General features: G+C 50.4%; 206 protein-coding genes, 2 tRNA genes, 1 other RNA gene and 4 pseudogenes (1 of these 213 running past the window's edge). 96 read left to right on the top strand and 117 right to left on the bottom strand.

Translation table 11 applies throughout. The features are described from left to right. Positions 1 to 15: 15 nt before the first annotated feature. The 10 genes and pseudogenes from OGY67_RS06620 to ydiK all read right to left on the bottom strand — a co-directional run bounded on the left by OGY67_RS06620 (position 16) and on the right by ydiK (position 9,030). A protein-coding gene (locus tag OGY67_RS06620) for an IS1-like element IS1B family transposase (RefSeq protein WP_095033700.1) occupies positions 16 to 713 on the bottom strand; the annotation gives its coding sequence in 2 pieces (ribosomal slippage) (positions 16 to 464 and positions 464 to 713; 699 coding nt in all). Between the two features lie 48 nt (positions 714 to 761). Continuing rightward, a pseudogene (locus OGY67_RS06615) lies at positions 762 to 923 on the bottom strand (acyl-CoA dehydrogenase); the annotation flags it as partial. A 13-nt stretch (positions 924 to 936) separates the two neighbouring features. Next, a complete protein-coding gene (locus OGY67_RS06610; RefSeq protein WP_137377834.1) occupies positions 937 to 2,532 on the bottom strand; it encodes an acyl CoA:acetate/3-ketoacid CoA transferase in 1,596 nt (531 codons plus the stop codon). 155 nt (positions 2,533 to 2,687) lie between these two features. Beyond that, the gene (aroD, locus tag OGY67_RS06605) at positions 2,688 to 3,446 is read right to left on the bottom strand and encodes a type I 3-dehydroquinate dehydratase (RefSeq protein ID WP_286573794.1); all 759 of its coding nucleotides are present in this window, start codon (positions 3,444 to 3,446) and stop codon (positions 2,688 to 2,690) included. 36 nt (positions 3,447 to 3,482) lie between these two features. Then, positions 3,483 to 4,349: a quinate/shikimate dehydrogenase gene (ydiB, locus tag OGY67_RS06600; protein WP_003836604.1), complete on the bottom strand. Its 867-nt coding sequence runs from the start codon at positions 4,347 to 4,349 to the stop codon at positions 3,483 to 3,485. A 21-nt stretch (positions 4,350 to 4,370) separates the two neighbouring features. Continuing rightward, on the bottom strand, positions 4,371 to 5,606 hold the full coding sequence (locus tag OGY67_RS06595; RefSeq protein ID WP_032943180.1) for an MFS transporter: 1,236 nt from the start codon (positions 5,604 to 5,606) through the stop codon (positions 4,371 to 4,373). A 240-nt stretch (positions 5,607 to 5,846) separates the two neighbouring features. Further along, a complete protein-coding gene (locus OGY67_RS06590) occupies positions 5,847 to 7,067 on the bottom strand; it encodes an MFS transporter (protein WP_103285111.1) in 1,221 nt (406 codons plus the stop codon). A gap of 48 nt (positions 7,068 to 7,115) precedes the next feature. Further along, positions 7,116 to 7,472, bottom strand: a complete 357-nt coding sequence (locus OGY67_RS06585; RefSeq protein ID WP_008784601.1) for a YdiL family protein — start codon at positions 7,470 to 7,472, stop codon at positions 7,116 to 7,118. Between the two features lie 157 nt (positions 7,473 to 7,629). Continuing rightward, positions 7,630 to 7,737: antisense sRNA RprA (rprA, locus tag OGY67_RS06580), an RNA gene on the bottom strand. A gap of 183 nt (positions 7,738 to 7,920) precedes the next feature. Beyond that, positions 7,921 to 9,030, bottom strand: a complete 1,110-nt coding sequence (gene ydiK, locus OGY67_RS06575; RefSeq protein WP_003832632.1) for an AI-2E family transporter YdiK — start codon at positions 9,028 to 9,030, stop codon at positions 7,921 to 7,923. Between the two features lie 213 nt (positions 9,031 to 9,243). On the opposite strand from ydiK, the gene ydiJ reads away from it, so the two are divergent. From ydiJ to OGY67_RS06560, 3 genes are all read left to right on the top strand, one after another. Then, a complete protein-coding gene (gene ydiJ / locus OGY67_RS06570; protein ID WP_267452055.1) occupies positions 9,244 to 12,300 on the top strand; it encodes a D-2-hydroxyglutarate dehydrogenase YdiJ in 3,057 nt (1,018 codons plus the stop codon). Next, positions 12,297 to 12,707 (top strand): 1,4-dihydroxy-2-naphthoyl-CoA hydrolase, encoded by a 411-nt coding sequence (menI, locus tag OGY67_RS06565; RefSeq protein ID WP_008784603.1) that lies wholly within the window; start codon positions 12,297 to 12,299, stop codon positions 12,705 to 12,707. Before ydiJ ends, menI begins: the two co-directional genes overlap by 4 nt. Before the next feature lie 77 nt (positions 12,708 to 12,784). Then, complete coding sequence (locus OGY67_RS06560) at positions 12,785 to 12,973, top strand: YdiH family protein (RefSeq protein ID WP_003030540.1); 189 nt, start codon at positions 12,785 to 12,787, stop codon at positions 12,971 to 12,973. 66 nt (positions 12,974 to 13,039) lie between these two features. Here the strand turns inward: OGY67_RS06560 and OGY67_RS06555 are convergent, their stop codons facing one another. Continuing rightward, the gene (locus OGY67_RS06555; RefSeq protein WP_032943195.1) at positions 13,040 to 13,891 is read right to left on the bottom strand and encodes a Vmh family MBL fold metallo-hydrolase; all 852 of its coding nucleotides are present in this window, start codon (positions 13,889 to 13,891) and stop codon (positions 13,040 to 13,042) included. A 121-nt stretch (positions 13,892 to 14,012) separates the two neighbouring features. Between OGY67_RS06555 and OGY67_RS06550 the strand changes: the two genes are divergently transcribed. From OGY67_RS06550 to ldtE, 8 genes are all read left to right on the top strand, one after another. After that, positions 14,013 to 14,888, top strand: a complete 876-nt coding sequence (locus tag OGY67_RS06550) for a LysR family transcriptional regulator (protein ID WP_048214311.1) — start codon at positions 14,013 to 14,015, stop codon at positions 14,886 to 14,888. A 488-nt stretch (positions 14,889 to 15,376) separates the two neighbouring features. Further along, entirely contained in the window at positions 15,377 to 15,745 is a 369-nt protein-coding gene (gene sufA / locus OGY67_RS06545) for a Fe-S cluster assembly scaffold SufA (RefSeq protein ID WP_003832645.1), read from the top strand. Positions 15,746 to 15,753: 8 nt separating this feature from the next. Next, the gene (sufB, locus tag OGY67_RS06540) at positions 15,754 to 17,241 is read left to right on the top strand and encodes a Fe-S cluster assembly protein SufB (RefSeq protein WP_020996440.1); all 1,488 of its coding nucleotides are present in this window, start codon (positions 15,754 to 15,756) and stop codon (positions 17,239 to 17,241) included. A gap of 16 nt (positions 17,242 to 17,257) precedes the next feature. Then, entirely contained in the window at positions 17,258 to 18,004 is a 747-nt protein-coding gene (gene sufC / locus OGY67_RS06535) for a Fe-S cluster assembly ATPase SufC (protein ID WP_003832649.1), read from the top strand. After that, entirely contained in the window at positions 17,979 to 19,250 is a 1,272-nt protein-coding gene (gene sufD, locus OGY67_RS06530) for a Fe-S cluster assembly protein SufD (RefSeq protein ID WP_071446903.1), read from the top strand. The genes sufC and sufD overlap by 26 nt, the downstream gene beginning before the upstream one ends. Beyond that, positions 19,247 to 20,467 (top strand): cysteine desulfurase SufS, encoded by a 1,221-nt coding sequence (gene sufS, locus OGY67_RS06525; protein ID WP_008784609.1) that lies wholly within the window; start codon positions 19,247 to 19,249, stop codon positions 20,465 to 20,467. The genes sufD and sufS overlap by 4 nt, the downstream gene beginning before the upstream one ends. Positions 20,468 to 20,479: 12 nt before the next feature. Then, a complete protein-coding gene (sufE, locus tag OGY67_RS06520) occupies positions 20,480 to 20,896 on the top strand; it encodes a cysteine desulfuration protein SufE (protein WP_003832654.1) in 417 nt (138 codons plus the stop codon). A gap of 123 nt (positions 20,897 to 21,019) precedes the next feature. Beyond that, positions 21,020 to 22,024: a L,D-transpeptidase LdtE gene (gene ldtE, locus OGY67_RS06515; protein WP_032943210.1), complete on the top strand. Its 1,005-nt coding sequence runs from the start codon at positions 21,020 to 21,022 to the stop codon at positions 22,022 to 22,024. A gap of 68 nt (positions 22,025 to 22,092) precedes the next feature. Here the strand turns inward: ldtE and lpp are convergent, their stop codons facing one another. From lpp to ynhH, 3 genes are all read right to left on the bottom strand, one after another. Further along, positions 22,093 to 22,329, bottom strand: coding sequence for a murein lipoprotein Lpp (gene lpp / locus OGY67_RS06510; RefSeq protein WP_003029373.1), 237 nt, complete (start codon positions 22,327 to 22,329; stop codon positions 22,093 to 22,095). A 309-nt stretch (positions 22,330 to 22,638) separates the two neighbouring features. Then, on the bottom strand, positions 22,639 to 24,051 hold the full coding sequence (gene pykF, locus OGY67_RS06505; RefSeq protein WP_003029366.1) for a pyruvate kinase PykF: 1,413 nt from the start codon (positions 24,049 to 24,051) through the stop codon (positions 22,639 to 22,641). A gap of 7 nt (positions 24,052 to 24,058) precedes the next feature. Next, the gene (ynhH, locus tag OGY67_RS06500; RefSeq protein ID WP_244293978.1) at positions 24,059 to 24,253 is read right to left on the bottom strand and encodes a protein YnhH; all 195 of its coding nucleotides are present in this window, start codon (positions 24,251 to 24,253) and stop codon (positions 24,059 to 24,061) included. Between the two features lie 374 nt (positions 24,254 to 24,627). Between ynhH and OGY67_RS06495 the strand changes: the two genes are divergently transcribed. The 3 genes from OGY67_RS06495 to OGY67_RS06485 are packed head-to-tail and all read left to right on the top strand — an operon-like array spanning position 24,628 to position 27,145. Then, positions 24,628 to 25,650: a methionine ABC transporter ATP-binding protein gene (locus tag OGY67_RS06495; RefSeq protein ID WP_032943213.1), complete on the top strand. Its 1,023-nt coding sequence runs from the start codon at positions 24,628 to 24,630 to the stop codon at positions 25,648 to 25,650. Continuing rightward, positions 25,643 to 26,311 (top strand): methionine ABC transporter permease, encoded by a 669-nt coding sequence (locus OGY67_RS06490; protein ID WP_003029361.1) that lies wholly within the window; start codon positions 25,643 to 25,645, stop codon positions 26,309 to 26,311. The genes OGY67_RS06495 and OGY67_RS06490 overlap by 8 nt, the downstream gene beginning before the upstream one ends. 21 nt (positions 26,312 to 26,332) lie before the next feature. Beyond that, entirely contained in the window at positions 26,333 to 27,145 is an 813-nt protein-coding gene (locus tag OGY67_RS06485) for a MetQ/NlpA family ABC transporter substrate-binding protein (RefSeq protein ID WP_003029358.1), read from the top strand. 94 nt (positions 27,146 to 27,239) lie between these two features. Here the strand turns inward: OGY67_RS06485 and ttrA are convergent, their stop codons facing one another. Genes ttrA through ttrB form a run of 3 tightly spaced genes read right to left on the bottom strand, consistent with a single transcriptional unit; the run spans position 27,240 to position 32,055 of the window. Then, positions 27,240 to 30,305: a tetrathionate reductase subunit TtrA gene (gene ttrA / locus OGY67_RS06480; protein WP_286573793.1), complete on the bottom strand. Its 3,066-nt coding sequence runs from the start codon at positions 30,303 to 30,305 to the stop codon at positions 27,240 to 27,242. Further along, positions 30,298 to 31,320, bottom strand: a complete 1,023-nt coding sequence (gene ttrC / locus OGY67_RS06475; protein WP_048235479.1) for a tetrathionate reductase subunit TtrC — start codon at positions 31,318 to 31,320, stop codon at positions 30,298 to 30,300. Before ttrC ends, ttrA begins: the two co-directional genes overlap by 8 nt. Further along, complete coding sequence (gene ttrB / locus OGY67_RS06470; protein ID WP_048235478.1) at positions 31,321 to 32,055, bottom strand: tetrathionate reductase subunit TtrB; 735 nt, start codon at positions 32,053 to 32,055, stop codon at positions 31,321 to 31,323. A gap of 227 nt (positions 32,056 to 32,282) precedes the next feature. On the opposite strand from ttrB, the gene ttrS reads away from it, so the two are divergent. The 9 genes from ttrS to ydhT all read left to right on the top strand — a co-directional run bounded on the left by ttrS (position 32,283) and on the right by ydhT (position 41,228). Beyond that, positions 32,283 to 34,016 (top strand): tetrathionate respiration histidine kinase TtrS, encoded by a 1,734-nt coding sequence (gene ttrS, locus OGY67_RS06465; protein ID WP_286573805.1) that lies wholly within the window; start codon positions 32,283 to 32,285, stop codon positions 34,014 to 34,016. Then, a complete protein-coding gene (gene ttrR / locus OGY67_RS06460; RefSeq protein ID WP_000974596.1) occupies positions 33,991 to 34,575 on the top strand; it encodes a tetrathionate respiration response regulator TtrR in 585 nt (194 codons plus the stop codon). The genes ttrS and ttrR overlap by 26 nt, the downstream gene beginning before the upstream one ends. 92 nt (positions 34,576 to 34,667) lie before the next feature. Then, on the top strand, positions 34,668 to 34,877 hold the full coding sequence (gene fumD, locus OGY67_RS06455) for a fumarate hydratase FumD (RefSeq protein WP_003029345.1): 210 nt from the start codon (positions 34,668 to 34,670) through the stop codon (positions 34,875 to 34,877). 494 nt (positions 34,878 to 35,371) lie between these two features. After that, entirely contained in the window at positions 35,372 to 35,998 is a 627-nt protein-coding gene (locus OGY67_RS06450; protein WP_016152920.1) for a ferredoxin-like protein, read from the top strand. A gap of 120 nt (positions 35,999 to 36,118) precedes the next feature. Further along, complete coding sequence (locus tag OGY67_RS06445; RefSeq protein WP_048226696.1) at positions 36,119 to 38,221, top strand: aldehyde ferredoxin oxidoreductase; 2,103 nt, start codon at positions 36,119 to 36,121, stop codon at positions 38,219 to 38,221. 10 nt (positions 38,222 to 38,231) lie between these two features. Beyond that, complete coding sequence (locus tag OGY67_RS06440) at positions 38,232 to 38,897, top strand: YdhW family putative oxidoreductase system protein (RefSeq protein ID WP_286573792.1); 666 nt, start codon at positions 38,232 to 38,234, stop codon at positions 38,895 to 38,897. A gap of 64 nt (positions 38,898 to 38,961) precedes the next feature. Further along, positions 38,962 to 39,630: a 4Fe-4S dicluster domain-containing protein gene (locus tag OGY67_RS06435; RefSeq protein WP_020996435.1), complete on the top strand. Its 669-nt coding sequence runs from the start codon at positions 38,962 to 38,964 to the stop codon at positions 39,628 to 39,630. Next, positions 39,627 to 40,412: a thiosulfate reductase cytochrome B subunit gene (phsC, locus tag OGY67_RS06430; protein WP_286573791.1), complete on the top strand. Its 786-nt coding sequence runs from the start codon at positions 39,627 to 39,629 to the stop codon at positions 40,410 to 40,412. Before OGY67_RS06435 ends, phsC begins: the two co-directional genes overlap by 4 nt. A gap of 3 nt (positions 40,413 to 40,415) precedes the next feature. After that, entirely contained in the window at positions 40,416 to 41,228 is an 813-nt protein-coding gene (gene ydhT / locus OGY67_RS06425; RefSeq protein ID WP_079933950.1) for a protein YdhT, read from the top strand. 9 nt (positions 41,229 to 41,237) lie between these two features. Here the strand turns inward: ydhT and OGY67_RS06420 are convergent, their stop codons facing one another. Genes OGY67_RS06420 through OGY67_RS06405 form a run of 4 tightly spaced genes read right to left on the bottom strand, consistent with a single transcriptional unit; the run spans position 41,238 to position 44,343 of the window. Then, the gene (locus tag OGY67_RS06420; RefSeq protein WP_003832686.1) at positions 41,238 to 41,915 is read right to left on the bottom strand and encodes an amino acid ABC transporter permease; all 678 of its coding nucleotides are present in this window, start codon (positions 41,913 to 41,915) and stop codon (positions 41,238 to 41,240) included. After that, positions 41,905 to 42,690, bottom strand: coding sequence for an amino acid ABC transporter permease (locus tag OGY67_RS06415; RefSeq protein ID WP_286573790.1), 786 nt, complete (start codon positions 42,688 to 42,690; stop codon positions 41,905 to 41,907). Before OGY67_RS06415 ends, OGY67_RS06420 begins: the two co-directional genes overlap by 11 nt. After that, on the bottom strand, positions 42,690 to 43,508 hold the full coding sequence (locus OGY67_RS06410) for an amino acid ABC transporter ATP-binding protein (protein ID WP_048235467.1): 819 nt from the start codon (positions 43,506 to 43,508) through the stop codon (positions 42,690 to 42,692). Before OGY67_RS06410 ends, OGY67_RS06415 begins: the two co-directional genes overlap by 1 nt. A 1-nt stretch (position 43,509) precedes the next feature. Then, a complete protein-coding gene (locus tag OGY67_RS06405) occupies positions 43,510 to 44,343 on the bottom strand; it encodes an ABC transporter substrate-binding protein (RefSeq protein ID WP_020996433.1) in 834 nt (277 codons plus the stop codon). Between the two features lie 305 nt (positions 44,344 to 44,648). Between OGY67_RS06405 and OGY67_RS06400 the strand changes: the two genes are divergently transcribed. Then, positions 44,649 to 45,542 (top strand): LysR family transcriptional regulator, encoded by an 894-nt coding sequence (locus OGY67_RS06400; RefSeq protein ID WP_286573789.1) that lies wholly within the window; start codon positions 44,649 to 44,651, stop codon positions 45,540 to 45,542. Between the two features lie 52 nt (positions 45,543 to 45,594). On the opposite strand, the gene OGY67_RS06395 is transcribed toward OGY67_RS06400, so the two are convergent. Further along, positions 45,595 to 45,735 carry a hypothetical protein gene (locus OGY67_RS06395; RefSeq protein WP_003832695.1) on the bottom strand — a complete coding sequence of 47 codons (141 nt, stop codon included), beginning with the start codon at positions 45,733 to 45,735 and terminating at the stop codon, positions 45,595 to 45,597. Positions 45,736 to 46,067: 332 nt separating this feature from the next. Between OGY67_RS06395 and OGY67_RS06390 the strand changes: the two genes are divergently transcribed. Further along, entirely contained in the window at positions 46,068 to 47,549 is a 1,482-nt protein-coding gene (locus tag OGY67_RS06390) for an APC family permease (protein ID WP_003832697.1), read from the top strand. Between the two features lie 21 nt (positions 47,550 to 47,570). Here the strand turns inward: OGY67_RS06390 and OGY67_RS06385 are convergent, their stop codons facing one another. Both OGY67_RS06385 and OGY67_RS06380 read right to left on the bottom strand, forming a co-directional pair. Continuing rightward, positions 47,571 to 48,269, bottom strand: coding sequence for a cache domain-containing protein (locus OGY67_RS06385; RefSeq protein WP_103014626.1), 699 nt, complete (start codon positions 48,267 to 48,269; stop codon positions 47,571 to 47,573). Between the two features lie 24 nt (positions 48,270 to 48,293). Next, entirely contained in the window at positions 48,294 to 49,019 is a 726-nt protein-coding gene (locus tag OGY67_RS06380) for a FadR/GntR family transcriptional regulator (RefSeq protein ID WP_008784630.1), read from the bottom strand. A gap of 315 nt (positions 49,020 to 49,334) precedes the next feature. Here OGY67_RS06380 and OGY67_RS06375 point away from each other — a divergent pair, with 315 nt between their 5' ends. From OGY67_RS06375 to OGY67_RS06360, 4 genes are all read left to right on the top strand, one after another. Continuing rightward, positions 49,335 to 50,762: a gamma-aminobutyraldehyde dehydrogenase gene (locus tag OGY67_RS06375; protein WP_008784631.1), complete on the top strand. Its 1,428-nt coding sequence runs from the start codon at positions 49,335 to 49,337 to the stop codon at positions 50,760 to 50,762. A gap of 11 nt (positions 50,763 to 50,773) precedes the next feature. After that, positions 50,774 to 51,247, top strand: coding sequence for an ester cyclase (locus OGY67_RS06370; RefSeq protein WP_032943249.1), 474 nt, complete (start codon positions 50,774 to 50,776; stop codon positions 51,245 to 51,247). Between the two features lie 88 nt (positions 51,248 to 51,335). After that, positions 51,336 to 53,228, top strand: a complete 1,893-nt coding sequence (locus tag OGY67_RS06365) for an NAD(P)-binding protein (RefSeq protein WP_048235463.1) — start codon at positions 51,336 to 51,338, stop codon at positions 53,226 to 53,228. A 3-nt stretch (positions 53,229 to 53,231) separates the two neighbouring features. Then, positions 53,232 to 54,440 (top strand): c-type cytochrome, encoded by a 1,209-nt coding sequence (locus tag OGY67_RS06360; RefSeq protein WP_213752885.1) that lies wholly within the window; start codon positions 53,232 to 53,234, stop codon positions 54,438 to 54,440. Between the two features lie 43 nt (positions 54,441 to 54,483). Here OGY67_RS06360 and pdxR read toward each other — a convergent pair whose 3' ends face one another. After that, positions 54,484 to 55,959, bottom strand: a complete 1,476-nt coding sequence (pdxR, locus tag OGY67_RS06355; protein ID WP_103014630.1) for a MocR-like pyridoxine biosynthesis transcription factor PdxR — start codon at positions 55,957 to 55,959, stop codon at positions 54,484 to 54,486. Between the two features lie 106 nt (positions 55,960 to 56,065). On the opposite strand from pdxR, the gene puuE reads away from it, so the two are divergent. The 6 genes from puuE (at position 56,066) to OGY67_RS06325 (ending at position 63,647) form a co-directional block, all read left to right on the top strand. Continuing rightward, complete coding sequence (puuE, locus tag OGY67_RS06350; RefSeq protein WP_003832711.1) at positions 56,066 to 57,328, top strand: 4-aminobutyrate transaminase; 1,263 nt, start codon at positions 56,066 to 56,068, stop codon at positions 57,326 to 57,328. Positions 57,329 to 57,541: 213 nt separating this feature from the next. Next, positions 57,542 to 59,674: a TonB-dependent receptor gene (locus tag OGY67_RS06345; protein WP_286573788.1), complete on the top strand. Its 2,133-nt coding sequence runs from the start codon at positions 57,542 to 57,544 to the stop codon at positions 59,672 to 59,674. A 9-nt stretch (positions 59,675 to 59,683) separates the two neighbouring features. After that, on the top strand, positions 59,684 to 60,694 hold the full coding sequence (locus tag OGY67_RS06340; protein WP_079933958.1) for an ABC transporter substrate-binding protein: 1,011 nt from the start codon (positions 59,684 to 59,686) through the stop codon (positions 60,692 to 60,694). A 157-nt stretch (positions 60,695 to 60,851) separates the two neighbouring features. Further along, the gene (locus tag OGY67_RS06335) at positions 60,852 to 61,907 is read left to right on the top strand and encodes an ABC transporter substrate-binding protein (RefSeq protein ID WP_204557815.1); all 1,056 of its coding nucleotides are present in this window, start codon (positions 60,852 to 60,854) and stop codon (positions 61,905 to 61,907) included. After that, positions 61,894 to 62,898 carry a FecCD family ABC transporter permease gene (locus OGY67_RS06330; RefSeq protein ID WP_003832715.1) on the top strand — a complete coding sequence of 335 codons (1,005 nt, stop codon included), beginning with the start codon at positions 61,894 to 61,896 and terminating at the stop codon, positions 62,896 to 62,898. The genes OGY67_RS06335 and OGY67_RS06330 overlap by 14 nt, the downstream gene beginning before the upstream one ends. Beyond that, positions 62,895 to 63,647 (top strand): ABC transporter ATP-binding protein, encoded by a 753-nt coding sequence (locus tag OGY67_RS06325; protein ID WP_213753039.1) that lies wholly within the window; start codon positions 62,895 to 62,897, stop codon positions 63,645 to 63,647. Before OGY67_RS06330 ends, OGY67_RS06325 begins: the two co-directional genes overlap by 4 nt. Here the strand turns inward: OGY67_RS06325 and OGY67_RS06320 are convergent. The 7 genes and pseudogenes from OGY67_RS06320 to OGY67_RS06290 form a co-directional block, all read right to left on the bottom strand. Then, complete coding sequence (locus OGY67_RS06320; protein WP_137377851.1) at positions 63,634 to 64,356, bottom strand: substrate-binding domain-containing protein; 723 nt, start codon at positions 64,354 to 64,356, stop codon at positions 63,634 to 63,636. The genes OGY67_RS06325 and OGY67_RS06320 overlap by 14 nt on opposite strands. Positions 64,357 to 64,542: 186 nt before the next feature. Next, positions 64,543 to 64,619: transfer RNA gene (locus OGY67_RS06315), tRNA-Val, on the bottom strand. A 4-nt stretch (positions 64,620 to 64,623) separates the two neighbouring features. Then, positions 64,624 to 64,700, bottom strand: a tRNA-Val gene (locus OGY67_RS06310). A 199-nt stretch (positions 64,701 to 64,899) separates the two neighbouring features. Next, positions 64,900 to 65,382 carry a glutathione peroxidase gene (locus OGY67_RS06305; protein WP_213753038.1) on the bottom strand — a complete coding sequence of 161 codons (483 nt, stop codon included), beginning with the start codon at positions 65,380 to 65,382 and terminating at the stop codon, positions 64,900 to 64,902. Between the two features lie 168 nt (positions 65,383 to 65,550). Then, positions 65,551 to 66,099 (bottom strand): annotated as a pseudogene (locus tag OGY67_RS06300) (GNAT family N-acetyltransferase). 33 nt (positions 66,100 to 66,132) lie between these two features. Further along, positions 66,133 to 66,465 (bottom strand): EmrE family multidrug efflux SMR transporter, encoded by a 333-nt coding sequence (locus tag OGY67_RS06295; RefSeq protein WP_063941528.1) that lies wholly within the window; start codon positions 66,463 to 66,465, stop codon positions 66,133 to 66,135. A 161-nt stretch (positions 66,466 to 66,626) separates the two neighbouring features. Further along, positions 66,627 to 66,788, bottom strand: a complete 162-nt coding sequence (locus OGY67_RS06290; protein WP_286573804.1) for a GNAT family N-acetyltransferase — start codon at positions 66,786 to 66,788, stop codon at positions 66,627 to 66,629. Positions 66,789 to 66,977: 189 nt separating this feature from the next. Between OGY67_RS06290 and OGY67_RS06285 the strand changes: the two genes are divergently transcribed. Both OGY67_RS06285 and OGY67_RS06280 read left to right on the top strand, forming a co-directional pair. Beyond that, positions 66,978 to 67,613 carry a GNAT family N-acetyltransferase gene (locus OGY67_RS06285; protein WP_234692304.1) on the top strand — a complete coding sequence of 212 codons (636 nt, stop codon included), beginning with the start codon at positions 66,978 to 66,980 and terminating at the stop codon, positions 67,611 to 67,613. A 159-nt stretch (positions 67,614 to 67,772) separates the two neighbouring features. Continuing rightward, positions 67,773 to 69,650, top strand: coding sequence for an ATP-dependent nuclease (locus tag OGY67_RS06280; RefSeq protein ID WP_249358558.1), 1,878 nt, complete (start codon positions 67,773 to 67,775; stop codon positions 69,648 to 69,650). Between the two features lie 316 nt (positions 69,651 to 69,966). On the opposite strand, the gene OGY67_RS06275 is transcribed toward OGY67_RS06280, so the two are convergent. Then, positions 69,967 to 70,569: a site-specific integrase gene (locus tag OGY67_RS06275; RefSeq protein ID WP_137377855.1), complete on the bottom strand. Its 603-nt coding sequence runs from the start codon at positions 70,567 to 70,569 to the stop codon at positions 69,967 to 69,969. Between the two features lie 145 nt (positions 70,570 to 70,714). After that, entirely contained in the window at positions 70,715 to 71,485 is a 771-nt protein-coding gene (locus tag OGY67_RS06270; RefSeq protein ID WP_003832721.1) for a DeoR/GlpR family DNA-binding transcription regulator, read from the bottom strand. Between the two features lie 262 nt (positions 71,486 to 71,747). Between OGY67_RS06270 and OGY67_RS06265 the strand changes: the two genes are divergently transcribed. The 3 genes from OGY67_RS06265 to OGY67_RS06255 all read left to right on the top strand — a co-directional run bounded on the left by OGY67_RS06265 (position 71,748) and on the right by OGY67_RS06255 (position 74,589). Continuing rightward, a complete protein-coding gene (locus OGY67_RS06265) occupies positions 71,748 to 72,884 on the top strand; it encodes an MFS transporter (protein ID WP_032934445.1) in 1,137 nt (378 codons plus the stop codon). 1 nt (position 72,885) lies between these two features. Then, entirely contained in the window at positions 72,886 to 74,001 is a 1,116-nt protein-coding gene (locus OGY67_RS06260; RefSeq protein ID WP_032942972.1) for a gluconeogenesis factor YvcK family protein, read from the top strand. Between the two features lie 72 nt (positions 74,002 to 74,073). Further along, complete coding sequence (locus tag OGY67_RS06255; RefSeq protein ID WP_003832724.1) at positions 74,074 to 74,589, top strand: phosphoribosyltransferase; 516 nt, start codon at positions 74,074 to 74,076, stop codon at positions 74,587 to 74,589. A 529-nt stretch (positions 74,590 to 75,118) separates the two neighbouring features. Here OGY67_RS06255 and OGY67_RS06250 read toward each other — a convergent pair. Further along, a complete protein-coding gene (locus OGY67_RS06250; protein ID WP_286573787.1) occupies positions 75,119 to 76,033 on the bottom strand; it encodes a LysR family transcriptional regulator in 915 nt (304 codons plus the stop codon). A gap of 114 nt (positions 76,034 to 76,147) precedes the next feature. Between OGY67_RS06250 and OGY67_RS06245 the strand changes: the two genes are divergently transcribed. From OGY67_RS06245 to OGY67_RS06230, 4 genes are all read left to right on the top strand, one after another. Further along, on the top strand, positions 76,148 to 77,290 hold the full coding sequence (locus tag OGY67_RS06245) for a M20 family metallopeptidase (protein WP_286573786.1): 1,143 nt from the start codon (positions 76,148 to 76,150) through the stop codon (positions 77,288 to 77,290). Positions 77,291 to 77,404: 114 nt separating this feature from the next. Continuing rightward, positions 77,405 to 78,787, top strand: coding sequence for a C4-dicarboxylate transporter DcuC (dcuC, locus tag OGY67_RS06240; protein WP_286573785.1), 1,383 nt, complete (start codon positions 77,405 to 77,407; stop codon positions 78,785 to 78,787). Positions 78,788 to 78,827: 40 nt separating this feature from the next. Further along, positions 78,828 to 80,522, top strand: coding sequence for an NAD-dependent malic enzyme (locus OGY67_RS06235; RefSeq protein WP_286573784.1), 1,695 nt, complete (start codon positions 78,828 to 78,830; stop codon positions 80,520 to 80,522). Positions 80,523 to 80,677: 155 nt separating this feature from the next. Further along, complete coding sequence (locus tag OGY67_RS06230) at positions 80,678 to 81,721, top strand: ParB/Srx family N-terminal domain-containing protein (RefSeq protein WP_286573783.1); 1,044 nt, start codon at positions 80,678 to 80,680, stop codon at positions 81,719 to 81,721. 109 nt (positions 81,722 to 81,830) lie between these two features. On the opposite strand, the gene trpS is transcribed toward OGY67_RS06230, so the two are convergent. The 7 genes and pseudogenes from trpS to OGY67_RS06195 form a co-directional block, all read right to left on the bottom strand. Beyond that, complete coding sequence (gene trpS / locus OGY67_RS06225) at positions 81,831 to 82,835, bottom strand: tryptophan--tRNA ligase (protein ID WP_048214282.1); 1,005 nt, start codon at positions 82,833 to 82,835, stop codon at positions 81,831 to 81,833. 215 nt (positions 82,836 to 83,050) lie between these two features. Continuing rightward, on the bottom strand, positions 83,051 to 84,835 hold the full coding sequence (locus tag OGY67_RS06220; RefSeq protein ID WP_286573782.1) for a diguanylate cyclase: 1,785 nt from the start codon (positions 84,833 to 84,835) through the stop codon (positions 83,051 to 83,053). Between the two features lie 119 nt (positions 84,836 to 84,954). Continuing rightward, entirely contained in the window at positions 84,955 to 86,064 is a 1,110-nt protein-coding gene (locus tag OGY67_RS06215) for an AI-2E family transporter (protein ID WP_136391834.1), read from the bottom strand. Positions 86,065 to 86,200: 136 nt separating this feature from the next. Then, the gene (locus tag OGY67_RS06210) at positions 86,201 to 86,668 is read right to left on the bottom strand and encodes a GNAT family N-acetyltransferase (RefSeq protein ID WP_286573781.1); all 468 of its coding nucleotides are present in this window, start codon (positions 86,666 to 86,668) and stop codon (positions 86,201 to 86,203) included. 114 nt (positions 86,669 to 86,782) lie between these two features. Beyond that, positions 86,783 to 87,109: pseudogene (locus tag OGY67_RS06205) on the bottom strand (hypothetical protein). Between the two features lie 138 nt (positions 87,110 to 87,247). Then, positions 87,248 to 89,212, bottom strand: coding sequence for a putative bifunctional diguanylate cyclase/phosphodiesterase (locus OGY67_RS06200; RefSeq protein ID WP_286573780.1), 1,965 nt, complete (start codon positions 89,210 to 89,212; stop codon positions 87,248 to 87,250). 17 nt (positions 89,213 to 89,229) lie between these two features. Continuing rightward, entirely contained in the window at positions 89,230 to 89,724 is a 495-nt protein-coding gene (locus OGY67_RS06195) for a putative pterin-binding protein (RefSeq protein WP_286573779.1), read from the bottom strand. Between the two features lie 494 nt (positions 89,725 to 90,218). Here OGY67_RS06195 and OGY67_RS06190 point away from each other — a divergent pair, with 494 nt between their 5' ends. Beyond that, on the top strand, positions 90,219 to 90,800 hold the full coding sequence (locus tag OGY67_RS06190; protein WP_286573778.1) for a nuclear transport factor 2 family protein: 582 nt from the start codon (positions 90,219 to 90,221) through the stop codon (positions 90,798 to 90,800). Positions 90,801 to 90,843: 43 nt separating this feature from the next. On the opposite strand, the gene OGY67_RS06185 is transcribed toward OGY67_RS06190, so the two are convergent. The 5 genes from OGY67_RS06185 to OGY67_RS06165 all read right to left on the bottom strand — a co-directional run bounded on the left by OGY67_RS06185 (position 90,844) and on the right by OGY67_RS06165 (position 94,386). Beyond that, complete coding sequence (locus OGY67_RS06185) at positions 90,844 to 91,485, bottom strand: helix-turn-helix transcriptional regulator (protein WP_048235444.1); 642 nt, start codon at positions 91,483 to 91,485, stop codon at positions 90,844 to 90,846. Between the two features lie 127 nt (positions 91,486 to 91,612). Then, positions 91,613 to 92,581 carry a threo-3-hydroxy-L-aspartate ammonia-lyase gene (locus tag OGY67_RS06180; RefSeq protein ID WP_100272521.1) on the bottom strand — a complete coding sequence of 323 codons (969 nt, stop codon included), beginning with the start codon at positions 92,579 to 92,581 and terminating at the stop codon, positions 91,613 to 91,615. Positions 92,582 to 92,608: 27 nt separating this feature from the next. Further along, a complete protein-coding gene (locus tag OGY67_RS06175) occupies positions 92,609 to 93,004 on the bottom strand; it encodes a RidA family protein (RefSeq protein ID WP_286573777.1) in 396 nt (131 codons plus the stop codon). Positions 93,005 to 93,249: 245 nt separating this feature from the next. Further along, positions 93,250 to 93,558, bottom strand: a complete 309-nt coding sequence (locus OGY67_RS06170) for a monooxygenase (RefSeq protein ID WP_057067232.1) — start codon at positions 93,556 to 93,558, stop codon at positions 93,250 to 93,252. Positions 93,559 to 93,594: 36 nt separating this feature from the next. Beyond that, positions 93,595 to 94,386 (bottom strand): PhzF family phenazine biosynthesis protein, encoded by a 792-nt coding sequence (locus OGY67_RS06165; RefSeq protein ID WP_286573776.1) that lies wholly within the window; start codon positions 94,384 to 94,386, stop codon positions 93,595 to 93,597. A gap of 129 nt (positions 94,387 to 94,515) precedes the next feature. Between OGY67_RS06165 and OGY67_RS06160 the strand changes: the two genes are divergently transcribed. Next, the gene (locus OGY67_RS06160; protein ID WP_286573775.1) at positions 94,516 to 95,214 is read left to right on the top strand and encodes an RluA family pseudouridine synthase; all 699 of its coding nucleotides are present in this window, start codon (positions 94,516 to 94,518) and stop codon (positions 95,212 to 95,214) included. A gap of 37 nt (positions 95,215 to 95,251) precedes the next feature. Here the strand turns inward: OGY67_RS06160 and mdtK are convergent, their stop codons facing one another. Continuing rightward, the gene (gene mdtK, locus OGY67_RS06155) at positions 95,252 to 96,625 is read right to left on the bottom strand and encodes a multidrug efflux MATE transporter MdtK (RefSeq protein ID WP_008784661.1); all 1,374 of its coding nucleotides are present in this window, start codon (positions 96,623 to 96,625) and stop codon (positions 95,252 to 95,254) included. 217 nt (positions 96,626 to 96,842) lie between these two features. On the opposite strand from mdtK, the gene OGY67_RS06150 reads away from it, so the two are divergent. Then, on the top strand, positions 96,843 to 97,490 hold the full coding sequence (locus tag OGY67_RS06150; protein WP_003832752.1) for a riboflavin synthase: 648 nt from the start codon (positions 96,843 to 96,845) through the stop codon (positions 97,488 to 97,490). A gap of 41 nt (positions 97,491 to 97,531) precedes the next feature. On the opposite strand, the gene cfa is transcribed toward OGY67_RS06150, so the two are convergent. After that, entirely contained in the window at positions 97,532 to 98,680 is a 1,149-nt protein-coding gene (gene cfa, locus OGY67_RS06145) for a cyclopropane fatty acyl phospholipid synthase (protein ID WP_234095857.1), read from the bottom strand. 290 nt (positions 98,681 to 98,970) lie between these two features. After that, positions 98,971 to 100,176, bottom strand: coding sequence for a purine nucleoside transporter PunC (punC, locus tag OGY67_RS06140; RefSeq protein ID WP_032943314.1), 1,206 nt, complete (start codon positions 100,174 to 100,176; stop codon positions 98,971 to 98,973). Between the two features lie 112 nt (positions 100,177 to 100,288). On the opposite strand from punC, the gene punR reads away from it, so the two are divergent. Beyond that, positions 100,289 to 101,221, top strand: a complete 933-nt coding sequence (gene punR, locus OGY67_RS06135) for a DNA-binding transcriptional activator PunR (protein ID WP_003029215.1) — start codon at positions 100,289 to 100,291, stop codon at positions 101,219 to 101,221. Here punR and purR read toward each other — a convergent pair. Then, the gene (purR, locus tag OGY67_RS06130; protein WP_003832757.1) at positions 101,218 to 102,243 is read right to left on the bottom strand and encodes an HTH-type transcriptional repressor PurR; all 1,026 of its coding nucleotides are present in this window, start codon (positions 102,241 to 102,243) and stop codon (positions 101,218 to 101,220) included. The genes punR and purR overlap by 4 nt on opposite strands. A gap of 297 nt (positions 102,244 to 102,540) precedes the next feature. Between purR and cydH the strand changes: the two genes are divergently transcribed. Both cydH and OGY67_RS06120 read left to right on the top strand, forming a co-directional pair. Next, complete coding sequence (gene cydH / locus OGY67_RS06125; protein WP_003029209.1) at positions 102,541 to 102,630, top strand: cytochrome bd-I accessory subunit CydH; 90 nt, start codon at positions 102,541 to 102,543, stop codon at positions 102,628 to 102,630. A gap of 175 nt (positions 102,631 to 102,805) precedes the next feature. Further along, the gene (locus OGY67_RS06120) at positions 102,806 to 103,975 is read left to right on the top strand and encodes an MFS transporter (protein ID WP_008784665.1); all 1,170 of its coding nucleotides are present in this window, start codon (positions 102,806 to 102,808) and stop codon (positions 103,973 to 103,975) included. A 39-nt stretch (positions 103,976 to 104,014) separates the two neighbouring features. Here the strand turns inward: OGY67_RS06120 and sodB are convergent, their stop codons facing one another. Both sodB and OGY67_RS06110 read right to left on the bottom strand, forming a co-directional pair. Then, positions 104,015 to 104,596, bottom strand: coding sequence for a superoxide dismutase [Fe] (gene sodB / locus OGY67_RS06115; RefSeq protein WP_003029205.1), 582 nt, complete (start codon positions 104,594 to 104,596; stop codon positions 104,015 to 104,017). 127 nt (positions 104,597 to 104,723) lie between these two features. Then, a complete protein-coding gene (locus tag OGY67_RS06110) occupies positions 104,724 to 105,554 on the bottom strand; it encodes a C40 family peptidase (protein ID WP_003832759.1) in 831 nt (276 codons plus the stop codon). 334 nt (positions 105,555 to 105,888) lie between these two features. On the opposite strand from OGY67_RS06110, the gene grxD reads away from it, so the two are divergent. Next, entirely contained in the window at positions 105,889 to 106,236 is a 348-nt protein-coding gene (grxD, locus tag OGY67_RS06105; RefSeq protein ID WP_003832760.1) for a monothiol glutaredoxin 4, read from the top strand. 53 nt (positions 106,237 to 106,289) lie between these two features. Here grxD and rnt read toward each other — a convergent pair whose 3' ends face one another. The 4 genes from rnt to OGY67_RS06085 form a co-directional block, all read right to left on the bottom strand. Continuing rightward, positions 106,290 to 106,937: a ribonuclease T gene (gene rnt, locus OGY67_RS06100; RefSeq protein ID WP_003029200.1), complete on the bottom strand. Its 648-nt coding sequence runs from the start codon at positions 106,935 to 106,937 to the stop codon at positions 106,290 to 106,292. Between the two features lie 95 nt (positions 106,938 to 107,032). Next, positions 107,033 to 107,440, bottom strand: a complete 408-nt coding sequence (gene gloA, locus OGY67_RS06095) for a lactoylglutathione lyase (protein WP_003832762.1) — start codon at positions 107,438 to 107,440, stop codon at positions 107,033 to 107,035. A gap of 97 nt (positions 107,441 to 107,537) precedes the next feature. Then, positions 107,538 to 108,635, bottom strand: a complete 1,098-nt coding sequence (locus OGY67_RS06090; protein ID WP_032943320.1) for an alkene reductase — start codon at positions 108,633 to 108,635, stop codon at positions 107,538 to 107,540. 54 nt (positions 108,636 to 108,689) lie between these two features. Beyond that, positions 108,690 to 109,289 (bottom strand): TetR/AcrR family transcriptional regulator, encoded by a 600-nt coding sequence (locus tag OGY67_RS06085; RefSeq protein WP_003832766.1) that lies wholly within the window; start codon positions 109,287 to 109,289, stop codon positions 108,690 to 108,692. Positions 109,290 to 109,390: 101 nt separating this feature from the next. Between OGY67_RS06085 and OGY67_RS06080 the strand changes: the two genes are divergently transcribed. The 3 genes from OGY67_RS06080 (at position 109,391) to sodC (ending at position 111,182) form a co-directional block, all read left to right on the top strand. Continuing rightward, on the top strand, positions 109,391 to 109,630 hold the full coding sequence (locus tag OGY67_RS06080; RefSeq protein WP_003832768.1) for a DUF1289 domain-containing protein: 240 nt from the start codon (positions 109,391 to 109,393) through the stop codon (positions 109,628 to 109,630). 49 nt (positions 109,631 to 109,679) lie between these two features. After that, positions 109,680 to 110,576, top strand: a complete 897-nt coding sequence (locus tag OGY67_RS06075; RefSeq protein WP_048214269.1) for an aldo/keto reductase — start codon at positions 109,680 to 109,682, stop codon at positions 110,574 to 110,576. A gap of 81 nt (positions 110,577 to 110,657) precedes the next feature. Beyond that, positions 110,658 to 111,182 carry a superoxide dismutase [Cu-Zn] SodC gene (gene sodC, locus OGY67_RS06070; protein WP_100272515.1) on the top strand — a complete coding sequence of 175 codons (525 nt, stop codon included), beginning with the start codon at positions 110,658 to 110,660 and terminating at the stop codon, positions 111,180 to 111,182. On the opposite strand, the pseudogene OGY67_RS06065 reads toward sodC, so the two are convergent. From OGY67_RS06065 to OGY67_RS06055, 3 genes and pseudogenes are all read right to left on the bottom strand, one after another. Next, positions 111,158 to 113,198: pseudogene (locus tag OGY67_RS06065) on the bottom strand (FUSC family protein). The gene sodC and the pseudogene OGY67_RS06065 overlap by 25 nt on opposite strands. Next, positions 113,195 to 114,058, bottom strand: a complete 864-nt coding sequence (locus OGY67_RS06060; protein WP_071446502.1) for an efflux RND transporter periplasmic adaptor subunit — start codon at positions 114,056 to 114,058, stop codon at positions 113,195 to 113,197. Before OGY67_RS06060 ends, OGY67_RS06065 begins: the two are co-directional and overlap by 4 nt. A gap of 2 nt (positions 114,059 to 114,060) precedes the next feature. Next, positions 114,061 to 114,297 carry a DUF1656 domain-containing protein gene (locus OGY67_RS06055; protein WP_003029180.1) on the bottom strand — a complete coding sequence of 79 codons (237 nt, stop codon included), beginning with the start codon at positions 114,295 to 114,297 and terminating at the stop codon, positions 114,061 to 114,063. A 192-nt stretch (positions 114,298 to 114,489) separates the two neighbouring features. Here OGY67_RS06055 and slyA point away from each other — a divergent pair, with 192 nt between their 5' ends. After that, positions 114,490 to 114,930: a transcriptional regulator SlyA gene (slyA, locus tag OGY67_RS06050; RefSeq protein ID WP_008784672.1), complete on the top strand. Its 441-nt coding sequence runs from the start codon at positions 114,490 to 114,492 to the stop codon at positions 114,928 to 114,930. A gap of 46 nt (positions 114,931 to 114,976) precedes the next feature. On the opposite strand, the gene slyB is transcribed toward slyA, so the two are convergent. Beyond that, entirely contained in the window at positions 114,977 to 115,444 is a 468-nt protein-coding gene (slyB, locus tag OGY67_RS06045) for an outer membrane lipoprotein SlyB (protein ID WP_003029175.1), read from the bottom strand. 274 nt (positions 115,445 to 115,718) lie between these two features. Here slyB and anmK point away from each other — a divergent pair, with 274 nt between their 5' ends. The 5 genes from anmK to pdxY all read left to right on the top strand — a co-directional run bounded on the left by anmK (position 115,719) and on the right by pdxY (position 120,299). Next, positions 115,719 to 116,840, top strand: coding sequence for an anhydro-N-acetylmuramic acid kinase (gene anmK / locus OGY67_RS06040; protein WP_008784673.1), 1,122 nt, complete (start codon positions 115,719 to 115,721; stop codon positions 116,838 to 116,840). A gap of 87 nt (positions 116,841 to 116,927) precedes the next feature. After that, positions 116,928 to 117,257: a C-type lysozyme inhibitor gene (gene mliC / locus OGY67_RS06035; protein ID WP_003029170.1), complete on the top strand. Its 330-nt coding sequence runs from the start codon at positions 116,928 to 116,930 to the stop codon at positions 117,255 to 117,257. 59 nt (positions 117,258 to 117,316) lie between these two features. Further along, complete coding sequence (pdxH, locus tag OGY67_RS06030) at positions 117,317 to 117,973, top strand: pyridoxamine 5'-phosphate oxidase (protein ID WP_003029169.1); 657 nt, start codon at positions 117,317 to 117,319, stop codon at positions 117,971 to 117,973. A gap of 126 nt (positions 117,974 to 118,099) precedes the next feature. Then, on the top strand, positions 118,100 to 119,374 hold the full coding sequence (gene tyrS / locus OGY67_RS06025) for a tyrosine--tRNA ligase (RefSeq protein WP_100272513.1): 1,275 nt from the start codon (positions 118,100 to 118,102) through the stop codon (positions 119,372 to 119,374). A gap of 64 nt (positions 119,375 to 119,438) precedes the next feature. Beyond that, positions 119,439 to 120,299 carry a pyridoxal kinase PdxY gene (gene pdxY / locus OGY67_RS06020; RefSeq protein WP_286573774.1) on the top strand — a complete coding sequence of 287 codons (861 nt, stop codon included), beginning with the start codon at positions 119,439 to 119,441 and terminating at the stop codon, positions 120,297 to 120,299. A gap of 76 nt (positions 120,300 to 120,375) precedes the next feature. Here the strand turns inward: pdxY and gstA are convergent, their stop codons facing one another. The 12 genes from gstA to blr all read right to left on the bottom strand — a co-directional run bounded on the left by gstA (position 120,376) and on the right by blr (position 130,708). Beyond that, complete coding sequence (gstA, locus tag OGY67_RS06015) at positions 120,376 to 120,981, bottom strand: glutathione transferase GstA (protein ID WP_003832787.1); 606 nt, start codon at positions 120,979 to 120,981, stop codon at positions 120,376 to 120,378. Between the two features lie 104 nt (positions 120,982 to 121,085). Further along, on the bottom strand, positions 121,086 to 122,591 hold the full coding sequence (gene dtpA, locus OGY67_RS06010) for a dipeptide/tripeptide permease DtpA (protein WP_020996425.1): 1,506 nt from the start codon (positions 122,589 to 122,591) through the stop codon (positions 121,086 to 121,088). Positions 122,592 to 123,204: 613 nt separating this feature from the next. Further along, positions 123,205 to 123,840 (bottom strand): endonuclease III, encoded by a 636-nt coding sequence (gene nth, locus OGY67_RS06005; protein WP_234692944.1) that lies wholly within the window; start codon positions 123,838 to 123,840, stop codon positions 123,205 to 123,207. Beyond that, entirely contained in the window at positions 123,840 to 124,532 is a 693-nt protein-coding gene (locus tag OGY67_RS06000) for an electron transport complex subunit E (protein ID WP_008784678.1), read from the bottom strand. The genes nth and OGY67_RS06000 overlap by 1 nt, the downstream gene beginning before the upstream one ends. A gap of 2 nt (positions 124,533 to 124,534) precedes the next feature. Continuing rightward, positions 124,535 to 125,155: an electron transport complex subunit RsxG gene (rsxG, locus tag OGY67_RS05995; protein ID WP_008784679.1), complete on the bottom strand. Its 621-nt coding sequence runs from the start codon at positions 125,153 to 125,155 to the stop codon at positions 124,535 to 124,537. 9 nt (positions 125,156 to 125,164) lie between these two features. Further along, positions 125,165 to 126,217 carry an electron transport complex subunit RsxD gene (rsxD, locus tag OGY67_RS05990; RefSeq protein ID WP_234692943.1) on the bottom strand — a complete coding sequence of 351 codons (1,053 nt, stop codon included), beginning with the start codon at positions 126,215 to 126,217 and terminating at the stop codon, positions 125,165 to 125,167. Then, positions 126,218 to 128,335 carry an electron transport complex subunit RsxC gene (gene rsxC / locus OGY67_RS05985; protein WP_286573773.1) on the bottom strand — a complete coding sequence of 706 codons (2,118 nt, stop codon included), beginning with the start codon at positions 128,333 to 128,335 and terminating at the stop codon, positions 126,218 to 126,220. After that, the gene (rsxB, locus tag OGY67_RS05980; protein ID WP_032943340.1) at positions 128,328 to 128,906 is read right to left on the bottom strand and encodes an electron transport complex subunit RsxB; all 579 of its coding nucleotides are present in this window, start codon (positions 128,904 to 128,906) and stop codon (positions 128,328 to 128,330) included. The genes rsxC and rsxB overlap by 8 nt, the downstream gene beginning before the upstream one ends. Continuing rightward, the gene (gene rsxA / locus OGY67_RS05975; protein WP_003029144.1) at positions 128,906 to 129,487 is read right to left on the bottom strand and encodes an electron transport complex subunit RsxA; all 582 of its coding nucleotides are present in this window, start codon (positions 129,485 to 129,487) and stop codon (positions 128,906 to 128,908) included. The genes rsxB and rsxA overlap by 1 nt, the downstream gene beginning before the upstream one ends. 75 nt (positions 129,488 to 129,562) lie before the next feature. After that, positions 129,563 to 130,003, bottom strand: coding sequence for a DUF2569 domain-containing protein (locus tag OGY67_RS05970; protein WP_020996422.1), 441 nt, complete (start codon positions 130,001 to 130,003; stop codon positions 129,563 to 129,565). A 91-nt stretch (positions 130,004 to 130,094) separates the two neighbouring features. Then, positions 130,095 to 130,310, bottom strand: a complete 216-nt coding sequence (gene ydgT, locus OGY67_RS05965) for a transcription modulator YdgT (protein WP_008784684.1) — start codon at positions 130,308 to 130,310, stop codon at positions 130,095 to 130,097. A gap of 272 nt (positions 130,311 to 130,582) precedes the next feature. Further along, the gene (gene blr / locus OGY67_RS05960; RefSeq protein ID WP_003029134.1) at positions 130,583 to 130,708 is read right to left on the bottom strand and encodes a division septum protein Blr; all 126 of its coding nucleotides are present in this window, start codon (positions 130,706 to 130,708) and stop codon (positions 130,583 to 130,585) included. A gap of 241 nt (positions 130,709 to 130,949) precedes the next feature. On the opposite strand from blr, the gene OGY67_RS05955 reads away from it, so the two are divergent. Beyond that, positions 130,950 to 131,990 (top strand): oxidoreductase, encoded by a 1,041-nt coding sequence (locus OGY67_RS05955; RefSeq protein WP_071446495.1) that lies wholly within the window; start codon positions 130,950 to 130,952, stop codon positions 131,988 to 131,990. Positions 131,991 to 132,094: 104 nt separating this feature from the next. Here the strand turns inward: OGY67_RS05955 and add are convergent, their stop codons facing one another. Then, positions 132,095 to 133,096 carry an adenosine deaminase gene (gene add, locus OGY67_RS05950; RefSeq protein WP_286573772.1) on the bottom strand — a complete coding sequence of 334 codons (1,002 nt, stop codon included), beginning with the start codon at positions 133,094 to 133,096 and terminating at the stop codon, positions 132,095 to 132,097. A gap of 442 nt (positions 133,097 to 133,538) precedes the next feature. On the opposite strand from add, the gene OGY67_RS05945 reads away from it, so the two are divergent. Continuing rightward, entirely contained in the window at positions 133,539 to 133,955 is a 417-nt protein-coding gene (locus OGY67_RS05945; RefSeq protein ID WP_267454589.1) for a DNA breaking-rejoining protein, read from the top strand. A gap of 44 nt (positions 133,956 to 133,999) precedes the next feature. Here OGY67_RS05945 and OGY67_RS05940 read toward each other — a convergent pair whose 3' ends face one another. The 3 genes from OGY67_RS05940 to malX form a co-directional block, all read right to left on the bottom strand. Beyond that, positions 134,000 to 135,349: a sensor domain-containing diguanylate cyclase gene (locus OGY67_RS05940; protein WP_071446494.1), complete on the bottom strand. Its 1,350-nt coding sequence runs from the start codon at positions 135,347 to 135,349 to the stop codon at positions 134,000 to 134,002. 197 nt (positions 135,350 to 135,546) lie between these two features. Further along, positions 135,547 to 136,719 carry a MalY/PatB family protein gene (locus OGY67_RS05935; protein WP_191226054.1) on the bottom strand — a complete coding sequence of 391 codons (1,173 nt, stop codon included), beginning with the start codon at positions 136,717 to 136,719 and terminating at the stop codon, positions 135,547 to 135,549. A 10-nt stretch (positions 136,720 to 136,729) separates the two neighbouring features. Continuing rightward, positions 136,730 to 138,322: a maltose/glucose-specific PTS transporter subunit IIBC gene (gene malX, locus OGY67_RS05930; RefSeq protein ID WP_032943348.1), complete on the bottom strand. Its 1,593-nt coding sequence runs from the start codon at positions 138,320 to 138,322 to the stop codon at positions 136,730 to 136,732. Positions 138,323 to 138,491: 169 nt separating this feature from the next. Between malX and OGY67_RS05925 the strand changes: the two genes are divergently transcribed. Beyond that, a complete protein-coding gene (locus OGY67_RS05925) occupies positions 138,492 to 139,520 on the top strand; it encodes a Mal regulon transcriptional regulator MalI (RefSeq protein ID WP_286573771.1) in 1,029 nt (342 codons plus the stop codon). A gap of 47 nt (positions 139,521 to 139,567) precedes the next feature. Here OGY67_RS05925 and OGY67_RS05920 read toward each other — a convergent pair whose 3' ends face one another. Together OGY67_RS05920 and manA are read right to left on the bottom strand one after the other, a co-directional pair. Continuing rightward, entirely contained in the window at positions 139,568 to 141,076 is a 1,509-nt protein-coding gene (locus OGY67_RS05920; RefSeq protein ID WP_286573770.1) for a YdgA family protein, read from the bottom strand. Positions 141,077 to 141,182: 106 nt separating this feature from the next. After that, the gene (gene manA, locus OGY67_RS05915) at positions 141,183 to 142,358 is read right to left on the bottom strand and encodes a mannose-6-phosphate isomerase (RefSeq protein ID WP_100272507.1); all 1,176 of its coding nucleotides are present in this window, start codon (positions 142,356 to 142,358) and stop codon (positions 141,183 to 141,185) included. A 262-nt stretch (positions 142,359 to 142,620) separates the two neighbouring features. Here manA and fumB point away from each other — a divergent pair, with 262 nt between their 5' ends. Together fumB and fumC are read left to right on the top strand one after the other, a co-directional pair. Further along, positions 142,621 to 144,267: a class I fumarate hydratase gene (fumB, locus tag OGY67_RS05910; RefSeq protein ID WP_008784695.1), complete on the top strand. Its 1,647-nt coding sequence runs from the start codon at positions 142,621 to 142,623 to the stop codon at positions 144,265 to 144,267. A gap of 141 nt (positions 144,268 to 144,408) precedes the next feature. Then, entirely contained in the window at positions 144,409 to 145,812 is a 1,404-nt protein-coding gene (gene fumC / locus OGY67_RS05905) for a class II fumarate hydratase (RefSeq protein WP_003028966.1), read from the top strand. Here fumC and tus read toward each other — a convergent pair. The 3 genes from tus to OGY67_RS23695 form a co-directional block, all read right to left on the bottom strand. Next, positions 145,809 to 146,738 carry a DNA replication terminus site-binding protein gene (gene tus / locus OGY67_RS05900; RefSeq protein ID WP_286573769.1) on the bottom strand — a complete coding sequence of 310 codons (930 nt, stop codon included), beginning with the start codon at positions 146,736 to 146,738 and terminating at the stop codon, positions 145,809 to 145,811. The two genes, fumC and tus, sit on opposite strands and share 4 nt — an antisense overlap. A 73-nt stretch (positions 146,739 to 146,811) precedes the next feature. Beyond that, positions 146,812 to 148,113, bottom strand: a complete 1,302-nt coding sequence (gene rstB, locus OGY67_RS05895) for a two-component system sensor histidine kinase RstB (RefSeq protein ID WP_286573768.1) — start codon at positions 148,111 to 148,113, stop codon at positions 146,812 to 146,814. Between the two features lie 230 nt (positions 148,114 to 148,343). Further along, on the bottom strand, positions 148,344 to 148,862 hold the full coding sequence (locus tag OGY67_RS23695) for a hypothetical protein (protein ID WP_079933994.1): 519 nt from the start codon (positions 148,860 to 148,862) through the stop codon (positions 148,344 to 148,346). Between the two features lie 234 nt (positions 148,863 to 149,096). Here OGY67_RS23695 and OGY67_RS05885 point away from each other — a divergent pair, with 234 nt between their 5' ends. Then, positions 149,097 to 149,441, top strand: a complete 345-nt coding sequence (locus OGY67_RS05885; RefSeq protein ID WP_032944411.1) for a DUF1294 domain-containing protein — start codon at positions 149,097 to 149,099, stop codon at positions 149,439 to 149,441. A 25-nt stretch (positions 149,442 to 149,466) separates the two neighbouring features. Here OGY67_RS05885 and OGY67_RS05880 read toward each other — a convergent pair whose 3' ends face one another. After that, positions 149,467 to 150,258, bottom strand: a complete 792-nt coding sequence (locus OGY67_RS05880) for an MBL fold metallo-hydrolase (RefSeq protein ID WP_250670954.1) — start codon at positions 150,256 to 150,258, stop codon at positions 149,467 to 149,469. Between the two features lie 189 nt (positions 150,259 to 150,447). Here OGY67_RS05880 and OGY67_RS05875 point away from each other — a divergent pair, with 189 nt between their 5' ends. Both OGY67_RS05875 and OGY67_RS05870 read left to right on the top strand, forming a co-directional pair. Next, positions 150,448 to 151,290: an aminoglycoside phosphotransferase family protein gene (locus OGY67_RS05875; protein WP_286573767.1), complete on the top strand. Its 843-nt coding sequence runs from the start codon at positions 150,448 to 150,450 to the stop codon at positions 151,288 to 151,290. Between the two features lie 120 nt (positions 151,291 to 151,410). Beyond that, positions 151,411 to 152,439, top strand: coding sequence for a HoxN/HupN/NixA family nickel/cobalt transporter (locus OGY67_RS05870; RefSeq protein WP_032943366.1), 1,029 nt, complete (start codon positions 151,411 to 151,413; stop codon positions 152,437 to 152,439). Between the two features lie 52 nt (positions 152,440 to 152,491). Here OGY67_RS05870 and OGY67_RS05865 read toward each other — a convergent pair whose 3' ends face one another. Both OGY67_RS05865 and rstA read right to left on the bottom strand, forming a co-directional pair. Further along, positions 152,492 to 153,832 carry an L-cystine transporter gene (locus OGY67_RS05865; RefSeq protein ID WP_048214246.1) on the bottom strand — a complete coding sequence of 447 codons (1,341 nt, stop codon included), beginning with the start codon at positions 153,830 to 153,832 and terminating at the stop codon, positions 152,492 to 152,494. 246 nt (positions 153,833 to 154,078) lie between these two features. Then, positions 154,079 to 154,822, bottom strand: coding sequence for a two-component system response regulator RstA (gene rstA, locus OGY67_RS05860; protein ID WP_103285166.1), 744 nt, complete (start codon positions 154,820 to 154,822; stop codon positions 154,079 to 154,081). 117 nt (positions 154,823 to 154,939) lie between these two features. Between rstA and OGY67_RS05855 the strand changes: the two genes are divergently transcribed. Further along, the gene (locus OGY67_RS05855) at positions 154,940 to 155,275 is read left to right on the top strand and encodes a GlpM family protein (protein WP_008784705.1); all 336 of its coding nucleotides are present in this window, start codon (positions 154,940 to 154,942) and stop codon (positions 155,273 to 155,275) included. Here the strand turns inward: OGY67_RS05855 and folM are convergent. From folM to ydgH, 6 genes are all read right to left on the bottom strand, one after another. After that, a complete protein-coding gene (gene folM, locus OGY67_RS05850; protein WP_286573766.1) occupies positions 155,272 to 155,994 on the bottom strand; it encodes a dihydromonapterin reductase in 723 nt (240 codons plus the stop codon). The genes OGY67_RS05855 and folM overlap by 4 nt on opposite strands. A gap of 255 nt (positions 155,995 to 156,249) precedes the next feature. Continuing rightward, a complete protein-coding gene (locus OGY67_RS05845; protein ID WP_286573765.1) occupies positions 156,250 to 156,729 on the bottom strand; it encodes a hypothetical protein in 480 nt (159 codons plus the stop codon). Positions 156,730 to 156,782: 53 nt separating this feature from the next. Next, positions 156,783 to 157,310: a hypothetical protein gene (locus OGY67_RS05840; protein WP_286573764.1), complete on the bottom strand. Its 528-nt coding sequence runs from the start codon at positions 157,308 to 157,310 to the stop codon at positions 156,783 to 156,785. A gap of 45 nt (positions 157,311 to 157,355) precedes the next feature. After that, positions 157,356 to 158,501 carry a hypothetical protein gene (locus OGY67_RS05835; protein WP_286573763.1) on the bottom strand — a complete coding sequence of 382 codons (1,146 nt, stop codon included), beginning with the start codon at positions 158,499 to 158,501 and terminating at the stop codon, positions 157,356 to 157,358. A gap of 653 nt (positions 158,502 to 159,154) precedes the next feature. After that, positions 159,155 to 160,537, bottom strand: coding sequence for an amino acid permease (locus OGY67_RS05830; protein WP_048214240.1), 1,383 nt, complete (start codon positions 160,535 to 160,537; stop codon positions 159,155 to 159,157). A 245-nt stretch (positions 160,538 to 160,782) separates the two neighbouring features. Beyond that, a complete protein-coding gene (ydgH, locus tag OGY67_RS05825) occupies positions 160,783 to 161,727 on the bottom strand; it encodes a DUF1471 family protein YdgH (protein ID WP_003832856.1) in 945 nt (314 codons plus the stop codon). A 525-nt stretch (positions 161,728 to 162,252) separates the two neighbouring features. Between ydgH and pntA the strand changes: the two genes are divergently transcribed. Then, positions 162,253 to 163,782 (top strand): Re/Si-specific NAD(P)(+) transhydrogenase subunit alpha, encoded by a 1,530-nt coding sequence (pntA, locus tag OGY67_RS05820; protein WP_020996412.1) that lies wholly within the window; start codon positions 162,253 to 162,255, stop codon positions 163,780 to 163,782. A gap of 10 nt (positions 163,783 to 163,792) precedes the next feature. Then, positions 163,793 to 165,181: a Re/Si-specific NAD(P)(+) transhydrogenase subunit beta gene (gene pntB, locus OGY67_RS05815; RefSeq protein ID WP_003832859.1), complete on the top strand. Its 1,389-nt coding sequence runs from the start codon at positions 163,793 to 163,795 to the stop codon at positions 165,179 to 165,181. Positions 165,182 to 165,222: 41 nt separating this feature from the next. Here the strand turns inward: pntB and OGY67_RS05810 are convergent, their stop codons facing one another. Continuing rightward, the gene (locus OGY67_RS05810) at positions 165,223 to 166,074 is read right to left on the bottom strand and encodes an aldo/keto reductase (RefSeq protein ID WP_286573762.1); all 852 of its coding nucleotides are present in this window, start codon (positions 166,072 to 166,074) and stop codon (positions 165,223 to 165,225) included. A gap of 262 nt (positions 166,075 to 166,336) precedes the next feature. Between OGY67_RS05810 and OGY67_RS05805 the strand changes: the two genes are divergently transcribed. Continuing rightward, entirely contained in the window at positions 166,337 to 167,533 is a 1,197-nt protein-coding gene (locus tag OGY67_RS05805) for a multidrug effflux MFS transporter (RefSeq protein ID WP_286573761.1), read from the top strand. A gap of 31 nt (positions 167,534 to 167,564) precedes the next feature. Here OGY67_RS05805 and OGY67_RS05800 read toward each other — a convergent pair whose 3' ends face one another. Next, positions 167,565 to 168,599, bottom strand: a complete 1,035-nt coding sequence (locus tag OGY67_RS05800) for an AI-2E family transporter (RefSeq protein WP_003832866.1) — start codon at positions 168,597 to 168,599, stop codon at positions 167,565 to 167,567. A gap of 138 nt (positions 168,600 to 168,737) precedes the next feature. Here OGY67_RS05800 and OGY67_RS23780 point away from each other — a divergent pair, with 138 nt between their 5' ends. The 3 genes from OGY67_RS23780 to mdtI all read left to right on the top strand — a co-directional run bounded on the left by OGY67_RS23780 (position 168,738) and on the right by mdtI (position 169,697). Next, the gene (locus OGY67_RS23780; protein ID WP_087050578.1) at positions 168,738 to 168,908 is read left to right on the top strand and encodes a protein YdgV; all 171 of its coding nucleotides are present in this window, start codon (positions 168,738 to 168,740) and stop codon (positions 168,906 to 168,908) included. A 107-nt stretch (positions 168,909 to 169,015) separates the two neighbouring features. Next, on the top strand, positions 169,016 to 169,381 hold the full coding sequence (gene mdtJ, locus OGY67_RS05795) for a multidrug/spermidine efflux SMR transporter subunit MdtJ (RefSeq protein WP_162623449.1): 366 nt from the start codon (positions 169,016 to 169,018) through the stop codon (positions 169,379 to 169,381). Next, positions 169,368 to 169,697 carry a multidrug/spermidine efflux SMR transporter subunit MdtI gene (gene mdtI, locus OGY67_RS05790; protein WP_008784713.1) on the top strand — a complete coding sequence of 110 codons (330 nt, stop codon included), beginning with the start codon at positions 169,368 to 169,370 and terminating at the stop codon, positions 169,695 to 169,697. The genes mdtJ and mdtI overlap by 14 nt, the downstream gene beginning before the upstream one ends. Positions 169,698 to 169,731: 34 nt before the next feature. Here mdtI and OGY67_RS05785 read toward each other — a convergent pair whose 3' ends face one another. The 6 genes from OGY67_RS05785 to msrP all read right to left on the bottom strand — a co-directional run bounded on the left by OGY67_RS05785 (position 169,732) and on the right by msrP (position 174,523). Continuing rightward, positions 169,732 to 170,553, bottom strand: a complete 822-nt coding sequence (locus OGY67_RS05785; RefSeq protein WP_008784714.1) for a trypsin-like serine peptidase — start codon at positions 170,551 to 170,553, stop codon at positions 169,732 to 169,734. A gap of 100 nt (positions 170,554 to 170,653) precedes the next feature. Then, on the bottom strand, positions 170,654 to 170,737 hold the full coding sequence (gene ydgU / locus OGY67_RS23775) for a small membrane protein YdgU (protein ID WP_049259791.1): 84 nt from the start codon (positions 170,735 to 170,737) through the stop codon (positions 170,654 to 170,656). 86 nt (positions 170,738 to 170,823) lie between these two features. Then, positions 170,824 to 171,219, bottom strand: a complete 396-nt coding sequence (gene asr, locus OGY67_RS05780; protein WP_048214236.1) for an acid resistance repetitive basic protein Asr — start codon at positions 171,217 to 171,219, stop codon at positions 170,824 to 170,826. Positions 171,220 to 171,356: 137 nt separating this feature from the next. Beyond that, positions 171,357 to 172,844: a carboxypeptidase M32 gene (locus tag OGY67_RS05775; RefSeq protein ID WP_286573760.1), complete on the bottom strand. Its 1,488-nt coding sequence runs from the start codon at positions 172,842 to 172,844 to the stop codon at positions 171,357 to 171,359. Between the two features lie 47 nt (positions 172,845 to 172,891). After that, entirely contained in the window at positions 172,892 to 173,518 is a 627-nt protein-coding gene (msrQ, locus tag OGY67_RS05770; protein ID WP_286573759.1) for a protein-methionine-sulfoxide reductase heme-binding subunit MsrQ, read from the bottom strand. Then, positions 173,519 to 174,523 (bottom strand): protein-methionine-sulfoxide reductase catalytic subunit MsrP, encoded by a 1,005-nt coding sequence (gene msrP / locus OGY67_RS05765; RefSeq protein ID WP_003832879.1) that lies wholly within the window; start codon positions 174,521 to 174,523, stop codon positions 173,519 to 173,521. Between the two features lie 188 nt (positions 174,524 to 174,711). Between msrP and OGY67_RS05760 the strand changes: the two genes are divergently transcribed. From OGY67_RS05760 to OGY67_RS05750, 3 genes are all read left to right on the top strand, one after another. Then, on the top strand, positions 174,712 to 175,434 hold the full coding sequence (locus OGY67_RS05760) for a winged helix-turn-helix domain-containing protein (RefSeq protein ID WP_008784719.1): 723 nt from the start codon (positions 174,712 to 174,714) through the stop codon (positions 175,432 to 175,434). Next, positions 175,431 to 176,921 (top strand): sensor histidine kinase, encoded by a 1,491-nt coding sequence (locus OGY67_RS05755; protein WP_286573756.1) that lies wholly within the window; start codon positions 175,431 to 175,433, stop codon positions 176,919 to 176,921. Before OGY67_RS05760 ends, OGY67_RS05755 begins: the two co-directional genes overlap by 4 nt. 143 nt (positions 176,922 to 177,064) lie before the next feature. Then, positions 177,065 to 177,739: a CPBP family intramembrane glutamic endopeptidase gene (locus OGY67_RS05750; RefSeq protein ID WP_286573754.1), complete on the top strand. Its 675-nt coding sequence runs from the start codon at positions 177,065 to 177,067 to the stop codon at positions 177,737 to 177,739. 33 nt (positions 177,740 to 177,772) lie between these two features. Here OGY67_RS05750 and ynfM read toward each other — a convergent pair whose 3' ends face one another. Continuing rightward, positions 177,773 to 179,026: a multidrug efflux MFS transporter YnfM/SxtP(Kp) gene (gene ynfM / locus OGY67_RS05745; RefSeq protein WP_003832886.1), complete on the bottom strand. Its 1,254-nt coding sequence runs from the start codon at positions 179,024 to 179,026 to the stop codon at positions 177,773 to 177,775. Positions 179,027 to 179,133: 107 nt separating this feature from the next. On the opposite strand from ynfM, the gene ynfL reads away from it, so the two are divergent. The 3 genes from ynfL to bioD all read left to right on the top strand — a co-directional run bounded on the left by ynfL (position 179,134) and on the right by bioD (position 182,203). After that, positions 179,134 to 180,033, top strand: coding sequence for a multidrug efflux transcriptional activator YnfL/SxtR(Kp) (ynfL, locus tag OGY67_RS05740; protein WP_032943386.1), 900 nt, complete (start codon positions 179,134 to 179,136; stop codon positions 180,031 to 180,033). 128 nt (positions 180,034 to 180,161) lie between these two features. After that, positions 180,162 to 181,382, top strand: a complete 1,221-nt coding sequence (mlc, locus tag OGY67_RS05735) for a sugar metabolism global transcriptional regulator Mlc (protein ID WP_003832888.1) — start codon at positions 180,162 to 180,164, stop codon at positions 181,380 to 181,382. Between the two features lie 125 nt (positions 181,383 to 181,507). Then, positions 181,508 to 182,203: a dethiobiotin synthase gene (gene bioD, locus OGY67_RS05730; RefSeq protein WP_020996409.1), complete on the top strand. Its 696-nt coding sequence runs from the start codon at positions 181,508 to 181,510 to the stop codon at positions 182,201 to 182,203. Here bioD and clcB read toward each other — a convergent pair. The 6 genes from clcB to OGY67_RS05700 form a co-directional block, all read right to left on the bottom strand. Next, positions 182,159 to 183,448, bottom strand: coding sequence for a voltage-gated ClC-type chloride channel ClcB (gene clcB / locus OGY67_RS05725; protein ID WP_286573752.1), 1,290 nt, complete (start codon positions 183,446 to 183,448; stop codon positions 182,159 to 182,161). The genes bioD and clcB overlap by 45 nt on opposite strands. Positions 183,449 to 183,567: 119 nt before the next feature. After that, positions 183,568 to 184,182: a Tat proofreading chaperone DmsD gene (gene dmsD / locus OGY67_RS05720; RefSeq protein WP_008784725.1), complete on the bottom strand. Its 615-nt coding sequence runs from the start codon at positions 184,180 to 184,182 to the stop codon at positions 183,568 to 183,570. A gap of 42 nt (positions 184,183 to 184,224) precedes the next feature. After that, the gene (locus OGY67_RS05715) at positions 184,225 to 185,079 is read right to left on the bottom strand and encodes a dimethyl sulfoxide reductase anchor subunit family protein (protein WP_100272492.1); all 855 of its coding nucleotides are present in this window, start codon (positions 185,077 to 185,079) and stop codon (positions 184,225 to 184,227) included. A 1-nt stretch (position 185,080) separates the two neighbouring features. Next, the gene (gene dmsB / locus OGY67_RS05710) at positions 185,081 to 185,698 is read right to left on the bottom strand and encodes a dimethylsulfoxide reductase iron-sulfur subunit DmsB (RefSeq protein ID WP_286573749.1); all 618 of its coding nucleotides are present in this window, start codon (positions 185,696 to 185,698) and stop codon (positions 185,081 to 185,083) included. Between the two features lie 10 nt (positions 185,699 to 185,708). Further along, positions 185,709 to 188,147, bottom strand: a complete 2,439-nt coding sequence (ynfE, locus tag OGY67_RS05705; RefSeq protein ID WP_286573746.1) for a selenate/tellurate reductase subunit YnfE — start codon at positions 188,145 to 188,147, stop codon at positions 185,709 to 185,711. Between the two features lie 148 nt (positions 188,148 to 188,295). After that, positions 188,296 to 188,604: a DUF1161 domain-containing protein gene (locus OGY67_RS05700; RefSeq protein ID WP_286573745.1), complete on the bottom strand. Its 309-nt coding sequence runs from the start codon at positions 188,602 to 188,604 to the stop codon at positions 188,296 to 188,298. A 102-nt stretch (positions 188,605 to 188,706) separates the two neighbouring features. Between OGY67_RS05700 and OGY67_RS05695 the strand changes: the two genes are divergently transcribed. Continuing rightward, the gene (locus OGY67_RS05695) at positions 188,707 to 189,417 is read left to right on the top strand and encodes a YnfC family lipoprotein (protein WP_081003631.1); all 711 of its coding nucleotides are present in this window, start codon (positions 188,707 to 188,709) and stop codon (positions 189,415 to 189,417) included. 6 nt (positions 189,418 to 189,423) lie between these two features. Here OGY67_RS05695 and speG read toward each other — a convergent pair whose 3' ends face one another. Further along, positions 189,424 to 189,984, bottom strand: coding sequence for a spermidine N1-acetyltransferase (gene speG, locus OGY67_RS05690; protein WP_008784731.1), 561 nt, complete (start codon positions 189,982 to 189,984; stop codon positions 189,424 to 189,426). A gap of 35 nt (positions 189,985 to 190,019) precedes the next feature. Beyond that, positions 190,020 to 190,361, bottom strand: coding sequence for a DUF1283 family protein (locus tag OGY67_RS05685; RefSeq protein WP_003032382.1), 342 nt, complete (start codon positions 190,359 to 190,361; stop codon positions 190,020 to 190,022). Between the two features lie 153 nt (positions 190,362 to 190,514). Between OGY67_RS05685 and OGY67_RS05680 the strand changes: the two genes are divergently transcribed. From OGY67_RS05680 to OGY67_RS05665, 4 genes are all read left to right on the top strand, one after another. Continuing rightward, positions 190,515 to 190,841, top strand: coding sequence for a YnfA family protein (locus OGY67_RS05680; RefSeq protein WP_008784733.1), 327 nt, complete (start codon positions 190,515 to 190,517; stop codon positions 190,839 to 190,841). A gap of 107 nt (positions 190,842 to 190,948) precedes the next feature. Further along, positions 190,949 to 192,163 carry a starvation-sensing protein RspA gene (rspA, locus tag OGY67_RS05675; RefSeq protein WP_043016367.1) on the top strand — a complete coding sequence of 405 codons (1,215 nt, stop codon included), beginning with the start codon at positions 190,949 to 190,951 and terminating at the stop codon, positions 192,161 to 192,163. Between the two features lie 60 nt (positions 192,164 to 192,223). Beyond that, a complete protein-coding gene (locus OGY67_RS05670; protein ID WP_008784734.1) occupies positions 192,224 to 193,558 on the top strand; it encodes an MFS transporter in 1,335 nt (444 codons plus the stop codon). Between the two features lie 161 nt (positions 193,559 to 193,719). Next, positions 193,720 to 195,186, top strand: coding sequence for a mannitol dehydrogenase family protein (locus OGY67_RS05665; RefSeq protein WP_286573743.1), 1,467 nt, complete (start codon positions 193,720 to 193,722; stop codon positions 195,184 to 195,186). Between the two features lie 74 nt (positions 195,187 to 195,260). Here the strand turns inward: OGY67_RS05665 and ydfZ are convergent, their stop codons facing one another. The 3 genes from ydfZ to ydfG form a co-directional block, all read right to left on the bottom strand. Then, positions 195,261 to 195,464 (bottom strand): putative selenium delivery protein YdfZ, encoded by a 204-nt coding sequence (gene ydfZ / locus OGY67_RS05660; protein WP_003032393.1) that lies wholly within the window; start codon positions 195,462 to 195,464, stop codon positions 195,261 to 195,263. Positions 195,465 to 195,655: 191 nt separating this feature from the next. Beyond that, on the bottom strand, positions 195,656 to 196,342 hold the full coding sequence (locus tag OGY67_RS05655; protein WP_167819925.1) for a GntR family transcriptional regulator: 687 nt from the start codon (positions 196,340 to 196,342) through the stop codon (positions 195,656 to 195,658). Positions 196,343 to 196,428: 86 nt separating this feature from the next. Then, entirely contained in the window at positions 196,429 to 197,175 is a 747-nt protein-coding gene (gene ydfG, locus OGY67_RS05650; protein WP_032943401.1) for a bifunctional NADP-dependent 3-hydroxy acid dehydrogenase/3-hydroxypropionate dehydrogenase YdfG, read from the bottom strand. A 137-nt stretch (positions 197,176 to 197,312) separates the two neighbouring features. Here ydfG and dcp point away from each other — a divergent pair, with 137 nt between their 5' ends. The 3 genes from dcp to OGY67_RS05635 all read left to right on the top strand — a co-directional run bounded on the left by dcp (position 197,313) and on the right by OGY67_RS05635 (position 200,919). Next, entirely contained in the window at positions 197,313 to 199,358 is a 2,046-nt protein-coding gene (dcp, locus tag OGY67_RS05645) for a peptidyl-dipeptidase Dcp (protein WP_286573739.1), read from the top strand. A 218-nt stretch (positions 199,359 to 199,576) separates the two neighbouring features. After that, on the top strand, positions 199,577 to 199,837 hold the full coding sequence (locus tag OGY67_RS05640) for a hypothetical protein (RefSeq protein WP_020996405.1): 261 nt from the start codon (positions 199,577 to 199,579) through the stop codon (positions 199,835 to 199,837). 155 nt (positions 199,838 to 199,992) lie between these two features. Further along, positions 199,993 to 200,919 (top strand): diguanylate cyclase, encoded by a 927-nt coding sequence (locus tag OGY67_RS05635; RefSeq protein ID WP_267445419.1) that lies wholly within the window; start codon positions 199,993 to 199,995, stop codon positions 200,917 to 200,919. A gap of 284 nt (positions 200,920 to 201,203) precedes the next feature. Here the strand turns inward: OGY67_RS05635 and mgtS are convergent, their stop codons facing one another. Next, on the bottom strand, positions 201,204 to 201,299 hold the full coding sequence (gene mgtS, locus OGY67_RS05630; RefSeq protein WP_003032406.1) for a protein MgtS: 96 nt from the start codon (positions 201,297 to 201,299) through the stop codon (positions 201,204 to 201,206). 486 nt (positions 201,300 to 201,785) lie between these two features. On the opposite strand from mgtS, the gene urtA reads away from it, so the two are divergent. From urtA to urtE, 5 genes are read left to right on the top strand one after another with little or no spacing between them, the layout of a single operon-like run. Next, positions 201,786 to 203,057 (top strand): urea ABC transporter substrate-binding protein, encoded by a 1,272-nt coding sequence (gene urtA / locus OGY67_RS05625; protein ID WP_267449113.1) that lies wholly within the window; start codon positions 201,786 to 201,788, stop codon positions 203,055 to 203,057. Between the two features lie 43 nt (positions 203,058 to 203,100). Continuing rightward, positions 203,101 to 204,675: an urea ABC transporter permease subunit UrtB gene (urtB, locus tag OGY67_RS05620; RefSeq protein WP_286573728.1), complete on the top strand. Its 1,575-nt coding sequence runs from the start codon at positions 203,101 to 203,103 to the stop codon at positions 204,673 to 204,675. Then, complete coding sequence (gene urtC, locus OGY67_RS05615) at positions 204,675 to 205,748, top strand: urea ABC transporter permease subunit UrtC (RefSeq protein WP_008784742.1); 1,074 nt, start codon at positions 204,675 to 204,677, stop codon at positions 205,746 to 205,748. Before urtB ends, urtC begins: the two co-directional genes overlap by 1 nt. Then, on the top strand, positions 205,748 to 206,545 hold the full coding sequence (gene urtD / locus OGY67_RS05610) for an urea ABC transporter ATP-binding protein UrtD (protein WP_008784743.1): 798 nt from the start codon (positions 205,748 to 205,750) through the stop codon (positions 206,543 to 206,545). Before urtC ends, urtD begins: the two co-directional genes overlap by 1 nt. A 9-nt stretch (positions 206,546 to 206,554) precedes the next feature. Continuing rightward, positions 206,555 to 207,253 (top strand): urea ABC transporter ATP-binding subunit UrtE, encoded by a 699-nt coding sequence (urtE, locus tag OGY67_RS05605; protein ID WP_286573723.1) that lies wholly within the window; start codon positions 206,555 to 206,557, stop codon positions 207,251 to 207,253. A gap of 40 nt (positions 207,254 to 207,293) precedes the next feature. Here urtE and ydeE read toward each other — a convergent pair whose 3' ends face one another. Then, on the bottom strand, positions 207,294 to 208,481 hold the full coding sequence (gene ydeE, locus OGY67_RS05600; protein WP_032943415.1) for an efflux MFS transporter YdeE: 1,188 nt from the start codon (positions 208,479 to 208,481) through the stop codon (positions 207,294 to 207,296). Positions 208,482 to 208,678: 197 nt separating this feature from the next. Between ydeE and eamA the strand changes: the two genes are divergently transcribed. Continuing rightward, a complete protein-coding gene (gene eamA / locus OGY67_RS05595; RefSeq protein ID WP_286573721.1) occupies positions 208,679 to 209,578 on the top strand; it encodes an O-acetylserine/cysteine exporter in 900 nt (299 codons plus the stop codon). Between the two features lie 29 nt (positions 209,579 to 209,607). On the opposite strand, the gene marB is transcribed toward eamA, so the two are convergent. From marB to marR, 3 genes are read right to left on the bottom strand one after another with little or no spacing between them, the layout of a single operon-like run. After that, on the bottom strand, positions 209,608 to 209,826 hold the full coding sequence (gene marB, locus OGY67_RS05590; RefSeq protein ID WP_003832934.1) for a multiple antibiotic resistance protein MarB: 219 nt from the start codon (positions 209,824 to 209,826) through the stop codon (positions 209,608 to 209,610). A gap of 30 nt (positions 209,827 to 209,856) precedes the next feature. After that, complete coding sequence (marA, locus tag OGY67_RS05585; protein WP_003032424.1) at positions 209,857 to 210,240, bottom strand: MDR efflux pump AcrAB transcriptional activator MarA; 384 nt, start codon at positions 210,238 to 210,240, stop codon at positions 209,857 to 209,859. Positions 210,241 to 210,258: 18 nt separating this feature from the next. Then, entirely contained in the window at positions 210,259 to 210,693 is a 435-nt protein-coding gene (gene marR / locus OGY67_RS05580) for a multiple antibiotic resistance transcriptional regulator MarR (protein ID WP_003832935.1), read from the bottom strand. Positions 210,694 to 210,950: 257 nt separating this feature from the next. Here marR and OGY67_RS05575 point away from each other — a divergent pair, with 257 nt between their 5' ends. Next, the gene (locus tag OGY67_RS05575; protein WP_003832936.1) at positions 210,951 to 211,616 is read left to right on the top strand and encodes a MarC family NAAT transporter; all 666 of its coding nucleotides are present in this window, start codon (positions 210,951 to 210,953) and stop codon (positions 211,614 to 211,616) included. Positions 211,617 to 211,659: 43 nt separating this feature from the next. Here the strand turns inward: OGY67_RS05575 and OGY67_RS05570 are convergent, their stop codons facing one another. Next, positions 211,660 to 211,771: the final stretch of a sugar transporter gene (locus OGY67_RS05570; protein WP_286573719.1), read on the bottom strand. Its footprint extends 1,085 nt past the window's final position; 112 of the gene's 1,197 nt are visible here — the last part of the coding sequence; its start codon lies off the right edge, out of view — the gene reads right to left on this strand; its stop codon occupies positions 211,660 to 211,662.

Below are 211,771 nucleotides of genomic sequence, written 5' to 3'. Positions count from 1 at the left end.
GGTAATGACTCCAACTTATTGATAGTGTTTTATGTTCAGATAATGCCCGATGACTTTGTCATGCAGCTCCACCGATTTTGAGAACGACAGCGACTTCCGTCCCAGCCGTGCCAGGTGCTGCCTCAGATTCAGGTTATGCCGCTCAATTCGCTGCGTATATCGCTTGCTGATTACGTGCAGCTTTCCCTTCAGGCGGGATTCATACAGCGGCCAGCCATCCGTCATCCATATCACCACGTCAAAGGGTGACAGCAGGCTCATAAGACGCCCCAGCGTCGCCATAGTGCGTTCACCGAATACGTGCGCAACAACCGTCTTCCGGAGCCTGTCATACGCGTAAAACAGCCAGCGCTGGCGCGATTTAGCCCCGACGTATCCCCACTGTTCGTCCATTTCCGCGCAGACGATGACGTCACTGCCCGGCTGTATGCGCGAGGTTACCGACTGCGGCCTGAGTTTTTTAAATGGCGGAAAATCGTGTTGAGGCCAACGCCCATAATGCGGGCGGTTGCCCGGCATCCAACGCCATTCATGGCCATATCAATGATTTTCTGGTGCGTACCGGGTTGAGAAGCGGTGTAAGTGAACTGCAGTTGCCATGTTTTACGGCAGTGAGAGCAGAGATAGCGCTGATGTCCGGCGGTGCTTTTGCCGTTACGCACCACCCCGTCAGTAGCTGAACAGGAGGGACAGCTGATAGAAACAGAAGCCACTGGAGCACCTCAAAAACACCATCATACACTAAATCAGTAAGTTGGCAGCATCACCGAAATACCGTTGTCCGCCAGGGCACGCATAAACTCTTTCGGGTAGGTCGCCGTCTGATCGCAGGTACGGAAATATTCTTCCGGGAAATTGCTGGTAATCAGTTCTCGAATACTGGCAAGCAGCAGTTCTTGTTCTTCAGTTAAAGAAAAGTCCATCAGGGTACTCCTTTTAATTGGCGGCGACGGGTAATACAAAACCCATCGAGGCATCGATAAATAATCTTTCGTCCATCAGCTTCAGATTTGGCGAAATAATTGGCGTGAAATCCATCTTGTCCAGGATGTCTTCCTGTAAAGAGACTCCCGGTGCAATTTCGATTAAATGAAGACCATCTGCTTTTAACGTAAATACAGCGCGTTCAGTGATGTAACGCACATCAAGTCCACGTTCGAGAGCAATTTTTCCGCTGAAAGTCACTTCAGGTAATTCGTTGACGAATTTTTTCACCCGACCTTCCTGCACAATATTTAACTTGCCATCGGCAACTTCCGTTTTCAGACTTCCGGCAGTTAACGTGCCGCAGAAAATAATTTTTTTGGAGGTGGCGCTAATATCGATAAAACCGCCGGTACCCATGATTTTGCCATTGAATTTGTGTACGCCGACGTTGCCGTGGCGATCGACTTCGGCAAAACTTAAATAGCACACGTCCAGTCCACCACCGTGATAGAAGTCAAACTGGGAGGTCATATCCAGAATGGCGCGGGTGTTGACGTTGGCGCCGAAAGCAATACCTTGAGAGGTGATGCCGCCAATCGGACCCGTTTCGACTGTCAGAATAAAATCGTCAGCACAGCCTTCTTCGCGCGCGACGAGGCCAATGCCATCGGCAATGCCTACGCCAACGTTGCCGACCGCACCTTTGCGCATTTCAAACAGGGCGCGTCTGGCCACCAGTTTACGCTGATTGAGCGGCAGGGCAGTCTGTTGGCTGTCATCGAGAACAAAATCGCCAGAGATAAAGCGGTTAACCGGCGCGCCACCATACAGTTGCGTTTGGTCGGGGTCGATGACCACAATATCGACCAGATAGCCGGGAATACGCACCGATTTCGGATGCAACGTGGCTTTCTTCACCATCTTTTGCACCTGCATCATAACGATGCCACCGTTATTGTGTACGGCCTGGGCAATCACCAGCGCATCAAGATACATCACTTCATCTTCAAAGGTGGCGTAGCCTTCACTGTCGCAAGTGGTGGCGCGAATAAAGGCGATGTTTGGCGCAATGGCTTTGTAATACAGGTACTCTTTGTTATCAATTTCCACCAATTTGATCAGATCTTCGGTGGTCACTTCATTCAGCTTACCGCCCTGTTGGCGAGGGTCAACAAATGTACCGATGCCGATATCACTCAGGATCCCCGGCTGGTGAGCCGCCGATGCACGCAGGGTTTGGGTTAATACGCCCTGAGGATAGTTATAGGCGGCAATTTTATTTTGTTCAGCCAGATCGGAGATTCGCGGTGATTGTCCCCAGTGTCCGCATAATGCCCATTTGACTAAACCTTCCTGTGCCAGTGGGCTAATTCCCCGGTCGGCACGGTCACCCAAACCTGTAGGACTAATCAACGCTAAATTTCGCGGTGACTGTGAGTTTTTATATTTTTCAGCCAGTGCATTAATTAATGTTGTTGCTTCGAGAATCCCCCCTCCAGCACCTAATACACAAAGCGTTGCTTCATCAGGAATATAATTGACTGCATCTGCAGCGGATAATACGGGTACCCGACCATCTATACGATTTGGCCTTGAAAATTTCATGTGAACTCCAGATTATATGCGTGCGACTACCTGTCGCTATATTCGACAATAATATTGTGAGTTATTTAATAACGCTTGATTACCGGCCAGATATCCGTGGTTAGACGAATATCTGGGGTAGGGCATTACTGATATTTATATGGATATATCTGTAATTAAGCCTGATGCAATATTGTCAATACAGTACGCAGGTCGGTGACCGAAATTTGTCCTGGTGCGGAGGCTTTTTTTACTGCCCCAAAGGTTGCCGCTGAACCGAAAACCTCACCAGACAGACGTGAAATCACCCCTGTTTTAGCCATCGACATGGTGATTATCGGGCGATCGGCATAGCGTTCTTGCATTTCCAGCGTGGCACTAAGCAGCGTCAGAACATCCGTTTTATTTTGCGGCATCAAGGCAATCTTGGGGATATCTGCACCCAGCTCCTGCATTTTACGCAGGCGCTGGACAATCTCTTCCGCGGCTGGTGTCTTATGAAAATCGTGATTGGACATAATCACAAAGACATTTTTCGCATGCGCATGCTTGACGGTCGCTTTGACCAGTTCGTCACCGGTAAACAGTTCCAGATCGATCATATCCACCAGACTGCTGTCTACCGCCGCGCGGTTAAGTGCAATATAGTGCTCGACAGACAGAGCCTGTTCACCGCCTTCTTTGGCGCTACGGAAGGTGAAAAGCAGTGGTTTGTCAGCCATCACATCGCGGATGGTGCGCGCAGCTTCCAACACCGTCTCAATGGAAGAGACATCGGCGAAATGGTCTACGCGCCATTCCAGAATGTCGAAATCCGCTTCGCGATAGGCCAGCGCTTCGCTTTTTACCGTTGCGATGTCTTTACCCATCAGCGAGACAATGATCTTCGGCGCACCCTCGCCAATAACGAGGTTTTTTACGGTTACGGTTTTCATTGATTACCCTTTAACTATTGTACAAATGCTTGCCCGTCAGGCGGCAAAACCCATAACCTGTTTCACATACTCCAGTGGGAAATCTTTCCCGGTCCAGAGCTTGAACTGTTCAGCCCCTTGCCACAACAACATGCCGTAACCATCAATTGTTTTGCAACCAGCACTTTGTGCCTGCTGCAATAATTTGGTCATATGCGGGTTGTAGACGCATTCGGTTACCAGCAGTTCCGGACGCAGCAGGGAAGCGTCGGTCACGAGAGATTCATTTTCCAGCGGCTTCATGCCGACTTTAGTGCCGTTGGTCAAAATATCTGCGCTGGCAAGTGCGTCAGCAAAAGCCTGGCGATCGGCGAGATCGATAACGGTGACCACGCAGTCGGTGTTTTCATTGACGCGTTTGGCAAACTCCTGCGCTTTGGCAAAAAACTCATCCTGGCGGTTAAAGAGTTTAATTTCTTTGATGCCTTCAATCGCTGCCTGTGCACCAATAGCCGTCGACGCACCGCCTGCGCCCAACAGTACCATGGTTTTACCTTTGATATCGAAACCACTTTCCTTAATTGCACGAATATGGCCCGTGCCATCGGTATTGTAACCGCGCAGGTAACCATCATCATTGACGATAGTGTTAATTGCGCCGACCAGCTTGGCTGCGGGTGTTAATTCATCAACATACTCACATGCCAGCTGCTTGTTGGGCATTGAGACCCCGGTACCCCGCATCTTTAAGGCCTTCAGCCCGGCAATGGCATTAGCAAACGTTGAGTTATCAACTTCAAATGCCATGTAAGTGAATGGCAATCCCGCTTTTTCTAATGCCTTATTTTGCATTTCAGGCGACAGACTGTGTCTGATAGGGTAAGCCATCAAACCAATCAGTTCATATTTAGCAGTTACGTCCATTTGATACTCCTTCTAAACAATTTATTGAAAATAACGCTCGCCCAACCGCACATCATTTTTGGGGATATCAAATACGCGGTAGTAACGAATAAAGACGATGATGGCGGTGACAAAAGCCAACAGAGCAAATGCAAGGTCCAGCAAAATAATGTATTGCAGACCAATGTTAGAGAGGTATCCGGTGATTAATGGGATAATAAAGTTGGCTACGCCACCCATCATCATATAAATACTGGTGACTTTGGCCTTGCTCTTGGGAAAGAACTCCGACATCACCGAAACACCGAGCTGTAAAATACCGCCAGCGGCAGAGAATCCAATGAGAAATGAACCGGCGTTACATACCAGCGGAGATGGGTATAAATAGATCACGGCTGCGGTGATGGTTGCCAGTCCGGCATTAAATACATTCGCCCAAATAGGCCGTACCCATTTTTTCAACAGTGCGGCAAAGATAAATACGCAGACCAACGACCCCATACTGTAGTAAGAGATTGTTTTCAGTGCGTCGGATTCTGCCATACCGGCAAAGGCCATCGCATATTTCGGCATCCAGACCACGATGACGTAAAAAGTCGAAAAGGCAGCAACACCAAACATGACGGATGCCACACCTTCCAGCCAGACCAACGGTTTACTGTTCATCTGTGGCAGATCTTTCGCGATGCCGGCATCCACCATCTGGCTGGGGAAACGACTTTTTAGCAGCATCAGGGTAATGACTACAAACAACGCACCCGGGATAATGACCGCATAACCGTACCAGATATGGTTGAGCAGCATGGTGCTGACGACGATGGGGTAGATCATCTGCCCAAACGAGACCATAGCTTTCACCAGGATAACGGCTGAGCCAGAGGCTTTAGGGAAGCATTCCATTAACGCCGGGTACCCACCGGTATCCAGTGCCGAGTTTGCCACGCCAACGCAAACGGCCAGAATAAAGGCAATCATCAGATTAGGGCTGGCGGGAATACCGAAGAAGAACAGTATATAAAGAATAGCCCCTAACAGAATGATAGCCCGACGACCAAATTTATCTGAGAGCACACCAAAGAATAAGATGCTCACCAGTCGCCCCAGACCAATGCCTGAAATCAAATAGGCAATTCCTGCATTATCTGTGGAAAACTTTTCTGCAAGAGAGGTCATATTTTGCGCCAGTGTAATGACGCTAATGCCGTGTAGGAAATAACTTAAATAAATACAGGTTATCGCCAAAAGAAATGGCGTATTAAAGGTCTTGCTTTGAGACATTTTCACAACTCCTTGCGGATTTTAAAATTGTTCTGTGCTCGTCGATATTGTTTAAATTGCGGCGACCTTGTAATTAATATACCGGGCGGCAGCCACAGAACCTACATAGCATGGCGTTTAAGTTACCAGGTATATTGCATAACACACTGTGAAATTGAACTCTGCCAGCCGGTGTTTTGCTTATGTTTTAAAATAAATGCCAATTATTTTGCAGAAGGGGGGAACAATATTGCATCCACGCTATTCTACGGCTTGTATCATTTTTAGCTGATGCTTTGACGCGATGTGGCTGCGATAACCAATAAATAACGCCAACAGGAACCCAACAGCAGCTATGCCAGTATCAAGCCACATGATGTGAGCAATACTGGTTTCTGAGAGTTTTGCTGTTATCAATGGAATAGTGAAGGTCGCAATGCTGCCCGCACTGTAGTATATACCGGTCGCTTTACCCTTCGCATGCGGAAAGCGTGCGGCCATGAGCGTTAAACCGATTTGCACAACGCCCCCAGCGGAAGAAAAACCGATGACAAATGCAAAGATAATGACCACGTAGGGTGTCGGATGCAGACAAACCATCAACAGTGCGACAAATGAGATAAACGTATACAGCATCAGCATCGATGTCGCGCGTTCTGCTTTTCGCGCCAGCGGGGCGGTGATCAGCACGCACAGTAGAGAGCCGCAGGTATAAATGCTTAACAGTTTGATAGATAACGTATAGGACATTCCTGCGACAAACTGTCCGTATTGCGCCAGCCACTGGCTTACCAGGTAAAATGTTGCCATTGCGATGTAGCCGTACAGGGTGTAACTGGCAAGGTCGAGCAGGGAGCAACGATGTTCAGGTTGTGCGGTTTCTCGTTCTGCAGGTTGTGCCCGGATGACGATATGAGGCCCTGGGTGTGGAGGAAACCGACAGCGAAACAAAAACACGCCGTTGAGTATCATAACGGCAGCCGCCAGCAGGAAGGACCAGCCAAACCAAAGTTCGGCCCACACCAGCAGGCTGATGATCATTGGCAGCAGGAACTGACCGCTGGAGACGAAGGCTTTTATCAAAATATTGGCCGTGCTGGGGGAACGGGGGAATGCCTCCATCAGGCTGGGATAGGTTCCGGCATCGAGAAAACTGTTTGCCATTCCTGCTAAAAAACCAAAAGCATAGGCAAGAAAAATACTGTGAGTATTGATGATGCCAATAAAGAAAATCAGGTAGCAGGTCATACCAAGGATAATAAATGGTCTGCGACCGTAGCGATCGGAAAGCATCCCTGCCACTAATAAAACGCTTAAGCGGCCGATGCCGAGTGAGGAAATAACAATCGAGACGCCCGCAGCATTGGTTTGCCACTGTTGTTCCAGCGAAGACATATTGAGGCTCATCAGAATGACCCCCATACCGTGCACAAGGTAATTTAGGTACAGCCCTATCGCAGTGGAGAAATAGGTGTTTTTCATAATGTGTTACTCAGCGAAGAGGCTAAATAGGTATGGCGTTGCAATCTCTTAACACATACGCTCAAGATCGTGAGCATAGAGTTCAACAGCAGCTGACTGATAGATTTTCCAGTCGAGAAAACCATCGTGGTGATAAACCGCCTGAAAAGCGTTCAGATCGGGGAAAAAACGCATGGTGTTATTACCGATACGATTATTTATTTTGTCGATAATTGCATTAATTCTTAACTTCCTCCTGGCTTTCATTTCTGAACAAATGCGGATGATGTCTTCTGGAATTTCTCTTTCACCCTTTTCCCATTGCTGCCAGGCGGCAACATTGTTATCGCGCGCGATATACCTGGCGCTTTCTTCCACCGTCATAGCAAAAATATGGCGGATCGCCTGTAGTTCTAATGCGTTCATTATTTGGTCACTTCATAAAAGACGGTGGAATAGTAATAACATTGCTGTGGATATTTCTGCTTGAAGAGAGTCACAGTATTTTGTGCAATATTATTTGTTCCTTGACGGGGAAGATAATGTGTTGGTGCGTTAAGGTTGGTGGAGTGGCGCGCGAAGGACAAAAAAAAGCCCATCGTGGGAGATGGGCAAAGACTACACACAGCAATTCGTTGTTTCACTCAGGGGATTTCCATGCTTATAAATCAATGTGTTGATCTAAAGCCATGGGCTAATAGTAGGCATAGTGATTTTTTACGTCGATCAGATTCATCTCAATAGTTTAAAAACTGTAAAGAATTTGCGACACAAATGATTATTTAAAGAAGGGCGAGGTTGGGTCTAATCCCGCAAGAGGGAGGATTGATTAGTATTGTTAAACAATCAGGCGGCGCTGCCGCCTGATGTTGGATTACTTATTGCGTTCGATTTCAGCAATTTCTTCGAGGATTTCATCCGGATTGGTACCTGGCGCAGGGGCTTCGTTTACCCAGGCGGAAAACAGACGCCAGGAAACGGCCAGCACTACTGGACCGATAAACAGACCAATCATGCCGAAGGCAATCAGTCCGCCGATGACCCCGGAGAGAATCAGGATCAGTGGCAAATCGGCACCCATACGAATCAGCATCGGTCGAATAACGTTATCCAGCGTTCCGACTACGCCGCTCCAGACCAGCAGAACCGTGCCCCAGGTTGAATCACCCGTCCAGTACAGCCAGATAATGGCCGGAATCAGCACCGGCAACGGCCCCAGTTGCACCAGACAAGACAGGATCATCAATACCGCCAGCAGCGTGGCGTAAGGCACGCCGGTTACCGCTAGACCAATTCCCCCGAGCACTGCCTGCACCAGAGCGGTGACCACAACGCCTAATGCGACGGCGCGAATGGCTTGCGCGGCCAGCAGAATGGCAGCATCGCCACGTTTTGAGGCAAGACGGCAAGCGAAGTGACGAATACCTAATGCGACCTGTTCACCGCGCCAGTACAACAGGGCACTGAACAGCAGCATCAGACCACAGTGCATCATAAAGCGGCCGATATGCGCGGCCTGACCGACAAACCAGGTGGTGGTGGTACCGATATAAGGACGAACCTTGGCCATAATGGCCGAACCGCCCATATCCAGTAAACTGTGCCATGCGCCATACATTTTGGCACCCACCAGTGGAATGCTGTTCAACCAAGCCAGATCCGGTAGCGTCATATCACCTGCGGTTACGGCATGGATCAGCGGCCCGCTGCCATCGACGATACTGTTAACCAGCAGCGCGATAGGGATGATGAACAACAGCACTAACAACAGTGTCATCACCAGTACGGCAAGTGAACGACGTCCCCAGAGCAATTTTTGTAAGCGTAGCAGGATAGGCCAGGTCGCAATGACAATCGTACCTGCCCAGGCAAAACCGAGGATAAAGGGCTGAACAATCCAGAGACAGGCCACAATCAGGATGGCTAAAAACAGCACCGATAGCAGCACTTGTGCAATATCCCTGGGCTGACGGAAATTTACCATAAATACTTTTCACCTTTGTCTTTGCGCCAGAACGTTGACGCGACGTGAACACGTTAATCACACTCTATAATGATGAGCAATTTCAGCGGTTTTGAACAGGCGGATTCTGCCTGTAAATCTGCTGAGCGTATTAGAAAAAAATGTGATACAACAAACAAAGCAACACGCAAACGATTAAATTCACAACACAGACCGCAGGAAAGGGTCACTATAATGATTCCACAAATTTCTCAGGCGCCAGGTGTCGTTCAGCTGGTGCTCAATTTTTTGCAGGCGCTGGAGCAGCAAGGATTCACGGGTGATACGGCAACGAGCTATGCCGATCGTCTGACAATGTCGACGGATAACAGTATTTATCAGCTGCTTCCTGATGCTGTCGTTTTCCCTCGTTCAACCGCAGATGTGGCGTTAATCGCCCGTCTGGCGGCAGAACCGCTATTCTCGTCGTTGATTTTTACCCCGCGCGGCGGCGGCACCGGGACCAACGGTCAGGCGCTGAACCAGGGCATTATTGTTGATATGTCCCGCTATATGAGCCGGATTATTGAAATCAACCCGCAAGAAGGTTGGGTGCGGGTAGAAGCCGGGGTGATAAAAGACCAGCTCAACCAGTTTCTGAAGCCATATGGCTATTTCTTTGCCCCGGAATTATCCACCAGTAACCGGGCAACGCTCGGCGGGATGATCAACACCGATGCGTCCGGGCAAGGATCGTTGGTTTACGGTAAAACTTCCGATCATGTGTTGGGCATCCGTGCGGTGCTGATGGGCGGTGATATTCTGGATACCCAGCCCATGCCGGTCGAGCTTGCCGAAATGCTGGGTAAAAGCAATACCACGATTGGCCGTATCTATAAGACCGTTTATGAGCGTTGTCGTGATAACCGACAGCTGATCATGGATAAATTCCCGAAACTTAATCGCTTCCTGACGGGTTACGATCTGCGGCACGTCTTTAACGATGAGATGACCGAATTTGATTTAACCCGCATTCTTACCGGCTCTGAAGGTACGCTGGCGTTTATCACCGAAGCCCGCCTTGATATCACGCCACTGCCCAAAGTCAGACAGTTGGTTAACGTTAAGTACGATTCGTTTGATTCGGCGTTGCGTAACGCGCCGGTGATGGTGGAAGCGCGCGCATTGTCGGTAGAAACCGTCGACTCCAAAGTACTCAATCTGGCGCGTGAAGACATCGTCTGGCACTCGGTAAGCGAACTGATTACCGATGTCGCGGATAAAGAGATGCTGGGCCTGAATATTGTCGAGTTTGCCGGTGACGACGAAACCTTGATTAATTCGCAAGTCAGCGCACTCTGCGAACGCCTGGATGGGTTAATCGCTCGCCAGGAAGCGGGCGTTATTGGCTGGCAGCTATGTACCGAACTGGCGGGCGTCGAACGAATTTACGCCATGCGCAAAAAGGCTGTCGGTCTGCTGGGCAATGCAAAAGGTTCCGCGAAGCCCATTCCGTTCGCCGAGGATACCTGCGTTCCTCCGGAGCATCTGGCTGACTATATTGCCGAGTTTCGCGCGCTGCTCGACAGCCATGGTCTGAGTTACGGTATGTTCGGCCACGTGGATGCTGGCGTGCTGCACGTCAGGCCGGCTTTAGATATGTGCGACCCGCAGCAGGAAGTGCTGATGAAACGCATTTCTGATGATGTCGTCGCGCTGACGGCAAAATATGGCGGTTTGTTGTGGGGTGAGCACGGGAAAGGTTTTCGTGCGGAATACAGTCCGGCGTTTTTCGGTGATGAACTGTATCGTGAACTGCGCAAAGTGAAATCGGTGTTTGATCCGCAAAACCGGCTCAACCCCGGCAAAATCTGTCCACCGGAGGACGTTGATGCGCCGATGATGAAAGTGGACGCGGTGAAACGCGGAACGTATGACCGTCAAATCCCGCTGGCCGTACGCCAGGAGTGGCGTGGGGCAATGGAGTGTAATGGCAACGGGTTATGCTTTAACTTCGATGCGAAAAGCCCCATGTGTCCGTCGATGAAAATCAGCCTTAACCGTATCCATTCTCCGAAAGGGCGAGCTACGCTGGTACGTGAATGGCTGCGTCTGTTGGCCGATCGCGGGATCGATCCTGTGCAACTGGAAAAAGAGCTACCGGAGAAACGCGCCAGTTTACGCACGCTGATTACCCGTACCCGCAACAGCTGGCATGCACGCAAGGGCGAATACGATTTCTCGCACGAAGTAAAAGAGGCGATGTCAGGTTGCCTGGCGTGTAAAGCCTGTTCCACACAGTGTCCGATTAAAATTGATGTGCCGGAGTTCCGCTCACGCTTCCTGCAACTGTACCACACGCGTTATCTGCGCCCGTTGCGCGATCATATGGTGGCGACCGTTGAGAGCTATGCACCGCTAATGGCGCGGGCGCCTAAAACGTTTAACTTCTTCATCAATCAGCCGCTGGTGCGAAATCTGGCTAAAAAGCACATTGGAATGGTTGATTTACCGCTGTTGTCTGCGCCGTCGCTGCAACGCCAACTGGTGGGGCATCGTTCTGCCAATATGACGCTGGAACAGCTCGAATTACTCAGCCTCGAGCAAAAAGCCCGCACGGTGCTGGTGGTACAGGATCCGTTCACCAGCTATTACGATGCGCAGGTGGTGGCTGATTTTATACGTCTGGTAGAAAAACTGGGTATGCAGCCGGTACTGCTGCCGTTTTCGCCAAACGGCAAGGCGCAGCACATTAAAGGCTTTTTAAACCGTTTTGCCAAAACGGCGAAAAAGACATCCGAGTTTCTTAACCGGGTAGCGAAGCTGAATATTCCGATGGTGGGTGTTGATCCGGCGCTGGTGCTTTGTTATCGCGATGAATACAAGCTGGCGCTGGGAGAACAGCGGGGTGATTTCCATGTGCTGCTGGCCAACGAATGGTTATCAAAAACTGTGGAAACACAGCAGTCAGTCGCTGTTGGCGGTGAACCGTGGTACTTCTTTGGCCACTGTACCGAAGTGACGGCTTTACCGGGCGCGCCTGCACAATGGGCGGCTATTTTTGCTCGCTTTGGCGCAAAGCTGGAGAACGTCAGCGTGGGGTGCTGTGGTATGGCTGGCACTTACGGTCACGAAGTGAAGAATCACCAAAACTCATTGGGTATCTATGAGTTATCATGGCACCAGGCAATGCAACGATTGCCACGTAACCGTTGTCTGGCTACAGGGTACTCCTGTCGCAGCCAGGTTAAACGCGTTGAAGGTACGGGCGTTCGCCACCCATTACAGGCACTGCTGGAGATTATAGGATGATCTGGAAACGTGAAGTCACACTCGAGGCGCTCAATGCCATGGGTGAAGGAAATATGGTTGGGTTGCTCGATATTCGTTTTGTGCACATTGGCGACGATACGCTGGAAGCTACGATGCCGGTGGACCATCGCACCAAACAACCCTTTGGGTTGTTACACGGCGGCGCATCCGTGGTGCTGGCGGAAAGCATTGGTTCGGTAGCTGGCTACTTGTGTACTCAGGGTGAGCAGAAAGTGGTGGGCCTGGAGATCAACGCCAACCATATCCGTTCTGCACGGGAAGGGCTCGTCAGGGGCGTATGTCGCGCGTTACATACAGGTTCTCGTCACCAGGTGTGGCAAATAGAAATCTTCGATGAGCAGGGTCGATTGTGCTGCACGTCGCGTCTGACGACCGCAATTTTGTGATGCATATTGCTTTTGGTCATTATCTGCACAGGGAATGGTGTTATACTGTGCAGGTTTTGAACACAAGCGAGGATGATATGTCTACCCAATTAGACCCTGCCCAACTGGCAATAGAATTTTTACGTCGTGATAAAACCGATCTTTCACCGGCTCAGTACCTGAAAAGGCTGAAACAGCTTGAGCTGGAGTTTGCAGATCTGTTGGCGCTCTCTTCCACTGAACTGAAAGAAGAGATCTATTTTGCCTGGCGCATGGGCGTTCATTGATTCCGGTATGCTTATCGTAACGAAACCCCGACACGCGTTCGGGGTTATTTTTGCCTTAAATCTTCATTACCACTTCATCTCGCCGCTGTTAACTTTTGCACTTAGTTCCAGCGAGCTTACGTCTGCAAGGCCTGGCCATGCTGCCGTCATGGTTTTAATCACATAACCCGATCCTTTTTTCGCCCCTAGCGCCTGCTCAAACGACTGCAAATAGTCCTGGGTGAAGCGAATAGCTTTATCACCGGTTGGGCGGTCGCCAATGTAATGACCCGGTACCACCTGAGTGGGCTGTAAGCTCTGCATTTCGCTCAGTACGCTACGCCATGCACTACGTTGTTGTTCAGACTGTGTGTCCGCCGTCCAGACGTGAATACCTGAAGCCACGCCTGTGCCGCCAATAATGGCTCGATTCGCCGGGATCCAGATATACGCTGCATAATCGTTGGCGTGACGCAGTTCCAGCGTTTCGTCATCAACCGTGAACTGCGTTTGCGTAGTCGCCTGCGGAACGGTGAGCGATGTTGGTGCGCCGTCCTTCATTTGCGGGCCCCAGAACTGCAGCTTGGCCTCTTTGGTGGCGCGGATATGGTCTACCACCTGCGGCGTTGCCAGGACTTTTACCTGTGGGAAGGCCTCAACGATGGGCTGCAAACCAAAATAGAAATCCGGATCGCCGGAGGTGATCACAATAGCCTTCAGCGTTTTACCGCTGGCTCGAATCATTTGCACCAGTTGTTCGCCATCTTTGGTACTGAACTGGGCGTCAAACAAAATCGCCTCTTTTGGGCCAGACACCAGCGTCGAAGAAACCGGGAAAATAGCCTTATCCTGTGGATTATAGACGTCCAGCTGTAGTGGCGCGGCGAAAGCTGAAGACGCAAACAGAGGTAACAGCAGGGCCAGAGTTTTAACTTTCATACCAGGTAACCTTGTGCAGGAAATTGTCTTTTGATAGTTCCCGTATTTTAAGGATATTCGGATCTGTTAGAATTCCCTCATTAGGACATGCTGAGTTTCATAAAACGATCGGATGGGAACAATGGACAGAGTGATGGCGGCAACGGTATTCAACCATATCTGTGATTTGGGTAGCCTGAGCGCAGCCGCGCGTGCGTTGGGGCTTTCCCGTCCGATGGTCAGTCGTTATCTCGACGAGATGGAAAAATGGGCAGGCGCAAGGCTTATCCATCGCTCATCGCGTCGTTTGACGATCACGCCAGCGGGTGAAGAGGCATTAGTGAAAACACGTTCTCTGGCGCAACTTTCGCTGGATATTGGTGCCGCCAGTGCCGCGCAAATTCCCTCCGGCACGCTACGTGTAGCCTGCGCCCATTTTACCGCGATGCATATTCTTGCTCCGGTTCTGCCGACGTTTATGGCGCAATATCCGCAATTACGTATTGAGGTGGAGATCAATAATCAACCGGTAAGCCTTGTGGGGGAACGCATCGATGTGGCGATCCGCATAACAGATAATCCAGAGCCAGGGACTATTGCCCGTCGGTTGGGCGACTGTAAATCGGTGCTTTGCGCGTCTGCAGATTATCTGCATCAACATGGCACACCTGAGACAATCGACGATCTCACACGGCACAATTGCCTGTACTACAGCGGTTTTGCCGGGCAATCCTGGCACTTTTTGGATCCTCAGGGGCAGTCTGTCTCCGTTGCAATCAAAGGGAATTTGAGTGCAGGGATCTCTTCGCTGCTCTGCGAGTCGGCGGTGGCCGGAATGGGGATCGCGTTGGTGCCAGAGCTGGAGGCGCAGGAAGGGCTGGAGCAGGGAAAGCTAATTCGATTACTGCCAGAACTTCAACCTAAATGCCTGCCGATTTATGGTTTGTACCTTTCACGTGAACATCAACCCGCAGGGCTACGCCTGCTGCTGGACACGCTCAGTGAGGCACAGCGTTAAATATGTGATTGAACGCGTTTATAAAAGAGTCAAACCGCAATTAGTGTTAAAAAAAACTAATCGGTGTATGAGATTCTTCTTATCGCCCCTTCAAGAGCTAAGCCAATATGAGTGCCGGAGATAAGCGCCGGATGGGGCCGGAACCCTTAAGCCTGCCAGCAAGCAGACTTAAGGGTTTTTTGTTGTTTGTTTATTATTTGAATTGTTTTTCCCTACCTTCATCCCCACCTATCCTTTAAATAGACATTTTCTATACATCTTTTGTCATTTGACCTGACTGAACGATTGGATTTTCATAATCCATTATTAATCAATGCATTGAACAAAATAATCCATCCCTGTAAACCCTCGCTGCAGGGTCTATGCTTAGTAAAAGTAGTCAGAAAGGGCGATTAACCCGAATGCCCCTGCTGTTGAGGGGTTGAAGTGATAATCATTATCACTAACATGGTGTTATAGCTTAAAAGCTAGTGACTCGAGGTAACTCTATGGAATTGCATTCAGGAACATTTAACCCGGACGATTTTGCCTGGCGTGGGCTGACGTTAACGCCAGCGGCTGCGGCGCATATCCGTGAACTGGTGGCAAAGCAACCTGACATGTTGGGTGTGCGTCTAGGTGTGAAGCAAACAGGGTGCGCGGGATTCGGCTACGTGCTGGATACCGTCCGCCAACCCGAAAAAGACGATCTGCTGTTTGAAACGGAGGGCGCCAGACTTTATGTGCCGTTGCAGGCGATGCCGTTCATTGACGGTACAGAAGTCGATTTCGTTCGCGAAGGATTAAACCAGTTATTTAAATTTCATAACCCGAAAGCCCAGAACGAATGCGGCTGTGGCGAAAGTTTTGGGGTATAGGCGGTACTATGTCTCGTAATACTGAAGCAACTGACGATGTCAACACCTGGGCTGGCGGGCACCTTAATTACAAAGAGGGCTTCTTCACCCAACTGCAAACCGATGAGCTGGCAAAAGGGATCAATGAAGATGTCGTGCGCGCGATTTCGGCAAAACGAAATGAACCCGACTGGATGCTGGAATTTCGCCTGAATGCCTTTAAAGCGTGGCTGACCATGGAAGAACCACACTGGCTTAAAGCGCATTACGACAAACTGAATTATCAGGAGTATAGCTATTACTCCGCACCTTCCTGCGGTAACTGCGATGAAACCTGTGCGTCCGAACCGGGAGCGGTACAGCAAACGGGCGCGAATGCATTTTTAAGCAAAGAGGTTGAGGACGCATTCGAACAGCTTGGCGTGCCGGTACGTGAAGGCAAAGAAGTGGCGGTTGATGCTATTTTCGACTCGGTATCGGTAGCGACCACCTATCGCGACAAACTGGCGGAGCAGGGCATTATTTTCTGTTCGTTCGGTGAGGCCATTCACGATCATCCTGAGCTGGTAAAACAGTACCTGGGCACGGTTGTCCCCGGCAATGACAATTTCTTTGCCGCGCTGAATGCGGCGGTGGCATCTGACGGCACGTTTATTTATGTACCGAAAGGCGTACGTTGCCCAATGGAGCTGTCGACCTATTTCCGTATCAATGCGGAAAAAACCGGGCAGTTTGAACGCACCATTCTGGTTGCGGATGAGGGCAGCTACGTCAGCTATATCGAAGGCTGTTCAGCCCCGGTGCGCGACAGTTACCAACTACACGCGGCGGTGGTGGAAGTCATCATTCACAAAGATGCCGAAGTGAAATACTCCACGGTGCAAAACTGGTTTCCCGGCGATGGCAATACGGGCGGTATTTTGAATTTCGTCACCAAGCGCGCACTCTGCGAAGGCGAAAACAGCAAAATGTCGTGGACGCAGTCGGAAACCGGCTCGGCCATTACCTGGAAATACCCAAGCTGCATTTTGCGTGGCGACAACTCGATCGGCGAATTCTACTCCGTCGCGCTGACCAGTGGACATCAGCAGGCCGATACCGGCACCAAAATGATCCACATTGGCAAAAACACCAAATCGACCATTATCTCGAAAGGGATCTCCGCCGGACACAGCCAGAACAGTTATCGCGGCTTAGTGAAAATCATGCCGACCGCTACTAACGCCCGCAACTATACCCAATGCGACTCGATGTTGATCGGTGCGGATTGTGGGGCACACACCTTCCCGTATGTGGAGTGTCGTAACAATAGCGCCCAGCTTGAACATGAAGCCACCACGTCGCGTATTGGTGAAGACCAGTTGTTTTACTGCCTGCAGCGCGGCATCAGTGAAGAGGATGCCATTTCGATGATCGTGAATGGTTTCTGTAAAGACGTGTTCTCTGAACTGCCGCTAGAGTTTGCTGTGGAAGCGCAAAAACTTCTCGCCATAAGTCTTGAGCACAGCGTCGGTTAAATTTTAAGGAAAGCACATGTTAAGCATCAAAGATTTACAGGTCAGTGTGGAAGATAAGGCGATCCTGCGTGGGTTGAGCCTTGAGGTTCGACCCGGAGAAGTTCACGCCATTATGGGACCAAACGGTTCGGGGAAAAGTACGCTTTCCGCAACTCTCGCTGGACGGGAAGACTACGACGTCACTGGCGGAACGGTAGAGTTCAACGGCAAGGATTTACTGGAACTGTCGCCGGAAGACCGGGCCGGTGAAGGGATCTTTATGGCATTCCAGTATCCGGTGGAAATCCCTGGCGTCAGTAACCAGTTTTTCCTGCAAACGGCGCTGAATGCGGTGCGGAGTTACCGTGGCGAAGAGTCGCTGGATCGATTCGACTTCCAGGATCTGATGGAAGAGAAAATAGCGCTGCTGAAGATGCCGGAGGATTTGCTCACGCGCTCGGTAAACGTCGGTTTCTCCGGCGGTGAGAAAAAACGTAATGACATTCTGCAAATGGCCGTGCTGGAGCCTCAGTTGTGCATTCTTGATGAGTCAGACTCCGGGCTGGATATTGATGCGCTGAAAATCGTTGCGGATGGCGTGAACTCGCTGCGTGACGGGAAACGCTCATTCATTATCGTCACTCACTATCAGCGCATCCTGGACTATATCAAACCCGATTTTGTTCACGTTCTCTACCAGGGGCGAATTGTGAAGTCCGGTGATTTTACGCTGGTCAAACAACTGGAGGAGCAAGGTTATGGCTGGCTTAGCGAACAGCAGTAACGTGCTGCAACAGTGGCATCATCTGTTTGAGACGCAAGGGGAGACACGCTCACACCATGCGCAGCAGCACTTGCAACAGATGCTGCGTCTGGGGCTGCCAACGCGGAAGCATGAGGACTGGAAATACACGCCGCTGGAGGGATTAACCAACAGCCAGTTTGTCAGTCATGTCGCTGAGATAACGTCAGCCCAATGTGCAGCGTTGTCGCCGACAATTGATGCTGTACGACTGGTGTTTGTTGACGGGCAATTCTCTCCGACGCTCAGCGACAGTACAGACGGTAGCGGTTTTGACATTACCATTGACGATGCGCGCCAGGCGCTGCCAGCGGCTATCCAACCGGAAGTGTTTTTGCACCTTACCGAAAGCCTGGCCCGTAGCGTAACGCACATTCAGGTGAAGCGTAACCAGCGCCCCGCGAAACCGCTGCTGCTGCTGCACATAACCCAGGGGCTGGCGGGCGATGAGGTGAATACGGCGCACTATCGCCACCATCTGGAGCTAGCGGAAGGCGCAGAAGCCACCGTCATTGAACACTATGCCAGCCTCAGCGAGCGTCGCCATTTCACCGGCGCACGCTTAACGATGAACGTCGCGGCAAACGCCCATTTGCGCCATATCAAACTGGCGTTCGAAAATCCGTTTAGTCACCACTTCGCGCATAATGACATTCAATTGGGCGCGGATGCTACTGCCGTTAGCCACAGTTTCTTGCTTGGTGATGCGGTATTGCGCCATAACACCAGTACGCAGCTTAACGGTGAAAACACCACGCTTCGGCTGAACAGTCTGGCGATGCCGGTGAAAAATGAAGTCTGTGATACACGGACCTGGCTTGAGCACAACAAAGGGTATTGCAACAGTCGCCAGCTGCATAAAACGATTGTCAGCGATAAGGGACGAGCGGTCTTCAATGGTCTGATCAACGTCGCCCAGCACGCCATCAAAACCGACGGTCAGATGACCAACAATAATTTGTTGCTCGGAAAGCTGGCGGAGGTGGATACCAAGCCACAGCTCGAAATTTACGCCGACGATGTGAAATGCAGCCACGGGGCGACGGTAGGACGGATCGACGACGAACAGATGTTCTATCTGCGTTCGCGAGGGATCGGCCAGCAGGATGCTCAACACATGATTCTCTATGCGTTTGCCGCTGAGCTGACGGAAGCCCTGGGCGATGAAACGCTGAAACAACAGGTACTGGCGCGGATCGCCCAACGCTTGCCGGGAGGCGCAGCATGACATTTCCCATTGAAAAAGTACGGGCAGACTTTCCGGTCCTGACGCGTGAAGTGAACGGTTTACCGTTGGCGTATCTGGACAGCGCTGCCAGCGCGCAAAAACCCAATCAGGTGATTGATGCCGAGGCCGAGTTTTATCGTCACGGCTATGCGGCGGTCCACCGCGGTATTCATACGCTGAGCGCCCAGGCCACGGAAAAAATGGAAAATGTGCGCAAGCTTGCCTCGTTGTTTATTAACGCCCGCTCAGCGGAAGAGCTGGTGTTTGTTCGTGGTACGACGGAAGGCATCAATCTGGTGGCGAACAGCTGGGGCAGCAGCAATGTGCGAGCGGGCGATAACATTATCATCAGCGAAATGGAGCACCACGCCAATATTGTGCCCTGGCAGATGCTGTGTGCCCGCGTAGGGGCAGAGCTGCGCGTTATTCCGCTCAATGCCGATGGTACGTTGCAGCTGGAGACGCTGCCGACGCTGTTTGACGATCGTACGCAACTGCTGGCGATTACCCACGTTTCTAACGTGTTGGGTACCGAGAACCCGTTATCGGAAATGATTGAGCTGGCGCATCAATACGGCGCAAAAGTGTTGGTGGATGGGGCGCAGGCGGTGATGCATCATCAGGTGGATGTCCAGGCACTGGATTGCGATTTTTATGTTTTCTCCGGGCATAAACTTTATGGACCAACCGGTATTGGCGTTCTGTATGCCAGAGAGTCGCTGTTGCAGGAGATGCCACCCTGGGAAGGCGGTGGTTCAATGATTGCGACGGTGAGTTTGAGTCAGGGAACAACGTGGGCTAAAGCCCCCTGGCGTTTTGAAGCCGGAACGCCAAACACCGGAGGTATTATCGGACTCGGCGCGGCTATTGAGTATGTTTCAGCACTGGGGCTTACTGAAATCAGCGAATATGAACAGTTCATGATGCGCTATGCGTTGGAGCAGCTGGCGGATGTGCCGGATTTGACACTCTACGGACCGGATAACCGCCTGGGTGTGATTGCATTTAACCTTGGTAAACATCACGCCTTTGACGTCGGCAGTTTTCTTGATAACTATGGAATAGCCGTGCGGACGGGGCATCACTGCGCTATGCCGCTGATGGCCTACTATAACGTTCCTGCTATGTGCCGGGCGTCGATTGCAATGTACAACACCCATGAAGAAGTGGATCGCCTGGTAACGGGCCTCAAGCGTATTCATCACTTACTGGGCTAACAGGGAGGCGTTATGGCTGCGCTACCGGATAAAGAAAAGTTGTTGCGTAATTTTCTGCGTTGCGCTAATTGGGAAGAGAAATACCTGTACATTATTGAGCTGGGTCAGCGTTTGCCGGAATTAAACGACGACTTACGCTGCCCGGAAAATAGCATCCAGGGATGTCAAAGTCAGGTATGGATTGTTATGAACCAGAATGGCGAAGGGATTATTGAATTACAGGGCGACAGTGATGCGGCAATTGTGAAAGGACTTATTGCCGTGGTATTCATTTTGTATGATCGCATGACGGCCCAGGATATTGTGAATTTTGATGTGCGCCCGTGGTTTGAAAAAATGGCGCTCGCACAGCACCTCACACCGTCTCGTTCACAAGGGCTGGAGGCGATGATTCGGGCTATTCGCGCCAAAGCCGCAACTCTTAGCTAAACTGATAAAACACGTTAACTTTCAGACCGACTTGAAAGCGTTCGTGTAAGGCAACGCAGTGACTCGTAAGCCGGATTGGGCGCTCGCCGCCGTCCGGCAAGAACGCCAGGGGGGTGAGTGAGTATGAAACGCGCGTCTGTTATTACGTTAATGCTAATCGGCGCTTACAGCGCTATTCAGGCCGCATGGGCGGTCGATTATCCTTTGCCCCAGGCGAACAGCCGCCTTGTTGGGCAAAACCAAACCTACACTGTGCAGGAAGGCGATAAAAACCTACAGGCGATAGCCCGTAAGTTTGATACCGCTGCCATGCTGATCCTTGAAGCCAACAACACTATTGCCCCCGTACCTAAACCCGGAACCCTGATTACTATTCCCTCACAATTACTGCTGCCGGATGCTCCACGCGAAGGCATTATTGTGAATCTGGCGGAACTGCGTCTGTATTACTTCCCGCCGGGAGAGAATATTGTTCAGGTATTCCCAATTGGTATCGGTTTGCAGGGGCTGGAAACGCCGGTAATGGAAACCCGGGTTGGGCAGAAAATCCCGAATCCTACCTGGACCCCTACACCAGGCATCCGTAAACGCTCTCTGGAGCGCGGCATCACATTACCGCCTGTTGTACCTGCCGGGCCAAATAACCCGTTAGGACGCTTTGCACTGCGTCTGGCGCATGGAAACGGTGAGTATCTGATCCATGGCACCAGCGCGCCGGACAGCGTGGGCCTGCGTGTGAGTTCTGGTTGTATTCGCATGAACGCGCCGGACATTAAAGCACTGTTTGCTCAGGTCCGCACAGGCACGCCGGTCAGGGTGATTAATGAGCCGATAAAATATTCGATTGAGCCGAACGGCATGAGGTATGTCGAAGTGCATCGACCGCTGTCGCCGGAAGAGGAGCAAAACGTCCAGACCATGCCGTATGTGCTGCCAGCCGGTTTTACCCAGTTTAAAGATAATAAAGCGGTGGATAACAGTCTGGTGGAAAGGGCGTTGTATCGTCGCGCAGGTTATCCAGTCACCGTCACTGCCGGGCAAGCATCGGTCGCGAGCAATGGGCCAGAAGTGAAGTCTGCGCAAAATGGCGTGCCGGGAGGAGATGCTGAGGTGCGCGCTACGCAATAACAGGGAAGGGGAATTCAGAGCAAAAAAAATGGCGCACAATGTGCGCCATTTTTATTACACAGATACTATTACTTGCGGTATTTAGTAGCTGCGTTGTCCAGACGCTGGTTAGCGCGAGCTGCGTCATCTTTAGCAGCCTGAACGTCGGAACGCATTGCGTTCACGTCGTTGCTCAGCTGGTCAACTTTAGCGTTCAGAGTCTGAACGTCAGAAGACAGCTGATCGATTTTAGCGTTGCTGGAGCAACCTGCCAGCAGAGTAGAACCCAGGATTACCGCGCCCAGTACCAGTTTAGTACGATTCATTATTAATACCCTCTAGATTGAGTTAATCTCCATGTAGCGTTACAAGTATTACACAAACTTTTTTATGTTGAGAATATTTTTTTGATGGGAATGCACTTATTTTTGATCGTTCGCTCAAAGAAGCATCGAATTGTGCAAAAACGGCTAAAAACCCGAGTGAAAACAGAAAGCTTCCATCGGATTCATCTTAGATAATCACGGATTAGATAGTGAAATCCGATTTGATTTTTTATTAATTGTGGCTATCGATAAAATAAAAAAAGCGCCACCAGGGCGCTTTTTTAAGCAAATTAATTCGCGATGGAATTATTACAGCACGTGAACGGATGCGGTGTTGGTGGTGCCGCTCGGAACCAGTGCACCAGAAACCATAACCACAACGTCACCTTTTTGAGCCAGACCGCTTTCCAGAGCGACTTCTTTACCCAGACGATAGAAATCATCGGTAGAGCTGATTTCTTTAACCACCTGTGCAACAACGCCTTTGCTCAGCACCAGCTGACGCGCGGTAGTTTCGTTGGTGGTCAGCGCCAGGATGGTGGCATCCGGGAAGTATTTACGTACTGCGCGAGCGGATTTACCACCCTGGGTTGCGACGACGATCAGCGGCGCGTCCAGTTTTTCAGCAGTTTCAACCGCGCCACGGCAAACGGCTTCGGTGATGCGCAGTTTGCGGCTGTCGTTGTTGAAGTCCAGACGGCTAGTCATCACACGGTCAGTACGCTCACAGATGGTCGCCATGATGGTAACGGCTTCCAGCGGGTATTTACCTTTTGCAGACTCGCCAGACAGCATTACTGCGTCGGTACCGTCGAGGATGGCGTTCGCTACGTCACCGGCTTCAGCGCGGGTCGGACGCGGGTTTTTGATCATGGAGTCCAGCATCTGGGTTGCAGTGATAACGACTTTACGTGCACGGATACATTTTTCGATGATCATCTTCTGCGCGAAGATAACTTCTTCAACCGGGATCTCAACGCCCATATCGCCACGCGCAACCATGATGCCGTCAGACGCTTCGAGGATTTCGTCGAAGTTGTTCAGGCCTTCCTGGTTTTCGATTTTGGAGATGATCTGGATGTTTTCGCCGCCGTGCGCTTTCAGGTGCTCACGGATTTCAACGACGTCAGAACGTTTACGGATAAAGGACGCTGCAACGAAGTCAACGCCTTGCTCGCAACCGAAGATCAGGTCTTGTTTGTCTTTTTCAGCCAGTGCTGGCAGCGCGATGGAAACGCCCGGCAGGTTAACGCCTTTGTTTTCGCCCAGGTCGCCGTTGTTCAGCACTTTACAGATAACTTTGTTACCTTCGATGGCGGTAACTTCCATGCCGATCAGACCATCGTCAACCAGAACGGTGTTGCCGACAGACAGATCTTTAGTGAAGCCTTCGTAAGTTACAGCAACGATTTCGTTGTTGCCTACGACAGATTTGTCGGTGGTGAAGGTGAAGGTCTGGCCCGCTTTCAGGGAAACGTCATTACCGCCTTCCAGTTTGATGGTACGGATTTCAGGACCTTTGGTGTCGAGCAGGATTGCGGCTTTTTTGCCGGTTTTGCTCATGACGTTGCGCAAGTTCTTGATGCGCTGACCGTGTTCTGCGTAGTCGCCGTGGGAGAAGTTCAGACGCATGACGTTCATGCCCGCGTCCAGCATTTTGGTTAACATCTCTTCGGATTCGGTTTTCGGACCGATGGTGCAAACAATTTTCGTCTTTTTCATGACAGTCTTAGTCTTTAAGTTGAGAAGGATATGGAAATCTGGCTCCCATCGCGCACGGATGGGAAGCTAAACCTGAGTTACGAAAGTTGTGATGCCTCGCTCTAAGGATAGGTGACATCGAAAAAGCGTGCAGAGGAATGTGTGCTTGTGTTTCAGCCCAACGGGATGGTGAGTTCTGTAGTCGTTGAGTTTTACAGGTCAATGTGCTGAAACCATTCAAGAGACAATTGGCGCGCATTATACGCTGAAAATTATCAAAAAGGAAAATGGAAACAGCGTTTCAAAACACTTCTGTGAAGTTTTACAAAAATTATTCATTAATTTGTTCATCGGTATGGATAAAGAGGCTATGGGGCTTGCGATTTGTTGCGCAACAAACTGCATTTAACATCTCGATGACTACGTTTTATGCCGTTGACGTCGATGCAGTACTATATTTCTAAAAGTTATATCAAATGCGTTTTAATTCATTTTAAAAGCCAATTCCACTGATTACACTCGTTTGGACATCCATACTGCTAAACAGCTAAAAGCGCTAGCAGAAGAACAATAAGCAGCAGCGGATACCCAAACGACATGATTGTCCTGAAAAATATTTCGAAAGTGTTTACGCCAGGCAGGCTTGCCATCACCGCTGTCGATAACGTCAACCTGACGGTTGAACAGGGGCAGATTTACGGCATTATTGGTTACAGCGGGGCAGGTAAAAGCACCTTAATTCGTTTGCTCAATGGTCTCGAAAAACCAACCTCCGGCAGCGTGACGATTAACGGCCACGATATCTCGGCCGCCAGTGGGGAATCGTTACGCCAGGCGCGACTGAAAATCAGCATGGTGTTTCAACACTTCAATTTGCTGTGGTCGCGGACTGTTAGCGAAAACATCGCGTTCTCTATGCAAATCGCCGGTGCGTCCAAAGCGTCCATCAAAACGCGGGTTGCTGAACTGATTACGCTGGTTGGGCTGAGCGGTCGTGAAAATGCGTATCCTTCCCAGCTCAGCGGTGGGCAAAAACAGCGTGTAGGAATTGCTCGCGCGCTGGCGAACAATCCAGATGTCCTGCTGTGTGACGAAGCCACCTCGGCGCTGGATCCGCAAACTACCGATCAGATCCTCGATTTACTCCTCGATATAAACCGTCGCTTCAAATTGACCATTGTGCTGATCACTCATGAAATGCACGTGGTACGCAAAATCTGCGATCGCGTCGCGGTAATGGAAAACGGCAAGGTCGTTGAGGAAGGTGATGTGCTCAGCGTCTTTACCCATCCTCAGCAGCCTATTACCCGACAGTTTGTTCGTCAGGTTAGCCAGTACACCGAAGAAGACGAGTTTAATCCGCAGCTGGCAAGCGAGTTGGGTGGGGTGGTTATCAAATTAACCTTTACCGGGCAACGTACCCATCGACCTGTGGTTGGGGAATTGACCCTGCGCTATGGCCTGCCGTTCAACATCTTGCACGGCAAAATGACGCAAACCGCACACGGCGTGTTTGGTCAACTCTGGGTGCACGTGGTGGCCTCTGAGGAACAATTGAACAATATTTTGGCCGACCTGCGCCAGAGCGACATTGAAGGCGAGGTGATTCAACATGGCTGAAGAACTGTTTCCCCATCTGAAGTGGGAGCAATTGTTAGCGGCAACCCAGGAAACGCTGTATATGACAGCTCTTTCGGGGGCGGCGACCTTTATTCTGGGCATCGCGCTTGGTCTGGCATTGTTCCTGACCGCGCGCGGCGGATTGTTCCCTAATCGCGCGGTATATAGCGCTATTTCGCTGGTGGTGAATATCTTTCGTTCGATCCCATTCATCATTTTGATCGTGCTGCTGATCCCGTTTACCAAAGCGATGGTAGGCACCATTCTCGGCGCCAATGCCGCGTTGCCTGCGCTGATCGTGGGGGCAGCGCCGTTTTATGCGCGTCTGGTCGAAATCGCTCTGCGTGAAGTGGATAAAGGCGTTATTGAAGCGACGCGTTCAATGGGCGCACGACTGAGCACACTTATTTTTCGAGTTTTACTGCCGGAATCATCTCCTGCTCTGGTGTCCGGGATCACCGTGACGCTAATTGCGCTGGTGAGCTACAGCGCGATGGCAGGGGTAATTGGTGCCGGTGGTTTAGGGAATTTGGCCTATCTGGAAGGATTCCAGCGCAACCACAGCGACGTCACGCTGGTGGCGACGGTGACGATTTTGCTCATTGTCTTCATCATCCAGCTTTGCGGCGATGTGATCACCTCTCTGTTAGATAAACGCTAATAAAATACGGAAACCATAATCATGAAAAAATCACTGACGTTACTCGCCGCAGCAACCTTAAGCGCCCTGAGCTTTGCCTCCTGGGCTGATACTCTGACCGTTGGCGCGTCTAACGTGCCGCATGCGGAGATCCTTGAACAGGCCAAACCGATTTTGGCGAAGCAGGGGATCGATCTGGAGATTAAACCGTTCCAGGATTACATTCTGCCGAACACTGCGCTGGCTGGCCGTGAGATTGACGCCAACTACTTCCAGCATATTCCGTACCTGAACAGCGTGATTAAAGACCATGCAGGCGATAAAACGTATGACTTCGTCAGCGCCGGAGCGATTCACATTGAGCCGATTGGTATCTATTCGAAAAAAGTGAAATCACTTAAAGATCTGCCGGAAGGCGGCAAAGTCATCATGCGTGACGCGGTATCTGAGGAAGGCCGTATTCTGTCGATTTTCGAAAAAGAGGGGGTGATCAAGCTGAAGCCGGGCGTGGATAAAGTAACTGCGCGCATTAGCGATATCGTCGAAAACCCGAAAAAGCTGAAGTTCCTGCCAAACGTGGAAGCCGCGCTGTTACCGCAGATGTATAACAACGACGAAGGCGATGCGGTGGTGATTAACGCCAACTACGCCATCGACGCCGGGCTGGATCCAGTGAAAGATCCTATTGCCGTTGAAAGTGGTGAAAACAACCCGTATGCCAACATCATTACCGTGCATCGTGGCGACGAGAAGAAAAAGGATATCGTAGCGCTGGTTGATGTCCTGCATTCAAAAGAGATCCAGGACTGGATCCGTACTAAATATAAAGGTGCGGTGATCCCGGTAAACAACTGATCTGCTTTTTGCCGGGTGGCGGCAGTGCTTTATCCGGCCTACGACGTCCTGTAGGCCGGGTAAAACGCGTTCGCTATGCCATACGGCACCAGAGCTACACTCGCTCAATTCTCGCTGGCAACCCCTGACGCACCGACGCACCCGACACCCAGTCAAGCCAGGTATTGGCTACCTGTCGGGTTGGGTCCGCAAAACCCAACTCGTTGAGATTAATCCCCGACTTAATCTGCTCATCAAACGCCATCGGCTCACCGTCGAGGGTATGCCGTGCCGCGCCCATTTCTTTATGTCCGTAACCATGTTCAATGGCGATGACACCCGGCATGACGCCATGCAGCAGGCTTATCTGCGCTTGCGCCTGACCACCAGGGGTGGTGATACGCACGATATCGCCGTGTGCTAAACCATACCGCTGACCATCCTGTGGATTGAGCGCCACCAGATTAACCGGCTTCAGATGATGAAGGCGTGGGATCACCGCCGTGGCGCTGGACATGGTATTGGATTTGAAGGAAATCAGTTTCAACGGCCACTCTTGTTCCGGGAACAACTCCTCGACCGCACGTCCATCTGACAGACGTGATGGATACCAGGCCGGGCAGCCGCTGAAGCGCTCGCCGGTAATCGCATGGCGGTGCGCGGCGACGTTCGCATTCCAGATTTGGAGCGGTTTTTCCCAGGCATTGCCGACGCGGTTATCAACTCGCCCGCTGTTGTCCGGCGCAAAGCGCCCGCCGCGGGAGTAGATAAACGCCACTCGGCTGATTTCATCGGTTTTCAACGTTTGGGTCATCACAGGCATGATCCGCTGGACCCCGGTCAGCGCTATGTCTTCCGGCTGTGCCTCAGCAACCGGAGCTTTGCCCATAAACGCAATATTGGCCGCGAGACGCAGGTAGTAATCTTCCGCACGGTTTAACGGATAGTGATTACCTTGCGGATCGGTAATTGCATTGTCGCCGAATCCAGGTAGCCCGATGCGCTTTGCCACTGCGATACAGAAAGACTCCATCGAGGCCGGTTGACCGTCAGCCGTGAGGCTGGTCGCCGATCTGACAACTGGCCAACGCGCGGTGGTGGCTTTGCTGGCCACGCCCGCCCACGGAGCGCTGAATCCCCAGCTTTCGAAGTTGTGGGTATCCGGCACGATGTAATCTGCCAGCGCCGTGGTTTCGTTCATAAAGGCGTCAATGGCAATAAACAGCGGCAGACGAGCAGGATCCTTGAGCTTTTCTTCCGCCACGCCGCGTAACCCCGCAATGCCGTAAAACGGGTTGGTCATGTTGGAGATCCAGGCTTTCAGCGGATAAGGGTAACCTTCAAGCGCCGAGACGAGGAGTTCGGTAAGCTGACCGGCGACAAACGGATACCACGGCGCTTTAGCCGGGAAGGGCGATTGCCCGGCAGCCACCTTATTGCGGTACTCTTCCGAAGACTCATAAGCGGTTTTACTGCGCGCGATGCTTAACCCTTTCGGTTTTACCTTCCCGGCGAAGCTGTCCATGTTGTAGCGCGGACCGTCGGTGGCGCCATTAAATTTGCCGCCGCCGACGAACACGCCGCCTTCAAGACTAAGGTTGCCAATCAGCGCATTGAGCATCATCACCGACCAGGCGTTATAAAATCCATTACCTGCCATCATACCGCCGTGCGTGATCACTGCCGCTTTACGCCCGTGGCGGGTGAATGCGTCGGCCAGAGCGGCAATGTCTGCTTCTGACACCCCACACTGCTGGCTGTACTGCGTTAGCGACAGTTTCTCTGCGGACTCACGCAGACACTGGAAGCTGCTTTTTACCGTTACTGTCTGCCCGTCGGCCAGCGTCACTTCACGGGTAACAAACAGCTGAGCGCGCGGGCAACTGCTGGCGGCGACAATCTCACCGGCCTCGTTGACGACCACCGGCTCCTGGGCTGCGTTTGCACTCAGATGGGCGAGGGTCAGGTGCTGTCCGGCAAGCGTTGGAATTTCATCGGTAATCACCAGATGCGTAGCGTTAGTCCAGCTTTTTTCTCCAGCCTGCTGCATGGCCTGCACGCCGGGAATGGCGAGATAATCAGCGTTATAGCGTTGTTTATCGATAATCCAGCTTATCATCCCCATAGCCAGCGCGGAGTCGCTTCCCGGTCGTACGGGCTGCCAGTGACCGCGATCGTCAGCCAGCACCGTGGTTAATGGCAGGGCTGGCGCCACCACAACATAGCGGAAGTCGTCACGTAAACGGGCGCTGGCCAATTGGCGGGCCTGGCGCTTAAACGGGTTGCCGGATTGCGCCGGAGAGGTGCCCATAAACAGCGCGAATTCGACGTTATCCCAGTCGGGTTTCACGTGGGTATTTTTATCCAGATCGCCCATTAACGCGCCGGAACCGGCCCGATAGGCCAGGCCGCAGTAAGCGCCATGAGCACCGAAGTTTTTACTGCCGAAACTGTTCAGTGCGAAGCGACGTAAAAAGGTATCACGTCCTTCATCGCTGGTATTGGTGACCAGCAGTTGATTGGATTTTGGGCCAAAGCCGGGATGTTTCGCATCAAGCGGTGTAGTGGGATCGTGGATGGCTCTCAGACCATCAACGTGGCCTTCACCAAACAAATCGCCACCTTCCACCACCTCTTTGATCAGCTGTTCGAAGCTGATGCGCTGCCATTTTCCTTCACCGCGTTTACCGACACGCTTCATAGGCTCCAGAATACGTAGCGGGCTGTACAGACCTTCGAGTAAGGTTGCGCCACGGGCGCAGGCGGTGGAACGTGCGTCAAGACCCGACTCCCCGGCCAATTGTTCCATTGCCGTAGCAAAGGGGACGGAGGCGTCTATATGGTGCTCGTGCGACAACGGATGATAAGGGTTGCCCGCAATGCGCAGCACTTTGCCTTGCTCAGTGTCAACGCGAACCCGTACACCACACTGCGTCCAGCAACCAAAGCACTGCGTCATCGAGATCACCTGCTGCGGGTTTTGCTGCCAGTGAGGCCGGGCGTTGGCTTCTGGGATGAGCGCGTTGGCAAAAATGCGGTCACGGGTAATTTTGCCCGAGGTTCCGTCCAACAAACCGTCTATAGCGCGCTTTGCCACATCCCGATAACTCAGGCCAAAAGTCACCATGCCACCTACGGCAAGGCCCACTTTAAGCCACTGACGACGGGTTAAATTAGCCATGTTGCATTCTCCTTGCGATCGCGTTCAGGGCTTCACGAACAATAATAATCAGTGCTATCCACAGGCCGAAGGTACCCACAATAGCCAGCCAGCCATCGGTGCCGCCGGGCAGGGTATAGGGATTAAACTGCGCGTTAAATTTCGGTACGGTCTGCACCTGGATGAGTAACGTCCAGCGCATTAGCCAGCACAGCGCCATAGCGCTAAAAGCGAGTAATATGCGCAGCGGTAGCGACAAGGGGTAACGTACAACCAACCCGCAAAGACCAAGCGAAACAAGCCATAGCGCAACCCAACCGATAGCGTAGTGTTGTGCTGAAGAGGCAACATCCAGCCACTGACGGATAGCCGAACCGGAACGCGTATTTCCACTCGCCCAGATCGCCACCACGATAGCCAGCGCGATCAACGTGACCATTTGCCCCCACGCTAGCTTACGCGGTAGTGCGTCCCTGCTATTTGTCGTGGCAATAAGCAGGGCAAGAAATGTTTGCAGCGCGCTGAGGAACATCGCAACCGGAAAGGCGTAACTGAACCAAATGGGACGCGCCTGTACCACCGACACTTCACGGCCGGTGTAAACCAGCAATCCGATGGCGGACAGCGCGCTACCAAGTGCTAACCATTTTGTGACGCTGTAACTTTTTAGCGTTAGCCGTTTCACATGCTGCGCCAGAAACCACAGACCTAAAAAACCGGTAAACAGCGGTAAAAACAGCGCGCCCCACGGCATCCAGGACCATGGCGTCGGATACGCATAGAAATGCCAGACGCGGGCGGTTTGGTGTAGATCAGCGGTCAGCGCCAGTGGCGCGGTAATCGCGCAGGTTAGCGCGATTAACAGCGTCAGATTCTCCAGGTCTACCGTTTCTTTTTTGCGCCAGTGAAGAACGCAGGCGAATAGCGCAGCGCAGGCGGCAATGCCGATGAAAAAGAAGTATTGTACGGCCCAGGGTAACCAGCTTACGTCCTGGGGATGGGCCAGAACCTCGTCGATAATCAGTGAATGGTTCATTTAAACCTCCTGCCATAGAGCGGGTTGAGCTCGTCCCATCAATGGGGTGACAAACGCCTCATCCAGTCCCAGATAGAACACGTGAGGAGACGTACCGCTTTCCGGCTTCAGGACTTTGATGGCGTCATGGTGTTCATGCAGCATTTGTGAAATGCGGCTGTGCGGATCTTTAATATCGCCAATGATGCGCGCGCCGCCGACGCAGGATTCCACACAGGCCGGGAGCAGCCCCGCTTCTAGGCGATGAACGCAAAAGGTACATTTATCGGCGGTTTGCGTTTCATGGTTGATGAATCGCGCATCATAAGGGCAGGCCTGCACGCAATAGGCGCAGCCCACGCAGCGTGTGTTGTCGACCACCACAATGCCGTCTTCTCGTTGGAAAGTGGCTTGTACCGGGCAAACGGGCACGCAAGGGGGATTATCACAATGGTTGCACAGTCGCGGCAGCAGGACGTTGGTAACGCTTTGCTGGCCTTCAATCTGTACTTGATACTGGTTGACGAGGGTACGAAATTCGCCCTGTGGCGTCTGGTTTTCAATGGCGCAACTGACGGTACAGGCCTGGCAGCCGATACAGCGTCGCAGGTCAACCAGCATGGCGTAGCGATGCTGTTGTGAGCCTTCGTGGGGTTCAGGCGAAAAGGGAAATTGCGCCTGAGCCAGCGGAACCAGTGATGCGCCAGCGGTCAGGACGCCCAGTTGCTGGAGAAACTGCCGTTTACTGCTGTCCATATATTCTCCCGTCACGATGCAACAACGAAACATTGGTCACGCCGTTGATTTGCGTGTGATGAATAAAGAATCTCAATGATTTACAGTGTAAAAATCGTGACGGGGTATACTCTATTGTGGTTAACCACATACCCGGCTTGTTGTTGATCTAAAACAACATAATTGACAGGGATAATTGAGTGGGACGCAACGTAGTAAGATGTCTGACGGTGCTGGCGTCGCTGTGGATGCTAAGCGGCGCGGTCAGGGCGCAGACATGGAACATTGGCGTTTTGGCGATGCGCGGGGAGGTTTCTACACGTAATCACTGGCAGCCGCTGGAAACCTTGTTGAATCAGCAAATCCCCGGTGAGCAGTTTCATATTCAACCGCTGGACCTGCGGCAGATGCAGGAGGCGGTGAATCGTGGAACGGTACACTTTGTGGTCACCAATCCGGCGCAGTTTGTCCAGCTTAACAGCCGCTCGGCGCTACGCTGGCTGGCGTCGTTACGCTCCACCCGTGGTGGGAAAGCCACCAGTAACGTGATTGGCAGCGCCATTCTCGTCAGGCGCGACAGCGGGATAACCTCCGCACACGATCTGATCGGCAAAACGGTTGGCGCCATTGATGCTCAGGCGTTTGGTGGCTATTTGCTGGGATATAAAGCGCTCAGTGATGCCGGTCTGCGCCCTGAACGTGATTTACGTCTGACGTTTACCGGATTTCCCGCCGATGCCTTACTCTATTTATTACGTGAAAAAGCCGTGCAGGCGGTGATCGTGCCGGTGTGCCTGCTGGAAAAAATGGATGAAGAAGGCCTCATCCGTAAAACCGATTTTATGACCGTGTTGAATCATCCGACTTCAATTCCCTGTTTAACCAGTACGCCGCTCTATCCGGACTGGTCATTTGCCGCACTACCTGCAGTGAGTGACGAGCTGGCCGATCGCGTGACGCGGGTACTGTTCAATGCACCGCAAAACGCGACGTTTCGCTGGGGCGCGCCCGCCTCGACCCGTGAAGTAGAAGCGTTGCTGCGCGACGTCCGACAGCATCCGCAGCAGCGTCAGCTGTGGCTGGATGTCAAAAGCTGGTTTATTCAACACCGACTGGCGATGGGGGGCGTGGCCATCGTGCTGCTGTTGCTTACGCTCAATTACATCTGGGTGATGCTGTTGGTTCGCCGACGTGGCAGGCAGTTAGAGCGGAACAACGTGTTGTTGCACAAACAGGAACAGGCGCTGGAGACTGCCCGCCAAATGAGCGTGCTGGGGGAGATGACCTCCGGTTTTGCCCATGAGCTCAATCAGCCGTTGTCGGCTATCCGCCATTATGCCCAAGGCTGTCTGATTCGCCTGCGTGGTCAGGATGAGCAGCATCCGTTGTTGCCCGCGCTTGAGCACATAGACGCCCAGGCACAACGGGGAGCCGATACGCTGCGCAATCTCCGGCAGTGGGTCAGCCAGGCACAGGGCAATCCGGTACTCACCGATGGCTGGCAAGCCATCAACGTTCACGATGCTATCCATCACGTCTGGCAATTACTGCGCATGCCCCAGCAATTCCCGGCGGTAACGCTGCACACGCAGGTTAGCAAGGCGTTAACGTTGATGCTGCCAAGCGTTCTTCTTGAGCAGGTGCTGGCTAATCTGGTACTCAATGCCGCCCAGGCAGACGCTACGACAGTATGGTTTAGCGCCCTGCACAAGGATGGTGGCGTGCGTATTCAGGTGCAGGATAATGCCGGAGGCATTGACGAGGCTCAGTTGTATCAGGCGTTTCAGCCGTTTATGACCACCCGCAAAGAAGGTATGGGACTAGGACTGGCCATTTGTCAGCGACTGGTACGCTACGCAAACGGAGATATTGAGATCAAAAATCAGCAGGCCCCGGACGGTAAAGCGGGGGCGAGAGTGACATTGTATTTTAAACCAAATCAGGAAGGAGGCTGTAGTGGCGATAATTCATCTGCTGGATGACGACATTGCCGTTACCCAGGCCTGTGCGTTTTTATTGGAAAGTCTGGGATATGAAGTGTCTTGCTGGGAGCAAGGCGAGAAATTCCTCGCCGAGGCAAATCTGCACCAGGTGGGCGTACTACTGCTGGATATGCGTATGCCGGTACTGGATGGGCACGCTGTGCATGAAATCATGCGTCAGAAAGCAAGCACGCTGGCGGTGGTCTTTCTCACCGGGCATGGCGATGTGCCGATGGCGGTTGAGCAAATGAAACGTGGCGCGGTCGATTTTTTGCAAAAACCCGTGTCAGCCGTGCCGCTTCAGGCGGCATTAGAACATGCCTTGCAGGTCTCGGCAGCGGCGTTCTCGCGACAAGAGATCATCTCATGCTACCAACAACTTACGCCAAAAGAACGGGAACTGGCGCATCTGGTAGCAAAAGGGTTAATGAATCGGGAAATTGCTGATGCCATGAATATTGCCGTGCGTACGGTTGAAGTGCACCGGGCGCGGGTGATGGAAAAAATGCAGGCAGGAAGTCTTGCTGAGCTCGTTAATCGACTTCAGAGAATTCAGTAGAATGATGACATTTATTTGATTTTCATTGAATTTTGTCTAAATCCTCAGAGTGATATATGCTGTTGGTTTGAGTTAATGACGAGCGGGCAAAAATGGGAAATCAGACGAAAGACGACGAGTTGTACCGTGAAATGTGCAGAGTAGTCGGTAAAGTAGTGCTGGAAATGCGCGATCTGGGACAAGAACCTAAGCATATCGTCATTGCGGGAGTACTGAGAACTACCCTTGCTAACCAGCGCGTGAAGCGCAGTGAGTTAGAAAAACAGGCTATTGAGACCGTAATTAAAGCATTGGCCGGTTAATTCATAAAAAGAGGACCGCAGAAATTTTTTGCCGTCCTCTTATTCTCGATACGTTAATCTATCAATCTATATAATTTATCTCCGTTAATAATTGGTTGTAGAGAACTATAAAGTGATATGTATTTATTTATATATCGGTAGCCGTGCAATATTATATTTGGGAGAGGGTTCACAAATATTTGTAATTTAAATGGGCTGCTATTTCACTCCATTTCTTAATGATAATAAATCTCACTCCGCATTAATTATATCCCTTCCGTTTTTTAATTGATGACGATCAAGACTATGTATGCTGAATAACCACATTATTTCTGCGCCTAACCCTATAGGATTAGATTCATTCAGTTTAACCACCGTCATTTACGCGATCAGGTTAGGGCAAAAATTTACGTGTTGTTGGCAACATTAACCGCCCGATATGGCTTGAGCTGCGCTGGTTTAAATTAGCCTGGAGGTGTTGCTACCACAGCATTTGCGAAGAGGATGCGAAATAAATGAACCAGGTTGATCGTCCATTTTTAGATTGTGGTTTAACGCGACTAGAATTCCTGCGGATATCAGGGAAAGGACTGGCGGGATTAACGATTGCCCCCGCGCTGTTATCCCTATTTGGTTGTAAGCAGGAAGATATCGATAGTGGGACCGTGGGGCTTATCAATACGCCGAAAGGGGTTCTGGTGACCCAGCGAGCTCGCTGTACGGGCTGTCACCGCTGTGAAATATCCTGTACCAATTATAACGATGGTGCCGTAGGGACCTTCTTTTCCCGGATAAAAATCCATCGCAATTTCTTCTTTGGCGATGATGGCGTCGGGTCCGGTGGTGGGCTGTATGGCGATTTAAACTATACCGCTGATACCTGCCGGCAATGCAAAGATCCTCAGTGCATGAAGGTCTGCCCAATTGGTGCAATTACCTGGAAACAGGAAGACGGTTGTATTGCGGTGGACCACAAACGCTGTATTGGCTGTAGCGCGTGTACCACAGCCTGCCCGTGGATGATGGCGACCGTAAATACCGAAACGAAAAAGTCCTCAAAATGTGTGTTATGCGGGGAATGCGCCAATGCTTGTCCGACTGGAGCATTAAAAATTATCGAGTGGAAAGATATTACTGTTTGATAGATAACAGGCATACCTGATTCGCGCCATTAATTGCCAAAAATACTGCAGTTTTAGATCAAAAAGCTGCCTGAAGAATGGCGGGTATATCTATTAAACCTTCTTGCAAAGGAAAACATGATGGCTAATGGTTGGACAGGTAATATTTTACGGGTCAATCTCACCACGGGTAATATCACCCTTGAAGATTCCAGTAAATTTAAAAAATTTGTCGGTGGGATGGGCTTTGGTTATAAAATTATGTACGACGAAGTCCCGCCAGGCACCATGCCTTTTGATGAAGGGAATAAACTGGTTTTTGCCACCGGACCATTGACGGGGTCTGGCGCTCCCTGTAGCTCCCGCGTCAATATCACCTCCTTATCGACGTTTACCAAAGGTAACTTAGTCGTAGATGCCCATATGGGCGGTTTCTTTGCTGCACAAATGAAATTCGCCGGTTACGACGCCATTATTATTGAAGGCAAGTCCGCATCACCGGTCTGGATCAACATCAAAGACGATAAAGTCAGCATCGAAAAAGCCGATTTCTTGTGGGGCAAGGGGACTCGCGCCACAACCGAAGAGATTTGTCGGATTACCAGCCCGGAAACCTGCGTTGCCGCTATTGGGCAGGCGGGTGAGAATCTGGTGCCACTGTCCTGCATGATCAACAGCCGCAACCACAGCGGCGGTGCAGGTACGGGTGCGGTGATGGGTTCTAAAAACCTGAAGGCCATTGCGGTAGAAGGGACCAAAGGCGTCAACATTGCCGATCGTAAAGAGATGAAGCGTCTCAATGACTACATGATGACCGAGCTTATCGGCGCCAACAACAACCACGTTGTGCCAAGCACCCCGCAGGCCTGGGCAGAATACTCTTCGCCAAACTCGCGCTGGACAGCCCGTAAGGGACTTTTCTGGGGCGCGGCAGAAGGGGGGCCAATCGAAACCGGTGAAATCCCGCCGGGAAACCAAAATACGGTGGGTTTCCGTACCTATAAATCGGTGTTCGATCTGGGTCCAGCCGCAGAAAAATACACGGTCAAAATGAGCGGCTGCCATTCATGCCCTATTCGTTGTATGTCGCAGCTCAATGTCCCGCGGGTGAAGGATTTTGGCGTGCCGAGTACCGGCGGCAACACCTGCGTGGCGAACTTTGTTCACACCACCATTTTCCCCAATGGCCCGAAAGATTTTGACGATAAAGACGATGGGCGAGTCGTAGGGAACCTGATCGGACTGAACCTGTTTGACGATTACGGTATCTGGTGTAACTACGGCCAGCTGCACCGTGACTTTACCTACTGCTATTCGAAAGGCGTCTTTAAACGCGTGCTGCCAGCCGCAGAGTACGCGGAGATCCGTTGGGATCAACTGGAGGCGGGCGATCCTAACTTTATCAAAGATTTTTACTATCGACTGGCGCATCGCGTGGGGGAACTCAGTCATCTTGCGGACGGTTCGTATGCCATTGCTGAACGCTGGGATTTGGGCGAAGAGTACTGGGGTTATGCCAAAAATAAACTGTGGTCGCCGTTTGGTTTTCCGGTCCACCATGCAAACGAAGCCTCGGCGCAGGTGGGGGCGATCACCAACTGTATGTTTAACCGTGACTGTATGGCGCACACCCATATCAACTTCATCGGTTCCGGTTTGCCGCTGAAATTACAGCGCGAAGTGGCGGGCGAGTTATTTGGGTCGCAGGACGCCTACGACGAGACCAAGAATTACACCCCAATCAATGCCGCCAAGATCAAATATGCCAAATGGACGCTGCTGAAAGTCTGCCTGCATAACGCGGTTACGCTGTGTAACTGGGTTTGGCCGATGACGGTTTCACCACTCAAGAGCCGCAACTATCGCGGAGATTTGGATCTGGAAGCGAAATTCTTCCAGGCTGTCACCGGTGATGAAACCACGCAGGCGAGTCTGGACCTGGCCGCTGAACGCATCTTTACCCTGCATCGTGCCTATACGGTCAAACTGATGCAAACCAAAGATATGCGTAATGAACACGATCTCATCTGCTCCTGGGTGTTTGATAAAGACCCGAAAATTCCGGTCTTCACCGAAGGCACCGACAAGATGGACAGGGAGGATATGCGTCAGTCACTGACGATGTTCTATCAGGAAATGGGCTGGGATCCCGAGTTGGGTTGCCCAACGCGTGAAACCCTGAACCGACTCGGACTTGAAGACGTGGCAGCCGATTTGGCTGCGCAGGATCTGTTGCCAGCGTAAGGAACGCGAGATGACTAACGTGAGCAACGTTCAGGCACCCGTTGGGGCGCTTCCTGACGAGGTTGATAGCCAAAAGAGACACTGGCTACAGGCGTTTCACCCGTCGGTCGAGCAGGTGACTGCGCCGCAGGTTCAGGAAGCTGCCAGCCCGGAGTCGATTGTGGCAGATTTTATCCGCCAGCATTCGGCATCGGGGCACCTGGTGGCGCGCAGCGTGTTTCTGCAGCCACCTTATTCGGTCCCTGAAGCCGATCTCTCCGCGCTGCTGGATGTGCTGTGCCAGGACGCGAATAACGCGGATATCACCCGTGTGAAGGGTGCGGAAGATGTCTATTTCTACTCAACGCAAACCATGACGGCAAACTACGCCGGCATGTGCGTGCAGGTGGTGGAAAACGACATCTGCCGTGCGATTGCCGAGGCGGTACGCTTCGACTGTCAAACGTATCCTCGCCCCTATAAGGTCGCCATGTTGACGCAGCCGCCGTACAGCTTCGAGTCCCAACAAATTACAGCGGCGCTAACGGCCATGGAAACGCACCCTGATTACGCAGATATACGTACTGTGGAATCGTCAAATGCGGAGCCTTATTTGTTCAGCGAACGTTTTATGAGTTATGGCAAAGCGTACGGCCTGTGTGAATGGCTTGAGGTTGAGCAGTATCAGAACCCCTGAATTATTCAGGTTGATGTCATGGAATGTGTGGACGACCACTGTCACAGCATTAGAGGATAACCCGATGTCCTTCACCCGACGAAAATTTGTCATTGGCATGGGGACGGTGATTTTTTTTACCGGCCCAGGTCAAAATCTGTTAGCGAGTACCAGGAGCCCTAAAGCCGTTCGTTACGTCATGATTCACGACGAATCACTGTGTAACGGATGCAATATTTGCGCTCGTGCATGCCGGAAAACCAACCATGTACCTGACCAGGGCAGCCGTTTGTCGATCGCTCATATTCCTGTAACCGATAACGACAACGAAACGCTGTATCACTACTTCCGTCAGTCCTGCCAGCATTGTGATGATGCACCTTGTATTGAGGTGTGTCCGACCGGTGCCTCCTGGCGAGATGAGAACGGTATTGTGCGAGTAGATACGTCTTGCTGTATTGGTTGCAGTTACTGTATTGGCGCGTGTCCTTATCAGGTGCGCTATCTCAACCCGCAAACCAAAGTGGCGGATAAATGCGATTTCTGCGCTGAATCTCGGCTGGCGAAAGGTTTCCCTCCGATCTGTGTTAACGCTTGCCCGGAACATGCGCTGATTTTCGGTCGTGAAGATAGCCCGGAAATTCAGACCTGGTTGCGAGAAAACAAGTATTACGAATATCAACTTGCAGGCGCCGGGAAACCCCATCTGTATCGTCGGTTCGGTCAACATTTGATTAAAAAGGAAAATGTATGAACGTGTCGCAGAATGCCGAACAGTTTCACGCCCAGCTTGCACAGTATGTTCCCCTGTTTTCACCGGACTACTGGCCTGTGTGGTTAGTCGTTGCTGGGTTAATGCTGGTGGGAATGTGGCTGGTGCTGGCGCTTCACGCCATGCTGCGCTTTCGGGCTGTGCATAAAGCGTCGGCAGGGCACGGTGAGACGGTCTATTTATATTCGAAGGCTGTCCGCCTGTGGCACTGGTCGAATGCGCTGCTGTTTCTGTTACTTCTGGTCAGTGGCCTGGTCAATCACTTCTCTGCCGTCAGCGCGCCCGTAATGAAAAGCCTGCTTACCGTTCATGAGGTCTGCGGCTTTTTGCTACTTGCCTGCTGGATTGGTTTTGTGCTGATCAACCTGATTGGCGGCAACGGACATCACTATATTATTCAACGTCAGGGCTGGATCACTCGTGCGCAAAGACAAACTCGTTTTTACCTGTTTGGCATTATGCAGGGCGAGTCACACCCATTTCCGGCCTCACCTCGCTCTAAATTTAATCCGTTACAGCAGGCGGCCTATGTTGGCGTGATGTATGGTTTGTTGCCACTGCTACTGATCACTGGATTGTTATCGCTTTACCCGGTAGCCGTCGGCGATCTGTTCCCCGGAGTGCGTTACTGGCTGCTTCAGGCGCACTTTGCGCTGGCAATAGTCAGTCTGTTTTTCATTTTTGGGCATCTTTATCTCTGCACTACGGGTCGCACGCCGGGCGAAACCTTTAAGTGTATGGTGGATGGCTACCACCGGCATTAAGCGATGATGATTACGCGAAGTGACTTACGGGCCTGGCGTGTTGGGCCCGTCATGTATCGCTGGTTTCTACGCGCGTTTCCCGCAGGAGGAAGCTATGCCGATGTTCATCGCGCGCTCCAGCGGGAAGGGTATACCGATTGGGCAAATAGCCTGGTGGAATACGGCTGGTCAAAATGGCGGGAAGAGGCGAGTTTTGCTCAGCAGGATATTGACGCGATGGGGAATATTTCCCGTGAGCAAGCCGCGGGGGAAACCAGTCGTCCGTTGGCGAGTGCGGAAGATTATGCCCGATTTAGCAGTGCGGGTGATAACGTAAAAATTGCCAGCGCCGGGTATGCTGCGCAGATCGCCTGTGCCGGTTACAGCGCACGGATTGGCAGTGTAGGCTATAACACGCATATCGGCAGTTCAGGCGATCGCGGGCGAATAGCGATTGCGGGAAACTCGGCGCGTATCAGCAGTGTGGGCGATGGAACACGTATTGCCAGTACTGGCATGCGCGTACGTATCAGTTCGCTCGGCGACCGAAATCGGATTGCCAGTAGCGGTGATTTAACCCAACTGGCCTGTTTTGGCGCAGAGGCGAAAATCGCTAACTGCGCGGATAATATCCACATTATTGCCAGCGGAGAGAACGCCGTTGTTGCCAGTACCGGTGCTGTCGACTCAATAATTCTTGGTCCCGGCGGATGTGCGGCGCTGGCTTATCACGATGGCGAAAGAATGCGTTTTGCGCTTGCCGTTGAAGGGGAAAATAACATTCGGGCGGGCGTGAAATATCGGCTCAACGAAGACCATCAGTTCGTGGAATGTTGAGCCGAGAGGTCATTTTAGTGCGAATCGGCGCTGGGTGATTTTTTCAAGGCTAAAGCACAGCAGGTAATAAACCAGCCCGGTAAAGATAAAAATGGCTGCGGGGTAAATTTGCACCCGGCTGTTAACCTGACCGGCAACTGTCGTGAGTTCCGGCACGTTAACGATAAACGCCAGTGACGTATCCTTCAGCAGCCCAATAAAAATCCCTGTCAGCGACGGCAGTACGTTACGCAGCACCTGCGGCAGCAAGATAAGCCACAGGGCCTGATCTGGGCGAAAACCCTGAACGACTGCCGCTTCATATTGCCCGCCAGGCAGTGCGCTAATTCCAGCATACACCGAGTGCATCACCGAGGCGGCGGTGAACCATGCCAGCGCCAGCGTCACGGTAACTGCACCGGGCAGATCGCTTCCGGTCAGCATGGGTAGCAAATACCACATCCAGAAAATCACAAAGATGAGCGGAATGCCGCGAATAAATTCCGCCCAGATAAACAACCCGTTGCGAACCGCGCCCGGAAATCGCCAGGCGCAGCAGGCAAGAACGATCCCGCCAGGCAGCGCCAGCAATGCCGCACCGATAGCCATCAGCAAAGTGAGCAGTACACCGCCGGGTTGCCCCTCAGCTACACGTCCCCACAGGAGATAGTCAAGATTATCGGTAATGACCGAAACATTAGCGATCATGCAGTATGCTCCTGACGTTGAAGATGCGCATTCTTATCTTTGACGATTTACCCGACGCAGACTGCGGGCCAAGACGCGTAAGCAGCATTCCCAGAACGATGCCGGTAAACAGATAGAGTGCAGTGCCAACGGCAAAGGCTTCCAGCGCGTGCGCGTTGTAGCTCTCAATTTGCCGTACCTGGTAGGTGAGCTCAGCAAATCCAATACCGCTGGCAAGCGAGGAAAGCTTCATCAGGTTGAGATATTGCCCAACAATCGGTTGCCAGGCGTTTGCCAGCCCCTGCGGCAGCAGAATGTGACGAAATATCGCCCAGGATGAAAACCCCTGCGCCACGGCAGCCTCGCGTTGTCCGGCAGAAACAGCCTGTAAACCCGAAGCGATCTCTTCAACCAAAAATGCTGAGGTAAATACCCCCAACCCCCATGCTGAACAGATAAACTCCGGTGTTAACCACCAGACATCACCCGGCAAAATTGACCATGGATGATCGGCATTGATAAAGCTAATGACGTTACGGGGTAGCCAGTTCCAGGCGGCAAAATACCAGAACATCAGTTGCACCAGTAAAGGCGTGTTGCGAAACACCGAGACCCACACCCCGACCATCGCTTTAGCGAGACGATTGCCCGTCAGGCGCAGGCCGAGCAGTGAGATGGCAATGAGCGTGGCGAGCACAATACCTGCCAGCGTCACCCAGAGCGTGGTGAGAAAACCGGAAATTATCCATTGCAGGGGTTGCCCGCTCAGCACCCCCTGCCAGTCCATTGCATGCATTATGACGATGACTCCTGGTGTAACGGGTCGAGCACTTTTTTCAGGAAACGCTGGGTTCTCGGGTGCTGTGGTCGGACGAAAAAATCCTCCGGCGCGGCCACTTCCAGAATATCGCCACCATCGATGAAAACCACCCGATCGGCAATCTCGCGGGCAAAATGCATTTCGTGGGTCACGACGATCATGGTGATACCGCTGTGGGCCAAATTTTTCATTACCTGTAATACCTCGCCGATCATTTCCGGATCCAGCGCGGAAGTGGGCTCATCAAACAGAATAATTTGTGGCGACGAGGCCAGTGCGCGGGCGATGGCCACGCGCTGCTGCTGCCCACCGGACAACTGCGCGGCATAGGCGTTGGCTTTTTCCGCCAGTCCCACTTTTTCCAGCAACTCAAGTGCCCGACGATCCGCTTCCGTCTTGTTCCAGCCGTGAACGTATTCCAGCGCCAGTGCGATGTTCTGCTGCGCAGTCAGGTGCGAATAAAGATTGAATTGCTGAAATACGAAACCGATACGGCTACGTAGCTGGCGTAACGCCGCCCCGCGCAACTGGCTAATCGGTTTACCATCAATGAAGATTTCGCCACCGCTGAGCGACTCAAGCTGGTTGATAAGACGTATAAGAGTGGATTTTCCTGAGCCGGAAGGCCCCAGAATAGTCACCACTTCACCGGGTTCAACCGCCAGGCTAACGCCGTTAAGGACGGTGTGAGCGTCATACTGTTTAATCACATTGCGTAGTTCGACGCTCGACTGGCGCAAATGGGTAAAATCCGCAGCCGAAGCTGCGGATCGATGAAAAAGGGTTGAGAGCATATTACTTGGCTTCTATTTTAAAGGCGCGGGCTTGCGGATTTTTGGTTTCAGGACCAAACCAGACATCATAAATTTTGGCTGCCTGCCCGGTAGATTCCAGCTTCAAAAGTTCATCGTTGACGGCTTTTAACAACGCTGGCTCACCTTTTTTCACCCCCACGCCGATCTCTTCTTTGCTCAGCAGGTCCGGCAGAATTTTGAAATCAGCTTTATCCGGCGCAGCGCCTAATAACCCGGCCAGAATCGTACTGTCCTGGGTAATGGCCTGAACATTGCCGTTGCGTAGCGCGGTTAACGCCAGCGGGATATCGTCGTAGGCCAACACGCGCGACTGCGGGAAGCGCTGATGCAGTGCCTGTTCACCAGTAGTGCCTTTTACCGCGCCGATGCGTGCTTTGCTGTATTCATCGAGCTTATCCGGAGATTTTGCTGGCACAAGGAACTGCTGGCCGGTAACAAAATAAGGAACGGAGAAATCTATTACCTGCGCCCGTTCAGGTGTAATCGTGATATCTGCGACGATTAAATCAGCTTTACCAGATTGTAATAACGGAATGCGGTTTGCCGGATTGGTCGCTACAAGTTCCAGTTTTACACCAAGGGATTTGGCCAGCGCTTCGGCAAAATCAACGTCGTAGCCGACAATCTTATGGGTTTTGGCATCGACGGAGCCAAACGGAGGATTCGCGTCAAATGTCGCGACTTTTACGACGCCTGCGGCTTTGATATCGGCCAGTTGGTCAGCCTGAACCTGCGAGACGGTAAGTCCTGAGGCCAGCAGCACGCCCAATGCCAGCAGTGTTTTTTTAGCGCGGTTAGTTTTCGTTGCCATCATTGTATGAAATCCCTGTAGTTTTTGGTTTGTGCTTTTTACGCTCCCATAACTTACGGTTGGGACAAAATAAGAAAAAATTCTTATCTATATACAAAATGTTATTAGTGAAGGATGTGTTAATAGCGGGTGAAAATAATGCATGAGTGAAAGGTAAAATCGTGCATAAGCCTGGTAATAATTCGCATTTTGTTTTTGTGTGAGAGCACGCTTGAATAAGATTGAGCTGTGCTAATGTCCAGAAATGCTACTGGAATACCCTCCGGACCTGTACCATATATCACAACAGGTCTGGAGTGGGGATAAGCATGCTGCGTGATAATTTTAACGATCTCTATTATCTCATTATCGTTGCCCGCGAGCGTAGTTTTACCCGGGCAGCGGCAAAACTTGGGGTTTCGCAATCCGCGCTAAGCCATGCGATTCGTGGGCTTGAAGAGCGGCTGGATGTACGGCTTCTGACCCGCACCACGCGCAGTGTTGCGCCGACCGAAGCCGGAGAACGGCTTATCAACAGTATCAGCCCGCGTTTTGATGACATTGAAACAGAGCTGCTGGCATTAACCGATGTCCGTCAGCGCGTGGCCGGTAACATCCGCCTGACGCTGGGCGAACATGCATTGCAATCTACCGTCTGGCCCGCGCTGGAGCCGTTTTTGCAGGCTTACCCTGATGTGAATGTGGAAATGACCATCGACAATAGTCTGACGGATATTGTGACTGGCCGTTATGACGCGGGTATTCGGCTCGGTGAGCAGGTGGCAAAAGACATGGTCGCCGTCAGAATTGGCCCGGACTGGCGCATGGTAGTGGTGGGGTCACCGGCGTATTTTGCTCGTCATGGCAAACCGCAAACCCCTCACGACATGCAAAATCACAGCTGTATTAACATGCGCATGCCGACGTTGGGCGGATTATACGCCTGGGAGTTTGCTAAAGACGGGCAAGATTTGCGCGTACGGGTGGAAGGGCAGCTTATTTTTAACAATCTACCCCCGCGAATTAGCGCTGCGATGGCGGGAATGGGGCTGGCTTTTGTGCCGGAAGACACCGTCGAACAGGCTGTTGCAGAGGGGGCATTAGAAAAAGTGTTGGAGGACTGGTGCGAACCTTTTCCTGGCTATTATTTGTACTATCCCAGCCGAAAACAACATACCGCCGCCTTTGCGCAACTGATTGAGGCCTTACGGTATACGGGCTGAAGTGGGTGGGGTTAACAGGCGATAAAAAACCGGCATTGCGCCGGTTTGGAAATCAGATTTTGCAGGCGTCGCCGCAGTCATTATCAGCAATAATTTCCTGCGCTTTCTTGTCTGCATCTTCCAGACGTTCAGCGTTACGCTCTTGCGCTTCTTCCAGTCCATCAAAGACCAGATTATCGAGATCAATTTCCATCATTCACCTGCTCAGGTTCAGCGTTTAACATCACGTTATTATATTGCAAAAATGTTGCTTAACAGCAGCGATTCTTGCTACTTAGCATCGAACGCAATCCGCTGTGCGTATTTATCCGCCAAAATAGCCTATGGTTCGCAATTGCTAAAGAATCGTTGGTTGTAAATACCGCAAAATCCTCGCTCTCTCTACCGTTTTATCTCCACTTTTTCATTAACGTGATGCGCGATCATTTTTAACAAATCTGCGACAAAATCACTATACATATAACTTAATATCTTTTATACATTAATTGTTCAACCCTGCGACTATTCCACAAAAGAGAAAGCAATATGGAACAGACACCTGATAAGAAAAATGATAATTTTCAAAAAGATGGCAAAGAACAGTTCAATCGCTCGATCGGTCTTATTTCAAACTTTGCGTTGGGTTTTACCTACCTGTCGCCGCTTACTGCCGTCTATTCGCTGTTTGCACTGGCCGTAACGCTGGCGGGGCCGCCCGCAGTATGGTGGATTTTAATCGTCGCATGTGGGCAACTTTTGGTGGCATTGGTGTTTGGTGAGGTCGCTTCCCAGTATCCGATAACCGGCGGGCTTTACCCCTGGGCCAGAAGGTTGTGGGGCAAGAAGTATGCGTGGATCGCCGCCTGGATCTACCTGTGGGCGCTGGTGGTCACCATTACGTCGATCGCGGAATATACATCAACGTTTGTTGAATCACTCTTCCACTATGGTCAGACGCCGGCCACGATGTTGGTGACTTCCGTCCTGCTGCTGCTGTTGATGATGGCCGTTAATATGTCCGGGACTAAAAATCTGGCCCGGGTGGCGAAAATTGGTTTCTGGTGTGAAATTGTCAGCGTGATCGCGCTGGGGATTTATCTGCTGATTTTCCACCGTTCGCAGCCGTTCTCTGTGATTTTTGACTCGATGGGCGTGCTGGCTCATGACGGCAGCTACTCCACCGCATTTATGTCTGCTGCGCTGATGGGACTGTTTATGTTCTTTGGCTTTGAGGCCTGCGGTAACGTTGCGGAAGAGGTGCAGAATCCGAGTAAAAAGATCCCGGTGGCGATGATTTTAAGCATCGTATTCGGCGCGATTTCCGCCATTATTTCTGTTATGGGTTATTTGCTGGCTTCACCGAATCTGGTCAGCATCGTGAATGGCAAAACGTCCGATCCGATCCCGGCAATCCTTAATGAAGCTCTGGGCGAAACTGGCGCGACTGTCTTTATCGTGGTTGCAATTATCGCCATGTTGTCGTGCATTTTGTCTCTGCAGGCTGCGTTAAGCCGTCTTATCTTTTCTTTCTCCCGCGACAGAATGCTGCCGGGAAGTGAATGGATGGCCAAAATCTCTAAAAATGGTGTTCCGGATAATGCCATGGTCGTCAGTTGCCTGCTGCCAGTGATCATCTGCGTTTGGGTTTATTTCCAGCCAGATAACCTGTCGCGTATCACCGCGTTTGCTGTTATCGGGATATACATCTCGTTCCAGATGGTTGTGCTGGCCGCGCTGCGTCAGCGTCTGAAAGGCTGGAAACCGGCGGGGGAGTGGACCATTGGCGGTTGGGGCGTAATCGTGAATGTGCTGGCGTTAGCTTACGGATTGTGCGGGATCTGGTTACTGGCGCAACCGGCAGACAGCAGCGACTTCATCGACCGTTGGACGGTCCTGTTCGGCCTGGCGATTGTTGTTGGCTCGGGGCTTATTTATATGTTCCTGACCCGTCCGTTTGGTCGTTCAGCGGCGCCGGAAAACGACGCCATTGCCTACGCCAATAAGCTCAATATGGGGCAGGATAACTAAAAACTAAGGGCCTTCGGGCCCTTAGTTTTGATAGTGATAAAGGATAAAGTAGTCGCTCCGATACACCACGGTACTGTTTGCAGGTGACAGCAATTCACCCACGCGAAAACGTGGCCAACTGGAGAAAATGATCCTGTTTTCCAGATTGGTCAGAATCACATAGTCAGGATGGGCACAGGAAAGCAGTTCGGCTTCTATCTGACTGACCAGCAGATCGACCGCGGCAACACCGAGAAACTGGTTGTTGTAGTAGACCGGGACGGCTGACGTTAGGGTATAGGAGATATTGCAAATATAGTCGACGTAGGGGCCGTGGATATAGGCTTTGCCTGCCGGAGGAGAATGCTTAAACCACTCAAAGGTTCTGAAATCCAGTCGTTGTTGCGTGGCCTGATCCAAATCCAGATGCGCCTGGCTTAAACCATTATCTTTCTTATACCACCACTCCAGCAACCAGTACTCTTTTGTGGTTGCGGTGCTCTCAATATGGCTGGCGAATCCTGCCCCTGAGCAGTAATGGTTGTTATTGAGCGTGCGCTTGATGTGCTGTTGAACGGTGGATCTGACTGAGGGGTCGAGAACAACCTCGGCTGAGGCCTTTTGTACCCCTGAAATCGCCTCATGGATGCTCCTCGCCAGCGCAACGGTAGAATCTACGGTAGAAACAGTAATGTCATCAATTTTACGAATTAATGCGCTTAGGGATGTCGAAGAGCTCATTGTCTGTCCTGTCTTCACTGATTGTCAGTTCGAATTATATTTCAGCTTTTTTTCAATAAGGTAGTAGGTAAACGTGTCGATGATCTGCGTGGCAAACTGTACTGACTCTGCCTCGTTGTGAGCAGCCAGCGCATCGGCCAGCGCCGAATAAAGCGCGATAATTTCTGCATGAATACTGTCTGTGCGATAAAGTATCGCCACCAGCGATGCCCATTCAGCCTGAACCTGCAGCTCCTGATTGGCCAGTCGCGCTGAATGCGAACTGGCGGCAATCGCCAGCAGACAACGCATATCGGCCTGGGTCATCAGCTCAGGTGAGTTTGCCTTTCTGAGCACCTCGACAAACTCGCGAAATTTGGCGATATCCGCACCGGTCATCCGTCGGGAAGCCAGCCTCGCGCTATGGCTAATAATGGCGCAATGCATTTCACCCAGATCAGACAGATAATCCGTACTGATCGCCTTGAACGGATGAAGGGCGCTATTTTTGCCATCAATATTTTCGCAAACGAAACTCCCGCCATTACGACCACGAACCGTATGGATAAGATTATTAGCCCGAAGCGTGTTTAGCGCTTCCCTGATAGTGATATGTGAGACACCCATCATCTTTGCCAGATCAGTTTCGTTGGGGAGCTGTTCTTTTGGCTCCAGCAACCCCGTGATAATGGCATTTGAAAGGCGTTGGACTATCTGGTCTGAACGACTGACCTGCCCGATAGGCGCAAATATGACCGCGTGAGTAATCATAATCTTTTCTGTACTCAATTCCCTGAAACAACGACCATTTTTAACACATGCCCGTCGGGCAAGGAAGGTAAGAATGGCCGAGTTATTTTACATGCCTGGGCGCAACGTCACTGCACAAGCGGATGTGTGTCCCGATAACCTTATGATGAGCTGGGCGTAACGCGTCAGCTGGCAATAAAAAGCCTCATCCTGCAAATGTGAAAATTAAGTTAAAAATGCGAGGCTTATCATAGTGTCAATGTTGCGCATTTGAAAAAATTTTACAATATATATATTACATAAGATTCTTTATGTATTAATTGGCAGGAGACAAACATGAAAACCCTGAAGCATTTTATTAATGGGCACTATGTAGCAGGCAGTAGCGAAGATAGCTTCGAACTGGTGAGTCCGGTTGACGGTGAAACGTACGCAATATCTCCCAACGCTAACGAGGCGGAGGTAGAGCAGGCTTACTCAGCAGCGGAGGCGGCGTTTAGCATCTGGAGAAAATCGACGCCGGCACAGCGGCAAAAGGCGTTATTGCGGCTGGCCGATGAGATTGAACGTAACGTTGAGCGACTGGTAACCGCGCAGAGTCAGGAAACCGGTCAGCTTCGCCATTTTATTGAGAAAGAGGAGATCGCAGCATCTTGCGATGCCATCCGCTTTTTTGCCGGTGCGGCGCGCTGTCTTGAAGGAAAGGCGGCCGGAGAATATTCCTCAGGATTTACTTCAACCATTCGTCGTGAACCGCTGGGTATTGTTGGGCAAGTGACGCCGTGGAACTACCCGTTCATGATGGCGGTGTGGAAGATTGCACCAGCGCTGGCGGCAGGCAACACGGTGGTGCTAAAACCAAGCGACACCACGCCAGTCAGTACGCTGCTGTTGGCTGAACTGGCCGCACCGTTGTTCCCGAGAGGGGCATTTAACGTTGTATTGGGCAAAGCCAGCACTGGTTCGCTGGTGGTTTCAAACCCGAAAGCCTCACTGGTCTCGATTACCGGTTCGGTCCGTGCGGGTTTGCAGGTTGCGGCTTCGGCGGCGGCAAATCTGACCCGAGCACACCTGGAATTGGGTGGGAAAGCGCCCGCAATCGTATTCGCCGATGCGGATATGGACAAGGCGATTGCGACGATTACCACAGCAGGCTTTTTCAATGCCGGGCAGGATTGCACAGCGGCAACGCGGATTCTGGTAGAGCAATCCATCTACGCAGAGTTTCTTGAAAAACTGATCCAGAAAACAAAAAGTATCAAATATGGGCCGCCAGAAGATCAAAATGCACTGTACGGCGCATTGAATAGCCGGAATCAGTTGGAGCAGGTGAAAGGCTTTATTGAGCGTTTACCGGCACATGCAAAAATTGAAACCGGTGGGCGCGCAGGATCTGGTCCAGGCTTCTATTTTGAGCCGACGATCGTCTCCGGTTTGCATCAAAATGATGAAGCTATTCAGCATGAAGTATTTGGCCCGGTAATGACTATTCAGTCGTTTTCTACTGACGAAGAGGTACTACACAAAGCGAATGATGTGGAGTATGGTCTTGCCGCCAGCGTCTGGACCAGTAACCATGGTCGCGCCCAACGCTTCAGCATTGACCTCGATTTTGGCACGGTGTGGATTAACAATCACATTCCTCTGTGTGCCGAGATGCCGCACGGCGGGTTCAAAAAATCGGGGTACGGCAAAGATCTCTCATCTTATTCACTCGAGGAATACACTCGGGTGAAACATATCATGTGCGACATTTCTGAATAGAGAGGATTACGATGAAAACATTAAAAATCGCGGTGCTTTCATTAGTGATGTTCTCGGGCTATAGCCTGGCAGAAAGTACATCGCTGAATACCGTAAAAGAGTATATGGCGGCGTGGAATGCGCATGATGCTTCGCGAGCCGCTCAATTTCTTGCTGATGATGCGGTCTATTATGATGCCGCCGCAGGAGAACCGATAAACGGCAGGGAAAAAGCAGAAAAAGAGGTTATCGGCGCTTTTATTAAGGCGGTTCCAGATCTTAGCTGGAAAATGGTTGGAAAACCCGTCTACGACGAAGATACCGTGGCCTTTCGTTGGGAATTTTCAGGCAAAAATAGTGGTGAATGGGCAGGGAGTCCGCCGACAAATAATCCGATCAAATTTGAAGGCGTCAGCTATATTCATGTTAAAGCAGGAAAAATCACCTGGCAGGGTGATTATTATGATTCTAAAAAACTGGATGAAGAGTTAAAGCCAGTGAAGTAGTCGGTTGTACCCCTTTATAAATAAGAAGGGGTATCTCTCTTATTTGTGTCGTATTAAAGGCAGTGTGTAGCAATAAGGAAAAAAGTTAATGGCAATTACCAGACGTGATTTTCTCAACGGCGTCGCGGTGACTATTGCGGCGGGACTTACCCCGCTGGAGTGGGTCAGGGCGGCAGGAAAGGGAAACGCATTTATAGATGGAAATTATTATCCTCCTGCGCTGACGGGGCTGCGGGGTAATCATCCTGGATCGTTTGAAATGGCGCATGCGCTAGGTCGCGAGCATAAACATTTTGATTTAAACGCTCTGCCCGTTGAGGAAGAGTACGATCTGGTGATTGTGGGTGGCGGGATTAGCGGGTTAGCTGCCGGTTGTTTTTGGCGTCAAGTTGCCGGGCAAAATAGCCGGATCCTGATCCTCGATAACCATGACGACTTTGGTGGACATGCCAAACGTAATGAATTTACCAGCTCGGGTAAGAAATTACTCGGTTATGGTGGCAGCGAAGCATTCCAGTCACCTGCGCATAATTTCAGCCCTGAAGTACAAAAGTTGATGGAAACTGTGGGCGTCAGCGTCACGCGGTTAAAAGAGAGTTTTGACGTAAACTTCTACCCCGACTGGCAGCTCAGTCGCGGCGTTTTCTTCGATAAGAAGAATTTTGGCGAAACAAAAATCGTCAGCGGCGATCCGGGCCGCGCGGTATCTGATGATATTCCGCCGGACAGGCTCAATGGGCGTAAAATTGAAGACTTTATCAATGATTTTCCGCTAAGTGAGAACGACAGAAAAGCGCTGATCGACCTGCACGTCCGGCCCGGTGATTACCTGCCGGGGATGACGGTCGATGAGAAAATGGAATGGCTGGATACCCACAGCTACAGTGAATTTTTGGCAACAAAAGTTGGTTTGAGCAAAATGGCGCTGCTCTATTTCCAGCAGCGTTCCAACGACTTCTTTGCTATTGGTATTGAAGGTATTTCCTGTAGCGATGCCCGTGCGTGCGCCTTACCCGGCATGGAAGGGATGGGGTTACCGCCGTTGGACGGTGAGTCACTGGCCGACCTCGAAGAGCCGTATGTTTACCACTTCCCGGACGGTAACGCCGGGTTAGCCCGCCTGTTAGTCAGATATATGCTGCCGGATGCGCTACCGGGCAACACGATGGAAGACTCTGTCCTCGCCAGACTACATTACGAAAAGCTGGATCTGCCGGAAAACACCACGCGCCTGCGCCTGAACAGCACGGTGATTAATGCGGCCAACGTGCAGGATGGCGTGGCGGTGACCTATCTGCGTGACGGTAAAATGCACCGTGTGCGCGGTAAGAACACCATCATGGCAGGCTATAACATGATGATCCCGTATCTGGTGCCTGAGATGCCGGAACAGCAGCAGGCGGATCTTAAACTGAACGTGAAGGCACCGCTGGTGTACACCAACGTGGTGGTCAAAAACTGGCAGGCGTTCAAACAGCTTGGCGTACATGAGTTTTATTCTCCGGCGGCACCTTATAGCAGGGTTAAGCTCGACTACCCGGTCAGTATTGGTGGGTATCAACATCCGGCCTCCCCGGACGATCCGATGGTCATTCATATGGTCTATGTGCCGACTTATCCGGGCAGTAACTTGTCGGCCAGAGAGCAGTTCCGTCTGGGACGAGCCTATTTGCTGGGGACCACTTTTGCCGCGCATGAGGAGATGATTCGCTCCCAGTTGCAGGAGATGTTCGGCTCAACCGGATTTGATAATCAACGCGATATTGCCGCCATTACGGTTAACCGCTGGGCGCATGGCTATGCGTACTACGCCAACTCGCTGTTCGATGATATGGATAAGATGCCAGAAATTATCGAACGGGCGCGTAAGCCAGTCGGTCGCATTGCCATCGCTAACTCCGATTCTGACTGGAGTGCTTATGCCCACACGGCAATCGATCAGGCATGGCGTGCGGTTAATGAACTCAAGGATATGGGGTGATCTATGCGTAATGTAACCATTCTCGCCGCCTGTTTATTTACCGCTTCGGTTTCCGCTGCTGAATCTAACGGTGAATACATCGCGCGAATTTCAGACTGCGTCGCCTGTCACACAGCTGAAGGTGGTGCGGCGATGGCGGGGGGCAAAAAGTTTCCTACTCCGGTGGGGGATATTTATTCGACCAACATTACCCCGGACAAAACGCAGGGTATTGGAAATTATTCTTACGAGGATTTTGAAAAGGCCGTACGGCAGGGGATCGCCAAAGATGGTCATCCGCTCTATCCGGCTATGCCTTATCCCTCCTATGCGAAACTTTCTGACGAGGATGTTAAGGCGCTGTATAGCTATTTTATGCATGACGTCACGCCGTCAGCACAGCCCAATAAAGAGAATGCCATTCCGTGGCTACTCTCCGCCCGCTGGCCGCTGCATATCTGGAACTGGCTGTTTACCGACGCGCCAGTGACGGCTGTAGAGGGCGCGAAAACGGATGATAATGCTGCCCTGGTAAAACGGGGTGCTTATCTGGTGGAAGGCCCCGGACACTGCGGTTCATGCCATACCCCGAGAGGCATGGCGATGAACGAAAAAGCGTATACTAATGCTGATGCCGAATACCTGAGCGGCGCGATGATTGACGGCTGGTATGCACCGTCGCTGCGCGGCACCGGTATGTCTGAGCAGGAGTTAAAATCGCTGTTGCTGACCGGTAAAAGCAAGCATGCCGCGGTTTCAGGTTCGATGGCTGAAGTCGTCACGCAGAGTACACAGTATCTGACCGACGAAGATGCCACGGCGATCGCCCAATATCTGTTGAGCCTGAAAAGTGCGAAGCCTGAAACGGTACGTGCTGCGGCGACTACAGCATCCTGGTCGAATTCACCTGAGGCGGGCAGAGTGACCTATAACCGCTACTGTTCAACTTGTCACGGTCTGGAAGGGAAAGGTACGGATGATAACGCGCCTTCTTTAGTTAACAATCCACTGGTGATGGTTGATGACCCGACACCGCTGTTCAGAGTGATTGCCCACGGCGCAGAAACACCGACAACGCGTGGCAGCGTCTCCTTTAAGATGCCTGCCTACGGTGGCTTGTTAAGCGACAACGAAATGCGCGACGTGATTAACTACGTGCGTAAAAGTTGGGGTGAAGGGAATAGCGAAGTAAGCCAGGAAGACCTGGCTGGCGTTAAAAAAGCGTCACATTAAACAGTATGCCGGATAAGGTGCTTGCACCTTCATCCGGCAGTGCTTACACGGTGTTTACCCTGATAATATCCACGAGTCGGGTAAACGCCGCCGTCATTTCATGCTCTTCAATACTGGCAAACCCCAGCAGCAGGCCGCTGCGTTTCCCTTCATTTACGTAATAGCGTGACAGCGGGCGCACCAACAACCCTTGCGCATTCGCCTGTTGGGCAATGACCGTGTCATCGCTCCCGGCGGGTAACTGTAAGATCATATGCAGCCCGGCGTTGCTGCTGAAGGAACCAAGAAAATGTTCACCAAGTTGGCGGCTGATAAGCTCTACCAGCATCTGGCGACGACGACTGTATAGCTGACGCATTTTCCGAATGTGTGCCGCGTAATAACCCTCGCGAATAAACTCCGCCAGTGCGGCCTGAATCAACAGATGCCCACCACGATAGAGGTCGTTATGAACCTTTTTCAGCGGAGCGGCTAACGATTTAGGTAGCACGACATACCCGAGTCGTAGTGCGGGATAGAGTGTCTTACTGAATGTCCCGATGTAAATGACCGGTGTCTCTTCTTCCAGCCCCTGCAAAGAGGGAATCGGCTGGCCGGAAAAGCGGAACTCACTGTCGTAATCATCTTCCACTATCCAGCTTCGCGTTTCACGTGCGCGAAAGAGAAGTTGCCGGCGGCGGCTCAGACTCATTACCGAACCGAGTGGGTATTGATGTGACGGTGTCACAAAAATAAGTTTTGGTGGTGTTTCGCCGGCATCCGGCGGGACCATGCCTTGTTCATCAACCGGGATAGCCGAAAAATTAACGGCATTGATGCGCAGAATATTTTTGATTCCCCAGTAGCCCGGTTCTTCAATCCAGGCGTGATCGCCAGGGTTGCATAAAGTCCGGGTCACCAGATCCAGGGCCTGGTGAATACCTTCAGTAATCAGAATTTGCTCCGGTGAGCACCGTACGCCGCGAGCGGTGCGCAGATAGTCTGCCAGTGCTTCTTTTAGCTCATTCACGCCGCCTGTGGCATCGTAAGTGAGATACTCCGGGCGCAGTCGTCTTGCCAGCCTGTCCTGAATTTTCTTGAGCACCCGGTGCGGGAAATGCTCTACATCAGGTACGCCTGGAATAAATGCCCCCCACTGACGGGGACTGGCGCTGGCATGACCCAGCAGCTCAAGGCAGCGGGCGGATAAGCGGGTGTGATCTTCCAGAGCGGCAGCAACAGGCTCTTTGTCAGGACGCAGGTCGAGATTGTCCAGCACGCTGTCGGTCACAAATGTGCCGCTGCTGGTGCGCGCGGAAATATACCCTTCAGCTTGCAACTGTTCGTACACCCGCAGGACGGTATTGCGCGATAGCGTCAGCTCTCCTGCCAGGTCACGCGACGGAGGCATTCGGGTAGCCGGTTTCAGGCTACCTTCGAGGATGCAACTACAAATGGCGGCATACAGGCGGCGATGTAGTTTTTCGTCAGTCTGCTGATTAAATGCATGCTTGATCACATCTCCGGCAAGTGAACGCATTTGGATCCTTAAAATAAAACGATTTGGCTCTCGATTAAAGTACCAGACGGCGTCTAAATTTAAAGGGTAATTCAACCGAAATGTATTAATGGACAAGGTGTAGAGAATGAACAATAAAAACCTGCAACAACGTCGTCTGGATGCCACCCCGCGTGGCGTGGGTGTGATGTGTGATTTTTATGCCCAGTCGGCAGAAAACAGCACGATTACCGATATCGAAGGCAATCAGTACATCGATTTTGCCGCCGGGATCGCCGTGCTGAACACCGGACACCGCCATCCTCGCCTGGTGCAGGCAGTCGAAGCGCAACTTCAGGCTTTTACCCATACGGCTTATCAGATTGTCCCGTACGAAAGCTATGTGTCTTTAGCTGAGAAAATCAACGCCGTTGCGCCAATCGACGGCAAGCGTAAAACCACATTCTTCACTACCGGGGCTGAAGCGGTAGAAAACGCGGTGAAAATTGCGCGCGCGCATACCGGCCGTCCTGGCGTTATCGCATTTGGCGGTGGTTTTCATGGGCGTACTTACATGACGATGGCGTTAACCGGCAAGGTGGCACCCTATAAAAAAGGTTTCGGCCCGTTCCCTGGCTCTGTTTACCATGCGCCGTATCCTTCTGAATTGCAGGGTATTTCCACGGCGGATTCCCTAAAAGCGATTGAGCGTCTGTTTAAAGCCGATATCGATCCAACCCAGGTTGCGGCGATTATTTTCGAACCCGTCCAGGGCGAAGGAGGCTTCGTGGTGGCACCGCCAGAATTTGTGGCTGCCATCCGCCGTATTTGCGACGAGCATGGCATCGTGATGATCGCTGATGAAGTACAAAGCGGGTTTGCCCGTACGGGTCAGCTGTTTGCGATGGATCATTACGCCGATAAAGCGGACCTGATGACCATGGCGAAAAGCCTTGCGGGCGGCATGCCGCTGTCAGGCGTCGTGGGCAAAGCCGAAATTATGGATGCGCCTGCGCCGGGTGGTCTGGGGGGAACCTACGCCGGAAACCCGCTGTCGATCGCAGCGGCCCATGCGGTGCTGGATATCATTCGTGATGAGCAGCTATGCCAGCGTGCGGCGGCTCTCGGCGAACAGCTGCGCGCCGCTCTGACAGACGCGCAAGCAGGGTGTCCTGAACTGGCCGAAGTGCGAGGTTTAGGCTCTATGATTGCTGCTGAATTCTGTGATGCAGCGACAGGAGAACCCAACGCTGCTGCCGCACAACGCGTGCAGAAGAAAGCCCTTGAGCAAGGATTACTGCTGCTGACCTGCGGTCAGTATGGCAACGTTATTCGTTTCCTTTACCCGCTGACAATTCCGCAGGATCAGTTCGCCAAAGCGCTCGATATTATCAAAGCAGCAACCAAGTAATTCGTTAGTTGTCATTTACCCAAAGCCGACGGTCGTCATCACCGTCGGCTTTTTTGTTGCCGTGGATTTACCAACCACATGCCGTTATATATTTACATATATATCGATTGGATCTATTCTATTCATCATACAAATATAATAACTGTACTCTTCAAGAGAAGGCGCTTGCGTTAGCGGCCTCCAGTCTTTCTATCTAACGAATTGAATTAACGAATGTTAAATAACAAATTTACCCCAGTGGCCTCTGGGTTGTTAACCTTTGCCTGTTTTTCCACCGCCGTCACGGCTCATGCTGAAGATACCGTCATCGTTTCGGCGCCAGCCACGTCACAATCCTCGTTATCGGAACATGAACCTCCGGCGAGCGAAAAAAAAGTCACGTTAGGTAGCCTCGGCGAGCGAGAGTTGATAGACGTTCCCTGGTCGGTGCAGACGTTGTCGAAAAAAGTGCTGGATCAGCAACAAATCAAAGATGTGAAAGACGCCTATCGCTACCTACCGTCCGTTCAGGGTGACGGCGTCCGCCCACAAACCCGCGGCATGCAGGGGAGCGTGGTACAAAACCATATGATTGATGGCCTGAACGCCGTCTCCACGACGGAATATTCGACCGAACAGTTCCAGAACATTGAGGTGTTGAGCGGCATCGCTGGATCGCTGTATGGCCCTGCTAATCCAGCAGGGATGTTTAATTTGGTGTCTAAACGACCTGTCGATACACCGTTGCATCGTGTCACAGTAGGGCAAGGTACAGGGTCGGGAACGTTGGCATCGATGGATTTCAGCGGCCCAATCGATGCGGGAGACCGGGTGAAATATCGCCTCAACTTGCTGAACGATGAGGGCCATAGCTACACCACCGATAGCCATGTCCGTCGACAGTACGCTGGCTTGGGGCTGGACTTTCAACTGACAGATCAAACGGTGCTGGAGAGTAATTTCAGCTATTACCATTATTACGAAAAAGGCATGCCGGGTAGCTTTGCCCTGGCGAAAGGCGTTCACTTTCCCGCGGCATTTGATCCTACGGACAGTAAATATGGTCAATCTTATGCGGATCATGATGACGAAACGACTACCGTCGATATGCATATTAAGCATGATTTTGACGGCAACTGGATGCTGGACCTGGGGGCGCTGCACCAGGTTGCAGACCGCGAGTCGACGGCCGTGACCAACACCCTGACGGATAACCGGGGCGATTACACCACTACAACCTCTAATTCGGCGGCCAGTCGGTTTACCATCAACAGTTATTTAGCGAACCTGACCGGTAGCATTGATACCGGCTGGCTGACCCAGGATATTGCTACCGGAATGCGTGGATTTGTGTGGAAAAACTATAATCCAAGAAACGGCGGCACTTTCACTCTGGGGCATTCTTCCCTCGATCAACATCCCGACTATCCACGACCACCGTATCCAGATTTTAACGATCGCTATCATTCAGCGACCACCACTCAACATGCATTTTTGCTCAGCGATACGCTGCATTTTTCCCCGCAGTGGAGTTTGCTGCTTTCCGGCAGTGAGAACCTGTTTACCGTCAGTAACTACAACAAAGCTGGACATGAAAGCAGCCATCAGCAGGACAATGGCATGAGCGGTTCTACCAGCCTGATGTATAAACCGGTGGAGAACGTCACACTGTATACCACCTGGGCGGACAGTTTGCAGCAGGGCGATACCGCGCCCGCCGGGGCGCGCAATGCCGGGCAGGTGTTAGATCCCTACCGTAGCCATCAACTGGAGGTGGGCGCAAAATATGCGCCAGTAAAAGATCTGCTGCTTACCGCTGCGCTTTTTGAAGCCAAACGCCCCTTTGCCTATACCAACGACAATGGCGATTTTGCTCAGGATGGTACGCAGAAAAACCGTGGGCTGGAACTGATGGCTGATGGGCATATCACCCGTAATTTGCGCGTGTTAGGCGGCGGAGCCTGGCTTGATCCAACGCTTCATAATACCGCGGCCAGCAATGCGGATGGTAAGCAAGTTGTTGGTTTGCCGCGCTTCGCCTCGAATATCCTCGCAATCTACACCATCGAACGGGTTCCGGGACTGGATATCGACACGAACGTGCATTACGTCGGACGTCGGGCTACCGATAATGCCAACGACAGCTGGGTCGGGAGTTACACCACGGTGGACATCGGTACGCGTTATGCCACCAGACTGTGGAACACACCAACCACTTTCCGGTTTGATATCACCAATCTCACCGACCGTCACTATTGGACCAATATCGTTCCGGGCGCATTGACTGGTTACACGGGCGCAGGGGCTGCCAGCGCTCAACTTGGTGCACCGCGCCAGGCTCAGTTTTCTGTTCAGGTTGATTTTTAGGGGTTGCTTATGAAAACGTGCCACACATGGCTGCTTTGTGTGTGGCTGGCGTTTCCTGCCCTGGCAACACGCCAGGTTGTGGATGATGCTGGTCACACAGTTACCGTTCCCGCGCATGTTGAACGTATCGCGGATGGCTGGTTTGCCCATCATTCGGTGCTGATGACGCTGGGTGCTGGTCGTAACATTGTTGCGACGGTCAACCATGAGGAAAACCAGCCATGGATGTTCAAAATCAATCCTTCTCTGAGACAAGCCTTACAGATACGAGGAACATCATTTAATAGCGAGGATTTGCTGGCCCGGCACGTCGACGTCGTGTTTGTGGCAAAAGGAAAAGGGGATGCTCAAAGCTACAGTCAGGCGGGTATTCCGGCCCTTGAAATGGCATTTACTGACTATGCTTCGATGGAAAAATCGGTCACTACGACCGCAGAGGTTCTGGGTACCGAGCAGGCTCGCGTCCGTGCAACGGCTTACAATCAGTATCTCAACCGTGTACTCGCGGATGTGCAGGCTAAAACTGCGGAGCTGGCGGAAAATCAGCGCCCTCGGGTACTTCATATTCAATCGCTAAATCCGCTTAAAGTCGACGGCAGGAACACGTTGATCGATACCTGGATTACGCTGGCGGGTGGACGGAATGCGGCAGGTGAAGTTGACGGCAACATGAAAGAGGTGTCGCCCGAGAGGGTGCTCTACTGGCAACCGCAGGTCATTATTCTCGGTGCGGGGTGTGGTGATATCGCCAGTTCGCCATACGCAGCATTGTTCAAAGAACTTAACGCAGTGAAACAGGGTAACGTCTGGCGCAATCCGGCGGGCGTGTTCCCCTGGGATCGCTACGGCACTGAAAGCGCGTTGCAGCTACAGTGGGCTGCATCGAAACTGCATCCGGCATTGTTTAGCGGCCTGGATATGGTCAGCGTAACGCGAGATTTTTATCGCCAGTTCTTCGATTATTCGCTCACTCAGGAGCAGGCGATGCGAGTTTTAAACGCGTTACCCCCACAGGAGTAGCGCTCACGTATAAAGACAGGCGTGATAAGGATTGCACGCCATTTTTACCCCTCTGAAATGTGGGGTTTGGTGCGCTCATGATGAAAATGGTTTGCCAGGACTCTCGTTATATAATTTAATGCATATCGTTTTTACTCCTCTATTCAGATGGTATCCCATGTTAACTTTCCGCTCTTTTGTGCTGGTTTGCGCCAGCATGTTGTTTGCGTTTTCTGCTCAGGCCGACCGAACGATCACCGATCAGCTTGGTCGACAGGTCACGATTCCTGACCACGTGGACAAAGTGGTCGTGCTGCAACATCAGACGTTGAATATTCTGGTCCAGCTCAATGCCCAGCAGGACATTGTTGGTGTGATGTCGAGCTGGAAAAAGCAGCTCGGGCCTGAATTTGCGCGCTTTATGCCGACGATTACTACATTGCCGACGCCAGGCGATCTCACCAGCGTGAACATCGAAAGCTTGTTGGCGATTCATCCGCAGGTGGTTTTTGTCGCCAACTATGCGCCCGCGGAAATGATCCAGCAGATTCAGAACGCCGGTATTCCGGTCGTGGCTATCTCATTACGCAAGGATGCCACCGGGCAACAGAATAAAATGAACCCGACCATGGCCGATGAAGAGCAGGTCTACAACGAAGGGTTGAAGCAGGGTATTCGCCTGATCGCTGACGTGGTTGGGCGCAAACCGCAGGCCGAAACGTTAATCGACTACGTTTTTACCGCGCGGGCAAAATTCAATGCGCCGGTTGCAAAAATCCCGGATGCACAAAAAGTCCGTATTTATATGGCTAACCCCGATCTGATGACTTACGGCTCCGGGAAGTACACGGGACTGATGATGCAGCACGCGGGGGGATTAAATGTGGCGGCTGCCAGTGTGAAAGGTGCCCGTCAGGTTGCGCTGGAGCAGGTATTAGCGTGGAACCCGCAGGTGATTTTTGTCCAGGATCGCTATCCGCAGGTGGTAACTGAGATCCAAAACGATCCGAACTGGCAGGGGATTGATGCGGTGAAAAATCATCGCGTCTGGTTGATGCCTGAATATGCCAAAGCCTGGGGCTATCCGATGCCGGAAGCGTTGGCGATCGGTGAACTTTGGATGGCCAAAAAACTGTATCCGGATGCCTATAAAAACGTGGACGTTGATGCGCAGGCCAAGGACTACTATCAACGTTTTTATCGTGTGAACTGGCAGTCTGATGCAGCTAAGTAACCGTATTTTGCCCCAGCAACCGCTCTTAATCGTTGTGGTCCTGTTGCTGGGCGTCAGTTCGCTATGCCTCGGACAGTATCCGCTGTCGTTAAGCGAGGTGTTTTACCACCTGACGCACTATAGCGACGCTGAGGGAATAGGCAGCCAGGTTATCTGGACGGTCAGGCTACCGCGTATTCTGATGGCACTGCTGGCGGGGGGCGCGCTTGGGTTATGCGGCGCGACGCTGCAAGGGGTATTTCATAACCCTCTGGTCGACCCGCATATTATCGGCGTGACGTCGGGGGCGGCCTTTGGTGGAACACTGGCCATCCTGCTCGGACTTTCGCCCTGGCTGATGATGGGATCAACGTTTTTCTTTGGTCTGACAGCGTTGATCCTGGTGTATGCTATTGCTGCGTTACAGGGGCTGGAGAATACGCTGGTATTGATCCTGTCGGGTATCATTTTGAGCGGTTTTTTTGCCGCGCTGGTGAGCCTGATCCAGTATCAGGCTGATACCGAAGAGACGTTACCTAATATTGTGTTCTGGCTACTGGGCAGCTTCGCGACGGCCAACTGGCATAAAGTGCTGCTGTTGGCGGTCCCGGTCGGTATCGCCGCGACGGTTTTGTACCAGCTACGCTGGCGGATAAACCTGTTGTCGCTCAATGACAAAGATGCCAGAGCACTGGGTGTGGCGGTGGTTCCTCTGCGACGCAGCGTTTTGGTGTGCTGCGCATTTTTGGTCGCGGCTCAGGTGGCGGTCAGCGGCAGTATTGCCTGGGTTGGATTAGTGATTCCGCATCTGGCGCGTTTGCTGGTGGGGGTTGATCATCGTCGTTTACTACCGTGCGCCTTCTGGTTGGGGGGCGGATTTATGATTGTGGTGGACGATATTGCTCGCACCCTGATGCACGCGGAGATACCGTTGGGGATTATTACCGCATTGTTCGGCGCGCCGTTGTTTGCTTTCTTACTCATACGTACCAGCCGTCGGGAGAAATCATGATACCTGCCGCACTGCGTGTACATCAGCTTACTTATGGGTATCGCGCGCCACTATTTGAGCCGCTAACGTTCTGTTGCCAGAAAGGTGAGATCTGGGCCGTGCTGGGACGCAATGGCCTGGGTAAAAGTACACTGCTCGATACGCTAACCGGCACGCTGCCTGCTTTAGGCGGGAATATTGAAAATAACGGTGGGATAGGGATTGTGGCACAGCATAGCCATCTGCCGTTTCCGTACACGGTCAGCGACGTGGTGTTGATGGGGCGAGCACAGCACGTGAAGCTGTTTGCGCAACCCAGTCCGCAGGATCAAAAAAGAGCAATGCAGGCGTTAGAGCAGTTGAATATCGCGCATCTCGCCTCCAGCTCATTTGGCTCACTTTCTGGCGGGCAGCAACAGTTGGTGATGATTGCCCGGGCTCTGGTGACGGAGTGTCAAACGCTGTTACTGGATGAACCGTGTTCCGCGCTGGATCTCGCCAATCAGCAGGTGGTGCTGCAGCTCATCAGCGATCTGGCCCATCAACAGGGATGCAGTATTCTCTTTTCGACTCACGATCCGCTTCATGCGTTACAGGTTGCTTCCCATACTTTGCTGCTACTCCCTGAAGGAAAATGGCGGGCAGGGCCCACGAACAGCATTGTGACGGAGGAGAATTTATTCCTGGCCTATGGCTTAACGCTGAGAAAACTCAGCGTGGAGAACTACCAGACGCCGTTTATCGCACCGTTGTTTTCTATTCGCCGTTAAGCGTTAAGAATCCTGCGGCGCTAAGAAATTCCTGCCCGCCGCGGGAGAGTATGAATTCAACCAGTGCCATGACTTCATTGGATGCATCAAGCACCGCCAGTTGGTATTCGCAGCGAATATTGTGCTCATCGGGAATAGCCACGTAATGTACGTCGGGCATCGCGCGCAGCGCGTGTACGTAATGCGCGTAACCGATAAACAGATCGGCCAGCCCCTGGCGCAGGATCCAGGCGCTCGCCAGTTCACCTTGCGGGATTTTTATCGTATCACGACCACCCACCAGCGGGATTGCGCGCGTCCGAAGCTGTTGCCCGAGTCCTGGTTCCAGTACATCCATATTGTCGAAAAATGCCCAGGTATAGTCTCCGGAAGGGTCGCTGCCGGGCGTTGATGTACCTGGTCGCAGCGTAGGGTCGCGGAGTAAATCCAGCCAGACACCGGTTCGGTTGCTGACCAGGCTCAGTTTGTTCCAGCAAAAAGTGTGCGTAGAGACGGCTATATTACGTGCTAACAGGTTTTGCGGATGTTCCCGGTTGGCCGAGGCAAAGAGCGCACACGGTTCTCCCGCTTCAATACGCTCACGCAATAAACCGGCCGGACCATATTCAACCTTAACGTCTATTCCACTCATGCGCGTGAACTGGCTTATCAATGGCGTAAATGCAGGGCGCAAACTGCCTGCGGCTAACAGGAATATGGAAGAGGGCATGGTATCCGATCTCTGGCGAATGACATTATGCGAAGAAGGTGAATGATACGCGTTGAGCATGGAATTTAGAATGATTTAGCGCAGTGCTATTGAATCATCAAAGGAAATGATAAAACTGACGGATACAAACTGAAGATAAAAAAATAGTTTTGAAGTGAAATAGCACCAAATCAAAGGGATATGATTTGGTGCGTCCGAGTGGACTCGAACCACCGACCCCCACCATGTCAAGGTGGTGCTCTAACCAACTGAGCTACGGACGCAAAATGGTGCGTTCAATTGGACTCGAACCAACGACCCCCACCATGTCAAGGTGGTGCTCTAACCAACTGAGCTATGAACGCAACGTTGTAGGTGACAACGGGGACGAATATTAGCGGCACAGACCGAATGAGGCAAGAGGGAAATAGCATTTTTCTTCCTGATCTCACGCGATTGCAGAGTAATTAAGCAAGTTGATTATATTTTGTTGATTTTGCAGCGTGTTTTTTATTCAGACAGCGAACTGGGGCATACCAGGGACGGTTTGAATTACAGAGGCGCTCAGACTTTAAGCAATGTAAGGATGGTGGTATCTATTTTCTCTGGGGTAGTGAAGGGGGCAAATCGCTTAAGCGGCTTGCCGTCACGCCCGATCAGGAACTTAGTAAAATTCCACTTGATCCGCCCACCCAGCACGCCGGGTAATTCGTCTTTCAGGTAACGAAATACCGGGTGCGTAGCGGCACCGTTGACTTCCACTTTCTCAAACATCGGGAAGCTCACACCGTAGTTGATGTGACAGGTTTGCGCGATTTCGTCGGCTCCACCGGGCTCCTGGTTACCGAACTGGTTGCAGGGAAAACCAAGCACCACCAGACCCTGCGCGGCGTACTTCTTGTAGAGCGCTTCGAGGCCTGCATATTGTGGAGTGAAACCACAATGGCTGGCGGTATTAACCACCAGAACCAGTTTGCCAGCGTAGTCGGCCATACAGATGGGCTGGCCATGCAAACTGGTGGCAGTCAGTTGATGAAAGGGGGCCATGCCAGAATCCTCAAATAAGATAGCATTACTCATGTTGCCCGCGAGTGACAGGCTTCGCTGCGTATCTATTTATTATGATCGCAACTGCAGTTTTAATAAACTTGCCATTGGTGCAGGGCAAAAATAGAAATTTTCTGCGGTTCGGTTATGGACATTCCATAATTTATTTTAACCAACCTGACGATCGTTCCATTCGTCGCGCGTGATTTCCCAAAGTTCAGAATCCAGCAAACCGCTGACATACTCTTTCTTTTCCGTTTTGATAAGCCGCATGCCGCTACTGTCTGAAATACGTTTGGAACGGACATTAAGAGAGGCTTTCGGCGCACGCAATACCGTCTTATTTAACGTATTAAACCAGTAATCCGTAGCGACATTACTGGCTTCACGCATAAAACCCTGCCCCTGATATTCCGGAGCTAACCAAAATCCACGGTTATTATCCTCAACGTCATAAAGGCATATTAAACCTATGAGATCGTCAGGGGCCTCACGGAGTCTGATAGTCTAGATCCACGCAATCCCTTTATCCATATCAGGCAGGGCAACGTTATTGACGTAATTCTCCGCGCCGTTATCAGGATAGGGCCAGGGTACTGAGGAGACCATATAGCGAACTATCTCCCAGCGGGGATAAAGCACCTGAATCTGCGAGGCATCTTCGGCTTCTAATGGTTTTAACAGCAAGCGTTCCGTATGGAGTATTGGTATTTTCATATGCACTTTTCCTACTCGATCAAGATAAGAGGATCAATGTGGGGAGGATTTTGAAAAAATATTAATAACCAGAACCCCAGCACAAATAAGAAGCATACCTGCGATCGCCGGAAAATCTAGCTTTTGCCCACTTACCAACCAGCCCAAAAGACTGATTAATACGATTCCAGCACCTGACCAAATTGCGTACGCAATACCCGTTGGAATAGTCGACAGGGTCTGAGAGAGAAGATAAAAGGCTGTGCAGTAGCACACAATAGTTGCTACAGATGGCCATAGGCGTGTGAATCCGTCAGAGAACTTCATCAGGGTTGTACCTATGACTTCAGCTACGATGGCCCCGGCAAGGAAAATGTATGAATTCAAAATCTGACCCCATGTGACAATCTAAAGCAAATATCGTATCACAAAGGGGTGGGTGAGTTTGAACACAGGAGTTATCCGCCCAAGACCTCGAAGCTGCCGTACTGAACTCATAGCGATTAGATTTCCGTTGGTGAGTTCTCCTGCCAAGAGCATAAGAAAACTCAGGCTGATAATGCGATGGACATATCCATACAACGCAGATCTGTTTGGGCAAGTCTTGATGGGGATGTCGTTTCCTTGATAAACATAAAACCATGCTTTTCGTAGAAAGTTTGTGCGTTTGGTGTTGAGGTCAAGGTTAACTGTTTCAGCCCTCTTTTAATCGCCTCATTACATTTATAGATTTATCATGAAACGGTTTCGTTTCAACATCGTTGTTTAACAAAAGAGGGAAGTCCATTACTGGCACGGAGTTGACAAGTTACCATCATGAGCAGTGAGCAGATAATCGACTCTTGATGAGTCGATTATTCAATGCAAACGGGGCATAGTAATTCATTCAGTACAGGATTATGCAGCTCAATCAATCGACACAAAATAATTGTGAGGTCACAAATATGACGCCTACATTGCAAGGATCTCTTGTCACGCTCCGTCCTCTGCTTGAGACAGATGCTCAGCTATTGATTGATGCGGCTGCGGATGGGGAACTCTGGTCCCTGCCATTTACGGTGGTTCCGTCTGCTGACACCGCAGATTCGTACATTCAGAAAGCCCTCAAGGGGCAGATCGAAGGCACAGTCATGCCGTTTGCTGTAACGCTTTCGTCCGATCAACGTGTCATTGGATCAACACGTTTCTGGAAGATTGATAGAGAAAACCGAAAGCTCGAAATTGGTCACACCTGGTATTCACAAAGCTGGCAAAAAACAGCTGCAAATACCGAGAGTAAACTGTTATTGCTGCGGTACGCCTTTGAGCAACTGAAGTGTGTTCGCGTTCAGTTTACGACTGATGTATTGAATGAGCGCTCGCAGGCTGCCATTCTCCGTATTGGTGCGATCCAGGAAAGCATCATCAGAAATGAACGAATTATGCCTGATGGTCGAAAACGTACTTCCATACGGTACAGCATAATTGATGATGAGTGGCCGCAGGTTCGGACCAACCTTGAGCACCGCCTTTCCAGCTACAGGAAAGAGAAATAACTCGAGGTTTTGCGGACAGAAGGTCTGCTGTGAGCGAGAAGCGGACATCTGCTTTAAAATTTTTTTCGTTTATTAAAAATTATTATGATAATGAAATTTTTTTTAGTATTCTCAGAGTTCGCACTTTACAAAATGATACCATAAGGGATTGAAATAATTGTGAATAATGAATCTGATGAGTTTACTTGGCCTATTAGTGTTAAATATCCACTGGTCGATAATCTAGGTACAATAGCGACAATAAAAGTCGGCCCTGGTATTACAGTATTGGTTGGACCGAATGGTAGTGGGAAAACCAGAGCACTACGTGCAATAAAATCACAGTTAATGAGTGAAAACCTATTAAACGCTAATAATAGGAAAGTACATTTTCTCTCGGCAGGACGTAGTAGCCCATTAGAATCTTATAGGTCTAGTTCAAATTCTCCTCATGGTGTCGATACTAACAATGCTGCAGTTGGTAATATAGGTTACATGGATAACTGGTGGAATTTTGAAAGTATCACTGGGGACTTAATGGTCTTAGATCGGAGACCTGATCTCAAGTTAAAGATTGAAGCGCGCTTGCAGCAATTGTTTGACAGAAGTGTTGAGCTAAAGTGGTCTCAGAGCGGAATGATTATTAGGATGACATCCGTCACTAGTGGTGATGGCTATCCAGCTAATCACGAAGCAAGTGGAATTCTACAGGTTATCGCGTTACTTTCGGCAATTCATAACGACGAGATAGGTACATTAATAATCGATGAGCCAGAAATCTCACTCCACCCACAGCATCAAGCATTTTTGCTCGAAGAAATGGAGTTGGTAGCAGGAGATCCTAGTGATCCGACTAAAAAATTAATTATCATAGCAACACATTCACCTTCCATGTTACCGCTTCGGCGAATTGAAGAATTATCAAAAATAATATTTTTCAACTCGGCACAGCGGGTTCCAGCTCAGATAGAAAGCAAATCAGAAATTCTGAAAAGTAGAAAGCTGACCGCATTGATAGCACGCCTTAGCGCTACCCATCGAACAGCAATGTTTGCTGAGCATGTATTACTGGTCGAAGGCCCGAGCGACGAAATAATTGTAACACAATTGGCAAGAAAGTTTGGTCTCCGCATGCTTGCGCGTAATGCCCAAATACTTCCCGTTACTGGAAAGGGCGAATTTATAGAGGCTGCTAAGCTTTTTAGATTAATGAATAAACAAGTAAGTTTGCTGGCAGATCTTGACGCTTTGGCTGATGAGAATGATTTAGTTAATTATTTTAGCGGATTACCAGAAGCTATGGCTATTGCAGATCAAATCGGGCGAACAAATCTCGCTGATTTTGACAGAGATTTGAGAGGAGAAATTACAAGTTTCATTGCTGACTTCAAAGCGGAGATCGATATGGCAGCTGATGATTACCCTGATTGGTCAAGTAAAGAATCTGGAGCAGATACTAAACGTCGAGTTACGTTAGCTCGTATTCTTACTAATCCCAGAAGTTTTGGTACAGAAACATCTTCCAGTGCTGAAAGACTTCTCATAAAATATAATTTACTCTTGAGTTCATTAGAAAAGGTTGGATGCTATTTTTTACGTCGGGGAGCCATCGAAAATTATTACCGTGAGACAGCAGATATTGGAGCAGGAAAGCCAGATCGTGCAGCATTAGAATCAGCTGGGTTCGATGTTAGAGAAAAGCACGAACTTGAAGCAAGTTATAAAGACATTTATGCTGCCTTACAATATGCTGCTCCAAATAAGATTGTAGATGAAGATACACTCCTCCGTATGAAACTTGGTGCTATTTTATTACCAGTAATGCTCGGTATGAAATTTAACAGTAGCGACAAAGAGATCGAAGCGTTGGCTAGCTCTACAATTGGGAATGATGCAACAGTTTTCAAACTTTCGAATAAATCCGATGAGCAACAAATTAAGCTCGAAGTGGATCTCCGCTCACCGTTGTTCAAGCGTGAAAATTTCCCCTTCGAAATATCAACTTCTGAAAATCCAATCGCTGTTTTGCAAAAAGTGCTACCTGGAATTAATAGATAAATTACGAGATTTAAACTCTTAAATAGATAGGTTTTATCGATCGCCAATGTTATTGGCTGATGATTTAATAAATTTTAAATTAGTAATAAAAAGTCCTTAACCAAGACTAAAGTAGTCTTGGTTAATTAATATTGCTATCATCCAGAGCATAACTAATGCATTCTAAATTCTAGGTTATATATATAAATCATGCTTCCCTTTGTTATTAGTGATTCTAAGAAATAGTTCATTCGTGATTTCTTAGTTTCATGCACACAAGATAAGGACAAACAGTGTCCGCTCCTGGCACAGGGCTGCTGTTGCAGCCCTGACAACCTTAGACTTCAATCGATTCAGAAATCTCTAACGCATCATCGACTTCAATGCCCAGATAACGGACCGTGCTTTCCAATTTCTTATGACCTAACAGGAGTTGAATCACACGAAGATTCTTAGTTTTCTTGTAGATCAGGTAAGGTTTTGTTCTTCTCATGGAATGTGTACTGTAAAGCGAATCTTCGAGACCAATTTTTGCTACCCACCCATGAAAAATTCGGTTGTATTGCCGGGGTGATATGTGTTGGTTAGTACCGACCCGAGATCGGAACAGGTAGTCTTTACTGTGTAAATTGCCAAGCTTTATCAATGCAGAAACAGCCTCTCTTGTCCCTTTGGTTATCTCAAATTGGACAGGGCTGCCGGTTTTCTGTTGTAGCACCGTAGCTCTGCTTGAAACAGAGCTACCATATGCAACATCAGATACTTTGAGTTTTACCAGATCACAGCCTCGACGCTTACTATCTAGGGCCATATTGAACAGAGCCAAATCGCGCGTTTTACCTTCCAGTTCAAGCCTGATTCGGATCCCCCAGATATGAGATATCTGAAGTGGTCTTTTTTGGCCGATGATACGGTCTTTGTTCCACGGTGATGTGTTCATACTCAAATCTCCTGAAATGTGGGTGATCTGAGTATGGCTGTCCCTCATGAGCGAACAGCAGACGTTTGCACTTCCCCCCCCCACAACGGCGTTAGCATAAACAGTCAGACATGGGGGTTATGCGGACTGGCGGCACAGTCTTACTCTAAATTTCATAAATCTGAAGATCAGCTTCCTGGAATACTTCAGCATATTTTTTGCTCACACCCCCCTCAATGACGAGCACATCTATCTGGCTGCTACTTGCAACGACATAGCGAGCGGCCGCAGGGATCTTGTCGGATGTTAATCCCACAATCACTTCGCTGCACTGTCTGATAACCGCTTTCTTGAACTCACAATCAGCATAATCGAAACCAGTCAGACCTGATTCTAACGACATTGCACAACCTCCGATGAAACCCTGATCGAAGATAATTGCTTTAATTTGTTCAAGGGCAGGACTGCCAACACACCCTCCAGATGAGCGTTGAACCGCTCCACCCAGCATGATGACTTCGCATAACGGTTTTCTTAATAGAATGGCAGCTATTTCTGGCGAGTTTGTCACCACAGTTAAAGCCACTGACTCCGGAAGAGCTATGGCCATAGCAAGATTCGTCGTGCCTGAATCGATAAAGATACAGCTATTTGCTTTGATAAGTTGCGCGCACTTTTGCGCGATCATGCTCTTTTCATCTGTTTTTGTAGTTGTGCGATCAGCATAATTCCCTACTTCAGGCAGTGTGGCCACAGCCCCACCGTATACCTTTTTGCAAACGCCATCCTTACTAAGCTCATGTAAATCACGGCGAATTGTGTGTTCTGACACACCTAGTTGAGCAGAAAGCTCGACACAAACAACCCGTCCTTTTTCTTGTAAGAGCTCACGAATTAGGGCTTGTCGTTGATCCGGGAAAGCTGCATAATCGAGCACGTTAACTCCTAAGTTCATTTAAACGAGCAAGAGGGTGCATGATCGTGCATTCATATTATCTGTGTCAACTCCGTTGATTTACATTACTCCCTGGCGCATAGGGGATTCATAAATCAACATAAATTTCAGCTGGTTAAAGCATGTTTCGACCGTGCCCCTTTATCTCATTATCAGAGCAACATTTGTGTATCCATGAGTCAGGCTGGTGCAGTGCGAAAATGCGAAAGACCGCTCTCGTAACGAACGCAAAGCGAGCACAAGAATGAACGAAAAAGTTGCAACACGATGCATATTCTTCATCGCAGGATTGGCAACGTCAGCCTGGGCTGTGATGGTCCCTTTTGCAAAAATTAATACTGGAGCTAACGAGGCAGTTTTGGGTGTTTTACTCCTGTGCCTAGGAGGGGGCGCTATTATTTCTATGCCCCTTGCAGGGCCTCTCACAGCTCGCTTCGGCTGTCGTAAAATTATCGGCTGTGCAGTACTGATTATTCTGTTATCCATGCCGTTTTTAACATTAGCCAATGACCCCGTTTCACTTGGCCTTCTTCTACTCACGTTCGGCACTGGGATTGGCCTTGCCAACTGCGCCATGAATATTCAGGCAATACTGGTAGAGAAAAACGAAAGCATCCCACTTATGTCCGGTTTCCATGGGATGTATAGCGTAGGAGGTATTGCGGGAGCTGGCGTAATGACCGGCCTGCTCACTGTTGGTCTGAACATTCACACAGCATCATTGTCAGTCTGTCTCATTATCTTCTTGTTGTTAATAGCCAGTTACAGACAACTTCTTACCTATGCCAGCCCAGCAGAAGGCCCATCATTTTCCTTTCCTAAAGGAGATGTCCTGCTCTTAGGTGTCATCTGCTTTATCGTTTTTCTGGCTGAAGGAACCGTACTTGACTGGAGTGCTGTTTATCTGTCGGAAGTAAGGCAAGTTGCGGATTCTCAGGCAGGTCTCGGTTTCACTTGCTTTGCTGTCGCTATGACGGTGGGAAGACTTAGCGGTGATGCGGTCATTAGTCGCCTTGGCGCTTTGCCTGTCGTCATTTACGGTGCAATTCTGGCCTTTTTCGGTTTTTGCCTCATTATCCTGGTTAGCTCAATTCCCGCACTCCTTGCCGGCTATTTCTTTATAGGCGCAGGCTGCGCAAACATTGTACCTGTTATGTTCAGCCAGATTGGCAAACAGCAGAGCATGCCGCAGGCAGTTGCAGTTCCAGCTGTGACTACGATGGGGTATATCGGCGTACTTGCAGGACCAGCCATGATTGGTTTTATTGCCCACCGAAGTTCTTTGCCTGCTGCCTTTATCTTTGTAGCGGCACTCATGATTCTCGTATTAATGCTAAGTCTGGCATTAAGTAAAACACTAAAATTGCACCAGGAGATTTAAAGTGAAGCGTATTGTTTTGTTTTCTGGTGGCAGTGCATGCCGTTCTCTGAATATTGCGCTTTGCCACCATCCAGTTTCTTTGACTCGTATTGTTCCTGCGTGGGATAGCGGTGGAAGCTCACGATCAATTAGAGAAAATATCGATGTATTATCTGTAGGTGATATCCGCCAGGCGCTAATGACCATGGCCTATGGTGAAAACTGTTCGGGTGATATCGTTCGCATCTGCAATACCCGTTTATCATCCGAGGGGGAAACTCAGGAAGCTTTGAGAGAATTTCAGGCTTATGCGGAGGACAGACATCCTTTGCTTGAGCGCCTCGATACTGGATTGAGAGGCGCAATTGTTAATTATCTCCAGATTTTTTCTACCACGGTGGGTGTCGCATTTGACTACCGTAATGGCAGTATCGGGAATTTCATCTTAACCGGCGCCTATTTGGCACATAATCGGGATATGAATACCGCGATTTTTGTTTTCAGAAAACTCTGCGGCATTACAGGAGAAGTCTGGCCTTCTTCACTCAATAATGATCTTGTGCTTTCCGCTAATCTTAATGATGGGCAGCATGTTTCACCTCAGGACAGAATTACCCATCTTTCTAGGCAACAGGCGGAGATTGGCATCAATTCTGTCACATTACAAACGTCCAACGGAAGCAATGCTCAGGTAAATACTGCCGTGCTGGAAGCCATAAAGAACGCGGATCTTGTCGCTTTCGGTCCTGGCAGTTTTTATACCAGTATCATGCCACATCTTCAGGTTAAGGGCGTAATCGCAGCCATAGCAAAAGCAGGATGCCCCGTAGCACTGATCGCTAATATTTTAGAATGCCGTGAGAGTCATGGACTGGGTTTGCAGGATGTTGCTAATCGTTTTATCCAGCAATGGCACGATGCAGACGCATCCATTGCCTTGCCTGAGTTGATGGTTCTGGGAAATCAGAGATTTCTTTCAATTGAAAAATATGTGGGTGAATTTGCCTATCTCTCGGATGAAATCAATGAATCAACCCGCTACACCTGTGTGCTGGATGAGTTTGAAGATGTCTGGGTGCGTGGTAAACACGATGGTGAAATACTTGCAAACAGGCTATTGTCTCTGGTTGAAAATTAATCGGAAAGAAGTCTTTTTGATTGATAAGTTGAATGCTTAGTTCGTTATTACAACATACGTGGAGTTCGAACGATGAATCATCATATTGGTGAAGTTATTCTTGATGAAGAAAGTATTGCTGTCGGTGTCAGTCGTGTGGCTGAGCAGTTGAACAATGACTACACCGATGCTGTTGTTATAACTGTTGTTCCAGGCGGTATTCTCTATACAGCAGACTTAACAAGAAAGCTGAAGTTTGATGTAAGCATGGATTACATATCCTGCCCTCACACACCTGGGGAACGAAATAACAACTCCACTATTGTTTACCATCAAAATATTGAGATTGAAAATCGTCATGTCATTCTTATTGATGATGCAATAGAATCAGGTGGTACAATGAAGCGCCTTATTAAATATATCTTAGATAATTTCAATCCAGCATCCCTGTCTGTTGCCGTCCTCTTCGTCAAACCTGGAAGAGTGAATATTCCTGTAAAACAGTATTTTGCCTATGAAATGGAGAGTGATGATCTACTCATTGGCTATGGTATGCCATGGGATAATAAATATCGCAATCGGCCCAATATTACTAAATTAATGAAATAACCAGTCGTGCACTTATGTTAAGTGGGGCTCGGTTACGGATAAATTGCCTTTAATGGTTAATTTTCTGGATCACTTTTCTGTGTGCTCGCAGATTCAATTCCCGCCAGCCCCACAAAAACAGTCAGTTAAGAAAAGTTACAACACTGACAGTAGACCGAAACAATGTCCGCTGTTGGCACTGAGCGGTCGTATGAGGAGGTACTGTTTTCCACGTGAAATTTGAATAGTTGAAGGCCATAAGTACTGATGATGAGAGGCTTGAATAACCTGTGTGGCTTTGGAGTGGTTTTTACCCCACTTGAAGCGTGATTTGGGGGCATCTTTTGGAGCAGGGACATAAAAAGGGACACATTAATAGCTGCTATAACCCGCTATTAACTGTCCCAGCAATTGTTTATCGTAATGATTTATATGTTTTTTTTGAGTTTTGAAATGATTGTATTTTGTTAATTTTGCAGAATGCAATTTACTCAACCTGTGCGTCGGGCGAGTCGCACCTGATTGTTAAACTGCGTGATGTTTTGCATTTCTACGTGCTGGAGTCACTTAAATAATTACACAGCAACTTCCATAAGTAATGAGCAGCCGGTGTAAAACGATGATCGGAGCTACGCAATACATGCCACTGACACTCTCTGGCAATATGATGATCAATCGGTATTGCCGTCAATTCCCCAGGATAAGAATTTGCATTAGCGGTTTGTTCTGTCATAAAAGCAATCCCCAGTCCCGCGCGGCACAGGGCCATTGCGCTGGTAAACAAATTACAGCAGTAGGATGGCCTGAACATAATCGCTTCATCGCGAAACATCGCAGTGAGATATCGCTGAAGCCCAAAATTGTCATGCATAGCAATCAGGCGATGCCGGGAAAGTTCCTGAAGCGTTACTTTCTTTAAATCAGAAATAACATGATCCTTCCTGACAATGGCACAAATGGCTCCCCGATTATAGCTATATCGTTTAAGTGCCGGTTGCCCAACGGGACCAAATCCCACGGCCATATCCACTTCACCTCTTGCAATGAGTTCCATCGACGTTTCCATGTTGCCAGAAGTGATATCTACAAACACATTCGGGTAGATTTGGGCAAAATCGCTCACGACGTGGGTAATGATTTCCTGGACCATCCCTTGTCCAACGCGCAGCGTAACTGTCCCTCCACGCATATGGCGCATATCGCTGAGTTGCCGCTCAAGTTCATTGCGTTTTTGTTGAGTAATGGCGTAGTCATCAGCCAGTAATCTTCCCGCCTCGGTGAGGACAACGTTACGTCCTCTTTTCTCCAACAATGGCAGCTGTATTGTTCTTTCCAGAAGAGAGATTTGGCGACTGACAACCGAAGGGTTAAAGCCAAGGATGTCGGCGGCTCTGCGGATCCCACCGTACAATCCGACCATATATAAATAACGGATCGCTTTTTCTGGATAGGTGCTCAATGTCATGTTTTTGCCATTATTGTTGACCTGAAAGCAACAATAATAGCATAGGAGCCTGATTCTTTTTCAACCGGGATTCATCACATACTAATGCTAAATACCTATGCGGAGAGTGTGGCAATGAAGAGCGTTGTTAATTACTTACAGAAACATACTGACCTTATCATGGAAGATATCAGCGATTTGGTACTGGCTGAGTCTCCTTCAACTGATAAAGCTGCTGTTGACCACTGTGGTGACGTTTTAAAAGCTATTTTCGAAAAGCGTCTGGGTATACAGGCTGAAACTGAAAAACAGACACATTACGGTAACCAGTTAAAATTTGTTCTGGGAAAAGAGGGCCCGCAAACCACAATTTTGGGGCATTTTGATACGGTCTGGGATAAAGGGGTACTCTCACTTCGCGAAGAAGAGGGGAAATGGTATGGCCCGGGGATCCTCGATATGAAAGCCGGGATGATTCAGTCTATCTGGGCGGTTCGTGCGTTAAAAGAGAGCGGGCATCTCGGTGGTAAGCGCATTGTTTTCCTGTGCAATAGTGATGAAGAACTCGGAAGTCCAAGTTCGAAGGAATGGATTATCTGTAATGCTACAGGATCTGAGCAAGTATTGGTTGTTGAACCGGCGACAACTAATGGTGATTTAAAAATTGCCCGTAAAGGCACTGGCCGCTACCGCATTGCTATCACAGGTCTTGCTGCGCATGCAGGCAATAATCCAGGTGAGGGGGTTAGTGCTATTGAGGAAATGGCTTTTCAGATCCTCAAATTGCGAGAGTTGAATGATCCTGAGCGCGGTACCACCGTTAACGTTGGTATTGTACGGGGTGGCAGTCGGGTCAATGTCGTCGCGGATTATGCCGAATTAGAAATTGATACCAGAGTGGAAAATCAGTCAGAAGCTGCACGGATCCATGATGCTATCACCCGTTTGACACCTCATTTGCAGGGTAGTCAACTCAGGATTGAAGGAGGGCAAACTCGCCCACCGATGGAACGTTCTTCAGCTTCCGAACAGCTATTTGAAAAAGCGCAAAAGATTGCGGAAATACTGGGCATTACGATTACCGCGAAATCGGCTGGAGGTGGTAGTGATGGAAACTTCACCGCGGCGTTAGGTATTCCTACATTAGATGGCCTTGGTGCGACAGGAGCCGGTATCCATGCGCTCCATGAGCATATATTACCCGAAAATATCGTTACCAGAACCGCACTGGTTGCTGGAATGATGCTTAACGATATTAATTCTGATGATGGGGCATAATTTTAGCTAAATACATCATGCACACTCAACGACATTATTGTTTGTTATCCTCATGTAACCACTGTGGCTATATGGATTATTAATATCTTGACGAATAAATAACAGGAAATATCCATGAGTGCTTTTATTATTGCGATAGTTATTACTGTCGTTGCGGCTTGGTTAATTATCAAGAATTACCAGCCGCAAACTGTTTTGCTGTTAGCGGGGCTTTCCTTGTTAACAATTACAGCCATTTTCTACCCTGAAAAAAGTATCTTATATGGAAATGCAAAATCCACAGGGTCTGTCTGGATTGATATATTTGCTTTTGTAAAAGGTTCATTATCAACGCAGGTAGCAGGGATCGGTTTGATTATTATGGCGGCCGGTGGTTTCGCCAGCTATATGGATCATATTAAAGCTTCAAAGGCCATGATTGATGTCTGCATTCGGCCGCTGGAGACTTTAAAAGCACCTTACCTGATCCTTGCCATCGGCTACATTTTTGCGCAATTGCTCCATGTTGCCATCTCCAGTGCTACGGGCCTTGCAATGTTATTGCTGGTGACATTTTTCCCGGTTTTGGTTCGGCTTGGGGTAAGTAAGGCTGCTGCCGCGGCTATGATTGGCATGTGTGCCTTTATGGATCTTGGGCCGGCCGTTGGCACCGCGAACTTAGCTGCTGAATATGCTGGCATGGAAACAGCACTGTATTTTGCTCATTATCAGATGCCGGTAGCTGCGGCGGTGATGGTTGTCGTTTCTATATTAATCTATTTTACGGCGAAATATTTTGACAAAAAAGATGGACATGTTGTTGCGTCACAATGTGCTGTGCAACCCGAGATTGCTGAAAAAGATGACGTGCCAGCACCTAAGTTCTACGGGTTATTGCCCATTTTTCCTGTCGTTCTGGTATTGGTGTTCAGTCCGTTGGTTGTTGATACCATTAAAGTAGATGTCGTGACTGCAATGGTTATTGGAACTATTGTCGCCTTTATTTTTGAGCTATGTGTAAAACGAAACTTTAAAGAGTGCTGCAAGGGAGTACAAGTCTTCTTTAAAGGTATGGGGAGTATGTTTACCAGTATCGTTTCATTACTGGTATGCGCCGAAATTTTCGCACAGGGATTACAAAAAATTGGTGCAGTGGATTATTTACTCGATGCGACACATAACGCTGGCTTTGGTTTCACCAGCATGACGATTGTAATGGCATGTTTGGTCGGGGTAACGGCCGTACTGACAGGATCGGGGGTTGCAGCCTTCTTTTCATTTGCCGGTATGGCGCAGTCTATTGCAACAAAATTTGGTATGAACGCCGTACATATGCTTCTGCCAATGCAACTGATGGCTGGGATGGGACGCGCAATGTCGCCTGTTGCCGGTATTATTATTGCCGTCAGTAAATCGGGAGAGTGTTCCCCATTTATGATCGTGCGCAGAACGGTCATTCCGGCACTTGGTGGAATCATAACTATGCTAATCGCTAATACGCTAATTTCCAGTATGTAAGAGTAACTGAATACGGAAGGTTTTTATCTGGATGAACACTATGTTAAATGAAAATGTGGATAATTTGCTCTATATTCCTTACTCAGGTTCTGTTCTACTCGAATCTCCTCTTCTTAATAAAGGAAGTGGTTTTAGCGAAGAGGAACGAGTGATATTCAATCTGGAAGGATTGCTGCCCAATGCAGTTGAAACAATTGAGGAGCAATCCCATCGAGCATATCGCCAGTTTAGCGATTTTAAGTCTGCTATTGCACAGCATATCTACCTTAGGAACATTCAGGACACTAACGAAACACTATTCTATTATCTGGTGAATAAACATTTAGCAGAAATGCTACCTATTATTTATACACCTGTTGTTGGCCATGCATGCGAACATTTTTCTGATATTTACCGTAGGGCCAGAGGGTTATTTATCGCATGGCCGGATCGCCATAAAATCGATGATATATTGCACAATGCCACGAAGCAGCATATTCGTGTCATCGTCGTCACCGATGGTGAACGGATCCTGGGACTTGGGGATCAAGGTATTGGCGGCATGGGGATTCCAATCGGCAAACTGTCTTTGTATACCGTCTGCGGTGGTATAAATCCGGCAAATACATTACCCATTCTGCTGGATGTTGGAACCAATAATTCTCAACTGCTAAATGATCCTCTTTATATGGGATGGCGTCACCCAAGAATTACCGGGGAAGAATATTTTGAGTTTGTGGATATGTTCATAAACGCGGTTAAACGTCGATGGCCTGAGGTCCTACTGCAATTCGAGGATTTTGCTCAGCAAACGGCACTTCCTCTTCTGGAGCGATACAGAGATGAGATGTGCTGTTTTAATGACGACATCCAGGGAACTGCTGCCGTCGCGCTAGGATGTTTAATGGCGGCAAGCTCAGTCTCCGGTCGTTCATTATGCGAGCAAAAAGTTGTATTTCTGGGGGCCGGATCGGCTGGTTGCGGTATTGCGGAGCATATTATTCAGCAGATGATCGCTGAAGGCTTGTCTGAAGTGGAAGCTCGCGCCAGAATTTTTATGGTGGATCGGTTCGGATTGTTGACTGATGACCAGGCAAACCTTCCACCTTTTCAGCGACAACTGTCACAGCCTCGAACGATCGTCGAAAGCTGGGGTGTGGAAAGCGAAAAAATGACGCTGATGGATGTTGTTTGTCACGCACATCCTACGGTGTTGATAGGTGTTACCGGCCAACCAGGCTTGTTTAGCGAAGCTATTATTAGGGAAATGTACAAGTACTGTAAGCTCCCAATAATCATGCCGTTATCCAACCCAACTTCGCGGGTCGAGGCGAGGCCGGAAGATATTATTGAATGGACAGATGGAAACGCCATTGTTGCAACGGGAAGTCCATTTAATCCCGTAATATACAAAGGAAAGGAGTATCCCATTGCACAATGTAATAATGTTTACATCTTCCCTGGTATTGGTCTAGGGTGTCTGGCAAGCCGCGCCACACGAATTACAGAAAATATGTTAATAACGGCAAGCCGAACGTTAGCCTCTTTTTCGCCAATGAAAAGCAATAAAGATTCTCCATTATTACCGGATATAAATAATATTCAGGAGGTAACAAAGGCCATTGCCTTTAGTGTTGGTATTGCAGCGCAACGCGATGGCGTAGCCATTCGTATACCGGAGGAATCATTACGAGGCAAAATTGACGAGATTTTTTGGCATCCGCAGTATCGTCAATACAGACGGACCTCATACTGACGCTAATCAACCCCCTCTCTGGAGGGGGATTGACGCCACTCATCGATAGGGAGGTTGGATTTTGACACAATGCATCTTATTCTCAACGCAAGACACCCTTGCTGACCGATGGCGAAGCTCATGGGATATTAACCCGTTACTCAGGGAAGGCGGCAATGACAGATTATTGGTGGAAAGACCTGGTTGATCGTAATAACCAGTGGCAAGGGTTGGAACTGATCTTCAAAGAAAATCAAAGAACTGAGCCAGCGATGGAAATGCTCAGTGGCCATTTTGGGCGTATGGCATTGCAGCTCGGCGGAGAGCCGTTATTCTGGGCTTCAATGCTTGAAGATCATTCCGGCGTTTGGCTGGTTTTTAATGCAGATCATCCACGGAGCCAGGAGATATTACCTGCGGTAACGTCTGAAGATATTGAACGGATAAAAGCCAAAGGCGAGCAGGTGCGGATCGGCGAATGGTGCCGGTATTTTGTTCGTCAGTTAATGAATGCGCCAACACCATTACTCTCACCGCAGCGTTGGTTGATAAGACCGATGTTACCGATTCAATGTTCATCGCGCTATTCCAGTCCCCAACCCATTGCGTTAGAAAACTGGCGTTTCTCAGCGCCAGAAAGCACTGAAAATATTAACTGCCAATGGACGCTGTACGTTGAAGATTTCCCTGATCTGACGCAGCCGGAAAACGTCAGATTGGTTGACTGGTGGTGGGGCGGTTATTTGCTGCGGGGGCGTTATGCCATTCAACCCAATACGGGGAGATTAAAATGGTGGCGTAAAAAATGCCGAGAGGGGACGTTGCCGCCGATACTGGTCTGGTATATCGCCGGATTAGGATCTTATGTGATCCTTGATGGGCATTATCGATTACAGGCGGCGATCGAAGAGCAGATCCCCCCTTTATTTCTGGTGTTGAGCGAGCTTAATGTAACGGAATATCCTGCCGATGCTGCCCATCAGGCGCGTATCGTTCAGTCGCTGGAAAAGCAGCTGGCTAACAACCCCAATTACAGTGTCAATGCGGTAAATCAGACGCTGATTAGTCTCTATGACAGACGATATCTTTACGCGTCAACGCATAGCCGCGCTACTCTCGGTGAGGGAACCCAATGGGCTACGGAGGTGGAACGTTATCTGCAAAAACATCATCTTGATGCGTATCGGGACAAGATTTTTCAGCGGGTTAAAGGAGATTGATTTTTACCCTTAATTTTTTCGATAAAACGCGAGCCAGCTTCTGATAACTCCCGGCGGTGGCATTCAGACGGGAGTCATCGTTACTTATCGCTCCTGTTGCAACTCGATATCAGAACACCGGCAAACCCAGTCCTTGCTTCACTTCTCTTAATGTCTGCTGCGTAATCTCGTGCGCCTGCTCGCTTCCTTTTTTGAGCATCGCCATCAGCATGCCTTTATCCTGAATGTAGGTTGCACGCCGCTCGCGCATTGGCGCGATGAGTTCTTGCAAGCACACTTCCAGCTCGTTTTTGCATGTCCGGTCACCCAGTCCACCCCGTTGGTAATGCGTTTTCATTTCCGCCACTTTTGCTTTATCCGGATGAAAAGCATCGAGGTAAGTGAATACCATATTGCCATCTATTTGCCCTGGGTCGGACACTTTCAGATGATTAGGGTCGGTGTACATTGCGCTAACCGCGCGGTGAATGGTTTCTTCGCTGGCTGACAGGAGCAATGTGTTACCAAGCGATTTTGACATTTTGGCATTTCCGTCGATCCCTGGAAGGCGGCTGGTTTCACTCAGCAGCGCTTTGCAGTGCGATAGGACGGGGGCCGGTAACAGGCTATTCATCTTATGCACTATCTCATTAGTCTGTTCAATCATTGGCAACTGATCGTCGCCGACGGGAACGACTTCGGCTTTGAAGGCCGTAATATCTGCCGCCTGACTGATGGGATAAACCAGAAAACCAACCGGTAACGAGCGGGCGAACCCTTTCTGCGCAATTTCGTTTTTGACCGTAGGATTACGCTCCACGCGAGCCACGGTGACGATGTTCATATAAAGCGCGGTTAACTCTGCGAGAGCAGGCAGTGCAGATTGCAGACAGATGGTGGTAAGTGACGGGTCTATTCCTGCGGCAAGATAGTCGGCAAGTACTTCGGGAATATTGTTGCGGATCTTTTGCGGTGTGCTGCCGTTATCGGTTAACCCTTGTAGGTCAGCCACCAATATAAACTGCTGATAATCGTGTTGCAGCGTGGCGCGCTGGCGCAATGACCCCACATAATGGCCAAGATGCAGCGGGCCGGTGGGACGATCGCCAGTGAGGATGATGGTTTTATTGTTCATGTAAGACTCCTAAGTCATAAAACCGAAAGGGGTCTCTAAATGCAAATAACCGCCTTTCGGCGGTTATTTAAAATGAGGAAAACACATTCTGACCGCCTTTAAGAAGGCAGCCACCACAGGTTGTGATTAAAACCGTTGATATCGTGTTTTGTGTTCATCCAATTAACATACCACCTGGCGTAGAGGTAAAGCAATGCCCGAAGTGCTGGCGCATATCAACTCGCTTCCAGCATGCCAAAGCTCACAATGCGCGAACGACCTAACTCTTTCGCGCGGTACAGTGCAACATCTGCGGCGCGTAACAGGTTGTCGCTCTGGGCATGCTGCGGGTAACTGGCGACACCTATAGAGACATCCACGTGTCCAATATCGGAAACGCCAAAGCGCAGCGACAGTTCGCGTACGCCGTTGTAGATTTCCGTAGCAAAGCGGTTAGCGGCCTGTTCATCCGTATTGGCCAGCAGTACCAGAAACTCTTCACCGCCGTAGCGGAAGGCCATGCCGCTGTTGTGGACAACGCGCTGAATAGTCGCAGCGATACTTTTAATCACGCTATCGCCAGCCTCATGGCCAAAGCGGTCATTAATACTTTTAAAATGATCGATATCGATCATCAGGCAACTGATTGGTTCTTTGTTACGCACTGCCTGGCTCATCTGGGTACGCAGTGTATCTTCAAGATGATGACGGTTGCGCAGTCCGGTTAGCGGGTCATAGAGCGCTTTCTCCAGTAGGGCGTCACGCAGACGCTGGTTGGCTAATGCGAGGCCGAGTGCTTCTGCCATCAGCTCCAGATATGCACGGGAGGGGGCGGAATCATCTCTAAGGTTTTGGAATGAGAGCAGACCGATGGCTTCGCCCTGGGCAATCAGCGGGACGCACAGAGTGTGGTGCTGGCATGACTCTGGCAGATGGTAGCAGGTGATATCGGGTTCACCTTGTACCGGAGGATGACTCTGGCCGCGGCGCACAGCCCAGCATTCGTCCGGGTGGAACGCATCCGCTTTACCCTGCGGAGAAAGCCATTGTGCAACGCAGCGCATTTGCCAGGGTTCCTGATCCAGTATGTAAAGCCGCCCGGCAATACCTGGAGCAATATTCGGTGCAAACAGCTCTGCCACATTGATGACATCGGCAAAACTCTCGCAACCCTGCAGACGTTGCGTCATGCGCGCCAGCAGATCGCGGATTGCCCAGTCGGCATCTCGCTCTTTCTCCAGTCTCTGACGCGCCAGACCGTTCTCGCGAAATATCCGGATCGCCTGTGCCATGTCGCCTATTTCATCTATCTGGTTAAAACTGGGCGTCTCAACGGCATAATCCTGCGATGCGAGACGGTTTACGACATCGCTCAAACGCACGACGGGGCGCAGGACGCGACGCTTTAAAATGAAACCGAGAACGAATAAAAACAGCAGCGCCGTCAGACCGACCATCACTTCAGAGGCCGTCCGCAGCATGCGGGATGACTGGGTTGCATCTTCAATTGTATTGCGTACGCGGTTATCGAGCAGTTGGCGGAAATGATCTATCCGGTCCTGGGCGCGTTCCAGTTCCTGTTCATAGCCTTTCCCATAGAGCAGGGCAATAGCCTGCGACTCTTCTGCGCGCGCGACGCTGGCAAGCGCCGCAGCTTGCTCGTCCTGCAGGGCATCAACAATCTGTAGCCCTTCGTGCAATAGCGCCAGCTCTTCATCCGTTGCCCCAAGGTCTTTGAGCTTTGACAGCCGATGCTCAACAGCTTTCAGCGTCGCTTCTTTCTGACGGTAGGCGTTAAGCACCTCAGGATCTTTTGCAATAACATAGTCGCGCGCCAGGTCGGACAGCGACCAGGCATCGAGTTCGACTTCTTCGGTAAGTTGATCGAACTGATAACGCTGTTCTACCACCTGGCGTTCTGTGTTATCGGCGCTGGATGCCATCAGCATGACAACGCCTGAAGCGATGGTCAGGCATACCGTCGCGCTATAGGCCCAGTTGGTGATTGTGGCAATTCGCACTGATTAGTTCCTTCTGCGACGATTAATGAATACGCATGATTGCAATTATAGGAAACGCATGATTTTGCGTGAAAATAAAAAAGGCGGTCCAGAAACCGCCTTCTGTTATCGTCCTGCAATCATAAATCTGGAGGATTTTTTCCTTCTTCCATAAAGGCTTCGTCGATTCCTTCCACGTTACCTTCATGGTCACGCCCGGAAAACAGGTTCCAGCAGGTTATGAATAGTGCAGCAATCAGGGGGCCAATCACAAAGCCGTTAATGCCGTAGATCTCCATGCCGCCGAGAGTGGTAATCAAAATCAGATAGTCCGGCATTTTGGTGTCTTTACCTACCAGCAGCGGGCGCAGGATATTGTCCACCAGCCCAACGATAATCACGAAGAAGCCAACGATAAACAGCCCTTGCCATAGCTGGTGGGTGGCGAACAGGAATATTGCTGCAGGTACCCAGACGATTGCTGAGCCCACGGCAGGCACGAGCGAGAGAAACGCCATCAACGCCCCCCACAGAACGCTGCCGTCGATATCCACAATTGCAAACGCGATGCCGCCAAGAATACCCTGAACCAAAGCGACGACCGCCGTGCCCTTGACGGTTGCCCGCGTCACGCCGACGAATTTGGCAAACAGGTGCTGTTTGGCAAAATCAGAAAGGGGTAATGAGTCCAGAATCTGGCGCACCAGATACGGTCCATCCTTCAGTAAGAAGAACAGCAGATACAGCATGATGCCAAAACTGATAGCAAAGCCGAATGTCCCTTTCCCAATCAGAAATGCACTGCCAGCAAGGTACTGCCCGCCTTGCAGCACGACATCGGACAGTTTTTTCTGGATCTGCGCGACATCATCCAGATTGTGTTCTGCCAGAAATCCTCTGGCCCAATCAGGAAGGTACGAAAGAATAGAAGTGACGACTTCCGGGAACTGCGTGTCATTCTGTTGCAGTTTGGTGTATACCACGTTCAGTTCAATGGCCAGCGATGACAGGATTACCATCAGCGGGATAAAGACAATCAGACAGATAATGGCGATGGTAATCAATGATGCCAGCCCGTTGCGTTCGCCAAGCGCGCTACGCAGTCTGTTTTTTACCGGGTTAAAGATAGTCGTTAATATCGCGGCCCACAAAATGGCGGAAAAGTAGGGGGACAATACATCGAAGAACGCCCAGGTCACGAGGGCAAGTATGAAAATGAAGAAACCTTTAGTCAGTCCGTTAAATCGCATTAGTGAACCCTGTAATGAAAAGCAGTCCCGACTATAGAACCGTTCAGGGAATTTACCAACTTTAGCTGTAAATTGTCGCTTATTTTGGCTAATACGATGACTCACTAAAGATGAAAACTAATGAATCTCCATACTATTAATGCGCCTTTCGAATGGTTTTACGCATGAATACACTTAAGGGGTCGGCTATATAAGGGAGGAACGCTTCGCAAATCTCAAAACCGCAGCGGTGATAAAGAGCGATAGCGGGCTGTTGGTGAATCCCTGTTTCCAGGCGCAGCAGATAGCAAGCATTTTCTGTGGCAAGCCTTTCCAGGCCGGCAATTATCTGTTCGCCAAGTTTGCGCCCTCTGTATTCCGGCCGGATATAGACGCGCTTTAGCTCGCAAGCTCCATCTCCCTGGAAGAGTATCGCTCCGCAACCCACGGCACTCCCATTTTCCCCACGTACAATGATGCATCGTAACTCTTTTTCGCTTACCGTTGATAAATCCAGGCAGTGATTACTTTCAGCTGGATAGAGTTGGCTTTGAAAAGCATCAAGTTCACCGATCAGATAAGCTAACTCAGCGTCACTTTTATCCACTTCTGAAATATGAAACATTCGCTATCCCAGTTTAATGTTCATTCTGTAAAAGCTAGCACGCTATTTCTCATCCGGTTAAATAGGATTTTATTATGTGTAGCGGCAGGTATTAACATTGAGTGATGACTGACATTATATTTTAAGTGCAACAAGGATGACGGTTTCTATTTTATCTGGGGTGGTGAAGGGTGCAAAACGCTTAAGCAGTTTCCCATCGCGTCCGATCAGGAATTTAGTGAAGTTCTACTTGATCCGCCCACCCAGCATGCCGGGTAATTCAGTTTTCAGGTAACGAAATACCGGGTGCGTAACGGGGCCGTTAACCTCCACTTTCTCAAACATTGGAAAGCTCACGCCGTAATTGACGTGGCAGGTCTGTGCGATTTCGTCGACTCCCCCGGGTTCCTGCTTACAGGATGGGTTGCAGGGGAAACCAAGCTTGCCTGCATAGTCGGCCATCGAGAAAAGCTGACCATTTAGGATGGTGGCGGTAACCTTGTGAAAAGTAAATGTTTTTTAAATCGCAGGTCAGGATAAATTTAGCGTCGACATTGCCACTCAGCACGTTGCTGGAAGTTGAAGCCTGATAGAAAGTCTTCATGGCATCGTTCTTCTGTTGTTTATTCGCGCCACTTGACCATTTCTGATTTCATCATTGACACAGGGTTGAGGTTTACCAAACAGATATCCTTGGGCGAAATCGCAGCCCAGCGCCTGAAGGCTTTTTAGTTGTTCCTGCGTCTCAACACCTTCTGCGACAGCTTTCATATTCAGGGATTTCGCCATGCCAGTGATGAGTTTAATGATATTCAGCGCATCTTCCTGTGTGGATATTGAATGCACAAAAGACTTGTCTATTTTTATTTTATCGAAGGCAAGCCTGCTCAGGCGAGAAAGAGACGAGTACCCCGTACCAAAATCATCGATGGAGATTTTCACGCCCAGGGCTCTGAGCTTGTTCAGTGTATTCATCGGTGTCGTGCTTTCGGTGAAGAGGGAAGACTCAGTGACTTCCAGTTCAAGACGGTCAGCCGGAAGACCTGTTTCTTTCAGAATAGACAGTACGATGCCGGCAAAAGCTTTGCTGCTGAGCTGGACGGGGGAGACATTGACTGAAATTTTAGCCGGAATTACCCAGGAAGCAGCTTCCCGACAGGCAATTTCAAGTACAGATTTTCCCATCTCGTTAATCATTCCTGTTTTTTCAGCAACAGGAATAAAACTATCCGGTGACAGGAGGCCTTTTAGCGGGTGTATCCAACGAATAAGCGCTTCATAGCTGTAAATTTCCTGGCTGAAAGAATCCACAATAGGCTGATAATAAACCACGAATTCTTTGTTCACTAATGCCAATGCCATATCATGCTCAAAAGTTCTGCTTTCTTGCAGCTTCTCTAGCATTCGTTGCCGGAAGACTTTTATTTTACCGGCGCCTTCATTTTTAGCTTCATAAAGGGCCAGATCGGCGAATTTATAAAGATAGTCGGAACGACGTTCGGTGTCTGAGATGACAATGCCAACACAGGTAGTGATATTTATGATTGTGTTATAAATAGTGTAGGGCTGGCTGATAAAATCACATATTTTTTTGGCTCGCGAAACAGCATGGCTTTCTGTCAGGCCACTCGAGAGAAACGCAAACTCATCCCCACCTAAGCGATACAGCGTATCAGAAGTAAGGCTCATCGAAACCAGACGGTCCGATATCTGACGCAATAAAATATCACCAGCATCATGGCCATACGTATCGTTAACTTCCTTGAATCGATCTAAATCGAACAACATCACAGTGACAGAATCACTATTTCTTTCTGCCATCTCGATTGTTTTATTTAAATTACCCCAGAATAGCTGGCGGTTATTCATTTCGGTAAGAGAGTCATGGTAGACGTCATATTCCAGTTTTGCATTCTGGATTTGCAGTTTTTCTTTCGACTTCTGTAATTCTTCGGCAAGGCTCTTGACCTGAAGATGCGCTCGCAGAATATTTCTGTTTTGATAGAATATCAGAACGCCAAGAATCGCACTCAGTATTATCAGCAGTACAGAGGTTGCTGAGTAAATATAGTACAGAGTTTGAATCTTGATGTTGGCGTTATTAATAGAGTTAACATCTTTGTTTAATGCACCGGATGAAAGACGACCAAGTGGCGCATCCAGCGCATGCATTTGCTTCAAGTATGCCTGGAGCTCGGATCGATTCATTTTCTCGAGGTTAACGTCCAGATAATCAAGCGTTTTTTCAAGCTTTATCGCCAGATCACGATGCGTTTTATTGCTTTCTATAAAATGCCCCAAATCGCCTTCTTTTATCAAATCACTCTGGCTGAGCATAATGTCGAGACGCAGGCGTACATCATCGAGGTTCATCGAATTATCGATAGTGTAAAGACCAAGCCATGATTCGAATCGATAATATTCTGATACCATCTGTGCAGCAGACCATGAATCGGTGTAGTGAGTGAGTTTCTGTAACTCTTGTTGCCTTTCATGCACAAGGAAAGATATATATCCGGTCGATATAAAAAGGAAAAATATGATGCCAGCCAGTATTCTGTTCATGATGTTCTTCTGAACTCCTACTCAATATCCATTTTACTGACCTGCCATGCTGATCTTGAATAATAAATCTGGTTATTCAGTTCTGGCAGGCTGTCATAGGGATACACAATAAATAATGGGCCTTTATCACGGATGCGCATATATTCTCCGTTGATTTTTAAGGCAAGGATGGCATTGTATTTCTTGAAGTCGCTGAGAGGGATAACGGTGGTGTAGTCATTGAGCGCAGTGATTTTGACAACGGAACCGTTCGCCCCAACATAATCCATGAGCTTTTGCAGTGGAATACCCGTAAAAGTAGTGCGTCCATTATACCAAGGCGAGGTGGTCTGGAAACTGACCATGCCCAGTTTCTCGAGACTGGCGGTATCAAAAACGGCTTTCCCGTCTTCATTTGTATTTTCAATATTACCGGACATTGTTAAAAGGATTTTACCGGCAGGTTGGGCAAGCTCACCCGCCCAGAGTTGGGTGGAGACCACAAAGCTAAACAACATGACTATTAACCGCATTCTAACCTCACCAATCTACCGGATGTAAAAGAATTATAATTTAGATATCATGTTATTTATATATGACGCCTAACTATTATTGATGCAATTAATTTATTCATATTTTAAATCATTAGAATCAATGGGTTAGAGTTCTTCGATTTTAAAAGTTTATTAAGCAATGTCGATGCTGTTATTCGAAGATACTTAATTTTATTCGATTTGTACAAAAAACAATCTCACTGTAAACGTTAAAAAATACACACGAACATAAAGGTTTATTTTTTTGTGCTGCTACCGTGTATCGTTGTTTTTACGGCGGGTCGCTTTGTTGAATCAATCGAATATTTGACCAACCGCGGGATCACTTTGCATGTGGCGTAGCAATCGTTTTGTATCACCGGCGGGCAAGTACGGACACCCAAACCAGCACCTACTCTATTTGTGTTTAACTTCATCTGTAGCCAAACTGAATTCAGTGACACAAAAACAGTTAATTATCAGGAGTTCACAACATGCAAAATCAACTACAGGATCGACAGCAACTTAATGACCTTATCAATGGCTGGATGCACCGCGATCTGGGCGAATGGGAGCAGTTGCGTGAACTGTTCCACCCTGATGGCACGATTGAAATAACATGGTTTGAAGGGCTGGGAAGTGACTTTGTGAATGGCTCAATGAGAATGGGGGCATCTGATTTCAGGACTAAACATATTATTACTTCTCCTGCTGTGTCCTTTAATGAAGCAGGGGACAAAGCTCTCCTTGAAACAAACGCAATGATCATTGGCGAGAATACCAAACTGAACATTGGCTGTGAATGCCATAACCGTTTTTACGATATGGCAGAAAAAAGAGAAGGTCAGTGGAAATTGTTTCATCGCCAGACGATATATGACTTTGGTCTATTCACTTTTCCGTTAGGCCCGGTCGCTATTGATCAGGCTATTGTGACGAAGTATCCGCGGGAATATGCCGCGCTGGCTTATTTACTGGAACAGAGTGGATTTCCTCTTGGGCGCGTTTTTGCAACGCGAGGCAGCGAATTGGAAGCGAACATGAAGGCAGAAGGTAAGCGCTGGCTGGCAGCCTGACCCAGACGGATAGGCCTTGCTGGCGCTATCCTCGCTTGCCAGCTTATTCACCCGCCTGAGCTGACTGGCGGGCATACAGATAGGCGGTGGCCCTCGATACGCCCAGATGCTGTGCAACCGTATCCATAGATTTGCGTACGTTCAGCAAACCGTCCTGGCGTAATTGTTGAATCAGCAGCTTACGGTCTTGAGGTTTAAGGGCTCGGGCCGTCGTCGCGCGTTTAGCGGCAAAGTCATCAATACGCTGGCGGATGACTTCATTACTGCCGGGATCGATATGTTCCTTAATGGGGGAATTTTCAGTTTCAGTAAAACGCGCAAGAGCACTCTGCATACCACGGAACAGCGTCATATCGACATTCAGGCAAAGTGCCGCTACGTATTTGCCGTCTTCGTCCTTGATGCCAATCGATGTACTTTTCACCGGGCGGCCATCGGCAAACTGATTACTGTAGTTCGCAATGATGCTGGGAAAGTCAGGTGATGCGATTCTCGCCAGACCAAGCTCGGTTGCTGGCTGGCCGGGTTGACGTCCGGAAAGATTATTATGGATGGACAAAATGGCATGATCAGGATTTTTGAGGTCATGAACCACCACTTCGCAAAACGGAGAGAAGGTCTCACTCAATCCCCTGGCGATAGTATCAATTTGGCTGAGAAGCGAGTTATTGTCGGTTTTTGGCATGCCAGTCTCCTGCGGTGATGTCTGTTGCCATGATTGCGAGCAGTTTACAGTGACCTGGGAGCGTTTTTCCAGACGGGAGTGTACAGACAGTAAAAGTAGGGTATCTGCATGGCAGATACCCTGTTTATCATCCGGCCAGAAATTCACTGTAGCGACTGATATCCACATTTCCGCCGCTGATGATAATGCCGATTTTCTTGCCGCGAAGCTCAGCTTTACGCGCTCTGGCGGCAGCAAAACCCAGACACCCGGTCGGCTCTACGACGATTTTCATGCGTTCAGCGATAAATTTCATTGAGGCAACTAACTCAGCGTCTGAAACAGTCAGAATATCGTTCACGTTTTGCTGGATAATCTGAAACGTATAGTTCCCGAGATGTTGAGTCTGAGCACCGTCAGCAATGGTTTTGGGCGTATCGATATGAACTATTTTTCCACTTCGGAACGACTGTTGACCATCGTTACCCGCCTCAGGTTCGACACCATAGATGATGCAGTCAGGAGACAGATGTCTGGCCGCCAGGGCGGATCCTGAGAGCAGGCCGCCACCGCCCAGACACACGAAAAGGGCGTCTAACTGACCCACTTCTTCAATTAGCTCTTTTGTGGCGGTGCCCTGGCCTGCGATCACGTGCGGATGGTCGTAAGGGGGGATCAGCGTTAACCCCTGTTTCTCCGCCAGGTCCCGACCAATTTTTTCACGATCTTCAGTATAGCGATCGTAAGTTACCACTTTTCCGCCATAGCCTTTCGTCGCCGCAACTTTGGCCGCCGGGGCATCATGCGGCATGATAATTGTTGCTGGAATACCCAACAACTTTGCCGACAGGGCAATGGCCTGTGCATGGTTGCCGGAAGAAAACGTCACGACGCCCGCAGCGCGTTGTTGTGGCGTGAACTGGCGTAGCGCATTCATAGCGCCGCGAAATTTGAAGGCGCCCATTCTCTGGAAGTTTTCGCACTTAAAGAAGACTTCCGCGCCAAATTCTTCATTTACCGTTCGGGAGGTCATCACCGGCGTTTTGTTGGCATAATCTGCGATGCGCTCTGCCGCAGCGGCAACATCGTTATAATCAGGCAGTGTCATTTCAGTCATTGTTGTTCACCTGTATGTTGTTAAACGTCACGCTTGCGGGACCAACGCAATAGCTTCAACTTCCAGCGCAAAACCATAATGAAGTTCCGCAACACCTGCTACTGCACGGGATGGACGGAAATCACCGATCCACTCTCCATAGATTTTGTTAAACGTCGGCCACTGGTTCATATCCGTCACATAGACGCGAACAGACACCAGATGCTGACGTGATGCCCCAGCACCAGCCAGACAAGCATCAATATTCTTGAGTACCAGCCGGGTTTGATCTTCAAAAGAGGCCTCCGCTTTTTTCTCGCCGTCGAAAGTGACCGGCAATTGCCCGGAAATGAAGACGAATCCGCCAGCCGTTGTACTGTGCGAGTAATGACCTGCTGGCGGGAAGCTTCCAGCAGATGAGTTCAGTGTAATGTCCGCGGTCATATGAGAATCTCCAGTCGCCGTTTGTGATTCATTTTGTATAAAATAATACTGTTTGTATTATTTTATACTCCTTCATAGTGCGTTCGGCCAGCGATAGTTTTCGCTAACGCTGATTTTGTGAACTACTGCAAACGTGGCCCAGGCTAAATCACTGTCCTGGAGCGGTGACGGGGATATCGCTGTTGAAAGGGGAAAGCAGGGGGAAATGAAGAAACGCCCCGGGAGGGGGCGTCTAAGCCAAAAGTTTAGCTGATATGACCGTGGTTAATTTTACTTAGCGGTTCATTGATATCGAAGATTTTGAACGTTACTTCCTCCACACCCAGGTGCTTCAGGCGGGCGGTATGCTTTTTGATATAGGCCTGAGCGGTGTCTTCGTCCTGGAACAGGTAGATGCCTCCCGCTTCGTGATTTGCTTCGTTCTCGGTCCAGATTTTCCAGATGAACCCCGGCTCCTGGTTGATTGATTCGGCCAGTTCAACGAGCTGATTCGACATCTCAGCCCCAAACGGACCATGAAAATCAAAGTGTATCTGCACGAGTTTGTTCGACATAAATCCTCCATGGATTGGTTATTTTGGGTAAGGTTGCTAGCGCAACAGCACTTTACCGATCAGGTAAGTTATCGCCTGCCCACTGATATATACACGCGTTCCTGCTAACTGACAGCGTAAATCCCCGCCGCGTTCAGAGACCTGGCGTGCCAGCATCTGTGTTTTATTCAGTTTTCCAGCCCAGTAAGGGATCAGCATGCTATGTGCCGAGCCTGTGACCGGGTCTTCCGCGACGGCTTCGCCCGGGCAGAAGAAACGGCTGACAAAATCGTATTCCCCGTCACCCGGCGCGGTGATGCACACCATTTTCCCCAGCGGAAGCATGGCGTGGATGTTTGGGCGCACAGCCTCAACCTGCTGTTGATTTTCCAGCACCACCATGTAATCGCGCGCCACACGCATCTCTTTGTATTCGGTGATGCCTAATGTTTCCAGCAGTAAAGCGGGCGGCACGGCAGATTCGCTTTGCCAGGCTGGAAAATCAAGCGTCAGCCATTCACCGCAGCGCGTGACCGTCAGCGGTCCCACAAAGCGGGTAGCAAATTGGATTTTGGTATCCGGGTAATCCAGATGTTCAAAGATGACATGCGCGGCGGCAAGCGTGGCATGCCCACACAGATTAATTTCACCCTGAGTGGTAAACCAACGCAGCTCAAAGCCATTCTCATTGGCGACAAAAAAAGCGGTTTCTGACTGGTTATGCTGCTGCGCCATCTTTAATAATGTTTCATCGGGCAACCAGTCCGTGAGCGGACAGACTGCTGCGGCATTACCACCAAATGTCGTGGTGGTAAAGGCATCCACCATGTAAAAATCGATTTGTTGCACAGAGTAACCCTCTCATCGCACTCAGGATAAATCACACTCTACCATGCCAGCCATTGGGTCAATGCTCAGATTCGCCACTGTGGTGAAAATTCGTTATCATCCGTTCCCACACCTCATTCTGGCCGCCTGATGTCTACGATCCTCGATACCTTTATTGCCCCGCCTTGCCATGACAAGATAGAGACCCTCTATCAGGACGAGCATCTGGTGCTCATCAATAAACCCAGCGGGTTGCTTAGCCTGTCGGGCAAAAATCCGCAGAATCTCGATTCGGTACATCACCGGCTGGTACAGATTTACCCTGGCTGCACGCTGGTACATCGGCTTGATTTCGGCACCTCTGGGCTGATGGTGGTCGCTCGTAACAAGGCTATTAACGCCGCGCTTTGCCAGCAGTTCAGCCAGCGGACGATCACTAAGGTGTACAGTGCGCTGTTATGCGGGCATCTGGAAAACGACGAAGGGGTTATCGACGCCGCAATTGCCAAAGACCCGGCGCTGTTTCCATTGATGTCGATTTGTGCTCTCAACGGCAAACCCGCGCGCTCGCGCTATCAGGTTGTCGAGCGTTTTTATCATCGTCAGGAAGAGGGGACGTTGCTCCCCTTGACGCGGGTACAACTGACCCCTGAAACCGGGCGCACCCATCAACTACGGATCCATTGTCAGCAGTTGGGACATCCTATTTTGGGGGGCGCTCTGTACGGTGGACGTCTGCTGCCGGGGACTGAACAAACGCCACGGCTGATGCTGCATGCCAGTGAACTGCATTTCAGGCATCCCATTAGTGAAGCGTGGATGAACGCCAAAAACGCCAGCCCGTTTTGAGGCGAAAAAAAGCCGCCTGGTGGCGGCTTTTATGAGGTTATCGCGCAGCGCGTTGTAAAATAACCGCTGACGGCTGGCGTTGTAGAAACCGCATCCGCAGCATCATCAGTATCGCCGCAGAGGTCAGGCCGATAATAAAGCCCATCCAGAATCCCGCCGGTCCCATCCGGTCAACTACCAGATCGGTAAGCGCCAGAATATAACCGCTCGGCAGGCCCAGCACCCAGTATGCCGTAAAGGTAATAAAGAAAATGGAACGCGTATCTTTATAACCACGCAGGATCCCGCTGCCAATAACCTGGATAGAGTCCGAAATTTGATACACAGCGGCCAGTAACATGAGCTGAGCCGCCAGGGCGACAACTTCCGGGTTATTGTTATAGAGCAGGGCAATATGCTCGCGGAATGTCACGGTGAAAATCGCTGTTACGACCGCCATGCACACACCAACACCCAGACCCGTTCTGGCTGCGGTTTGCGCATCCAGCGTGGAACCCTGGCCCAGACGATAACCGACACGAATGGTGACGGCGGCAGCCAGAGACATTGGCAGGACGAACATTAACGAGCTGAAGTTCAGTGCGATTTGGTGTCCGGCTACGTCGACAATCCCCAGTGGAGAAACCAGCAGCGCGACCACCGCAAACAACGTCACTTCGAAAAATAACGCCAGCGCGATAGGTAAACCCAGCTGTACCAGACGCTTCATTACTGCGGTGTCAGGTTTCTGGAAACCACGCTCATTACGGATATCTCGCATTGAACGCGCACGTTTGATGTAAGAGAGCATGGCGATAAACATCACCCAGTAAACCGCTGCTGTTGCCACACCACAACCCACGCCACCCAGTTCCGGCATGCCTAAATGCCCATAGATGAAAACATAGTTAACCGGAATGTTCACCAGCAGGCCGAGAAATCCCATCACCATCGCCGGTTTAGTCTTGGCTAATCCTTCGCACTGGTTACGGGCTACCTGGAAGAACAGATAACCCGGTGCGCCCCACAGCAGGGCACGCAGGTAGCCAACGGCTTTATCTGCCAGCGCCGGGTCGATGTTATGCATGGAGCGAATAATGTACCCCGCGTTCCATAGCACAACCATAATCAGTACGGAGACGCTGCCCGCCAGCCAGAATCCCTGACGTATTTGATGGGCGATACGGTCGCGGCGTCCGGAACCATTGAGTTGCGCAATTACCGGCGTCAACGCCAGCAGTAGTCCGTGACCAAACAGAATGGCCGGTAGCCAGATGGACGTACCAATGGCGACTGCCGCCATATCCGTCGCGCTGTATCCGCCCGCCATGACGGTATCAACGAATCCCATTGCGGTTTGAGCGATTTGCGCAAGAATCACCGGAATTGCCAGAGCTAATAACTGACGCGCTTCACTTACATACTTTTGCACGTGTACACCACTATATTGTTGTTATTTGAGAGACTAAAAAAGCCGCCTTATATGGCAGCAAGGAGAAAAAGCAGGGGAAATTTCAGTCTATTGTAGCGAGGAATACGTAATTCTCCAGTGAAAAAACAGGCGCTGGTGGCGCATTGCTGGCAACCTGAATTTCCACCTGCTATTGTGCTGTGCAGAGATGTCTTAATTGAGTTCAGGAGTAGGAAGTATGTTTACGGGTATTGTGCAGGGCACTGCAAAATTGGTGTCCATTGATGAAAAACCGAATTTTCGTACGCATGTTGTGGAGTTGCCTGAATATATGCTGGATGCGCTGGAGACCGGCGCATCGGTTGCCCACAATGGATGCTGCCTGACGGTCACCGAAATTAACGGTAACCAGATAAGCTTCGACCTGATGAAAGAAACGCTGCGTATCACCAACCTGGGCGATCTGAAGGTCGGAGATTTGGTTAACGTTGAACGTGCGGCAAAATTCAGTGATGAGATTGGCGGACATTTAATGTCGGGCCATATTATGACCACTGCCGAAGTGTCGAAAATTCTGACCTCGGAGAATAACCGTCAGGTGTGGTTTAAAGTCCAGGATCCGTCGCTGATGAAATATATCCTGTACAAAGGATTTATTGGTATTGACGGTATCAGTCTGACGGTCGGTGAAGTGACGCCGACGCGTTTCTGTGTGCATTTGATTCCGGAAACGCTGGAGCGTACGACGCTTGGCAAGAAAAAGCTGGGCGCACGGGTTAATATCGAAATCGATCCCCAAACGCAGGCGGTGGTTGATACCGTTGAGCGTGTCCTGGCGGCGCGTGAAAGCGCCATCAGCAACATAACGGGCGAAGCGGGAGCCTAAGCCTGAGAGTAAAGCCCCCGTTGCTACGGGGGCGAAAACGATTAGCGGGGAACGCGCAGGCCGTGTTCAACACCGCGGGAAAAGACCACCTGCCATAGCTGAATATCTCGAGCACGAAACGCCCCGGCGCAGGCGTTCAGATAATAGCTGAACATCCGCTTGAAACGTTCGGTATAGTTATCGGCGATTTCAGGCCAGGAACTCATGAAACGCTCGTGCCATGCCATCAGCGTCGTGTCGTAATCCGCGCCAAAATTATGCCAGTCTTCCATCACAAAATGCGGTTCGCTGGCGTTGGCAATCTGGCGAACTGACGGCAAACACCCGTTTGGGAAGATATACTTATTGATCCACGGATCAACGTTATTGTCGGTCTTTTTGGAGCCGATGCTATGCAGTAAAAAGAGACCATCCGGTTTTAAATTACGATCGACCACCTCAAAATAGGTGGCGTAGTTCTTCGGTCCAACATGTTCAAACATGCCGACGGAGACAATGCGGTCGAATTTGTCGTTCAGGTCGCGATAATCCTGCAGCAAAATAGTGACATCCAGCCCAGCGCAACGTTCCTGTGCCATTTTCTGCTGTTCTGCCGAAATGGTCACACCCACCACGCTCACGCCATATTGCGATGCCATAAACTGGGATAAACCACCCCAGCCACAGCCAATATCAAGCACCCGCATTCCTGGCTTCAGTTGCAATTTTTCAGCAATCATTTTGAGCTTCGCCTGCTGGGCAGATTCCAGAGTGTTGGCATCTTTCCAGTAGGCGCAGGAATACTGCATATAGGGGTCAAGCATGCGGGTAAAGAGATCGTTGCCCAAATCGTAATGTTCTTTGCCGACCATCCACGCACGTTTTTTGGTCTGTAAATTGAACAGGCGAGCAGTGGCGATACGTAGCGTATCTTTAAAGTGGCGGGGGAGTTGGTTTTCAAGACCGGCACGCAAGACTTTACTAAAAAACATGTCCAGCCGGTCGCATTCCCACCAGCCATCCATATAACTTTCACCCAACCCTAACGATCCTTCCTGCAATACGCGTTTGAAAAAATCGGGGTTCTTTACTCGAATATCAGCCGGTGCAGGGCCATTAATGGCAATGCCTGCACGGCTCAATAATTCATTGGTAATGCGGTACCAGTCATCATCCGGTACGCTGACGTCTTCTAAACATGATGAACTCATAGCTTCTCCATCACTGGTCGGTGATCAGAACCTTAAAACAGCGTAGACGCTTTTTTGGGCTTTGTGAGAAATCTCACGGAATTAATCCGCGAATCTATAATCCGACGTAGAACAGAGGAAGGGAGAAACCCTTGCCGAAAAGGCCATCCGTGGTAAAACGGGAACGTTCTTGTCCCCGTTAACGCATTAAAATTATCGTTTTTTTAACAACTGAAAATCAGTATATGCCTGAATTTTTGACGATTCAACCAATAATTGTTAGCGGGCTAACTAAATGCCCGCAACCATTATTAGTGCGACTCTCCGTGGGCAACTTGCGCACGATCATCTGTTTGCGGGGCGTCAGTTTTCTGCGACTGCATTTTGTAACCCACAGCAGCCAGCAATACTGTTGTCAGCATAACGCTGGTGGTGGTGAGCAGTGGGGTGGCAATCAACCAGGAAACGACAAGGCTTGCCAGGAAGCATAAACCCAGTTGCAGCGTATTCTGCAATGCGGCTGCGCGTCCAGTGGCCTGTGGGAAAGGGCGTAATGCCTGCGCGACAACGATAGGGTAGATTGCGCCGTTCGCAATCGCCATAACGCAGAATGGGATCAGGATTTCAGCCAATGCAACATGATGAATAAAGCCGGTCGCCCAGGTGCCTACAACGCTGAAGGCATACAGAATGAGTAACCAGGGCAGCAGCTGACGACCCTGCCATTTTTGCAGCGCTGCACGACAGCCGTAACCACCAATTAAGAAGGCGATAGTTTGCGGAACATAGCTCAGACCAATTACCGCTGGGCTATAACCCATTTCGCTTAGGATGAACGGGGAACCCGTCAGCCATGCGAAAAAGCTCGCGGAACAGGCGGCATAAATCAGCACGTTTCCACGGTAAGTTTTCGAGCGCAGCAAGGTGGCGAAAGTCAGTTTATCCTGGCTGTCATCGCGCGCTTTAGCCGTTGGCTTTAGACGCAGAGCCGGAAGCATCAGAATCAGAGTAATGGCAAACAGAGTTGCAAAAATGGCCTGCCAGGAAAAATGTACCAGGATCCAACTGCCTAAAAGCGGGGCGAGTGCAGGAGATAACCCGACCAGCGGCATAATAGTGGCAAAGATGCGGTTTACTTTTTGTGAAGGATAATAATCGGTCACCAGCGCTTGCCAGATAACCGATGCCGCACAGACGCCAACGGCCTGAACAAATCGCAGTACCAGCAGACCAGTGGCGTTTTCAACCCACAGCATGCCCAGACTGCCCAGTGCAAAGATAGATAAACCCAGTAGCAAAATAGGTTTGCGACCGTAGTGGTCGGAAAGTGGCCCCCACAAAAGTTGCGCGACGGCAAAACCGGCTAAGAACAAGCTCAGGCTGGCGCTGACGGCAGATGCAGGTGTTTGCAGATCGGACTGAATAGCAGCAAAGGCGGGTAGATACATATCCGTTGCCAGAAAACCGAGCACGCTAAGACCTGCCAGCCAGACTAAAAACCCTTTCCCAGGTTGCATCATCATTTCTCTTTTTTAGCAGTAGAACAATGCCGCTGAGTGTAGTGAGTGTAATTCTCGCTGTGAAACGCTAATATTTGCTTACTGATTTCAAATTTTTTGCAGGCAGAATATGTGGTCGGAATATTCACTTGAAGTGGTTGATGCGGTTGCGCGTAACGGCAGTTTTAGTTCGGCCGCGCAGGAGCTGCACCGTGTACCTTCGGCAGTAAGCTACACCGTACGCCAGCTGGAAGAATGGCTAGCGGTGCCACTTTTTGAGCGACGCCATCGGGATGTGGAATTAACGCCTGCCGGGGCATGGTTTTTAAAAGAAGGCCGCTCTGTTATCAAAAAAATGCAGATCACGCGCCAGCAATGTCAGCAAATTGCCAACGGCTGGCGCGGACAGCTGGCGATCGCCGTCGATAACATTGTCCGCCCGGATCGTACCCGACAGATGATCGTGGATTTCTACCGTCACTTTGATGATGTGGAGTTGTTAGTTTTTCAGGAAGTGTTTAACGGCGTGTGGGACGCACTGTCTGATGGGCGTGTGGAGCTGGCCATCGGGGCCACACAGGCCATTCCGGTCGGGGGGCGCTATACCTTCCGCGATATGGGAATGCTGAGCTGGAGCTGCGTGGTAGCCAGTCATCACCCACTGGCGTCAATGCCTGGACCGTTAAGTGATGACACGTTGCGCAACTGGCCGTCACTGGTGCGCGAAGATACCTCCCGAACATTGCCGAAGCGTATTACCTGGCTGCTGGACAACCAAAAGCGCGTCGTCGTGCCGGACTGGGAATCTTCTGCGACCTGTTTGTCCGCGGGATTGTGTGTGGGCATGGTACCGACGCATTTTGCCAAGCCGTGGATCGATAGTGGTAAATGGGTTGCGCTGCAACTGGAGAACCCCTTTCCTGATGCCGCATGCTGTCTGACATGGCAGCAGAACGATACGTCACCGGCATTGAGTTGGCTGCTGGACTATTTAGGGGATAGTGAAACGTTGAACAAGGAATGGCTGCGGGAGCCAGATGAGACTCCCGCACAACAGGCTTAACGGCGGTAATCGCGGAACGGACCGTCGGCAACGGAGCGACGCTCAACCAGGCGCGGATGCACCTCGATAGACTGTGACTCTTCACGTTTATTCACGATACGGTCTAACAGCATGTTGAAGGCCGTTTCACCCAGTGAATCCTTCGGCTGGTGAATGGTCGTCAAGGCTGGCGTGAAGAAGCGGGCGTTGCGCACGTTGTCGTAGCCGATGAGTGAGACATCCTGCGGTACGCGCAGCCCCATTTCGTCAGCGGCGCACAGCGCACCCATTGCCATAATATCGCCACCGCAGAAGACAGCGGTCGGACGATGTGACTGCGACAGAATTTGCTGCATGGCGCGATAGCCGGATTCAGGCTCGAAATCGCCCTGAACAATCCAGTTTTCAGGCACTTTAATCAGCGCTTCTTCCATCGCTTTCATAAAGCCAGCCAGACGCCCGGCCCCGGTGTTACGTTCCATTGGGCCAGGGATCACGCCAATCTCACGATGACCGCGTTCTACCAGATACCGGCCCGCCATGTAACCGCCTTCGAAGGCGTTATCAATGACCGTATCGGTAAAGTCGGCTTTTGCTTCGCCCCAGTCCATGACGACCATCGGGATATGGCGATACTCTTCGAGCATCGAAAGCAGCGACTCCGGATACTCAGAACACATCACCAGCAGACCATCAACGCGCTTTTGCGCCATCATCGACAGATAAGCCTGCTGTTTTTCGAGACTGTTCCATGCGTTACCCAGGATCAGGGTATAGCCTTTCTGGAAACAGTTTTTCTCAACGGCTTCGATAATTTCGGCGAAATAGGCCGCTTCGCTGCTGGTCGCCAGCAAGCCGATAGACTTGGTGTGATTTACCTTCAGGCTGCGGGCAACTGCGCTCGGAGAATAGTGCAGTTCTTTGATTGCTGCCCAGACAGCATTACGTGTTTCTTCCGCGACAAAGCGCGTCTTGTTAATTACGTGTGATACGGTTGTAGTGGAAACGTTTGCTCGCTTCGCTACATCTTTAATTGTTGCCATTACATCTCACTCCAGACCATATCCTAAGCTCCTGAGAATACTCCAGGTAAACGTTTGCCTTTACACACCCTTATCGCAACGTAAGGGTTGCGGCACGCCGGGAAAACGACACGGAACGTCAGGAAGGGGTCAATGGCCGGTACGCTAATCAAGTAAGCGTGGAATTTTGTCTGATCTTAACGAAAAGGGGAAGAGTTAAAAGCAGTTATCAATATAAATCGTGAGAGATTTTTGCTTTCAAGTGTGTAAAAATGCGCAATATCACTTTTTGTGTGGGAATAAAAAGGAGAAAACTTGATGAGCACCGATCTGAAATTTTCGTTAGTGACTACCATTATTGTTCTGGGTTTGATCGTCGCGGGTGGTCTGACCGCAGCGCTGCATTGATTTCCCCGAGGGAGTTAGCTCTCCCTCATCCCTTCGACTCGTTTTTCCCCTCTATTGTTTGCGAATAAGCAAAAGTCTTTTGCAGTTTTGTTAACTTTATTAATTTTGCGATCAATGTCATGCTTTTGACTCTTATTTTATGTCGTGCCACGGCTCGACGAAACGGAGTCGAAATATGAAAATCAATTACCCTTTACTGGCGCTGGCAATCGGGGCGTTTGGTATTGGCACCACCGAGTTTTCGCCAATGGGGTTATTGCCCGTCATTGCTAAAGGTGTGGACGTCTCGATTCCGGCGGCTGGCATGCTGATCAGCGCTTATGCGGTAGGTGTGATGGTAGGTGCACCGCTGATGACATTGCTGCTGTCTCATCGTGCGCGACGTAATGCTTTGATATTCCTGATGGCGATTTTCACGCTGGGTAATGTGCTTTCGGCTATCTCACCGGATTACACCACGCTGATGCTATCGCGTATTTTGACCAGTCTTAACCATGGGGCCTTTTTTGGTCTCGGTTCTGTGGTTGCAGCCAGTGTGGTACCCAAACATAAGCAGGCCAGCGCTGTGGCAACGATGTTTATGGGGTTAACCATCGCCAATATTGGCGGCGTTCCGGCGGCGACCTGGCTTGGTGAAACCATCGGCTGGCGCATGTCGTTTATGGCCACTGCGGGGCTGGGTGTCATTGCGATGGTCAGCCTGTTCTTCTCATTACCCAAGGGTGGAGCAGGAGAGCGCCCGGATGTCCGTAGCGAACTGGCGGTACTTATGCGCCCGCAGGTGCTGTCGGCGTTACTGACTACCGTACTGGGTGCTGGGGCAATGTTCACGCTTTATACCTACATCTCGCCGGTTCTGCATACTATCACTCATGCTACACCGGCATTTGTTACCGGGATGCTGGTGTTGATAGGCGTTGGCTTCTCGATCGGTAACTATTTTGGCGGCAAACTGGCTGACCGTTCAGTCAACGGTACGCTGAAAGGCTTTTTACTGCTGCTGATGGTTATTATGCTGGCCATTCCTTTCCTTGCGCGTAATGAGCTGGGAGCGGCGGTCAGTATGGTGGTCTGGGGCGCGGCGACGTTTGCGGTCGTTCCACCGTTGCAGATGCGTGTGATGCGCGTTGCCAGCGAAGCACCTGGATTATCATCGTCAGTCAATATTGGCGCGTTTAATCTGGGGAACGCTCTGGGGGCTGCGGCCGGTGGGGCGGTAATATCTGGCGGCCTGGGCTACAGTTTTGTACCGGTGATGGGGGCGATTGTGGCGGGTCTTGCGCTGCTGCTGGTGTTCATTTCCGCAAGAAGACAGCCTGAAGAGGCTTTCACTACCGCGAATTAATGCAAAAACGCAGAAGGAAGTCCTTCTGCGTTATCTTTTTTATGCTGCGAAGTTCTTCGCAACAAATTCCCAGTTCACCAGCGCCCAGAAATGTTCCAGGTAGCCAGGACGGGCATTGCGATAATCGATGTAGTAGGCGTGTTCCCATACGTCAACGGTCATCAGCGGCGTCGCGTCGGTGGTCAGCGGAGTACCTGCGTTGGAGGTGGAGACGATAGCCAGTTTGCCATCCGTTCCTTTAACCAGCCAGGTCCAGCCAGAACCGAAGTTTTTGATAGCGGCATCGGTGAATTGCGCTTTGAAATCTGCAAAGCTGCCAAAGGAGGCGGCAATTGCATCAGCCAGTTTACCGGTTGGTTCGCCACCGGCGTTCGGTGCCAGGCAGTTCCAGTAGAACGTGTGGTTCCATACTTGTGCTGCGTTATTGAATACACCGCCTTCAGAGCTACGAACGATCTCTTCCAGTGATTTGCCTTCAAACGCCGTGCCTTTAATCAGATTGTTCAGATTGGTCACGTAGGTTTGATGGTGTTTGCCATAGTGATATTCCAGCGTTTCGGCAGAAATGTGCGGTGCCAGAGCATCTTTGGCATACGGTAATGCAGGTAATTCAAACGACATTGCTTCTCTCCTTATTATTTATATTGAGTACACACAATAGCCTCATTGTGAGTAAGGATAGGGTAGCAAATTGAAAGGTTATGCAAAAGAAGAACTTACCCTACAGCATGTTCTGTAGGGTAAGTTTTTAGCGAATTGTTTTTGGCGTCATTACCCGACGAGCGCCCACATAGTGGCGCTGCCAGTAATCTTCGCTCAGAGAGGTGATTTGAATTTCCTGCCCGCTGCGCGGTGACTGAATAAACTTACCGTTGCCGACGTAGACGCCGACGTGATCGGCTGTTCCGCGACCCTGGGTACGAAAGAATACCAGATCACCATTTTTCAGTTCGCCACGTTCAATTGGTGCGGCATCACGCAGATGGTACATTTCATTCGCGGTACGCGGAATGCGGAACTTCACCAGATCTTTATAGGCGTAATAAACCAGACCGCTGCAGTCAAACCCGGTTCTTGGCGAGGAGCCGCCCCAACGATAAGGTTTGCCGATTTGGTTCATCAAGGTAGACATAGCGGTTTTAGTCGCTTTCTGCACTTTCACTTTATGTGCATCAGCAAGCGTAGTCGGTGCAGTGGTTTTCACCTTCACGCAGCGTGGTTTATGACCTTTGCGCGGTGTGCATTTTTCCGTCCAGGTAACGGCTGCGGTTTGTGCTGCGGCAGTTTTACCACGGCGATTTGCAGTTTTAGTCGACTTTGCCGGAGTGGCAGTGCGTTTTTTAGAAGAGGAAGCGGTTTTGGTGCTGGTTTTGCTGGTGGTTTTTGTCGCCGTTTTCTTACTGGTCTTTGTTGTTTTTTGGCTGGTTGTTGCGCTTTTCTTTTTATCTACCGTTTTGATGGTGTGAGAATTGGTAGGTGTCGTCCTGGCCTGCTTGGAAGCATGAGCCATAGGCGTAAAGGGCAGTGTAGTAAAAAGTAAAGCACAGAGCGTGATCGAGATTCGGTTTATCCGCGCCACTGAGCAGTCCTCTGGTAAGGCAGGTCTATCGTGCCTGCGTGTGATTTTCAAAACTTGACGATTCTAATCTATAGAAAGAGGGAAAGTTAATAGCTTTTTTAGTTTAAAACTGCGTTTCGTAACCGACCGCAAAAAAAAACAGCAAATAGAGATAGAATTGGTGAACAGATAATCAAATCCACATGTTTGAAGGGGATAAGTGAGATTGTGAATGCAACTTTTAGCGTCAGGGGATAAAATAATAACGCGTAATGAAAATGTTATTTTCCGTTGCCTGTCTGACCCGTTACAATGTCAGACTACTGCCGTAAAAGAAGTTTAAGGAAGCAAGATAATGAGCACCACTATCGAAAAAATCCAGCGCCAGATCGCTGAAAACCCGATTCTCCTGTACATGAAAGGTTCCCCTAAACTGCCAAGCTGCGGTTTCTCCGCACAGGCTGTGCAGGCGCTGTCAGCCTGTGGTGAACGCTTTGCTTATGTTGATATTCTGCAGAACCCGGATATTCGCGCCGAACTGCCGAAATACGCAAACTGGCCAACTTTCCCACAGCTGTGGGTTGATGGTGAGCTGGTTGGCGGTTGTGACATTCTGATCGAAATGTACCAGCGCGGTGAGTTGCAGCAGCTGATTAAAGAAACAGCAGCGAAATACAAAACCGAAGAGCCGGACGCTGAGTAATACCAGCAGAAGTAAAAAAGCGACCTGAAATGGTCGCTTTTTTTATGTCGCCGTTACGCTTCTTCAGGCACGGGAAGAGGCCAACCGCCGAGACGTTTCCAGCGGTTAACGATTTCGCAAAACAGCACGGCCGTACGTTCGGTGTCATACAGCGCCGAGTGCGCCTGATTCCCGTCAAACTCCATTCCCGCCGCCAGGCACGCTTTTGACAACACAGTCTGCCCCAGAGACAGACCGCTTAATGCTGCCGTATCAAAGGTTACAAATGGGTGGAACGGATTACGTTTGAGCGAGGCGCGTTCTGCTGCAGCCATCATGAAACTGTGGTCGAACGTAGCGTTATGCGCCACCATGATTGCCCGATTGCAGCCGCTGTCTTTAATGCCTTTACGCACCATTTTGAAGATGGCATGCAGAGCATCATATTCGCTGACCGCACCGCGTAGCGGATTGTTAGGGTCAATACCGTTAAAGGCGAGCGCTTCCGGTTGCAAATTGGCACCTTCAAACGGCTCTACGTGGAAATGTAACGTCGTGTCCGGCATCAGCCAGCCTTGTTCATCCATTTTCAGTGTGATGGCGGCAATCTCAAGCAGCGCATCGGTTTTGGCATTGAACCCTGCGGTTTCGACATCAATGACGACAGGATAAAAACCACGAAAACGGTCACACAGACCGGAAAGTTGAGCGTTATCGGACATCTGGGTCTCTTAATACGGGAAAATTGCAGCGCGTATTATGGCAAAATGATGAGTATAAAACTATGGGCACAGACGATCTGCGCCCGAGGGGGAGATTAATCGCCCAGGCCGCGCCCGGCGTCTTTCTCTTCGATCAGCTCAATTTTGTAGCCGTCCGGATCTTCAACGAACGCAATCACTGTGGTGCCGCCTTTTACTGGACCAGCTTCACGCGTTACGTTACCGCCATTCTGGCGAATACGTTCACAGGCTTCAGCCGCGTTGTCTACGCTCAGGGCGATATGGCCATAGGCAGTACCCAGATCATACTTGTCGACACCCCAGTTATAGGTCAGTTCGATTACTGCTTCACTGGTTTCAGGACCGTAGCCGACAAAAGCCAGAGAGTACTTGTATTCAGGGTTTTCGCTGGTACGCAGCAGCTTCATGCCCAGCACGTTGGTATAAAACTCGATAGAACGCTGCAGGTCACCCACGCGCAGCATGGTATGGAGTAAACGCATCTTTTTCCCCTTCGAAAATGGCTAATACATTCAAAATGTTGTTTTAGTATAGCGGCGTTGTTACGCCGCTATCAATGGCAGAACGGAGATTGTGACGTTAGAGGGTAGGATAGTCGGTGTAACCTTCCGCGCCGCCGCCGTAGAAGCTCTCGGCACGTTGCGGATTCAGTTCTGCTTTGCGTTGCAGACGCGCCACCAGATCCGGGTTAGCAATATAGGCGCGACCAAAAGCAACGGCGTCGATCAGACCTTTCTCGATCAGCGCTTCTGCTTTTTCTGGGGTGTAAGCACCAGCACCAATGATAGGGCCGTGGAAGCGCGCGCGAACTTTTTCGCGGAACGCATCGGAATACGGCTCGCCACCGGCCCAGTCCGGCTCAGACATGTGCAGGTAAGCGATTCCACGCTTGCCCAATTGTTCAATCAGATACAGCGCATCGGCTTCTTCGTTTGGACCATTGTCTACGTTCTGGAAAGTGCCAATCGGGGAGACGCGAATACCAATGCGATCGGCACCCCATTCTTTAATACCGGCGTCAACCACTTCCAGCACCAGACGCGCACGATTTTCGACGCTGCCACCGTATTGATCGGTGCGCTGGTTAGACGTTGGCGACAGGAACTGGTGCAGCAGGTAGCCGTGGGCAGAGTGCAGTTCAACCATATCGAAACCCGCTTCGCGCGCATTGGCTATCGCCTGACGGAAGTCATTAACGATGCCCGGAATCTCTTCGGTTTCCAGCGCACGCGGCATTGAGGTATCGGCACGCGTTGCCAGGCCGTTTTCATCGCGCAGCGAGGTGCGGGTTCCAGCGCTAATCGCGGAAGGTGCAACTGGAGCTTGACCGTTTGGCTGCAGACTGGCGTGAGAAATGCGTCCAGTGTGCCACAACTGGACAGCAATATGACCTTGCTCAGCGTGTACGGCAGCAGTGATTTTCTTCCATGCGGCAATTTGCGCTTCGCTGTGTAAGCCGGGTGCTCCGGCATAGCCTTTCGCCTGTGCGGAAATCTGCGTCGCTTCGCTGATGATAAGACCCGCGCTGGCGCGTTGACGGTAATACTCGGCCATCAGCGGAGTAGGGATGTCGCCAGGCTCAATACTGCGCAGACGCGTCAGTGGCGCCATAAATACGCGGTTTGCTGCCGTAATGGCACCCACTTTCAGTGGGGAAAACAGTTTTTCAGATGACATGTGGCACTCCTGAATAGACCGGTCGTCTAGTAATAAAGAAAATAAAAACGCCTGTTAAACGGCAGGCGTTGTGATGATGTTTTTAACGTGCGCCAGCGCATTTTCCAGCGGAGTGGCGCTACGAGAAATCTTGGCCTGCAGGTTGGCGCCAAGCCACAGCGCATACAGTACCTGCGCCTGCTGTAATGGCTCGCCAACAAAAGACAGACAATGGCTGGCCTGACCTTTCTCCAGCGCCTGCGCTAACAGCACAATAATGTGCCGCGCGCCTTTATCCATCGCTGTGCGCATATCTTCTGACAGATCGCACACTTCGGCAGACAGTTTTACAGTTAAACAGCCGCTAATAATGCCGTGCTGGCTAAACTGGTTCAGGGTTTCCTGATAGTAGGCCAGAATTCGATCGCGGTAGTTTCCCGCTCCCGTATCAAAGTGCGTAGCCAGTCGCCGATGATAGGCCGCATAGTGGCGTTCCAGCATCGCGACACCGAACGCTTCTTTAGAGCGAAAGTAATGATAAAACGAACCTTTGGGTACTTCAGCGGTTTTCAGTAGTTCGCTTAACCCCATGCCGGTGAAGCCGCGCTGCATACACAGCAGTTCGCCAGTCGCCAGCAGATGTTCGCGTGTATCGTGTTCAGTGATTTTGTTCATGGGAAGGAGTGTAATAGACCAGTCGGTCTAATGCAATAGCGCTTGCGAGAAATTCAGTTAACGTCTTCAATAGGTATATCAATCTTATTAAAGGAGGGGATGTGGCCGAACAGCTGGAGTTTTTCCCCGTCCAGAGCCCATGCCGTGGAATATGTCAGTCTGACGAACGCGGCTTTTGCCGTGGCTGTTTTCGCAGTCGGGATGAGCGTTTTAACTGGCAAAAGATGAGCGATACCCAAAAGCAGGAAGTGCTGCGGCTTTGTCGTCAGCGCCTGATGCGTAAATTACGTGCAAACAAAGCCAACCCTTCGGAAGAACCGCAACAACCTTCACTCTTTTAAAAGCGTAATTGCGTATACTCGAGACACATTCACTTAAAAGGAAGCTGCTATGGTTCAGCGTATTACTATTGCGCCGCAAGGCCCGGAATTTTCTCGCTTTGTGATGGGGTACTGGCGCCTGATGGACTGGAATATGTCCGCGCGCCAGCTAGTCAGCTTTATTGAAGAGCATCTGGATCTTGGCGTGACCACCGTCGATCACGCCGATATTTACGGTGGATACCAGTGTGAAGCGGCGTTTGGTGAGGCAATGAAACTGGCTCCGCATTTGCGTGAAAAAATGCAGATTGTGACCAAATGCGGGATCGCGACGACGGCGCGCGCGGAAAATGCGCTGGGCCACTACATCACCGACAGTGCACATATTATTGCCAGTGCGGAAGAGTCGCTGAAGCTGCTGGCGACCGATCATATTGATCTGCTGCTGATCCACCGTCCCGATCCGCTTATGGATGCTGACGATGTCGCCGACGCTTTTAAAAAATTGCACCATAGTGGCAAAGTGCGTCACTTTGGCGTCTCCAACTTCACCCCGGCACAGTTCTCATTGCTGCAATCGCGTCTGCCGTTTACTCTGGCGACCAACCAGGTAGAAATTTCACCAGTACATCAGCCGCTCCTGTTGGATGGTACTTTAGATCAACTGCAACAGCTGCGCATTCGCCCGATGGCCTGGTCCTGTCTCGGCGGTGGTCGCCTGTTTAATGATGATGCTTTCCAGCCTTTACGTAATGAGCTTGCCGTGATCGCAGAAGAGTTGAATGCGCAATCTATTGAGCAGGTGGTATACGCCTGGATTTTACGTCTGCCGTCTCAGCCGCTGCCGATTATTGGCTCAGGAAAAATAGAGCGTGTACGTGCTGCCATTGAGTCTGAGTCGCTGAACATGTCTCGCCAGCAATGGTTCCGCATTCGTAAAGCGGCGCTGGGTTACGACGTACCCTAATCGCGTTTTTGGCGCATCTCCGTTCAAATTTGTGTCACTGGTTTACACTTAACAATCAGACACCTTTTGGACGGAGGTCTTATGAAGCGTTTGAGTTTGGCCATCATCACTCTACTTGCCTGTGCAGGTGCGCAGGCTGCCAGTGAAGAAAAAGTGACGATGAATCTGGTCACATCGCAAGGCGTCGGCCAGGCGATTGGTACGGTCACTATTGCTGAAACCGCAAAGGGGCTGGAGTTTACGCCCGATCTGAAAGCGTTGCCGCTAGGTGAACATGGCTTCCATGTGCATATGAACGGCAGCTGCCAACCCGCGATTAAAGAAGGGAAAGCCTCAGCCGCAGAATCGGCTGGTGGCCATTATGATCCGCATCAAACCGGTAAACATGAAGGCCCGGAAGGCGCAGGTCATATGGGCGACCTGCCGCTATTGGTGGTGAATAACGAAGGTAACGCCACAACGCCGGTCGTTGCGCCGCGGCTGAAAACGATCGATGAGGTTAAAGGCAAAGCGCTGATGATCCATGTGGGCGGCGATAATATGTCCGATCAACCGAAACCGCTTGGCGGTGGCGGAGCGCGCTACGCCTGTGGTGTTATCAAATAATCAACGACTGAGAGTACCCGGTGGCGGCGCCTGTTCGAGTTGTGAAAGCGAGCAGTGTAGCCGCCAGACCAGTGCCGACAGTTCCTGCGCAGCGGGTTGATGATGGTGGGCAAGCGTATCGCAGATGCGCTGTAGCTCATTCAGCGTGGCATTCAGTGGTCGTTGCTGGACGCCACGTTCGCTCATTACATCGCGCAGCAGCGAGATACACACGTCCCTGACGCGAGCCAGCGGATCGGAACGCGCCTCCCAGGTGCGCAGTTGCCACACCACATGCGAGCAGTTCAGTAAAACGACCCCCCAACGTAATAACCAGCGTCGCGCCAGCGCATCCTGACTGTTGCTGAGCTGGCTGACGTGATGATAGGTCAGCGATTCAAATTCGTTTTCACTGAGCGATGGATGTCGGCTGAGCTGATCGACAAAATCCCGGCGCAGGGCGCGAATATGGCGGCGACTTTTCCGTGCATCCGATCCGGGGCGCAGAATGGCGAAGGCCAGCCATGACAGCGCCACGCCGGTGATTTTCGCCATATTGTCATTCAGGAAATCAGCAAAATCATATACCGGCGGATTGGTCACCGCGATAAACGAACCCATAAATACAATCAGTTGCCCCCAAAGACCTGCCAGGGCAGGCATTTGTAGCTTCAACAGTTGCATGGTGGCGAGTAGCGGGAAGAGAAAGAGAATAAACTGCCAGAGGTCGGAAATTTGCACCATCAGGCCAAACTTAACCACAAAGCTAAATAGCGACAGTAGAACCAGCGTACGCATCAGCAAAGAAAGCGACTTGAACGGTGTGGCAACGGCGGAATACAGCACACTGCTGATCGCGGCGAGCGTGAGTGCGCCAGAGCCTGATTCCCATTGTGCACCAATGCTCCATGCGCCGATAAGCATCAAAGTGCAGAACGTACGCAACCCGCTCCAGATAGCTTCCGCATTATCGGTATGACGGGCAAGTCCCGGCGTGCGGGCGATATTAATACGCTCGGCGGTAACACCATTTTCCAGTAAATGCAGATAATGACTGCTGCGCAGGTAGAGCCGACAAAAATAACGCAGTCGTTGCCAGAAGGCGACGTGTCGATAGTCGCGGGCATCGACGGGCCGCAGTGGGGCAATTATACGTGCGACGGTGTAGCTATTCGCATTGGATTTTATTAGTTCGCTGAGCAACTGCTCGATGATTTCCCGGGTGTTGGACGGGGGATTAGGCCAGTTCAGCAGCATCCTGCGCAGACTGGAAATCACGCTGGTCATCCGTAACTGCTGGTGCAACAGCGAATTGAGCAAAGCATTCTGGCGACGAAAGCGGTAATGACTCCAGAAAGCCTGAATACGCAGCAGGTTCATGGTCAGAATCTGCCCGATAACACCTTCATGGGCTGTGCGAATGGCATCCGTGGTTTCTGGTTGCCAGAGTAGGCTGGCATGTTCCAGTAAACGTGAATGCATGTTTTTCAATGCAGTCAGTAACGTGGTGCCATCGGAGGTGCTGGGCAGGATCATCATCATCACGCCGCCACACAGGATACCGACGATGACTTCACACACGCGTGCCTGCGCGATATCCCATAACTGCGTAATTTCCACGGTATTGACCATGGGAAACGCAATGATCGCCGCCGTATAACCCGCCAGTTGAAAGGCGTAGGCAACGTTATTGGTGAAGTGCGCGCATGCCCAGGTACAAAAACCGATCCACACTGACATGCTCAGCAAAAACAGCCACGGCTCATTGAGAGTATGACCGGCAATAATCAATGCGGCGGTGGCACCCAGTAAGCTACCCGCCACGCGACCCAGACTTTTGCTGATAACCCCGCCAACGGTGGGAAAACTGACCACCGCCGCCGAGGTCATCGCCCAGTAGGGCTCGTCCAGATTCAGATAATAAGCAAAAGTTAACGCCAGGCACATCGCAATGGTGTTACGCAGCGCATAACGCCACTGTGCCGCCGTGGCTTTAAACCACGGCAAATTGCCTGGTGTCAGGCGGGGCAGTTTCATTTACGCTGGCCGATGGATACGCTGCAGGTTGTACCTGACACCAGCGTGACCTCCCGCGGCAGGGCGTCGAATTCGATGCGTACCGGGACACGCTGCGCCAGACGCACCCACGGCACGTTGGGTTTGATGTCGGGAATCAGGCCGGAATCACTTTCCACACTTTGATCGTAGATGGCACGGCCAATACTGGAAACGTGACCCTGTAACTTTACATTGCCGCTGTAGAGTGTAATCGTCGCAGGTGCGCCTTCTCGAATATGGCGCAATTTGGTTTCTTCAAAATACCCCATCACATAAAAAGAGTGACTGTCGACAAGGGCAAACAGGGGCTTACCGGTTGAAGCGTAGTCTCCGCTACGGGTTGAAAGATTGGTGACCCAACCCGCTACGGGGGCTTTGACCACCGTTTGCGTCAGCTGCCACTGGGCCTGGCGCAAACTGGCCTCAGCCGCTTCAACGCTTGCCTGCATGGCTTTCACGTTGAGATTTGCGGTATCCAGATCCTCGGCTGAGATGTAATTTTGCGATAAATGACGGCGGCGGTTGGCTTCGTTATTGGCTTTCGCCAGGTCAGACTGCGCTTTTGCTAGTTGCGCTTGCGCATTCAGTTCAGCAATGTGAAATGGCGTCTTGTCGATAATAAAAAGGACATCGCCTTTATTCACAAACTGGTTATCTTTTATATAGAGTTCGCTAATGCTGCCTGACACCTGCGGCGTGATGCTGACCTGCTCAGCACGTACTTTGCCATCACGTGTCCAGGGCGATTGCATATAGTAATTCCACATCCACCATCCGGCGAAAACTGCGATTGCAGCGACTATAATAGTGGAGAAGTATTTAACGGTTTTAAGCGACATAATCACCACGCTATCAGCATAACAAAGGCCAGACATACGCAAAGCGTAAAGAGTGACAGATCCATTAGCAGGGGATGCCAGATTTCGCCGGAGTAAATCCAGTCGCGCAGCAGGCGATGAACAACCAGCCAGAGAATAAATCCTGCTACAATCGCCTTGAAAACAGGAGGAAAGTAGACAGATGCGCCGATCATTAAATCTTGTAGGGGCAATCCTGTTGCATTAAACATAAACTTCACGGGCAAAATCCTTGGCGGAAGAGAGCATTGCTATAGGTTTAGCAAAAAAGGGACAATGAGTCTCCGTAACGCATAATGTCTGAAAAAATGTCAGCCGGTAAGCAAATTTGGCAATACATTTGTTTTGGGAATACAAATGCTGCACACTATTCTAAAATCAGCACAATAACTTAGCAAGCTAATTATAAGGAGATGAAATTGGAATCGCCATTAGGTTCTGATCTGGCACGGTTGGTGCGCATTTGGCGTGCTCTGATTGACCATCGCCTGAAACCTCTGGAGTTGACGCAGACGCATTGGGTTACGCTGCACAACATTCATCAGTTGCCGCCGGATCAATCGCAGATTCAGTTGGCTAAAGCGATTGGCATCGAGCAGCCTTCGTTGGTACGTACGCTTGACCAGTTGGAAGAAAAGGGACTCATTTCACGACAGACTTGCGCCAGCGATCGTCGAGCTAAGAGAATTAAACTGACAGAGAAGGCTGAGCCGCTGATCGCTGATATGGAAGCGGTGATCAACAAAACACGTGGAGAAATTCTGGAAGGGATTTCAGCTGAGGAAATTGATCTGCTGATTAAGCTGGTTGCCAAACTCGAACACAATATTATTGAACTGCAGTCACAAGGTTGAAACGATAAGTTACGTGTGGCCAGAGCCTGACCACACGTGAATTCGATTAGCGTGGAGACACGGTAACCTGGCTGCCGTTGTTAGCCATAACAACGCGCTGGCCGGCTGAAAACTTGGTCGCACCCTGTTTCTGAACCACCATGATGGTATTACCATCATCCTTACGGATTTCCAGTTCCACACCCTGGGTTTTATTCATCGCACCTTGTACGCCTTGACCCGCTACGCCACCGGCAACTGCACCTGCAGCCGTCGCTAATGAACGACCCGTACCGCCGCCGACGGTGTTACCAAGGAACCCGCCGAGTACCGCACCACCAATAGCACCAATCACGTTTGCGTCATCGCCACCCTGGATTTGCACCGGACGAACATGAACAATCGTACCGTAGGTAACGTTCTGAACTTGTTTCGCTTCGGATGCGGTATATACGTCGCCTGAAAGGCTGTCATTGTTAACGCAACCCGCTAAAGATACGCCCATTAATGAAACAATCAGCACACGTTTAATCATTTACAAATCTCCTTTGTCACCACGAAACGCTAATAAAGCACCCTTCATGGCTAAATTATATGGCATTTGTGAGCCTAAGGTCACATGTTCTACTGGAACAATATGAAAATCTTAACCGAAATCGGATCAACCGAGTATAAACGAATCATTCATGTAATTGATGTAATTAAACGATCATTGTAATGATTAGCCACCAAAAATCATTAAGGAAGCATGGCATTAGTCGACACTTTATGGTTGAGTGTCAAGGCTAATTTGCTTAAAAGGATGACCTATGAAATCGGGCCGTTTTATCGGTGTAATGTCTGGAACCAGCCTTGATGGCGTCGATGTTGTGCTGGCGACAATAGATGAAACGATGGTTGCGCAGCAGGCGAGTCTGACCTGGCCCATCCCCATCCATGTTAAACAAGCGATTCTGGATATCTGCCAGGGGCAGCAGCTTACACTTTCTCAGTTTGGTCAGTTAGATGCACAGCTCGGTTATCTATTTGCTGAGGCGGTGAATGCGCTGTTGGCGCAAGAAAAATTGAAACCGCAGGATATCGTTGCGATTGGTTGCCACGGGCAAACCGTGTGGCATGAACCGAACGGTGCTGCGCCGCACACGCTGCAAATTGGTGATAACAACCAGATAGTCGCGCGTACCGGGATAACCGTAGTCGGTGATTTTCGTCGACGTGATATCGCCCTCGGCGGGCAGGGTGCACCGCTCGTTCCCGCGTTTCATCAGGCACTGCTGGCACATCCAACCGAACGGCGAATGGTGTTAAACATCGGCGGAATTGCCAATCTGTCTCTGCTTATTCCGCAACAACCCGTTCGCGGATACGACACCGGGCCGGGCAATATGCTGATGGATGCATGGATCTGGCGGCAATGTGGCCAGCCCTACGACAAAGATGCGCAGTGGGCCATTTCAGGAACGGTGATCCTGCCGTTGCTGCAGAATATGCTTAACGACCCTTATTTTTCCGCGCCTGCGCCGAAAAGCACCGGCCGTGAGTATTTTAATTACGGCTGGATAGAGCGTCATCTGGCGCAGTTTCCGGGAATTAGCCCACGAGATGTACAGGCGACGCTTGCCGAACTGACGGCAGTAACCATTTCAGAGCAGGTCTTGTTAAGCGGCGGCTGTGATCGACTCATGGTTTGCGGTGGAGGGAGCCGTAATCCACTGCTGATGATGCGTCTGGCGGCATTATTACCGGGTACAGAGGTTACCTCTACCGATGAAGCCGGGATCAGCGGTGATGATATGGAAGCGTTAGCCTTTGCCTGGCTGGCGTGGCGAACGCTGGCCGGATTACCGGGAAATTTACCTTCTGTGACGGGGGCGTCAGAGCCGAGTGTTTTAGGGGCAATTTATCCTGCCAATCCGCGAACTCAGAGTTAACTGAAATTATTCAGCGCGGTATGCCGGTAAACTAAGGATATTAGGGAGGGTGCCATTACCCTCCAGGACCAGGAAAGTCTTCAGGATATGGCTATGAAAAAACTGTTGTTAGTGTGTCTGCCCGTACTGCTTAGCGGTTGTAGTGTGTACAACCAATTTGTCGAGCGTATGCAAACGGATACGCTTGAATACCGCTGCGACGAAAAACCGCTGACCGTGAAGCTGAACAATACCCGCCAGACGGCAAGCTTTGTTTATGATAATCAGCTATTGAACCTCAAACAGGGCGTGTCGGCATCAGGTGCACGTTATACCGATGGTATCTACGTATTTTGGTCTAAAGGCGACGAGGCAACGGTCTATAAACGAGACAGAATTGTGCTAAATAACTGTCAGTTACAGAACCCGAAGCGTTGAGATTTTCACCTGGGCGGCGCACAATAGCGTCACCCACTGACAATCCGTAGCCCAACATCATGTCTGATAACGACGAATTGCAGCAAATCGCGCATCTGCGCCGTGAATACACGAAAGGCGGTCTTCGCCGCCGCGATCTTCCCGCCGAACCCCTTGCGCTGTTTGAGCGCTGGCTGGGGCAAGCCTGTGATGCCAAACTGGCCGATCCCACCGCAATGGTCGTTGCGACCGTCGATGAAAATGGTCAGCCGTATCAGCGCATCGTGTTACTCAAACATTATGATGACAAAGGGCTGGTGTTCTATACCAACCTTGGTAGCCGTAAGGCGCATCAGATCGAGAAAAATCCACGCATCAGCCTTTTATTTCCCTGGCATACGCTGGAACGGCAGGTGATGGTGATCGGCAAGGCAGAGCGTCTTTCCACACTCGAAGTGGTGAAATACTTCCACAGTCGCCCACGCGACAGTCAGATTGGCGCCTGGGTCTCAAAACAATCCAGTCGAATCTCCGCGCGCGGTATTCTCGAAAGCAAATTCCTCGAACTGAAGCAGAAGTTTCAGCAAGGGGAAGTTCCTCTGCCCAGTTTCTGGGGCGGCTTTCGCGTGAGTATTGAACAAATGGAGTTCTGGCAGGGCGGTGAAAACCGTCTGCACGATCGTTTTTTATACCAACGCGAAGATAACGCGTGGAAAATTGATCGTCTGGCCCCCTAAAGATGCAAATTTCTTGTTTTAAGCGCTGGTGCTGATCAATCCGGCGCTTTATTCTATGTTTCTTTCGCATCAGGCGAAAAGTCGTGTACCGGCAAAGGTGCAGTCGTTTTATACATGGAGATTTTGATGGCAAGCAGTAACTTGATTAAACAATTGCAAGAGCGGGGGCTGGTGGCCCAGGTGACGGACGAGGAAGCGTTAGCAGAGCGACTGGCGCAAGGCCCGATCGCGCTCTATTGCGGCTTCGATCCTACCGCTGACAGCTTGCATTTGGGGCATCTGGTTCCATTGTTATGCCTGAAACGCTTCCAGCAGGCAGGCCATAAGCCTGTTGCACTGGTAGGTGGCGCAACCGGTCTGATTGGTGACCCGAGCTTTAAAGCCGCCGAGCGTAAACTGAATACCGAAGACACCGTGCAGGAGTGGGTGGATAAAATCCGCAAACAGGTTGCACCGTTCCTCGATTTCGACTGTGGCGACAACTCGGCGATTGCTGCGAACAACTACGACTGGTTTGGCGGTATGAACGTACTGACTTTCCTGCGTGATATCGGCAAACACTTCTCCGTTAACCAGATGATCAACAAAGAAGCGGTTAAGCAGCGTCTGAACCGTGACGATCAGGGGATCTCCTTTACCGAGTTTTCTTACAACCTGCTGCAGGGTTATGACTTTGCCTGCCTGAACAAACTGCACGGCGTGGCACTGCAGATTGGTGGTTCTGACCAGTGGGGTAACATTACTTCGGGTATCGATTTAACCCGTCGTTTGCACCAGAATCAGGTGTTTGGTCTGACCGTTCCGCTGATCACTAAAGCTGATGGCACCAAATTCGGTAAGACGGAAGGCGGCGCAGTGTGGCTGGATCCGAAGAAAACCAGTCCGTACAAATTCTACCAGTTCTGGATCAACACCGCCGATGCGGACGTTTATCGCTTCCTGAAATTCTTTACTTTCATGGACATTGAAGAGATCAATGCGCTGGAAGAAGAAGATAAAAACAGCGGTAAAGCGCCGCGTGCCCAGTATGTTCTGGCCGAACAGGTTACGCGTCTGGTTCACGGTGAAGAAGGTCTGGTCGCGGCAAAACGCATTACCGAAAGCTTGTTCAACGGCAATCTCAGCGATTTGAGTGAAGCAGATTTCGAACAGCTGGCGCAGGATGGCGTGCCGATGATCGAGATGGACAAAGGTGCCGATTTGATGCAGGCGCTGGTGGACTCCGAGCTGCAACCTTCTCGCGGTCAGGCACGTAAGACCATTGCGTCAAACGCGGTAACCATCAACGGTGAGAAGCAGTCCGATCCGGAATATTTCTTCCAGGATAATGATATCCTGTTCGGGCGCTATACCTTACTGCGCCGTGGCAAGAAGAACTATTGTCTGATTTGCTGGAAGTAAGATTGAGTTAGCAGGGGCGTGGGAAACTACGCCCCTTTATTTTTTCAGGGTTGTGGTAAGTAAAATGAAGAATATCCTCGCCATCCAGTCCCACGTTGTTTTTGGTCATGCGGGCAACAGTGCAGCAGAATTTCCGATGCGTCGTCTTGGCGCAAATGTCTGGCCGCTGAATACCGTTCAGTTTTCAAACCACACGCAGTATGGCAAATGGACCGGTTGCGTTATGCCGCCGAGCCACCTGACTGAAATTGTTCAGGGCATTGCTGATATTGATAAACTCCAGACCTGTGACGCAGTACTGAGCGGCTATCTTGGCTCAGCAGAACAGGGCGAGGATATTTTGAGTATTGTTCGCAAAGTAAAAGCGGCAAACCCGCAGGCAAAATACTTTTGCGATCCGGTGATGGGACACCCTGAAAAGGGGTGTATTGTCGCACCCGGAGTGGCGGAATTTCATGTACGCCATGCGCTCCCGGCTAGTGACATTATTGCCCCGAATCTGGTTGAGCTCGAAATTCTGTGCGAGCATGCGGTGAACAATGTCGACGAGGCCGTTGCAGCAGCGCGTGAACTGATCGCTCAGGGACCAGAAATTGTACTGGTGAAGCATCTGGCACGCGCAGGTATCAGCACCGACCGTTTCGAGATGCTGCTGGTCACCGCTGAACAGGCGTGGCATATCAGTCGTCCGTTAGTCGATTTTGGCGCACGTCAACCGGTTGGTGTGGGTGATGTGACGAGTGGCTTGTTGCTGGTAAAACTGCTGCAGGGCGCATCTTTACAGCAGGCGCTTGAGCATGTGACTGCGGCGGTGTACGAAGTGATGATTGCCACTAAAAATATGCACGAGTATGAGCTGCAGGTTGTGGCCGCACAGGATCGTATCGCGAAGCCTGAACACTACTTTAGTGCAACTCAGCTGTAATTAATGCCCGATGGCGCTCACGCTTATCGGGCATATTTTAGCTGTAGGCCGGGTAAGTGCCACCCGGCAACAACTATTAATTTAACCCTTCTGCTTTCAGCGCTGCGGCAACCGCCGGGCGTTCAGCCATTCGCGCCATATAGGCGTCAATATTACTTAATCCTGCCATATTCAGCTTAACCGCATAGGCCCAACGCAGTACGGTAAACAGATAGGCATCGGCGATGCTGAAGCGCGGGCCGCAGATCCATTGGTTATCTTTCAGCGAGTCGTTCACATACTGCATTTTTTTCTCCAGCAGCGCACGAACGGTTGGCTTAAAGTCTTCCGGCGTATCGGGACGGAACAGTGGCGTAAAGCCTTTATGCAGTTCAGTCGCAATGTAGTTAAGCCATTCGATGGTTTTGTAACGGGAGAGGCTGCTGGTAGGGGCAAGGAGCTGGCGGTCTGGCACGCTGTCCGCCAGGTATTGCATGATGGCGACACCTTCGGTAAGTAGCGTACCGTCATCCAGCAGCAGTGCAGGAACTTGCCCTTTTGGGTTTACCGCGAAAAAATCATCGCCATTTTCCAGACGTTTCTTCATCAGATCAACACCATCCAGCGTGAAATCTTTACCGCTCTCACGAAGTGTGATGTGGGAAGCGAGAGAACAAGCGCCCGGTTTGTAGAACAGTTTCATCGGTAACTCCTTTTGGCTGAGGTATATCGTATGGTAGTGCTACCTCAGGCAAAAAAAAAGCCGCTAACAACAGTTAGCGGCCTGAAAATGAGTTTCCCTGAGAATTACGCTGTCGCGGCCTTAGAGGCTTTCTCATTGACGTCATCGTCCTGAGTCATACGGTTCAGTTTCGGAGCCGTCAGCAGCATCAGAACAGCGATAACAGCCGTTGCGACACCAATCTGCAGGAACACACGACCGTAGACTTCAAGGGACATCAGCGGGTCAGTCACGTTCTCTGGTACAGCCATCATGTTAGCGACGTAGCCACCGATGATGTTTGCACCGGCAGTGGTCAGGAACCAGCTACCCATGATGAAGCCCATCAGGCGTTGCGGAACTAACTGTGCCACCATTGCCAGACCCAGACCGGAGATCATCAGCTCACCGATACTTTGCAGACCGTAGCAGATAATCAGCCAGTTAACGGAAACGATGCCTGCATCGGTAGCGAATTTCGCGCCCAGCGGCAGGATCAGGAATGCACCGGAACACAGCACCATACCAATCGCAAACTTGGTCGGCATCGGCAGGGTATCGCCCATCTTGTTATAGATAGCAGCGAGGATTGGGCTACCAATGATGATCCAGAACGGGTTCAGTGCCTGGTACTGTTCAGGTTCGAAAGCAATGCCAAGAATAGAGTGCTCAACGTTACGAATCGCAAAGAAGTTCAGTGAGGTCGGCATCTGGCTGTACAGCACGAAGAAGATAATCGCTTCCAGCATCAGGATGAAGGCGACGATCATTTTACGACGCGCAGCACCGTGCATGGTGAAGGCTTCTTTACCGAAGATGAACACGATACCCAGTGCAATGACGCCCAGAACCATACGTGCGATCTGCTGGTTGTGCAGCAACCAGGTTGCAATCGCGATCAGTACCACAACGCCAGCAATGGTCAGTAGCAGGTTACGGAAGTTGATCGGTTCAAAGTCAGGTTTAGAACCGTACTGTTTAACCCAGCGCTGACAGAATGCGAAGTTAACAACGGTAATCAGCATACCCACGACGCTCAGAGCGAACGCGGTGCTCCAGCCGTAGCGCGCAGCCAACCACGGTGTTGCCAGCATAGAGAAGAATGAACCGATGTTGACGGACATGTAGTACATGGTAAATGCACCATCAAGACGCGGGTCATCTTTGGCATAGCAGGTAGAGAGCAGGGAGGATGGGTTTGCTTTAAACAGGCCGTTACCGACCGCGATGGCCGCCATGCCCATATAAACGATACCCGCATCGTGACCGGACCATGCTACCAACGCATAACCGATGGCCAGCACAACGGCACCCAGCATAATGACACGTTTTGTTCCCAGAACTTTATCACCTAACCAGCCGCCAATGGCAACCAGACCGTACACCAGGGCGCTAAAGGACGAGAAAAGGGTGATGGAATCCGCTTCTGACATACCCAGCTGTTTAACCAGGTAGACGGCCATAATCCCTTGCAGGCCGTAATAACCAAAACGTTCCCACAGCTCAATAGAGAAAATGAGATAGAACGCTTTTGGTTGTTTGAAGGCGTTTAAACTTACGCTTTCTGTTGGTTTATTGTTTGCAGTAGACACTTTTACCTCTTTTTTTACATCCCATATCAACGGGGGTGTTCAGGTACGTGATGAGTCAAGTTCATCCGTCCGATTGTTATAGTGGGAGGGGAAACGGCAAGTAATGTTCACTATCTTGACCCTTCAGACAAGTGGTTTGTAATAATCTGTTACATATATCATGACTGGTGAAATCGTCGGGGCTGTGAAATGTTATCTAGCGTTAAATTTCTTCATTTCTAAAATGGCAGATTTTTACACTATTTAATCACCACCACAACCGCAATGTGGCGATATGTTCTGCTATTTAAGGTTGAATCCAGTGATATAGGCCATTATCTGAAAAATAGGCAGTGTAATGTTTTGTTTAGAAACTGTGCAGTTAGGTCATCTAATTGTCACCTTAACTAAAAAATAAAAATTTATTAACATTGTGTTAGCTGGATGATCTGGATCACGTATAGATAGAAATTTCTTTTGCTAAAAAAACGATTAACCTGCTCAGGTGTTAATTAACAAGAATATTGCATTAGATATGAGCAATTGAATGGCATCATTGTCGGGAAAATAAACGCTGGGGAGTGCATAACTAATCGTTATGTATGTAAGGGGCGAGGAGGATGCCCCGGCAGCATTAGATATCGACTTTCTCTTTGAATTCGCAGAGATCTTCAATAATACAGGAACCGCAGCGCGGCTTTCTGGCGATGCAGGTGTAGCGACCATGAAGAATTAACCAGTGATGGCAATCGACTTTAAATTCACTGGGTACGACTTTCAGCAGTTTCTCTTCAACCTGCTCGACGTTTTTACCCGGGGCGAATTGCGTGCGATTACAGACACGAAAAATGTGGGTATCTACAGCGATAGTGGGCCAGCCAAAGGCGGTATTTAACACCACATTAGCCGTCTTTCGCCCAACTCCGGGGAGAGCTTCTAACGCCGCACGGTCTTCTGGCACTTCACCATTATGTTGTTCCAGCAGAATGCGGCAGGTTTTAATTACGTTTTCCGCTTTGCTGTTAAACAAACCGATTGTCTTGATGTAGGACTTAACACCTTCAACGCCGAGCTCCAGCATCTCAGCAGGCGTATTGGCGACGGGGTATAGCTTAGCTGTCGCTTTATTGACGCTGACATCGGTCGCTTGTGCGGAGAGCAAGACCGAAATCAACAGTTCAAACGGCGATGTAAAATTAAGCTCGGTTGTCGGATGCGGGTTGTTATCCCGCAGGCGCGTCAGTATTTCCAGACGTTTTGCTTTGTTCATTACGCATTCCCTGTTTCACCCGCGGGACTGTCCACGACAGCCGCCTCGGCACGACGTTTCTTCATTTTCTCATCAATCAGATACTTCACCGCCAGCATCAGACCCAGGCCAATAAACGCGCCCGGTGGCAGCATGGCCAGCAGAAACGGTGTATCAGTATGGAAGATCTCAACGCGCAAGACTTTGGCCCAGCTACCCAATAAACCGTCTGCACCATCAAACAGTGTACCGTTACCAATTATTTCACGCAGCGAGCCCAGAACAAACATGGCACCTGTTGCGCCCATGCCGATGGAGAAACCATCAAGTGCGGATAACGCAGGGCCCTTTTTGGCGGCGAAGGCTTCTGCACGGCCAACAACAATGCAGTTGGTTACAATCAGCGGGATGAAGATGCCCAGAGACTGATACAGGCCGAAGGCGTAGGCATTGATCAACATCTGTACCGCACTCACCACGGAGGCGATAATCATGACATAAATCGGAATACGAATTTCTGGCGGTGTCCAGCGGCGAAGGGCTGAAATCGTCAGGTTGGTCAGCGTCAGGACGAGCGTAGTCGCAAGTCCAAGACCCAGCGCGTTAGTTGCGGTAGAAGTGACGGCCAACAGCGGACACATCCCGAGTAGTTGCACAAGCGCGGAGTTATTTTTCCATAACCCCTGGACAATCACGTCTTTAATTTCGCTCATGGTTATTCTCCACAGGCGCTAAGTTGAGGGAGTTGCGCAGGCAGCGTCTGCGCATACAGGCCGGCACGTTTAACCGCGTTAACCACCGCACGTGGTGTAATGGTTGCGCCAGTAAACTGGTCAAAGTCGCCGCCATCTTTTTTCACTGCCCAGTGAGAGGTGTTATCCGCAGAAATTGTTTTACCGCTAAAATGGGTGATCCAGTCGGACAGTCGCAGTTCGATTTTATCGCCCAGCCCAGGCGTTTCATGGTGTTCGGTAACACGCGTACCCAACACGGTACCCGTGAAATCGACACCCACCAGCAGTTGAATCGCCCCGGAATAACCATCTGGCGCCGTAGCTTCAAGAATCGCAGCAACAGGACGATCGTCCTGGCGGGCAATATATACACGGTGCGTACCTTTGCCTAACGCCGGCGCATTGACCAGATAACAACTTTCAGACAAGTTATTATTGTAGCGATTGCCAGGCAGAACCTGATCGAACAGCGTTTTTTGCTGTATCGCGGCCTGTTCATCAATGGTTGACTTGGTTAATTGATTGATTGCTGCGGTTAACCCCGTTGAGCCCGCAGCAAACAGCGCCAGTGTAATACCGTGTTTACGAATCGTTTTCAGCATATCTAGTCCTTAGCGATGTCCGTACACGCGAGGGCGGGTGTAATAATCAATCAGGGGAACCGTGATATTGGCCAGCAACACGGCAAAAGCCACGCCATCAGGATAACCACCAAAACTGCGTATCAACCACACTAACAGGCCCGCAAGCGCGCCAAAAATCAGACGACCACGGTTGGTTGTTGATGCTGTAACGGGATCGGTAAGAATAAAGAACGCACCTAACATCGTCGCGCCGGAAAGCAAATGCAACTGAGGCGATGCCAGTGAGTCTGGCGAAAAAATCCAACCTAAAGTGGCGCAAACGGCGAGCGACAGCAGGAAGCTAACCGGGATATGCCAGCGAATCGCTTTTTGCCATAACAACACGATGCCACCAACCAGCCAGGCAAGGTTCACCCACTGCCAGCCAGCGCCTGCCAGCATGCCGCTGTAGATCGGGTATTGCATCACCTGCTCAACGGTACGTCCGGCATGCAGGGATGTCTTAAAAGTATCAAGAGGTGTTGCCTGACTGATACCATCGATACCCATACGCAGCGAATTCATATCCCCTCCGCTGGCGGTATGCCCGTTAAAGATAACGTTCAGGGCGTCAAAGAAACCAGGCACCGTGGCTGCAATTTCATGCGGCGGCAGCCAACTGGTCATCTGTACCGGAAATGAGATGAGCAGCACGACATAGCCAATCATGGCAGGGTTAAACGGGTTCTGCCCGAGCCCGCCATACAGCTGTTTCGCAATGATAACCGCAAATACCGTGCCTAATACCACCATCCACCATGGCGCGAGGGGCGGAATACTGACGGCCAAAAGCAACCCAGTGAGTAACGCAGAGTTGTCTTTTAAAATTGCCACAATGGGTTGTTTACGCAGTTTAAGCACACCCGCTTCGGCAGCAATAGCGCTGATGGCAGCGAGAACGATCTGGAACAACGTGCCCCAGCCGAAGAACCACAGCTGAGCGGCGATCCCCGGCAATGCAGCAATTAACACCAGCATCATGATACGCGATGTCTGGCGCTGGTTATGGGTATAAGGGGAGCTTGCTATTCTGAATACCATTTATTCCTCGTTTACAACCTGCTGCTGTGCGGCTTTCTTTGCCTGAGCGCGTGCGATGGCGGCCGCGACGGCGGCTTTACGTGGATCAACCGGCTCGGCTGTTTCTGTTACCGCTTCTTGTTCAAGCTTGCGGGCTTTGGCGCGGGCGATTGCCGCTTCCACGGCAGCTTTACGCGGATCAACCGGTTCGGTTGTTTCTGTTACCGCCTGCTGCTCGAGCTTGCGAGCTTTGGCGCGGGCGATTGCCGCTTCCACGGCAGCTTTACGCGGATCAACCGGTTCGACTGTTTCTGTTACCGCTGCTTGTTCAAGTTTGCGGGCTTTGGCGCGAGCGATTGCTGCTTCGACGGTGGCTTTACGTGGGTCAACCGGCTCGGCCGTTTCTGTTACCGCTTCTTGCTCAAGCTTGCGGGCTTTGGCGCGGGCAATTGCCGCTTCCACGGCAGCTTTACGCGGGTCTGTACCCGTGCTGCTGCCTTCACTTTGCGGCGGATTTTCCTTACGGGAAGCACGAGCTTGCGCCTTACGCGCCTCGCGTGCGGCAATCACGGCGCTATTGTCAGGTTTTTCACCTGCCTGAATGACCACCGGTTGCAGTGCCTGAGCCTGCTTTTCTTTTACGCGAGCCAGCGCGGCGGCAATGGCATCATGATCTTTGGCCGCCGGCTGAGCAGCGGCGCTCTTATGGCGTTCAAGACGTGCTGCTTTTTCACGTTCAAGGCGCGCCTGTCGGGCTTCAAACCGAGCTTTTGCTTCTGCGGCGCGCTTTTCTTCCTGACTAATGGCGTAAATCTCGGCTTTTTCCTGACGGAAATACTGTACCAGTGGAATATTGCTTGGGCATACCCAGGCGCAGGCACCGCATTCAATACAGTCGGCGATATTGTGGGCCGTCGCTTTGTCGTGCTGTTGCCCTTTACTGAACCAGTAAAGCTGTTGTGGCAGGAGATCGGCCGGACAGGCATCGGCGCATGCGCTACAGCGAATGCAGCCTTTCTCTTCTGGCGTTTCACCCATTTCACTGGCAGAGGGGGCCAGAAGACAGTTGGTTATCTTCACCACTGGGACATCCAGCCACGGCAGCGTAAAGCCCATCAGCGGCCCGCCCATAATCACCATCTGGTCGGCGGAAGGGCAGAAACCCGCGTCGTTGAGCAGATGACGAACCGGCGTACCTAAACGCGCCCAGACGTTGCCCGGACGACTGACTGCTTCTCCGGTTAGCGTCACGACACGTTCGGTGATCGGCTCTCCGTCGATTACTGCACGTTTAATTGCATAGGCGGTTCCGACGTTTTGCATCAATACGCCGATATCAGAGGAGCGTCCACCGTGGGGAACCTGCTTGCCGGTCAGGATTTGTGTTAACTGCTTGGCCCCGCCGGACGGGTACTTGGTGGGGATCACGCGTAGGCTAATGTCGTGTGAATCAGCCAGCACCGCGCGCAGCATAGATATTGCCTGCGGTTTGTTATCTTCGATACCAAGGAGGATCTCGCGTGGCTGAAGAATGTGCGCCAGGATGCGGATACCTTCGACGACCTGAGCGGCACAGTCCTGCATCAGGCGGTCATCTGCCGTAATGTACGGCTCGCATTCGGCGGCGTTAATGATCAGCGTTTCAATTTTATCTCCGCCGCCCTGCAGTTTAACGCCGGTGGGAAAACCTGCGCCACCCAGCCCGGCAACGCCGTACTGATGAATACGCGCAATCAGCTCTTCCCGGCTGTGGGAGCGATAATCGGTCCAGCCGTCTCGCTCAATCCAGCGATCTTCGCCATCGGCGTCTATGATGACGCTCAACTCAGCCAGTGCCGAAGGATGCGCGGTGGAGTGCGGGGCAATGGCAACAACGGTGCCTGATGTTGGCGCATGGACTGGAAGCATTCTGCCACGTCCGCGGGTTAAGGGCTGACCACGCAGCACGGTGTCACCCACGTTTACGCACAGTTCACCCTCCGCACCAATATGTTGTTTCAGCGGAATAACGAAACGCGGCGCCAGCGGAACCTGTCGCAACGGCGTTCCGTTTGACTGGGTTTTCATTTCTGGTGGATGAATGCCGCCATCAAAGTCCCAGATTTTATTTTTTCTGAATGCAGAGAATAACTTAAACATGTTGTTCCACGGGAATGATGCGCACAGGGATGGTGTTTAAATCCCATTTCCAGCTATCGGGTGTCTCGGCTACCGGGCGTAATTCAATACATTGCGTCGGGCACGGGTCAACGCACAGGTTGCACCCGGTGCAGAGATCGCTCATTACCGTGTGCATGGCGCGGGTCGCGCCCACGATGGCATCGACCGGGCAGGCCTGAATACACTTAGTGCACCCAATACAGTTATTTTCATCAATGACCGCCAGCATTCGCACCGGCGTAACGTCTTGTTCATCGCCATCAATAGGCTGCGGATCGACATTCAGCAGGGCGGCAATTTTTAACATCACCGCTTCGCCGCCGGGGGCGCAACGGTTAATTTTTTCACCCTGAGACCCGATCGCTTCAGCATAAGGATGACAGCCCGGATAGCCGCACTGGCCACACTGGCTTTGCGGGAGAATTTCATCAATTTTCTCCACGACCGGATCATCTTCAACGGCAAAACGTCGTGAGGCGTACCCCAAAATAGCGCCGAACGCCAGACCCAGTAGACTCACTGCGGCAACGGCAATCCAGATAGCATTCATTACAACTTCACCAAACCACTAAAGCCCATAAAGGCCAATGACATTAAACCAGCGGTAATCAGCGCAATCGCATTGCCGCGAAACGGCGCTGGGACGTCCGCCACGGCGAGGCGTTCGCGGATCGCGGCGAACAGTACCATCACCAGCGAGAAGCCGACGGCGGCGGAAAAACCGTATAGCGCCGACTGTAAAAAGTTATGGCCGAGGTTGATGTTCAGTAGCGCCACACCTAACACTGCGCAGTTAGTGGTGATCAGCGGTAAAAAGATCCCCAGCAGGCGGTACAGCGCAGGGCTGGTTTTGCGCACAACCATTTCGGTAAACTGCACGACGACGGCGATAACCAGAATAAAAGCCAGCGTGCGCAGATAGATGAGATTGAGCGGAATTAGGATCCAGGTATCAATCAGCCAAGCGCAGATGGATGCCAGTGTCATGACAAACGTCGTGGCAAGGCCCATACCCATTGCGGTTTCCAGTTTTTTGGAAACGCCCATAAACGGGCAAAGGCCCAGAAACTTCACCAGTACAAAGTTATTGACCAGTACAGTTCCGACAAACAGCAGCAGGTAATCAGTCATTTTTCGGCCTGAAATAAAAAGCCGCCTATTATCTGACAATCTTCAACAGGCGACAACAGGTTAACTGTAGGGTTATTACGGGTTCACAAACGTCGATTTAACGCGCTGCGATCGTTTGAAGTAGGGCACCAACAGTGCTGCAGCCAGTAATGGGAACAGCAGTTGGCGCACGGCAAAAGCGTCTGGGACGGGTGAAAACGCAAACGCTTTAATCGCCAGCAACACGGAGATCAGCAGCCACAGAATGTAATGCTTAGGTACACAGGCTCTGCGTTTGAAAAACGCAATCGTCAGCCACAGTGTGTAATACCACATGGCGATCGCGGTAATAAAGGAGACGCCCCATAACAGCAAATTTGCCGTACTTTGCTCACCCAGCGTTTTGAAGGTTTGCGGTGTAGCCAGCGCAGTGACATAAAGTAATAACGCCAGCGAAGCGCTCAACAACGCGACTAACAGCCAGGCCAGTGGCCCAAGTAGCCAGCCTCCGATACGTTGTGCCGGTGTCGTAGTCATCTCTTCTCCAGGTTTACGCGCGCAATCAATCATGCCATTCATTTTGGGGCAATTATTATAAAGCTTTTAACGTTGAGCGCTACTTTCTTCTTTATTGCACGTAATGCCAGACTGATTTAGGTACCTGACCAACATCAAACAGACGACCTCCGGAGATAAGCTCCGCACGGCGATGGTCTGCGGCACGGTACATATTGATAATGTCGTTATCATCGGTGAGCGTGTAGTTAAGATGGTCGAACAGTTTTTCCAGACTTTCGAGCGAACTGATTTTGCGGAATTTTAATAAGTAATCCTGAACGGTCATAAATGCAGATCCATATTAATAAAATAATACCAACGGAGTAGAAAATATAAAAATGAACAACGAGCACAGGTAAAAACGCATTTACGTGCAAATGTAAGAAGAGTGTTCATACCTGTGAAAAATCAGGCGCTATGCGCGTCTTGAGCAAGGGTAACGCGCTTAGCGATCGCTGGCAATATGCAGCGGAGCGGGACGCGGCATAATTCGCTTTTTTTGACAGAAAGCGAGCAACTACCAATGTTAATTGCCGGGCAATAAAAGGCTGCGGATGCTTATTTCTTCTGCACTGCCGCAACGGGCTCTGGTGGCTGGTAATTGTCAATATGATTGGCAACACCCAGTAGGATCACGGAGACGGCGAGAACAATCCAACCTGTTAATTCAATAAGACGATTCATTACTGATGACATTTGCTTTGATTTATCCATAAACACAGGCTGCAAATGTTACTAATCTCTCATTAATACAGCAAGATGATTGGGAACGATTTCTACCTCTTTTTCGCTGCAAGTTAAGCATAAGTGGCATATGTTTGACTTAAGTTAAAAAACAACCTTTGTAGCGCAAAGGTTATTAAACTATTGAGACGTTGCAAGGTATGGTGTGAAATAGGTCAGTCCTGAATTGAGAGGCAATAACATGAGTGACAACATCCGCGTTGGGCTAATTGGCTATGGTTATGCCAGCAAAACCTTCCATGCCCCACTGATTGTGGGCACACCGGGTCTGGAACTGGCTGCAGTGTCCAGTAGTGATGAAGCAAAAGTGAAGGCAGACTGGCCTACGGTGGCGGTTGTTGCTGAGCCTAAGCATCTTTTTAACGATCCAAATATCGACTTGATTGTGATCCCCACACCAAACGACACGCACTTCCCGTTAGCGAAAGCAGCGTTGGAAGCGGGCAAACATGTGGTTGTTGATAAGCCCTTTACCGTGACACTGTCACAAGCGCGTGAGTTGGATGCGCTGGCGCGCAGCCTCGGGCGTGTGTTGTCTGTGTTCCATAACCGTCGCTGGGACAGTGATTTTCTGACGCTGAAAGCTCTGCTGGCGGATGGTGTTTTAGGTGAGGTAGCGTATTTCGAATCCCATTTCGATCGTTTCCGCCCACAGGTTCGTGACCGTTGGCGTGAACAGGGCGGTCCGGGAAGCGGTATCTGGTACGATTTAGCACCGCATCTTTTGGATCAGGCGATTAATCTGTTTGGTTTGCCCGTCAGCCTGACGGTAGACCTGGCCCAGCTGCGTCCGGGCGCGCAGGCGACGGATTACTTCCATGCCATCCTGACGTATCCGCAGCGTCGTGTGATCCTGCATGGCACCATGCTCGCTGCCGCAGAATCGGCCCGTTATATTGTGCATGGATCGCGTGGCAGCTATGTGAAGTATGGTCTTGACCCGCAGGAAGAGCGCCTGAAAAATGGCGAGCGACTTCCACAGGAAGACTGGGGTTATGATATGCGCGATGGCGTATTGACGCGAGTCGAAGGCGAAGAGCAGGTTGAAGAAACCTGGCTGACCGTACCGGGCAACTATCCGGCGTACTATGCTGGCATTCGGGATGCGCTAAACGGCAACGGTGAAAACCCGGTACCGGCGAGACAGGCTATCCAAATTATGGAGCTGATTGAGCTGGGTATAGAATCAGCGAAACATCGTTCGACGCTGTGCCTTGCCTGATTAGGTAAATGGTGCAAGGCGATACCTTCCTGGCATCGTATCCGGCCTACGTTGGTTTTCATTGTAGGCCGGATAAGCGTTAGCGCCATCCGGCACTTTACCTGTTACGCTGCGGCGACTTTCTCGCGCAAGGCTCGTTTTTCCTCGTTACTCAGGAATGCCATTTCCAGACCGTTGATTTGCGCCTGACGGATCTGTTCGCGCGTTAGGCCTGCAGCTGGTGCGGCAATGGTGTACTCGTGAATAATATCCACACCCTGAACAGCCGGGTCGTCCGTATTCAAACTGGCGATAACGCCATGCTCAAGGAACGTTTTCAGCGGATGGTTCGCTAGTGAGGCAACGGTGCTGGTCTGAATGTTTGATGTCAGGCAGGATTCGATGCCGATACGGTGCTCGGCGAGGTAATCCATCAACGCACGATCTTCAACGGCTTTAACGCCGTGACCAATACGCTCAGCGCCTAGCTCTTTAATGGCCTGCCAGATGCTTTCTGGTCCCGCGGCTTCGCCCGCATGCACGGTGATATGCCAGCCGGCATCGCGTGCCTGGTTGAAGTGAGACAGGAACAGGCTGCCCGGGAACCCCAGTTCGTCACCGGCCAAATCCAGCGCCGTAATATGGTCTCGGTGGGCTAACAGCGCATCCAGTTCCTGCAAGCAGGCGGCTTCGCCAAAAGTACGGCTCATAATGCCAATTAAGCGTGCTTCGACGCCAAAGGTCTTGCAGCCCTCGCGTACGCCTGCGATGACGGCTTCAACCACACCTGCAACCGGGAGCTGATGCGCCATCGCCATGTAGCCTGGGGAAAAACGCAGTTCAACATAGTGCAGGCCGTTACGTGCTGCGTCCTCAATATTTTCAAATGCCACGCGAAGACACGCATCCAGCGAGGCCAGTACCTTCACGCCCCAGTCGAGCTTGGATAAAAAACTCACTAAATCTGGCTCAGTTGATGTGACTTGCACATGAGGGATCAGCGTTTCCAACGTTTGTGCCGGAAGCGTTAAGTTGAACTGACGGCCCAGATCCAGGATCGTTTGTGCACGGATGTTACCATCAAGGTGGCGATGGACGTCGGTCAGGGGGAGGGAAGTATCAATCATGGTCGCACTCGTGTATTTAGGTAAAGTGCAGGCCATTATACAACAGAAAAATGTTCCTCTAAAAACTTTAAAAAAAGCAGTGCAGAGTTCGGGGTTATGGGGAAGCAAGCATCGCCAAATTGTTGACCATGCTGTTAGTGTACTAACAGAGTGGTGTTCCGACTCCCTGATCCTTGAGACCGTATCACGTTGCTTTTGCCTTGCGGTGGTAAGACGGGCGTAAAGTAAGCAATAACGCATTTCCTGCAGCATGTGTGTAATAAAATGATTTTATTTTAAGATTATTTACCTCGTTTTTATTTAATTACTGTCTGTCAGTGTTATTTCATTCGGATATTTATTTAATAACATTGCTAATAGCGAAAAATGGACACTTTCCAGTTTATGAATGTGCTGCGAGGTATGTTATAAAAACACAATAACGACTGAGGGTATTAATAAAGTGAAAAGTGTAAAGCTAATTATCAGTACAATGTTCTGTGGAAGTTTGCTGCTGGCAACTGTGCCTGCGCATGCGGCGTATAAAGCGGATGAAACGCATGTAATCCAGTTTAAGAAAGGCACCAGTGGCGCAGATATCAAGGGGACAATTACGGGTGATAAAACAAAAGATTATACGTTTGTCGCCAAAAAAGGGCAGACCATGCAAGCAGTTCTGAAAAGCGCCTGGCCTCATCCTTTCATGAGTATTATTGCACCGGGCGAACAATTCATTTTTGATGGCATGATGAGTGGTGACACTTATAAAAATACGCTGCCTGCCAGCGGTAAGTATACCATCAGAATATATCAAAAAGGCGCGGCGAAGGATGAGGGGAAAACCAACGCATTCCAGCTGCACATGAAAATTACCAACTGATCATGAGGAAAAGATCGCCCTGGTGGTGATCTTTTCCTTTGCGATTAAACTTCTTCGCCAGAATAGGCCACAACGCAATTACGGCCTCGGTTTTTTGCCATATACAGGGCGCGGTCTGCGCAATCAGCAAGTTGTTCGGGGGCTGAACGGTTATCAACCGAGGTTACGATACCCAGGCTGATGGTGATGATGCGTGGAAAATCACCTTTAGTCGTGGCCTGAGTTTGTTGTTCTACGTGTTTTCTGATTCGCTCTGCGATGTTAAATGCTGCATCTGCGTTAGTTTCAGGTAGCAGAATAGCAAACTCTTCTCCGCCAATGCGTGCCACGATGTCGTTACGCCGACTCAGTCGCTGCATAATTTCTGACAGTTTGATTATCACTCTGTCACCCTGCAAATGTCCCCAGGTGTCATTGACCGACTTAAAGAAATCAATGTCGCAAAAGACAATGCTCAGGGGTTTATGGGGCGCTGTCATTTTTATCTCATTGCTGAGTGCGTTATAAAAATAGCCACGGTTGAAAAGTCGGGTCATCGGGTCGCGGACTGAATTTTCATAGGATAATTCATAGGCCTGACGTGAGGCTTTGTAGCGCTTGAAAATATCAGACATGAGCACGATCATCACGGCCATTGCGCTAAGGCACTCCAGGCCTCTGGCGAGATACCATCCAGCGGAGTCTATATGCGTGTACTTCAGCATAATGATGACACTTAACAGATTGCTCAGGGCAACCAGTGACATACTTACCCAAAACTGTGTTTTTAGCCGGGTTAATTTTGCCCCTAATAAAACGATACAGGTCCACAAGATAATGAGGACATAAATAAAGCTACCACGCCAGGGTCTAAGCCATTCAAACGTTTCTGTGTCAACCAACTGAAACGATATTGGCGTAATACGGATGGAGTAGAGGATAGCCATTACCAGATGCAACATGCACCATAAATAAGTGGCGTAAATAACTGTTTTACCATGTTTTTCTTTTTTATTTTTAAACGTATATAAATAGTATGTTGCAAAAAACAACCCCGTAATTAACATGTTCCTCATAAAGTATAAAACAGCAATGTCATTGTAGATGACACCAGGAAGGCCGTTTTTATAAAAATAAATATAGAGCGCAAGAAATAAGAAAACCCCCGAGAAATAAAACGCGCAGGCCAGGGGTAAAAGATATTTTTTGCGCCGATAACTCATGTAATTCATCGTCATAAAGCACCCCGTCTGAATGTGCAATACACCAGCAAAGGTTGCAATAACCGGGTAAAAAGAGAGGCTATAACGCTGATTACTAAAAGGGATATACCAAAGAAAAATGGATGTCGTTAGGGACAGGAGTAAAAAAAAAGTTAAATTCTTTTTGTGAATGTTTATTTGTGTTGTATTCATGATTTTTATGTATATAAAACAGCGCTATATTTCGGCTATCTTCTCAGCTTTGTATTTTGTCTTTTTGATTTTTATTGCTGTTGATTTTGACTGGCAGGAAAAGTCAGGGAGGAATTGGTATTAAAAAAACGATAAAAAACAGATTTGTTTTTTTATATAAGGAGTTGCGCAATGAGTTCTTCATTGCGCAAGACTATTTAACGTATTGTGCGGATGGCGTTAATCAACCCCTTAACGCCTTTTTCAAGTTTGGATCGTGGACATCCGGCATTGAGGCGCACAAAACCGCGTCCTTCTTCTCCGTATGTGTATCCGGGCATGATGGCGACTTTCTGCTGATGGATGAGTGCTTCCTGCAGTGCGTGGTCATCAAGGTTGAGTGGACGCAAGTCAATCCATGCCAGATAGGTGGATTGCGGAACCTGCCAGTTCAGTTCGGGGAATGCGTCATTCAGCTCGTGCGCGATGTAATGCAGGTTACTGGCAAGATAATCCCGCAGCGCATCAAGCCAGCTAGCGCCCTGTTGGTAGGCTGCGATATGTGCGCTAAGCGCGAGCACTGCAGGTGAGGAAAGACCATCCCGACCCTTTAACGCACTGAGGTAATCGTTGCGACTCTTCTCATCCTCAATAATCCCGTAAGCCCCGGTTAATGCCGGAATATTGAAGCTCTTTGAACCGGAGGTGAACAGCGCCCAACTGTCGCGCGCGACGTTACTCCACGGGATGTGCGGCTGGTCTGCCCATACCATATCCATATGGATCTCATCAGAAATGACTTTTACACCGTGGCGCTGACACAGCTCCGCCATGGTTTCCAGTTCATCGCGCGTCCACACCTTACCGGTTGGGTTGTGCGGGCTGCAAAGCAGGAGAATTTTGCTTTCAGGCCGGGACAGGGCTTTCTCTAGTGCAACCATGTCGCAAAACCAGCCGTCAGCGCGTTTTTCAAGTCCGACAGCGCATACCTGACGCTGATTACCTTCAATCGCTTTGTAAAACGCGTCGTAAGCCGGCGTATGAATAACCACCGCATCACCCGCAGAAGACCATTGGCGGATCAGCTCCGATACCATATAGATGACCGAGGGGCCATAAACCAGCGACTGAGGATTGATTTGGGTATTATGACGCGATAGAAACCAGTGGCTAATCGCCGCCAGAAATTCATCATTTTTCCAGCGACTGTAACCCAACACGCCATGTGACAGGCGCTGAGTCAGCGCCTCCAGAATGCAGGGGGCGGTGGCAAAATCCATATCGGAGATGGTGAACGGCAGAAGGTCGGCTGAACCAAAACGGTCGGCAACGTAATCCCATTGAGTACACCAGGTACCATGCCTGTTCACAACCTTTGAAAAATCAAACATATTATTGTCCTTAAGCCTGTACGGTGTTCATTAGAACTGCGATCTCATCTTTCACTGACTGGACCTGCGGACCAATAACAACCTGAAGATTATGCTGATTGAGTTGCACTACGCCAATGGCGCGATTGTCCTTCAGTGCCTGTACGTTCACAAGCGACATATCCTTTACTGACAAGCGCAGACGGGTAATGCAGTTATCAAGGCTGACAATGTTTTCCGCACCGCCCAGCGCCGCCAGAATGGCAGGGACGTTGTAACCGGATTTACCCGGTGCTCCCGCCATGACTTTATCGATATTGCTGGCAATTTCGACGTCCCGACCCGGGGTCTTCAGATTGAAGCGTGTGATGGCGAAACGGAAGATCACGTAGTACACCGCGAACCAGATCGCAGCCACGACAGGGACCAAATACCACTTGGTAGAGAGTCCGTGCAGGATGCCGAATACAACAAAGTCAATCAGGTTACCGTCCGTGTTGCCGATGGTGACGCCTAACACCGCCATCACGGTGAAACCAAGACCGGTCAGCAGGGCGTGGATTACATACAAAACAGGGGCAACGAACAGGAATAAGAACTCGAGTGGTTCGGTTGTACCGCCGATCACGCAGGCAATGAGACCAGAAATTAACAGCCCTTTAATTTTATGACGATTTTCAGGGCGAGCACAGTGGTACATAGCGAGCGCTGCCCCCGGCAAACCACCGAGGAACGCCGGCATTTTACCCTGCGACAGGAAGCGGGTTGCGCTTTCAGAGAAACCTTGTGTCGTTGGGCAGCTCAGTTGAGCCTGGAAAATAGTCAGTGCGCCGCTCACGCTGTGACCGCAGACTTCCTGCGTGCCGCCAGCTTCGGTGAAGCGAATGAGCGCCACCAGAATATGATGCAGACCAAACGGCAGCAGTAGACGTTCACCAGTACCAAACAGCATTGGACCAAATTCGCCCGCGCTGTTGATGATGTGGCCGAGCCCGTTAATGCCCATGGCGAAAACCGGCCAAACCAGGGGAATGACCAGGCCGACCAGTCCCATCACCACCGAAGAGATAATTGGTACAAAGCGGGTACCGCCGAAGAAGGCCAGTGCATCCGGCAGGCGAATGTTGTGGAAACGTTCATGCAGCATCCAGACGATGATCCCGGCAATAACAGCGCCGAGGATCCCGGTGTCGATCGACTGGATCCCCAGGATATTCTGTACGTTGTTAGCCTTCAGGATCGTGGCATCCGTGGTAGGCAAGATACCTTTCGCGGTTAACCAGAAGTTGACGGCAAGGTTCATCACCGCATAACCAACAAAACCGGCAAATGCCGCTACGCCTTTGTTCTCGCGGGCCAGGCCGAGAGGTATGGCAATACAGAACATCACCGGTAAGAAGCTAAACGCAAATGAGCCTACTTTGCTCATCCAGGTAAAAATAGCCTGCAGTACCGGATTACCCAATGCCGGAATCAGCGTTAAGACATCATGACTACTTAACGAGCTGCCGATCCCTAACATGATCCCGCAGAATGAGAGCAGAGCCACGGGCAGCATAAAGGTTTTGCCCAACTGCTGGAAAAATTCCCATAACGTAATTTTTGGTGTGGTTCTCGTCGTCATCAAACGACTCCTCGTAAAAGCTAGCTGACTAATGATGGCGAGAAGATAAAACGTTTTACCTAATTTTAGTGCGGTATAAATCACATTATCGAACGATAATAGGGCGTATAAATATATGTGATTGATAAAACGTTTTATCCGTCACGTTATCAGGGAGTTTTCCGTTTTTATGGCTATAGCCAAAAAAATAACCATCCATGATGTTGCGCTGGCCGCGGGCGTTTCGGTTAGTACCGTCTCATTGGTGCTCAGTGGAAAAGGCCGTATTTCATCCGCGACCGGCGAACGGGTGAATGCCGCTATTGAGCAACTGGGGTTTGTGCGTAATCGCCAGGCATCAGCGCTGCGTGGCGGGCAGAGCGGGGTAATTGGTTTGATCGTGCGCGACCTCTCCACCCCGTTTTACGCCGAGTTGACAGCGGGGCTGACGGAAGCATTAGAAGCGCAGGGGCGCATGGTTTTTTTATTACATGGTGGCAGAGATGGCGAACAGCTGGCGCAGCGTTTCGCTATGCTGCTTAATCAAGGGGTTGATGGTGTGGTGATCGCCGGGGCTGCCGGCAGTAGCGACGACCTACAACAACTGGCCGCCGATAAGGGGATTCCGGTAGTGTTTGCGTCTCGGGCCAGCTACCTGGATGACGTCGACACCGTCAGGCCTGACAACATGCAGGCAGCGCAATTGCTGGTTGAACATCTGATACGCCATGGACATCAGCGCATCGCGTGGTTGGGGGGACAGAGTTCTTCATTGACCCGTGCAGAGCGTGTCGGCGGCTATTGTACGACGTTGCTAAAGTATGGTTTACCGTTTCATAGCGACTGGGTGCTGGAGTGCTCATCCAGCCAAAAGCAGGCCGCAGAGGAGGTGACCGCGCTATTACGTCGTAACCCAACGATCAGCGCAGTGGTGTGCTACAACGAAACCATAGCCGTTGGCGCCTGGTTTGGCCTGATGAGAGCAGGGCGTCAGAGTGGTGAAATTGGCGTAGATCGCTACTTCGAGCAGCAGATCTCGTTAGCCGGATTTGCCGATGTAGCGGAAAATGCACTGGACGATATCCCCATTATTTGGGCCTGCACGCCCGCGCGTGAAATGGGTTATACCCTTGCTGAGCGCATGCTACAGCGCATTGGGCACGATGATGGTCATTCGCGTAACTTAACGCTTTCCGCCCGGCTGGCGGTGGCAAAATAAAAAAGGCCCGATAAACACACGGTTATCGGGCCTGTTGTCACGCGTATTTACTGTTGCGGAATAGCCGGGACATCCGGCTCGCCGAGAGAAGGCATACCGAACATACCAACAAACTCATCCAGCGACATTTTTTGTCCGTTTAACGTAACCTGGCCGTTTGCATATTGCAGGCTGGAGCCGATGACGTTGTCCTGCATCGTTGTAATACGGAACATCTGACCCATTGCCGCCAGGCCATTCACCTGTTGCTTCGCCAGATCGGCCGCTTGCTCCTGCTGATAGCCTTCAATTTTGGCAATCTGCGTCATGAACTCAGTCGCCATATCAACCGGAATCGTCAGCTTAGCATCCAGTGATTTGACCGAACGATCCACTTCCTGAGCCAGCGTTTGTGGTTCCTCAGTATTTGCTGTCGGATCTTTTAGCAGCAGTGACAGATTAAATGCGGTTTCACCTTTCGCATTTTTCCAGCTCAGCGGGGCAATGGTGATAACCGGCTCGCCTTTCATCAGAATCGGCAGCGCATTGAAGAAGGCTTCAGTGACTTTTTGCTGATAAAGCTCAGGATTTTGTACCACATCAATCTGCGCCATCAGCGCCTTGGTTTGGGCGCTATACTGCTGACTGAACTGGTGTAATGCTTCACCGTCAATCTGGCCAACTTTCAGCGTCAGTTTACCGCTACCCATATCCTGACCCTGCAATTTCAGACTGTTCAGCGTGTAATCCAACTGGCTGTTGACAGTTTTACCGTCGTTGATCAGATCGGATTTACCATCAATACCCATGCCTTCCAGAACCGCCAACTCTTTACCTTCGACGGAAATCGACAGTTTATCGAGTGACAATTTCTGGTCGCCTATGCGCTCACCAAAGCTGGCAATACTGCTGGAACCCTCAGTTTTCAGGTTATTGAAAGTCATTTGTACTTTCTGGTCATACTCGTTGACTGCATTGACCACGCCGCTTTGCGCATTGCCTGTCAGCGAGACAGCGTTACCTTCTTTGTCTGCTGTAAACTGGAATTCCCCGCCGCTGAAGGCTACTTTTTCGTCGCCTTTCTCATAGTTCAGTGGTTTGAGGGAGAGATCGGAACGGGTATCGCCGCTGTAGCCGATTCGGGAATTAATGACAAATGGCGACTCACCTTTGGCAATATCAAACAGTGGTTTGGTAACGTCGTTATTGACCAGAGTCGTTTTCACGGAGGCCATAGCCGGGACCAGATTCAGTGATTTCAACTGAGCCAGCGGGAATGGACCGTGATCGACGGTTTCATTCAGGACGATACTTTGCCCCGGTTTTAGCCAGGAATCTGCCTGCCCGGCGATTGGTTTCACCACCAATTGCAGTTGGCTATTGAACACCCCGCGCTGGTAGTTTTGATAACTCAGTTCAATGCCCGCCTCAGGGGAGAAACGTTTTAACTGATCGTTTGCCTGTGTCACCATCTCGGCGAGATGCGTTTCAAGTTTCTTACCTGTGTACCAGGCGCCGCCCGTCCAGACGATACCCAGCGCAACCACCACACCCGCAGCTACCAGCGATTTTTTCATTTCGATATCCATAAAATAAAACCAGGCGTTTGAAGACGCCTGGAGGAGTGACATGTCTTTAACTCACTACAGCTTAGCAAGAGTTGTCAAAAATATCAGTATCTTGCTATAGCTTGTTATAAACCCGGGCTAAACGACCTGCGCCACTGATGTTAACCGGCGATTCATTCGCGCCAATAAAGGCCGATTCACCCGGTCGCAGAACCAGACGTTGCTCGCCTTTGCTCAGCACGGCTTCACCCTCTATGCAGAACAAAATGGCTGCACTTTGCTGGCTGATATCTGCGCCATTAGTAGTAAGGTCATGCAGGGAGAACGCAAAATCGTCAACCGGGATTGGGAAGTCCAGTTCACCATCAGATTCAACCGGCGTGGTCAGTAACTGGTTTGCTGGCTTGGCGACAAACTTCACGTTGGCGACCAGTTCCGGGATATCAATATATTTTGGCGTCAGTCCGGCACGCAGCACGTTGTCCGAGTTAGCCATCACCTCAAGTGCCACACCTTGCAGGTAAGCGTGCGGGGTTTCGGCAAATAAGAACATAGCCTCGCCTGGATTGAGTTTCACCACATTGAGCAGCAGCGGGGAGAAAAGCCCACTGTCGTTCGGGTAGACGTCAGCGATCAGACGGATGGTTTGCCAGGGTTCACCCTGCTGGCTGTTCAGCGCCGATTTCAGGATCGCCAACGCATGGGATTTCTCCTCATCCTGCATATTCAGCAAGCTGGCGAAAAGATAGCTCAGACGTTCCGCACTCGGTTCTTCCAGGAAATGTGCAATAGCTGGATGTGCGGCGGAAACGGGTTGTAACAATGCAACAATGTCAGAGAACTCGCGGAATGCGTTCATCGCCAGGAAAGGCGTCAAAGCAAATACCAGTTCTGGTTTGTGGTTAGGATCTTTGTAGTTGCGCTCGGCGGCATCCATCGGGATCCCCGCGGCGTTTTCTTTGGCAAATCCAATTTCAGAATTGTGCTTGTTAGGATGAACCTGAATCGAAAGTGGTTGAGCAGCGCAGAGTACTTTAAACAGGAAGGGCAGTTCACCAAAACGTTGCGCTACGGCTTCGCCTAGCAGTGCGGATTTATCGTGCTCGATAACGTCGCGCAGAGCAACCGTCTGACCGTCAGCGCCCAGAACCTGCGAACTGCTTTTCGGATGCGCGCCCATCCACAACTCAGCCATCGGTTGCTGAGTGGGGTTGGCAATGCCATAGAGTTCCGTTAACGCCGTTTTACTTCCCCAGGCGTAGTTCTGCACTGAGTTGATGAGTTTTTGCATTATCAAGCCCTGTTTCAATGTTGAATTTTCTACGGCTATTAAACCAAGAAACCCTGAGGGAAGTAACCTGCACATGTAAAAAGTCGTACTTGTCTCAGTTTTTGTTAAAAAAATGTGTAGGATATGGTGACTCGCTTTTAATACCCTGAGTAATTCCGGTTGCAGAAAGCTCTTCCTTCTACAACCGGATCTGCGGCAGGGAAGCAGGGCAATGGAACATCTGCCCAGAGAATAACCAGACCGAGCAGTAAGTGAGAGCACAATGTCAAACAAACCCTTTCATTATCAGCATCCTTTCCCCCTCAAAAAGGATGATACCGAATACTATCTGCTGACCAGCGACTATGTCTCTGTTGCCGAATTTGAAGGGCAGGAGATTGTTAAAGTTGCACCGCAAGCCTTAACCCTGCTGGCTCGTCAGGCCTTTCATGATGCGTCGTTTATGCTGCGTCCCGCACATCAACAGCAGGTAGCTGATATTCTGCGCGACCCGGAGGCCAGCGAAAACGACAAATATGTGGCCCTGCAATTCCTGCGTAACTCTGACATCGCGGCAAAAGGCATTTTGCCGACCTGTCAGGACACCGGAACTGCGATTATCGTGGGTAAAAAAGGTCAGCGTGTCTGGACCGGTGGGGGTGATGAGGAGGCGCTGGCACGAGGCGTCTATAACACCTACATCGAAGACAACCTGCGCTATTCACAAAACGCCGCGCTGGATATGTATAAAGAGGTGAACACCGGTACCAATCTGCCAGCACAAATCGATTTGTATACCGTCGACGGAGATGAATACAAATTCCTGTGTATTGCCAAAGGTGGTGGTTCGGCGAACAAAACCTATCTGTACCAGGAAACCAAAGCGCTGCTAACACCGGGCAAATTAAAAGATTACCTGGTTGAGAAAATGCGTACGTTGGGCACTGCGGCTTGTCCGCCGTATCACATCGCGTTCGTAATCGGTGGAACATCGGCAGAAGCCACGCTGAAAACGGTCAAACTGGCTTCTGCAAAATACTACGACGAACTGCCGACAGAAGGTAACGAACATGGTCAGGCATTCCGCGATGTAGAGCTGGAAAAAGAGCTGCTGATTGAGGCGCAGAATTTGGGGCTTGGCGCGCAGTTTGGTGGGAAGTACTTCGCGCATGATATCCGCGTGATCCGCCTGCCGCGTCACGGCGCGTCGTGTCCGGTTGGAATGGGCGTTTCTTGCTCAGCCGATCGGAATATCAAAGCCAAGATCAACCGTGAAGGTATCTGGATCGAAAAACTGGAACATAATCCTGGCAAATTTATACCGGAAGAGCTGCGCCAGGCGGGAGAGGGTGAAGCGGTGCGCGTTGACCTCAATCGCCCGATGAAAGAGATCCTGGCCCAGCTGTCGCAGTACCCGGTTTCTACGCGTCTGTCACTTAACGGTACAATCATTGTTGGTCGTGATATTGCGCATGCGAAACTGAAAGAACGGCTGGATAACGGCGAAAGTTTGCCGCAGTATGTTAAAGATCACCCGATCTATTACGCAGGTCCGGCAAAAACGCCGGAAGGCTATGCCTCTGGTTCGCTGGGGCCAACCACTGCCGGACGTATGGACTCGTATGTTGACCAGCTTCAGGCCGCTGGTGGGAGCATGATTATGCTGGCGAAAGGCAATCGCAGCCAGCAGGTGACCGATGCTTGCCATAAACATGGCGGCTTCTATTTGGGCAGTATTGGCGGCCCCGCAGCGGTACTGGCTCAGGGCAGTATCAAGAGCCTGGAGTGCGTGGAATACCCGGAACTCGGGATGGAAGCCATCTGGAAAATTGAAGTAGAAGATTTCCCGGCATTTATTCTGGTTGATGACAAAGGCAACGATTTCTTCAAGCAAATTCAGACGTCGCAGTGCGCACGCTGCGTTAAGTAACGTCAGCCGCCCTTCGGGGCGGTTTTTTTTACCGCACGAACCACCAAACGACAGCTTTATCCTCGTTAATACTCATAAGACCAATGCAAATGGGCAATGTCGAAACATAACCTAATCAACTGTTAATGTAAGGAGCAGGTAATGGTAACGGTACGCCGCGAGAATGATTCAATGGGGGCGATTGATGTTCCTGCCGATAAGCTTTGGGGCGCGCAAACCCAACGTTCGCTGGAGCATTTTCGTATCTCTACGGAGAAAATGCCGGTCTCGCTGATCCATGCGCTGGCGCTGACGAAACGCGCCGCGGCAAAGGTTAACCAGGATCTGGGGCTGCTGGCGGAGGATAAAGCCAGGGCTATTATGCAGGCTGCAGATGAGGTGTTGGCAGATAAACACCGCGATGAGTTTCCGCTGGCCATCTGGCAAACCGGCTCAGGCACGCAAAGCAATATGAACATGAACGAGGTGCTGGCAAACCGGGCCAGCGAATTGCTGGGCGGCGTGCGGGGGATGGAGCGAAAAGTACACCCCAACGATGATGTCAATAAAAGCCAAAGCTCGAACGATGTCTTCCCGACCGCAATGCACGTTGCCGCACTGCTGGCGCTACGTAAATCTTTGATCCCACAATTAAATGTGTTGACCAAAACGCTCAGTGATAAGTCCCACGCTTTCGCCGATATCGTTAAAATTGGTCGTACACATCTGCAAGATGCAACTCCACTTACGCTTGGCCAGGAGATTTCCGGCTGGGTAGCAATGCTTGAACATAACCTCAGACACATTGAAAACAGTTTACCGCATGTGGCAGAACTGGCGTTGGGGGGAACCGCGGTAGGTACCGGACTGAACACTCATCCCGAATACGCCCGCCGGGTCGCGGACGAACTGCGGGTCATTACCTGCGCGCCGTTCGTTACCGCTCCGAATAAATTTGAAGCGCTGGCCACCTGCGATGCCCTGGTTCATGCCCACGGAGCGCTAAAAGGGCTGGCAGCGTCGCTGATGAAAATCGCCAACGATGTACGCTGGCTGGCATCTGGCCCGCGCTGTGGTATTGGCGAAATTTCAATTCCGGAAAACGAACCGGGCAGCTCGATCATGCCGGGTAAAGTCAATCCTACCCAGTGTGAAGCGCTGACCATGTTGTGCTGCCAGGTGATGGGTAACGATGTCGCCATCAATATGGGCGGGGCGTCAGGTAACTTTGAGCTCAACGTCTATCGACCGATGGTCATCCACAACTTCCTGCAGTCGGTACGCCTGCTGGCGGACGGTATGGAAAGCTTCAATGAACATTGCGCGACGGGAATCGAGCCCAACCGTGAACGAATAGATCAACTGCTCAATGAGTCGCTGATGCTGGTGACCGCGCTCAACACCCATATCGGTTACGATAAAGCGGCTGAAATTGCCAAAAAAGCGCATAAAGAAGGGCTGACGCTAAAAGCCTCCGCTCTGGCGCTGGGATATCTAACCGAAGCGGAGTTCGACAGCTGGGTACGTCCGGAGCTGATGGTTGGCAGCATGCGGCCAGGCAGTTAATCCGCAACGTACAGGTGCAGCCGGGGAATAATCAATCTCAACGGCTGCGCCTGAGGTTTAAAGCGATGCTGAACGTTATCGGCATCGTAATTCAGTAACTCGCCGATATCCGGTACGGTCATACCGTTGTCGTCATTAAGCAGTGCAATTAGTGGCGTCGGGCAGGCATATTGCACCTGTTTTTGCTCTCCTTTGTACCAGACTCGGGCAATAGGCTGCACTTTTACCGGCCTTTTAATTTTCAGGCGGGCCTGCTGCGGTAAGTCGGCGATATCCTGATATTCGCGTTCAAGCTTCGCCTGCCATTCTTCACGTGTCCAGGGATGTACGCTGCGCGGTGAGGTCAGGCTTTTTTCCAGTTGCTGCAGTACTTCATCACGTTTCAGGTTTTTAATAATGTGCTTGTTAGCCCAGCCGAATCGCAGGGTGGCAGGATCTCTGACAACGGTGAGCGTGCGATAGGCATTCAGTGTAATCAGCCCCGGCAGGTGGCGATGCACCCATTCGAAACGTGCTGCCGGCGCCAGCCCTGATTCTACTGTAACAATGCGCTCGAAGGTGGTTTTCAACTGGTTTATACGCTGGATTTGTTCTTCCAGAGCACATTGCCCCGCATTATCAACCTGGTAGCACAATACACCCGGTAGGCGGACGGCCGCTTTGCTGCTGCGGTTTTCGGACTGCTGCTGAATAAACAGGTGACGGTAATGGCGCAGTGCCAGCGCTTCAGCCTCTTTGCCTAAATGCTGCTTAACATCAATGCTCTGTAGAGGGGCATGCTCTGCCTCTTTGACCACTTCCGGTAACGAGAATACGCGGGCAATCAGCAGCGTCTGCTGCAACAGGTTTTCGTTCAGAAGCGCCAGTCCTTGTTCCATCTGGCGAAAGGTGCCGTTCAGGCGGTCAACAAGATCGTAACGGGCCATAGATTTACCATTTTAGTTACAACATACTTTTTTATAGCACAACATCTACCGCCTGGCCACCGAGCAGAATAGGTCAGGCAGCCGAAATTTCAGGAATGTTATGCCAGACGGGCCAACGGAAAGTAAACCGGGCGCCGCCAAGTTCACTTTTATCACAGACGACCGTCCCTCCCATAGCCAACGCTATTGAGTGGACGATGGCTAACCCAAGCCCACAACCCCCGGTTGCCCGATCACGGCTGGGATCAAGGCGTACAAACGGTTCAAAAATCTGTTCGCGAGCGTCTGGTGCAATGCCGGGGCCGTCGTCTTCCACTACCAGCGTGGCTTGATTGCCGTTCAGCAGCAGACTGGCTTGCACCGTTGACTGGCAATAGCGCAGGGCATTATTCAGCAAATTATCCAGGACCCGCTCCATCAGGCGCATATCCAACGCGCCGTAGTCGCCAGTTTCGAGATGACGTAATTGCACCGCACGGTCAGGATTTACGCTTTGCACATCCTCCAGATGGGTTGTCAACCAAGCAGGCAGGTCCGGTACGCTGAGTTTCAGTTCATTTTGCGGGCGATCCAGGCGGGCGTAGGTCAGTAACTCTTCGATCAACGCTTCCAGTTGGCCGATATCACGATTCAGCGCCTGAGATTCCTGCTCGGTGAGGTTATCACTCATTTCCAGCCGGTAACGTAAACGTACCAGCGGAGTACGAAGCTCATGGGCAATACCATCGATGAGCTGTTTTTTACTGGCGATCAGCGCATTGATATTGTCGGCCATTTGGTTAAACGCTACGCCCAGGCGCTCAAAGCTGGAACCGCTGTCAAAATGAAGGCGTTCACTCAGATGTCCTTCACCAAAACGTTGTGCGGCGGATTCGAGTCTGAGCATTTCCTGCCAGTGCGGGCGCATCCAGATCAGTACCGGGAAGGCCAGTGAGATAGCAATAAACGCCATCAGCGCGATGTCCAGCAAGCGCATTTGATGGAGAAAATAGAGGTAGGGAACCGGACCGACGGCCAGCACATAATGGCTGCGAGGAATGCGTTGAATGAAGGTGTATTGATCGTCAAGTGCCACAATATCGCCTTCGCGCAAACGCTGCATGGTTGGGGCATCCAGTGTGTACTTATTCAGCGGTTCAACGCGCAGGTCAAATGAGAGGTTTAAATCCATCTCCTTCAGCGTCTTACCCCAGTCGCGTGGCGGGATTTCGCGTAGTTCACTGCGCATCAGGTACAACGAGCTTTTCATCAAATCGTCGAGCGACTGTCTGCCTGCGCGTTCTGCGGTGAATTTGTATACCAGACCGACCAACAGGGTCATCACCAAAAAGCAGACAAACAGCAGGAGGTAAAACTGCACAAACAGTTTCTTCATAAAAAATCACCGAACGCTCAATAAGTTAGCGAGTGCACGTGTCCCTCAGGGGAAAAGTGGGCACAGCGGTATCCGCCGATGCGTGGGTTCAGAAAGGTTCTCCGATCACCATCCGGCGTGCTTGTCCACGCAGAGTACACTGTATATCTCTTTTCTGCATTCTTATGGCTCCTACGGGCGCGGAATGACCTTTCGCTGGATCACGCATTGCTTTCTACGCTGTAAGTTAATCAAAATCGGGGTGGGGTTGTTCTGGCGTATGTCACGACCGCACCTAAAAGGTTACTTCGTTTCTCAACGTAGATGGTGTTGTTATATTCGTAGTTACCTTCGGGATAGCAAATTCTGATGTTAGTCCCGAGATCCGGATCGTCAACATCAGCCCCCGAACAACTTTTAGAACTTCCTGTAGCATAGACGTATGTGGCGGTATAGGACGAGGGGACACCCGGAATGAACCAGGTTATCGCCATAACCATGATCACTGAAAACAGCACCATGGCAATGCTGATGCCACCAAATAATTTCAGATAGGTTTGGAAGGGACTTTTTTTCATTATCCCATTACCTACCAGAAATAAGGTAATTAACAATGACACTGCCAGAGAAATAAGCATGAGGTATTTGGATGTGAGCGGGTAGAGAAATGTCGCTCTGTATATCGTTACCTTCCACCAGTAAAAGAGAAATATTGCGCCGAGAGATGAGACGGTAACAAAAAACAAATATGGATATGAGTATTTTCTCATCCTTGTGACTCCAGAACAATTTCTCCATTTGGGTTTAATAAATTACCATTTGTTTTGAATAATGAAAACGGCTCTCTTGTTTGAATTGTTAGGTACGCCGCAGACCAGAGCATTTGCGCTATCTTTGGGGATATAGGCATAATAATAAAAGGGATATTCTCACCCGTGGCAGGGATGACTGACCTTGCGTATAATGTGTGCCGATACTTCCTGAAAAGTGCTGTGACTGAAAATATGAATCTCAATCGCTGTTGTTATTCGCTACTCATTTTCGCAGCGGTCGGCTGCATTTTCACCGCTTATCCTCTTGTTATATGGTTTCTACTCGCCAACGTTCTGACGCTGCTGTTATACGGCGTGGACAAAATGGCGGCACGCAAGGACTGGCGCAGAGTGCCGGAATCCACATTGCTGGTGTTTGGCGTTGTGGGCGGATGGGGCGGCGCGATAGCGGGTCAACAAATCTTTCGCCATAAAACACAAAAGCAGCCTTTCAAAACCTACTTCATTATCAGTGTGATAGTGAGTGTTTCTGTGATGGGCGTGATTTATAAGTTCTATCCATTTTTACCTTCCTGAGCATGGTTGGTGAATAAACTGCGGTTTATTTGAGGCAGGAAATATATTTTTCACCTGAACGGCGCACAATTTCATCGGCATTTTGCGTAATATCTTTACCTTCAAATGCGCCGTAAAGTTGCTTAAATTTCACTGTTCTCAGGCGTTGGATGATGTCGCTGACGGTGGCGGCTGGCAACGGTAGCATATTGGGGTAGCTCCACATAAATGAGACTGCATGGGCACCTGGTGTAACTTGAACGATGTCGCCAGAAAGCACCACGCCTTCGTCACGCGCCCAGTGCAGGACGCAGCCGCCAGCAAAGTGCCCGCCGAGACGTATCATCGTGACGTCACGGGTTAACTCAATGGTGTCGCCATCCCAGAATCTAATCCACGGGCTGTCACGCATTACCCACCTTCTGTCGCTTGTATGAAGGTAAATCGGCGCGTTAAATTCCGCAGCCCAGTCCTGCATGGTGGTGTAGTAATGAGGATGCGAAATCGCGATAGCCTTAAGGCCGCCAAGGGACGTTATTAGCGTTTTTGTGGCATCGTCGAGCGTGGCAATGCAGTCCCACAGAATATTTCCTTCTGGGGTACGCACAAGAAACGCGCGCTGATCAATTGCAAAATCAGGAACGGTGCGGATGCTGAGGAGGGTACTGTCGTGTTGCTTCCACTTATTTGTATGCGATGCACACAGGGTGTCAAAATCGATCCATTTCTGCCCGCTTGTGGGGACATATTGACGTTCATCCAGGCAGATATCGCAATGTTCCGGATGGGCGCCAGTTACCTCATAGGATGTTCCACAGGTTTTGCATAACGTGATCATCGTGTCCTCCTCATATACCGAACACAGTCAGCATGGCACACAGATACACAAGGATGTGCCTGTTAGTGCTCTACCCGATAAGTCAGTGATGATGGAAGTGGGGGTTGTGGCTCAACCAAAAGAAAACAGGAATAATGCCGACACGGATCTTTTTGATTACCATCTTCCAGAGAAAAATGAGGATATTGTTTGGAAAATCGTCTGTTCAACACCTGGCTTAACCGTTGGGGGCTCACTCCAGATGGTGAACCGTTTGAAACGCACACATCGCAGCTTTTGCCTGTGGTGGTGGTCAAGGACGGGCAGAAAGCCATACTAAAGATCACCGATGATGACAGTGAACGGATCGGCTGTGAACTCATGGTCTGGTGGAACGGAAATGGCGCAGCGAAAGTACTTGCTCATGCAGCAGGGGCGATTCTGCTGGAACGTGCGACAGAGACATGGTCTTTAGCGGACATGTCCTGGACTGGCAACGATGCGCAGGCCTGTCGCATTATTTGCCATGCTGCCAGTAGACTCCATCTCTCCCGAAATGCTTCTACGCCTGCGTTAACACCTCTGCACCATTGGTTTCGCGATCTGGCTCCAGCCGCGAAAAAGCATGGCGGTATCCTAACGCGTTGTGCTGCGGTGGCAAACGTACTGCTATCTTCACCCCATGATGCAGTCGTATTACATGGCGATCTACACCACGGCAATATTCTTGATTTCGGAACGAGAGGATGGCTGGCTATCGATCCCAAAGGGCTGGTGGGCGAGCGTGGCTTTGATTATGCCAATATCTTTACTAACCCCGATCTTGCCGAACCTACCAGACCTGTCGCCATTGAGCCGGAAATATTCACGCAACGAGTCAACATTGTGTCTGAAATCGCCAGAATTGAACGGCAGCGTTTACTGATGTGGATTGTTGCCTGGTGTGGGTTGTCGTCCGTCTGGTTTCTGCAAGAGGGTGACAGCGCAACGGTACCTCTGCGTATTGCGGAGCTAGCGATGGCAGAACTTGCTTCAGGTGGTAATCAACTTTGATCTACGACACTGGGTTAGTAATTCTTAAGAGTTATCATTAGCCTGGTAAACGTTGTATTAATCAATTAATGAACGGCGGTGTGGTGAGTTGTTGAGCGAAAATTTGACAGGCCGGAAACAATGAACGCATTGTTTTCGTTATTAAAAAAACGCCCGAATATTCTTTTGTTGATGGTCTTACTCATCGGGGCAAACATCGTAGCGTGGCTGTGGGCTTTCACCGCGTTTAGCAACAATACTTCCTTACTGGCACTGAGTCTGATTGCGTGGTGCTATGGTTTGCGCCATGCCGTTGATGCCGATCATATCGCCGCGATAGACAGCGCGACGCGTAAACTCATGCAGCAGAAAAAACGTGCCCTGACAACGGGGGCCTGGTTTTCTCTGGGACACTCTACCATTGTGGTGCTGGCCAGCATTGGCATTGCGTTAACTACCAGCGTGTTTAAGCAACATATGGCATGGTTTCAGAATGTCGGTGGTCTGATAGGAACTACGGTTTCTGCCGTATTTTTGCTGATTCTGGCTACCATCAATCTCATTATTTTCTGCCAGGTCTGGAAGGCATTCCGCCATCTTAAACGCACCGGTACTTACGATGGCACTACGGAAGACATTACAGTTTCAGGCCCTCTGAACTGGCTTTTCCGCTCAGCGTTTCGGCTGGTAGGTAAAGACTGGCATATGTATTTTGTCGGCTTTCTGTTTGGTCTGGGTTTTGATACCGCCACTGAAATTTCTCTGCTGGGAATTTCTGCTTCAAGCGCGTCCAGCGGCATGTCGATTTGGTCAATTCTCGTGTTCCCGGCGCTGTTTACCTGCGGTATGGCGTTAATTGATTGTCTCGACAGTATTCTGATGGTTGAGGCCTACGGATGGGCGTTCAATAAGCCGCAACGTAAGCTCTATTACAATATGACCATTACCGGGACTTCCGTGATTGTTGCGCTATTTATTGGCGGGCTGGAGGCGCTGGGACTTCTCTCTGACGCGTTTTCGCTTCAGGGTGGTTTGTGGGATACCGTCAGCAATTTGAGTGACCATATGGGGAATGTCGGTTTTGCGATTATTGGCGTCTTTATCGGCTGCTGGATTATCTCCGCCGTAAACTACCGTTGGAAAAAATACGACGGACTGACGTTTAGTTGACACAAAAGAAAGCCTTCCAGGAACAGGAAGGCTTTGATCTTTTTAGGACTGACTAATTCGCGTTCACTGGTTGTGGTTTTTCAGCACTCTTTTTCAGGAGCCTGTTAGCCAGCACGCCAGACATCATCGAACCGTTCACGTTTAATGCCGTTCTGGCCATATCGACGACAGGCTCGATAGCAATGAAAATCCCCACCAGCGCGACCGGGAAGTTCAGCGTTGAAAGGACGATCAGCGCAGCAAATGTTCCGCCACCGCCGACACCCGCCACCCCAATAGAACCCAGCGCAATCGCAGGCAGCATGGCGAGCAAAAAATGTACTGATAGCGGATCAATCCCAATTGTTGGAGCAATCATCGCCACCATAATAGCCGGATAGATCCCGGCACAGCCGTTTTGACCCATGCTGGAGCCGAATGAAGCTGCAATATTAGCTATGGTGTTTTGCACGCCAAATTTTTCTTGTGCGGAAATAGCCAGTGGAATAGATGCTGCACTGCTGCGTGAAACAAATGCAAAGGTTAAAACTGGCCAGACAGTTTTAAAATAGTGAACGGGATTATTACCGCTCAGAACCAGTATCAGTGCGTGGACGATAAACATCATCAGAATCGCAAGGTAACAGGCAGCAATAAAGCCTAACAGACTGGCAAATTGTTCAAATCGATACGCGGAAAATACGCCTGCCATTAATGCCATCACACCATAAGGGGTGAGGGCAATAACGATACGCACCATTTTCATCACCCAAATCTGGATAGCGTTAATGCCAGCACTTAATTTTTTACCTTCTTGCGGGGCGTCTTGTTTGACCTTTAATAATGCCACGCCGGCAAGCAGGGTGAAGATAACAATGCCAATGACGGAAACGCTTCTGGCTCCTGTTAGATCAAGGAAGATATTCGTTGGGATCAGAGATGTAACCAGTTTAGGCAGTGAAATGGCGGCAGTTTTACTCACATCGTCTGCCGTCAGTGTGGACTGCATATGAACAAACGCGCTGGCGTCCAGACCTAATACATGTGCAGTCAACAGCCCAATAAAACCGGCAATCATTACCAGACAGAGCATGCATCCGACAATGGTTAACGACATTTTCCCAATGCCAGCGCTGTTTTCGAGCTTATTAATGGCTGAGAGAATAGAGATGAAAATCAGCGGAACCGCAACCAGCTTCAGTAAATTAACATAACCGTTGCCGATAACATTATACCAGTCGATAACTGTTTTACTTTCGTCAGCAGCAATGAGATGCAGGGATAAGCCGATAACGGCACCCATAAAAATAGCGATGAAGACGCTTTTTGAAAGAGAGTGACTTTTTTGGTTGATTCTAAAAATTGCCCATGAACAAACCAAAAAGAACGCGATATACGCGAGCGTTACGAACATATTGTAGCCTCTTGCCTCATTCAGCACCTGAAATGCCGGAAAGAGATTTGTTAGTGCGAAAAAAACCTATGAACCATAAGGGTTCAGGACCGCGACGGATTATAGGGAGGGGGGAGGGTAACAGCCACACAAAAAGTGTGGAACGGCGTCGGATGGCGTTTATATGCCTGTTCTGTAGACGATTTTACGTGACGGTGTAACGTATTGTGAACAATCCCGCCGACCAATGAGATCGGCCCGGTTGGATTACTTCTGCGGCGCGTCGTCCCAGGCGTGCGGTGCGAACAGATAACCTTTGTTGCGTACCGTTTTGATTCGATAGGGTTCAGTCGCGTTATCGAGCAGTTTTTTGCGTAAGCGGGAAATCGCGACATCGACGCTGCGATCCATGCCGTCATAACTTACGCCGCGCAGGTTTTTTAGCAACGCATCACGGTCCATAATCTGCCCGGCATGGGTTGCCAACTCCCACAGTAATTCAAAATCAGCGGTAGAAAGAGAGATTTGCTCGCCGCCGAGCAGCACGGAGCGGTTGGTGGGATCGATTGTGAGTGTGCCAAAGCGCAGCGTTGTGTGCGGTGTGATGGTTGCCGCTTGAATGCCTTTAGACTGTGCTGAGTGTTCATTCTGGCGCAGGTGCAGGCGCAGGCGAGCCAGCAGCACAGCTGGCGGCGTTGTCTTCAGGATATAGTCACAGGCGCCCATTTCCAGCGCCAGGATATGGTTCATGTCGCTGTCCAGCGAGGTGAGCAGAACAATCGGGCCTTGCCAGCGTCCGCGTAAATCGCGGCAGATAGTCATCCCGTCTTTGCCCGGCAGCATGATATCTAATAACACCAGATCGGGTTGAACGTGCAGGATTTTCTCCTCGGCCAAATCACCACGAGGTTCAAGGATAACCTCAATATCATGCCGGGCCAGATAGGCTGCAATCAGTGAGCCAACTTCGGGATCATCTTCAACAAATACGATGGTGTTCATATCATTCATTTTGAATATAAAACGCCAACATACACCGCCCCGGTTTTTCCTTCCATTAATCTTTTCTAAACAAGAACGCTTCCGTTATGCTAGAGGCTGATGTTATTGATGTGTTAAGGCAGAGTGATGGGACTCGTTATAAAAGCGGCGCTCGGTGCGCTGGTGGTGGTGTTGATTGGTTTGCTGGCGAAAACAAAGAATTACTATATTGCTGGATTAATTCCACTGTTCCCGACGTTTGCGTTGATTGCCCACTACATCGTGGCCAGTGAGCGTGGGATCGAGGCGTTACGTACAACCATTGTATTCAGTATGTGGTCGATTATTCCCTATTTTGTCTACCTTGTTTCACTGTGGTATTTCACCGGGTTTATGCGCTTACCCATCGCGCTCGGCGGTGCAGTAGTGTGTTGGAGCCTGAGCGCGTGGTTGCTGATCTTTTGTTGGATCAAACTGCACTAACGTAGATGACGCCCGCCATCAAGGGCAAAACTACGTCCGGTGACAAAACAACTGGTTAGTAGGTAGTCAATTAAATCAATGACCTCTTTTTCACCAGGCGCGGTTTTCATCAGTGATTTGTTTAGTGCCTGCTGGCGATACTCTGCATCGTCACCCTCGTTAAACAGGATAAGTGAGGGGGCAATCGCGTTCACTTTCACTTCCGGTGCCAGTTTGCGCGCGAACGAACGGGTCATATTATCCAGCGCCGCTTTGCTGGCAGCATAAGCAATGTGTTTGTCGCTGCCACGCTCCACAACATAATCCGTAAAATGGATGATGTCGCTGGCTGCGTGCCCATGACCGCGTAGCAATCCTTCCAGCGCGTGGTTGAGCAGATATGGCGTATTGACGTGGATCTGCATCATACGTGACAGTACTTCGCTAAGCGGTGTGCCGGGTTTTTCGGCGACCCAGGCGCTGGCATTATGCACAATGGCGCGCAAGCCATCCGTCTGCGCTTTGACCTCATCAGCAAAGGCCAGTACGCCTTCATCCGTGGAAAAGTCAGCCGGGATACAAATCGCGCCCGCTTCTCGCAGGCCGTCAATGGCAGGATAGTGAGTTCGGTAGCTGACGATAACTGGCTGTTTTTGGTTCAGAAAGTGCCATGCGACGGCGAGGCCGATACGACGAGCACCTCCGGTGATAAGAATTGGCAAAGGAGGTTTTTTACCCATTGTTATACTCAGGCTCCGTTAAAAACAGCATCTTACAAGAGAAAGGGTGTAAGTGGTGTAGTGATCAGTACAAACTCATGTGTACACAGTAGCACACAGGAATAAAGTTGTTGGGGTTTGTTACAGCATCCTGATTTAGCGGCGAGCACATTTTAGTCGGGCTATAGTCGAAGGAGTAATAGAGAGAGGGGGATTAACGTAATAGAATGATTAGTCATTAAAAAAGGGAACCAGAAAACAGGCTCCCCATTGTAGCTATGTTTTCCTAAGCTCTCTCAGTTTATCCATTATTTTATTGAATTCTTCTGTGAACTTTCTGTGATCTCTTTCTTCTGCTTCTTGCATAATACGAGCGGCTTCAAGCCTTCTTGCTTCAATCAATCTTTGTTCTCGTTCTTTAATCTGAATCTTCAATCTCTGTTCAAATTCTGATATGTCGATAGAAGCAACAATCACCGGATTCTCTAAGAGTTGGTAGAGTGGGGAAAATAAATCTGAATACTGATCTATAGCGTCTTCTGGCGGTGGTGAACGATAGAAGGTTAAACCTTTTCTCCATCGTGATAGTTGTGCATAGTTCAGCTTAGGTTTCTTGCCTGTGCCTTCATACGCCTCTTTCACAGCATCTAACACAGCGGCAGGTTTTACGTCCTTGCTTATCTTTAACGCTTCTTTCATTCGGCGTTCTTGTGGCTGTGTGCTGTCTCCGAGTAAGATCAGATTTACGTTCTTCATTGTCTACCCTTAAATGATTAAGGGAGCATGATAATACACACAGCCTCTTGTGTTCAATCTGATGGCTTCCAATTAGGAAAGATAGCTATCATCATCTCTATTGCTTTCTGTTTTGCCCGTGTTGCTGCCTTCTCTGTAAAAGCTTTTAGTTCAGCTTGTGATTCTTCTTCGATACGTTCGACGATACCCGCAAAAATGGCTTTCTGATTGTCCTCAGAAGCGATAGAAGCAATAACCTGATTTTGTTGTTGTGACGCTCTCAGTTCCGCTGTGAGACGGGCAACTTCTTCCTTTAGCTTTTCTTTTGTGCTCTTACTGGGGGACTGCTGAAATCGTGCGGGAATTTCTCCGAGATCATCGGCGAAAAACTTGTTTAACCATCGTTCCTGTAAACGGCAACCCGCAGATGCATTTAACCATTTGAGGAAAAAGCGGAGATTTACATGACCTTCTTTTACAGCAAGGCGTAGCTTTTCTAATTCAATACTACGCTGAACAGAGACACCTGCTTCATTGTTTAGCTTCTTGAATGGTTCAAGATCAATAAGTTTTAGAAAATCTGCTGCTGTTAAAACTGACATAATTATTTCCTCTAAAAAGGCTGGATTGCTCCAGCCTCATTTAGTTTAGATATTCCAATACAAGATGACACTATCACCGAGTTTATCGTTATACACGGTAGTCGCTGGTGTGGCTGGGGTAATCGTTGATGCTGGAACAACGTGAACCACGACAGGAGGATTCACAGGCGTCGCAGGAGTCAGAGGAGTTACGGGTACAACGTGTACGACAACTGGAGTTGGTTGTGGTTGTGGCGGAGTGATATCGGTGATTGTTTTCACTTCACCCGTTTTCAGATTTTCTGCCTTCTCTGCATAGTGACTAGGGCCATATGCCCCAACAGTTGCTATGCCAAGTGAATTGACTGAAGTTTCGATTGCATAACCATCTTCTTTAGCTACGCCCTTAGAGAAACCATACCCAACAGTCTCATTTCCAACATAACCACGAAGGTGAGTGATTGTGAGATCACCTTCTTTCACCATAACATTATGAGTACGCATGGTTGGTGCAATCACTGTTGTTGCTACACGAGTCAGGTCAGCGTTTTTGAGCGCGTGGGTAGTTTTCACTGCGTTGGATACATCGTTGTATGCAGTGACTGTACCAATAGCTTCATCACCTTCTTTAGTGCCGTGAATCGACAGGCCGCCAACGCCTTCAACATAGCTATGGTCGGAGAAATGCGTTACATCACCGTTCGTCACGTCAACGGTGTGGGAACGCATTTCAGGCGACACAACAGTTGATGCTGTTTTGGTCACACCATCACGAGTAACTGTTGAGGTACGAACCACACCTGTTTCTTGACTGATTGTGGTTGTCGCAGAATATTGTTCATTAACGCCGTTGTAGGCAATGTTTTTAGTAACGACACCATCTTTCACACTGATGGAACGTGTCGTGTTATCTGCAATGGGGTGATCGCTCATATTGATGGAGCCTTTAGAGAATCCTGTGAAGCCACCACCTGCATTCATGCGCTCCGCAAAGTGACCACCAAACGAATGACCACTAAAAGCATGACCAATGTTACCACCATGGCCATGGCCACCAAAATTGTGACCGCCCATACCGCCGTGGCCACCGTGACCATGAGCAAAAGCAGACATTGGAAGAACTATTAATACTGCAACCACTGATTTCTTAAACATTTTAATACTCCATTTAGGATTAATAGGGGGTGTCATCATTAATTCTTTATTTCTCATTTTGTTTGTCCCTCAATGACTAAATACTGCCGATTACATAATTAATCGATGCAGTAGCAGCTATTAATAAACCTTTTTTATTTCCGACATAATTGACGAGGGGAGTGTAGCTGGTGGGACCAGCGCACGGGTTGCATTATCATCAAACACAAATACCAACACAACTGCATGATAAACTCAACACAAGATAAAGCACAAATAGTTAATTGTGTGATGATTAATTGTTCTTTTATTTATCCATATATTATGATGTGTATGTGTTCGTTAAGTGTTTCTTTTTTATCTTTTATCAATATGAAAAGTGAACAAAGAATTGAGAAGGTTATGATGTGTTTCTGTATGTTATGTTGTGATTCATAAGAAGATAAAGCAGGTGATCGTGACTGACTGTTGCGCCGTAAAGCAGTTTGCGATTGTGAAGTGTAGAAAGAATAACTCGAACTCAATAGGGGGATCACACCTTGTGATGAGTCATCATCTGGAGAGCCGTGATAAGCGCTTCACACGCAGCAACAAATAGTGTGGGGGGCAAGCATGAAGGGAGAGCAAGAGCGATTATTTTCGATTAATCAGCGTTAACCATGATATCCCGATAATCCTTTATCAGGATATTCATAGTCTGATATTTTCCGAAGCCAGCGATGGGTATAACGTTAGCCTATCAGCATCCAGGTAGCTGGCACAGCAGCAACAAGCAGCAGGCCGATCAGCGCCATCTCCTGGCGTTTTAATACGTTTTCATGCGTGTGCGTTTTACGGGCATAAAGGAAAACCAACAGCCCTGGCGCATATAACACCACAGACAGCAACAGATGCATCGGACCTGACGCATACAATAACCAGATGCCATAAATACTCGCGCCGATACCGACAGCCTTATGAATCGGACGGGTGGCAATTTTTAACAGAAATGCGCCGACCAGCAAATAGGGCACCAGAATCATCTCTGAAGCGATAGTCAGTAACGTATTGTAGTCGGAGCCTGTGAGCCAGATTAGCACAAGGCAGATTTGTACACAGATGTTGGTTAGCCACAGCGATGCCGATGGCGCACCCTGTGCATTCTGTCGTGCAAAAATACGCGGAAACGCTTTGTGCGTGGAGGCGAGGAACGGCACTTCCGCCGCCATAATCGTCCAGCTTAAATAGGCACCGCACACGGAAACAATCAGACCCGCGGCAATAATAATTTCGCCCCATGGCCCCATCATTTTAACCATCAGACCGGCCATTGATGGATTGCGGATCTCTGCCAGTTCTGGTCGCGCGACAACGCCGAGGGATAGCAGGGTGACTAACAGGTAAACGCCCAGTGCGGCGAGTACAGCTAACAGCGTGGCGCGACCAACATCGCGTTTATTTCTGGCGCGGGCAGATACCACCACCGCGCCTTCCACACCAATGAAAACCCACAGGGTGATGAGCATGGTGTTTTTGACCTGCTCCCAGACAGGCACGCCCAACGCGACGCCGGTAAAATCGAGAGTAAAGGTGTCGAGCTTAAACAGCATGAACGCCAGCACGATAAAGAGGCCTAGCGGCAATAGTTTTGCCAGAGTAGCGACCAGGTTAATGCTGGCCGCGGTTTGTACTCCCCGCAACACCAGAAAATGGACTATCCATAACAGTACCGATGCGCCGACAATCGACTGCCAGGTATTACCGTCGCCGAACAGACGTAATTCCGGTGTGTCGGTAAAGAAACTGAGCGCAGAGAAGACGATGACCAGATACGAAACGTTAGCGATAACAGCGCACAGCCAGTATCCCCACGCAGAGCAGAAGCCAATCAACTCGCCGAAACCTTCACGTGCATAGGTGAAGATACCGCCGTCCAGTTCAGGACGGATACGCGTCAGGATCAGCATGGCAAAGGCGAGCAAAAGAATACCCGCACCGGTAATCGCCCAACCAATTAGTAATGCAGCCGGGCTGGCTACTGCCGCCATATTTTGTGGCAGGCTGAAAACGCCAGCGCCGAGCATTGAGCTTAAAACCAGCGCGGTCAGTGCGCTCAGACCCAATTTCTTTTCCATTTGTATCCAGTTACAAAAACGAGAGTGAGAGAATAATTATTTTGGCAAACCGCATAAAAATGGTGAAAGCCACTAAGGCGCGGGATTTTACGGAGAGAAGAGAACGCATGCAATGGGGATAGAGAGATTTGTGACTAATAGTGTGAAAAGTTGTCTTAATACTGCTGTTTTTGTTTTATCTGGAAACAGAACTGCGCGAAATTATCAGGTCTACAAGGACTGTAGACCTGATAAGGCATTGGGTATTACTTATACAGATCGGCGCTGATCGTCACGTTGTTACCACGTTCTGACCACTGGCGGGTAATGTGATAGTACTTCGCGCCTTTCTTCGCTGCGCGTTTTGCTACCTGATAAGAGACTTCCGTCATGTTGCCGTAGTTACCGGTGAACTTGATGCTGTCGAACGGTACCATCATGGCGGCGGTCGCTTTGTTCAGCTCTTCAACTTTGGTTCCATCCGGCAGCGTGACAGTGTAACGTCCGCCTTTAGTGGATTGCGTTTCGAAGAAGCGGCCAACTTCAGCACTCGGAGAAGCGGTAGTTGCTACGCCCGGGATCTCAACTTTCTTCGCGGCTTCGCCACCTGCTGCTAATGCGGCACGACCAGCATCTGAATCTGCTGGGATCGCATCAGGGCTTTGTACAATGCGTTTTTTCGCATCAGCTTTATAGATGAATGCAGTAATACGCTGGTTGCCGCCCTGGTTGGCATCGACCTGACGCACGATATAGAAGGAGTAAGCACCTTTCTCTTTCGCTGCTTTGGTGATGGCATCGTTTACTTCAGGCTGGCTACGGTAGAAACCTTGCACTGTAACGGTGTCGTAAGGTTCTATCAGAACGGCCTGATCTTTTGGCAATTCCATAACGCCGTTAATGACACGGTTTTTTGACGCTTCCGCTTTTTCAGCGTCGGCTTTATAGACGTCGGCAACAACGCGCCAGTTACCGCCGCTGCCAAAATCTGAGGTATCAACAACATAAAAGGAGGCTGCACCGTCTTTATCTGCACGGCGTGAAACGGCAGCAACCGCATCACCGATAGCATTAAAACGACCGGTGACCACAATGCGGTCATAGGGTTTCAGGGCAGCCGCTTGCTCCGGCGTCAATTCTGTTGCTGCATTTACAGAAAAAGCAGTCGCAGAAATTAGTGCGGACGCCAGGAGAGTGTTCTTAAGCTTCATAAAAATAATCCTTCGCCTTGCGCAAACCAGGTACTGGTATTGTTATTGACTAGAAACGTCGCTGATTATTGCATTTAAATTGTGTCAGTGTCTGCGTCATTTTTCACTCATCGTGTCACGTTAGGTAACAACAGCGATAACATTTTGTGATATGCCGAAAATTTCGGCGTTTGGTGACCAAAACTGATAAAGCAGTTGAATTTCATAAGTTAATTTAATGTTAATCAATTGTTTTTGGCAGGTAGGTAATCATGTTTTGCCGCTTCGCTTGAGCGAATTATCAGCCTTTGGGGGCTATTTTTAGGGCATTTTATCTGTCTGAGGTTCGATTCATCTCTATTTCGCGAATTTCATAATAAATACTGTTTTTTGGCGCTAGATCACAGGCGTCATTTTCAGTAGGTTATACAGAGTTTGTTACTGTTTTATTTTATTGAGGTAACACTGACCTCTCTCGAGAGTGCGCGCATGCCTCGTGCGAACATTGATAAACCATCATCATAATTACAGATGGAAGGGAACATTATGCGAATTGGCATACCAAGAGAACGGTTAACCAATGAAACCCGCGTTGCAGCCACGCCGAAGACGGTTGAGCAGCTGCTTAAACTGGGTTTCAGCGTCGCGGTTGAAAGCGGTGCAGGTCAACTGGCGAGTTTTGACGATAAGGCGTTTGTACAAGCAGGCGCAGAAATTGTTGATGGAAATGCAGTCTGGCAGTCAGAGATCATCCTGAAGGTCAATGCGCCGGAGGAGGCGGAAATTCCGTTACTCAATCCGGGCACGACGCTGGTGAGTTTTCTTTGGCCCGCGCAAAACCCTGAGCTGCTGCAAAAACTTGCAGAGCGCAACGTGACGGTCATGGCGATGGACTCCGTGCCGCGTATTTCGCGCGCACAGTCGCTGGATGCCTTAAGCTCGATGGCGAACATCGCCGGGTATCGCGCTATTGTTGAAGCTGCACATGAATTCGGTCGCTTCTTCACCGGCCAGATCACCGCCGCAGGCAAGGTTCCACCTGCCAAGGTCATGGTGATTGGTGCGGGTGTGGCAGGTCTTGCGGCGATCGGTGCGGCAAACAGCCTGGGTGCTATTGTGCGTGCTTTTGATACCCGTCCGGAAGTGAAGGAACAAGTGCAGAGTATGGGCGCAGAGTTCCTTGAACTGGACTTTAAAGAAGAAGCGGGCAGCGGCGATGGCTATGCCAAAGTGATGTCCGAAGCGTTCATCAAAGCTGAAATGGAACTCTTCGCTGCGCAGGCGAAAGACGTCGACATTATCGTTACCACAGCGCTGATTCCGGGCAAACCGGCCCCGAAACTGATCACCCGTGAAATGGTCGATTCGATGAAAGCGGGCAGCGTAATTGTCGATCTTGCCGCGCAAAACGGCGGTAACTGCGAATATACCGTGCCTAATCAGGTGACCACCACCGAGAACGGGGTGAAGGTTATCGGCTATACCGATCTGCCAGGCCGTTTGCCAACGCAATCTTCCCAGCTGTACGGCACGAACCTCGTCAACCTACTCAAACTGTTGTGCAAAGAGAAAGACGGCAATATCACTGTCGATTTTGACGACGTGGTTGTGCGTGGTGTCACGGTGGTTCGTGATGGTGAAATCACCTGGCCTGCGCCGCCAATCCAGGTTTCTGCTCAGCCGCAGGCAGCGCCAAAAGCCGCACCTGCGCCGAAAGAAGAGAAAAAACCTGTCTCTCCGTGGCGCAAATATGCGCTGATGGCGCTGGTAGTGATTTTGTTTGGCTGGCTCGCCGACGTCGCGCCGAAAGAGTTCCTTGGTCACTTTACGGTGTTCGCGCTTTCCTGCGTGGTGGGTTACTACGTGGTCTGGAATGTGTCACATGCGTTGCATACTCCGCTGATGTCTGTGACTAACGCCATCTCGGGGATTATCGTGGTTGGGGCGTTATTGCAAATTGGCCAGGGTGGCTGGGTGAGTTTCCTGAGCTTTATCGCGGTGCTTATTGCCAGCATTAATATTTTCGGTGGCTTCACCGTGACTCAGCGCATGCTGAAAATGTTCCGGAAAAACTAAGGGGTAACATATGTCTGGAGGATTAGTTACAGCTGCATACATTGTTGCCGCGATCCTGTTTATTTTTAGTCTGGCGGGGCTTTCGAAACACGAAACCTCTCAGCAGGGTAACAACTACGGCATAGCCGGGATGGCGATTGCGCTGATTGCTACGATTTTTGGTCCGGATACCGGCAACGTTGCGTGGATCCTGGTAGCGATGATCATCGGCGGCGCGATTGGTATTCGTCTGGCGAAGAAAGTCGAAATGACCGAGATGCCGGAGTTGGTGGCGATTCTGCACAGCTTCGTCGGTCTGGCTGCGGTACTGGTGGGTTTCAACAGCTACCTGTATCACGATACGGGCCTGGAGCCGATTCTGGTGAACATTCACCTGACGGAAGTGTTCCTGGGTATCTTCATCGGTGCGGTGACCTTTACCGGTTCTGTGGTGGCTTTTGGCAAACTGCGCGGCAAGATCTCCTCTAAACCGCTGATGCTGCCGAATCGTCACAAAATGAACCTGGCGGCGCTGGTTGTATCTTTCCTGCTGCTGGTGGTGTTTGTTCGTACCGAAAGCGTGGGCCTGCAGGTTCTGGCGCTGCTGGTGATGACCATCATCGCGCTGGCCTTTGGCTGGCATCTGGTGGCGTCCATCGGTGGGGCAGACATGCCGGTAGTCGTTTCAATGCTCAACTCCTATTCAGGTTGGGCGGCGGCAGCGGCGGGCTTTATGCTCAGCAACGATCTGCTGATCGTTACCGGTGCGCTGGTCGGTTCTTCTGGTGCGATCCTGTCTTACATTATGTGTAAGGCGATGAACCGTTCATTTTTCAGCGTTATTGCGGGCGGCTTTGGTTCTGACGGTTCTTCTACCGGGTCTGATGAAGAAGTGGGTGAACATCGTGAGATTACTGCGGAAGACACAGCAGAAATGCTGAAGAACTCGCACTCCGTGATCATCACCCCGGGCTACGGCATGGCAGTGGCTCAGGCACAGTATCCGGTCGCGGAAATCACTGAGAAACTGCGCGCGCGCGGCATCAAAGTGCGTTTTGGTATTCACCCGGTAGCAGGGCGCTTGCCAGGTCATATGAACGTGCTGCTGGCGGAAGCCAAAGTCCCTTATGACATCGTGCTGGAAATGGATGAGATCAACGATGATTTCGCCGATACCGATACCGTGCTGGTCATTGGTGCCAACGACACGGTAAACCCAGCAGCGCAGGATGACCCGCGCAGTCCGATCGCCGGCATGCCGGTGCTGGAAGTGTGGAAAGCGCAGAACGTAATTGTGTTCAAACGTTCAATGAACACCGGCTATGCAGGTGTGCAGAACCCGCTGTTCTTTAAAGATAACACCCATATGCTGTTTGGCGATGCCAAAGCCAGCGTGGATGCGATCCTGAAAGCGTTGTAATTGCCAGTAAAAGTAAGACGGCCTCTGCGGAGGCCGTTTTTTTAAACATCCAGTTTACGTTGGGTGATCCATTCCACACGAGCCGGATCGCGATGCGAGAAGAACGCACTAGTCCCGCTGTCCATCGCGGCAATTTGCGTCATCTCTTCCGCCGTTAGGGCAAAGTCCAGCACCTGAATATTCTCGGCCATCCGCGTTTTACGCACGGTTTTCGCCAGCGAAATAATCCCACGTTGATAAATCCAACGCAGCACGACTTGACCAACGCTTTTGCCATATTTTTCACCAATAGCCGATAAGACCGGGTTCTGAAACAGGTCATTGCGTCCTTCAGCGAACGGCGCCCAGGCTTGCGGTTGAATATTCCGGCTCTGCATCCAGGCTACGGCATGCGGTTGCTGATGAAAAGGATTCACCTCAATCTGGTTAACGGCTGGAATAATGCGATTGAAAGCGATTAAATCCGCCAGACGATCCGGATGAAAGTTACTCACGCCAATCGCGCGGATTTTCCCTTCTTCATATAATTCTTCCAACGCGCGCCAGGCACCGTGCACATCGCCATAGGGCTGATGAATCAAATAAAGGTCAATATAATCCAGTTGAAGCCGTTGCAGAGAACGTGCGAATTGCGCCTTTGCGCCTGCATAGTTGGTATCCTGTAACCACAGTTTGGTAGTCACAAAAAGTGCCTCGCGGGGGACTCCGCTTTGCTTAAGAGCATTGCCGACCTGAGTTTCATTCTGGTAGGAGGCAGCGGTATCAATCAGGCGATATCCTGTATCAATGGCATCCCGTACGGCTTGCTCACATTCGCTGGCATCAGTCATTTGATAAACGCCAAATCCGAGCAGGGGCATCTCAACACCGTTATTCAGAACTGTTGTATTCATTGGGTTCTCCTGAGCATCATCGTTGCATTGGCTGCAGATTAGCAAATCTGTGTTGATACGATTAGTCTGTGAAATTCGCATGGACCTATGAGTAGAATTCATTTCTGAAAGGTAATTGTTGGAAGTCAGTCACAAAATATGACGCATATAATTTCACCATTCATGATCTCAGTTCATAAACTCATGCGGTTTTAACCGTCTAATCACGGCAATACGTTGTCTATATACTGCGACCTGACTTTTTAGAACATGACAGGGCACTATGCGTACACGTGAACATGCCTCACCGGTAACTACCGCAAGCCAGACCGGTCTTACTTTTATTCTAATCCTCAGTGGCCTGATGGCCTTTACATCGCTTTCTACCGATATTTATCTTCCAGCAATGCCGACGATGGCCGAGGATTTACATGGCAATGTTGAGCTGACGATTACTGGTTTCTTAATTGGTTTTACTATTGCACAGTTGATTTGGGGGCCGATTAGCGATCATATGGGGCGGCGCAAGCCGCTGTTTATCGGCATGGTGCTGTTTATCATTGGTTCCGCAGGGTGTGCGCTGTCTACAAGTATCACGCAAATTGTTTTCTGGCGGGTATTTCAGGCGCTTGGAGCCTGTACCGGACCTATGCTGGCGCGAGCGATGATCCGCGATCTCTTTGCACGTACTCGTGCGGCGCAAGTGCTCTCGACCCTGGTGTTGGTGATGGCGATTGCGCCAATCGCCGGACCGTTGATTGGCGGGCAAATTATTCGCCTGAGCACTTGGCACTCTATTTTTTGGCTACTGGTAGTGATTGGTGCGCTGATGTTTATCTCCCTAAACTGGCTGCCCGAAACATTGCCGGAAGATAAACGGGTGAAAGCCTCTTTGGCTGGCGCATTTCGTAATTACCGCTCGTTGTTAACGAATGGGCGTTTTATGCGCTATACCCTGAGCCTGACGTTTTATTACGTCGGTGCGTACGCGTTTATTACCGGGTCACCGTTTGTTTATATTAGCTATTACCATGTTGATCCACAGCATTACGGCTGGTTGTTTGCGCTAAACATTATCGGTGTTATGGCGATGAGCGTGGTTAACCGTCGTCTGGTTCAACGACATGCTCTGGAACAACTGCTGAAATATGCGACGATGCTGGCGGCGCTGGCCGCAGTGGCGCTTGCACTGCTGGTTAAGCTGGAGTCAGGAGGAATTGTTGCCATTATCGTTTCCATTTTTCTGCTGTTCTCGATGAATGGCATTATTGCCGCGACGTCGACTGCCGCGGCGTTGGACGCGGTACCGAACATTGCGGGTTCAGCTTCGGCGCTGATTGGCGCGTTGCAATATGGCAGCGGTATTATCTCATCGTTGCTGCTGGCCGCCTTCAGTGATGGCACGCCCTGGACCATGGCGTGGATAATAGCGCTATTTACGCTGTTAAGCGCCGTTTTGGCTTTCCGCGTGAAACGATAAAGGAAATGCCCCGTAATGGCGGGGCGAAAACTCATTCTTTGTTCAGATCGCTAAGCAGCACGGCAATGCTTTGACCGCCGTTGGTTTGCTCAAGCGCGATTTTCACGATGATGGTCAGCGGCACAGAAAGCAGCATTCCCACGGGACCGAGCAACCAGCCCCAGAAGATTAACGACAGAAATACCACCAGCGTAGACAGCCCCAGCCCGCGGCCCATGATCCGCGGCTCGAGGATATTCCCGAATACCAGGTTGATGACCAGATAGCCTGCCAGAACCACCAGCGCATCGTAAAGACCGCTGAATGCCAGCACCTGAGCAATAGGGGGAATGGCCGCCAATACAGAACCGATATTAGGGATGTAGTTCAGGGCGAAGGCCAGTAATCCCCAGACAAAGGCAAAGCGCACATCCAATGCAGCAAGCATGCCCCAGGCGACCAACCCGGTCACAATGCTGATTGCCGTTTTAAGCACCAGATAGTGGGAGACGCTGTCGATGGCGCGTTGAATCGCCGCCATACCTTCAATGGGGCGACTCATCATTTGTTTGAGTTTGTTGGGCAGTTGCGGTACTTCCAGCAGCATAAAAACTACCGTCAGTAGCAGTAAAAATATCGATGACATAGCATTTGAAAGCTGCGCCAGTAAATTGGTCACCAGCGTCATTGCCGCGTTCGGATCGATATATTTGACGAGCTCGTCCACGGAAACGCCGATCCCTGCGCGTTGTAACCATGGTTCAAGATTTTTCAGTGGGATAACCAGTGAAGAGCGATATTGCGGTAGCGTTCGCGCAAGTTCATTTAAGGATGTACCTAAATACGCCAACAGCAGCACCATTAACATTACAATAATAACGATAAGCAATGACACCGCAATTACGCGCGGTATGCGAAGCTTGACCATCCGCTGCACCACGGGATTGAGCACAACGGCTATAAATAACGCCAGAATAAAGGGGACGATGATATCTGCGGCAAAGCGAATACCGCTCAGGATGATAACCAGCATGCCCAGCATAATGACTATTTTTAGACCGTTAAGCGTGATGATCGGTTTCGCCATGTGTATTCCCGCATTTTTCATTTTTGAATCTGCATAATAATGTGATTTGCGTCGAGCCGTTATAACAAAAATCAAACGGGGCAGGTAAAGAAGTGAAAAGACTTTGAGTTCGTCTTGAAGCTATGATACAAATCATCTGTGTTTAACTACCGAGGACAATTATCATCCGCGATGATGAGAAGCAACACTGCGGATAATTGTAATATTATGGACAATATGTTCAGGATGTTTTTGCGTTTACCTACACTTCTTCGTACCTCCTCCACTTTCTTGCTTGCGGGTGAGCAACACTGGCGCAACGCGCTTTAGTCCCTTCTTCTGCCTGAGCTGGCGCTGTGCGCTGAGCTAACTAATTTTATTTTTTGGTTTACTGCATGCAGTAGGCCTAAAGGACTATATTCTCAAGCAGGAGAAGCATCATGTTTTACTGGATATTATTAGGTCTGGCCATCGCGGCTGAAATTACTGGTACGCTGTCAATGAAATGGGCAAGCGTTGGCCATGGTAATTCAGGCTTTATTTTAATGCTGGTAATGATCGCCTTATCATATATTTTTCTTAGTTTCGCTGTTAAAAAAATTGCCCTTGGTGTGGCCTATGCCTTGTGGGAAGGTATCGGTATTTTATTTATTACGCTGTTTAGTGTGTTGTTATTTGACGAAACCTTGTCCACGATGAAAGTGGCTGGACTGGTCTCGCTGGTATTAGGCATTGTGCTGATTAAGTCTGGTACTCGAAAACCTGCCAAAACGAGTAAAGAGGTGACCCATGCAGCAGTTTGAGTGGGTTCATGGTGCCTGGCTTGGCATGGCCATCGTGCTGGAAATAGTCGCTAACGTCTTTTTGAAATTTTCTGATGGATTTCGCCGCAAGGTTTATGGCGTGCTGTCGCTGGCTGCCGTGTTAGCGGCCTTTAGCGCGCTGTCGCAGGCGGTAAAAGGTATTGACCTTTCTGTTGCCTACGCTTTGTGGGGCGGGTTTGGGATTGCCGCGACGTTAGCGGCTGGTTGGGTGTTGTTTGGTCAGCGCCTGAATAATAAAGGCTGGATCGGCGTGGCGCTGCTGCTGGCCGGAATGGTGATGATTAAACTTGCCTGATATCCGTGCTGCCCGTTAATGCGGGCAGCATATGTTACTCCTGCGCCAACTCTTCCAGCTTATCGCGAAAACCGGTCACGGATATGGCGCGATTATCGGCTCGCCAGCGATCTTTCGCCGCCGGAGCGGAGCTTTGTACGCCAATCAACTGCCAGCCTGAATCTGTCTTCAGCATCAACGGTGAACCGCTGTCGCCCGGGAGCGTGTCGCACTGGTGCGACAAGACGGTATTCTGCGCCCAGCCGGTCACCACGCAATCCTGATGGGTGTACAAATCGTCCAGATGATCTTCCGGATAGCCCGACTGTGTGACTTTGCGATCGGCGGTTTTCAACGCCGCGGTTAACGCCGCTTTATCACCTTCAAATAATGGTAGGGGCGTGATTCCGGAAGGCGGGTAACGCAGCACCACCAGACCAAAATCCCACGGGGCTGCGGATGGCGGCACAATCCAGCCATCGCCATCTGCTTTCAAACGCTTACCGAGTGAGGGATCAACCCGTCCTTCGATTCCATGGATTTCATAGCGCCAGACACCCTTTTTCGACACAAAGCGTAACGCGACGGCTTTATCCGGTTTGCCTTTTGGTGGAGCGAGCAAGCAGTGTCCGGCAGTCAGGGCCAGATGCGGTGAAATGAGCGTGGCGGTACACAGATTACCACTGGCGGTTTCCAGTTGTCCGATAGCGTCCCACGGTGATTGCGTTGGATCCGTTACTTTCGTGCGATCGTCATGACCAAAAAACAGCGTTTTTATGCTTTCTGCTTCAGCGGTGGTCGTTGCTGGCTGATCCGCATGCGCAACAACAGGAAAAAAACAAATTGAGCCCAGTAATACAGCAATGGTTTTATGCATATCACACTCTGGTGGGGAATTATGATTATAAACAGCAAACCCTCAGTTAATACTATAGACGGGACGGCGAGAAAGTGGGAGTAAAATCAGATAACTACACTCAGGAAAGATAAAAATGCATGGCAATAAGGGCGCAAATTATCAGAGTAATAAGAATGAACTCAAAGCGGTAATGTGACACCATTTTACCCTCCGAAAGGCGGCGCTACATCAGGTTGATCTAGCGCCGTATGCTATGGCGTGGGGGACGCCATAGTGACTACAAATACGTTATGCTGCAGGTTGAGCTGCTGGTTTAGCGGTGTCGTGTTTTACGGCTTTTTTGGTGTGTTTTTTAGCTGCCTGAGCTTTCTGCTCTGGTGCTTTTTGTTCTGCTGCTGGCTTGGTTGCTGCTTTTTTGGTGTGTTTTTTAGCAGCCTGAGCTTTCTGCTCTGGCGCTTTTTGTTCTACAGCCGGTTTAGTGGTGGATTTTTTAGCGTGTTTCTTGGCAGCCTGCGCTTTCTGCGGCGCTGCTTTGTGCTGTTTTTTATGATGCGTGGTTTTTGCCGGCGCTGCTTTGGTGGTTGCTGCAGCAGTCGGAGCGGTAGTAGCAGTTGTCTCAGCAGCAAAAGCCGCAGAAGACAGACCCATAGCAGCGGCAACAACCAGAGCTAATACTTTTTTCATTCTCATACCCTCGATTTGGTTTTTCATTCAACCCCACTGCGGGGCCGTTGAAATAACTATATCGCTGTAAACACAGGGCTTCCGTGAGTCATTGGTTTCGGCGTGTAACGATATGTACAATGACTCACGGTATGAGATTACAAATAGCGGGCTTCCAGATGAGAACGGAAATAACGGCTGCTGAGCGGCTCTCCGGTCGCCTGGGTAATAAGCTGTTCAGTAGTAAAGCGGCTGCCATGCTGCCAGATGTTCTGACGTAACCAGTCAAACAGGGCACCAAACTCACCTTGGGCAATAGACTGATTCAAATCAGGCAATGCGCGGTTAGCGGCACTGAACAACTGCGCTGCATACATGGCGCCTAAGGTATAGGAAGGGAAGTAGCCAAAGCCGCCGTCAGTCCAGTGAATATCCTGCATACAACCGTTACGATAGTTTCCGATCGTTGACAGCCCCAGCCAGGCCTGCATTTTCTCGTTCCACAATGCCGGGATATCATCCACTTCAATATCGCCATTAATAAGCGCACGTTCGATTTCATAACGCAGGATCACGTGAGCGGGATAGCTTACCTCGTCGGCATCAACACGGATAAACCCGGGCTTGACCTGCTGGTTCCAGGCGATGAAATTGCTTTCTTCAAACGCTGCCTGATCGCCAAAGTGGCGCGTTACAGCCGGAATCAACCGCATCAGAAAGGCTTTACTGCGTCCCAGTTGCATCTCAAAGAACAGACTCTGGGACTCATGAATGGCGGTTGAGCGTGCCAGAGCAATAGGTTGCCCAGACCAGCTGCGTGGCAGGTTTTGCTCATAGCGCGCATGACCGGTTTCATGGATCACGCCAAACAGCGCGCTGAGTAATTCGTTTTCATCATAGCGGGTGGTAATGCGGACATCTTCTGGTACGCCGCCACAGAAAGGATGTGCACTGATATCCAGCCGACCAGCGGTAAAGTCGAAACCTAGCTGTGCCATTGTTTCAAGACCCAGCTCTCGCTGTACAACTGTTGGGAAGGGACCTACCGGGGCGATGAGCGACTGTTGAGACTGCTTTGCCACCACCTTGTTTAGCAGATCGGGCAGCCAGCTTTTAACGTCCGCGAAAAGGACATCCAACTGAGCGCTGGTCATTCCTGGTTCAAAGATGTCCAGGAGTGCATCATATGGAGAACAACCTTTTGCTTCTGCGCGCAGTCGGGCTTCTTCGCGGCTATACTTCACAACCTCTTTCAGGTTTTCGGAAAATCCTTCCCAGTCATTAGCTGGTCGCTGGCTACGCCAGGCATGCTCACAGCGGCTTCCCGCAAGTGATTTTGCTTCTACCAACGATTCGGGCAACAAGGATGCCTGGTGATGCAATCGCGACATTTCGCGCAGATTCGCCTGTTCTACATCGTTGAGATCTTCCTGTTGCGCTGCGGCAATCCACGTTGCCACTTTCGGGTCAGTTAACAGTTGGTGTTCAAGCACGCTCAGCTCGGCCAACGCTTCGCCTCGGGCTTTACTGCCTCCTGGCGGCATCATGGTAAACATGTCCCAACTGGCGATTGCCGAGAGGTGGGAGAAGCGAGAGAGCCGCTGGAACGTGCGGGTGAGCTGATGGTAATTATCATTGTTACTCATTTTTTGTTCTCGTTCTGTTTAGGTGTGGTTAAGAAGTTTACCGTGATTCACTCACTTTTCATAAACACACCTTTGTACCCGGTTTTCCGTAACAGCTTTTTATAGCGAAAAGCCAGCAGAACCACAAAACAGATGGCGTAGATAATAGGGAGCGGTGATAACACTTTTACCGACCACAGATAATGCAGCGGTAGCAAAATGGCGGCCAGGTAGACGTAGTTGTGCAATGTTTGCCAGCGTTTGCCCATTTTACGCTGAGCGGCTTGTGTCGAGGTCAACGTCAACAGGAATAAGATAATCCAACCGGCCATACCCAGCATGAGCCATGGGCGTGAAACCAGTTCACGACCCAACAATCCCAGGTTTTGTATACCCAGTTCCAGCAGAGCATAGCTGGTTATATGCAGTGTGGCCCATGCAAAGCACCATAAACCTAACAACCGCCGGGTACGAAACAACAAAGGTTGCTTTGCGTAGCGTGCAAGCGGCGATACCAGCAGGGTAGCCAGCAAAAACTTCAGCGCGGTAATGCCCGTAAAGTGCTGGATATTTTTTCCCGGGTCGGCACCCAACCCGCCATGCCGCGCGGCCCAGAAGAGCCATAGCAGGGGTAAAAAACCGGCGAGATGCAGCAGCACTTTCAGGCCGGTTATCTGTTTTGCAGTCAACCTCACTTAAAAATACTCCCGAAGATCCATGCCCTGATATAACGATGCCACCTCATCGGCATAACCATTAAAAGGTAACGTGGGCTGTCGCTGTACATCGAGAATGCCACCCGAACCGATAAAACGCTCAGTAGCCTGAGACCAGCGAGGGTGATCGACCTGCGGATTTACGTTGGCGTAAAATCCGTATTCATTCGGTGCTGACATATTCCAGGTCGTCGGCGGCTGCTCACGCGTCAGCTTGATACTGACTATCGATTTAATGCCCTTGAAGCCGTATTTCCAGGGTACGGTCAGGCGTATCGGCGCCCCGTTTTGCGGCGGCAATGCTTTGCCATATACGCCTACGGTGAGAAGTGTAAGCGGGTGCATGGCCTCATCCAACCGCAGACCTTCGACATAGGGATATTTCAACCCACCGCCAATAAAACGGTCTTTCTGACCCGGCATTTCATCAGGGGCGTAGCGTGTTTCAAAGGCAACATATTTGGCGTGACTGGTTGGCTCAACCAGCGCCAGTAATTTATGCAACGGAAAACCCACCCACGGCACAACCATCGACCAGGCCTCAACGCAACGCATCCGATAAATACGTTCTTCTAATGGAAAGCGTGTGGTCAGCGCATCATGATCCAAGGTTAAAGGTTTGTTGACCTCACCGCTGATGGTTAACGTCCAGGGATCGGTTTTCAGGCTACCGGCATTGGCCGCAGGATCGGCTTTATCCAGACCAAATTCGTAGAAATTGTTGTAGCCCGTCACCTTGTCTTCTGGCGTCAGTGACAGGCTGTTTTGCCAGCGTTCGGGCTTTGTGAACTCAAGCGCTTTGCCTGCGGGTGCGGGTGGACGATCGTTGCCTTTAAACCAATCCAGCAAATTAGCCTGTGTAGGGGAGGACAGCGTGGCCGCAGCAGCACCTATCCCAAGTGCTTTGAGGATCTGTCGTCGTTGCATAAAAAATACTGACTCGGCTGTAACATCTGCTTCCCGAAGTGGACGTTTTTTTAGCATGACTTTTCCTTCTTATTTTCATGTTAAGGAAAACAAGCGACGTTTCCCTGTTGATGTCTGACGTGTCTATAACGACATACTGCTCGCATGCGTATCCCTGGATCCTCACGAAAAGTTAAAAATTTTGTGATAACTTCCGCCCCTTGCCTGAGGTAAGCTTTCAGCACGACGAGAGGGGGATGACACTGATGGCAGGCGCGAAAAAGATATTTTTGGTGGAAGATGACAGCGATATTGCCTCACTTTTGCAGCTTAGCCTGAAGGATGAGGGTTACGAGATTGTTCATGAGGCAGACGGAGCTCGTGCGCTTGAACAACTGGAGAAACACGTCTGGGATGCCGTTATCCTCGATCTGATGCTGCCGGGTGTCGACGGGCTGGAGATTTGTCGTCGCATTCGCCAAATGAGTTTTTATTTGCCCGTCATTATCATCAGCGCCCGCACCAGTGAAACGCACCGTGTATTGGGGCTGGAGATGGGTGCCGATGATTATCTGGCCAAACCTTTCTCGGTGCTGGAGTTGATGGCCCGGGTAAAGGCATTGTTTCGTCGTCAGGAAGCGATGAGTCAGAACCTACGTATGGAGGCGGGGATTATCACCGTTCATGGCGTAGAGATTGACCCATTAGCCCGGGAAGTCCGGCTGCATGGTAAATCCCTCGATTTAACGCCGCGCGAATTCGATCTGCTCTATTTTTTCGCCCGTCATCCAGGCGAGGTCTTTTCGCGTCAGGCGCTGTTAGATCAGGTGTGGGGCTACCAGCATGAAGGGTATGAGCATACGGTGAACAGTCATATTAATCGCCTGCGGACCAAAATTGAAAAGGATGCTGCCGAGCCGGAAATTATTCTCACGGTTTGGGGACGAGGCTATAAGCTTGCTGCGGTTAACGCGGAGCATCAGCCATGATTTATCGCCTGTCGCTGAGCCAGCGTCTGACCCTCGTCTTTACCGCCATTATGCTGATTTGTGCGGTTACCGTCAGTGTTGTCCAGATTCGCAGCAGTAAACAGTATGGTGACGCCATGGTGCAAAGGCTCTCACTGGAGCTGGCGAGCAAGATTGTCAAAAGTGAGTCGCTTATTGATACCAGCGGGCAGATTAATCGCCAGACCTTAAAAGGATTGTTTAATCACCTGATGACGCTCAACCCCAGCGTGGAGCTGTATCTGGTTTCACCATCAGGTGAAATACTTGCTGATGCCGCACCGCCGGGGCATATCCAGCGGCAGAAAATTAGCGTACAGCCGATACAGGATTTCCTTAACTCAGATGCGTTGCCCGTCTATGGCAACGATCCGCGTAGCAGCCAGCAAAAGGTATTCAGCGCCGCGCCAGTTTTATATAACGGTGAGCTACATGGCTATTTGTACATTATTCTGCAGGGCGAAGATCTGAATATGCTGGCGAATACCGCCTGGCAAAAAACGCTCTGGAATACCGTGGCCTGGACGTTAATACTGGTTTTATTAGCCGGTGGAATTGCAGGTTTTCTGGTGTGGCGATGGGTGACGAATCCAGTAAAAAGGCTAACCGGACAGGTGGTAAAACTGGAGAAGGACAGCATTACCGTCATCAAACAATTGGCACAAAAAAATCCCGAACCGGTACCGGAGAATGAAATAGCGCTGCTGAACAATGCGTTTATTGAGTTAGCGCAGAAAATTGCCCAGCAGTGGGATTTATTAGCAGACAGCGATCGTCAGCGCAGAGAGTTTATTGCCAATATTTCGCACGACCTACGCACGCCGTTGACTTCGCTGTTGGGGTATCTGGAAATGCTGTCGCTGAAAGCCGATACGATGACGCCGGAGGAAAACCGGCATTATCTTAGCATCGCGCTGCGCCAGGGGCATAAAGTTCGCCATCTGTCACAACAGCTGTTTGAGCTGGCAAGGCTGGAGCATGGCGGTATAAAACCGCAGCGTGAACGTTTTGCTATTGGTGAATTGATCCAGGATGTGGCACAGAAATTTGATCTCCCTGTTGCCACGCGTCATTTGCAGTTGCACCTTGACGTAACGGGGCCGTTACCGCTGGTGAATGCCGATTTATCGATGATAGAAAGAGTCGTGACGAATTTGCTGGATAACGCTATCCGTCATACGCCTGACGGAGGCGAAGTGCGGCTAAAAGTCTGGCGTGATGAAGACCGTTTATTCGCCGAAGTGCAGGACAGTGGGCCAGGGGTAGAAGAAGCTGTGCGAGAAGTATTGTTTCAGCGCCCGACCGCGTTAATTCCCCGTGAGCAGCGGGCCGAGCGCGGCGGCCTGGGCTTACTGATCGTGCGTAGAATGCTCGAACTGCATGGAGGAGATATCCATCTGGTTAGCTCAACGGCAGGGGCCTGCTTCCGTTTCTCGTTGCCGCTGGCGGATTCTCCTCTGAGTAGTTGACGGTGAAGTTCCGGAGTAAAGAGGGTTTTGGCATTGTACTCATGGGCATTGCGTAAAAGTTGGTAGGTTGTCAGTGATAATGAGAATTTTTATCATGCATAGGTAATTCATCAACTTATCTTCGATGAGCGCAAGGAGATTGTATGTCACAGGATGCCGACAACCTGTATATCGCCAGGACTAAAGCAGTTGCTGGCTGCTTTTCAATGTTTTTACTGATGTTTGGCCTCACGTTTACCCCGTTGTTTTTGGACCTGCTTGCCAAAGGGTTACTTTTTCCGCTGCTGTTTGCGCTGGAATTTATTGTGCTGGTTCCGCTGTATTACTTCTTCTTTAGAAAAAGAGAGGGACTGGGCAAAGGCATTTTCAACGCCAGGTGGTTTGCCATTTTGTTCGCGGGGCTGCTGTTTATTCAGCTTATCCTGCCATTGATTTTGGGGCTCAGACAAACCGAAGCGTGGGTGACCAGCCAAATATCCTTAAGTAGTTATGCGTTGTGGTTATCTACGTTGACCCTGATATTTATCGCGCCAGTTTATGAAGAAATTGTTTTTAGAGGCTGTTTATTCAACGCGTTCCAGTACTGGTTCAATAATAAAACCTGGCTGTCGTCAGTGGTGGTATCGGTCATTTTTGCCATCATGCATACGCAGTATGTGGATCTACGCACGTTGCTGATGTTGTTTCTTGTGTCGCAGGTGTTGATCCTGGCCAGACTGAAAAGCAACGGTCTGTTGATGCCAATTTTGCTGCATATAGTGATGAACGGGACGGTTGTTGCTCTGCAGATGGCGGCTCAGACGTTACAGCCAGGGTGATGAAGGTGATGCCCGGAACCCGGGCATCGCGGATTATACGTGCAGACGATGGTGCAAACGCGCACCGACCAGCAACGCCAACACCAGCATCAGGGCGATAAATCCGCCCACGCCGTTCCAGCCATAGCTGTGCCAGAACACACCGCCCAGCGTACCGGCAATACTGGATCCCAGATAATAGCTGAACAGATACAGGGAAGAAGCCTGGCCTTTAGCGCGTTTTGCTCGTGGTCCAATCCAACTGCTTGCTACGGAGTGCGCGGCAAAGAACCCGGCTGAAAAGAGCAGCATCCCGGCGAAGATCAGCCATAGCGATGTGAACAGGGTCATCAAAAGTCCAACCAGCATCACGCCTGTTGAAAAGAGCATTACCGGGCCACGACCATAACGAGTGGTCATAGAACCCGCCTTTGGCGAACTCCATGTCCCGGTCAGATACGCCACAGATAACAAACCTACAACCGCCTGGCTGAGCTCCCACGGGGAGAGCATCAGGCGGTAGCCGATATAATTAAACAGCGTGACAAACGATCCCATCAGTAAAAAACCTTCCGCAAACAGCAGCGGCAAACCTTTGTCGCGCCAGTGCAAACGGAAGTTGATAAACAACGTTTTCGGGCGCAGCGATGTGGGTCTGAAATGACGGGATTCCGGTAAGATTTTCCAGAACATCAGCGCAGAGGCAAGGGCAAAACAGCCGATCGCCGCCAGCGCGATACGCCAGTTAAAAAAGTCGGTAAACACGCCGCTGATCAAGCGACCACTCATTCCGCCAATTGAGTTACCGCTGATATACAGGCCCATTGAGAAGGCGACGAAACTGGGATGAATTTCTTCACTCAGATAGGTCATCCCTACCGCTGCGACGCCGCTCAGTGAAAGTCCTATCAGAGCACGCATGATTAAAATACCGTGCCAGCTGGTCATCATCGTTGAAAGCAGCGTACAACAAGAGGCGAGCAGCAGCGCGGTAACCATCACCGGCTTGCGGCCAATAGCATCTGAAAGTGGGCCGGTAAACAGTAACCCTATCGCCAGCATCGCCGTCGAGATGGAAAGCGAGATACTGCTGCTTGCGGGAGAAACCCCAAACTCGTGCGAGAGCACTGGCAGTATGGGTTGAACGCAATAGAGGAGGGCAAAAGTCGCCAGTCCGGCGGAAAACAGCGCCAGCGTGACGCGCATAAATGGGGATGTTCCGCGTTTGATAAATCCATCCGGCGGGGTAACTATCTGTTCATCAACATCGCTTGTTGGCGCGGTATCGACAGTTGTTGTACGGCTCACTTGAAATCCTTGCTCATTCAATTACGTCTACAGGACCAGCCTTAAGAGTATGAAAATCACAATATTCTGTCTAATATATTAATAATCTCAAATAATATTTTAAAAATATGAATATCGAACTGCGTCATTTACGTTACTTTGTGGCCGTTGCCGAAGAGTTGCATTTTGGTCGGGCGGCGGCGCGGTTAAACATTTCGCAACCGCCGCTAAGTCAGCAGATCCAGATCCTTGAACAGCAGGTTGGCGCCCGGTTACTTGCCCGAACTAACCGTAGCGTGGCGCTGACCTCTGCCGGAAAGCAGTTTCTGGCGGACAGTCGGCAGATCCTCGGGCTGGTTAATGAAGCCGCCGCCAGGGCTGAGCGTTTGCATCTGGGAGAAGCAGGGGAATTGCGTATCGGCTTTACGTCGTCCGCGCCGTTTATCAAAGCGGTTTCAGATACGTTATCGCTGTTTCGCCAAAGCTACCCGGCAGTGCATATGCAAACCCGTGAAATGAACACGCGTGAGCAAATTGCCCCGCTCAATGAAGGAACGCTGGATTTGGGACTTCTGCGTAATACGCAGCTTCCGGAAACGCTGGAGCGTGAAATCATTCTGCATGAACCACTGATGGCGATGATCCCACGCGCGCATCCGTTGGCGCAAAAACCCGTGGTCACGTTGGCCGAGCTGGCGAATGAGCCATTTGTCTTTTTTGACCCCCATGTGGGGACAGGGTTGTATGACGATATTCTGGGCCTGATGCGTCGCTATGGACTGAAGCCGACGATTGCGCAGGAGGTTGGCGAGGCGATGACTATCATCGGGCTGGTGGCCGCAGGATTAGGGGTTTCTATACTTCCTGCTTCTTTTAAACGGGTGCAGCTGTATGAAATGTGTTGGATCCCGATAGCGGAAGAAGATGCTGTCTCGGAAATGTGGTTAGTGTGGCCAAAGCATCATGAGCAAAGTCACGCCGCGCAACGCTTTCGCGAGCAGCTTCTGGCGGCCGTTCAGAGCGGTTAATTTAGTTTAAAAATGGGCGAAAATGTGCAGTAAATCACAAGGCTAAGTAAAAAGTTGACGGAAGCCATTGAAGTGCTTCACCATAGCCCGCAGATTATTTCGGAGCGCGAAAATAAAGGGAGTAAGTGGTGGTTGCTGATAGTCAGCCTGGGCATATCGATCAAATTAAGCAGACCAATGCGGGTGCGGTTTATCGCCTGATTGATCAGCTGGGTCCGGTATCGCGTATTGATCTCTCCCGCCTGGCACAATTGGCGCCTGCCAGCATTACCAAAATTGTCCGCGAAATGCTCGAAGCGCATCTGGTGCAAGAGCTGGAAATTAAGGAAGCGGGTAGCCGTGGTCGTCCGGCCGTTGGGCTGGTTGTCGAAACGGAGGCCTGGCACTACTTATCCATTCGTATCAGTCGTGGCGAGATTTTTCTGGCGCTACGCGATCTGAGCAGCAAGCTGGTGGTTGAAGATTGTCTTGAAATGGCGCTGGTCAGCGAAACACCGTTGCTGGATCGCGTGATAACCCAGGTCGATCAGTTTTTCATCCGCCACCAGCAAAAGCTGGAGCGCTTAACCTCCATCGCCATCACCTTACCCGGCATTATTGATACTGAAAACGGTATCGTTCATCGCATGCCATTTTACGAAGATGTCAAAGAGATGCCGTTGGGCGAAGCGCTTGAGAACCATACCGGCGTGCCGGTGTATATTCAGCACGATATCAGCGCCTGGACGATGGCCGAGGCGCTTTTTGGCGCATCGCGCGGTGCGCGCGACGTCATTCAGGTGGTGATCGATCATAACGTGGGTGCAGGGGTGATCACTGACGGCCATTTGCTGCATGCAGGCAGCAGTAGCCTGGTGGAGATTGGCCATACGCAGGTCGATCCCTACGGTAAACGCTGCTACTGCGGCAACCATGGTTGTCTGGAAACAATCGCCAGTGTCGACAGCGTGCTCGAATTGGCGCAGGTGCGGCTGAAGCAGTCAATGAGTTCTTCTCTACATGGACAACCGTTAACGGTAGACGCGCTGTGTCTGGCGGCAATGCAGGGTGATTTATTGGCGAAAGATATCATTAGCGGCGTTGGGACCCACGTCGGTCGAATTCTTGCCATCATGGTGAATTTGTTCAACCCGCAAAAGATATTGATTGGCTCTCCGCTCAGTAAAGCGGCAGATATCTTGTTCCCAACCATCGCGGACAGCATTCGTCAGCAGGCGCTTCCGGCTTACAGTCAGCATATTGTCGTTGAAAGTACGCAGTTTACCAATCAGGGGACGATGGCGGGTGCGGCACTCGTGAAGGACGCGATGTATAACGGTTCTTTGTTGATTCGTCTATTACAGGGTTAACATTTTTTAACTGTTGTACGAAAAATTGCGCTATCTCAAGCTGATCCTGGTCGTCATACCTTAGACTTTCTCCACTGTTTTATTTTCCTGACTTATATTTTCAAAGCATAACGGTGGAGTTAGTGATGCTGAAGCGTTTCTTTATTACAGGTACAGACACTTCTGTTGGGAAGACCGTGGTTTCCCGCGCATTACTACAAGCGTTAGCGTCAGGGGGTAAAAGCGTTGCAGGTTACAAACCTGTGGCCAAAGGCAGCAAAGAGACGCCTGAAGGTCTGCGCAACAAAGATGCACTGGTACTGCAAAGTGTGTCATCTATCGAGCTGCCTTATGAGGCGATTAACCCAATTGCGTTGAGCGAAGATGAAAGTAGCGTGGCGCATAGTGGTCCGGTCAATTACACCCTGTTATCCAACGGTCTCGCAAGCCTCAGCGAAAAAGTCGATCACGTTGTCGTGGAAGGCACCGGAGGCTGGCGGAGCTTGATGAACGATCTGCGTCCGTTATCGGAGTGGGTGGTGCAGGAACAACTGCCGGTGCTGATGGTAGTGGGTATCCAGGAAGGCTGTATTAATCACGCGATCCTCACCGCGCAGGCGATAGCCAGCGACGGGCTGCCGCTGATTGGCTGGGTTGCGAATCGCATTAACCCGGGGCTGGCACATTATGCGGAAATCATTGATGTGCTGGGTAAAAAATTACCTGCACCGCTGATCGGTGAACTGCCTTATCTGCCTCGTGCAGAGCAGCGTGAACTGTCTCAGTACATCCGCCTGTCAATGCTCGGCAGCGTGCTGTCGGTAGATAGAGTCGTGGCGTAACGTACGCGACAGCACCGACGCCAGGACACAGGCGATCAGTAATCCGGGGAGCAGGCGATACTCCCCGGTCATTTCACAAACCATCAGCGTCGACATTATTGGTGCATGCGTGGTAGCCGCCAGCAGCGTGGCCATCCCCGTTAATCCCAGTAAAATAGCAATCTCATCCGAGCCTGGAAGCCATAATCCCCATACCTGACCCAGCAACATGCCCACCGACAAGCCGACAAACAGCGTTGGCGTAAACACGCCACCCGGGGCACCGGATCCACTGCTGGCAAGCACCGCCAGTAATTTGCAGATAAAAATCCCGCTAACCACGGCCAGCAGCGGTGGTGAAAGTAAATATGACTGCACCACGCTGTAGCCATTACCCCAGACCGTAGGCGTGAGCAATGAAAGCAGGCCAACGATCAACCCGCCAAGCGCCAGTTGCCACGGTGGCGAGAGTTTTAAGCGCAAAAATACATTATGGCTGGCGGTCATCAACCACATGAAGAGCGGTCCGCAGATGCCAGCAGCCAGACCGGTGCTGACAATCATAACGTATTCCAGAGCATGTAATTCCCGCGACAGGTGCACGGTATACAGCAGTGCATTGCTGTCGCTAAGCAGATTGGTGGTGAGTAATGCGACTACGGCGGACACCACTACCGGCCCCAGTGAGGCGAGGATCAGCGTGCCAAACAATACTTCGGCAATAAATAAACTGCCCGCCAGCGGGGCATGATAGGCTCCAGCCATACCTGCAGCGGCGCCGCAGGCAATCCATAACTTCCATTCTGTACGCGGGGTAAAGCGTTGAGCAAAGCAGGAGGCCGCCAGCGCCGCCAGTAAAATCATGGCACCTTCACGTCCGATGGCGCTCCCGCTGGCGACGACCAGTAAAGAGGCCAGCGATTTCACCAGGCTTGCACTGACGTCAAATTGTCCGTCGGTTTGCAGGGCTTCCATATAATCAGTGGGAGCCTGCGGACGTAAACGGTTAAATTTTTGCCAACCCCACAGTAGTAATCCAGCCGCCAGGCCGCCGAGTGCAGGTGTCAGCATACGCCTTAAAGGCGAAAGGTTTGTCGCTGCGTTGACCAGACTTCCCGTGTTGTTGCTCAGAAACAACCATTCGAGAAGCAGCATGGCATGACGAAATCCTGCGACGGCCAGCGCAGCAAGGACGCCAACCAACGCGGCGATCAGCAGGCGGCGGAACATGGCACGCAGGTCAGGGTAAGCATGTAAATGATGCATGAGTGGCCAGACTGGAAAATTCAGACGCTCTATTTTGCGGCTATTAGGCAACAGAAGCAAAAGCTCAGCGTGCGCAACAGGATGCACCACAGGCAGGACAATTCCTGCCTGTGACGAAATTAACGGAACAAAGGCTTATCGGCTACCGGGATCAGTAACTGTGATTGCCACTGTGCCAGCGTCAGGCGCGCCAGCTCACCAAGCGCCTGGTAGAACGGGTGATCGGCTTTTTCGATAAACACATTAAGAAAGCGTGATGACCATGGGAACAGATGCCAGGCCAGCAGTTGCTCGCACTCGGTGTGGCGTTCGTTCTCGGCAAGCCAGGCCGTCAGCAACAGCAGCGAACCAAAGTGATCTTCTGGCTCATTTTGCTGCATGGCAAACTGGATGCCGTTGTCCCGCATCCACTGACGTAATGCCAGCGTGGAGTCGCCAAACAACACGTTTTCACGATCCAGCCAGACGGATCCCCATGGCGGAGAAGGGAGCGCATAAGGTCCAACAAACAGACGTTGCCAGGCCTGCGGGAGAGACTCATCGGCCTCAGCCTGAAACTGAGCGACTAACGGCGAAAGCGTTGTCTTTTCAAGCGGCCACTGCGCCTGCCAGCCATCGGTTCTTAACGCACTGACCAGTGCCGAAGCTTCCGCACTGTCTGGGGCATAGTAAAATAGCGCGCCGAGCACGCGCGCTGCGGTAGAAAAGTTGTCACGTTGTGAAAAATGGGTCATGCAAACAATCCTGAACAGTGCGGGTTGCCCCGCACCCGAAAGTTAACCTGCGACAGCCATTCCGACTGTCATATGTAAACCGTAAAACAAACCGCGGCCAATGATTTCACCGACAAGCACCAGAATTAACCCGAGCGCCAACCCGCCAACTGACGGTCCTTTGCGACGGATCAACGGACATATCCAGCAACCCAGACCCGCGGCCAGCAGCAGGACTCGCCAGACCTGTAAACTGCCGTAGTCGGGAACCAGTGCGCTGGCGGATTGTACCGAACTGTGGATCTCGCCGAGTGACAGTCCCTGCAGCACAATAACGGCCACCGTAACCAGCAGAGCCAATACGCTGATACCGGCGAATCTGGCGGCGTTAAAAGAAACACCTGCAGCACGCAGCAGCAGAGCGGCAAATAGCGGTCCACTGAGCAGCATCGTCATGAAAAACGCCAGTGTAGTATAGCCGTTATACCAGGTTGGGACGGTGTCTATCTGGTAGACGTTGGTCATCGCAAAGACAAATACCAGGCCCAGCAGCATGCTCAACAGCATCCAGATTTTACCTAACGCTGCGGGCATTTTACCGAGAAACGCCACCAGCCACCACAGGCCACCGACGGCGAAAAACAGCGAACCGCTGGCGATTTCGTTACTTAGCGCCGATGCGCCAATTCTGTTCAGCGAGTTAAACGCGCGCAGCGGCGAACCTAAATGCATAACCGAGGCGAGAAAGGCGATGCCCATTACCAGCCAGAGAAAAAACATACTGCGAACGATACGTTGTTTTACCAGCTCGTCTTTAGCGGTCAGCCAGCCGTAACCACTGACGATCAGCGCCCCGGCTACGCACTGGCCCAGCACCGTGAACAGTACCAGCGGCCATTCATGCCATCCATTTCCCATTTTACACCTCCTTTGGATTAGCCAGAAAACCCGTGGTATCCCCGGTCGGGCGGCAATTGGCGTTTGGTTTGATCACAATATTTGGTTTGGTGAAGTGCGCACCCGGCAGCGGGGCGACGGCAGCCAGTTCACCATGTTTTTTGCGCAGTTCGTCGATGGGGCCAAAATCCAGCGCACGCAGCGGACAGGACTCGACGCAGATGGGCTTTTTGCCGTCTGCCACACGATCATGGCAGCCATCACACTTGGTCATATGTCCTTTTGCAGCATTGTACTGTGGCGCACCGTACGGGCAGGCCATATGACAGTAGCGACAGCCAATGCACACGTCTTCATCGACCACCACAAAACCATCCTCACGCTTATGCATCGCACCACTTGGACAAACCTTGGTGCAGGCCGGATCCTCGCACTGGTTACAGGAGATGGAGAGATAGTAGGCAAAAACGTTCTGGTGCCAGACACCGTTGTCCTCCTGCCAGTCACCACCTGCGTATTCGTAAATCCGCCGGAAACTGACGTCAGGGGTGAGGTCTTTGTAGTCTTTGCAGGCCAGCTCGCAGGTTTTGCACCCGGTGCAACGACTGGAATCAATAAAAAATCCATACTGAGTTGTCATGGGTTAGTCCTTAAACCTTCTCGATCTCGACCAGATTAGTGTGCTGTGGGTTGCCTTTTGCCAGCGGTGAAGGGCGCTGTGTTGTCAGCGTATTGACGCAGGCGCCATGGTCAATTTTGTCGCCGGCCATATCCGCATCGTGCCATGCACCCTGGCCCATTGCGCTGACGCCAGGCAGGATCCGTGGCGTCACTTTGGCCGGAATACGTACTTCCCCGCGGTCGTTAAAGACCCGCACCATATCGCCATTTGCAATACCACGTTTTTGGGCATCGACGGGATTGATCCACACTTCCTGACGACAGGACGCCTGCAGAACATCGATATTGCCGTAGCTGGAGTGCGTACGGGATTTGTAATGGAAGCCAAACAACTGCAGCGGAAATGCGCTGCGTTTGGGATCGTCCCACCCTTCAAACGTGGAGGCGTAGACGGGAAGTGGGCTAATTACTTCATCCTTCTGCAACTCCCATGTGTTGGCAATTTTCGCCAGCCGGCTGGAGTAAATTTCAATCTTTCCAGACGGTGTTTTGAGCGGATTGGCCTGCGGATTGTCGCGGAATTTTTTATAAGCGACAAAATGCCCGTTAGGATCTTTGCGTTTATAGATCCCCATTTTTTTCAGCTCGTCATAAGAAGGGAGCGCGGGGTCCTTGGCCAGCATTTTTGCATACAGATACTGGAGCCATTGTTCCTGAGTACGGCCTTCCGTAAACCGTTGATAGATATCATTGCCAAGGCGTTTGGCGACTTCGCTCATTATCCAGTAAATCGGTTTGCGCTCGAACTTCGGTGACGTCGCGGGTTGAATAAAAATGAGGTATCCCATGTTGCCCGCATAGTCGTTAGGAATGATGTCTTCCTGTTCGACGGTCATTAGGTCCGGCAGCAGGATATCGGCGTATTTCGCCGAAGATGTCATGAAATTTTCGATGACCACTATCATTTCGCATTTCGTATCATCCTGAAGGATCTCATGCGTTTTATTGATATCTGAGTGCTGATTAGTAATGGTGTTGCCCGCGTAGTTCCAGATAAATTTAATCGGTACATCGAGCTTATCTTTCCCGCGCACGCCATCGCGGGTTGCGGTCATTTCCGGACCCCGGGCGATGGCGTCGGTCCAGCTAAAGCAGGATATTTGGGTTTTGATGGGATTATCCGGCAGCGGCATGCGTTCAATCGTGATGGTGTAGGTTGATTCTCGTGCACCGCTATTGCCGCCGTTGATGCCAACGTTGCCAGTCAGGATTGGCAGCATTGCGATCGCGCGCGAAGTCAGTTCGCCGTTAGCCTGACGTTGTGGACCCCAACCCTGACAAATATACGCCGGTTTTGTACTACCGATTTCTCGTGCCAGTTTAATGATGCGCTCGGCCGGGATCCCTGTGACATGCGAGGCCCATTGGGGCGTTTTAGCGACACCGTCATCGCCATTGCCAAGTATATAGGCCTTGTAATGTCCGTTAGCGGGGGCGTCAGCGGGTAGGGTTTTCTCGTCATAACCGACGCAATATGTGTCAAGGAACGCCTGGTCGACGAGATCTTCGTTAATCAGGACCCAGGCGATTCCCGCCACCAGTGCGGCATCGGTTCCCGGACGGATAGGGATCCACTCATCTTCACGACCCGCAGCGGTATCGGTATAACGCGGGTCGATGACGATCATGCGGGCGTTAGAACGCTCCCGGGCCTGCTCAAGGAAGTATGTTATGCCACCGCCGCTCATGCGCGTTTCGGCAGGGTTATTGCCGAACATCACCACCAGCTTCGTGTTTTCAATGTCGGAGGTACTGTTGCCGTCATTTGAGCCGTAGGTGTAAGGCATTGCCGCCGCGATTTGTGCGGTACTGTATGTGCCGTAATGGCTCAGGAATCCGCCATAGCAGTTCATCAATCGAGCGACCAGCGAGGCATAAGGGGAGGAGCGAGTAATATTGCCGCCGACAATGCCAGAGGTGTAGTTGATGTACACGGCCTCATTACCGTATTTTTGTACGGTAATTTTTAAACTGGTGCTGATGGTATCCAGCGCTTCCTGCCAGGTTATGCGTTCGAATTTACCCTCACCGCGTTTGCCCACGCGCTTCATAGGATAATTGAGACGATCCGGATGATTGATCCGTCGACGGATTGAGCGTCCACGTAAACAGGCACGCACCTGGTGCTGACCATAAATATCGTCTCCGGTCGTATCAGACTCCACCCATACGACCTCGTCATCTTTTACGTGGAGTTGCAGGGCACAACGACTGCCGCAGTTCACGGAACAAGCGCCCCAAACCACTTTCTCTTCAGCCGGTTGTATCGCCTGTTGTACCGCAGCAGCTGCGGTGCGCATCCCAAAAGGTAACGATAACCCGCCAGCGGCAAGCGCCAACGAACCTATAGCCGAGGATTTCACTAACATCCTGCGGCTAATGCCTCCATATTGCTCTGTATCAGACATAACTCACTCCATTATAGTTATCGCTATATATTAATCTCTACAGCTAAATTAATAGCATGCTAATAATAGAGTGAGTTTACCCATTTATGAGTATGGCATCTTAATGCAAATCAAACTGGAGTAACCCTCCGCGTACGGAGGGTATGATTTATTGCGGTTCGGCGACGTGCCCGTCCTGTGCAGGCGAGCTGTTGGCAGGGGCGTTTCCACTGTTAGTCCGGGTGTAGAGAATTTTGTGCGTATCGTTTGCACAATGTCCTACCACCAGCGAATCAGGTTGAGCGGCCTGATCGTTGGGGACGATGTTCAGCGTAAAGCTGGACTCTGCGACTCCATTATTGATGATGCGCTGCTCGATATCGCTTTTCACGCGTTCACATGACGCAGGTGCCGCCAGAACCTGTGGGGATGCAACTGCCAGTAAGATCGCGGCAATTCCTGTTACGTATTTCATCATCAGCTCCTTTATGATCGACATAGACTAAGATTAGCATTTCTGGTGTAAATAACTGTATTTGCTAATATGATTGAGAATTATCTTCTTATCCCGGTGAAAAATGTGAAGAAACAGACCCTGTTAGGTTTCCTGTGTGTCGTGCTGGTCGGGTGTGATAACGCCAAAGGGCTGGTTTCCTTTACGCCGGAAATGGCCAGTTTTTCCAATGAGTTTGATTTCGATCCGCTGCGCGGGCCGGTGAAAGATTTCAGTCAAACGCTGCTCAACGACAAAGGTGAGGTCACCAAGCGCGTCGCTGGTACCCTGTCACAGGAAGGGTGTTTCGATACACTTGAACTGCACGATATCGAAAACAATACCGGTATGGCGCTGGTCCTGGATGCTAACTACTATCGGGATGCCGAAACGCTGGAAAAACGGATCCGTTTACAGGGCAAATGCCAACTGGCGGAACTGCCTGCTGCAGGTGTGGTGTGGGATACCGACGATAACGGTTTTGTCGTTTCCGCCACGGGGAAAGAGATGAAGGTGCAGTATCGATATGATGCCGAAGGCTACCCGCTGGGCAAAACAACCGTCAGTAAGGACAGCACTTTGCAGGTTGATGCTAAACCGTCGGTTGACCCATTGAAGAAGTTAGATTACACCGCGGTGAGCATGCTCAACAATCATCCGTTAGGCAATGTCAAACAAACGTGCAAATACGATGAATACGCAAATCCGATCAACTGCCAGCTTGTTATCGTTGATGAAAGCGTGAAGCCGGCAGTTGAACATCATTACTCGATTGAAAACACGATCGACTACTACTAGTCGTGTTTACTGAGCGGTAGGCGGCAACAGATTAGGGCCTGCCGTTTTGTGCTCTGCCAGATACTGCTGCTGGAAGATACACATACGAATCGTGTTGCGGTATTGGCCGTTGATAAAGAACTCATGGATCAGCTCGCCTTCCACCATAAAACCGAGTTTACGGTAGATGTGGATAGCCTTTTCGTTCTCTTTATCGACGATCAGATACAGCTTATAGAGGTTGAGCACGGTAAAGCCATAGTCCATTGCCAGCTTTGCTGCCCGTGAGGCCAGACCCTTCCCCTGATATTCCGGCGAAATAATAATCTGGAATTCGGCCCGGCGGTGTACATGGTTAATTTCAACCAATTCCACCAGTCCGGCTTTTTCACCGTCGCACTCCACCACGAAGCGGCGTTCGCTTTGGTCGTGGATGTGTTTGTCATACAGGTCTGACAGCTCAACAAACGCTTCGTAAGGCTCTTCGAACCAGTAGCGCATTACGCTGGCATTATTATCAAGCTGATGGACGAATCGTAAATCTTCACGCTCCAGCGGGCGCAACTTAACACTGAGGGCGCTAGTCATATCGTATCCTTTCAATATCCTTAAAAGTGCAATGATTATGGGGCAACGGTGCGGCCAGTACGGCGGTCGAGGCAGCGCAGGGTGTTAGGTTCCCAGTACGCATTAATATTAGCGCTCTGCTCGCACTTATCACGGCTATCAAAGGCCGTATCGGCTTTGTCCCACTCTTTCTCTGCACGTTTATTGACTTTCTGGCGAAGCTGACGCGTATCGTTCCATTGTTCCTTTTCCATTGCGGCTTGTTGACGACTTTGCGCACTGTCTCCGGATTCAATGACCAGTTTACTGGTTTCAGCAAATGCGGAAGAGGTGTACACAGCCGCAGCCAGCGTCAGCATAGCCGTCAGGCACAGGCGTTTGGTCAGTGTAATTTTCATGGTGAATTCCTTTTATGGGAAAGGGTAAAAACGATAAAACAGGGTTAAATTCTACACTATTCCAGTTTGCGGGCATACCCACCCGGTGGATATGGATACGCTAACGAGATTCTGTCGTATCATGGTTAAACCGAAGGTAACTGAATAACATCAATGCTTAAGACCACATTTCTTTTTTTCATCACCGCGTTATGCGAAATTATTGGCTGCTTTTTACCCTGGCTTTGGCTTAAGCGAGGAGCTACAGCCTGGTTGCTGATACCCGCCGGGGTGTCACTGGCTTTATTCGTCTGGTTGCTGACACTGCATCCGGCAGCCAGCGGGCGTGTATACGCAGCCTATGGCGGTGTTTACGTGGTGACCGCGCTGCTATGGCTACGTATTGTCGATGGTGTAAAACTCAGTTTATATGACTGGTCTGGCGCGCTGGTGGCGTTGTGCGGCATGCTGATCATTGTGGCTGGATGGGGGCGCGCATAGCGCCTTTTTTGTGATCAAACAGCGTTTTTTTGATCTTTATACTTGTATGGTAGTAGCTCAGTTGAGTAAATTTCCTGCATCACAAGAACAGATGTAGGGAATAAGAAATGAAGATTGTTGGGGCTGAAGTGTTTGTCACCTGTCCTGGGCGTAATTTTGTAACGTTGAAAATTACGACAGAAGATGGGATCACCGGGCTGGGAGATGCCACGTTAAATGGACGCGAGCTGTCCGTGGCGTCCTATCTGAAAGATCACGTGTGTCCGCAGCTTATTGGTCGCGATGCGCATCGTATTGAGGACATCTGGCAGTTTTTCTACAAAGGCGCGTACTGGCGTCGTGGTCCGGTCACCATGTCGGCGATTTCTGCGGTGGATATGGCTCTCTGGGATATCAAAGCGAAAGCGGCGAATATGCCGTTGTACCAGTTGCTCGGCGGTGCTTCTCGTGAAGGGGTTATGGTCTACTGCCACACCACAGGCCATACCGTTGATGACGTACTCGAAGATTATGCGCGTCATAAAGAAATGGGCTTTAAAGCGATTCGCGTACAGTGCGGCGTGCCGGGTATGAAAACCACTTACGGTATGTCTAAAGGCAAAGGACAGGCCTACGAACCCGCCACCAAAGGGCAATGGCCGGAAGAGCAGTTGTGGTCAACGGAGAAATACCTGGATTTCACACCAAAACTGTTTGCTGCCGTGCGTGACAAGTTTGGTTTCAACGAACACCTTTTACACGATATGCACCACCGTCTGACGCCAATTGAAGCGGCCCGTTTTGGCAAAAGTATTGAACAGTACCGTTTGTTCTGGATGGAAGATCCAACGCCAGCTGAAAACCAGGAGTGCTTCCGCCTGATCCGCCAGCATACGGTCACGCCGATTGCGGTAGGGGAAGTGTTCAACAGCATCTGGGACTGTAAACAGCTTATTGAAGAACAACTGATCGACTATATCCGCACCACCATCACCCATGCGGGTGGCATCACCGGTATGCGCCGGATTGCTGATTTCGCGTCGCTGTATCAGGTTCGTACCGGTTCACATGGACCTTCCGATCTGTCGCCTGTGTGCATGGCAGCCGCGCTGCATTTTGATCTGTGGGTGCCGAACTTCGGCGTACAGGAATATATGGGCTATTCCGAGCAAATGCTGGAAGTGTTCCCACATAACTGGACCTTTGATAACGGCTATATGCACCCAGGAGACAAACCTGGTCTTGGGATCGAGTTTGACGAAAAACTGGCAGCGAAATATCCGTATGACCCTGCATATCTGCCCGTTGCTCGCCTGGAAGATGGCACGCTGTGGAACTGGTAAATATAAATTTTACGTACGAAAGATGTTGATTAACCCAATACCCTACAGAAGGTTAAACTTATGGTTAGTTCAGTCGATATTAAAAATAACGTAGATAATAAGCCTATTATTCGTCGAGTGGCTTCAGCATCCGCAATTGGTACTGCTGCTGAGTATTATGATTTTTTTGCATACGGGACTGCAGCTGTACTCTTTTTTGGTCATCTATTTTTCCCGAGTGACGATCCGTTAATAAGTACTCTCGCTGCTTTTGCAACCTATGCTGTTGGTTTCCTTGCAAGACCATTAGGAGGAATCGTCTTTGGGCATATTGGCGATAAGGTTGGGCGTAAAAAAGCACTGGTTATTACTATATTAATTGTTGGTTTGGGGACGTTCTGTATAGGGTTATTACCTACATATGAGAAAATAGGTGTCTGGGCTCCAGCTTTACTTATTTTTATTCGTGTATTACAGGGATTTGGCGTTGGAGGTGAGCAAGCTGGTGCAGTACTGATGACGGCTGAATATTCTGAACCCAAACATCGTGGATTTTTTTCCAGTTGGGTTCAAATCGGTGCGCCGGTTGGTTTCCTCCTGCCGTTAGCGCTCTTTGCGCTGTTAAATGCCACACTTTCTCCAGAGGCAATGATGGATTACGGGTGGCGTATACCGTTTCTGTTGAGTCTGTTGCTGGTTATTGTTGGACTGTTTATCCGCTTAAAAATTGATGAATCACCTGTCTTTGCTCAGATTAGGGAGACAAAAGCAGAAGAATCACGTCCATTAGTTGAAGTTATCCGCGATTTTCCTGGCATTGTTGCCAAGGGGGTCTGCGCGAAACTGATTGAAGCTTGCACATTTGCAATGTTCACAGTGATTGTTTTGGCTTACGGAAAGGCAAACAATCTTGATGCTAATATTTTGATGGAGACAATGATCGTTGCGGTCATAATAGAAATAATTGCAATACCGTTGATGGGGTCGCTATGCGATAAAATTGGACGTAAACCAGTCTATATTATCGGTGCGCTGCTGCAGGTCGTTATGATTATTCCTTTCTTTCTTGCGATTAATCAGGATAGTTTTTGGCTTACACAAATAGTAATGATCCTGGTACTGAGTGTTGGGCATAGTATGTGTTATGCACCTCAGGCTTCTTATTTTCCGGAGCTTTTCCCAACTCATATTCGCTGTAGCGGAATAGCTTTAATTTGGCAACTGGGGTCGCTAATAGGCAGTGGCATTCTTGGACTGGTAGCAGTAAAAATTCTGCAAGTAACAGGTGGACATTACTATGGACTTGCAACCTATGTGATTGTACTTGGAGTTATCTCAATTATTGGTTTGTTGATGATGCCGGAAACCGCTCCGCAAAGACTTAAGCGTGAATACCAGCAGTGGCAGAAACATTAATATCCTTTGGCGGCAGTATGCCGCCAAATTCACTGACTTTGGTATATAACTCAACAAATGATGTCATACCAATCATAAAAAGCTTAATGCAAATCAAAACATACAACCATACAGGCGTTACTCTGGAACAGTCCTGATTTCATTTATAAGTAGGCCATACCATGCAAAACAAGCTCTTAGCGGCTAAGGCTGCACTTCCTGACTACGATCGTACAAAACTGGTTACGCGTATTGTTCATCTGGGATTTGGCGCGTTTCATCGCGCACATCAAGGTGTTTACGCTGACATTCTGGCCGCCGATCACGGCAGTGACTGGGGCTACTGCGAAGTGAACCTGATTGGCGGCGAGCAGCAGATTTTCGATCTGAAACAGCAAGATAATCTGTATACCGTTGCAGAGATGTCTGCTGATGCCTGGACTGCGAGAGTCGTGGGCGTGGTGAAAAATGCATTGCATGCGCAGGTTGATGGTCTGGAAAGCGTACTGGCAGCGATGTGTGAACCGCAGGTCGCGATCGTTTCCCTGACCATCACCGAGAAAGGATACTGCCATTCTCCGGCGACCGGCCAACTGATGTTAGACAACCCGATGATTGCAGCCGATCTGCAAAACCCTAAACAGCCTAAAACTGCGCCGGGCGTGGTGGTTGAAGCCCTGGCGCGTCGCAAAGCTGCGGGTTTAGCCGCCTTTACCGTGATGTCCTGCGATAACATGCCAGAAAACGGTCATGTGATGCGCAATGTTGTCATTGCATATGCCCGAGCGGTAGATATGGAACTGGCCGCGTGGATCGAACAACATGTGACATTCCCATCAACAATGGTTGACCGCATTGTCCCTGCAGTTACGCAGGAGACGCTGGACAAAATTGAACATATCACCGGTGTACGCGACCCGGCAGGCGTGGCATGCGAACCGTTCCGCCAGTGGGTAATTGAAGATAACTTTGTTGCCGGCCGTCCTGAATGGGAAAAGGCCGGGGCGGAACTGGTAGCCGATGTCATTCCGTTTGAAGAGATGAAACTGCGTATGCTCAACGGCAGCCACTCTTTCCTTGCGTATCTTGGGTATCTGGCGGGATATCAACATATTAACGATTGCATGGGCGATGAAAACTATCGTCTTGCTGCACGTGCGCTGATGTTGCAGGAACAAGCACCTACGCTGAAAGTAAAAGGTGTTGACCTACAGCGCTACGCCGATCTGTTAATTGAACGCTACAGCAATCCGGCGCTGCGTCATCGTACCTGGCAGATCGCCATGGACGGTAGCCAAAAACTGCCGCAGCGTATGCTTGATTCCATTCGTTGGCACATTGTGCACGGTAGTGACTTTGCGCTGCTGGCACTGGGTGTCGCTGGTTGGATGCGTTACGTAGGTGGTGTGGATGAACAGGGCCAGGCGATTGAAATTAGCGATCCACTGTTGCCGGTGATCCAGAATGCGGTGCGTAGCAGCAACGAAGGCGAAGAGCGCGTTCAGGCGCTACTGGCAATCGATGCTATTTTTGGCCGTGAACTGCCACAGGTTGAACTGTTCAACCGTCAGGTCACACAAGCGTATCTTACTTTACTGGCTGAAGGGGCGAAGGCGACGGTTGCGAAGTATGCAGCAAAACTGAAGTAACGAAGATTATGCTTTATGTCGCCATCTGGCTTGCAACGGCCAGATGGCGCTGTGTTTTCTGGCATTCACACCAATTAGTTCATGCCTAAACGAATCAGCTCGAGGGGGGCGTATTTGCCTTCACATCCTTCGATTTCCACTGTTTTCCCGCGGCGAATCTGCTCAGCGGTCAGGCCATCGGTATCTATTGCTGTAATGCGGCCTGTGAGTCCGGTGTCGCTGATCATGACGCGGCTGCCAGTGGTGATTGCGTTACGGTTACGATCGTATGTTTTCATGGTGTTTTCTCCTTTCCAACTTACCGTCAAAGCCCGTGGGCTTTTAGTCCCACGTAACGGGCGCAATATAAATACGCTTCTCGTTAATGATTTTTTTTGTTTTCGATCAAAATCACAGCTTTTTTTATGCAGTTATGCGGGAGAGGGGAAAACGCAGGAGAAACTCACCCCGGTGTGAGGTGAGCGTAGTATTAATCTTCGCTGAACCAGTCGCTATTTTCCTGACGAATAAGCTGAACGGACTCACCAATTTCCTGAAGATGGAGCATCATTGCGCGCTCGACCGCATCGCCGTCATGCTTCTCAAGGGCGGCAAAGATATCGTGATGCTGGCGTAGCAGCATTTCAGGCGGGGAAATATGATCCAGGCTCATATAACGAACGCGGTCAATTGTAGCCTTTATATTCTCAACGGTATCCCAGGCGAGTTGGCACTCGGCGATTAAAGCCAGTTTCTGATGAAACTCATCATCAAGCTGGAAGAAATCATTAATCTGTTTTCGGTCAATTGCGATGCGCTGCTGATTCAAATTCTGTTCAAGCTGATAGCACTGTTGATCGTTGATCAGCGATGCGGCGCGGCGTACCACGGCACATTCAATTGCCTGGCGAACAAAACAGCCGTTTTGCACTTGCGACAGCGAAATTTTATTCACGTAGCTGCCACGCTGCGGGCGGATCTGAATCAGACCGTTCTCAGCCAGTTTGATGAATGCTTCTCGTACCGGCTGGCGTGACACATTAAAGCGTACAGAAACCTCTTTCTCCGACAGCGGTGTACCGGGTGCAATCAGACAATGCACGATATCACGGCGAAGAATACGGTAAATCTGTTGATTTACTGGCTGTGTAGGGTTGAGCTGCGTTTCTACGGTCATTCATTCTTACTTTTTAGAGAGTTAACCCGGATATTTTATCACTTCTTTCAGGCTATCTATACCCGGCACAAGGCCGGGCAGAGAAATTAGCCACGATGAATACTCAGCCCGGCAAAAGACTGTGTGACAGGCATCATTTCAAGGGTGTTGATATTGACATGAGCCGGTAAAGAAGCCACCCACCATACCGCTTCTGTAACATCTTGCGGAGTCAGCGCCGTGGTATTTTCGTAGGCTTTTTCAGCTTTGGCGTCATCACCTTTAAAACGGACATTAGAGAACTCCGTACCGCCAACCAGACCCGGCTCGATGTCGGTAACGCGAATTGCAGTGCCGTGTAAATCAGTACGTAAATTCAGGCTAAACTGGCGAACAAACGCTTTGGTCGCACCGTAGACGTTACCGCCAGCGTATGGCCAGCTGCCCGCGGTAGAACCGATATTGATAATATGACCGCGGTTGCGTTCAACCATGCCAGGCAGAACGGCACGGGTCATATAAACCAGCCCCTTGTTGTTGGTGTCGATCATATTTTCCCAGTCTTCAATGCTGGCCTTGTGAGCAGGCTCAAGGCCCAGCGCCAGACCCGCGTTGTTGACCAGAACATCAATATTGCGCCATTCAGCAGGAAGGGCGTCCATCATCTCTTCAATCGATGCACGATTACGTACGTCCAGTTGCGCGGTATAGAGGCGGTCACCCAATTCCTCTTTCAGTTCCTGCAGGCGCTCCTGGCGGCGTCCGGTGGCTATAACTTTATGCCCATTCTCAATAAAACGACGCGTAATGCACTCACCAAAACCTGCGGTTGCTCCGGTTACTAAAACGATCATCTCACTGTTCCTCAACGCTTTTTATGTCGTACTACCATAGCACGTCATTTCCGTTCAGAGCTATTCCTGCGTAACGCGATTGCGGTTGATTCCTGGGACGTCTACTCTGGTAAACAAATCGTTTTCAGGAGTGAAAGATGTCGTTAACGAATCCTTTTTTACGTCACAGCACGTTGCCGTACCAGGCACCGCAGTTTGATCAGATAGAGGTGCAGCACTATCGCCCAGCGTTCGATGAAGGCGTGCGGCAAAAACGTGCAGAGATCGAGGCTATTGTGCAAAACCCGCAGGCCCCTGATTTTGCCAATACGTTGCTGGCGCTTGAACAAAGCGGCGCTTTGCTGACACGCGTAACCAGCGTTTTCTTCGCGATGACGGCGGCGCACACAAACGATGAACTACAGCGCCTTGACGAAGAGTTTTCCGCAGAACTGGCGAGCCTTGCCAATGATATTTATCTCAATGGCGCGCTTTTTTCGCGCGTTGAAGCGGTCTGGCAACAGCGAGGTTCGCTGGGGCTGGATAGCGAATCATTACGCTTGCTGGAAGTCATCCACCAGCGTTTTGTATTAGCCGGCGCGCGTTTAAATGAGGTCGATAAAGCGAACCTTAAAGCGCTCAATACAGAGTCCGCCACGTTGACCAGCCAGTTTAATCAACGTCTGCTGGCGGCGAACAAGTCCGGTGCTCTGGTGGTGGATGATGCACGTTACCTGGACGGACTCAGCGCAGAGGAAATTGCTGTTGCCGCCGAAGCTGCAAAGGAGAAAGGGCTTGAAGCGCGTTGGGTTATCCCGCTATTGAATACGACTCAGCAACCGGCGCTTGCGGCGTTACGCGATCGCCAGACCCGTGAGAATCTGTTCAACCGCGCATGGGCGAGAGCAGAAAACAATGACGCTAACGATACTCGGGCGATTATTCAGCGACTGGTCGAGATCCGGATGCAGCAGGCGAAACTACTCGGTTTTGCCAATTACGCTGCATGGAAAATTGCCGATCAGATGGCAAAAACACCGGAAGCGGCACTCAATTTCATGCGGGCGATTGTTCCCGCTGCGCGAGCCAGGGCATTGGATGAACAGGCCGAAATCCAGAATGTTATCAATCACGAACAGGGGAAATTTAACGTCGAGGCCTGGGACTGGGCATTTTATGCCGAGCAGGTTCGTCGTGAGAAATATGCACTTGATGAGGTGCAGCTCAAACCTTACTTTGCCCTTGATACGGTGCTGAACGAGGGCGTTTTCTGGACAGCTAATCAACTCTTTGGCATAAAATTTATAGAGAGGTTCGACATTCCTGTTTATCACCCGGATGTTCGGGTATGGGAAATATTCGATCACGATGGCGTAGGGCTGGCGTTATTTTACGGCGATTTCTTTGCCCGGGAATCGAAAAGCGGTGGTGCCTGGATGGGCAATTTTGTTGAGCAATCGCAACTCAATGAAACCCGGCCGGTTATTTACAACGTGTGTAATTATCAAAAACCGGCAAAAGGTCAGCCTGCATTGTTATTGTGGGATGATGTTATTACGTTATTTCATGAGTTTGGGCACACGTTGCATGGCCTGTTCGCCACTCAGCGTTATGCCACGCTTTCAGGGACCAACACTCCGCGTGATTTTGTTGAGTTTCCTTCGCAGATCAACGAACACTGGGCGAGTCATCCGCAGGTCTTTGCTCGTTTTGCTCGTCATGTTGATACCGGGGAGCAAATGCCGCAGGCGTTGCGGAATAAGATGCAGCGGGCCAGCCTGTTTAACAAAGGTTACGACATGACCGAACTGCTCAGTGCCGCATTGTTGGATATGCGTTGGCACAGTCTGGAAAAGAGCGCGTTATCTCTTTCGGTCGATCAATTTGAACAGCAGGCGCTGGCGGCTGAAGGTTTGGATCTCAAGGCCGTGCCGCCTCGTTATCGCAGCAGCTATTTTGCCCATATCTTCGGCGGCGGCTATGCCGCAGGTTATTACGCCTATTTGTGGACGCAAATGCTGGCCGATGACGGCTATCAGTGGTTTGTAGAGCAGGGCGGATTAACTCGTGAAAACGGGCAAAAGTTCCGTGAAGCTATTTTGTCCCGCGGTAACGGTACTGATTTAACTGAACTCTATCACCAGTGGAGCGGGCGCGATCCCCGTATGGAGCCGATGCTGGAACATCGTGGTTTGAGCGTCTAAGAGATTATTAGCCAGAATATTGAGCCGGGCGTGATGCCCGGTTTTTTATTATTTTAAAAGATGGCAATTTTTAGGGTTTTATATGAAAGTTGACAATAATAGTTATCAACAAATGATGATGAAATATATTCAGGAATGCTAGTTTAATAATGATGATGCCTTTGGATGTTTGATAAGATTAGCGTTCATGTACGGGCAGGTTTCTCAGGTAATTGTTAATGAAAATAGGGGTTCTAATAGCTGTGCTTGTTATGTCCGGATGTGCAGATAGTACAATTGTGCAATCCAGCGTCACTCCGTTTACGCCACATGTTTCACGCTCAAATGCTGAAATCATCGCACGGTATAAAGAAGCGCGTGAATCCGGGTTTTCCCATGGTTCTGCGTATCAATATGCCAGAGGCGACAAAACCTACACATCCGATCAATTAGAGGTGATTGGGCTTAATGAAATGCTGAATGAACCGTTATTGGTTTGACCACTTTATTGACAACGCTATGCCACACCAGAAGGTATAGCGTAATATCCTGTTAATTACGATTTATTAATTACTATTAAAAAATTTACATAAATTTTCTTTTTTATCGTTAAGATAATTCCATCAGAAACGCTCGAACAGGGAGGGAGAACGTGATGATGAGAAATACGAAGGAAATAGATGCAATTTTGATTGAGTTGAACAAGTCCATTGATGCCCACTACAAATGGTTAGTGACAATGTTCCGCTGCGTGGTGTCTTCAGATGTTACGCAGCCAGATATTATGGGTGAAAACTCGCATTTTGCTTGTCGATTTGGACAGTGGCTTAATAATCAATCACGGTACAATGAGGATGATTGTAGTTACGTAAGCAAGATAAGCGCCACCCACGAAAAGATGCATTTATCAGGCAAGAAATTGCTAATGGCTATCGTGGAGAATCGTAGCCATTCATGGCATTTCGACAGCTTCCAGGATGCGCTGCTGGCATTTACCTCATCTGTAATGGACTACAAAATATATTTATTGAGTATCCGCAGTAATATCGACGCATTAACAGGCTTACCTGGCAGAAGAATGCTCGATGAGTCTTTTGATCGGCAGTTGCTCGATGCCGAACCGCTTAATCTTTATATATTGTTGTTAGATATCGATCGTTTTAAATACGTTAACGATACCTACGGCCATTTGGTTGGTGACGTGGTATTGCGGGCTCTGGCATCAAATTTATTGTCATGGACGCGATATGATGAGGCGGCGTACCGCTACGGTGGTGAAGAGTTCATTATCATCATCAGAACAAAAACGGACGAGCAGGCATGCCAGGCGGGTTTGCGACTTTGTCGTCTGATTGGTCAGAAAAAAATTCCCTACGCTGAGGGAGAGATCGGTATCACGGTGACGGCAGGCATAACCCGGGTTCAACAGGGTGAAACGCTGGATACCGCGCTTGGTCGGGCCGACAGGGCGATGTATCAGGGGAAACAGACCGGCAGGAATCGCTGCATGTTTATAGATGAAAATGAGCAAATTGCGTTGGTGGACACCAATGACGGAACCTCGTATCCCCTCAGTGCGTGAGTTTTCGAAAAACGCTTTGAGGTAGTTGCGTTTCGTTTAACTTTCATTGGGGTTGTCGGTGATAGGTTAGCTGACTATCCGTTATCTTCGCAGGGAATTGCCAGATAGCGTATAAAAGCAAAACACAAATCTATCCATGCAAGCATTTACCGCTGGTTTATCCGGCGGTTTTTTTTATCTGTAAATCAAGAAAAAGGCACAGCGAGTGCGATTCAGGTAAAAAAATGGCCCCTTGTGCAGTTACGCTACAAGGGGCCGGGTCGGTGCAGGACTATCTCCGTTCATCAATCATCCCATCTGTGGCTAAAATACGCGGCCAGGAAACCGGAAAATAAAATAATTCCCAGAACAGCCATAAAAATATTCATATTACCCAGCATAGTAAATGCTCCTTTATCTGTGAGTTTCCTCTCTTACCTTAAGTTCACCTCGCTTATGACTATAGTAGCAATTCAATCTTAAACAAAGGCTGAACTGTGTGATTATTTCGACTGAAAAGTAAATTTTTGACATGATCACGTCGAATAAAATAAATAATAGTGACGAGACACATTTATCTGCGCACAAACAACCCTGTTTTTAAACCCTGAGACGCTGTTATGACGGTGTGCTGCTGATACAGATTGTTGCACGTTTATAATGCAGAGTTGTCTCATGGTGGTTCAATTTTTCGTTTGATTAATCCTTTGGGCGGGGAAATGTAATACTGATTTATGTGCGTCAGATGCTAATTTATTGATTTTATATGAGGTTTTAATATCTGGCATCGTTTTTGCCTTATCACTTCTGAACACCCTTAATTTGCACCGTTTTGTCTGCCCGGCTGCACCGGAGCTTTCAGCAAGTCTAATTTCAGGAGTGAAACTATGCAGCGTCGTACATTTTTAAAAGCTTTTGCACTTTCTGCCTCTGTTGTCGCAATGGGCGTGAGTTTTAGCGTTCAGGCAGCCGACACCATTAAGGTTGGCATCATGCATTCGTTATCCGGCACGATGGCCATATCCGAAACGCCGCTAAAAGATGTGGCGTTGATGACCATCGATGAAATAAATGCTCAGGGCGGTGTGTTGGGTAAAAAGCTGGAACCGGTGGTGGTTGACCCGGCCTCGAACTGGCCGTTATTTGCTGAAAAAGCAAGACAACTGCTGAGTCAGGACAAGGTGGCGGCAGTTTTCGGCTGCTGGACATCGGTGTCGCGTAAATCGGTTCTACCGGTATTTGAAGAGTTAAACGGTCTGCTGTTTTACCCGGTGCAATACGAAGGTGAGGAGATGTCGCCTAACGTCTTCTATACCGGCGCAGCCCCCAATCAGCAGGCGATCCCTGCGGTTGAGTATCTGATGAGTGAGGACGGCGGTAGCGCGAAACGCTTCTTCCTGCTGGGCACGGATTATGTTTATCCGCGCACGACCAACAAAATTTTACGCGCCTTTTTGCACTCAAAAGGGGTCGCCGATAAAGACATCGAAGAGGTGTACACTCCATTCGGACACAGCGATTACCAGACCATTGTCGCCAGTATTAAAAAATTCGCCGCAGGGGGAAAAACGGCGGTGGTATCAACCATCAATGGGGATTCTAACGTACCGTTCTATAAAGAGTTAGCGAATCAGGGGCTGAAAGCCACCGATGTGCCGGTGGTGGCTTTTTCCGTGGGTGAGGAGGAGCTACGCGGTATTGATACCAAACCGCTGGTGGGCAACCTTGCCGCCTGGAACTACTTTGAGTCCGTCGATAATGCGGCCAACAAAAAGTTTGTCGCTGATTACCGGGCGTATGCCAAAGCGCACAAATTACCGAATGCTGATTCGGTGGTGACGAACGACCCAATGGAAGCCACATATGTTGGCCTGCATATGTGGGCGCAGGCGGTAGAAAAAGCTGGAACTACCGATGTGGATAAAGTTCGTGCTGCTATGGCGGGGCAATCCTTCGCTGCGCCATCAGGTTTTACCCTGACCATGGATGAGACCAACCATCACCTGCATAAACCCGTCATGATTGGCGAGATTGAAGGCAACGGCCAGTTTAACGTGGTGTGGCAAACCGATGAGCCGGTCCGCGCCCAGCCGTGGAGTCCGTACATCGCTGGTAATGATAAAAAATCTGAACAGCCAGTGAAAACCGCCAGCAACTGATCTAACGCCCTCCTGCGGGAGGGTAATGCTTTGGAGAACGCTCATGAAAGCTATGCGCTTTATTCGTGGTGTGTTGTTGCTGATGTGGTTTTTGCCGTGGATAGCCCAGGCCGCAGATGCTGATACCTTTACCGCCGCCAACCGTGCTCAGCAGGCCGCCTTGCTTGAACAATGGGCGGTGAATCCTGACGTTCAGCGCATCCCGCTGCTCAGCGCACTGCGAGATGAGAACCTGCTGACCGATAACACGAAAAATGCCTTCATCATGAACGGCTCGCACGTACAGCCGTTAGGAACAGCGATAGCCCCAAACGGCGAGCTAAAAAAAATTCGCCTGACTAACCGCCTGCGTAATCTGGTAGCCGGAGCGTTGGCTGTCCATCAGCTTTTAAGTGACAGTGTCACGGTAAGGGAGGCGGCAGCTCGTACATTACAGCGTGAGGCGCAGCCGGACATGCTGCCGTTTTTACAACAACGACTGGCTCAGGAGTCAGATGGTGATGTGAAATCCGCACTCGCTATTGTACTGGCAAATCTGCAATTGGGTAGCACCTCGCCGGAAGTCAGGCTTCAGGCAATCGAACTATTAGGGGCGTCAAATGATCCTGAAACTCAGGCGCGCCTGCAGCCATTCACCAGGGCTGAACATGAACCCGATGCCCGAGTGCGTGCTGCCGCTGACGAAAGTCTGAATTCCATCTCGCATCGCATGAAGGTTGGGGATCTTCTTGGGCAGGCTTTCATGGGACTGTCACTGGGTTCTATTTTGCTGCTTGCGGCATTGGGTCTGGCGATAACCTATGGATTACTCGGCGTCATCAATATGGCGCATGGCGAGATGTTGATGCTCGGGGCGTACTGTACCTGGATGGTGCAACAGCTGATGGGGCAGTTTTTCCCGCACGGGTTAGCCTGGTATCCGGTTATTGCACTTCCGGTCGCCTTTTTGCTGACTGCGGCAGTAGGAATGCTGCTCGAGCGTGGGGTGATACGCCATTTATATGGCCGTCCGCTTGAAACGCTACTGGCGACCTGGGGTATCAGCCTGATGCTCATCCAGTTGGTGCGTATGACTTTTGGCGCGCAAAACCTGGAAGTCGCCAATCCGGCATGGCTTTCCGGCGGCATTCAGGTTTATGCCAATCTGATATTGCCGTGGAACCGAATAGTGGTGCTTGGCTTTGCCATGCTGGTGCTGTTCTTCACCTGGCTGCTGTTGAATAAAACACGCCTCGGGCTGCGCGTGCGTGCCGTGACGCAAAATCGCAATATGGCGGCCTGCTGCGGCGTACCTACCGGACGAGTCGATATGCTGGCCTTTGGCCTTGGTTCAGGAATTGCCGGACTGGGAGGCGTGGCGCTCTCGCAACTAGGTAACGTAGGACCGGAGCTGGGGCAAAGCTACATTATCGATTCGTTTTTGGTGGTGGTACTGGGCGGCGTTGGACAGCTTGCCGGGAGCGTGGCTGCGGCATTTGGGCTGGGGATCTTCAATAAAATTCTGGAGCCTCAGGTGGGAGCGGTTCTCGGCAAAATCATGATCCTGGTGTTGATCATTCTGTTTATTCAGAAACGACCTCAGGGACTGTTCGCGCTGAAAGGGAGGGTTATTGACTGATGACGATGCCAATGACAATAACGCTGGCGCGTAAAGCGCCGCGTACAACACGCGTGCTGGGTCTGGGCTTACTGCTGGCGTTGATTATTCTGCCGTTTCTTGCGCTGTTACCTGCGGAGCATCCGCTGGCCATATCGGTGTGGACGTTGACGCTGGCCGGGAAAATTCTCTGCTATGCCATTGTGGCCGTTGCGCTGGATCTGGTGTGGGGTTATGCCGGAATGCTCTCGCTGGGACACGGTATTTTCTTCGCGCTGGGGGGCTATGCGATGGGAATGTACCTGATGCGCCAGGCTTCCGGCGAAGGATTACCGGCCTTTATGTCGTTCCTGTCGTGGAGCGAGCTGCCCTGGTTTTGGTGGGGGACGCAACATTTTCTCTGGGCGATGCTGCTGGTTGTTCTGGTGCCGGGCCTGCTGGCGCTGGTATTTGGTTGGTTTGCCTTCCGTTCAAAAATCAAAGGTGTCTATTTCTCCATCATGACCCAGGCCCTGACTTTCGCCGGAATGCTGCTGTTTTTCCGCAATGAAACCGGCTTTGGTGGAAATAACGGTTTTACCGGTTTTACCACCATTCTGGGGTTTCCGGTGACCGCGACGTCCACCAGGATCGCGCTGTTTCTGGCGACGGTTATGCTGCTGGTGCTGGCAATATGGCTGGGACTTGCGCTGGCCCGCAGTAAGTTTGGTCGTATTCTGACCGCTGTGCGCGATGCCGAGAACCGTCTGATGTTCTGTGGTTACGATCCGAAAGGTTTCAAGTTACTGGTGTGGACGCTTTCCGCTGTACTGTGCGGCCTGGCCGGGGCGCTTTATGTCCCGCAGGTAGGGATTATCAACCCCAGCGAAATGTCGCCGACCAACTCGATTGAAGCGGCGATTTGGGTTGCTCTCGGCGGACGTGGAACCCTGATCGGCCCGGTATTTGGCGCTGTACTGGTGAACGGTGCTAAAAGCCTGTTTACCGTCATTATGCCGGAATACTGGCAGCTGTTTCTTGGCCTGATCTTTATTGGCGTTACGCTTTTTTTACCCCGTGGTGTGATTGGCCTGTTTCGCAAAGGAGACAAATAATGCAGCCGGATGAAGGACTTTTTACTCGCCAGATGCCTGGCGATCGGTTTCGCGAACAAACGGACCCAGTGCTCCAACTGGAAAAAATTAACGTTAATTTCGACGGATTCCAGGCGTTAACGGATCTCTCGCTCAATATTGGCGTCGGGGAGCTGCGCTGTATTATTGGCCCTAACGGCGCCGGGAAGACGACGTTAATGGATGTCATAACCGGTAAAACCAGACCGCAAAGTGGTCGTGCGATATACGATCAGTCGACCGATTTAACAACGCTGGATCCCATTGCCATCGCGCGTCAGGGGATTGGACGGAAATTTCAAAAGCCCACGGTATTTGAAGCATTAACGGTGGAAGAGAACCTGGAGCTGGCGCTGAAAAATGATAAATCTGTCTGGGGGGCTCTACGGGCACGACTCTCAGGCGAACAAAGGGATCGTATTGATGAAGTACTGGCGCTGTTGCGGCTGGGTAATGAGCGGGCCCGCCGCGCAGGTCTGCTTTCGCATGGGCAAAAACAGTTTCTCGAAATTGGCATGCTGCTGGTACAGGAGCCGCATTTACTGCTACTGGATGAACCCGCGGCGGGGATGACGGATGCGGAAACGGAATACACGGCGGAGCTGTTTCGCCAGCTTGCCGGTAAGCACTCTCTGATGGTTGTTGAGCACGATATGGGATTTGTTGAAACCATTGCCGATCGCGTCACAGTATTACATCAGGGACGTGTCCTCGCTCAGGGGAGTCTTCGCGATGTGCAGGCCAACGAGCAGGTTATTGAAGTCTATCTCGGGCGTTAAGGAGTTCATATGCTGCAGGTGAAAGAACTGAATCAATATTATGGTGGCAGCCATATTCTGCGCGGGGTGAGCTTTGAAGCGCGTATCGGTGAGGTGACATGCTTGCTGGGGCGTAACGGCGTGGGGAAAACAACACTACTAAAGTGTCTGATGGGGCTTATTCCAGCCCGTAGCGGAAGCGTACTCTGGCAGGATAAAAATGTCACTCACTGGAAGCCACACCAGCGGGTAAGAGCCGGTGTGGCGTATGTCCCACAGGGGCGTGATATTTTCCCGCGTTTGACGGTCGAAGAGAATCTGCTGCTCGGTCTTTCCAGTTTTTCAGCACCGGAGGCCCGACATGTGCCTGATGATATTTACGCGCTCTTTCCGGTTTTACAGGAGATGAAGCATCGGCGTGGCGGAGATTTGTCCGGCGGGCAACAGCAGCAACTGGCCATTGGACGAGCGCTGGCAAGTCGCCCACAGTTGTTGATTCTTGATGAGCCAACGGAAGGGATCCAGCCGTCGGTGATTAAAGAGATTGGTCAGGTGATTTCTCAACTGGCGCACCGGGGGGATATGGCTATATTGCTGGTGGAGCAATTCTACGATTTTGCGCAGCAGCTGGCCGACAAATACCTGCTCATGTCGCGGGGCAGCATTATTCAAAGCGGCGATGGTAAAAATATGGAGGCCGAGGGCGTTCGGGGACTGGTTGCAATCTGAGGTATGCGACAGAGCGGCTTCGGCTCTGTCGCTATACTCATCAACAGACCACCGTCTGCCCCCAGGGCTTGGCGCGCATGCCTTTTATCATGAGCGCCCAGGCAAGAACGATCGCCACTATCAGCGCGACAAACAGCGACCATGGCGGCAATGTGGTTAAAATGACGCCGCTGACTAATGGGTTAACCGCTGCGCCAAGCCAGCCCAACGACTGGGCGGAAAAATAGCTGGCTTTCATGCCTGCTGGCGCGATGTTGTCGATAAGCATGTATTCACCCGGCGCGTAAATGACTTCGCCGATAGTGAAAAAGGCAGCAGAAATTCCCCATAACAACAGGCTGTTGCCGGAGAAAGCGAAACCGACCAGGCCAACGACAAAGAAGACTGTACCCACTGTCATCAGCGGGCGGATATTCGTGGCGGTGAGCCTGCGGCCAAGTGCGTATTGCAGTGATACTACGATGGCGGCGTTAACGGGCAGGACGACTGCTACCACTTTCTCGGCAAAATCGCCATCCGCTACCACCATAACGTATTGCGAAATACAGGACGCAAAAGCACCGCCAACAAACGATGCCAGAAAGGCCGATAACGTAAACCAAAATAATGCCCGGTCGCGCAGGAGTACCGAAGGGGACCACACCGCGGCGTTTAAACCTTCTGATGGTGCTGTCGAACGTTTTACCCAGGTCTGGATAAACACCAGTGGCAATGCTGAACAGGCGGCAGCCAGCCAGAATGGCAGGTTAATGCTTTGCATCACCAGTAGAGTGCCCAGCGGTGGACCAACGGTCCAGCCAATATTCAGCACGGTATAGTTAAGCGAGAAAATTTTAGTCTTGTTGGTGGCAGACAGATTATCGGCAAACCAGGCCTTCAGCACCGTGGCGAAGACGGAGTAGGCACAGTTGATCAGGGCAAAAAGCAAAACCACTACCACCACGTTATGCACCAGCGGGATTGCAATAAAGCCGGAAGCAAAGCCACAAATTGCCAGCAGCATATAGCGTTTTTTATCGAACTTGTCGGCCAGAATACCAAAGCCAAGGCTGAACACCACGCCAATGGTCAGCGCGACCGTCATCGCATAGCCGATCAGGTCAACGCTCAGATGATACTGCCGACTGAGGTAAATCGTCATAAATGGCAGAGTGGCGCCACGGCCAATTGTTAATAATAATGATGACGCGAGTAACGCGAGAGTGGACCTTCTCAAGGAGATATTCATTTGCCTGCCCGACAATGCTGTTGTTATGTTTTTTTTAGATATAAGAAACAAATAGCATGCCAAAACTGTGATGTACACTCAATAAGTTGTCCGAAAATGCCTTGCGTGGCCTACCTGAAATAATGATCTGTTACGGCACAACGATTTCCGTTACTTTAACTTGTTTACAAAAATTTAATATTTGCAGGGGCGGTGGTATGTCGCGTAAAGACGGGTTGTTAGCGTTACTGGTTGTCGTGGTTTGGGGACTGAACTTTGTCGTTATTAAAGTGGGTCTGCACAATATGCCACCGCTAATGTTGGCGGGATTACGTTTTTTACTGGTTTCGTTTCCGGCAATACTCTTTGTTGCCAGGCCGAAAATCCCACTTTCGCTGTTGCTCGGCTATGGCCTGACCATCAGTTTTGGGCAGTTCGCATTTCTCTTTAGCGCTATCAAATTCGGTATGCCTGCAGGGTTAGCTTCTCTGGTATTGCAGGCTCAGGCGTTTTTTACCATTGTTCTGGGCGCATTTGCTTTCGGTGAGCGCCTGCAGGGTAAACAATTGGTTGGGATTGCGCTGGCGGTATTTGGCGTGCTGGTGCTGATTGAGGCCAGTCTGAACGGTCAGCATGTTGGCATGCTCGGTTTTATGCTGACGCTGGCGGCGGCGCTAAGCTGGGCCTGCGGTAATATCTTTAACAAAAAAATCATGCAGCATACCTCGCGCCCAGCCGTTATGTCGTTGGTGGTATGGAGCGCCTTAATTCCCATTGTTCCGTTCTTCCTGGCATCATTGCTTCTGGATGGTCCAACGCAAATGACCCACAGTCTGGTGGAGATAGATATGACCACCATTCTTTCACTGGTTTATCTGGCGTTTGTGGCGACCATTGTGGGTTACGGTATCTGGGGTTCGTTACTCGGACGCTATGAAACCTGGCGTGTCGCGCCGTTGTCGCTGTTGGTGCCGGTCGTTGGACTGGCAAGCGCCGCCGTGCTGCTGGATGAAACGCTGACCGGATTGCAACTGCTCGGTGCGCTACTGATCATGGCAGGGTTGTATATCAATGTGTTTGGCTTTCGGTTGCGTAAGGTTGCGTCGGTGAGGGGCTAAAAAAGCCCCGCAGTGGCGGGGCAATATAATTACAGGTTGCGCATATTGTAATAAGGCACACCTAATTCGTCGGACTTGTCGCTGCCTGCACCCATATGATTAAAATCGAACGGGGACTGATCGTGCGCAGGGGGCATAATCATCGCGTCGCGACTGTTCTGGGTGGCAGGTTGCGCGGTCTGTTCCGCCATGCTCTGGCCCGAAACAACAAACAGCAGGGCCAGCATTGCATAAGACAGAAGTTTCATGATTTCCTCGGTTACGTCGTTAACTGGCGATTAGCAATTACATTGATTGAGTGGAAGCAAATAGCGTGATTCGCCGTGCATATTCGTCATACGGTACTTATGCGGCGGAACATCAAAATAGTTTTTGAATGTCCGGGTCAGCGTCTGCTGAGACTCAAAACCGTAACGCTCTGCCAGATAAAGAATGGGCTCGTTACTCTCTTTTAATTTTTGCGCTATTTCAGTCATTTTACGGCTGCGAATGTATTGACCCAGTGAATGGCCGGTTTCTTTTTTAAACATCCGTTGCAGGTGCCATTTGGAGTAACCTGAACGCTCAGACACTTTTTCCAGCGAGAGCGGCGATTCAAGGTTATTTTCGATCCAGTCCAAAATGCTATGAATAGTGATTGTGTCAGTATTGCGTCTGGACATCGTCATACCTCTTTCTGTTTACGGCAGGATTCTCTTAAGCAAGTGCTCAAGTGTGGCTACTTCATCCGCCGTTAAGTTTTTTGTTAGTTCCTGGTGCAGGTCTTGCCCTACTAATTGATGACACTGCTCGCAAATTGCTGCGCCATGCTCAGTGAGTTTCACCAGCACGCCACGCTTGTCATGTGGATTCGGAAGCCTTTCGATCCAGCCTTTACAGGCCAGTCTGTCCAGCATTCGCGTCAGGGCGCCAAGGTCGACAGACAGCACTTTTTTCAATTCGACAGGGGTGATGCACACCGCGCAACGGATGGAGCAGAGCACCTTGAACTGCGATGCCGTGATATCCAGCGGTGACAGATAGTCGTTTAGCAAACGATCTTTTTTCTGATTAACCATATAGATCAAACGACCCAGTGGGATGATTTCGTTAAACAGATCACTGGTGTTTTTCACAATGGTTGCCCTGGCAAGTAGTTAGTCACGGCTGATATTATTGCTTAGGCAAATATAAGTCAAATGAATGAGTCAGCAAATGCCACGTTTTGCTAAATCATCAGACTTAATACCTGGCGAGTGGAATTTTAACGGTTTGATAATTATGGTTTATACGTGCTGATGAAAAATGAATCCTTACATCGCGAAAATGGCTTATCTCGCGGATTTCACCGTATACTTGCCGTTGACGATTAACGCACAGGAAAGATGACATTATGATGGACTTGTTTAAAGCGATAGGACTTGGGCTGGTAGTCCTGTTACCGTTGGCAAACCCGTTAACCACCGTAGCGTTGTTCCTTGGCCTTGCCGGCAATATGAACAGCGCAGAGCGTAACCGTCAGTCACTCATGGCGTCCGTTTACGTGTTTGCCATCATGATGGTGGCGTACTATGCCGGGCAACTTGTGATGAATACCTTCGGGATTTCGATTCCCGGACTACGTATTGCGGGTGGGTTAATCGTTGCGTTTATCGGCTTCCGGATGCTGTTTCCGCAGCAGAAGGCGCATGATTCTCCGGAAGCGAGAAGCAAGTCAGAAGAGCTGGAAGACGAGCCGACTGCCAATATCGCCTTTGTACCGTTGGCTATGCCAAGCACTGCCGGTCCGGGGACGATTGCGATGATCATCAGTTCCGCGTCAACCGTGCGTCATGGTTCCGAATTTCCGGACTGGGTGATCATGGTCGCACCGCCGATTATTTTTGCGGTTGTTGGGATTATCCTGTGGGGCTGTTTGCGCAGTTCCGGGGGGATCATGCGCCTCGTCGGCAAAGGTGGTATCGAAGCGATTTCTCGTTTGATGGGCTTCTTACTGGTGTGTATGGGCGTGCAGTTTATTATTAACGGCGTGCTGGAAATTATTAAAACCTACGCTTAGAACACTGTGCCCGGTAATCGTTAATGTCTACCGGGCACATTTTTCACGAATGCTGAGGCTGTTCTTCCAACGATACCGGCCATTTACGAAAGATAATCACCGACCATATCAACGCGGCAACGGCAGGCACTGCGCCGACGTAACCAATTGTAGAC

The organism is Citrobacter sp. Cpo015, from assembly GCF_030333035.1.
GTDB lineage: Bacteria > Pseudomonadota > Gammaproteobacteria > Enterobacterales > Enterobacteriaceae > Citrobacter > Citrobacter portucalensis.
This window is presented reverse-complemented; position numbering and strand designations above follow the sequence as displayed.

Excerpts from the sequence above, each read along its gene's own strand:
- OGY67_RS06610 (WP_137377834.1), bottom strand. The coding sequence starts at position 2,532 with ATGAAATTTTCAAGGCCAAATCGTATAGATGGTCGGGTACCCGTATTA.
- aroD (WP_286573794.1), bottom strand. The coding sequence starts at position 3,446 with ATGAAAACCGTAACCGTAAAAAACCTCGTTATTGGCGAGGGTGCGCCG.
- ydiB (WP_003836604.1), bottom strand. The coding sequence starts at position 4,349 with ATGGACGTAACTGCTAAATATGAACTGATTGGTTTGATGGCTTACCCT.
- OGY67_RS06595 (WP_032943180.1), bottom strand. The coding sequence starts at position 5,606 with ATGTCTCAAAGCAAGACCTTTAATACGCCATTTCTTTTGGCGATAACC.
- OGY67_RS06590 (WP_103285111.1), bottom strand. The coding sequence starts at position 7,067 with ATGAAAAACACCTATTTCTCCACTGCGATAGGGCTGTACCTAAATTAC.
- OGY67_RS06585 (WP_008784601.1), bottom strand. The coding sequence starts at position 7,472 with ATGAACGCATTAGAACTACAGGCGATCCGCCATATTTTTGCTATGACG.
- ydiK (WP_003832632.1), bottom strand. The coding sequence starts at position 9,030 with ATGGTAAATTTCCGTCAGCCCAGGGATATTGCACAAGTGCTGCTATCG.
- ydiJ (WP_267452055.1), top strand. The coding sequence starts at position 9,244 with ATGATTCCACAAATTTCTCAGGCGCCAGGTGTCGTTCAGCTGGTGCTC.
- menI (WP_008784603.1), top strand. The coding sequence starts at position 12,297 with ATGATCTGGAAACGTGAAGTCACACTCGAGGCGCTCAATGCCATGGGT.
- OGY67_RS06560 (WP_003030540.1), top strand. The coding sequence starts at position 12,785 with ATGTCTACCCAATTAGACCCTGCCCAACTGGCAATAGAATTTTTACGT.
- OGY67_RS06555 (WP_032943195.1), bottom strand. The coding sequence starts at position 13,891 with ATGAAAGTTAAAACTCTGGCCCTGCTGTTACCTCTGTTTGCGTCTTCA.
- OGY67_RS06550 (WP_048214311.1), top strand. The coding sequence starts at position 14,013 with ATGGACAGAGTGATGGCGGCAACGGTATTCAACCATATCTGTGATTTG.
- sufA (WP_003832645.1), top strand. The coding sequence starts at position 15,377 with ATGGAATTGCATTCAGGAACATTTAACCCGGACGATTTTGCCTGGCGT.
- sufB (WP_020996440.1), top strand. The coding sequence starts at position 15,754 with ATGTCTCGTAATACTGAAGCAACTGACGATGTCAACACCTGGGCTGGC.
- sufC (WP_003832649.1), top strand. The coding sequence starts at position 17,258 with ATGTTAAGCATCAAAGATTTACAGGTCAGTGTGGAAGATAAGGCGATC.
- sufD (WP_071446903.1), top strand. The coding sequence starts at position 17,979 with ATGGCTGGCTTAGCGAACAGCAGTAACGTGCTGCAACAGTGGCATCAT.
- sufS (WP_008784609.1), top strand. The coding sequence starts at position 19,247 with ATGACATTTCCCATTGAAAAAGTACGGGCAGACTTTCCGGTCCTGACG.
- sufE (WP_003832654.1), top strand. The coding sequence starts at position 20,480 with ATGGCTGCGCTACCGGATAAAGAAAAGTTGTTGCGTAATTTTCTGCGT.
- ldtE (WP_032943210.1), top strand. The coding sequence starts at position 21,020 with ATGAAACGCGCGTCTGTTATTACGTTAATGCTAATCGGCGCTTACAGC.
- lpp (WP_003029373.1), bottom strand. The coding sequence starts at position 22,329 with ATGAATCGTACTAAACTGGTACTGGGCGCGGTAATCCTGGGTTCTACT.
- pykF (WP_003029366.1), bottom strand. The coding sequence starts at position 24,051 with ATGAAAAAGACGAAAATTGTTTGCACCATCGGTCCGAAAACCGAATCC.
- OGY67_RS06495 (WP_032943213.1), top strand. The coding sequence starts at position 24,628 with ATGATTGTCCTGAAAAATATTTCGAAAGTGTTTACGCCAGGCAGGCTT.
- OGY67_RS06490 (WP_003029361.1), top strand. The coding sequence starts at position 25,643 with ATGGCTGAAGAACTGTTTCCCCATCTGAAGTGGGAGCAATTGTTAGCG.
- OGY67_RS06485 (WP_003029358.1), top strand. The coding sequence starts at position 26,333 with ATGAAAAAATCACTGACGTTACTCGCCGCAGCAACCTTAAGCGCCCTG.
- ttrA (WP_286573793.1), bottom strand. The coding sequence starts at position 30,305 with ATGGCTAATTTAACCCGTCGTCAGTGGCTTAAAGTGGGCCTTGCCGTA.
- ttrC (WP_048235479.1), bottom strand. The coding sequence starts at position 31,320 with ATGAACCATTCACTGATTATCGACGAGGTTCTGGCCCATCCCCAGGAC.
- ttrB (WP_048235478.1), bottom strand. The coding sequence starts at position 32,055 with ATGGACAGCAGTAAACGGCAGTTTCTCCAGCAACTGGGCGTCCTGACC.
- ttrS (WP_286573805.1), top strand. The coding sequence starts at position 32,283 with ATGCTAAGCGGCGCGGTCAGGGCGCAGACATGGAACATTGGCGTTTTG.
- fumD (WP_003029345.1), top strand. The coding sequence starts at position 34,668 with ATGGGAAATCAGACGAAAGACGACGAGTTGTACCGTGAAATGTGCAGA.
- OGY67_RS06450 (WP_016152920.1), top strand. The coding sequence starts at position 35,372 with ATGAACCAGGTTGATCGTCCATTTTTAGATTGTGGTTTAACGCGACTA.
- OGY67_RS06445 (WP_048226696.1), top strand. The coding sequence starts at position 36,119 with ATGGCTAATGGTTGGACAGGTAATATTTTACGGGTCAATCTCACCACG.
- OGY67_RS06440 (WP_286573792.1), top strand. The coding sequence starts at position 38,232 with ATGACTAACGTGAGCAACGTTCAGGCACCCGTTGGGGCGCTTCCTGAC.
- OGY67_RS06435 (WP_020996435.1), top strand. The coding sequence starts at position 38,962 with ATGTCCTTCACCCGACGAAAATTTGTCATTGGCATGGGGACGGTGATT.
- phsC (WP_286573791.1), top strand. The coding sequence starts at position 39,627 with ATGAACGTGTCGCAGAATGCCGAACAGTTTCACGCCCAGCTTGCACAG.
- ydhT (WP_079933950.1), top strand. The coding sequence starts at position 40,416 with ATGATGATTACGCGAAGTGACTTACGGGCCTGGCGTGTTGGGCCCGTC.
- OGY67_RS06420 (WP_003832686.1), bottom strand. The coding sequence starts at position 41,915 with ATGATCGCTAATGTTTCGGTCATTACCGATAATCTTGACTATCTCCTG.
- OGY67_RS06415 (WP_286573790.1), bottom strand. The coding sequence starts at position 42,690 with ATGCATGCAATGGACTGGCAGGGGGTGCTGAGCGGGCAACCCCTGCAA.
- OGY67_RS06410 (WP_048235467.1), bottom strand. The coding sequence starts at position 43,508 with ATGCTCTCAACCCTTTTTCATCGATCCGCAGCTTCGGCTGCGGATTTT.
- OGY67_RS06405 (WP_020996433.1), bottom strand. The coding sequence starts at position 44,343 with ATGATGGCAACGAAAACTAACCGCGCTAAAAAAACACTGCTGGCATTG.
- OGY67_RS06400 (WP_286573789.1), top strand. The coding sequence starts at position 44,649 with ATGCTGCGTGATAATTTTAACGATCTCTATTATCTCATTATCGTTGCC.
- OGY67_RS06395 (WP_003832695.1), bottom strand. The coding sequence starts at position 45,735 with ATGGAAATTGATCTCGATAATCTGGTCTTTGATGGACTGGAAGAAGCG.
- OGY67_RS06390 (WP_003832697.1), top strand. The coding sequence starts at position 46,068 with ATGGAACAGACACCTGATAAGAAAAATGATAATTTTCAAAAAGATGGC.
- OGY67_RS06385 (WP_103014626.1), bottom strand. The coding sequence starts at position 48,269 with ATGAGCTCTTCGACATCCCTAAGCGCATTAATTCGTAAAATTGATGAC.
- OGY67_RS06380 (WP_008784630.1), bottom strand. The coding sequence starts at position 49,019 with ATGATTACTCACGCGGTCATATTTGCGCCTATCGGGCAGGTCAGTCGT.
- OGY67_RS06375 (WP_008784631.1), top strand. The coding sequence starts at position 49,335 with ATGAAAACCCTGAAGCATTTTATTAATGGGCACTATGTAGCAGGCAGT.
- OGY67_RS06370 (WP_032943249.1), top strand. The coding sequence starts at position 50,774 with ATGAAAACATTAAAAATCGCGGTGCTTTCATTAGTGATGTTCTCGGGC.
- OGY67_RS06365 (WP_048235463.1), top strand. The coding sequence starts at position 51,336 with ATGGCAATTACCAGACGTGATTTTCTCAACGGCGTCGCGGTGACTATT.
- OGY67_RS06360 (WP_213752885.1), top strand. The coding sequence starts at position 53,232 with ATGCGTAATGTAACCATTCTCGCCGCCTGTTTATTTACCGCTTCGGTT.
- pdxR (WP_103014630.1), bottom strand. The coding sequence starts at position 55,959 with ATGCGTTCACTTGCCGGAGATGTGATCAAGCATGCATTTAATCAGCAG.
- puuE (WP_003832711.1), top strand. The coding sequence starts at position 56,066 with ATGAACAATAAAAACCTGCAACAACGTCGTCTGGATGCCACCCCGCGT.
- OGY67_RS06345 (WP_286573788.1), top strand. The coding sequence starts at position 57,542 with ATGTTAAATAACAAATTTACCCCAGTGGCCTCTGGGTTGTTAACCTTT.
- OGY67_RS06340 (WP_079933958.1), top strand. The coding sequence starts at position 59,684 with ATGAAAACGTGCCACACATGGCTGCTTTGTGTGTGGCTGGCGTTTCCT.
- OGY67_RS06335 (WP_204557815.1), top strand. The coding sequence starts at position 60,852 with ATGTTAACTTTCCGCTCTTTTGTGCTGGTTTGCGCCAGCATGTTGTTT.
- OGY67_RS06330 (WP_003832715.1), top strand. The coding sequence starts at position 61,894 with ATGCAGCTAAGTAACCGTATTTTGCCCCAGCAACCGCTCTTAATCGTT.
- OGY67_RS06325 (WP_213753039.1), top strand. The coding sequence starts at position 62,895 with ATGATACCTGCCGCACTGCGTGTACATCAGCTTACTTATGGGTATCGC.
- OGY67_RS06320 (WP_137377851.1), bottom strand. The coding sequence starts at position 64,356 with ATGCCCTCTTCCATATTCCTGTTAGCCGCAGGCAGTTTGCGCCCTGCA.
- OGY67_RS06305 (WP_213753038.1), bottom strand. The coding sequence starts at position 65,382 with ATGGCCCCCTTTCATCAACTGACTGCCACCAGTTTGCATGGCCAGCCC.
- OGY67_RS06285 (WP_234692304.1), top strand. The coding sequence starts at position 66,978 with ATGCAGCTCAATCAATCGACACAAAATAATTGTGAGGTCACAAATATG.
- OGY67_RS06275 (WP_137377855.1), bottom strand. The coding sequence starts at position 70,569 with ATGAACACATCACCGTGGAACAAAGACCGTATCATCGGCCAAAAAAGA.
- OGY67_RS06265 (WP_032934445.1), top strand. The coding sequence starts at position 71,748 with ATGAACGAAAAAGTTGCAACACGATGCATATTCTTCATCGCAGGATTG.
- OGY67_RS06255 (WP_003832724.1), top strand. The coding sequence starts at position 74,074 with ATGAATCATCATATTGGTGAAGTTATTCTTGATGAAGAAAGTATTGCT.
- OGY67_RS06250 (WP_286573787.1), bottom strand. The coding sequence starts at position 76,033 with ATGACATTGAGCACCTATCCAGAAAAAGCGATCCGTTATTTATATATG.
- OGY67_RS06245 (WP_286573786.1), top strand. The coding sequence starts at position 76,148 with ATGAAGAGCGTTGTTAATTACTTACAGAAACATACTGACCTTATCATG.
- dcuC (WP_286573785.1), top strand. The coding sequence starts at position 77,405 with ATGAGTGCTTTTATTATTGCGATAGTTATTACTGTCGTTGCGGCTTGG.
- OGY67_RS06235 (WP_286573784.1), top strand. The coding sequence starts at position 78,828 with ATGTTAAATGAAAATGTGGATAATTTGCTCTATATTCCTTACTCAGGT.
- OGY67_RS06230 (WP_286573783.1), top strand. The coding sequence starts at position 80,678 with ATGACAGATTATTGGTGGAAAGACCTGGTTGATCGTAATAACCAGTGG.
- trpS (WP_048214282.1), bottom strand. The coding sequence starts at position 82,835 with ATGAACAATAAAACCATCATCCTCACTGGCGATCGTCCCACCGGCCCG.
- OGY67_RS06215 (WP_136391834.1), bottom strand. The coding sequence starts at position 86,064 with ATGCGATTTAACGGACTGACTAAAGGTTTCTTCATTTTCATACTTGCC.
- OGY67_RS06210 (WP_286573781.1), bottom strand. The coding sequence starts at position 86,668 with ATGTTTCATATTTCAGAAGTGGATAAAAGTGACGCTGAGTTAGCTTAT.
- OGY67_RS06200 (WP_286573780.1), bottom strand. The coding sequence starts at position 89,212 with ATGAACAGAATACTGGCTGGCATCATATTTTTCCTTTTTATATCGACC.
- OGY67_RS06195 (WP_286573779.1), bottom strand. The coding sequence starts at position 89,724 with ATGCGGTTAATAGTCATGTTGTTTAGCTTTGTGGTCTCCACCCAACTC.
- OGY67_RS06190 (WP_286573778.1), top strand. The coding sequence starts at position 90,219 with ATGCAAAATCAACTACAGGATCGACAGCAACTTAATGACCTTATCAAT.
- OGY67_RS06185 (WP_048235444.1), bottom strand. The coding sequence starts at position 91,485 with ATGCCAAAAACCGACAATAACTCGCTTCTCAGCCAAATTGATACTATC.
- OGY67_RS06180 (WP_100272521.1), bottom strand. The coding sequence starts at position 92,581 with ATGACTGAAATGACACTGCCTGATTATAACGATGTTGCCGCTGCGGCA.
- OGY67_RS06175 (WP_286573777.1), bottom strand. The coding sequence starts at position 93,004 with ATGACCGCGGACATTACACTGAACTCATCTGCTGGAAGCTTCCCGCCA.
- OGY67_RS06170 (WP_057067232.1), bottom strand. The coding sequence starts at position 93,558 with ATGTCGAACAAACTCGTGCAGATACACTTTGATTTTCATGGTCCGTTT.
- OGY67_RS06160 (WP_286573775.1), top strand. The coding sequence starts at position 94,516 with ATGTCTACGATCCTCGATACCTTTATTGCCCCGCCTTGCCATGACAAG.
- OGY67_RS06150 (WP_003832752.1), top strand. The coding sequence starts at position 96,843 with ATGTTTACGGGTATTGTGCAGGGCACTGCAAAATTGGTGTCCATTGAT.
- cfa (WP_234095857.1), bottom strand. The coding sequence starts at position 98,680 with ATGAGTTCATCATGTTTAGAAGACGTCAGCGTACCGGATGATGACTGG.
- punC (WP_032943314.1), bottom strand. The coding sequence starts at position 100,176 with ATGCAACCTGGGAAAGGGTTTTTAGTCTGGCTGGCAGGTCTTAGCGTG.
- punR (WP_003029215.1), top strand. The coding sequence starts at position 100,289 with ATGTGGTCGGAATATTCACTTGAAGTGGTTGATGCGGTTGCGCGTAAC.
- purR (WP_003832757.1), bottom strand. The coding sequence starts at position 102,243 with ATGGCAACAATTAAAGATGTAGCGAAGCGAGCAAACGTTTCCACTACA.
- cydH (WP_003029209.1), top strand. The coding sequence starts at position 102,541 with ATGAGCACCGATCTGAAATTTTCGTTAGTGACTACCATTATTGTTCTG.
- OGY67_RS06120 (WP_008784665.1), top strand. The coding sequence starts at position 102,806 with ATGAAAATCAATTACCCTTTACTGGCGCTGGCAATCGGGGCGTTTGGT.
- sodB (WP_003029205.1), bottom strand. The coding sequence starts at position 104,596 with ATGTCGTTTGAATTACCTGCATTACCGTATGCCAAAGATGCTCTGGCA.
- grxD (WP_003832760.1), top strand. The coding sequence starts at position 105,889 with ATGAGCACCACTATCGAAAAAATCCAGCGCCAGATCGCTGAAAACCCG.
- rnt (WP_003029200.1), bottom strand. The coding sequence starts at position 106,937 with ATGTCCGATAACGCTCAACTTTCCGGTCTGTGTGACCGTTTTCGTGGT.
- gloA (WP_003832762.1), bottom strand. The coding sequence starts at position 107,440 with ATGCGTTTACTCCATACCATGCTGCGCGTGGGTGACCTGCAGCGTTCT.
- OGY67_RS06090 (WP_032943320.1), bottom strand. The coding sequence starts at position 108,635 with ATGTCATCTGAAAAACTGTTTTCCCCACTGAAAGTGGGTGCCATTACG.
- OGY67_RS06085 (WP_003832766.1), bottom strand. The coding sequence starts at position 109,289 with ATGAACAAAATCACTGAACACGATACACGCGAACATCTGCTGGCGACT.
- OGY67_RS06075 (WP_048214269.1), top strand. The coding sequence starts at position 109,680 with ATGGTTCAGCGTATTACTATTGCGCCGCAAGGCCCGGAATTTTCTCGC.
- sodC (WP_100272515.1), top strand. The coding sequence starts at position 110,658 with ATGAAGCGTTTGAGTTTGGCCATCATCACTCTACTTGCCTGTGCAGGT.
- OGY67_RS06060 (WP_071446502.1), bottom strand. The coding sequence starts at position 114,058 with ATGTCGCTTAAAACCGTTAAATACTTCTCCACTATTATAGTCGCTGCA.
- slyA (WP_008784672.1), top strand. The coding sequence starts at position 114,490 with ATGAAATTGGAATCGCCATTAGGTTCTGATCTGGCACGGTTGGTGCGC.
- slyB (WP_003029175.1), bottom strand. The coding sequence starts at position 115,444 with ATGATTAAACGTGTGCTGATTGTTTCATTAATGGGCGTATCTTTAGCG.
- anmK (WP_008784673.1), top strand. The coding sequence starts at position 115,719 with ATGAAATCGGGCCGTTTTATCGGTGTAATGTCTGGAACCAGCCTTGAT.
- mliC (WP_003029170.1), top strand. The coding sequence starts at position 116,928 with ATGGCTATGAAAAAACTGTTGTTAGTGTGTCTGCCCGTACTGCTTAGC.
- pdxH (WP_003029169.1), top strand. The coding sequence starts at position 117,317 with ATGTCTGATAACGACGAATTGCAGCAAATCGCGCATCTGCGCCGTGAA.
- tyrS (WP_100272513.1), top strand. The coding sequence starts at position 118,100 with ATGGCAAGCAGTAACTTGATTAAACAATTGCAAGAGCGGGGGCTGGTG.
- pdxY (WP_286573774.1), top strand. The coding sequence starts at position 119,439 with ATGAAGAATATCCTCGCCATCCAGTCCCACGTTGTTTTTGGTCATGCG.
- gstA (WP_003832787.1), bottom strand. The coding sequence starts at position 120,981 with ATGAAACTGTTCTACAAACCGGGCGCTTGTTCTCTCGCTTCCCACATC.
- nth (WP_234692944.1), bottom strand. The coding sequence starts at position 123,840 with ATGAACAAAGCAAAACGTCTGGAAATACTGACGCGCCTGCGGGATAAC.
- OGY67_RS06000 (WP_008784678.1), bottom strand. The coding sequence starts at position 124,532 with ATGAGCGAAATTAAAGACGTGATTGTCCAGGGGTTATGGAAAAATAAC.
- rsxG (WP_008784679.1), bottom strand. The coding sequence starts at position 125,155 with ATGCTGAAAACGATTCGTAAACACGGTATTACACTGGCGCTGTTTGCT.
- rsxD (WP_234692943.1), bottom strand. The coding sequence starts at position 126,217 with ATGGTATTCAGAATAGCAAGCTCCCCTTATACCCATAACCAGCGCCAG.
- rsxC (WP_286573773.1), bottom strand. The coding sequence starts at position 128,335 with ATGTTTAAGTTATTCTCTGCATTCAGAAAAAATAAAATCTGGGACTTT.
- rsxB (WP_032943340.1), bottom strand. The coding sequence starts at position 128,906 with ATGAATGCTATCTGGATTGCCGTTGCCGCAGTGAGTCTACTGGGTCTG.
- rsxA (WP_003029144.1), bottom strand. The coding sequence starts at position 129,487 with ATGACTGATTACCTGCTGCTGTTTGTCGGAACTGTACTGGTCAATAAC.
- OGY67_RS05970 (WP_020996422.1), bottom strand. The coding sequence starts at position 130,003 with ATGACTACGACACCGGCACAACGTATCGGAGGCTGGCTACTTGGGCCA.
- ydgT (WP_008784684.1), bottom strand. The coding sequence starts at position 130,310 with ATGACCGTTCAGGATTACTTATTAAAATTCCGCAAAATCAGTTCGCTC.
- blr (WP_003029134.1), bottom strand. The coding sequence starts at position 130,708 with ATGAATCGTCTTATTGAATTAACAGGTTGGATTGTTCTCGCCGTCTCC.
- OGY67_RS05955 (WP_071446495.1), top strand. The coding sequence starts at position 130,950 with ATGAGTGACAACATCCGCGTTGGGCTAATTGGCTATGGTTATGCCAGC.
- add (WP_286573772.1), bottom strand. The coding sequence starts at position 133,096 with ATGATTGATACTTCCCTCCCCCTGACCGACGTCCATCGCCACCTTGAT.
- OGY67_RS05940 (WP_071446494.1), bottom strand. The coding sequence starts at position 135,349 with ATGAATACAACACAAATAAACATTCACAAAAAGAATTTAACTTTTTTT.
- OGY67_RS05935 (WP_191226054.1), bottom strand. The coding sequence starts at position 136,719 with ATGTTTGATTTTTCAAAGGTTGTGAACAGGCATGGTACCTGGTGTACT.
- malX (WP_032943348.1), bottom strand. The coding sequence starts at position 138,322 with ATGACGACGAGAACCACACCAAAAATTACGTTATGGGAATTTTTCCAG.
- OGY67_RS05925 (WP_286573771.1), top strand. The coding sequence starts at position 138,492 with ATGGCTATAGCCAAAAAAATAACCATCCATGATGTTGCGCTGGCCGCG.
- OGY67_RS05920 (WP_286573770.1), bottom strand. The coding sequence starts at position 141,076 with ATGAAAAAATCGCTGGTAGCTGCGGGTGTGGTGGTTGCGCTGGGTATC.
- manA (WP_100272507.1), bottom strand. The coding sequence starts at position 142,358 with ATGCAAAAACTCATCAACTCAGTGCAGAACTACGCCTGGGGAAGTAAA.
- fumB (WP_008784695.1), top strand. The coding sequence starts at position 142,621 with ATGTCAAACAAACCCTTTCATTATCAGCATCCTTTCCCCCTCAAAAAG.
- fumC (WP_003028966.1), top strand. The coding sequence starts at position 144,409 with ATGGTAACGGTACGCCGCGAGAATGATTCAATGGGGGCGATTGATGTT.
- tus (WP_286573769.1), bottom strand. The coding sequence starts at position 146,738 with ATGGCCCGTTACGATCTTGTTGACCGCCTGAACGGCACCTTTCGCCAG.
- rstB (WP_286573768.1), bottom strand. The coding sequence starts at position 148,113 with ATGAAGAAACTGTTTGTGCAGTTTTACCTCCTGCTGTTTGTCTGCTTT.
- OGY67_RS23695 (WP_079933994.1), bottom strand. The coding sequence starts at position 148,862 with ATGAGAAAATACTCATATCCATATTTGTTTTTTGTTACCGTCTCATCT.
- OGY67_RS05885 (WP_032944411.1), top strand. The coding sequence starts at position 149,097 with ATGAATCTCAATCGCTGTTGTTATTCGCTACTCATTTTCGCAGCGGTC.
- OGY67_RS05880 (WP_250670954.1), bottom strand. The coding sequence starts at position 150,258 with ATGATCACGTTATGCAAAACCTGTGGAACATCCTATGAGGTAACTGGC.
- OGY67_RS05870 (WP_032943366.1), top strand. The coding sequence starts at position 151,411 with ATGAACGCATTGTTTTCGTTATTAAAAAAACGCCCGAATATTCTTTTG.
- OGY67_RS05865 (WP_048214246.1), bottom strand. The coding sequence starts at position 153,832 with ATGTTCGTAACGCTCGCGTATATCGCGTTCTTTTTGGTTTGTTCATGG.
- rstA (WP_103285166.1), bottom strand. The coding sequence starts at position 154,822 with ATGAATGATATGAACACCATCGTATTTGTTGAAGATGATCCCGAAGTT.
- OGY67_RS05855 (WP_008784705.1), top strand. The coding sequence starts at position 154,940 with ATGGGACTCGTTATAAAAGCGGCGCTCGGTGCGCTGGTGGTGGTGTTG.
- folM (WP_286573766.1), bottom strand. The coding sequence starts at position 155,994 with ATGGGTAAAAAACCTCCTTTGCCAATTCTTATCACCGGAGGTGCTCGT.
- OGY67_RS05845 (WP_286573765.1), bottom strand. The coding sequence starts at position 156,729 with ATGAAGAACGTAAATCTGATCTTACTCGGAGACAGCACACAGCCACAA.
- OGY67_RS05840 (WP_286573764.1), bottom strand. The coding sequence starts at position 157,310 with ATGTCAGTTTTAACAGCAGCAGATTTTCTAAAACTTATTGATCTTGAA.
- OGY67_RS05835 (WP_286573763.1), bottom strand. The coding sequence starts at position 158,501 with ATGAGAAATAAAGAATTAATGATGACACCCCCTATTAATCCTAAATGG.
- OGY67_RS05830 (WP_048214240.1), bottom strand. The coding sequence starts at position 160,537 with ATGGAAAAGAAATTGGGTCTGAGCGCACTGACCGCGCTGGTTTTAAGC.
- ydgH (WP_003832856.1), bottom strand. The coding sequence starts at position 161,727 with ATGAAGCTTAAGAACACTCTCCTGGCGTCCGCACTAATTTCTGCGACT.
- pntA (WP_020996412.1), top strand. The coding sequence starts at position 162,253 with ATGCGAATTGGCATACCAAGAGAACGGTTAACCAATGAAACCCGCGTT.
- pntB (WP_003832859.1), top strand. The coding sequence starts at position 163,793 with ATGTCTGGAGGATTAGTTACAGCTGCATACATTGTTGCCGCGATCCTG.
- OGY67_RS05810 (WP_286573762.1), bottom strand. The coding sequence starts at position 166,074 with ATGAATACAACAGTTCTGAATAACGGTGTTGAGATGCCCCTGCTCGGA.
- OGY67_RS05805 (WP_286573761.1), top strand. The coding sequence starts at position 166,337 with ATGCGTACACGTGAACATGCCTCACCGGTAACTACCGCAAGCCAGACC.
- OGY67_RS05800 (WP_003832866.1), bottom strand. The coding sequence starts at position 168,599 with ATGGCGAAACCGATCATCACGCTTAACGGTCTAAAAATAGTCATTATG.
- mdtI (WP_008784713.1), top strand. The coding sequence starts at position 169,368 with ATGCAGCAGTTTGAGTGGGTTCATGGTGCCTGGCTTGGCATGGCCATC.
- OGY67_RS05785 (WP_008784714.1), bottom strand. The coding sequence starts at position 170,553 with ATGCATAAAACCATTGCTGTATTACTGGGCTCAATTTGTTTTTTTCCT.
- ydgU (WP_049259791.1), bottom strand. The coding sequence starts at position 170,737 with ATGGTGTCACATTACCGCTTTGAGTTCATTCTTATTACTCTGATAATT.
- asr (WP_048214236.1), bottom strand. The coding sequence starts at position 171,219 with ATGAAAAAAGTATTAGCTCTGGTTGTTGCCGCTGCTATGGGTCTGTCT.
- OGY67_RS05775 (WP_286573760.1), bottom strand. The coding sequence starts at position 172,844 with ATGAGTAACAATGATAATTACCATCAGCTCACCCGCACGTTCCAGCGG.
- msrP (WP_003832879.1), bottom strand. The coding sequence starts at position 174,523 with ATGCTAAAAAAACGTCCACTTCGGGAAGCAGATGTTACAGCCGAGTCA.
- OGY67_RS05760 (WP_008784719.1), top strand. The coding sequence starts at position 174,712 with ATGGCAGGCGCGAAAAAGATATTTTTGGTGGAAGATGACAGCGATATT.
- OGY67_RS05755 (WP_286573756.1), top strand. The coding sequence starts at position 175,431 with ATGATTTATCGCCTGTCGCTGAGCCAGCGTCTGACCCTCGTCTTTACC.
- OGY67_RS05750 (WP_286573754.1), top strand. The coding sequence starts at position 177,065 with ATGTCACAGGATGCCGACAACCTGTATATCGCCAGGACTAAAGCAGTT.
- ynfL (WP_032943386.1), top strand. The coding sequence starts at position 179,134 with ATGAATATCGAACTGCGTCATTTACGTTACTTTGTGGCCGTTGCCGAA.
- bioD (WP_020996409.1), top strand. The coding sequence starts at position 181,508 with ATGCTGAAGCGTTTCTTTATTACAGGTACAGACACTTCTGTTGGGAAG.
- clcB (WP_286573752.1), bottom strand. The coding sequence starts at position 183,448 with ATGCATCATTTACATGCTTACCCTGACCTGCGTGCCATGTTCCGCCGC.
- dmsD (WP_008784725.1), bottom strand. The coding sequence starts at position 184,182 with ATGACCCATTTTTCACAACGTGACAACTTTTCTACCGCAGCGCGCGTG.
- OGY67_RS05715 (WP_100272492.1), bottom strand. The coding sequence starts at position 185,079 with ATGGGAAATGGATGGCATGAATGGCCGCTGGTACTGTTCACGGTGCTG.
- dmsB (WP_286573749.1), bottom strand. The coding sequence starts at position 185,698 with ATGACAACTCAGTATGGATTTTTTATTGATTCCAGTCGTTGCACCGGG.
- ynfE (WP_286573746.1), bottom strand. The coding sequence starts at position 188,147 with ATGTCTGATACAGAGCAATATGGAGGCATTAGCCGCAGGATGTTAGTG.
- OGY67_RS05700 (WP_286573745.1), bottom strand. The coding sequence starts at position 188,604 with ATGATGAAATACGTAACAGGAATTGCCGCGATCTTACTGGCAGTTGCA.
- speG (WP_008784731.1), bottom strand. The coding sequence starts at position 189,984 with ATGACTAGCGCCCTCAGTGTTAAGTTGCGCCCGCTGGAGCGTGAAGAT.
- OGY67_RS05685 (WP_003032382.1), bottom strand. The coding sequence starts at position 190,361 with ATGAAAATTACACTGACCAAACGCCTGTGCCTGACGGCTATGCTGACG.
- OGY67_RS05680 (WP_008784733.1), top strand. The coding sequence starts at position 190,515 with ATGCTTAAGACCACATTTCTTTTTTTCATCACCGCGTTATGCGAAATT.
- rspA (WP_043016367.1), top strand. The coding sequence starts at position 190,949 with ATGAAGATTGTTGGGGCTGAAGTGTTTGTCACCTGTCCTGGGCGTAAT.
- OGY67_RS05670 (WP_008784734.1), top strand. The coding sequence starts at position 192,224 with ATGGTTAGTTCAGTCGATATTAAAAATAACGTAGATAATAAGCCTATT.
- OGY67_RS05665 (WP_286573743.1), top strand. The coding sequence starts at position 193,720 with ATGCAAAACAAGCTCTTAGCGGCTAAGGCTGCACTTCCTGACTACGAT.
- ydfZ (WP_003032393.1), bottom strand. The coding sequence starts at position 195,464 with ATGAAAACATACGATCGTAACCGTAACGCAATCACCACTGGCAGCCGC.
- OGY67_RS05655 (WP_167819925.1), bottom strand. The coding sequence starts at position 196,342 with ATGACCGTAGAAACGCAGCTCAACCCTACACAGCCAGTAAATCAACAG.
- ydfG (WP_032943401.1), bottom strand. The coding sequence starts at position 197,175 with ATGATCGTTTTAGTAACCGGAGCAACCGCAGGTTTTGGTGAGTGCATT.
- dcp (WP_286573739.1), top strand. The coding sequence starts at position 197,313 with ATGTCGTTAACGAATCCTTTTTTACGTCACAGCACGTTGCCGTACCAG.
- OGY67_RS05640 (WP_020996405.1), top strand. The coding sequence starts at position 199,577 with ATGAAAATAGGGGTTCTAATAGCTGTGCTTGTTATGTCCGGATGTGCA.
- OGY67_RS05635 (WP_267445419.1), top strand. The coding sequence starts at position 199,993 with ATGATGAGAAATACGAAGGAAATAGATGCAATTTTGATTGAGTTGAAC.
- mgtS (WP_003032406.1), bottom strand. The coding sequence starts at position 201,299 with ATGCTGGGTAATATGAATATTTTTATGGCTGTTCTGGGAATTATTTTA.
- urtA (WP_267449113.1), top strand. The coding sequence starts at position 201,786 with ATGCAGCGTCGTACATTTTTAAAAGCTTTTGCACTTTCTGCCTCTGTT.
- urtB (WP_286573728.1), top strand. The coding sequence starts at position 203,101 with ATGAAAGCTATGCGCTTTATTCGTGGTGTGTTGTTGCTGATGTGGTTT.
- urtC (WP_008784742.1), top strand. The coding sequence starts at position 204,675 with ATGACGATGCCAATGACAATAACGCTGGCGCGTAAAGCGCCGCGTACA.
- urtD (WP_008784743.1), top strand. The coding sequence starts at position 205,748 with ATGCAGCCGGATGAAGGACTTTTTACTCGCCAGATGCCTGGCGATCGG.
- urtE (WP_286573723.1), top strand. The coding sequence starts at position 206,555 with ATGCTGCAGGTGAAAGAACTGAATCAATATTATGGTGGCAGCCATATT.
- ydeE (WP_032943415.1), bottom strand. The coding sequence starts at position 208,481 with ATGAATATCTCCTTGAGAAGGTCCACTCTCGCGTTACTCGCGTCATCA.
- eamA (WP_286573721.1), top strand. The coding sequence starts at position 208,679 with ATGTCGCGTAAAGACGGGTTGTTAGCGTTACTGGTTGTCGTGGTTTGG.
- marB (WP_003832934.1), bottom strand. The coding sequence starts at position 209,826 with ATGAAACTTCTGTCTTATGCAATGCTGGCCCTGCTGTTTGTTGTTTCG.
- marA (WP_003032424.1), bottom strand. The coding sequence starts at position 210,240 with ATGTCCAGACGCAATACTGACACAATCACTATTCATAGCATTTTGGAC.
- OGY67_RS05575 (WP_003832936.1), top strand. The coding sequence starts at position 210,951 with ATGATGGACTTGTTTAAAGCGATAGGACTTGGGCTGGTAGTCCTGTTA.